Source organism: Ruminococcus flavefaciens MA2007 (assembly GCF_000621845.1).
In the GTDB taxonomy this organism is placed as follows: domain Bacteria; phylum Bacillota; class Clostridia; order Oscillospirales; family Ruminococcaceae; genus Ruminococcus; species Ruminococcus flavefaciens_E.
In genome coordinates this window covers 1-230686 of the sequence record NZ_JHXF01000008.1, presented here as the reverse complement: position 1 = coordinate 230686, position 230686 = coordinate 1, and the positions used below count along the sequence as shown (strand labels likewise).

General features: G+C 47.2%; 187 protein-coding genes, 2 tRNA genes, 1 pseudogene, 1 riboswitch and 2 other annotated features (1 of these 193 cut by a window edge). Of the genes and pseudogenes, 72 read left to right on the top strand and 118 right to left on the bottom strand.

Annotated elements, in window-relative coordinates; translation table 11 throughout:
* From T497_RS0105300 to T497_RS0105230, 15 genes are all read right to left on the bottom strand, one after another.
* A protein-coding gene (locus T497_RS0105300; protein ID WP_028514724.1) for a SpaA isopeptide-forming pilin-related protein crosses the window boundary here: on the bottom strand, positions 1-2192 show its beginning. The gene continues 4885 nt to the left of window position 1, outside the view; only the first 2192 of its 7077 coding nucleotides appear in the window; the start codon lies at positions 2190-2192; the stop codon falls past the left edge of the window.
* 19 nt (positions 2193-2211) lie between these two features.
* Complete coding sequence (locus T497_RS0105295; protein WP_028514723.1) at positions 2212-3015, bottom strand: hypothetical protein; 804 nt, start codon at positions 3013-3015, stop codon at positions 2212-2214.
* Between the two features lie 14 nt (positions 3016-3029).
* Positions 3030-3509 carry a signal peptidase I gene (locus T497_RS15910; protein WP_080693304.1) on the bottom strand — a complete coding sequence of 160 codons (480 nt, stop codon included), beginning with the start codon at positions 3507-3509 and terminating at the stop codon, positions 3030-3032.
* A gap of 158 nt (positions 3510-3667) precedes the next feature.
* A complete protein-coding gene (locus T497_RS15905) occupies positions 3668-4480 on the bottom strand; it encodes a class B sortase (protein ID WP_051530538.1) in 813 nt (270 codons plus the stop codon).
* Positions 4477-5391: a hypothetical protein gene (locus tag T497_RS0105280; RefSeq protein ID WP_028514722.1), complete on the bottom strand. Its 915-nt coding sequence runs from the start codon at positions 5389-5391 to the stop codon at positions 4477-4479. Before T497_RS0105280 ends, T497_RS15905 begins: the two co-directional genes overlap by 4 nt.
* 46 nt (positions 5392-5437) lie before the next feature.
* The gene (locus T497_RS0105275; RefSeq protein ID WP_028514721.1) at positions 5438-6775 is read right to left on the bottom strand and encodes a BsaA family SipW-dependent biofilm matrix protein; all 1338 of its coding nucleotides are present in this window, start codon (positions 6773-6775) and stop codon (positions 5438-5440) included.
* Positions 6776-6795: 20 nt separating this feature from the next.
* Positions 6796-7422, bottom strand: a complete 627-nt coding sequence (locus T497_RS15900) for a signal peptidase I (protein ID WP_242839973.1) — start codon at positions 7420-7422, stop codon at positions 6796-6798.
* A 644-nt stretch (positions 7423-8066) separates the two neighbouring features.
* Positions 8067-10058 carry an N-acetylmuramoyl-L-alanine amidase family protein gene (locus T497_RS17400; protein WP_051530537.1) on the bottom strand — a complete coding sequence of 664 codons (1992 nt, stop codon included), beginning with the start codon at positions 10056-10058 and terminating at the stop codon, positions 8067-8069.
* Between the two features lie 445 nt (positions 10059-10503).
* Positions 10504-10576 (bottom strand) — tRNA-Ala (locus T497_RS0105260).
* Positions 10577-10669: 93 nt separating this feature from the next.
* Positions 10670-11803, bottom strand: a complete 1134-nt coding sequence (locus T497_RS15890) for a glycoside hydrolase family 10 protein (protein WP_051530536.1) — start codon at positions 11801-11803, stop codon at positions 10670-10672.
* Between the two features lie 59 nt (positions 11804-11862).
* The gene (locus tag T497_RS0105250; RefSeq protein WP_028514720.1) at positions 11863-12327 is read right to left on the bottom strand and encodes a GNAT family N-acetyltransferase; all 465 of its coding nucleotides are present in this window, start codon (positions 12325-12327) and stop codon (positions 11863-11865) included.
* A 157-nt stretch (positions 12328-12484) separates the two neighbouring features.
* A complete protein-coding gene (rpoC, locus tag T497_RS0105245) occupies positions 12485-16207 on the bottom strand; it encodes a DNA-directed RNA polymerase subunit beta' (RefSeq protein WP_028514719.1) in 3723 nt (1240 codons plus the stop codon).
* 122 nt (positions 16208-16329) lie between these two features.
* Positions 16330-20244: a DNA-directed RNA polymerase subunit beta gene (gene rpoB, locus T497_RS0105240; protein ID WP_028514718.1), complete on the bottom strand. Its 3915-nt coding sequence runs from the start codon at positions 20242-20244 to the stop codon at positions 16330-16332.
* A 303-nt stretch (positions 20245-20547) separates the two neighbouring features.
* Positions 20548-21597 (bottom strand): TraB/GumN family protein, encoded by a 1050-nt coding sequence (locus T497_RS0105235; RefSeq protein ID WP_028514717.1) that lies wholly within the window; start codon positions 21595-21597, stop codon positions 20548-20550.
* A gap of 13 nt (positions 21598-21610) precedes the next feature.
* On the bottom strand, positions 21611-22282 hold the full coding sequence (locus tag T497_RS0105230) for a FadR/GntR family transcriptional regulator (RefSeq protein ID WP_028514716.1): 672 nt from the start codon (positions 22280-22282) through the stop codon (positions 21611-21613).
* Positions 22283-22791: 509 nt separating this feature from the next.
* On the opposite strand from T497_RS0105230, the gene T497_RS0105220 reads away from it, so the two are divergent.
* Complete coding sequence (locus T497_RS0105220; RefSeq protein ID WP_028514714.1) at positions 22792-23769, top strand: DUF4003 family protein; 978 nt, start codon at positions 22792-22794, stop codon at positions 23767-23769.
* A gap of 132 nt (positions 23770-23901) precedes the next feature.
* Positions 23902-24858 (top strand): PPK2 family polyphosphate kinase, encoded by a 957-nt coding sequence (locus tag T497_RS0105215; protein ID WP_028514713.1) that lies wholly within the window; start codon positions 23902-23904, stop codon positions 24856-24858.
* A 78-nt stretch (positions 24859-24936) separates the two neighbouring features.
* Here the strand turns inward: T497_RS0105215 and T497_RS0105210 are convergent, their stop codons facing one another.
* Positions 24937-27315 (bottom strand): dockerin type I repeat-containing protein, encoded by a 2379-nt coding sequence (locus T497_RS0105210; RefSeq protein WP_028514712.1) that lies wholly within the window; start codon positions 27313-27315, stop codon positions 24937-24939.
* A 344-nt stretch (positions 27316-27659) separates the two neighbouring features.
* On the opposite strand from T497_RS0105210, the gene T497_RS0105205 reads away from it, so the two are divergent.
* The 6 genes from T497_RS0105205 to T497_RS0105180 all read left to right on the top strand — a co-directional run bounded on the left by T497_RS0105205 (position 27660) and on the right by T497_RS0105180 (position 34698).
* Positions 27660-28334, top strand: a complete 675-nt coding sequence (locus T497_RS0105205; protein WP_028514711.1) for a response regulator transcription factor — start codon at positions 27660-27662, stop codon at positions 28332-28334.
* A gap of 5 nt (positions 28335-28339) precedes the next feature.
* The gene (locus T497_RS0105200) at positions 28340-30076 is read left to right on the top strand and encodes a sensor histidine kinase (RefSeq protein WP_028514710.1); all 1737 of its coding nucleotides are present in this window, start codon (positions 28340-28342) and stop codon (positions 30074-30076) included.
* Positions 30077-30145: 69 nt separating this feature from the next.
* Positions 30146-30337, top strand: a complete 192-nt coding sequence (locus T497_RS0105195; protein ID WP_037324470.1) for a hypothetical protein — start codon at positions 30146-30148, stop codon at positions 30335-30337.
* 1 nt (position 30338) lies between these two features.
* Positions 30339-30710: a C-GCAxxG-C-C family protein gene (locus tag T497_RS0105190; protein ID WP_028514708.1), complete on the top strand. Its 372-nt coding sequence runs from the start codon at positions 30339-30341 to the stop codon at positions 30708-30710.
* A gap of 572 nt (positions 30711-31282) precedes the next feature.
* Positions 31283-32179, top strand: a complete 897-nt coding sequence (locus T497_RS0105185) for a helix-turn-helix domain-containing protein (RefSeq protein WP_028514707.1) — start codon at positions 31283-31285, stop codon at positions 32177-32179.
* A 62-nt stretch (positions 32180-32241) separates the two neighbouring features.
* Positions 32242-34698 (top strand): glycoside hydrolase family 44 protein, encoded by a 2457-nt coding sequence (locus tag T497_RS0105180; RefSeq protein ID WP_037324468.1) that lies wholly within the window; start codon positions 32242-32244, stop codon positions 34696-34698.
* A gap of 236 nt (positions 34699-34934) precedes the next feature.
* Here T497_RS0105180 and T497_RS0105175 read toward each other — a convergent pair whose 3' ends face one another.
* Both T497_RS0105175 and T497_RS0105170 read right to left on the bottom strand, forming a co-directional pair.
* The gene (locus tag T497_RS0105175; protein WP_037324467.1) at positions 34935-36152 is read right to left on the bottom strand and encodes an NAD(P)/FAD-dependent oxidoreductase; all 1218 of its coding nucleotides are present in this window, start codon (positions 36150-36152) and stop codon (positions 34935-34937) included.
* A gap of 153 nt (positions 36153-36305) precedes the next feature.
* Entirely contained in the window at positions 36306-36722 is a 417-nt protein-coding gene (locus tag T497_RS0105170; protein WP_028514704.1) for a Fur family transcriptional regulator, read from the bottom strand.
* 338 nt (positions 36723-37060) lie between these two features.
* On the opposite strand from T497_RS0105170, the gene T497_RS0105165 reads away from it, so the two are divergent.
* From T497_RS0105165 to T497_RS18225, 3 genes are all read left to right on the top strand, one after another.
* Positions 37061-37954: a dockerin type I domain-containing protein gene (locus tag T497_RS0105165; protein ID WP_028514703.1), complete on the top strand. Its 894-nt coding sequence runs from the start codon at positions 37061-37063 to the stop codon at positions 37952-37954.
* Positions 37955-38619: 665 nt separating this feature from the next.
* Positions 38620-38955, top strand: coding sequence for a hypothetical protein (locus T497_RS0105160; RefSeq protein ID WP_028514702.1), 336 nt, complete (start codon positions 38620-38622; stop codon positions 38953-38955).
* A 217-nt stretch (positions 38956-39172) separates the two neighbouring features.
* Positions 39173-39319 (top strand): hypothetical protein, encoded by a 147-nt coding sequence (locus T497_RS18225; RefSeq protein ID WP_155266846.1) that lies wholly within the window; start codon positions 39173-39175, stop codon positions 39317-39319.
* Positions 39320-39558: 239 nt separating this feature from the next.
* Here the strand turns inward: T497_RS18225 and T497_RS0105150 are convergent, their stop codons facing one another.
* Together T497_RS0105150 and T497_RS0105145 are read right to left on the bottom strand one after the other, a co-directional pair.
* Positions 39559-40557 carry a GGGtGRT protein gene (locus T497_RS0105150; RefSeq protein ID WP_028514701.1) on the bottom strand — a complete coding sequence of 333 codons (999 nt, stop codon included), beginning with the start codon at positions 40555-40557 and terminating at the stop codon, positions 39559-39561.
* A 14-nt stretch (positions 40558-40571) separates the two neighbouring features.
* On the bottom strand, positions 40572-41264 hold the full coding sequence (locus tag T497_RS0105145) for an iron-sulfur cluster assembly scaffold protein (protein ID WP_028514700.1): 693 nt from the start codon (positions 41262-41264) through the stop codon (positions 40572-40574).
* Between the two features lie 698 nt (positions 41265-41962).
* Here T497_RS0105145 and T497_RS0105140 point away from each other — a divergent pair.
* Positions 41963-42430, top strand: coding sequence for a C-GCAxxG-C-C family protein (locus T497_RS0105140; protein WP_037324466.1), 468 nt, complete (start codon positions 41963-41965; stop codon positions 42428-42430).
* 257 nt (positions 42431-42687) lie between these two features.
* Positions 42688-43656: a GGDEF domain-containing protein gene (locus tag T497_RS15885; RefSeq protein WP_051530535.1), complete on the top strand. Its 969-nt coding sequence runs from the start codon at positions 42688-42690 to the stop codon at positions 43654-43656.
* A 30-nt stretch (positions 43657-43686) separates the two neighbouring features.
* On the opposite strand, the gene T497_RS0105130 is transcribed toward T497_RS15885, so the two are convergent.
* The 3 genes from T497_RS0105130 to T497_RS0105120 all read right to left on the bottom strand — a co-directional run bounded on the left by T497_RS0105130 (position 43687) and on the right by T497_RS0105120 (position 47610).
* The gene (locus tag T497_RS0105130) at positions 43687-44700 is read right to left on the bottom strand and encodes a D-alanyl-D-alanine carboxypeptidase family protein (protein ID WP_028514698.1); all 1014 of its coding nucleotides are present in this window, start codon (positions 44698-44700) and stop codon (positions 43687-43689) included.
* A 332-nt stretch (positions 44701-45032) separates the two neighbouring features.
* Positions 45033-45980, bottom strand: a complete 948-nt coding sequence (locus T497_RS0105125) for a flavodoxin family protein (RefSeq protein ID WP_028514697.1) — start codon at positions 45978-45980, stop codon at positions 45033-45035.
* A gap of 340 nt (positions 45981-46320) precedes the next feature.
* The gene (locus T497_RS0105120) at positions 46321-47610 is read right to left on the bottom strand and encodes an O-acetylhomoserine aminocarboxypropyltransferase/cysteine synthase family protein (RefSeq protein ID WP_028514696.1); all 1290 of its coding nucleotides are present in this window, start codon (positions 47608-47610) and stop codon (positions 46321-46323) included.
* Between the two features lie 394 nt (positions 47611-48004).
* Here T497_RS0105120 and nifS point away from each other — a divergent pair, with 394 nt between their 5' ends.
* The 4 genes from nifS to T497_RS0105100 all read left to right on the top strand — a co-directional run bounded on the left by nifS (position 48005) and on the right by T497_RS0105100 (position 51942).
* Positions 48005-49195 (top strand): cysteine desulfurase NifS, encoded by a 1191-nt coding sequence (gene nifS / locus T497_RS0105115; RefSeq protein WP_028514695.1) that lies wholly within the window; start codon positions 48005-48007, stop codon positions 49193-49195.
* A 15-nt stretch (positions 49196-49210) separates the two neighbouring features.
* Entirely contained in the window at positions 49211-49630 is a 420-nt protein-coding gene (gene nifU / locus T497_RS0105110) for a Fe-S cluster assembly scaffold protein NifU (protein WP_024860569.1), read from the top strand.
* A gap of 360 nt (positions 49631-49990) precedes the next feature.
* Positions 49991-50557, top strand: coding sequence for a sigma-70 family RNA polymerase sigma factor (locus tag T497_RS0105105; RefSeq protein WP_028514694.1), 567 nt, complete (start codon positions 49991-49993; stop codon positions 50555-50557).
* Between the two features lie 14 nt (positions 50558-50571).
* Positions 50572-51942 carry a hypothetical protein gene (locus T497_RS0105100; RefSeq protein WP_028514693.1) on the top strand — a complete coding sequence of 457 codons (1371 nt, stop codon included), beginning with the start codon at positions 50572-50574 and terminating at the stop codon, positions 51940-51942.
* 271 nt (positions 51943-52213) lie between these two features.
* Here T497_RS0105100 and T497_RS0105095 read toward each other — a convergent pair whose 3' ends face one another.
* The 15 genes from T497_RS0105095 to T497_RS0105025 all read right to left on the bottom strand — a co-directional run bounded on the left by T497_RS0105095 (position 52214) and on the right by T497_RS0105025 (position 68129).
* On the bottom strand, positions 52214-52702 hold the full coding sequence (locus tag T497_RS0105095; RefSeq protein WP_028514692.1) for a hypothetical protein: 489 nt from the start codon (positions 52700-52702) through the stop codon (positions 52214-52216).
* Positions 52703-53015: 313 nt separating this feature from the next.
* Complete coding sequence (locus tag T497_RS0105090) at positions 53016-55772, bottom strand: ABC transporter permease (RefSeq protein ID WP_028514691.1); 2757 nt, start codon at positions 55770-55772, stop codon at positions 53016-53018.
* Positions 55773-55784: 12 nt separating this feature from the next.
* Positions 55785-56501 (bottom strand): ABC transporter ATP-binding protein, encoded by a 717-nt coding sequence (locus tag T497_RS0105085; RefSeq protein WP_028514690.1) that lies wholly within the window; start codon positions 56499-56501, stop codon positions 55785-55787.
* A 608-nt stretch (positions 56502-57109) separates the two neighbouring features.
* A complete protein-coding gene (locus T497_RS0105080) occupies positions 57110-59182 on the bottom strand; it encodes a heavy metal translocating P-type ATPase (protein ID WP_028514689.1) in 2073 nt (690 codons plus the stop codon).
* Between the two features lie 49 nt (positions 59183-59231).
* Positions 59232-59528 carry a DUF6110 family protein gene (locus T497_RS0105075; RefSeq protein ID WP_028514688.1) on the bottom strand — a complete coding sequence of 99 codons (297 nt, stop codon included), beginning with the start codon at positions 59526-59528 and terminating at the stop codon, positions 59232-59234.
* Between the two features lie 106 nt (positions 59529-59634).
* Positions 59635-60456 (bottom strand): helix-turn-helix domain-containing protein, encoded by an 822-nt coding sequence (locus tag T497_RS0105070; RefSeq protein ID WP_028514687.1) that lies wholly within the window; start codon positions 60454-60456, stop codon positions 59635-59637.
* Position 60457: 1 nt separating this feature from the next.
* Positions 60458-61810, bottom strand: coding sequence for an FMN-binding protein (locus T497_RS0105065; protein WP_028514686.1), 1353 nt, complete (start codon positions 61808-61810; stop codon positions 60458-60460).
* A gap of 78 nt (positions 61811-61888) precedes the next feature.
* A complete protein-coding gene (locus T497_RS0105060; protein ID WP_028514685.1) occupies positions 61889-63400 on the bottom strand; it encodes a hemoblobin-interacting domain-containing protein in 1512 nt (503 codons plus the stop codon).
* A 12-nt stretch (positions 63401-63412) separates the two neighbouring features.
* Entirely contained in the window at positions 63413-63817 is a 405-nt protein-coding gene (locus T497_RS0105055; protein WP_028514684.1) for a flavodoxin, read from the bottom strand.
* Positions 63814-64386 carry a DUF3793 family protein gene (locus T497_RS0105050; protein WP_028514683.1) on the bottom strand — a complete coding sequence of 191 codons (573 nt, stop codon included), beginning with the start codon at positions 64384-64386 and terminating at the stop codon, positions 63814-63816. Before T497_RS0105050 ends, T497_RS0105055 begins: the two co-directional genes overlap by 4 nt.
* Positions 64373-64672: a DUF2325 domain-containing protein gene (locus T497_RS0105045; RefSeq protein ID WP_028514682.1), complete on the bottom strand. Its 300-nt coding sequence runs from the start codon at positions 64670-64672 to the stop codon at positions 64373-64375. Before T497_RS0105045 ends, T497_RS0105050 begins: the two co-directional genes overlap by 14 nt.
* A 344-nt stretch (positions 64673-65016) precedes the next feature.
* Positions 65017-65190, bottom strand: coding sequence for a FeoB-associated Cys-rich membrane protein (locus tag T497_RS17965; protein ID WP_072301180.1), 174 nt, complete (start codon positions 65188-65190; stop codon positions 65017-65019).
* A 12-nt stretch (positions 65191-65202) separates the two neighbouring features.
* Complete coding sequence (gene feoB, locus T497_RS0105035) at positions 65203-67611, bottom strand: ferrous iron transport protein B (protein ID WP_028514681.1); 2409 nt, start codon at positions 67609-67611, stop codon at positions 65203-65205.
* Positions 67612-67685: 74 nt separating this feature from the next.
* A complete protein-coding gene (locus T497_RS0105030; protein ID WP_028514680.1) occupies positions 67686-67907 on the bottom strand; it encodes a FeoA family protein in 222 nt (73 codons plus the stop codon).
* A gap of 12 nt (positions 67908-67919) precedes the next feature.
* Entirely contained in the window at positions 67920-68129 is a 210-nt protein-coding gene (locus T497_RS0105025; RefSeq protein WP_347491523.1) for a FeoA family protein, read from the bottom strand.
* Positions 68130-68684: 555 nt separating this feature from the next.
* On the opposite strand from T497_RS0105025, the gene eno reads away from it, so the two are divergent.
* The gene (eno, locus tag T497_RS0105020; protein ID WP_028514678.1) at positions 68685-69983 is read left to right on the top strand and encodes a phosphopyruvate hydratase; all 1299 of its coding nucleotides are present in this window, start codon (positions 68685-68687) and stop codon (positions 69981-69983) included.
* A 90-nt stretch (positions 69984-70073) separates the two neighbouring features.
* Here the strand turns inward: eno and pncB are convergent, their stop codons facing one another.
* A complete protein-coding gene (gene pncB / locus T497_RS0105015) occupies positions 70074-71273 on the bottom strand; it encodes a nicotinate phosphoribosyltransferase (RefSeq protein ID WP_028514677.1) in 1200 nt (399 codons plus the stop codon).
* A 125-nt stretch (positions 71274-71398) separates the two neighbouring features.
* The gene (locus T497_RS17395) at positions 71399-72676 is read right to left on the bottom strand and encodes an alpha/beta fold hydrolase (protein ID WP_028514676.1); all 1278 of its coding nucleotides are present in this window, start codon (positions 72674-72676) and stop codon (positions 71399-71401) included.
* Positions 72677-73092: 416 nt separating this feature from the next.
* Here T497_RS17395 and queD point away from each other — a divergent pair, with 416 nt between their 5' ends.
* The 5 genes from queD to queF are packed head-to-tail and all read left to right on the top strand — an operon-like array spanning position 73093 to position 75943.
* Positions 73093-73518, top strand: coding sequence for a 6-carboxytetrahydropterin synthase QueD (gene queD, locus T497_RS0105005; protein ID WP_028514675.1), 426 nt, complete (start codon positions 73093-73095; stop codon positions 73516-73518).
* Positions 73518-74177, top strand: coding sequence for a putative 7-carboxy-7-deazaguanine synthase QueE (gene queE / locus T497_RS0105000; RefSeq protein WP_037324464.1), 660 nt, complete (start codon positions 73518-73520; stop codon positions 74175-74177). Before queD ends, queE begins: the two co-directional genes overlap by 1 nt.
* On the top strand, positions 74177-74746 hold the full coding sequence (gene folE / locus T497_RS0104995) for a GTP cyclohydrolase I (RefSeq protein ID WP_028514673.1): 570 nt from the start codon (positions 74177-74179) through the stop codon (positions 74744-74746). The genes queE and folE overlap by 1 nt, the downstream gene beginning before the upstream one ends.
* A 10-nt stretch (positions 74747-74756) precedes the next feature.
* Positions 74757-75443: a 7-cyano-7-deazaguanine synthase QueC gene (queC, locus tag T497_RS0104990; protein WP_028514672.1), complete on the top strand. Its 687-nt coding sequence runs from the start codon at positions 74757-74759 to the stop codon at positions 75441-75443.
* A 2-nt stretch (positions 75444-75445) separates the two neighbouring features.
* The gene (gene queF / locus T497_RS0104985) at positions 75446-75943 is read left to right on the top strand and encodes a preQ(1) synthase (RefSeq protein WP_028514671.1); all 498 of its coding nucleotides are present in this window, start codon (positions 75446-75448) and stop codon (positions 75941-75943) included.
* A 359-nt stretch (positions 75944-76302) separates the two neighbouring features.
* On the opposite strand, the gene T497_RS17390 is transcribed toward queF, so the two are convergent.
* On the bottom strand, positions 76303-78549 hold the full coding sequence (locus T497_RS17390) for a cellulase family glycosylhydrolase (RefSeq protein WP_080693302.1): 2247 nt from the start codon (positions 78547-78549) through the stop codon (positions 76303-76305).
* A gap of 297 nt (positions 78550-78846) precedes the next feature.
* Here T497_RS17390 and T497_RS0104975 point away from each other — a divergent pair, with 297 nt between their 5' ends.
* Entirely contained in the window at positions 78847-81021 is a 2175-nt protein-coding gene (locus T497_RS0104975; protein WP_028514670.1) for a substrate-binding domain-containing protein, read from the top strand.
* 110 nt (positions 81022-81131) lie between these two features.
* Here T497_RS0104975 and T497_RS15870 read toward each other — a convergent pair.
* The 3 genes and pseudogenes from T497_RS15870 to aroC all read right to left on the bottom strand — a co-directional run bounded on the left by T497_RS15870 (position 81132) and on the right by aroC (position 83394).
* Positions 81132-81664, bottom strand: a pseudogene (locus T497_RS15870) (GrpB family protein).
* Positions 81665-81674: 10 nt separating this feature from the next.
* Positions 81675-82202 carry a hypothetical protein gene (locus T497_RS0104965; protein ID WP_028514669.1) on the bottom strand — a complete coding sequence of 176 codons (528 nt, stop codon included), beginning with the start codon at positions 82200-82202 and terminating at the stop codon, positions 81675-81677.
* A gap of 94 nt (positions 82203-82296) precedes the next feature.
* Positions 82297-83394, bottom strand: a complete 1098-nt coding sequence (gene aroC, locus T497_RS0104960; protein ID WP_028514668.1) for a chorismate synthase — start codon at positions 83392-83394, stop codon at positions 82297-82299.
* A 226-nt stretch (positions 83395-83620) separates the two neighbouring features.
* Here aroC and glgB point away from each other — a divergent pair, with 226 nt between their 5' ends.
* From glgB to T497_RS15865, 3 genes are all read left to right on the top strand, one after another.
* Positions 83621-85411 carry a 1,4-alpha-glucan branching protein GlgB gene (gene glgB / locus T497_RS0104955; protein ID WP_028514667.1) on the top strand — a complete coding sequence of 597 codons (1791 nt, stop codon included), beginning with the start codon at positions 83621-83623 and terminating at the stop codon, positions 85409-85411.
* 274 nt (positions 85412-85685) lie between these two features.
* Positions 85686-85774 (top strand) — tRNA-Ser (locus T497_RS0104950).
* Between the two features lie 65 nt (positions 85775-85839).
* Positions 85840-86166: a hypothetical protein gene (locus tag T497_RS15865; RefSeq protein WP_155266845.1), complete on the top strand. Its 327-nt coding sequence runs from the start codon at positions 85840-85842 to the stop codon at positions 86164-86166.
* A gap of 8 nt (positions 86167-86174) precedes the next feature.
* On the opposite strand, the gene T497_RS17385 is transcribed toward T497_RS15865, so the two are convergent.
* A complete protein-coding gene (locus T497_RS17385; RefSeq protein WP_155266844.1) occupies positions 86175-87584 on the bottom strand; it encodes a tyrosine-type recombinase/integrase in 1410 nt (469 codons plus the stop codon).
* A 121-nt stretch (positions 87585-87705) separates the two neighbouring features.
* Between T497_RS17385 and T497_RS0104930 the strand changes: the two genes are divergently transcribed.
* Complete coding sequence (locus T497_RS0104930; protein ID WP_028514666.1) at positions 87706-88320, top strand: DUF6088 family protein; 615 nt, start codon at positions 87706-87708, stop codon at positions 88318-88320.
* Complete coding sequence (locus T497_RS0104925) at positions 88310-89221, top strand: nucleotidyl transferase AbiEii/AbiGii toxin family protein (RefSeq protein ID WP_028514665.1); 912 nt, start codon at positions 88310-88312, stop codon at positions 89219-89221. Before T497_RS0104930 ends, T497_RS0104925 begins: the two co-directional genes overlap by 11 nt.
* 137 nt (positions 89222-89358) lie before the next feature.
* On the opposite strand, the gene T497_RS17380 is transcribed toward T497_RS0104925, so the two are convergent.
* Together T497_RS17380 and T497_RS0104915 are read right to left on the bottom strand one after the other, a co-directional pair.
* Positions 89359-89853 carry a hypothetical protein gene (locus T497_RS17380; protein ID WP_028514664.1) on the bottom strand — a complete coding sequence of 165 codons (495 nt, stop codon included), beginning with the start codon at positions 89851-89853 and terminating at the stop codon, positions 89359-89361.
* A complete protein-coding gene (locus tag T497_RS0104915; protein ID WP_028514663.1) occupies positions 89846-90103 on the bottom strand; it encodes a helix-turn-helix domain-containing protein in 258 nt (85 codons plus the stop codon). Before T497_RS0104915 ends, T497_RS17380 begins: the two co-directional genes overlap by 8 nt.
* Positions 90104-90649: 546 nt before the next feature.
* Here T497_RS0104915 and T497_RS0104910 point away from each other — a divergent pair.
* The 3 genes from T497_RS0104910 to sigE all read left to right on the top strand — a co-directional run bounded on the left by T497_RS0104910 (position 90650) and on the right by sigE (position 94142).
* Complete coding sequence (locus T497_RS0104910) at positions 90650-92371, top strand: DEAD/DEAH box helicase (RefSeq protein ID WP_028514662.1); 1722 nt, start codon at positions 90650-90652, stop codon at positions 92369-92371.
* Positions 92372-92609: 238 nt separating this feature from the next.
* Complete coding sequence (locus T497_RS0104900) at positions 92610-93425, top strand: sigma-E processing peptidase SpoIIGA (protein WP_028514661.1); 816 nt, start codon at positions 92610-92612, stop codon at positions 93423-93425.
* 18 nt (positions 93426-93443) lie between these two features.
* The gene (gene sigE / locus T497_RS0104895) at positions 93444-94142 is read left to right on the top strand and encodes an RNA polymerase sporulation sigma factor SigE (protein WP_028514660.1); all 699 of its coding nucleotides are present in this window, start codon (positions 93444-93446) and stop codon (positions 94140-94142) included.
* A gap of 1 nt (position 94143) precedes the next feature.
* On the opposite strand, the gene T497_RS0104890 is transcribed toward sigE, so the two are convergent.
* The 8 genes from T497_RS0104890 to trpE all read right to left on the bottom strand — a co-directional run bounded on the left by T497_RS0104890 (position 94144) and on the right by trpE (position 101690).
* On the bottom strand, positions 94144-94734 hold the full coding sequence (locus T497_RS0104890) for a phosphoribosylanthranilate isomerase (protein WP_028514659.1): 591 nt from the start codon (positions 94732-94734) through the stop codon (positions 94144-94146).
* Between the two features lies 1 nt (position 94735).
* Positions 94736-95512 carry an indole-3-glycerol phosphate synthase TrpC gene (gene trpC, locus T497_RS0104885; RefSeq protein WP_028514658.1) on the bottom strand — a complete coding sequence of 259 codons (777 nt, stop codon included), beginning with the start codon at positions 95510-95512 and terminating at the stop codon, positions 94736-94738.
* An 8-nt stretch (positions 95513-95520) separates the two neighbouring features.
* Positions 95521-96540, bottom strand: a complete 1020-nt coding sequence (gene trpD, locus T497_RS0104880; protein WP_028514657.1) for an anthranilate phosphoribosyltransferase — start codon at positions 96538-96540, stop codon at positions 95521-95523.
* Between the two features lie 288 nt (positions 96541-96828).
* The gene (gene trpA / locus T497_RS0104875; RefSeq protein WP_028514656.1) at positions 96829-97605 is read right to left on the bottom strand and encodes a tryptophan synthase subunit alpha; all 777 of its coding nucleotides are present in this window, start codon (positions 97603-97605) and stop codon (positions 96829-96831) included.
* Positions 97598-98788: a tryptophan synthase subunit beta gene (trpB, locus tag T497_RS0104870; protein ID WP_028514655.1), complete on the bottom strand. Its 1191-nt coding sequence runs from the start codon at positions 98786-98788 to the stop codon at positions 97598-97600. The genes trpA and trpB overlap by 8 nt, the downstream gene beginning before the upstream one ends.
* 18 nt (positions 98789-98806) lie before the next feature.
* Entirely contained in the window at positions 98807-99589 is a 783-nt protein-coding gene (locus tag T497_RS0104865; RefSeq protein ID WP_051530532.1) for a class I SAM-dependent methyltransferase, read from the bottom strand.
* Between the two features lie 65 nt (positions 99590-99654).
* A complete protein-coding gene (locus T497_RS0104860; RefSeq protein WP_028514653.1) occupies positions 99655-100227 on the bottom strand; it encodes an anthranilate synthase component II in 573 nt (190 codons plus the stop codon).
* Complete coding sequence (trpE, locus tag T497_RS0104855) at positions 100224-101690, bottom strand: anthranilate synthase component I (RefSeq protein ID WP_028514652.1); 1467 nt, start codon at positions 101688-101690, stop codon at positions 100224-100226. Before trpE ends, T497_RS0104860 begins: the two co-directional genes overlap by 4 nt.
* A gap of 62 nt (positions 101691-101752) precedes the next feature.
* Positions 101753-102017: a binding site (T-box leader), on the bottom strand.
* Positions 102018-102267: 250 nt separating this feature from the next.
* Here trpE and T497_RS0104845 point away from each other — a divergent pair.
* The 3 genes from T497_RS0104845 to T497_RS0104835 all read left to right on the top strand — a co-directional run bounded on the left by T497_RS0104845 (position 102268) and on the right by T497_RS0104835 (position 108355).
* Positions 102268-104103, top strand: a complete 1836-nt coding sequence (locus tag T497_RS0104845; protein ID WP_028514650.1) for a cellulase family glycosylhydrolase — start codon at positions 102268-102270, stop codon at positions 104101-104103.
* A gap of 153 nt (positions 104104-104256) precedes the next feature.
* Entirely contained in the window at positions 104257-106824 is a 2568-nt protein-coding gene (locus tag T497_RS18765; RefSeq protein WP_242839974.1) for a cellulase family glycosylhydrolase, read from the top strand.
* A 163-nt stretch (positions 106825-106987) separates the two neighbouring features.
* On the top strand, positions 106988-108355 hold the full coding sequence (locus T497_RS0104835) for an extracellular solute-binding protein (protein WP_028514649.1): 1368 nt from the start codon (positions 106988-106990) through the stop codon (positions 108353-108355).
* A 489-nt stretch (positions 108356-108844) separates the two neighbouring features.
* On the opposite strand, the gene T497_RS17375 is transcribed toward T497_RS0104835, so the two are convergent.
* From T497_RS17375 to T497_RS15830, 5 genes are all read right to left on the bottom strand, one after another.
* Entirely contained in the window at positions 108845-111274 is a 2430-nt protein-coding gene (locus T497_RS17375; protein ID WP_051530531.1) for a D-alanyl-D-alanine carboxypeptidase family protein, read from the bottom strand.
* 359 nt (positions 111275-111633) lie between these two features.
* Positions 111634-112983: a CdaR family protein gene (locus T497_RS0104820; protein ID WP_028514648.1), complete on the bottom strand. Its 1350-nt coding sequence runs from the start codon at positions 112981-112983 to the stop codon at positions 111634-111636.
* Positions 112980-113891, bottom strand: coding sequence for a diadenylate cyclase CdaA (cdaA, locus tag T497_RS0104815; RefSeq protein ID WP_051530530.1), 912 nt, complete (start codon positions 113889-113891; stop codon positions 112980-112982). The genes T497_RS0104820 and cdaA overlap by 4 nt, the downstream gene beginning before the upstream one ends.
* Before the next feature lie 148 nt (positions 113892-114039).
* Entirely contained in the window at positions 114040-115128 is a 1089-nt protein-coding gene (locus T497_RS15835) for an aminotransferase class V-fold PLP-dependent enzyme (protein ID WP_242839972.1), read from the bottom strand.
* Positions 115129-115161: 33 nt separating this feature from the next.
* Positions 115162-115398 (bottom strand): putative Se/S carrier-like protein, encoded by a 237-nt coding sequence (locus T497_RS15830; protein ID WP_037324462.1) that lies wholly within the window; start codon positions 115396-115398, stop codon positions 115162-115164.
* A gap of 529 nt (positions 115399-115927) precedes the next feature.
* Here T497_RS15830 and T497_RS0104800 point away from each other — a divergent pair.
* The 8 genes from T497_RS0104800 to T497_RS0104765 all read left to right on the top strand — a co-directional run bounded on the left by T497_RS0104800 (position 115928) and on the right by T497_RS0104765 (position 122974).
* Positions 115928-116266, top strand: coding sequence for an ArsR/SmtB family transcription factor (locus T497_RS0104800; RefSeq protein ID WP_037324479.1), 339 nt, complete (start codon positions 115928-115930; stop codon positions 116264-116266).
* 27 nt (positions 116267-116293) lie between these two features.
* Complete coding sequence (locus T497_RS0104795; protein WP_028514645.1) at positions 116294-116518, top strand: cation transporter; 225 nt, start codon at positions 116294-116296, stop codon at positions 116516-116518.
* Positions 116519-116552: 34 nt separating this feature from the next.
* Positions 116553-118412, top strand: coding sequence for a heavy metal translocating P-type ATPase (locus T497_RS0104790; protein WP_028514644.1), 1860 nt, complete (start codon positions 116553-116555; stop codon positions 118410-118412).
* Positions 118413-118722: 310 nt separating this feature from the next.
* The gene (locus T497_RS0104785; RefSeq protein WP_028514643.1) at positions 118723-119736 is read left to right on the top strand and encodes a M42 family metallopeptidase; all 1014 of its coding nucleotides are present in this window, start codon (positions 118723-118725) and stop codon (positions 119734-119736) included.
* Entirely contained in the window at positions 119736-120755 is a 1020-nt protein-coding gene (locus tag T497_RS0104780) for a M42 family metallopeptidase (RefSeq protein WP_028514642.1), read from the top strand. Before T497_RS0104785 ends, T497_RS0104780 begins: the two co-directional genes overlap by 1 nt.
* Positions 120752-121549, top strand: coding sequence for a GNAT family N-acetyltransferase (locus tag T497_RS0104775; protein WP_028514641.1), 798 nt, complete (start codon positions 120752-120754; stop codon positions 121547-121549). Before T497_RS0104780 ends, T497_RS0104775 begins: the two co-directional genes overlap by 4 nt.
* A 150-nt stretch (positions 121550-121699) precedes the next feature.
* Positions 121700-122509: an amidohydrolase family protein gene (locus T497_RS0104770; protein WP_028514640.1), complete on the top strand. Its 810-nt coding sequence runs from the start codon at positions 121700-121702 to the stop codon at positions 122507-122509.
* Positions 122510-122560: 51 nt separating this feature from the next.
* Positions 122561-122974: a peptide deformylase gene (locus T497_RS0104765; RefSeq protein WP_028514639.1), complete on the top strand. Its 414-nt coding sequence runs from the start codon at positions 122561-122563 to the stop codon at positions 122972-122974.
* A gap of 372 nt (positions 122975-123346) precedes the next feature.
* Here the strand turns inward: T497_RS0104765 and T497_RS0104760 are convergent, their stop codons facing one another.
* The gene (locus T497_RS0104760) at positions 123347-124489 is read right to left on the bottom strand and encodes a leucine-rich repeat domain-containing protein (protein WP_028514638.1); all 1143 of its coding nucleotides are present in this window, start codon (positions 124487-124489) and stop codon (positions 123347-123349) included.
* 225 nt (positions 124490-124714) lie between these two features.
* Here T497_RS0104760 and T497_RS0104755 point away from each other — a divergent pair, with 225 nt between their 5' ends.
* The 3 genes from T497_RS0104755 to T497_RS0104745 all read left to right on the top strand — a co-directional run bounded on the left by T497_RS0104755 (position 124715) and on the right by T497_RS0104745 (position 130187).
* The gene (locus T497_RS0104755; RefSeq protein WP_028514637.1) at positions 124715-127564 is read left to right on the top strand and encodes an insulinase family protein; all 2850 of its coding nucleotides are present in this window, start codon (positions 124715-124717) and stop codon (positions 127562-127564) included.
* A gap of 144 nt (positions 127565-127708) precedes the next feature.
* A complete protein-coding gene (locus T497_RS0104750) occupies positions 127709-128518 on the top strand; it encodes a hypothetical protein (protein WP_028514636.1) in 810 nt (269 codons plus the stop codon).
* Positions 128519-128618: 100 nt separating this feature from the next.
* Positions 128619-130187 (top strand): SEL1-like repeat protein, encoded by a 1569-nt coding sequence (locus T497_RS0104745; RefSeq protein ID WP_028514635.1) that lies wholly within the window; start codon positions 128619-128621, stop codon positions 130185-130187.
* Positions 130188-130224: 37 nt separating this feature from the next.
* Here T497_RS0104745 and T497_RS0104740 read toward each other — a convergent pair whose 3' ends face one another.
* The gene (locus tag T497_RS0104740) at positions 130225-132123 is read right to left on the bottom strand and encodes a hypothetical protein (protein ID WP_028514634.1); all 1899 of its coding nucleotides are present in this window, start codon (positions 132121-132123) and stop codon (positions 130225-130227) included.
* Between the two features lie 12 nt (positions 132124-132135).
* Positions 132136-132696 carry an RNA polymerase sigma factor gene (locus tag T497_RS0104735; protein ID WP_028514633.1) on the bottom strand — a complete coding sequence of 187 codons (561 nt, stop codon included), beginning with the start codon at positions 132694-132696 and terminating at the stop codon, positions 132136-132138.
* A gap of 248 nt (positions 132697-132944) precedes the next feature.
* On the opposite strand from T497_RS0104735, the gene T497_RS0104730 reads away from it, so the two are divergent.
* Positions 132945-133802 (top strand): hypothetical protein, encoded by an 858-nt coding sequence (locus T497_RS0104730; protein WP_028514632.1) that lies wholly within the window; start codon positions 132945-132947, stop codon positions 133800-133802.
* Between the two features lie 252 nt (positions 133803-134054).
* Here T497_RS0104730 and T497_RS0104725 read toward each other — a convergent pair whose 3' ends face one another.
* Complete coding sequence (locus T497_RS0104725; protein WP_037324478.1) at positions 134055-134789, bottom strand: polysaccharide deacetylase family protein; 735 nt, start codon at positions 134787-134789, stop codon at positions 134055-134057.
* A gap of 130 nt (positions 134790-134919) precedes the next feature.
* On the opposite strand from T497_RS0104725, the gene T497_RS0104720 reads away from it, so the two are divergent.
* Positions 134920-135195, top strand: a complete 276-nt coding sequence (locus T497_RS0104720; RefSeq protein ID WP_143186596.1) for a hypothetical protein — start codon at positions 134920-134922, stop codon at positions 135193-135195.
* Positions 135182-135766 (top strand): hypothetical protein, encoded by a 585-nt coding sequence (locus T497_RS0104715; protein ID WP_028514629.1) that lies wholly within the window; start codon positions 135182-135184, stop codon positions 135764-135766. The genes T497_RS0104720 and T497_RS0104715 overlap by 14 nt, the downstream gene beginning before the upstream one ends.
* 177 nt (positions 135767-135943) lie before the next feature.
* Here T497_RS0104715 and uvrB read toward each other — a convergent pair whose 3' ends face one another.
* The 6 genes from uvrB to pyrR form a co-directional block, all read right to left on the bottom strand.
* A complete protein-coding gene (uvrB, locus tag T497_RS0104710) occupies positions 135944-137905 on the bottom strand; it encodes an excinuclease ABC subunit UvrB (protein ID WP_028514628.1) in 1962 nt (653 codons plus the stop codon).
* A gap of 276 nt (positions 137906-138181) precedes the next feature.
* Positions 138182-141373 (bottom strand): carbamoyl-phosphate synthase large subunit, encoded by a 3192-nt coding sequence (gene carB, locus T497_RS0104705; protein ID WP_028514627.1) that lies wholly within the window; start codon positions 141371-141373, stop codon positions 138182-138184.
* A gap of 109 nt (positions 141374-141482) precedes the next feature.
* Positions 141483-142583, bottom strand: coding sequence for a carbamoyl phosphate synthase small subunit (locus T497_RS0104700; protein ID WP_028514626.1), 1101 nt, complete (start codon positions 142581-142583; stop codon positions 141483-141485).
* 197 nt (positions 142584-142780) lie between these two features.
* The gene (gene pyrF / locus T497_RS0104695; RefSeq protein ID WP_028514625.1) at positions 142781-143707 is read right to left on the bottom strand and encodes an orotidine-5'-phosphate decarboxylase; all 927 of its coding nucleotides are present in this window, start codon (positions 143705-143707) and stop codon (positions 142781-142783) included.
* Between the two features lie 17 nt (positions 143708-143724).
* Positions 143725-144993 (bottom strand): dihydroorotase, encoded by a 1269-nt coding sequence (locus T497_RS0104690; RefSeq protein WP_028514624.1) that lies wholly within the window; start codon positions 144991-144993, stop codon positions 143725-143727.
* A gap of 30 nt (positions 144994-145023) precedes the next feature.
* On the bottom strand, positions 145024-145545 hold the full coding sequence (pyrR, locus tag T497_RS0104685) for a bifunctional pyr operon transcriptional regulator/uracil phosphoribosyltransferase PyrR (protein WP_028514623.1): 522 nt from the start codon (positions 145543-145545) through the stop codon (positions 145024-145026).
* Between the two features lie 569 nt (positions 145546-146114).
* Here pyrR and T497_RS0104680 point away from each other — a divergent pair.
* A complete protein-coding gene (locus T497_RS0104680) occupies positions 146115-146462 on the top strand; it encodes a DUF6897 domain-containing protein (protein ID WP_028514622.1) in 348 nt (115 codons plus the stop codon).
* Between the two features lie 182 nt (positions 146463-146644).
* Here the strand turns inward: T497_RS0104680 and T497_RS0104675 are convergent, their stop codons facing one another.
* Positions 146645-146854, bottom strand: a complete 210-nt coding sequence (locus T497_RS0104675) for a hypothetical protein (protein ID WP_028514621.1) — start codon at positions 146852-146854, stop codon at positions 146645-146647.
* Positions 146854-147519: a tRNA (guanosine(46)-N7)-methyltransferase TrmB gene (trmB, locus tag T497_RS0104670; protein WP_028514620.1), complete on the bottom strand. Its 666-nt coding sequence runs from the start codon at positions 147517-147519 to the stop codon at positions 146854-146856. Before trmB ends, T497_RS0104675 begins: the two co-directional genes overlap by 1 nt.
* Before the next feature lie 513 nt (positions 147520-148032).
* On the opposite strand from trmB, the gene T497_RS0104665 reads away from it, so the two are divergent.
* A complete protein-coding gene (locus tag T497_RS0104665; RefSeq protein ID WP_028514619.1) occupies positions 148033-149022 on the top strand; it encodes a diaminopimelate dehydrogenase in 990 nt (329 codons plus the stop codon).
* 84 nt (positions 149023-149106) lie between these two features.
* Here the strand turns inward: T497_RS0104665 and T497_RS0104660 are convergent, their stop codons facing one another.
* From T497_RS0104660 to T497_RS0104600, 13 genes are all read right to left on the bottom strand, one after another.
* Positions 149107-150180 (bottom strand): radical SAM/SPASM domain-containing protein, encoded by a 1074-nt coding sequence (locus T497_RS0104660; protein WP_028514618.1) that lies wholly within the window; start codon positions 150178-150180, stop codon positions 149107-149109.
* Positions 150181-150183: 3 nt separating this feature from the next.
* Positions 150184-151020, bottom strand: a complete 837-nt coding sequence (locus tag T497_RS0104655) for a dockerin type I repeat-containing protein (RefSeq protein WP_028514617.1) — start codon at positions 151018-151020, stop codon at positions 150184-150186.
* 39 nt (positions 151021-151059) lie between these two features.
* Positions 151060-151878, bottom strand: coding sequence for a dockerin type I repeat-containing protein (locus T497_RS0104650; protein WP_028514616.1), 819 nt, complete (start codon positions 151876-151878; stop codon positions 151060-151062).
* A 120-nt stretch (positions 151879-151998) separates the two neighbouring features.
* Complete coding sequence (locus tag T497_RS0104645) at positions 151999-152373, bottom strand: hypothetical protein (protein WP_028514615.1); 375 nt, start codon at positions 152371-152373, stop codon at positions 151999-152001.
* Positions 152374-152781: 408 nt separating this feature from the next.
* On the bottom strand, positions 152782-153939 hold the full coding sequence (locus tag T497_RS0104640; RefSeq protein WP_028514614.1) for an FtsW/RodA/SpoVE family cell cycle protein: 1158 nt from the start codon (positions 153937-153939) through the stop codon (positions 152782-152784).
* 291 nt (positions 153940-154230) lie between these two features.
* Entirely contained in the window at positions 154231-155757 is a 1527-nt protein-coding gene (locus T497_RS0104635; protein WP_028514613.1) for a YifB family Mg chelatase-like AAA ATPase, read from the bottom strand.
* 12 nt (positions 155758-155769) lie between these two features.
* Positions 155770-156549, bottom strand: a complete 780-nt coding sequence (locus T497_RS0104630; RefSeq protein ID WP_028514612.1) for a hypothetical protein — start codon at positions 156547-156549, stop codon at positions 155770-155772.
* A gap of 211 nt (positions 156550-156760) precedes the next feature.
* Complete coding sequence (locus T497_RS0104625; RefSeq protein WP_028514611.1) at positions 156761-157288, bottom strand: S1 RNA-binding domain-containing protein; 528 nt, start codon at positions 157286-157288, stop codon at positions 156761-156763.
* Between the two features lie 40 nt (positions 157289-157328).
* The gene (locus T497_RS0104620; RefSeq protein WP_028514610.1) at positions 157329-157631 is read right to left on the bottom strand and encodes a hypothetical protein; all 303 of its coding nucleotides are present in this window, start codon (positions 157629-157631) and stop codon (positions 157329-157331) included.
* Positions 157579-158166: a spore cortex biosynthesis protein YabQ gene (yabQ, locus tag T497_RS0104615; RefSeq protein ID WP_028514609.1), complete on the bottom strand. Its 588-nt coding sequence runs from the start codon at positions 158164-158166 to the stop codon at positions 157579-157581. Before yabQ ends, T497_RS0104620 begins: the two co-directional genes overlap by 53 nt.
* Entirely contained in the window at positions 158163-158441 is a 279-nt protein-coding gene (yabP, locus tag T497_RS0104610) for a sporulation protein YabP (protein ID WP_028514608.1), read from the bottom strand. The genes yabQ and yabP overlap by 4 nt, the downstream gene beginning before the upstream one ends.
* Positions 158442-158506: 65 nt before the next feature.
* Positions 158507-159685 (bottom strand): hypothetical protein, encoded by a 1179-nt coding sequence (locus T497_RS0104605; RefSeq protein WP_028514607.1) that lies wholly within the window; start codon positions 159683-159685, stop codon positions 158507-158509.
* A gap of 29 nt (positions 159686-159714) precedes the next feature.
* A complete protein-coding gene (locus T497_RS0104600) occupies positions 159715-160809 on the bottom strand; it encodes a DUF3810 domain-containing protein (protein ID WP_028514606.1) in 1095 nt (364 codons plus the stop codon).
* 467 nt (positions 160810-161276) lie between these two features.
* Here T497_RS0104600 and T497_RS0104595 point away from each other — a divergent pair, with 467 nt between their 5' ends.
* Positions 161277-162392 (top strand): dockerin type I domain-containing protein, encoded by a 1116-nt coding sequence (locus tag T497_RS0104595; protein ID WP_028514605.1) that lies wholly within the window; start codon positions 161277-161279, stop codon positions 162390-162392.
* A 311-nt stretch (positions 162393-162703) separates the two neighbouring features.
* Here T497_RS0104595 and T497_RS0104585 read toward each other — a convergent pair whose 3' ends face one another.
* From T497_RS0104585 to T497_RS0104575, 3 genes are read right to left on the bottom strand one after another with little or no spacing between them, the layout of a single operon-like run.
* Complete coding sequence (locus T497_RS0104585) at positions 162704-163315, bottom strand: hypothetical protein (RefSeq protein WP_028514603.1); 612 nt, start codon at positions 163313-163315, stop codon at positions 162704-162706.
* Positions 163316-163372: 57 nt separating this feature from the next.
* Positions 163373-165079 (bottom strand): bifunctional ADP-dependent NAD(P)H-hydrate dehydratase/NAD(P)H-hydrate epimerase, encoded by a 1707-nt coding sequence (locus T497_RS0104580; protein ID WP_028514602.1) that lies wholly within the window; start codon positions 165077-165079, stop codon positions 163373-163375.
* 52 nt (positions 165080-165131) lie between these two features.
* Positions 165132-165656 (bottom strand): hypothetical protein, encoded by a 525-nt coding sequence (locus tag T497_RS0104575; RefSeq protein ID WP_028514601.1) that lies wholly within the window; start codon positions 165654-165656, stop codon positions 165132-165134.
* A 945-nt stretch (positions 165657-166601) separates the two neighbouring features.
* Between T497_RS0104575 and pheS the strand changes: the two genes are divergently transcribed.
* The 3 genes from pheS (at position 166602) to T497_RS0104560 (ending at position 171866) form a co-directional block, all read left to right on the top strand.
* Positions 166602-167630: a phenylalanine--tRNA ligase subunit alpha gene (gene pheS / locus T497_RS0104570; protein ID WP_028514600.1), complete on the top strand. Its 1029-nt coding sequence runs from the start codon at positions 166602-166604 to the stop codon at positions 167628-167630.
* A 208-nt stretch (positions 167631-167838) separates the two neighbouring features.
* The gene (gene pheT / locus T497_RS0104565) at positions 167839-170295 is read left to right on the top strand and encodes a phenylalanine--tRNA ligase subunit beta (protein WP_028514599.1); all 2457 of its coding nucleotides are present in this window, start codon (positions 167839-167841) and stop codon (positions 170293-170295) included.
* 200 nt (positions 170296-170495) lie between these two features.
* The gene (locus T497_RS0104560; RefSeq protein ID WP_028514598.1) at positions 170496-171866 is read left to right on the top strand and encodes a hypothetical protein; all 1371 of its coding nucleotides are present in this window, start codon (positions 170496-170498) and stop codon (positions 171864-171866) included.
* Positions 171867-171912: 46 nt separating this feature from the next.
* Here the strand turns inward: T497_RS0104560 and asnA are convergent, their stop codons facing one another.
* From asnA to T497_RS0104535, 5 genes are all read right to left on the bottom strand, one after another.
* Positions 171913-172923, bottom strand: coding sequence for an aspartate--ammonia ligase (asnA, locus tag T497_RS0104555; protein WP_028514597.1), 1011 nt, complete (start codon positions 172921-172923; stop codon positions 171913-171915).
* A 170-nt stretch (positions 172924-173093) separates the two neighbouring features.
* A complete protein-coding gene (gene asnS, locus T497_RS0104550; RefSeq protein WP_028514596.1) occupies positions 173094-174464 on the bottom strand; it encodes an asparagine--tRNA ligase in 1371 nt (456 codons plus the stop codon).
* A 74-nt stretch (positions 174465-174538) separates the two neighbouring features.
* Positions 174539-174858: a binding site (T-box leader), on the bottom strand.
* A gap of 543 nt (positions 174859-175401) precedes the next feature.
* Positions 175402-177198 (bottom strand): leucine-rich repeat protein, encoded by a 1797-nt coding sequence (locus T497_RS17370; protein WP_028514595.1) that lies wholly within the window; start codon positions 177196-177198, stop codon positions 175402-175404.
* 302 nt (positions 177199-177500) lie between these two features.
* Positions 177501-180794: an AAA family ATPase gene (locus T497_RS0104540; RefSeq protein WP_028514594.1), complete on the bottom strand. Its 3294-nt coding sequence runs from the start codon at positions 180792-180794 to the stop codon at positions 177501-177503.
* On the bottom strand, positions 180791-181927 hold the full coding sequence (locus tag T497_RS0104535) for an exonuclease SbcCD subunit D (RefSeq protein ID WP_028514593.1): 1137 nt from the start codon (positions 181925-181927) through the stop codon (positions 180791-180793). The genes T497_RS0104540 and T497_RS0104535 overlap by 4 nt, the downstream gene beginning before the upstream one ends.
* Before the next feature lie 426 nt (positions 181928-182353).
* Between T497_RS0104535 and T497_RS15820 the strand changes: the two genes are divergently transcribed.
* Both T497_RS15820 and T497_RS0104525 read left to right on the top strand, forming a co-directional pair.
* The gene (locus T497_RS15820; protein WP_347491491.1) at positions 182354-183976 is read left to right on the top strand and encodes a flotillin family protein; all 1623 of its coding nucleotides are present in this window, start codon (positions 182354-182356) and stop codon (positions 183974-183976) included.
* A 285-nt stretch (positions 183977-184261) separates the two neighbouring features.
* Entirely contained in the window at positions 184262-185122 is an 861-nt protein-coding gene (locus T497_RS0104525) for an AraC family transcriptional regulator (protein WP_028514592.1), read from the top strand.
* 76 nt (positions 185123-185198) lie between these two features.
* Here the strand turns inward: T497_RS0104525 and T497_RS0104520 are convergent, their stop codons facing one another.
* The 3 genes from T497_RS0104520 to T497_RS18650 all read right to left on the bottom strand — a co-directional run bounded on the left by T497_RS0104520 (position 185199) and on the right by T497_RS18650 (position 191979).
* Positions 185199-187070 carry a hypothetical protein gene (locus tag T497_RS0104520; protein WP_028514591.1) on the bottom strand — a complete coding sequence of 624 codons (1872 nt, stop codon included), beginning with the start codon at positions 187068-187070 and terminating at the stop codon, positions 185199-185201.
* 1 nt (position 187071) lies between these two features.
* Positions 187072-187551, bottom strand: a complete 480-nt coding sequence (locus tag T497_RS0104515; RefSeq protein WP_051530529.1) for an RNA polymerase sigma factor — start codon at positions 187549-187551, stop codon at positions 187072-187074.
* 192 nt (positions 187552-187743) lie between these two features.
* Positions 187744-191979, bottom strand: a complete 4236-nt coding sequence (locus tag T497_RS18650; protein ID WP_028514589.1) for a glycoside hydrolase family 11 protein — start codon at positions 191977-191979, stop codon at positions 187744-187746.
* A 542-nt stretch (positions 191980-192521) separates the two neighbouring features.
* Here T497_RS18650 and T497_RS0104505 point away from each other — a divergent pair.
* Positions 192522-194432: a GGDEF domain-containing protein gene (locus T497_RS0104505; protein WP_028514588.1), complete on the top strand. Its 1911-nt coding sequence runs from the start codon at positions 192522-192524 to the stop codon at positions 194430-194432.
* A gap of 56 nt (positions 194433-194488) precedes the next feature.
* On the opposite strand, the gene T497_RS0104500 is transcribed toward T497_RS0104505, so the two are convergent.
* The 5 genes from T497_RS0104500 to queA all read right to left on the bottom strand — a co-directional run bounded on the left by T497_RS0104500 (position 194489) and on the right by queA (position 200186).
* Complete coding sequence (locus tag T497_RS0104500) at positions 194489-194890, bottom strand: PaaI family thioesterase (protein ID WP_028514587.1); 402 nt, start codon at positions 194888-194890, stop codon at positions 194489-194491.
* Between the two features lie 129 nt (positions 194891-195019).
* Complete coding sequence (locus tag T497_RS0104495; protein WP_028514586.1) at positions 195020-197404, bottom strand: hypothetical protein; 2385 nt, start codon at positions 197402-197404, stop codon at positions 195020-195022.
* Between the two features lie 28 nt (positions 197405-197432).
* On the bottom strand, positions 197433-198563 hold the full coding sequence (tgt, locus tag T497_RS0104490) for a tRNA guanosine(34) transglycosylase Tgt (protein ID WP_028514585.1): 1131 nt from the start codon (positions 198561-198563) through the stop codon (positions 197433-197435).
* 190 nt (positions 198564-198753) lie between these two features.
* Positions 198754-199131 carry a hypothetical protein gene (locus tag T497_RS0104485; RefSeq protein WP_028514584.1) on the bottom strand — a complete coding sequence of 126 codons (378 nt, stop codon included), beginning with the start codon at positions 199129-199131 and terminating at the stop codon, positions 198754-198756.
* A gap of 23 nt (positions 199132-199154) precedes the next feature.
* Complete coding sequence (gene queA / locus T497_RS0104480; protein ID WP_028514583.1) at positions 199155-200186, bottom strand: tRNA preQ1(34) S-adenosylmethionine ribosyltransferase-isomerase QueA; 1032 nt, start codon at positions 200184-200186, stop codon at positions 199155-199157.
* A 218-nt stretch (positions 200187-200404) separates the two neighbouring features.
* A riboswitch (Lysine riboswitch) is annotated at positions 200405-200577 on the top strand.
* Between the two features lie 101 nt (positions 200578-200678).
* On the opposite strand from queA, the gene asd reads away from it, so the two are divergent.
* The 3 genes from asd to dapB all read left to right on the top strand — a co-directional run bounded on the left by asd (position 200679) and on the right by dapB (position 203752).
* The gene (gene asd / locus T497_RS0104475; protein WP_028514582.1) at positions 200679-201758 is read left to right on the top strand and encodes an aspartate-semialdehyde dehydrogenase; all 1080 of its coding nucleotides are present in this window, start codon (positions 200679-200681) and stop codon (positions 201756-201758) included.
* Positions 201759-202021: 263 nt separating this feature from the next.
* On the top strand, positions 202022-202912 hold the full coding sequence (dapA, locus tag T497_RS0104470; protein WP_028514581.1) for a 4-hydroxy-tetrahydrodipicolinate synthase: 891 nt from the start codon (positions 202022-202024) through the stop codon (positions 202910-202912).
* Positions 202913-203002: 90 nt separating this feature from the next.
* A complete protein-coding gene (gene dapB / locus T497_RS0104465) occupies positions 203003-203752 on the top strand; it encodes a 4-hydroxy-tetrahydrodipicolinate reductase (RefSeq protein ID WP_028514580.1) in 750 nt (249 codons plus the stop codon).
* Positions 203753-203787: 35 nt separating this feature from the next.
* On the opposite strand, the gene T497_RS0104460 is transcribed toward dapB, so the two are convergent.
* A complete protein-coding gene (locus T497_RS0104460; protein ID WP_028514579.1) occupies positions 203788-205491 on the bottom strand; it encodes a glycosyl hydrolase 53 family protein in 1704 nt (567 codons plus the stop codon).
* Between the two features lie 23 nt (positions 205492-205514).
* Positions 205515-206162 (bottom strand): nuclease-related domain-containing protein, encoded by a 648-nt coding sequence (locus T497_RS0104455; protein WP_028514578.1) that lies wholly within the window; start codon positions 206160-206162, stop codon positions 205515-205517.
* Between the two features lie 138 nt (positions 206163-206300).
* Here T497_RS0104455 and T497_RS0104450 point away from each other — a divergent pair, with 138 nt between their 5' ends.
* Complete coding sequence (locus T497_RS0104450; protein ID WP_028514577.1) at positions 206301-206519, top strand: DUF378 domain-containing protein; 219 nt, start codon at positions 206301-206303, stop codon at positions 206517-206519.
* Positions 206520-206630: 111 nt separating this feature from the next.
* Here the strand turns inward: T497_RS0104450 and rpsR are convergent, their stop codons facing one another.
* The 4 genes from rpsR to T497_RS0104430 all read right to left on the bottom strand — a co-directional run bounded on the left by rpsR (position 206631) and on the right by T497_RS0104430 (position 208641).
* A complete protein-coding gene (gene rpsR / locus T497_RS0104445; RefSeq protein ID WP_019680929.1) occupies positions 206631-206873 on the bottom strand; it encodes a 30S ribosomal protein S18 in 243 nt (80 codons plus the stop codon).
* Between the two features lie 39 nt (positions 206874-206912).
* Positions 206913-207428: a single-stranded DNA-binding protein gene (locus tag T497_RS0104440; RefSeq protein ID WP_028514576.1), complete on the bottom strand. Its 516-nt coding sequence runs from the start codon at positions 207426-207428 to the stop codon at positions 206913-206915.
* Between the two features lie 29 nt (positions 207429-207457).
* Entirely contained in the window at positions 207458-207754 is a 297-nt protein-coding gene (gene rpsF, locus T497_RS0104435; protein WP_028514575.1) for a 30S ribosomal protein S6, read from the bottom strand.
* A gap of 251 nt (positions 207755-208005) precedes the next feature.
* Positions 208006-208641 (bottom strand): hypothetical protein, encoded by a 636-nt coding sequence (locus tag T497_RS0104430; protein WP_028514574.1) that lies wholly within the window; start codon positions 208639-208641, stop codon positions 208006-208008.
* Between the two features lie 228 nt (positions 208642-208869).
* Here T497_RS0104430 and T497_RS0104425 point away from each other — a divergent pair, with 228 nt between their 5' ends.
* The 7 genes from T497_RS0104425 to T497_RS0104395 all read left to right on the top strand — a co-directional run bounded on the left by T497_RS0104425 (position 208870) and on the right by T497_RS0104395 (position 215717).
* Positions 208870-210078, top strand: a complete 1209-nt coding sequence (locus tag T497_RS0104425; RefSeq protein WP_028514573.1) for a cation:proton antiporter — start codon at positions 208870-208872, stop codon at positions 210076-210078.
* A gap of 183 nt (positions 210079-210261) precedes the next feature.
* Positions 210262-210738: a 2-C-methyl-D-erythritol 2,4-cyclodiphosphate synthase gene (gene ispF / locus T497_RS0104420; protein WP_028514572.1), complete on the top strand. Its 477-nt coding sequence runs from the start codon at positions 210262-210264 to the stop codon at positions 210736-210738.
* 11 nt (positions 210739-210749) lie between these two features.
* Positions 210750-211058, top strand: coding sequence for a GIY-YIG nuclease family protein (locus T497_RS0104415; protein ID WP_028514571.1), 309 nt, complete (start codon positions 210750-210752; stop codon positions 211056-211058).
* 13 nt (positions 211059-211071) lie between these two features.
* The gene (hflX, locus tag T497_RS0104410; protein WP_028514570.1) at positions 211072-212319 is read left to right on the top strand and encodes a GTPase HflX; all 1248 of its coding nucleotides are present in this window, start codon (positions 211072-211074) and stop codon (positions 212317-212319) included.
* Between the two features lie 313 nt (positions 212320-212632).
* A complete protein-coding gene (locus tag T497_RS0104405; RefSeq protein ID WP_037324461.1) occupies positions 212633-213913 on the top strand; it encodes an aminotransferase class I/II-fold pyridoxal phosphate-dependent enzyme in 1281 nt (426 codons plus the stop codon).
* A gap of 168 nt (positions 213914-214081) precedes the next feature.
* Complete coding sequence (locus tag T497_RS0104400; protein ID WP_028514568.1) at positions 214082-214423, top strand: phenylpyruvate tautomerase MIF-related protein; 342 nt, start codon at positions 214082-214084, stop codon at positions 214421-214423.
* Between the two features lie 10 nt (positions 214424-214433).
* Entirely contained in the window at positions 214434-215717 is a 1284-nt protein-coding gene (locus T497_RS0104395) for a dockerin type I repeat-containing protein (RefSeq protein ID WP_028514567.1), read from the top strand.
* Between the two features lie 122 nt (positions 215718-215839).
* Here the strand turns inward: T497_RS0104395 and T497_RS0104390 are convergent, their stop codons facing one another.
* The 7 genes from T497_RS0104390 to T497_RS0104360 all read right to left on the bottom strand — a co-directional run bounded on the left by T497_RS0104390 (position 215840) and on the right by T497_RS0104360 (position 222801).
* Entirely contained in the window at positions 215840-216484 is a 645-nt protein-coding gene (locus T497_RS0104390) for an HAD family hydrolase (RefSeq protein WP_051530528.1), read from the bottom strand.
* Between the two features lie 2 nt (positions 216485-216486).
* Positions 216487-217359, bottom strand: coding sequence for an Hsp33 family molecular chaperone HslO (gene hslO / locus T497_RS0104385; protein ID WP_028514565.1), 873 nt, complete (start codon positions 217357-217359; stop codon positions 216487-216489).
* 13 nt (positions 217360-217372) lie between these two features.
* Positions 217373-218140 carry a class I SAM-dependent DNA methyltransferase gene (locus tag T497_RS0104380; RefSeq protein WP_028514564.1) on the bottom strand — a complete coding sequence of 256 codons (768 nt, stop codon included), beginning with the start codon at positions 218138-218140 and terminating at the stop codon, positions 217373-217375.
* Positions 218141-218233: 93 nt separating this feature from the next.
* Positions 218234-219220: a hypothetical protein gene (locus T497_RS0104375; RefSeq protein WP_028514563.1), complete on the bottom strand. Its 987-nt coding sequence runs from the start codon at positions 219218-219220 to the stop codon at positions 218234-218236.
* A gap of 87 nt (positions 219221-219307) precedes the next feature.
* Entirely contained in the window at positions 219308-222070 is a 2763-nt protein-coding gene (gene secA, locus T497_RS0104370) for a preprotein translocase subunit SecA (RefSeq protein WP_028514562.1), read from the bottom strand.
* 204 nt (positions 222071-222274) lie between these two features.
* Positions 222275-222517 carry a hypothetical protein gene (locus T497_RS0104365; protein WP_028514561.1) on the bottom strand — a complete coding sequence of 81 codons (243 nt, stop codon included), beginning with the start codon at positions 222515-222517 and terminating at the stop codon, positions 222275-222277.
* A 14-nt stretch (positions 222518-222531) separates the two neighbouring features.
* Positions 222532-222801: a hypothetical protein gene (locus T497_RS0104360; RefSeq protein WP_028514560.1), complete on the bottom strand. Its 270-nt coding sequence runs from the start codon at positions 222799-222801 to the stop codon at positions 222532-222534.
* A 159-nt stretch (positions 222802-222960) separates the two neighbouring features.
* Between T497_RS0104360 and T497_RS0104355 the strand changes: the two genes are divergently transcribed.
* Positions 222961-223500, top strand: a complete 540-nt coding sequence (locus tag T497_RS0104355) for a 4'-phosphopantetheinyl transferase family protein (protein ID WP_028514559.1) — start codon at positions 222961-222963, stop codon at positions 223498-223500.
* Positions 223501-223684: 184 nt separating this feature from the next.
* Entirely contained in the window at positions 223685-223930 is a 246-nt protein-coding gene (locus T497_RS0104350) for an IreB family regulatory phosphoprotein (protein WP_024860721.1), read from the top strand.
* A 76-nt stretch (positions 223931-224006) separates the two neighbouring features.
* Here T497_RS0104350 and T497_RS0104345 read toward each other — a convergent pair whose 3' ends face one another.
* Positions 224007-224261 carry a TIGR03905 family TSCPD domain-containing protein gene (locus T497_RS0104345; RefSeq protein WP_028514558.1) on the bottom strand — a complete coding sequence of 85 codons (255 nt, stop codon included), beginning with the start codon at positions 224259-224261 and terminating at the stop codon, positions 224007-224009.
* 198 nt (positions 224262-224459) lie between these two features.
* On the opposite strand from T497_RS0104345, the gene T497_RS15815 reads away from it, so the two are divergent.
* The gene (locus tag T497_RS15815; RefSeq protein ID WP_051530527.1) at positions 224460-225458 is read left to right on the top strand and encodes a glycoside hydrolase family 25 protein; all 999 of its coding nucleotides are present in this window, start codon (positions 224460-224462) and stop codon (positions 225456-225458) included.
* A 33-nt stretch (positions 225459-225491) separates the two neighbouring features.
* On the opposite strand, the gene T497_RS0104335 is transcribed toward T497_RS15815, so the two are convergent.
* The 3 genes from T497_RS0104335 to T497_RS0104325 all read right to left on the bottom strand — a co-directional run bounded on the left by T497_RS0104335 (position 225492) and on the right by T497_RS0104325 (position 230609).
* Positions 225492-226226 carry an N-acetylmuramoyl-L-alanine amidase gene (locus T497_RS0104335; protein WP_028514557.1) on the bottom strand — a complete coding sequence of 245 codons (735 nt, stop codon included), beginning with the start codon at positions 226224-226226 and terminating at the stop codon, positions 225492-225494.
* A gap of 98 nt (positions 226227-226324) precedes the next feature.
* Positions 226325-230188, bottom strand: a complete 3864-nt coding sequence (locus T497_RS0104330; protein ID WP_028514556.1) for a leucine-rich repeat protein — start codon at positions 230186-230188, stop codon at positions 226325-226327.
* 235 nt (positions 230189-230423) lie between these two features.
* On the bottom strand, positions 230424-230609 hold the full coding sequence (locus tag T497_RS0104325; RefSeq protein ID WP_028514555.1) for a hypothetical protein: 186 nt from the start codon (positions 230607-230609) through the stop codon (positions 230424-230426).
* Positions 230610-230686 lie beyond the last annotated feature (77 nt).

Genomic DNA, 230686 nt, shown 5'->3' with positions numbered 1-230686 from the left:
TCATCCGAAGTATCATCCTGAGTTTTATTTATAACGGCAAAATAGTAGTCGTGTGCATACGCCATGTCTTTTGCTTCAATTTGAGTTGTATTTTTATTGCAAACCGCAGCATAGCCATAGTTATCAAAATCCCAGGAAAGTATGGTCGAAAAGTATTCGCCGTAATTAACAGCACCTGAACCTGTCACCTCATATGTACGCCCGGGCAGAAGCAAACCGGGTTTCGATATTGATGTAACACTGCCGTCAAACTGCGGATTCAGGTAACGTCCCGAATATTGATTCTGTAAGTCATAGTAGCCGTTTTCCTTTCCGTTCTCAGTGTATACGCTCAGTTTCCAGAGAAGAGTGTTGACGGAATCACCCATCCACATTAATTTATCTCCGTATGCATAGCAGCGCTTTAAAGAACCGTCATAGTTGATTGCGTAAAAATCATAGCGTTCGTCAGTCTCATTCCAGATACGTGTATAAATAATGACTTCCTGCCCATCGCAGGCTCTTTCTCCGTCAGATACGCTGATTCTGTCTGCTGTGTAGGTTATTCTCTGATCTGCGTTAAGTATTGTTTTCTTTACGAACCATAAGTCAGTACCTGTATTATCAAGGGTAAAGGTGTTATTCTTAAAGCTTACATATTTATTGTTCGCCGTATCCAATAGCTTGATACGCTTTCTTTTATCCGTATTGACCTTAGGGGTAACAGGGTTAACCTTAAAGGCTGTTGCCTCATTTGAGTCATCTGTCATAGAAAGTGAACTGCCGTCAGATTTGAGATATTTGTTCGTTGCAGAGTCTATCAGCTTATACTTGTCAGATTCTGTCCATTCAAACTTCCATTCGGAAATATCCACATTATCCGTAATGTAGAGAGTTTTTCTTGAACTTGAACTACCCTCATCACGGGTATCAACGCCGTACATCTTTGCAAAAATGTTTTCCTCATCTGATGCAATGCCATAGCCGATGGAGTTTCCGTCAGTGTATGACATTAAGCCATATGTGGCTATTTCATTTCTTGTAAAGTCAAGCTTGTAGGGGTCGTCAGGAACTGTGCCAGTTGTTTCATATTTAAATTTGAACAAATAAGTTTTATCCTGATCTTTTGTATGTGTCATATAGTACCCGTTGCTACCGTAATTACTATTATAATCACCGTTAACAAATGTTCTTGTTTTTTTTACATTGTTGCCTGAAATCTGCCAATAATTCTGCTTATCGTCAGTTGGAGATGCTGTTGCTGAACTAACATAAAAATTATTATCCCAATCAGATTTCTTAATTCTAAATTCATTGTAGTAATTTTCTGGAATTGAACTGTAAAAGTAAAACAATCCATTTTGTTCATTTTTTGCACAAAGATAAACTGGTTCACTTGAAGCATTCAAATAATAAATTGAAAAAATATTATCTGTTCCATCTTTTTTTCTGAAATAAAACTGTGTTGCATTGCTTATATTGGTATCGGTTTTTATATTTCCTCCGGCATTATTAGTAAGTGTATTTTTTAAGAAATATGAATTTGAACTATTGCTCTCATTATTTACAATATAATAACAGTTGCCATCAAGTTGTGATATTGATGTCACTTCCTGATAATCTGTAGAACCGTCTATTGGGGATAAATTCGCCAAATCCGAATTATTCTCAGTTATCTCATAAACCGAAAATCCCGTAGCAAAAAAGCTTATTTTGCCTTCTTCAACAGCTATTTCAGTTATCTGCTCTCTTGTGCCGTCATCATGGATATGCCATAACTCAATATTTTCAATGTTTGTGATAACAGGGTCGTTTATTTCAACAAGTATCGGGTTTTCTTCACCTGGCTGATACTCATTTTCGCCGTCAGTGATAGTGATATCATAAGCGGCAATACCGTCATGTTCTTCTGATACATCAACAGCCTCAGCCTCTGCGCCCTCAGGTAGCATGCCGTCAAGTGTTATGATCTGTTCTGCTTCTTCGCCGTTCGGATGCAGTTCAATGCTCTGATAAGTGAGTTCTGTATCAGACATACCTGTTGTCTCGCTTTCAGTAACCGACGTTATCTCAGTCGTTGCCTCGGTTGTTGATACCGTAGTCTGCGAAATCGTTGTTTCATCTGCTATAGTAAAAACAGGTGATATATTTGATGCTGCCAGAACAGCTGCAGAAATAAAGCTCACAATTCTTCTTGTGATATTTTTTAGCATCTTGCTCTCAGCCCTTTCATCAGTTTTCAGTAAAGTTGTTTTTCTGCACGGAAACGGCAGAAGATTCAGCTGGATTTACTGTAACAGCCTGTGCCTCAATGTTGATTATATAGTTCTGATCAAATACTCCGAGGTAGTCCTTTTTTAAAACAGGTATCTCCAACTGGTCAAACAATTCTGCTGTTTCTTCCTGCGGTTTAACAATTCGCATCTCGTAGTTTTCACCATTCTTAGGTTTATTTACATAGTAAAAATAAAACACCTGTTCTGTTGTACCGTCATTCAGTATACGTTTCCCTTTATTTTCCATATAATAATCAAGATTGTAACATTCATCCAAAGTCCAGTTTTCAATTTGAGCACTTTGATTATCGAAACCGAAAAGCGGCGATGTTGTATTACCGTTTAACATTTTTATCGCATTCAAAATAGAATTCAGTCTGCGGTCATTATTATCAAAATCCGCCGCATACTCCGGGGTTCTGCCGCTTGAATCAAATCTTCCCAATGATACTGTCATTTTCAGACGGATATACAGATTATTATGACCTTCATTCCTTGCATAAGGATTTTTGGGTATCAACATTCCGGGTTCAGATGCTTTGGCTTTATTCTGACCAACAGCGTCCCATTCCGGCTCTAAAAGCTTTACTGATGTATTCTTCGCTATATACTTATTTGTAACTGCGTCTTCGCTGTGATAATACGAAAAAATACCTGCTAAAAGCAGAACATACACAATAAAAACAAGTGCAGTCGCAGTAAGCATCTGCCGCTTATTGCCATGAAACAAACGATTCAGACTCTGAATGATCCGCTCCACAGATATTCACCCTTTCATTCCTTATTTTTCTTATAAAATATACCTGATATGATAAGCAGTATTGCGATTATTCCAAGCAGCAACGCTCCTTTGAAAGTATGCAAAGAATCGAATAATCTGCCGATATGAGGTATTGCAAATACAGTTTTGCCTATATAGTTTTCTTTTGTAACAGGGTCCGGATCTTCAGCATTATTTGCATCACCTTTGGTTATTATAACATTATCCATTATTTTCTCTGCCCTATGAGTTACAAGCATATCATCGCTTACACGGAATGATATTACATCGCCTGCTTTTATGTTCTCATACTTGCTGTAAGTGCTTACAAAGCACACGCTTCCAATCGGAAGCAGTTCTCCCATTGAGCCTGATTTTACGTGATACAGCCGTATACCACATAAATATACTATTGCTAAGATAATACCGACAGTGATAATCGTTGTTGATATTATCTCATAAAGCGTATTGAATATTTTTTTGATCTTCGCCATAATTATAACAAAACGCACCCAATTCCCCCATAAGAATCAAGTGCGGATATATGCAGAAAAAAGCGCATAATATGCGGTTTTGCCATTATTCTTCAAATTTAATATATCATACAGAAATATCTGTAATTATCCAGTAAAAAGCAGGCTGTCGTGGGGAATCATTCCTGCTGTTCAATTGTAGGTCCTATAATTCCAATCAGTACGCCTCTTGCGTCTTCGTACTCATAGGTACAGGTCGACAGCAGAAGCAGTCTGTCGTTTTCTTTAATGTCATACTTATTCTTTGTTGCATAATCTGCTGATGCAAACAGGTCATCAATATATTTCTCACGCTCCGGTGTATCTGATACGTGATAAATCATAGAATCATCTGGAACATTTAGATATGCAAAAAATGAAACTGTATGCATTCCGTCATGAAGTGTGAGCTGTCCGACGGGATTTGCCGCCATAAATGCGCTGTCCTTGAACAGCGCAATATCCGCAAACATTCTCTGCTGCGGCATATGGTGAGCATATACTATTGAGTTGAATCCGCTGAAATCAGATGCGCATCGATAGTCCAGAAAAGGACATCCAAGCTCATAGTTGTATTTCATGTCAAATCCATTGTGCAGATAGAAGTTATTATCCTCAGCCTGAGCTATAGGAAAATCTATATGTGTATTTGGTATGGTTATCCATCCCACAACACTGCTGTTTATCATTGCCGCATCCGTAAGCGGATCAGTCTTTGCCGTTTTTGCAACCGTTATTGCAGTTGTTTCTGTAGATGGAACTGTAATTGCAGCTGTGCTTGTTTCAGGCACGGCAACATCAGGCTTTATCTGGGCGAAAAGCTGATTCTGCTCGGTATTTGCCGAAGATATCTGCCTTTCGGGTATGATAACATCGTCATAATAACGCCATCCGCAATAAGCACCTGCACAAACAAGAACTGCAGTCAGCGTATACAAAATACGGATTTTCATTTCTTTTCACGTTTTTTTCTGTCTTTGTGTATAAGCACAAGCAGAAATGCTATCATTGCAGATATTATGCCAATTAATACCAGCCATATCTTGCCGTCCTTTGCAAGATATCCTGTGAGCGGAGTTTTGAAAATGCTTCTTGATGATGTAGTTGTTACAGTCTGCGAACTTTCTTCTGTTGAAATGGAGATACCATCAGCTGTTGTGGAAACTGCTGTTTTTGAAGTAGTAACATTTCCTGAATTAACATTTGTAGAAGTGGGAGAGGTTGTTACTTTATAACCGCTTATAGGCATAACGGATGCGAAAAAAATCCACTTGAATTCTATTTCGCCCTCTGCGTACCCCGATCCGTTCGGACCTGTAAGAACGTGTGTGCCGTCGACATCAACAAGTTTATGTCCGTTATCCACATTCTGAATAACATCAAGGTCATTCCATATAACTTCCGCACGGAGCACATGGCTGTCTCCTGGGTTATATCTGCCTGTGTCGTAGTACGTCTGACTGAGGTCGATATTTCCTTTGCCGTTTACATCGCCCTTGTAGAATTCGTTGCCGTCGAGGTAGAATGTACATTGACAGCCTTTTTCAAGGTCAATCTCACCGTTTTTGAACAGCGGCTCAACATAGAAGTATATGTTGTATGCCTCGTCATCACGGAGATTCATAAGCTGGACCTCTTTTGAATAGGTCACGCCGTACTGCATATTTTCCACATGGAAGAAATATTCTCCTGTAGCGGAGTTGACGGGTCTGCCCTCTGAATCGAGAGCTGCCAGCCTCTCCGGAAGTCCCTTTACCGCTCCTTCGGGTAAAACAACCTCCGCAAAAGCTGTCATATGATAACTTAAAGATGAAAGGAGAAGGAGACAGCTTGACAAAGCGGTCAATAATTTCTTCGCACGCATTGTGCTGTCTCCTTTCCTGTAGATTTTATGTATTATGCCATGGGCATCATGTGGTTGCTGTCCATGTAACCTTTGCAAGGTCAGCAGCAGCAGTTGCAGATCCGCTTGCTCCGATTGCAGCGCTTTCAGTTGTTGCAGCCCAACCGCTCTTAACAGAATCAGCAGTCTCATTTCCAGCATTGTCCTTTGTGACCTGAATAGATTCAAGGTTAACGTTGAGATCAAAGTCAAATGCGAGGAAATCCTCCTGAGTAGTGCCGCTGTCAAGCTGAACGTTCTTAACGAGGATTTTTGTTTTTTCACCCGATTCTACATCATCTGTGTAGTAGAATGTTGTACCGGTACCTATTTTCTGCCATTTATCAGCTGTATCATCGCCGATATTATCAAGCTCTATATTGATCTTCAGAGTATCGCTTCCGCCTGTCTGTGAAACAGCAAAATAGGGATTGGTAGTGCCGAAAGGCGATGGGGCAGTTGTTGTGGGCACATTATATGTCCATGTGAGCTCATCATTAGCTAATGTGTTTTCTTTTGCAGTGTATACCTTAACAGTTGCAAGTGCTGTATCGAAGGCAGCTCCGGACTTTCCGGCAAGCTCGGAAATATAAACATTCTTGCCCTTGTTTGCTACACCGCCGCTAACAGTGCTGTCGTTGGCTGTCTTGAGTGCATAGTAATTTGTTCCGTCGTAGTAATAGCCGCTGAACTGAGCTGTAGCAGGGTCAACATTACCTGTTCCAGCAACAAGGTCATAGTTTCTTCTGAAAATGAACAGACCGGCAGCACTGGGCGTGAAGGTATCGCTGTCAACAAGCTTTACTGCTCCCTGACCAGTTGTATACGCTGTCTTGTCGCCGTAATCCGTTCCGCTTTCGGACTGATTTGTCGTATAGTTGTATGCAGCGCCGGCATAAGCAAGCTCGCCTGACTGGAGAGCCTTTCTCTCATCGTCATCCAAAACTCTGTAGTAATTGTCAGAAGCATCTTTCTTGGTAAGCTTCAATGTGGTATAAGGTGCTTCTGTTACATTGCTCAAAGTTGTTGTAGCGAATGTTGTATAAACAACACCGGCGTCGCCTTTAACGAGCTTCATATCACCGGTGAGCCACATACGAACGAAAGCGTCAACATTACCGGTATTGATAGCGGCTGCTTCCTTCTTTATTGTCTGACCGGGTACCCAATCCTCTGGGGGAGTAAAGTCTTCGGTCACGCTAACATTGTAGCTTGCATTAGCACTCAGACGGTTAGTTACCTCATCCTTGCTGGTGAACCATGCAAAGGTACTGCCTGCCATAACAGCAGCTGCAATACAAAGTGATGCAATTAAAACACGTTTTTCTCTGGAAGTCTTTTTCTTCTTGGAAACATCATTTTTCATAACTTATATCCTCCTGTTATTTAAACATTATTTTTTGAATCTGCCTTGACGTAATCGTCGGCATGAATATTTTCATTTTTTGATTTCAGATCAAAGTAATACTTCATCATCTTGAAAAATATGAGTATCAACACGATCAATGGTACGATAAAATACCACCTTAACTGCACAAATCTTACTATTACTCCCAATTTCGGAACGTGGAACTGCACCTTTCCGATAACTCGGCTCTCATCAATAAGGAATGAGTCTTCGGTGTTGTTAGCGTCACCCTTTGTTCTGAAACAAGTAACACCAGTGCCCTGATAGTCGGTAAATTTTTCTGTAACTCGGTGTGTCAGGTATGCTTCGCCTCCGCTCGACGGGTTAAAAGTGATGACATCACCCGTATTTATGTTCTTTGCATCTGAGATTTTTACAAAGACCATATCTCCGCTTGAAAATTCGGGAACCATTGAGTCAGTAAGCACAACATAATACCTAAAACCAAACAACGACTTATTCGGACTCTTGCTTGCCGCAAAAAAAACTGCGATAATTATAATAAAAAAGGATAAACAGTATATAAAGACCTTGCGGATTGCCAAAAAAACGCGAGTTCCTTTGCTTATATCAACACTTGCTTCTTCTTTTGCAGTCGTACTCACTTATGGCATTCCTCCCATCCTTTTTTCAAATATTATATTGCAATTTAGTACATATTTTGCTATATATAGAAATTATATCACAGAATAAACTGCATGTAAATAGAATTTATTTCCTTTAATAATCTTTTTTGAAAAAATTGTCGAATCTATACAATTATACACTATAATAATTGCCGCTTAATACAAAAAAGAATATTGACGCCGAAGATTCACTCATACTAATTGTACATATAGTAATATTTGAGTGAGGTTGTACCCATCGTCATAGGACTTGTTCCCGCCAAACAGACCCCTGCTATGATTCTGTCTGACGATGATAAGATATTTCCATTCCTTCTTCACCATGCAAAAGAAAAGCCTTCCCATATAAATAGGAAGGCTTTTCACTAATGTCAAATGAGCATTATCTTAAATGTTACAACTGAATATGGCTGCGACGGCTGAAATAGAACCAACGATTTTCGTGGGATTGGATATACTATGAATCTGCTAAGCGAAAACGTGCGTAGTAGATTATATTAGAAACTGGCATCATGCCAATTTGACTTATCGCCTTGTTTTTATTATAATAAATGATTCCTTAACATTTTGGGATTAAATTCCATTTTGAAAGATTTTTTGCCTTCCGTGCTTACTCTTTCATATTATAACGAATCAACCATTAATTCAGTCTCAAATGAACCGTTATTATCGGTATCAACTGCGATTCCAATAGTGTTTTCATCTTTTTCAAACAAGAATACTTTAGAATAATCAGTTGAAAAAGTTACGTTAACTGTAACATCATCATTATATGCACTAGCTGTGACATTTTTTAAATTTGTAGCTTCAAGTATATATCCGTTTTCTTCTTTATTTAAGGTTGCATCAGTTACACCGCTACCTTTAACTGAAAAACTATACCAGTCTGTTACTTTGTATCCATCATTAAGAACAATACCAAGCTCATAATCAGTATTCTTTCCACTAACAGTAACACAATCCGATGGGAAAAAGTTAACTGCTGAACCTGAAGAAGCATTTACATTGAGCATGCTATTCTCATATGATAGTGAAAGATCTATCTGTTCAGGTTTTTTCAGATTTAAAACGTAGCTTGCAGCCGAATCATTTAAAGCAAACATAAGAGAGTTGTTTTCAAAATAATCATCTGTGAAAGACGCAACCTGCTTTATATCATCATCTTCTGTTGAAGCATATGCATACATTCTGGTATTATGATTGACCTTAGTCAGTTTATATTCGCCCATTATAGGTGAAGATTGAAGTGTAGCGATGTAATTATCATACATATACTTATCTGAGCCATTAATATATCCATGATGATTTATAATATCCAGGTCATCAGTTATTAATCCTAAATAGCTATCATTATCTGTACTTAACTGATAATATGGAATCGTCCATGAACCATCAGATGAATTAAAATACAAACAATAATCAGCATCATAATCAATTCTATTATTATCATAAACCATTATTCTGCCATTATATTTCTTTATCTCACCATCTACATTACATTTATATTCTCCATATTCAACATCATATGCAACAACAGCATGTGCAGAAATTTTGTTCCCTCCGAAAAAATGGCCACCAAAGCATAAAAGTGTCGGAGAACCATCTTTCAAGCATGAAACCAAATGTTCAAGTTTTTCTTTTTCGGATTTATAAATGAAATCCAAGTCTTTCTGCCGAACAACATCTGTAAATTGCAGAGAGAAATAGTAATTGATAAGCGATTTTACTTCATCAGAAGGAGGCCCCGGAATTTTAAATAGAGTATTTGCATTATTATACCAATTATATGGATTTAAAATTCGATTATTCGCAAGTATTGAGGTAATTGCCATACCAAAACACGAGCCACCAAAAGGTTGGTTCTTGACATTATAATTAATACGTACTTTTTCGGTGTTATTTAAGCCGTCCATTAGTTTTTTCCAATACTTATCATTGATATAATAAGTATCTCCAAAATTATAACGCGAATTATTGAATGACCAATTGTCAGCTCCATTAGAAAATTTGCTGTTTGACAAATCACCGTTTTCATAAAAATAATACTGTTTACCATCAATAGCCTTCCAACCAGTTACCATTGCACCATTTGGTTCTAAATAATACCATTTGCCTTTGTCCTGCTTCCAGCCGGTGTGCATAGCACCATTGGGATCTAAATAGTACCACTTTCCGTTGTCCAGCTTCCACCCAGTATGCATAGCACCATTTGTATTAAAAAAGTAATATGTACCATCGATCTTTTGCCAACCAGTCAGCATAGCACCAACTACTCTATTTCTATCTACTATTACACCATTAACTTTTTTATTAAGATAATACCAGTTACCTTCGTCTTTTAGCCATCCCGTCTGCATCCAACCACTTTCATCGAAGTGATACCACAAATTCCCATTTTTTTCCCAGTCATTTTGGGTATAAGAACCATCAGCATGCTGATACCACCATCTATCAGTTCCTTTGTCATATATCCATTTTCCGGGAACATTTTCACTGTAGGCATATGCTGTCAATTGGTTACTATCAGTAATTGCTGTATCACTCGGGATTAACCCTGCATTTGCTGCGATTATAGTTAATGACAATACCGCACTTATTATTTTGCTTTGTTTCATAATAATCTCCTGTCTTTAATATAAAGATATTAGCTTGTTAGAGCTGTTAGTAATATGTGTTTATTATAAATTATAATATTCAGAAAGTCAAGTAATTAAGCCTAAAACAACAATAAATGCAAAAGAGTAACGACAAAAAAGTCCACCACGAATAGCAGACTCTCGTTGCATTTTTATTAGGAGCTCAAGAGCATAATCCACCCACTCAGCAAATTCAGCCCATTTAATCTCCTCAAAAATATAGAAGGAAACATCTATACGAATAATTAGTTAATTGAGTTTTTATTTTATCTTTTTGAAAAATAGTGAAATATTGACAAATCTCACAATAATATTATGTCTGTTTTGCACACAAATAGTGTCCTCATAGTGTCCTCGTCAAATTTAGTTAAATAAATAAGCGTTTCTCAAATTGAGAAACGCTTATTTCTAGCCGATTATAAAATGGAGCATAGGGGATTCGAACCCCTGACTCCCACACTGCCAGTGTGATGCGCTCCCAACTGCGCTAATGCCCCGTATGATATTATTATATCACAGTCACGGGACAAAGTCAATATCTATCGCATTATTTTGCACATCAGCAGCGCCGCTTTCACGCAAACTCTGCTTCAGTAATACAGCGCGTATCCTTCGGCTTCGGAGCTCTTCACGGCGGCTATCTGCTTGTCGATTATGTCGGGATCGTTTATCCATTCAAGCTCTCCTGCCGCTCCTGCCCACTTATCCTCTCTGCCCAGTTTGTATGGTGCGAGTCCAACGATCAGCGAAACTCCGCCGCTGACAAGCTCCTCCCACTGTGCAAGAGTCGGCAGGAACGGACAGCACTCGTTCTCAAATCCGAAATACAGCTGCGGAGCTATATAGTCACAGAAGCCCTTATCGCCGCCCCAGCGCCGCACATCTGCGTACTGGGAGTTGTAATCGCTGTCGATGTTTCCCTGTGGACTTATGCCGAAAAGAAGCCTTTCATCATGGGACTTCACAGCGTCACGAATAGCCTTTACATAGCGGCTTACGACATCTGTTCGCCATTCGGCAAGGTCTGATTCGCCGCTTTTTTCAAACTCCGCGCTGTCAAAGTCCTCGTCGGTGGTGGGATAAAAATAGTCGTCGATATGGACTCCGTCAACGTCATAATTGTCCAGTATTTCGCCGATTGCAGCTTCAAGTAGCTCCACAGTCTCGGGATAGGAAGGCACAAGGTACCAGCGCCCGTTGACAGCTTTCACGTAGGGCTCACCTGCGTTTATCCACTTTTTTATGATAAAATCATCGGGGAGCCTGTTCATCTCTTCCTCTGTTTGCAGGCGTAGAGGATTTATCCACCCGTGAACTGATATTCCCAGCCTGTGTGCTTCATCGAGAACTATCTGTAATGAGTCGTAGCCTCCGTCGAGGTATGAGCCCTTAGGGAATATCTCCGAGCTATAATAGGCGTCCCCCATTGGGTGGGCATGGAAATACAGAGTATTAACGTTCTCGGCTGCGGCGTCCTGTAATATCTCCGCAACTGCTTTACGGAACTCTTCCTCGCTTTTTCCCTGCAATATTTCTGGAAATTTCACATACGGCAGCCACATTCCCACCTGATTCGTGTAGTTTAATGGAGTATAGCTATGCTCCTCGGCGGCAGGCGGCACGGACTCCCTCATTATATCCGAGCCGCTGTTTATCGGCATTGCAGAGCAGCCTGATGACAACAAAAAAGCAGCCGCACAGGCAGCTGCTATGATTTTTTTCATACATCTCACCTCACTGAATTATATTCAGCAAGCGGACATGATATGCCATAGACGAAAGGCTATTTTTCGTAGCCGATAATAGTCATTCTCTCGTTGATGACCTGCTCCTCGCCTGTTCTGCGATAGCCCATTTTCTCGTAGAGATGACAGTTGCCCTTTTCCTGCAAAATTGTATCGAGAGCCCAGTTCTCTGCGCCGTGAAGCTCCTCGGCAGCTCTCATAGCTGCCTGAGCATAGCCTTTTCCGCGATACTCAGCCATAATGAATATAGGTGAGATACGCTTCTGACCACCGTCTTTCATATCCACAATGCGGATAGCTCCAACAGCTTTTTCACCGTCCATGATAAAGTAATAACAGGTAAAAGGCTGGCGGAGCCGCTCCTCAATACGGCTCAATGGCTCGTTGGCAGGGCTTATATCGTAGTCCTGATATTTTTCAAGGAGCTCCGAAAAGGCTTCGACCTGCATTTTCCAGAGCCTTTCGCAGTCCTCCATGCCGATTCTTTTAAGTTCGATATTCATTCGTGTTCTCCTGTACGATTCTGTTGACTTCATTTTTTGTAGGGGCTGATGCCTACATCAGCCCGTCATAATAATTGTTAAATTAACGGGACGCCGAGGGCGGCGTCCCCTACTAATTACAAAAGAGCTCCCGAAGAATACCTCGGGAGCTTTGATGTTATATCTGGTTAGCCATAGGAGCTGTTGTATTGTGCTCGCCGTAGCCTTCGTTCTTAACGACTTCAACGTTTCTGTAGCACTCCATACCTGTACCGGCAGGAATGAGCTTACCGATGATAACGTTCTCCTTAAGACCAAGGAGTCGGTCGCTCTTGCCTCTGATAGCTGCGTCTGTGAGAGCCTTTGTGGTCTCCTGGAATGAAGCAGCGGACATGAAGCTGTCTGAATTTGATGAAGCCTTTGTGATACCCTGAAGAACAGGACTTGTCTGAACAAGCTGTACGTCGTACTCGCCTGCGTCGATACGAGCCTGAAGCTCTTCATTGATAGCGTCGATCTCCTTGCTGTCAACGAGAGTACCGGGGAGCAGATAGCTGCTGCCTGTCTCCTCAACCTTGATCTTTCGGAGCATCTGACGAACGATAACTTCGATGTGCTTATCGTTGATATCAACACCCTGTAAACGGTAAACCTTCTGAACTTCATTGATGATGTAGTTCTGAACAGCCTGTGTACCGAGGATATTGAGGATATCAGCAGGATAGATGTTACCTTCTGTAAGACGTGTGCCCTTTTCGATGACCTCGCCCTCCTGAACTCTTATCTTCAGGTTGTACGGGATCATATAGCTTTCAGACTCGCCTGTCTCATCGTTGGTAACGATGATATTTCTTGTAGTCTTGACTTCCTCGATGTGTATCTTACCGTCAATTCTGGAGAGGATAGCTGCGCCCTTAGGACGTCTGCTCTCGAAGAGTTCCTCGACACGTGGAAGACCCTGTGTGATATCTTCAGCGTCGGCAGAAGCAACACCACCGGTATGGAAGGTTCTCATTGTAAGCTGTGTACCAGGCTCACCGATGGACTGAGCAGCGATTACGCCGACAGCCTCGCCGACTGATACCATATTGTTGAATGCAAGGTTTGCACCGTAGCACTTTGAGCATACGCCTGTTCTTGACTTACAGGTAAGTACAGAACGTATCTTTATTCTTTCAACGCCGCTGTCAACTATCTTCTTAGCGTCAGCGTCTGTGATGAGCTTGTTGCGTGATACGATAAGCTCGCCTGACTCGTCGCGGAGGTCCTCAGAGAGGAAACGTCCTACAAGTCTCTCCTCGAACGGCTCAACTATCTCGTTGCCGTTCTTGATCTCGAATACCTCGATACCGTCTGTAGTTCCGCAGTCTTCCTCACGAATGATAACGTCCTGAGAAACGTCAACGAGACGACGTGTAAGGTAACCTGAGTCAGCGGTACGGAGAGCGGTATCAGCAAGTCCCTTTCTCGCACCTCTTGACGCGATGAAGTACTCCAAGATGTTAAGTCCTTCACGGTAGTTAGCTCTGATCGGGATCTCGATAACGGTACCTGATGTATTGGCGATAAGTCCACGCATACCTGCCAGCTGTCTGATCTGTGAGATAGAACCACGGGCACCAGAGTCAGCCATCATCCAGATAGGATTGTACTTGTCGAAGTTGGATTTAAGAGCCTTTGTAACATCGTCTGTGGTATTTGTCCAGAGAGCGATGATCTTCTTGGTCTTTTCCTGTGCGGAGATATATCCGTACTCGTATTCATTTGTTATCTGCTCGACCTCTGCGTCAGCCTTAGCAAGGATATCCTTCTTCTGCGGAGGGATAGTTGCGTCGCAGACAGCAACGGTAAGAGCTGCTCTTGTGGAGTATTTATATCCGAGAGCCTTGATACGGTCAAGAACTTCGGAAGTAGTTGTTGTGCCGTGGATCTTGATGCAGCGCTCGATAATGTCGGAGAGCTGCTTCTTGCCAACGAGGAATGCAATTTCAAGGTCGAACTGCTTGTCGGAGTTGGTTCTGTCAACGTAGCCCAGATTCTGTGGGATATTCTCGTTGAAGATAAGTCTGCCGACTGTAGCGTCGATTATCTTGGATACCTTCTTGTCGCCGATATCCTTTGTTATCTTTACCTTGATGTTAGCGTGGAGCGATACGTCATGCTCATTGTAAGCCATGAGTGCCTCGTTAACGTCGCGGAATACCTTGCCCTCGCCGGGTTCGCCGGGCTTATCCATTGTCAGATAGTATGAACCAAGTACCATATCCTGTGAAGGAACGGCAACAGGCTTACCGTCTGAAGGCTTCAGCAGGTTGTTAGCCGCAAGCATGAGGAATCTTGCCTCAGCCTGAGCCTCTGCGGAAAGAGGAAGGTGTACAGCCATCTGGTCACCGTCGAAGTCAGCGTTGAAGGCTGAGCATACGAGTGGGTGGAGCTTGATAGCACGGCCTTCAACAAGGATAGGCTCGAATGCCTGGATACCAAGTCTGTGGAGCGTGGGGGCACGGTTGAGCATTACAGGGTGATCCTTGATAACGTCCTCAAGTGCGTCCCAGACCTTGTTGTCAGCACGGTCGATGAGCTTTCTTGCGCTCTTTATGTTAGCGATAGCCTTCTTGTCGACAAGTCTCTTTAATACGAATGGCTTGAAGAGCTCCAGTGCCATTTCCTTAGGAAGACCGCACTGATACATCTTGAGCTCAGGTCCTACGACGATAACCGAACGTCCTGAGTAGTCAACACGCTTACCGAGAAGGTTCTGACGGAAACGTCCCTGCTTACCCTTGAGCATATCGGAAAGAGATTTGAGAGCACGGTTGCTTGGACCTGTAACAGGTCTGCCGTGTCTGCCGTTGTCTATGAGAGCGTCAACAGCTTCCTGAAGCATACGCTTCTCGTTTCTTACGATGATGTCAGGAGCGTCAAGCTCGAGCATTCTCTTTAAACGGTTGTTTCTGTTGATAACTCTTCTGTAAAGGTCGTTAAGGTCTGATGTTGCGTAGCGTCCGCCGTCCAGCATTATCATAGGACGGATATCCGGCGGGATTACAGGAACTACGCTGAGTATCATCCACTCAGGCTTGTTGCCCGAAAGGCGGAATGCCTCGATTATCTGGAGTCTCTTTAAGAGCTTTACCTTCTTCTGACCGCTTGGGAGACCTACCAGCTCAGCTTTAAGGTCGTCTGCAACGATCTCGAGGTTGTTTCTCCAGTCGATGTCTTCAAGCTCTCTGAACTTCTGGCACTCCTCGCACTCGCACTCTGTAGGCTTGTTGAAGCACTCTATCTTCTTGCCGCCGAGAGATACCTTGCCCATTTCGATGAGTCTCTGCTTGTGAGTATCGTATCTTGCAGGATCGTACTCGTTGAGAAGCTTTCTGATAGCCTCTGCGCCCATTTCAGCCTTGAAATCGTCGCCGTACTTCTCTAAATATGAGAGGTACTCCTTCTCGGAGAGGAGCTGCTTCTTGAGAAGCTCTGTGTTGCCGGGATCTGTTACGATGTACTTTGTGAAGTAGAGAACTTCCTCAAGTCTCTTCTGTGATACCTCAAGCACCTGACCGATTCTGGAAGGTGTGCCCTTGAAGTACCAGATGTGAGAAACGGGAGCAGCCAGCTCGATGTGGCCCATTCTCTCTCTTCTTACTCTTGCCCTTGTTACCTCAACGCCGCAGCGGTCACATATTTTGCCCTTGAAGCGTATCTTCTTGAACTTTCCGCAGTGACACTCCCAGTCCTTTGTTGGTCCGAAAATTCTCTCGCAGAAAAGACCGTCGCGCTCAGGCTTCTGGGTTCTGTAATTTATAGTTTCAGGTCTTTCAACTGCGCCGTGAGACCAGCTTCTGATCTGCTCGGGGGACGCAAGACCTATCTTTATCGATTCAAAAGTTGTAAATTCCAAACTGCTACCTCCTGATATGTTAATTCGGAATTTGAATTCGGAATCATGCGCCGCAGTCCGACAGTCATCAGACTGCGGGCATTCATTATTCTAATCCGCTGTTTTTATTCGTTTACCTGTGATCAGTCCTCGTCATCGAAGCTGAAGCTGTCGCCGTCATCATCGCCGAGATCAAGAACGTCGTCGTCTTCGTCGAGACCGAGGTCGTCCTCGTCTTCATCGAAGCTGAAATCGTCTTCGCCGTCGACCATATCAAGATCGCCGTCCTCGTCCTCGCCTTCGATACCGTAGCCTGCGTCGCCCAGATCGTCTTCATTGAAGTCTGAGTTGTCGACTGTGTCCTCATCGTCGTAAGAACGTGAAGGCATCGGATCGTCGTCATCGAAGTTCTGAGTGAGGTCGATCTCTTCCTGATTCTCGTCAAGCACCTTAACATCGAGACAAAGTGACTGCATTTCCTTGATAAGAACCTTGAAGGACTCAGGGATACCAGGTGTAGGAACGTTCTGTCCCTTGACGATAGCCTCGTATGTGTTGACACGTCCGATAGTATCATCTGACTTGACTGTAAGGATCTCCTGAAGGGTGTATGCTGCACCGTAAGCTTCAAGAGCCCAAACTTCCATTTCTCCGAAACGCTGTCCGCCGAACTGAGCCTTACCGCCCAGAGGCTGCTGTGTAACCAGTGCGTAAGGACCTACTGAACGAGCGTGTATCTTATCGTCAACGAGGTGGTGGAGCTTGAGGTAGTACATATAGCCCACCGTTACGCGGTTATCGAACTTTTCACCTGTACGTCCGTCGTAAAGTGTAAACTTACAATCCTCTGTGAATTCCAGAGCATTGGGGTTGATAACTTTATCCATAGCCTTGAGCTCGAACATATCGTCCTTGTGCTCCTTGGCGTGCTCGTTGGCCATATTGAAGCATTCACGGATATCGCCCTCGTGAGCGCCGTCGAATACAGGAGTCATGATGTGCCAGCCCAGAGCCTTACAAGCCATACCGAGGTGTACTTCAAGTACCTGTCCGATGTTCATTCGTGAAGGAACGCCGAGAGGATTGAGTACGATGTCGAGAGGTGTACCGTCCGGGAGGAATGGCATATCCTCCTCAGGGAGAATACGTGAAACGACACCCTTGTTACCGTGTCTGCCGGCCATCTTATCGCCGACAGTGATCTTACGCTTCTGAGCGATATAGCAGATAACGCGCATATTTACGCCTGCTGAGAGCTCGTCGCAGTTGTCTCTTGTGAATACCTTTACATCAACGATAACGCCCGACTCACCGTGAGGTACTTTAAGGGAGTTATCACGTACTTCTCTTGCCTTCTCACCGAAGATAGCACGGAGAAGTCTTTCCTCGGCGGTAAGCTCTGTCTCACCCTTAGGTGTCACCTTACCAACGAGGATATCGCCTGAATTTACCTCGGAACCGATACGGATGATACCGTTCTCGTCAAGGTTAGCCAGTGCGTCGTCACCCACATTAGGGATATCTCTTGTTATTTCCTCGGGACCGAGCTTTGTATCACGGCACTCTATCTCGTATTCTTCGATATGAACAGAAGTGAATACATCTTCTCTTACAAGTCTCTCGTTAAGGAGAACAGCGTCCTCGTAGTTGTAACCTTCCCATGTCATGAAGCCGATGAGGGCATTCTTACCGAGGGAGATCTCACCGTCAGCGGTAGCAGGACCGTCTGCAAGCACCTGTCCCTTCTTGACCTCCTCGCCTGCTGTTACGATAGGTCTCTGGTTTACGCAGGTACCCTGGTTGGAACGCTTGAACTTGATGAGCTCGTACTTGTGCTCAACGCCGTCTGTGTCCACCATAGTGATCCTGTCGGCGTCAACGTATGTTACCTTTCCGTCGTAGTCGGAAACTACGCATACGCCCGAGTCAACGGCAGCCTTGTACTCCATACCTGTACCAACGAAAGGACGCTCTGTCTTGAGAAGCGGAACAGCCTGTCTCTGCATGTTAGAGCCCATGAGAGCACGGTTCGCGTCATCGTTTTCGAGGAATGGGATCATTGAGGTAGCGACTGAAACGACCATCTTAGGAGATACGTCCATGTAGTCGACCTTTTCACGCTCGCACTCGAGTATCTGGTCACGGAAACGGGCGTTTACACGAGGTCTCTTCAGCTTGCCGTCCTCTGTGAGAGGCTCGTTAGCCTGAGCAACAACGAAGTTATCCTCCATATCGGCAGTCATGTAAACTACTTCATTTGTTACAATGCCTGTAGTCTTGTCTACCTTTCTGTAAGGAGCCTCGATGAAGCCGTACTCGTTTATTCTTGCGAATGTAGCCAGATAGGAGATAAGTCCGATGTTAGGTCCTTCAGGAGTCTCGATAGGACACATTCTTCCGTAGTGGCTGTAGTGAACGTCTCGAACCTCGAATCCTGCACGGTCTCTTGAAAGGCCGCCCGGTCCGAGGGCTGAAAGACGTCTCTTATGAGTAAGCTCGGCAAGAGGGTTGTTCTGGTCCATGAACTGTGACAGTGGTGAGGAGCAGAAGAACTCCTTCATAGCCGAAGAAATAGGTCTTATGTTGATAAGAGTCTGAGGAGTGAGTGTGTTCACGTCCTGAGTCTGGAGGTTCATTCTCTCGCGGATACCGCGCTCCATACGTGTATAACCGATACGGAACTGATTCTGGAGAAGCTCACCAACAGAGCGGATACGTCTGTTTCCGAGGTGGTCGATATCGTCAACAGTACCAACGCCCTCGCAGAGGTTGAGGAAGTAGCTGATAGAAGCTCTGATATCATCAAGTGTGATGTACTTTGGTGAGAGCTCGTCAGCCTTCTTCTTGATAGTCTCTTCAAGCTCGTCAGCATCAGCGGCGTTGTCGATGATATCCTTGAGGACATTGAAGGAGACCTTCTCGTTGATGCCGTACTTCTCAGCGTCGAAATCAACGTAACCCTTGATATCTACCATGCCGTTGCCGATTACCTTGACTGTCTTCTCGACCATGCGGATATTTGTCTCGCCGCGCTCGTCAGTGTAGTACTCCTTAGCCTCGACGTTTACGAATGCGCTGTAAACACCAGCCTGCTCTATCTCGCAAGCCTTGTCGTAGGTAAGAGTCTCGCCTGCGTCAGCAAGTATCTCGCCTGTCATCTCGTTGATGATAGGCTCGGCAAGAGTTCTGCCCGAAAGACGTGAAGCAATGCCCAGCTTCTTGTTGTACTTATAGCGTCCGAAACGGCAGAGGTCGTATCTCTTAGCCTCAAAGAAGAGGTTGTTGAGGTGGCTTACTGCGCTTTCAACCGTAGGAGGCTCGCCCGGACGGAGCTTCTTGTATACATCTATGAGGGCGTCTGAGCGGTTCTTGGTCTGATCCTTCTGGAGAATAGTCTGTCTGAGGCGCTCATCATCGCCGTATGTCTCGAAGATCTCCTCATCCGTACCCTCTTCGCCGAGAGCTCTGATGAAGGTAGTGAGCGGGATCTTTCTGTTCTTATCTATACGAACGTAAACAACGTCGTTGGAATCCTGCTCATACTCAAGCCACGCACCGCGGTTAGGGATGATCTGGGAGCTGAACAGGTCTTTACCCGTCTTATCCTTGGTGAAGGAGTAATAAACACCCGGGGAACGGACGAGCTGTGATACGATAACACGCTCTGCACCGTTGATGACGAAGGTACCGCTGTCTGTCATAAGCGGGAAGTCACCCATATATATCTCGCTTTCGCTGACTGCGCCCGTTTCCTTATTGGCAAGGGTAGCAGTCGCTCTCATTGCGACCTGATAGGTAGCTCCTCTTGATTTACATTCTGCGAGAGAATACTTGGGAGTATCGTCAAAGCGGTAGTCCTTGAAGTTGAGGACGAGATTGCCGTTGTAGTCGGTGATAGCAGTCATTTCGCGGAAAACCTCGCGAAGACCTTCTTCCTTGAACCACTTATACGAGTTCTTCTGCACCTCGATAAGGTTCGGCATCTCCAGAGGCTCGGTAATCTTACCGAAGCTCATTCTGACATTCTTTCCCAGCTGCTTAGGTGTAACATTCACCATAGGCGGAACCTCCTTGTATTTTTTTGCCGCTCTGCCGCCGCACACAGTGTAAGCAGAGCAGTTCTTGTTTGTTGCTATCGTATCATGAAAAATTTTTGCAGAAAACTATTGACAAGTCAGTGCAATGTATGCTATAATATCTTGCAAAATAGCGATACTATTCCATATTGATACATTATAACATTATAATACAGATTTTGTCCCATGTCAAGGGGCTCCGTGAAGATTTATAAAAAAGCGCCGAATTTAAAAACCATTCGGCGCTTTTTTTGTTTGATTTAGTAATATCTGGCAATGAGCAGACTATTTGTCTACTCTCTCTACCTTGTAGCCCTCGGCGGCGAGCATATCGTCTATGCCCTTATCTCCCGAGAAGCAGGTAACGTTCACGATAACGAAAGGACTCTCGCCGTTTGCGAGCATTTCCTTTATCCTTGCTGAAAAATCGCGGTTTTTCTGGTACAGCGTAGCGTCCAGATAAGCCTCGTAGTCGTCGTCAAGGTCTGACGAGCGGTCAAGCCAGTAGAGCTCCTCGGAAAGGGGATCAACGTCGCCCTTTGCCCAGTATTCGTACTGGTCCGCAAGATTCTTGGTAAAGCCGCTGACATTTTCGGCGCGTCTGATAGTATCGCTTATCATGAAATCAGACAGCTCATCAGTGCTTGCGTCCATAGCCTTGAGCTGTGAATCCGCGTCTGCAAGGCTCACTATCTTCTTGTTTTCCATTTTTGCCATGGAGACAAATCTCGAATCAAGAGTCTCCATGATAAGATTCTTTACATTTCCCACAGCCACGGAATTTACCTGTGAAGCCCAGAAGCTTGCGGAATAGCCGTCCATCATATTGTTGTAGAAGAAATTCTTGGACAGATAATCCCTGGCTTTATTGTAAGTCTCCTCGGAAATATGGTCCGTTATGGTCGTTCCGTCGGTATAGACCATGTGACTGTAGAATTCCTGCATTTTCTCCATATCCTGAGCCATATTGCTCATATCGTACTCAACAGCTATGGTATCGCTCTTTTTATAGGCGTCCATAACGTAATCGGGCAGCGGCAGGGTATTATCGGTCATAAAGTACACCATACCGAACATATAAAGCTCGGTACCAGTGTTGGTGTCCGTGACCTTCCACAATGCAGGCTTTGATTCCTTGACTGTAATATATGAGTTGATATCGTTGGCTATTGTATTTGTCTCAGCCGACTGAGTTCCCTTTTCCCCTTCTGCCGCAGTTGTTTCCTGTACGCTCGATTTAGGTCTTTCATCGACATGGAGCTCATTATCACAGGAAGCAGCGCTAAAAGCAAACAGTACCGCTGTAAGAGCGGCAAAGAAACCCTTTTTACTCATAAAATTCCTCTCTTTAGCCGAAGCTCTCGTCTATTATATTATAGTGTGCATCGATGGCGCGGAAGCAGAATTCGATATCGCCCGTGATGATACCCTGCACTATTTTCTCATGAGCGTCCTGAAGTCTCATGCGCACATCGTGGTCGGCAGTTGTCAGAAAATCGTCTATCCAGCGCATATACACCTCGGAAACGGCGTTCATGAAGGTTATCCAGAAGCTGTTTTCAGTAGCGTTTATAAGCGAATAGTGGAAGTCCCTGTCTGCCACAGTCTGCTCCTCAGTGCCCTCGGAATCCTTGAGCCTGTTAAGAGCGGCGACTATTTTCAGCTTGTTGTCCGAGCTGCAGCCCTTTGCGATAAGATAGCTGCACACGGTCTTTTCCATGCTTCTTCTGAAAGAACATATCTCTTCCTTTGAAGTCTTGTTCATCAGAAGCATGACGTCCATCGCAGAAGCGATAGAATCCGAGATATTATCCGTAAGATAATTTCCCGAGCCCTGTTTTCCATTGACAATACCAAGTATCTCAAGCCCCCTGAGCGCCTCGCGGACAGTGTTTCGGCTTATGCCGAGCTTTTCCGAAATACTGCGCTCTGTCGGAAGCTTGTCCCCTACCTGCAGCATTCCGCTTCTGATAAGGTCGAGTATGTAATCAATAGTCTTGCGGTATTCACTGTTTCCCATAGCTTCCTCCTTAACATAAAAATCAGTCGGTCTGAAATCTCAGAATGAACACATTTCCAAGTAAATATATTAAATATATGATATAAACGTTTGCTGATATCTCCGCTTTTAGAATAAAAACGGCATTCAGTGAGTTTTTTGACCGCATGAAAATATAAAATAATATAAATAATTTATATACAGAGAAATTATATCATATTTTTCGCTTTAAGTCAACAGTAATAATGTGTAAAAATTACGTTATTATGTTCAAAAATTGCTGTTTTCTACAAAATTCAAGGTTTGAAGCCGTGATACTGACGGCAGCAGGGCTTTCCTCAGAAAGGTTTGCCCCGATAAAAAGCGCAATATTTGAAGAATTTAGTAACTTTCTGCCGTTTTTATCCAAAAAAAATGAAAAAATCAGCATTTTTGCATTGAAATTTCCTGTGCAGTGTGATATAATAATTGTAAATTGTATTAAGTGTTTATGGAAAATAGTAAAATGATGAATCCAAAGGGGGTGCACCATGAAGGAGCTGCTTGAAACTCTGTGTGATAAGTATCTGCTCAATCTGGGGCTGTTTACTGATTTCTGTCCGCTGGAAAGGGACATCCTTTACCCTGTGTGCGCAAACGTTATGTGTACTGCGGATACGGAATTCGACCTTTCAAAATTCAAAAACAGCATGGCTCTTATAAAGGAAAACAACAAAATGCTGTCAAGCTTCCGCAGCACCATAAGACCGCTGATAGCGTCGTGGCTGTCCATAAGCGACAACCCCAAAGGCGAAATGGAACGCTGTCTTGAATGCTACGACCTGCTGAGAAAGTATTTCACCAATTCCGAGCACCTTGCATTAATGGCAGTGCTGCTCCAGCGTATCACGGACAAAAATACTGCCGAGGGCTACATAAAGCGCAGCAGGCAGATATATGACCGAATGAAAAAGGAGCACCGTATCCTCACCACAAAGGAGGACGTAGCTTTTGCGGTCATGCTCGCTTTTTCCGAGAAGACCGACGACGAGCTCATCGAGGATATGGAGGCGAGCTACAAGCTTCTCAAGCACAGTGCCGACAAAAACAGCATACAGACCGTGTCCCACGTTCTGGCTATGGCAAACGGAAAACCCGAGGACAAGTGCGCGAAGTTCATGGAGCTGTACGACAGTATGCTCAAAAAGGGACGAAAATACGGCAAGCACTATGAGCTGGCAATGCTGGCTGCGCTGACTATGACGAAGTTTGAAAGCGCTGAGATACTCGGCGATATAAGCGACGTTGAGGCTTTCCTCGCGGAGCATAACTCCATTGCGGACTTATCGGAGTTCGGCAAGAGCGAGCCCATAAGCCACGCATTCATGCTGCTGACTACCGCTTATGCCAGCGACGAGAATGTGGGCGACCAGCAGGAAAGACGAGCTCTCCTTGCGGCAAGACAGGCGGCGCTGTACTCCGTTATGGTATACAGCATGATGACCGTAGCGCCTGTGCTTTCCGAATAATATAGCCTTTAGCCATTAGCTTGTAGGGGGCGATGCCCACATCGCCCCGATCATTTTACTGCTATCAACGGGCGGATGTGGGCATCCGCCCCTACACAAACCACTAATAATCATAAAGAGGTGTTATTTACCGTGAAAGCAGACAAATACATCATAGAAGAAAACAAGAAAACTGATATACGCAAGCTTCCTACCAACAGCAAGGAGGATAACGTCGATAAGGACGATATCATCGCCAAATACGAAGTAAACAAGCAGGAGCTCATCGCTTTGCAGGACAAGTTCTACGCTGACGGCAGAGAGGGACTTATAGTTGTTATACAGGCTCTGGACGCTTCAGGCAAGGACTCGACCATTAAATACGTTTTCAGCGGCATGAACCCCATGGGCGTAAAGGTGCACTATTATAAGGCTCCTACCGCCGATGAGCTGGCTCACGATTATCTCTGGCGCATACATCAGAATATCCCGCGCAGAGGCGAGATAGCCGTTTTCAACCGCAGCCACTATGAGGACTTAGTTACCGTTCAGGCTGAGGATATATGGGAGCATTACCATATGTCAGAACGAGTTCTTGATGATACAAAGAAAAAGTTCTTCGAGAAGCGCTACGAGCAGGTGAACAATTTCGAGGAGTACCTCTACGAGAACAGCTACCGCATGGTGAAGATATTCCTCCACGTGTCAAAAGAGGAACAGACAGAACAGCTCCTCGAGCGCATACAGCTTCCCGAGAAAAACTGGAAATTCCGCGCAGACGACCTGAAAGTCCGCGATAAATACGATTCATACCTCAAATGCTTCAACGAGGTCATAAACAAGACCTCGACCAAGCACAGCCCGTGGTATGTGCTCCCAGGAGACCAGAGGTGGTACACAAGATACCTTGTCACAGAGATACTTCTCAATGAGCTGAAAGCCTGCAAACCAGAATATCCTGCTCTTCCGCCCGAGGAAGCCGAGAAGCTCCCCGAATGCAGAAAGCTCCTTGAGGAAGCTATGGCAGAATATGAGAGCGGAAAGGCTGAAAAATCCGAAAAGAAATCCGACGAAAACAAGAAAAAGTCTAAAAAGAAGTCCAAGAAGTGATACAACACTGAGCATATATAAAGAAAATCCCCTTTGAAAAGGGGATTTTCTTATTTATTCAAAAAAGAGGTATAGATATTATGCCTTTGATACTCCGAGAACGAAACGGGTAAGCAGGATAAGGTCGCCAACGTCGATCTTTCCGTTTCCGTTCATATCGCCTGCCTCTGTATCATAGGGGCAGTTCTCGGAATTGAGGAGAGCCTTTCGGCAGGCTATTACATCGAAGTTGTCAACAACTCTGTCGCTGTTAAGGTCTCCCTTTACGCTGACCTCATTTGAAGCCAGATTAAAATTGCATATATTAAGGCTGAAATCACCGCCGGGGCTGTTGGTCTCAAAGAATACCTCGCAGCTGTCAACAGCGGTTATAGGGAATCCTGCGCTGTCCCATGCCATGATATGCTTTGCCCAGTCTATACTGCCGTTCAGGTGGCATTTCTCGCCCATAGCCTGACCTGCATTCTGCTTTATGCTGAGGCAGCGGTAGATATCATATCCGCCGAGACCACCCTCGCCTACCTTATAACGCAGATAGAACAGGTCGTACCTTTCGCCGTTGATGATAGCGGAGTTTTTCTTGATGATCGCATGATCCTTCAGGAAAGAGTATGCATCAATATTCGTGACCTCTGTTCCGTTGCTGTTCATCTTGACGGAGCTTGTGCCATAGCCCTCAAAAACATAGTATTCAAGGTTAGACTGTGTGGACTTGCAGGTCGAGCACAGTGACCACTCAGTATCTGAGGCTGATTTCGCATTTACATCTGCGTCGTAGTCCACAGAGAACTCAGCCATGTCTATTTCGCCCTCGGTCTCCAGCTTCTTTGAGAAGGACTTATATTCGCCCTCGCTCCAGTTACACGAGAAGCCGCCTACTCCGTTAGGATCCATAGAGCTGTTTTTCTCAGTGGCATTGCCGCTGTTGTAAAATGTGACCTTGCCGCCCTCGTCCTTGTCGCTGCCGAGATGTATATCGAAATCATTCACCTTGGCACTTCCCTCTCCGCCCATAGTAAACAGATTAAGGGACACTTCATAGACGCGGCTTACTCTTTCAAGTGCAGAAGCCTGCTCCATGAACTTTTCAAGGTGCTTTCGGATATTGATCTTTCCGCTGAGCTTGGGAGCACTGACCTTATCCACAACGCAATCCTCCGCAACGCTCCAATAGGTATACCTTGCATGAGGCGGAGCCTCTGCAACGCCCGAAGCGTTGTAATTATGCAGAGGGATAGAGCGGTAGAGCCTGAATTTTCTGCCGTTATCCTCTAATGTTCCCAGCTCGATGACATTTTCATTATTCTGGAAATCCTTGTAATTGCTTGGGAAATAATAATTCTTTCTGCCGAGGATTATATTGAATTCGTCCTTCCAGTCGCTGCCCTCTTTGATATCAAGCCAGCCGTGAACGCCGATGTCTATCATACCGTCACTGCCGTATTTTGAGGTATCGAACTCCATATCATAATCCGCTATGATACAGTCCTCGTCGCTATAGTTTACGGGAGCCTCGGCAAAGCTTCTTCCCTTGCGGAAGGTCACGCTTGAATAGCTGTCCCACTTTGCCTCAAAGCCGCCCTCGCCGAGGGGCTTCATTTCGTAATCGCCGCCGTTTTTGGCAGGCTCGGTCACATAAAAGCAGCCGTCCTCGGTGAAGGCTTCCCTTTCCCTTTCAGTAATGTTGATATCGCAGCTGTTGAGCTTGGCGCTGCCGCTTGACATCCACGCACGGACGTCCAGCATGGCGCTGTAGATATTGCTCTTCTCCATGCCCAGCTTCTGCCATTCTTCCATGTGTCTGGTAAGGTCGATAGAGCTTTTCAGGTTTACCGAAGCACCGCTGCCGATATTGCTATCGCGTCTGAAGCTGAAATACTTCTCAACGCTCGCGTCGAATGAAAAGCCGTTGGCATCGGCTTTTTTGTTGTACAGGTCATAGGTCATGCCGTCAAGCTCATAGCTGCCTATGTTCTGCAATTCCAAGATATTTGCATAGTTTTCCGTGTCAAAATTGCATTGATAGTCTATTACTGCGTATTCGATATTGTATCTTGCACTTTTTGGCACCAGCCAGCCATATATTCCCACTCGGGAGCTGCCGTCGGTGACTTCCTCGTTGTCCGTCAGAGGACTGAATTCAAGGTCGTAATTGATTATAACGCTTTCAGGATCATTAGGCAGTTCACTGCCGTAAATGCCCTTGTCAAACTGGCACTCCATGATACCTGACCATTCGGCGTCGAAGCCGCCCTGATTATCAGGTTCAAAGGAGCACTCTCCGATATTGCTCATGTTATAAAACTCATAGTGATAGCCGTCGATATAGAATTGTTCATTTTGATTTGAAGTAGCATAAGAACTAAGATTTGACGTGAAGTTAAGCGATACAGCCGTAACGCACAGGGCTGCTGCGATAGTTCCCGCCATTAACTGCTTTGAGCTTTTAAAAATCATGTTAAAATTCCCCCTTTTCTGTATAATCAACTAAAAAACATGAGCCGATCGGGGATTTATGACTAAATTATATAATAAATTCATAAAAAATACAAGCTAAAAATTGTGAATGAAAGATTAATACAAGCCAAAAATTGCGATTTTATTCAAAAATTGTTATTCATTTATTCAAATATTGTTCAAAAATTGACATCTTAATATATTAGGGTTATAATGAAATCACAATATTTGATACTCGGCTTATAAATTGGTATGACCAAAGGTCACACAAAAAACTACACAAGGACACACAAAGGATACATCGCGGAGCTATAATATGCTCAGAAAGCAAAGGAGCACGTGCTATGGATAAGATTCTTCTCGTTGAGGACGACCTTGATATCTGCGAGGTCATCAGAAACTACTTTGAAAACAAGGGTACATCGGTGACTGTGGTAAACAGCGGCGGCGAAGCCTTTGATATTATAAGAAGCGGACTTGAGGACTATGCCCTTGTGCTTCTCGATATCATGCTCCCCGAGGCCGACGGCTTTACCCTGTGCAGACAGCTTCGCATGAGAAGTGATATCCCCGTTATATTCATCACAGCAAGAAGCCGCGAGGAGGATATCCTCAGCGGATATGACCTTGGCTGCGACGACTATATCGTAAAACCCTTTCTGCTCTCGGTGCTTTACAGCAAGTGCGAAGCCTTAGTGCGCCGCGCTGTGAGCTCCGACATAAAACAAACCCTCACCTGCGGTAAGATAAGCCTTGACACAAGAACGCTCCGATGCTTTGCAGACGGCGCGGAGATCGAGCTCCCCCCGAAGGAGTTCGCTATCCTGCGGTATCTTCTGGAGCATGAGAGCTGGGTAGTCACAAGAGACACCCTCCTTGACAAAGTGTGGGGCTACGACTACTTCGGCAGTGACCGCGTGGTGGATAACCATATAAAGAAACTGAGAAAAGCCCTCGGCGCCGCAGGTGCGCAGATAAAGACTATTGTGGGACGAGGGTACAAGCTGACAAAGGAGTGAGCAAAATGAAAAATGAGCAATTAAGGCGCAAACCAAAACGCACCACCTTTTTAAAAATATTCGCAAAAGCGATGATACTGCCAATTCTTATCACAGCATTCGTGGGGTTCAATATTTTCCCCCTCGGCAAAAGCTATATCCAATCCCAGACCCAAAATCAGAACGATAGTGATTTTCAAAACTTAGTCAACTGGATAGAAAAGGGCGATACTGCTGAAAAGCAATGGAACAGACCTATCGAGTTTCCAATGTGCGTAAGTGCATCAAGAGTCATCTCCACAGACGGTATATTCTTCAACACAGGCGCAGGACTGTACATCATGGGCACTACCTATGACGATCCAAAAAGCGCCAGCGTAAGATGGGTATTTGACAGCGACGGAAATATCATCATGTCAAACAGAGCAAAAATGTGGGTGGTACTCCACTACGGCAGTGAAATAACCGATAGGATATACTGCAAATTCGATCCAGAGAAATATAATATCCCTGAGCTGAACGACCTGTTTACGGAGTACTTCGACGATACCAAGAATAATAACCTCAGCTATAATTTCCATTTGAAAAGCCTCTATCTCAAAAAAGAGACCAACGAAATGATCCCACATGAGTTTGATATAAACAAGTTCAAATACAGTGTTTTCATGCCCAATACCTTTACCGAAGATGAGCCTAAACCCGTTGAAAGCAGAAATATAGTCATTAACGCCGATGAGGAGGGCTTTGAGCTTGTAGAATTAGTTGACAGAAACTCTCCCGACGATTACCCAAGCACAGGATTCTTCTCAATATGGGGCTCTGATCCTGTAGCTTTCGACGAGATGTATCAGAAATACAAATACATGACCACAGAAGAAAAAATGCAGAAAGGTATGCAGGGAAACGGCGATAACACCGCGGATTTCTACTGCAAGCACGATGTAAGCGAAAACAAATACGGAGCAAGCGGCTGTATCAGCGTTACCCGTATCAACTATCTGAACAGACACGCTGTTAGAAAATACCTGCTCATCACCATTTTAGTTTTCCTTATTTCCACAACTATAGCTCTGGTGCTCAGCATTATCAGAAACGAAAAGAATAAGACTCAGTATGCCTTTGAGGACTACCAGAGAGCTCTCACCAATAACCTCGCCCACGATCTGAAAACTCCTCTTGCGGTCATCGGCGGCTATGCCGAGAACCTCATGGAAATGCGAAAAAACAGCGGCGACGAAAAGGAGCTGAAATATCTCGATTCCATAATGCAGAATGTCTCCTACACCGACAATATCATCACAAAAACGCTGAAGCTCAGCGAGACCGAACAGATAAAGAAACTGAACAAAACGAAAGTCGATATAAAGGCTCTTGCGGAGAAGTCCGCAGAGAAATACCGCACTGCTCTTGAGGAGAGGAATATAGACCTGAAAATCGAGGGCAAATGCGAAGTCAATGCCAACGAGGATACGCTTACGACGGCTGTGGAGAACCTTATTTCCAATGCCGTGAAGTACACCCGTGACGGCGGAAGTATCAAGATTACTGCCGATAAGAAACGCCTTGCCGTAGTCAATGACGTTTCCGAAAATATCAGCACAAAAGACCTGCTCATGCCCTTTGTCAAGGGCGACAAGGCTCGCAGCGACAAGACCAGCAGCGGTCTGGGACTGGCTATAGCCTCGGCTGCCGCAGCACAGAACGGCTTCACGCTGAAAATCGACTGCAAGGACAAGAAATTCTCAGCCTTTATCGAGTTATGACCGTATTTGACAAATCCTCCGCATTAATATATAATGTAATCATCAATTCCCGAAATTGGAGGAACTGCGATGAAATACGAAATAATCGAGATATTCGAGGAGGATTACGGCTGCGAGGGTATCCCCGAGGGCGAGGAGCTCATGTGTACTGTGCTTATCCGCGCTGAAAACGGCTTCGAGAAGCACGTAAGGCTCGCCGACAGCTTTCTCACGGAAAATCAGCTGAAAAAAGGCAGCCCCCTGCTGCTTGAGGAGGTCTAATATGGCAGAAAAAGCAAACAAGGCAGTGGAAAACCACAAGAATTTTTACAGCTGCTCCGCCGCTGTGCTCAGCGCATTCGCTGATGAAGCAGGTCTTGGCGAGCAGGAGGCAAAAACCGTCGCTGCGCCCTTTGCAGGCGGCAGAATGGGCAAATGCGGAGCTGTTCTTGCTGCGGAATATGTGCTCTCCAAGCGCTTTCCCGACAGTGCAGACAGCAAATGTGCCGCATTTGAAAAGGAATTCACTGACATGAACCGTTCGCTGATGTGCCGCGAGCTCAAAGGAGCTCTCACAGGCGCTCCCCTGCGCTCTTGCAGAGGCTGCGTTACCGACGCCGCTGAGATACTCGAAAGAATGTGCTCGGAGGACTGATTCCCCGCAAACGGACAGCATGACCGTGATATTTGTATACAGGTCTGTGTTTTTATCGGGAAAAACCTTTCTGAAGAAAGGTTCTCCTCTGACGGAGGCGCGCCCCTCTGTCCTTCGGACATCTCCCCGCACTGCGGGGAGTCACCCGAACCCTTTTCCAAAGACTTTTATCTGTTTTTTTCCGCGACAGAGCCCTCTGTAATTTTTACAGAGGGGCTTTTTTCATTAGGGCTCTGTCACGAAAAAAATGAAAACAAGAGCTTTAGAGAGAGTATGAGAATGAACTTTTTTCAAACAAGTCATCTCAATAATAACACAAGCCTTTATGTACAGTATTACGTTCATTGCTCCCCGTTTTCGGGGTTTTTTATTCAACAAAAACTATAATCCCATGCAAAAATGAACTGATATTTGAATTTGGAAAGATATATAACTGTTTTGCACTCCGTTTTGAATGATTCTTCTTACAAATTCAACTATTGGTTGTTATTTGTCTATTTTTATTCGCTTGCACTCAACCGCAAGTGGTGATACAATAGATTGTAGAAAGCACAGAGAGTGGGAGGTGTGCCATGGACAAGAAAAGCATTTTCAGGATAAATCTCGTAAAACGCCGCAAAGAACTGGGACTTACTCAGGAGCAGCTTGCTTCGCGTATGAATGTTTCCCCTCAAGCTGTCTCAAAATGGGAAAATTCCAGCTACCCTGACGGCGAGCTCCTTCCACAGCTTGCCAAGGAGCTCAATACCTCTCTTGATTCACTGTTCGGCGTAAAGATAACAGACAGCCGACGGGACATCGAACAGCTCGTTGATGACGAGCTTCGTGCAACTCCACCTGATAAGCGCTCCGAGAAGTTCATGCGCATCATGTACTCTGCCCTTTGTGCCTGCAATCCCAATACCGATACAGTAGGACGGCTTCGGGAAAGCTACGAGCATGAGACCTACGCAGGTCTCAAAACCGATCGCGAGTTAGCACTGTCGCGTATCAGCGAGGACCTGCGTTACTTCTGCTTTTTAGAGATACCCGAAAACGGCGTTAATTCCTACTTCGGCGATACTACCAACATGATACGCCTTTTCAATACCCTTGCCGACGATGACGCTATCAGCATAATCAGCTACTTAGGCGCAAGCGTCAGGAACAAGATGTTCTCGGTGGCTATGATATCAGAAAAGCTCGGTATCCCCACTGAAAAGGTACAGCACATCATAGACAGGCTCGACCGCTTCGGACTGGTTTGGCGAGTATCCGCCGACATCAACGACCTGCCCGTAATACTCTACGGTTATACCCACCAGATACCCCTTACGCTGATACTGGTGCTCGCAAAGACCATTACCAACTACCTGAAATACATGGATCCCAATGTGGAGGAATGGTCTCAGGGAGCTTTCAGACGCGAGAACGGCGAACAGGACGAGGTAGTCCCTCAGGTGCCGTGGTGGGGCGAGGGCGAATTATAACAGGCTAATTATCCGCTGTCCTGCACTGCGGCGGAGATTATAAAAAAAACGGAGGAAAACATATGAAAAAAACAGCAGCGTTTCTTGCAGCCTGCGTTGTAACAGGCTGCGCACTCACAGCGCCCATGAACGGTATCCCTCAGGCAGCCGTTAATGCGGCTGACGGCTATGACATGAAGATAACCGTTGACCTCAAGGGCGAAAAAAAGGAAATATCCCCTCTCATATACGGCGTTAACCAGTATACAACTCCTCTCAAGGACGTCAAGACTAATTCCGTTCGTCAGGGCGGTAACCGTATGACAGCCTACAACTGGGAGACAAACGCTTCCAACGCAGGTTCGGACTGGAAGCACAGCTCGGATACCAACCTCTCGGAATCCGACGATCCCGCAGACTGCGTTCAGCAGCTCTCAAAGGACGCAGCCAAGAACAATGTTGGCTACAAGCTGACCACCCTCCAGCTTGCAGGCTATGTTTCTGCTGATAAGAAGGGTACTGTAACAGAAGAAGAAAAGGCTCCCTCAGACCGCTGGAACAAGGTAGTTCTTACAAAGGGCTCCGATTTCGCAGAGACTCCCGACCTGACAGACGGCGTAGTTTACATGGACGAGTACGTAAACTACATCATCAAGAAGCTGGGCGACTCAAAGTCAAAGACAGGTATACAGGGCTACAGCCTCGATAACGAGCCTGTTCTCTGGAACGACACACACAGCAGAATGCACCCCGAGCCTGTTACTATCGAGGAGCTCAAGACAAAGTCCATTGAAATGGCTAAGAACGTCAAGAAACTCGATCCAAACGCTGAAGTATTCGGTCCTGCACTGTACGGATACACAGCTTTCGACCACCTCGATGACGACGACCAGCACGACGAATGGGAAAAGGTAAAGGCTGAAAACAACTACCACTGGTATCTTGACAGCTACCTCGACGATATGCACAAGGCTTCGGAGGAGTGCGGCACAAGACTCCTCGATGTTCTCGATATCCACTACTACTCAGAGTCCGCAAGAAAGGGCGCTGAGGACAGAGTTCAGTCAGTTCGTACACTTTACGAAAAGGGCTTCGTTGAAAACAGCTGGATAGGTCAGTGGTGCATGGAGAACGTACCGATACTTCCTACGATCCAGGCGTCTATCGACAAGTACTACCCAGGCACAAAGCTGGGTATCTCCGAGTATAACTTCGGCGGCGGCGACGATACATCAGGTACTATCGCACAGGTAGAAGCTCTCGGCTGCTATGCGGATCAGGGCGTTTACTTCGCTACTCTCTGGGGCGGCGAGCCGTTCATCGTTTCGGGTATCAACCTCTATACAAACTACGACGGAAAGGGCGGCTGCTTCGGCGATACCCTTATCCCTGCAAAGTCCGAGGACGTTTCCAAGTCCAGCACTTACGCTGCTGTAAACGCTAAGGACGACTCTACAGTAACTGTTATGGTCACAAACAAGAACATGACAGAAAAGGAAAACGCAACTATCGACCTCAAGAACGCCGAAAAAGACTACAAGTCCGCAGCTGTTTACGCTATCTACGGCGACGACGAGAAAATAAAACTCATCGACGTTATCAAGGACGTCAAGGACAACAGCGTAAGCGTTGACCTCCCTGCTTTCTCGGCAGCTATGGTAGTCGTTTCCGACAAGGCTGACGCTTTCAGCGACCTCAAGACCTATGAGGAAACAAAGACCGACCTCGTTACAAAGGAATACACAGATATCGAGAAGCTGACCAACGACAAGGGCTTCGTAGTAGTTCCTGTCGAGGACGCAAAGCACCTCTCAAAAATAGTCATCAACGGCGCTGTTACTTCAAGCGCAGGTTCAAGCTGGGCTACAGCAGGCTGTGCAGTATGCATGAACGCTGTTTCCAAGGACGGCGAGAACTTCTGGACTTACAAGGATTACTCAATGCCTCTTGGCAACAAGGTATCCGCTACAGTCAAGTTCGACGGTATGCTCACAAAGACCACAGGCGAGGGCGCTGACAAGGTATCGGAAGACCTTGAAGCTACTATCGCAGACGGCAAGTTCGAGCTCCAGAAATGGTGGGACGCTTCCGAAAAGAGCGAGGCTTCCGCAGAGGACAAGATAGAGGTCAAGTATTCAAGCATTCAGGTAGTTTATGAGTACGCACAGGGCGAAACTCCTACTGTAAAGCCTGATACTTCAACTACAACCACTACTTCTGCAACAACTACAGCCAGTAGCAGCACGACCACAACTACTTCTGCGACAACTACTACAGTCGGCAGCGGAGACGTTTTATACGGCGACGCAAACGCTGACGGTGCAGTAGACCTTTCAGACGCAGTAATGATAATGCAGGAGCTGGCTAATCCGAATAAATTCGGTCTGAACGGTACAGACGAGCACCATATCACCGAAAAGGGACTCAAGAATGCAGACTGCTGCAACGTTGGCGACGGCGTTACAAACAACGACGCACTGGCAATACAGAAGTATCTGCTGAAGCTTATAGACAAGCTTCCTGCCGAGATAAAGGAATAAGCTCCCATTTGCTCCTTTATCATAAAACATGAAATCCTCTCTTTCTAAAGTTTTAGGGCTTCCAAAAATGGAAGCCCTTTCGCCTGCCCTCTCCTTGTATTTCCCTGTATCATCAAAAAAATGATTTTTTCAGCTCGGGGAGTACATTCAATGCAGGTGCAGCCGTGATTGCATAGCAAACATAAAGGGCGTGATAAATATCACGCCCTTAAAAATTATAAAGCAAAGCCTGCTTTTTACATATTCAATGCCGCCGTATACGCCGTGGAAAAGGCTATTTGCAGGTTGAATCCGCCTGTATAGGCGTCAACGTCGATGACCTCGCCTGCGAAATACAGTCCGCTGACCAGCTTCGATTCCATAGTTTTGGGATTTATCTCCTTTGTGGAGATACCGCCGCTGGTTATGATAGCCTCGTCAATAGGACGGAATCCCGATATCCTTACGGGGAAAGCCTTTATCAGCTCCCCGAATTTTCGGCGCTGCTCCTTGGTTATGCCGTTTATTTTCTGCTCGGGAGCTATCCCCGACAGCTTCACTGCTACAGGTATCAGCTTTGCAGGCAGCAGCTTACGTATGCCGTTCTGGAAATCGCGGTTGAGGTTTTCCGCGAAATCTCGCTGTATACGTGCGTCAAGCTGCTCGGGTGAGAGGGCAGGCTTCAAATCTATGAGAAGCTTGTATCTGTTGGGCTGCATATCGCGGATATGGGAGCTTGCGCTTAGCACCAGCGGTCCGGAAACTCCGAAGTGAGTGAAAAGCATCTCGCCCAGCTCGCTGTATATGCATTTTTCTCCGTCCATGAGCTTCAATGTAACGTTTCTGAGGGAAAGCCCCATCATTTCTGCACAGAATTTGTCGGGAGATGTGAGAGGTACAAGGCTCGGCTTCAGCTCTGTTACAGTATGTCCCAGTGCTTCTGCGAGGGTATAGCCGTCGCCTGTTGAGCCTGTGGCAGGATAGGATTTTCCGCCGCAGGCAATAAGTACAGAGGGTGCAGAAAACTCCTCGCCGCCTGCCTTGACTCCGCAGACAGCGCCGTTTTCCGTAAGGATTTTGGTAACGCGTTTGTTTATCACCTGAACGCCCAGCTTTTTCATCTCTTTCGCCATAGCGTCGGCAATATCGTTGGCGCAGTCGCTTACAGGGAAAACCCTGCTGCCGCGCTCTGTCTTCAAGGGCACTCCCAGCTCTTCAAAGAAGCTCATAGTGCTCTCGGCGTCGAAAACTGAGAAGGAGCTGTACATAAAACGAGGATTTACAGGAATATTTTTCATGTGTTCCTCAACAGTGCTGTTGTTGGTCACGTTGCAGCGTCCCTTACCTGTTATGCGCAGCTTCCTGCCCAGCTTTTCATTTTTCTCAAAAAGCGCTACCCTTTTGCCGAAGCGAGCCGCCTGTACCGCTGCAAAACAGCCGGCTGCTCCGCCGCCTATAATAATGATATCGGTCATCTTGATTTCCCTTTGACGCACCGCAGTTCGCGTCTGAATAAATATCCTTTCTTTCGGGCATTATATTCTCGGAGGTGATATCATGCCCCATAAAACAGACGAGGACGTAAAAATATACATTCCCAAGGACTCCTCCGCCTCACAGAGCGAGCCTCAGCCTTCGTCCTTACAATCCGAGCAGCGTCCGTAAAAGACGGTCTGCAAATAATCAATGGAAAAGCCGTGTTCCTTTTCGATATGCTGTGTAAGCTCTGCAAGGTGCTCACAGTCGAGATGAATGAGCTTGCCGCAGCTGAGACACTTGAGGTGGAAATGGCTGCGGCACTTTTCCTCGTCCTCGATATACTGATAGCAGGCGCTGGTCTTGCCATCAAAGGCGTACTTGCGCACGAGCCCCTGCTCAACGAGACGGTCAAGCTGTCTGTATATAGTGGCAACTCCCACAGGAGTTCCCTCAGCTGATAAAAAGGCGCTTATCTCCTGCACATTGGTGTGCTTTTCCTTATTTTTCATCAGATATGTCAGCAGATTTTCTTTCTGTCTGGTATTATAGCCCTGATCCTTCTTCATCACTGCCTCCGTCCAGCATATAATGTTTCATTATCTCCGATTATATCACGATTTTGCTGACTTGTCAACGCCGAAAAATGGCTTTTTTCATAAAAATATTCGCAATATATGGCAAGTGCTTCTGTCAGCGGAATATTGACATTATGCTGAATGAGTAGTATAATATAAATATTAAATAGCGACATATACAAAAATTTATATAACTTTTGCCAAAAACCAACTGCAATATGAGTGTAAGCAATTATGGTGAATCATGGTCTGCAACAGGACATGACGGCAAAGAGTTCTTTATCACAGTAAAAGAGAGAAAAAATTAATAAAGAAGAGGTGTATCAATTATGTTAAACAGGAAGATCAAGGCTTTTCTAAGTGCGGCTGTTGCTGATGTAATGCTTATGACGTCGGGATTTACGGCGTTTGCAGGCAGTCTCGGCGACATAAACAGCGATTCTGCCATAAACGCAGTGGACGCTTCGGAGATACTCTCGGAATATGCCAGAGTATCCACAAATCAGGCGCCTAAATTCACTGAAGCGCAGAAAAAAGCCGCAGATGTGGATAATAACGGCGCGATCAATGCAGTTGACGCTTCGCAGGTATTATCCTACTACGCTTACAAGTCCACCAGCGGCACTATGGAGTTTGAGGATTATCTGAAGAATCCTCCGCCCCCGCCGAAAAAGGAACCTACTATCGTGGGCAGCTGGCTCCCTGTTGACGATGAAAACAACACCGAGGGAATAGCGTTCACAGATGACGGGTATATCTCCATGTTCTTTTATTCGTCAGAAAACTTCTCTTTCCGTACTGACGGCATAAAGTATCAGGATACTGTATATCCCTATAGTTCGCTTGTGTCTGAGGGCGACTATATCACTCTGAATTCTGAGGATAAAGTTATATTCGAGATGAAGCGCATTACAAAGGGAGAAGGCTACAACGGTACATATAAGGTAACAGGCGGTGAGCTGCATAAGAGTATGCTGTGGTTAGCTTTGCTTTCTAATAAAAAGGATATAGGCGATACGACCATGACTGTCAATATCGACGGAGAGAACAGCGAGATATGGATAAATAAGTTCCTGCAATATAAGGTAAACGGCAATACTTTTGAAGTGGTAGTTCCCGAGGACGCAGAAGGAGATAATAAACCTATCGAGTTCACAGTCGATGAGGATACCCTTACGATAAAAAACGAAAAGGGTTCAACTACTATGAAAAGAGTTAAGTAAAACACAAAAAGCAGTCCATAACCGAAATACTTATATAGAAACTTATAGTTATTTATGGGGGAAACCTTTCTGAGGAAAGGTTCTCCCCCATACCCCTTTCCAAAGACTTTTATCTGGTTTTTTCTCAGATAGGGCGCACCATAAATAAAAAAACCTGTAAAATGCAGGAGCGCCCTATCTGAGAAAAAACAAAACGAAAGTTTTAGGGAGAGAGTTTGAGAGTGACTCCCCGCAGTGCGGGGAGATGTCACGCAGTGACAGAGGGGACGTCCTCCGTCAGAGGTCCCCTTTTTCAAAAGGGGTTCTCTCAATAATAAACATAAAACTTCTGTATAAATACTATGGCTATGGACTGCTTTTTTCATAAGATGACCGTACATTTCAGAAATGAAAAATCGGGCTGAACAGCTCTGAAATATCCGAATAGTATAATCGAAATAAGAATCAACCCTCTGCAAACCGCCTGTGTACGGACTTTTGTCCACAAATCTTTGTTGAACACGTCGTAATACATGGAGTAATTATACAAATGGTTAAGCGGAATTTGTAGCACAATACCGAATATGATTAACAAAATGTGACATTTCAAAAAAAGGTATTTACAAATCGCCTTTTTGAGAGTATTATAAGTACATAATTTATTTTTCATTTAGGGGGTCTTATTTATGAGATTATTTGCAATGATGGGCGAGGTTTACGACGACGTAGTAACAGGAAGAAACACCTATATGTACGACGACGATTATGATTGTCTATACCTCCCTGTAAGCAAGGAGTTTGTGAACCATGTACTGGAGAGAGAATGCAACGACTGTGGCGTTCTCATCTTTACAATGGATCATGACTTCAACTATTCGCTGGACAGCATTCTTATCGACAACGACGAGCAGCCGCGCGATCTGAGAGAGGAAATAGCTGAGTACGTTGATACTTATGAGATCAATCAGCAGTACTTTGAGCTTTCAAGTGCCCTCTCCCACGTGTTTTGCAGAATTAATTGAATCAGAAGATGATTGAAACAGAAGGACCGCTTGAATAAGCGGTTCTTTTTGTTGTAAATATATCTAAAACGGGTGCGCACTTTTTGTACGTTTATACCTTTATTATTAAGCAATTGTAACTTTTGGAATTATGTATTGCATATATAATATATGTGGTATAGAATTAACATATAATCTATATTATTATTTATTATATCTAAATAAAGAGTGTGGGTTTATGAAATTCAAGAAGATAATAGCAGGTATAATGTCAGGCATATGCTTAATATCGGGTTCGGTTTTTCCTGTTACAGTAAATGCAGCAGATTATAAACTTGGCGATTTAAATAATGATAGTATCCTACGCTTTGTGGACTTCGCGTAAAGGTATTCTTTAGCATCGTCCAAATTCAACGTAAAATAGCCAATCTGAGTATATTTCCGAATTACTTCTTTTCGCTTATTGCAGCCTGTGCAGCAGCAAGTGGAGCCGTCACCCACAATAAACTTAGGGTGACAAATGGGTGACAAATCACGTTGACGTTTCAAATAATAGTAAAATCCTGACAAACCATAAGACTTGTCAGGATTTCGCTTTTTTATCGTATTATAGCCGTTAAGCTATTACTTCATAGCCTCTTCAACAGCAACTGCACAAGCAACTGTTGCACCAACCATCGGGTTGTTGCCCATGCCGATGAGTCCCATCATCTCAACGTGAGCAGGAACAGAAGATGAACCTGCGAACTGAGCGTCAGAGTGCATACGGCCGAGAGTATCTGTCATACCGTATGAAGCAGGACCTGCTGCCATGTTGTCTGGGTGGAGTGTACGTCCTGTACCGCCGCCTGAAGCAACTGAGAAGTACTTCTTGCCAGCGTCAACTCGCTCCTTCTTGTAAGTACCTGCAACAGGGTGCTGGAAACGTGTTGGGTTAGTTGAGTTACCTGTGATAGAAACGTCAACGTTCTCCTTCCACATGATAGCAACGCCTTCTCTTACGTCGTTAGCGCCGTAGCAGTTAACCTTAGCGCGGAGACCGTCTGAGTAAGCCTTGCGGAATACTTCCTTTACTTCGCCTGTAGCGTAGTCCATCTCTGTCTCGATGTATGTGAAGCCGTTGATACGAGCGATGATCTGAGCAGCGTCCTTGCCGAGACCGTTGAGGATAACGCGGAGGGGCTTCTGACGAACCTTGTTAGCCTTCTCAGCGATACCGATAGCACCCTCAGCAGCAGCGAATGACTCGTGGCCTGCGAGGAATGCGAAGCACTCTGTATCCTCTTCAAGAAGCATCTTGCCGAGGTTACCGTGACCGAGACCAACCTTACGCTGGTCAGCAACTGAACCAGGGATACAGAAAGCCTGGAGACCTTCACCGATAGCTGCAGCAGCGTCAGCAGCTCTCTTGCAGCCCTTCTTTATAGCGATAGCGCAGCCTACAGTGTAAGCCCACTTAGCGTTTTCAAAACAGATAGGCTGGATACCCTCAACGAGCTTGTAGATGTCGAGTCCCTTTGCCTTGCAAACCTCAGCACACTCCTCGATAGAGCTGATGCCGTATTCTTTAAGAACAGCGAGGATCTGCTTCTCGCGTCTCTCATATGATTCAAATAAAGCCATTTTACAAGTCCTCCTTAGTCTTTTCTTGGATCAACGATCTTAACAGCGTCAGCAACTCTGCCGTACTGTCCCTGAGCCTTCTCAAAAGCAGTATTTGCGTCGTCGCCTGCCTTGATGAAGTCCATCATCTTACCAAAGTTGACAAACTTATAGCCGATGATCTCGTCGTCCTCGTTAAGAGCGAGACCTGTGATATAGCCGTCTGTGAGTTCGAGGTAACGTGGTCCCTTCTTGAGAGTACCGTATGTAGTACCGATCTGTGAACGGAGTCCCTTACCGAGGTCCTCAAGACCAGCACCGATAACGAGACCGCCCTCTGAGAAAGCAGACTGTGAACGTCCGTAAACGATCTGGAGGAAGAGCTCTCTCATAGCTGTGTTTATAGCGTCACAAACGAGGTCTGTATTAAGAGCTTCAAGAATTGTTCTGCCAGGGAGAATTTCAGCAGCCATAGCAGCAGAATGAGTCATACCTGAGCAGCCGATAGTCTCAACGAGAGCCTCCTGGATAACTCCTTCCTTAACGTTGAGTGTGAGCTTGCAGGTACCCTGCTGAGGAGCACACCAACCGATACCGTGTGTAAATCCGGAAATATCCTTGATCTCCTTAGCCTTTACCCACTTTGCCTCCTCAGGAATGGGAGCAGCGCCGTGAGCAACGCCCTGTGCGATTGGGCACATTGTTTCAACTTCGTGCGAATAAATCATTATAAATACTCCTTTCGGTTTTTAGGAAGCCCATTATTGCGCGAAAACGCAGCAATATCTGTCCTTACGGGCGCTCTGCACAGATATTGTGCGAAAATATCATAGCGAGTGCAGAACATACCTGTATATATAATACGACTTTTTCGGTATAAAATCAAGTCTTTTTTATAAAAAACTTTGTCCCTTTTGAGCTTTTAATGCAAAATACACTAATTTCCTCGGTTTTTCGTGTTAAAAAAATAACATTCCGTTTACACTTGATTTTTGAACTGATTTACGTTATAATATAAATCATAATTTGCAGCGTGACGCTGCACCCTTGCCACGTTGCCGCTCGTAAACTCGCTCACTATTCATGGCAACGATAATCGTACATCGCTCAAAGCGCTTTTTGAATGGGATTCCAAAGCAGGGACGTATTTTGTCCGCCCGTTGAAAAAATGTAGGGGACGGCGTCCTCGACGTCCCATTTAGGGACGCCTTCACTTGCAAGGCGTCCCTCTTTCAAAAACAGTCCACTGGACTGTTTTTGAAATTCACCCTTGCGAAGCGCCTTCGTAACTGTGGGGCTTTGCCCCACACCCTACAAGGGCTGTCAGCCCTTGACCTGACCAAAGGAACACAGTCCCTTTGGAATCCCGTTCATGGGCTCGGCAAGTTATTACATTAATTAATGATTTATATAGGAGATAATAAATATGGACCACGCTGATAAAGCCTGTGAGCTGTTCGCAGGCGGATTAAACTGCGCTCAGGCTGTTTTTGGCGCCTTTTCAGATATAACAGGTATGGACTATGACCTCGCTCTGCGGCTTTCCTCCTCATTTGGCGGCGGAATGGGCAGAATGCGAGAGGTCTGCGGCACCTGCTCGGCTATGTTCATGGTGGCAGGCATTCTCTACGGACTCGGTGAAAGCTACTCCCATGAGGAAAAGACCGAACATTACAAGCGCATACAGGAGCTTGCTGCCCGTTTCAAGGAAAAGCACAGCACTATAATCTGCGGAGAACTGCTGAAAGGGCTCTCGGTCACAAGCACTCCCGAGCCCGAAAAGCGCACCGAGCAGTACTACAAGGTGCGTCCCTGCGTGAGATTCGTCCGCACGGCGGCAGAGATCCTTGACCGCTATATCGCGGAAAATCCGCCTGAATGTTTAAATACGTAAATACTAAAAGGTTTTTTTGAGTATATTTGTATATATTGTTCACATTTTAGATATTGAAAAAAAGCAGTATTTGGTGTATAATAGATTGTAATACAACTTGAGGGGGTGTGACAATCGATATGAATTCCCAAAATGACACGTATTTTCTCAGAGAATTCGTTGCCAGTCATAAAAAGCTCTTCGACAAATCAAATGAAAAGTTTATATATTCATTTAGTAACTTAGCCTGTATATGTACACATATGGCGTATTTGCTGATGTTTCAGGTACTTCACGTAAAAGAGCTCGTGATTTTCAATATATTCAGCGTGTTTTTCTACTTCGTTCTCCTGATACTTGTCCGACTCGGAAAGAGCAGCGCTGCTCTTCTTTATCTGGGAGATATCGAAATTATAGCACACGCCGCATTCGCAACGCACCTTCTGGGGTGGCAGCCCGATTTTGCAATGTTCTTCATATTGATAATCCCTGCTACGTTCCTGACGTATACACGGAAGATATATGTACCGTTTATCATATCTGCGGTGTCTCTGGGGCTTTTCCTTTACTACAAGATAACCATGGACTACAACGCCGATGTAAAGTATGTATTCGAGGATAACGACGTAATAAAGGCGATACAGATAACAAACGCAGTCATCGGAGTTTTCGTGATGCTGATCGCAGGCGTTTCAAATATCTTTATCCGTGAGTATAAGGAGTTCCAGCTTGTAGACCAGCGTGAGACCTTTAAGGAGCAGGCTTCCAAGGATCCTCTTACACATCTTTTCAACCGCCGTGCTATGAACGAGAATATCCGCTCTATCAGAAGAGACTGCTCTCCGAGAAGCCAGTATATCATCGGTATCGGAGATATCGACAACTTTAAGAGGATAAACGATACCTACGGTCATGATGTAGGCGATAAGGTGCTTGTTTATGTATCGAATCAGTTTATAAACTTTATTCCCGACGGCGGATATGCCGCAAGGTGGGGCGGCGAGGAGTTCCTCTTCGTAATACCGAATGCAAGCATAGAAAAGGGCGTTGCCTTTACCGAGCAGATACATAAAATGCTCCGCAGTCACGTTTTTGAGATAGACGATGTTGAATTCGGAGTTACAATGACATTCGGCGTAAGCAAGGGAATCCCCGTGGACAAGATAGACAACGTTATCACAACAGCCGATAAACGCCTTTATAAGGGCAAAAACAACGGCAAGAACCACACAGAATATACAGATTAAGGGCGTGATGAAAATCACGCCCTTTTGCTGTTATTCGCAGTATGACAGAAGCTCCTTGGTGAGCATATAGCGCTCATCGTCGGTATCGCAGCCCAATACTACCACGATATATGTTCTTCTGTTTTTCTTGTATACAGTTATGAGATTGTTTCCTGCTAAATCGGTAGTTCCCGTTTTTACGCCGAATACTCCCTCTGTATAATATGGACTGTCAGGATTCAGCAGCTCGTTGGAGTTCTCCCAGCCAAGTATCCTGCCTGAGCTTATCTCCACTTCCCTGCTGTGAACTCCCACGACCTCGCTTATCTCGGGTACTGACATAGCATATTCCGTAAGGACTATCAGGTCAGCCGCCGTGATATACTGGTCGGCGTCGTCCCAGCCGTCGGGAGTGGTGAAGTGGCTGTTCTTCATGCCTATGAAGTCAGCAAAATTATTCATCATGCCGCAGAAATACTCAACAGCTTCACTGTCGGTCATATCGGGATTGCGGCTGTGGGCACGGGCTGTAGAAACTGCTATGGTATACGCCGCGTCGTTGCCCGAGGACATAAGAAGTCCCGTAACAAGGTCCTGCAAAGTCAGCTCATCACCTGCCATAAGTCCGCAAAGGCTTGAATTAGCGTGAACGAGAGCCTGCTCCGAGCCTACGTGGAATACAGCCTCCGCATTTACGTATTTCAGCGCCACAGCCGCCGTAAGCAGCTTCGTAAGGCTGGCAGGAGCATATTTTTCATTTATTTTGTCCTCATAAAGAAGCTTTTTGCCGCCCATAGAGTACAGTACTGCACTGTTGCAGTTTATATCCTCGATATGCGCTATAGTAGCAGTTACCTCAGTTGTGGTAACTGCTGTAGTAGTGACAGAGGTCACGGTAGTTTCCGCAGTTGAAGCCGCAGTAGTCGCTTCAGAAACTTCGCTGCTGTTTTCGGGCTTTTTTATCTTCAGGGCAATGGCAAGAAAAACTGCAAGCATTACCGTAAATACTGCCGTAAAAATACCTATTGCCAGAATAAGCCGTCCTTTTTTTACTTTGTAAGCCATTACGCAGACAGCTCCTGCGCTTTATTTGATGTATATATCATTATTGTTCCTCTTTCTGCTCCCGTAGGAGTGATATCCGAAGCCCTTTGTTCGTGTTTCATTATATATAATCGTTTTTTCGGGAGTTATATTTCACTTTCAGAAAAAACTGCTCATATTTATGCCGCCGAATGTGCGAAAGAAGCTTTATTTTTCTACGAACAAAACAGTTTGGAGCCTCAGCTTTCTTATTGTACCATATAACAGTCAATAAAGCAACACTAACATCAAAAAAATTTTTATATCCGCATAAAAAACAGCCATAAGGAAGCTCCTTACGGCTGTTTGGATCATTATTCAAGTCCCTTGAAGGTTATCTTCTTGTACTTTTCAAGTCTCTGTGCTACTATCTTCGGCTTCTCGGGATCCATGAAGAAGCCGCCCTGTGTATCGGCTATCTCGTCGCAGTGAACTCCGCGTCCCTCCTCAGTGGTACGGTCACGCTCCAGTCCGTTGGCTGCGATGACGAACTTCCATTTGCCGTCAGAAGTCTTTTCAAGGTCGCCGCCTGCTCCGCAGACTGCACACTCGATAGGATACTTCAAGCCGCCCCACTGCTCCTCGCCTAAGCAGAGGCAGTTGCTGTGACAGTTAGGACACCAGCCGTAATCGGGCTCGCCCAGCCACTTGCGCTCAGCAGGAGGTGTATTCAGAGCCTTCATAACATTTGCGCCTATCTCTCTTGCACGGGCAAGCTTTTCCTCGTGGAGAAGCACCTGTGCAGGTGCAGGCACCATTGTTGCCATATACATATCTACTATCTTGAAGCTGCTTGTAACGGTGGTTATCTGCATACATTCAAGAGCCATTGACTGCCATGAACGTGTTGAGCCGCCTACCGCCATGAGAGCGCCTACTCGGTCACGATGCTGGATAGCGCCTATCTTGGTGAGAAAAGCTGTCTCGTATGCTAAGTTTCTGTGCATGAATTTGAGGAACAGCGACGAGGGCATGAGCTCATATGTAGGAGCTGAGAAGATAACTGCGTCCTGATCCAGGAAAACCTGCATTATCCTGTCCTTATCGTCTGCATTTTTAAGTGAGCAGCCTGTATTCTTGCCCATAGACATACCTATAGTACAAGATGTACAGCCATTGCAGTCAAGGAGATTGAAATCTCTCAGGTTTATCATGGACACCTCTGCGCCCTGCTCCTGACAGACAAGCAGCGCCTCTTTAAGTAATATCTCACTGTTGCTGTCCTTTCTTCCTGCTGTTACGCCCATTACTTTAAAAGCCATAATAGTACAACTCCTTTTCTAAATTGTTGTTACGAATTGCCGAGAAAAACAGGTACTTCGATATTTGCATTTTTTGCAAATCACACAAAATAATGCTTCTGCACAGCATTATTTTATGCCCATATTTAAATTATACTGTATTTTTATGAAAAATTCAATGTTTTAGCCCGCAGTAAATCTCACAATTATTCGCTAAAAATATTGTATATCTTGCAGCTTGAAATAACCTTAAAAAAATGTTATAATATTAGTTACGAAAGTAAAAATAATGCGAAAGCCCGAAAGAAGAATATTCTTCTTTCGGGCTCTTTTATACTATGGAGGTCACCTTATCAGGCTTTTATTTTATTGCTGCAAATGCACCGTCAAGAGCTGCGATAAGGTCGTCGATATGCTCTGTACCAATCGAAAGACGGATAGTATTGGGCTTTATTCCCTGCTCTGCAAGCTCTGCTTCTGTGAGCTGGGAATGTGTAGTTGAAGCAGGGTGGATAACGAGGGACTTAACGTCGGCAACGTTTGCAAGAAGTGAGAATATCGCAAGATTGTCGATGAACTTCTTTGCGTCGTCCTCTGTGCCCTTTACATCAAAGGTGAAGATGCTGCCGCCGCCGTTAGGGAAGTACTTCTTGTATACCTCATGGCTCTTCTCGGAGCTCAGTGACGGGTGGTGAACAGCCTCTACCTGCGGATGATTTGCAAGGTACTCAACTATCTTCTTAGCGTTCTCTGTGTGGCGCTCTACACGGAGTGAAAGTGTTTCAAGTCCCTGTAAGAAGATGAATGCGTGGAACGGTGAAACTGTAGCTCCTGTGTCGCGGAGAAGTATCGCGCGGATATATGTTACGAATGCAGCTGCGCCAACTGCTGCCGTGAAGCTTACGCCGTGGTAGCTTGGATTAGGCTCTGATACCCATGGATAGCGCTTTGACTTTGCCCAGTCGAAATTGCCGCTGTCTACGATGACACCGCCGATAGCTGTACCGTGACCGCCGATGAACTTGGTTGCGGAATGTACAACGATATCTGCGCCGTACTCGATAGGACGGACAAGATAAGGAGTTGCGAATGTATTGTCAACTACGAGAGGGATATTGTGTGCGTGAGCTATCTTAGCTATTTTCTCGATGTCGATAGCGTTGGAGTTGGGATTGCCCAGTGTCTCGATGTAGAGAGCCTTTGTGTTCTCGTCGATAAGGGACTCAAAGCTGCCCTCAACGTCGGGATCGGCAAACTTTGTTGTTATGCCGTAAAGCGGAAGTGTATGTGCAAGGAGATTGTATGTGCCGCCGTAGATAGTCTTTGAAGCGACGATGTTCTCCCCTGCCTTTGCAAGTGCCTGAATCGTGTATGTGATAGCAGCTGCGCCCGAAGCTGTTGCAAGAGCTGCGATACCGCCTTCAAGAGCAGCTATTCTCTTCTCAAAAACGTCCTGTGTGGAGTTTGTAAGTCTGCCGTAGATGTTGCCTGCGTCCTTGAGACCGAAGCGGTCTGCGGCGTGCTGTGAATCATGGAAAACGTAAGATGTAGTCGCATAAATGGGTACTGCTCTTGCGTCTGTTGCAGGATCAGCCTGCTCCTGTCCAACGTGAAGCTGAAGTGTCTCAAAATGTAATTTATTATTAGCCATTGTAATTTCCTCCTGAAAATCTTTAATTTCAAATTTATATTAATAATGATCTATTCGCGTACAAGTTTATATCAGAAACATCGTCTGCCGCACATTCGGTCTGTTCCTCTGACTACAGAACGGAGACGGTCAAGCATATTCAGTTGTTTCATTGTACCTCTCCTTTCCTTTGGTATGCCTATATTATACATCGGTTTTATATATTTGTCCAATGCATAAATTTCATAGCTGGTTATAGGCAAAACCTATAACTGAAATATCGTGTCCTCGGTCTATTATATAATGTATATAACAGGCTTTGTTTCACAGGGGTAACACGTCTTGCATTTCAAAATGCCTTGTGCTATAATATACTAAGTCAATAGGAATACTTCATATACACTGGAGGATAAATATGGAAAAACGTTTTATATACGCCGATAATGCCGCTACTACGGCAGTCTCGGAGGAAGTTCTCGCAGCTATGCTGCCCCATTTCCGCGAGGCTTACGGCAACGCTTCAAGCATTTACAAGCTGGGACGCGACGCTCAGAAAGCCGTTGAGACTGCCCGTGAAAAGGTGGCAAAGGCTCTCGGCGCAGAGCCCCGTGAGATATACTTCACAAGCTGCGGCTCTGAAGCTGACAACTGGGCTATCAAGGGCACTGCGGAGCTCATGGCTAAAAAGGGCAAGAAGCACATCATCACTTCCGTTTTCGAGCACCACGCTGTGCTCCACACCACGGAATACCTCGAAAAGCACGGCTTTGAGGTAACTTATATCCCCGTAAGCGACAAGGGACTTATTGATCCCGAGGATATCAGAAAAGCTATCCGCGAGGACACTGCTCTTGTTACTATAATGTACGCCAACAACGAGATAGGCACTATCCAGCCCATAGAGGAAATAGCTGCCATATGCCATGAAAAGGGCGTTCTCTTCCACACCGACGCTGTTCAGGCTGTGGGACACGTTGAGATAGACGTCCACAAACAGGGCATAGATATGCTCTCCCTTTCGGGACACAAGATACACGCTCAGAAGGGTATCGGCGCTCTGTATATCCGCAAGGGACTTGTCCTCCCCAATCTTATCCACGGCGGCGGTCAGGAGCGCGGCAAGCGTGCAGGCACGGAAAACGTCCCTGCTATCGTAGGTCTGGGAGTTGCTATCGAAGCTGCAACACGCAATATCGCAGAAAAGGCAGCTGTGATAACTCCACGCAGAAACAGGCTCATCGACGGTATACTCAAGCTCCCCTATACACGTCTTAACGGCGACAGGGACAAGCGTCTCCCAGGAAATCTCAACATCTCTATCGAGGGTATCGAGGGCGAATCACTGCTGCTCATGCTGGATATGAACGGTATCTGCGCTTCATCGGGCTCAGCTTGTACATCGGGCTCACTTGATCCTTCCCACGTTCTGCTGTCTCTCGGTCTGAAACACGCCGTAGCTCACGGCTCTATGCGCCTTTCCATTGAGGAGGACGTAACCGACGAGGACGTAGACTACATTCTCGAAGTAGTTCCCAAGATTGTTGAGCGCCTGCGCTCTATGTCCCCTGTCTGGGAAAGAATGATGAAGGGCGAAGATTACGAATAATAAAGGAGAATATATATGCTTTACAGTGAAAAGGTTCTGGATCATTTTTCAAATCCGCGAAATGTTGGCGAGATCGAGGACGCTGACGGAGTCGGCGAGATAGGCAACGCAAAATGCGGAGATATCATGAAAATGTATCTCAAAATAGACGATAATACAATTACTGACGTTAAGTTCAAGACATTCGGCTGCGGCGCGGCAGTTGCCACATCTTCAATGGCTACCGAGCTCATCAAGGGCAAGTCCATAGACGACGCACTGAAGCTTACAAATCAGGCTGTCGTAGAAGCTCTTGACGGACTTCCCGCAGTAAAGATTCACTGCTCTGTGCTTGCAGAGCAGGCTGTCCGCGCAGCTCTTTCCGACTACTATACAAAACAGGGTATCGATCCTGTACCGATAGTGGGCGAAATAAAAGTACCCGAGGAAGAATAAATGATAATGTGAGGGCGTGATAAATTTCTTTATCACGCCCTCTGAAATAATAATGAAGAAATAAGAATGAATAAAGAATAATTGTGGTATCGCCTTTCGGCGATATTATTTTTAATTTATTATTTATTCTCTATTCTTTAAAGAAAAGCCGTAAATAAGTTTTAGCTTTTTTACAGGCTTTTTCACTTTTGCAGGGGTGTTTTTTAGTAGTTGCACTTTTCAAAAATATGTGTTAGAATTAGAATCGATGATTTTCAAAACATAAAATTATTGCCCGTAATGTAACACTTGAACAGGCTGCTCCGATTGTTGTATATGAAAGGTGGCGCCTTACAAAACAAATCGCAGGGAGGAATGTAAATGACAAGCAGAGAACTGACAGCTCTTATGGAAAAATCACCCGTCAGCTGTCACAAGGCTCTCGTCAAGGAATATGGCAGATACGTTTATGCTATTGCCTACAATAAGCTCAGGGGCTGCGGCACCAGCGAAGATATAGAAGAATGCGTAAGTGATGTTTTTGCAGCTCTTTTTATGCAGTGTGAATATGACCTGTCATCTGAGAACGATCTGAAATACCTCATCGGAACTATCGCAAAAAGAAAGGCTATCGACTACTTCCGAAGCCTTACCGCAAGAGAAAGCCATATATCCGAGACTGACGAGGACGATATGAGAGAGCTTGTCTCGGACTTCAGCGTTGACGAACGCGTTGACCGCTCGGAACTCCGCCGCGTGCTCCTCGACAAGATAGACGAGCTGGGTGAGCCGGATTCGACTATTCTTATCCAGAAATTTTACTATAACCGAAATTCCAAGGAAATAGCAGAGAGCGTTTCTATGACGGCTACGGCTGTCAGACAGAGATGCTCAAGAGCTATGGACAAGCTGCGCACTAAGCTTGTGGAAGTCGGATTGGGAAGATAAGGAGGGGAGCTATTATGAGAAAGAAAAACATATTCGATGTTCTCGAAAATGCGGAGAATGATTCTATGGAAAGATTAATAGACAAATGCCCCGACATCTCAGATGAACAGCTCGACAGGATATTCAGAATGAGCGAAAAGAAATTCAGAAAGCAAAGGGCAGAAAAAGAAAGAACAGAGAGAGATAATACTATAAAAATGACCGAAAACGACGTAGTTGAGGGCGTTGAGCACAGCAAAAGACCTGTATGGCTCACACCGCTTACAACAGCGGCTTCTGTACTGCTTATTGCAGGTATCGCTATCGGCAGCACAGCAATGATGAAAAGACACACCAAGCCAAACGGAGGGGGCGGCGGTGTGACTCCTGCCGTTACGGTCTCAACATCAACAGGAACAGGCACAAATATCGTATCCACGGACAAAAACGGTTCAACTATCACAGGAACTGACGTAACAACAACTACTACGACTGTAACATCAGTCGGTGACGGCAGTGACCAAAACACAGCCGATACTGAGTTCATCAAGCCGTTTGTGGGCAGGTGGAGATATGAAATGTCAAACATAAACGACCTTGATGTCCCCGAATCTGCGGGTTATATGGGTACAGTTGAAATAACAGCTGACGCAACATACATCATGACAGACAACAGCGGTAATGTCTCACACGGCACTATCAGCAATGCCACAGAGGAAATCGGCGGAACAAGTATACAATGTCTCGATTTCTCTGTAAATGAAAGCGGAGCAAACGATTTCCTGACCAGACGTGCTTATTATGATGAATCCAGACCTTATGAGCTCCATTTCGGCAACAGCAACATTGCACGACTTGTACGCGAAGAGTACGTCGAGCCCACAGATACGAGCTGGCAGTCTGCATACAGAAAAGAGATTCTAAAACATTATAACAAAGCAGGAATACCATATAATGATCCGATGTGGGATCTTCAGGATATAGACGGCGACGATATACCTGAACTTCTGATATCGACAGGCACTCAAAAAGACGACTGTGTATACATCTACTATTACGAAAACGGCGAAGCAAAAGATCTTAATAATACTGTACAGACGATCCCCTACGGAGAGTACGGCGTTACAAATATCTGCAAGGAAGAACACTATATAGGTCATAACTATACTGATAACCGCGTTACATACTACGAAATGACAAAGTTAAAGGACCACTATCCGATATGCGATATATTTACTTATTACTATGACCTTGAACAAGCAGGTGAAACGCCTTATGGTCTGAACGCCAGACCTGTCAGCGAAGAGGAATTCAACCAAAAGGTCGACGAATACAATTCCAAGAACTGGATAACAGTCGGCAGACAGTATCGTTTAGGTGACTTCTCACCGCTGCTGAACAAATGATATCACACAAAAAGCCGTAAAGAAGTTTTAGCTTCTTTACGGCTTTTTTAAGAATAAAGAATAGAGAAAAAATAATAAATAAGAATTAAGGTATCCGTTTCACGGATATAATAAAAAAATATCGCCGAAGGCGATACCAATATTATTCTTTATTCATTATTATTTTTTCTTTATTATTTTAGAGGGCGTGATAAATTTTTTTATCACGCCCTCGCTAAACGAACTGCTTTGTCCATTTTCGGGAGATTTTCTTAGAGGTTATCAAAAAGCATTATTGCTGTATCTCGGGTTTATAAGCACTTGTATTGATATCAACAATTTCAGGTCTTAAAAATGTTCCTGTCTTGAAAACAAGTGAAATGTAGATATTGTATTTTTCGCCGTTTATAGTCACTTCCTGAGCCAGTTTATCGTAAAGATCGCTTTTGTCCGTGGGGAAATAATCGCCCCAGCTGCCTTTTATTTGATAATCATAATCCATATCCTTATATTTGTTGCAGAATGCGAACTTTTCCTCATCACTTGCAAACTTGAAGTCTTTTTTATCTATCATCTTTTTCAGGTCGCCGCTCAGCATATTATAGTCGATATAATCGCCAAGCTCGCTTATTCCTGTGCATTTGCTGTCCATTTTTTCATAGAATCTGTTGCAGTAACACCTTTTAGCCGCTGTACTCAGCGGTAATGCCGCCAATAAAGCTCCTGCTGTAATTATAGATATCAAGCCGCGTTTTAGTATTTTTTCCTTTTTAAGTTCCATAAATATGTCTCCTTATATCATTTTTTCAGCATTGCCCCGAAGGAGGAAGCTTCGGGGCATATAAACGCAGCCCCGAATAAAGGGAAAAACGAGGCATTGTTTCTGCATAAGCTTTGTATAGATCTCCCTTTAATATAATAAACGGAACAAAATTATAAATTGTTACATTTTTTTAAAAAAATTTTCGCCTGATGAAAATAATTAAAAGCAAAAAGCGTCTCATTAACCATAATATTAATAAAAAAGCGTTATAACTAATTATGGGGGAAACCTTTCTGAGGAAAGGTTCTCTCAATAATAATTATATATCTCTTTATTCCATATTTTTTAGTGCAAGGACCTTCGGTATTTTGCGGATGCGGATAAAGTCAAGCACAGTAATGACAAGATATGCGGCAAATACAAGGAGAAACTCCTTTACAAAGCCCGAAACAGGCATTATAAATGCGAACCAGCCGCTCATCTTCATCATTATCAGCTTCCAGAAGAACTGCATAAGCAAATAGCCTATGTATATTGCAAGAAACTCCGAGAAGAACACCACTATCGTCGTCGGTATGAGGTAAAGTGACGCTATCTCGCCGTTTTCGTAGCCAAGTATCTTCGTCATGGAGATAGAGCGCTCGTTTTTCTCAATGATTATCTTTGTCAGCAGATAAAGTATTATCGCTGCCACTATAAAGCATACATACTGGAAATACAGCATATATGAACCCATTGATTTGTCAAGCTGGTCTGCTACCTTCATCATATCCTGAGTGGTTATTTCCTTGACGATGTATTCGCTGTCGATGTCCTTTATCATTTTATTTGACATATATCCGCTGAAATCGCCCTCGTCCTTGTCAAATACCCTGTTGAACTGTTCGTTTTCCATGAATACGGCAACTCCTGCGGAATAGTCATAGATGTCATAGACCTTCCAGTCATAGTCCTTATGCTCGTATTTCTCGGAAAGAGTTATGGTATCGCCTGCCTGAACGCCGTATTTCTCCGCGAAAGCCCTGGAAATATATACGGAATCATCATCGGTTTTGCCTATATGTACATATTTGCTGCCGTTTTCGATACCGAAAACAGATACCTCCTCGTTATAGCTCTCGGACTTTCTCTCAAGAGAGGTTATTGAGAAGCGCTCTGCACCCTCTGTGTCAGTTGTGATGAGATTTCCGTCCTCGTCCTCGGTGCTGCTTAGGATAACCTGCTCCTCGGCAAACATCATATCGCTCATATTATCCTGATAATAGGACAGCGTCTCGGGCATTCCCACAGCCATTGAGATAAGCAGCATAACAAAGGTTATACCCACGAAAAGCATGATGTAATTGGGGATATTCTGTAAAAATACGCGCATTCTGAAGCGCTTGAGGAATCTCCACCTTGGCAGTCTTATTGCCTTTTTCCTTTTATTGCGCTTCAGGTCGTGACGCAGGAAACGCAGCGGCGAGAGCTTCAGCGTTTTTGTGATAACGAATGCATTTATAATGAGCATGAGCACTATGGGGATCACAGTTGTTTTGATAAACGCCTCGGGAGTCCACAAAGTCTCAAATGCAGGCAGGCTGTAGCTGCTGTAGTACATATCTGCCACAGTATTCTTGAACACGGTATATCCCAGTACATTGCCTATGACCGAGGCAATAATGACGATGAGCAGCGGAGCGCTCATGTAGTAGCGCAGAAGCTCTCCCCTTGTATAGCCCGAAGCCCTGAGAGTACCGATTACAGAAGCTTCCTGCTCTAATGTAGTGCTGATAGTTACCGCAAAAATAAATGCCAGAACAGCGGTGAGTATGTACAGGAGAACTCCGCCCATAGCCTTATCCTTGCCTATATCGTTTCTTGCAAAGCTCATGGACTGATTTGCATAGGCAGGGACATAGTCCTTTATTTCAAGCTCCTCGGTATCGGAGACTGCTGTCTGTGTAATGAGGGATTTGAGGAAGTGCTCGGACATTTCCTTTTCCTCGTACTCGTCGGCAGGCTTTTTATTGTAAGTGAAACCGTAGTTTGCAGAGGTATTTGCACGGATACGGGCAAAGCCCTCGTTTGTGGTCATACCTATATCAAAGGTAAGAGCGTCGAACATTGTATCGGTATTGCTCTCGTAAAGTGCGCTGTAATCCACAAAAGCCGCAAGTCCGACTACCTCAAAGTCAAGGCCGCCGACTTTGATAGTATCTCCCACCTTTATCTTTGCGTTGTCGGCGTGCATACGGTCGATTATTATCTCGTTCTCATTTTCGGGAGCGCGTCCCTTGAGGATATCGTAAAGGTCGATGTCGCCGCGCTCGCCGTAAACTCGGATAGTTCCCGAGTAATCTGCCTTTGAGGGGATAGCTTCATCTGTATCCTTATAGAAAAGCTCATAAACCGTAACAGGCACGGGCTCGAATTTCTCGTTAAGCTCGTAGCGCTCCTCTATTTCGGAGTATTTCTCGTCTATTTCCTTGTCTATTTCCTTTTTAGCCTCGTCCATTGCGTCGGACAGGGCTTTTTTGTAGTCCTCCGAGTCCTTTGCGGTCTTTAAAGCTTCATCGTAAGCCTTGTCGTAATTCTCTTTTATCGCAGTATCAAGGGCGGAGCTTATCATCTCCTCACGCTGAGACGCAGGAATACCAGCTCCCATAGCCTTTGCTGCGGCGAGCTTCTCGTCGATTGCGGCTGTTACCTGAGTTTTTATAGCTTCCTTTACCTGCTCAGCAACCTTTTCTTCAACAGCTTCATTGACAGCCTTTTCCACCTCGTCGGCGGCTTCATCGCAGGCACGTTCACGGTATACCGCAGGTACGTCTGCCATTTCTCCTGTTTCGATAGCCTTTACAGTGGCTTCGTCAGCCTTTTTTGAAAGCTTGAAATGTCCGTCCTCACGCTTCATCTCCGCAACGTTTTTGTCAAGGGTATTGAGCATACTGTTGTTTGCAACATACATTCCCGAAACAAAGCCGATAGTTACGATGAGCATGAGACCTATCATCAGGTAGCGCTTCCAGTCGCGGAGCATATCCTTCCAGACGCGCTTGTTAAGGGGATTTTTCGGACGCTTGCCGAATGATATCTTCTTATCCATAAATGCTCCCCCTTACCACTCTATCTCAGCAGCGGTCAGCTTTTCCTTATTGACGGTATCGTGTCTTATCTTGCCGTCGCGGAGCTTTATCACATGGTCTGCCATTTGCTTTATGGCTTCGTTATGTGTAACCATGATGATAGTATTGCCGTACTTCTTGTTGACCTCCTCAATGAGCTGTAATATCTCCTTTGAGGTCTTGTAGTCAAGAGCTCCCGTAGGCTCGTCGCAGAGCAGTATATCGGGATTCTTGACGATAGCGCGTCCGATAGATACTCTCTGCTGCTGACCGCCCGAGAGCTGATTTGGCAGCTTATAGCGGTGCTCGTAAAGTCCAAGAATCTTCAGCAATTCGTCGATATCAAGAGGCTTATCAGAGAGGTAAGCGCCTGTTTCGATGTTTTCCTTTACGTTGAGGTTAGGGATAAGATTATACATCTGAAAAACGTAGCCCAAGTGCTTGCGGCGGTAGCGTGTAAGGCTTTTCTCGTCCATTTCCGCCAGTTTATCGCCGTTTATGGTTATCTCCCCTGCGTCGGCGCTGTCAATGCCGCCGAGAATATTCAGCAATGTTGATTTACCCGAGCCTGACGGTCCGAGAAGCACACAGAACTCCCCTTTTCCTACTGTGAAGTCCAGCTCTTTAAGTACCTCCTGCTTAGTTTCACCGCTGCCGAAGCTCTTCTTCAGTCCGCGGACTTCAAGGAATTTTCTCTCTTTTTCGCTCATAACCTTTCTCTCCTTACGTCATTATTTATATCCATGTAATCATTATGTTTATTTGAACACTTGAATACCTATTCATATGTTAGCATAAAAAATGACAATTGTCAAGGACTTTTTCTCCATTTCGGCAGTTTTGATATTATCGGGCAATATAGGTAATTTATATAAGTTAGTATATACAAATATAATAGTTTTAACAATGCTCCATCAAATCGTATGGCATAAAAACGAATATACAAAAAATGCTCCGACAGCATAACCATGATACTCATATAGAAGTTTTATAATTATTATTGAGAGAACCCCTTTTGAAAAAGGGGCTTCTCTCAAACTCTCTCCCTAAAACTTTCGTTTTGTTTTTTCACAGATAGGGCGCACCTGCATTTTTGCAGGTCTTTTTTTATTTAAGAAGCGCCCTATCTGCGAAAAAACCAGATAAAAGTCTTTGGAAAGGGGGATGGGGGTGACTCCCCGCAGTGCGGGGAGATGTCGGCAGGAGAGAGGGGCGCGCCTCCGTCAGAGGAGCCTTTCCTCAGAAAGGTTTCCCCCATAATTAACTATAAGTTTCTATATGAGTATCGCAGTTAAACTGTCAGAGCTTTTTGTATATCTTAGTTTTTCAGCTCGGTCATGCTTCTGAGACCTATTGCCAGAGTTGAAGCATTATGCAGGAGTGCTGATGTGGCAGGCGGCAATACGCCGAGAACTCCAAGTGCTATCAGTCCGCCGTTGAAGCCGATGATAGTACGGTAGTTCCAGCCGATACGTGACATAAGCGCGTTGCTCAGACGTTTCAGCTCCACAAGGGCGTACAGGTCGTCGGCAGATATGGTGATATCCGCTATCTCACGGGCAATTGCAGCACCTGTGCTTATGGCTATGCCTGCGTCTGCTTCGCTGAGTGCAGGTGAATCGTTGACGCCGTCGCCTATCATTACTACCCTGCGCCCTGCTTCATGCTCAGCGCGTATAAAGGCTGCCTTGTCCTCGGGAAGCACCTCTCCGTGATACTCGTCAACGCCTACCTTTTCCGCAACAGCCTTAGCTGTGCGCTCGTTGTCACCTGTCATCATAACTACCCTTGATATGCCGTATTCATGAAGCTTTTTCACAACGTCCGAAGCCTCCTCACGGAGCGGATCCTCGATACAGATAACAGCTGCTACCTCGCCGCCAATGGCAAGATAAAGGTGAGAATACTCCTTTGGCAGGTGTCTGAAAACACGCTCGTCAGGCGGAGTGCACTGCTCGTCCTCGATAATGAAATGATGACTTCCGATGAGTACGCGCTCCCCCTCTACCATACTGGAAATGCCGTGTGCAACGACGTACTCGACCTTGGAATGGAATTCCTCATGGATAAGTCCGCGCTTTTCAGCCTCGGCAACTACCGCATTGGCTATTGAATGGGGATAGTGCTCTTCAAGACAAGCCGCCAGACGAAGCATTTCGTCCTCGTCACGGTCTCCGAAGGTTATGACCTGAGCAACTCTCGGGCTCGAATGTGTAAGAGTTCCCGTCTTGTCGAAAACTATAGTATCAGCCTCGGCAATTGCTTCCATGAAGCGTCCGCCCTTTACGGTTATGCCTGCGCGGCTGCAATCACGCATTGCCGAAAGAACCGAGATAGGCATTGCAAGCTTCAATGCGCAGGAGAAGTCCACCATAAGTATGGACAGCGCCTTTGTGGCGTTTCTTGTCAGCAGCCATGTGAGAAGAGTACCGCCCAAGCTCCACGGTACAAGCTTATCGGCAAGGTGTGAAGCCTTGTCCTCGGCAGCGGATTTCATCTTCTCGGACTCCTCTATCATCTTCACGATACGGTCATAGCGTCCGCCCCCTGCGGTATTCTCAACAGCTATGGTACATTCGCCGTCCTCAACAACAGTTCCTGCATAGACGTAGGCTCCCTCGGACTTGTGAACAGGTACGGATTCGCCTGTCATTGAAGCCTGATTAACCATTGCGTTTCCCGATACCACCTTGCCGTCAAGAGGTATCATAGAACCTGTTCTCACAACTACCATGTCGCCTCTGCGGACCTCGTTCACGGGCATGAGGACTTCCTGTCCGTCGGAGGTCTTGATCCACACCTGCTCTACTCCCAGAGACATAGTTCTTGCAAGGTCATCTATGGACTTTCTGTGAGTCCATTCGTCGAGGATATCTCCCACATTCAGCAGGAACATGACCGAGCCTGCGGTCTTGAAATCGCCGCGGAGAAGGGATACTCCTATTGCCGTTGCGTCAAGTACGGATACCTCCAGCCTGCCCTTCAAAAGACATTTCAGTCCCCGAAATATGTACTTTGCAGCTTTGATAACTGATATTATCCTGCGTATCGGCATGGGCAGAATGAACTTGTTCACTGCTCTCCTGATAACTAAAGCCGCAAGCTTTTCCTCGTACTGCTTGTTCAGCTCCCTGCCTGTATGCTCGGGAACAAGAGCTGTATTTTTCTCGTCGTCAAAGGAAAAAGCAGACAGCTCTCCTATTATTTTCTCCCTCGGACAGGTATAAGCGATAACGATATCACAGGTTCGGTCAAAGACCTGAACCCTTGTGACGCCGACTACGGCAGACAGGGCGTATTCCGCAGTATCAGCCTGTTTAAGCGTCATGCGGTTTATGCAGAAGCGTACTCGCATCCGTCCTTTGGATTCATGCATTATCTTACATTTCATATTTATCACCTCTTACAAAAACAGACCGTCAGAGCGGTCTGTTTCGGTTTTATTCTTCACTTGTATCTGCAATTTCCTCACACTGGTCTGCGATAACAGCAGCTTCTTCCTCGGCTGCTCTCTGCTCGTTTATCTCCTTTGCGTCTGAAAGGATATCATCGCAGTTCTCGCGGACTGTAGTTACGGTCTCCATAACATTTTCCTTTGCACGGAGAACAGCGGCAGTAGCGTGAGTATAGCACTTCTTGGCGTCCTTGCTTGAAAGGACTCTGATACCTGCTGTGCCGAAAAGCACACCGCCTGCAAAAAGGCCTATTTTTTTCCATGGGATATCATTGAATTTCATAAGATCACCTCAGTAAAAATGTCGAAAGATTTGGTTTCGTTATACTTATGATACCATATATAACAGGCTCTTTCCGCTCCTAAAGGGTGAAAGTTGGTATACCGTGCTAATACGCAAGTTCCGTCGATATAGGGCGTTTTTTGAATTTTCTCGCCTTTTTGCGCTCCATTTGGAAGCTTTTGGGAGCTTTACCCATTACGCCGCGAAAAGCTCCTGAAAACTTGCTGGCGTTGCTGTAGCCCACTTCCTCGGCAATGTCTATTATCTTCATGTCCGTATCCCTGAGAAGCTCCGCCGCACGAAACATTTTCCTGTATTTCGCATAGGTGTAAACGGGACAGCCAAAGGTCTGCCTGAACTTGCTTTTCAGCGTAGTCTGGTCAGTCTCATAAAGCTGAGAAAGCTGTGCTATAGTATAATGCTCGCACAGGTTTTCGCTTATAAAGCTGCCGACTTTCCTGATACGCCTGTTCTTTTCGCTGACGGAGCACCTTTTCTCACCCATGAGCATAAGGAGCTCCAGCACCTTTATTCTGAGCATAGAAGCTGCGGAGGTATCGTATATCTCCGAAAACAGCCTCTGTACCGTTTCATCGGCAGTGAATATGTGCTGTCCGCAGCTCTGCATATTCCGCAGTATATCAGGCATATCAAGGAGCTCCGCAAAAGCCCTGCCGTTATAGCGCGAGTCTATCATCAGCGTGATGCCGCAGTAATCCGACGAGCAGGCGGTATGGCAGTCAGAGCGCTCATCATGACGGGCAATAATACAGTTTTTTTCCGTCAGGTAATAGTATTCGCCGTTTACGGAATACTCGCAGACTCCGCTGATACAAAAGCTTATTTCAAGTGTATTTCCATCGGCAATATCAGGCTTTCCGCCGCAAATGAGCTTAATGTCGGGAAAAAGTTGTATTTCTTGTTTCATATCAGTTCATCGCCTGTTCAAGAGCCTTCCGCGCCGCTTCGATAATGCCCTTTGAGCTGTAGGTAGCGCCCGAGCAGGCGTCTATGCCCTCTGCGCTTACCTTTGCGCCTATCTGCGGAATGACAGTATTCATGGCGTCGCCGAAGTACTCGGGATCGTCCTCGTCAGCCCATGCGGAAATGCTTGTTATGGCGTCATTTTCTATGGACAGCTTTACGTGTACCTTTCCTGCATAGCCCTCGGCTTCTGCCTCGTATTCGCCGTTCCTGTATTTGTATGAAGGCTGAGCTTCAGCAGCGGGAGCTTCTTCATGCTGCTCCTGTGCAGGCTCGTCATTGTGCTCCTGCTCTTCATGCTTTTCCTCCTGCTTTTCTTCCTCTGCTTTTTTATTTTCGTCCGTTTTCTTGGTCGTTTCAGCCGATGTTGTTGTAGTCTTTGTATCTTTATCTGCCTTTTCAGTAGTTTCTGTGGTCTTTTTGCCGTCCTTTGCAGTTGTTACAGCTTTTTCAGCAGCTGATGTAGTTACGGGAGCAAATGTAAATGTTGCAGCCTTTTCCTCGGTAACTACAGAGGGCTTAGATGTATTTTCGCCGCTGTTGTGAGCCAATACTCCCAGAAGAGCTACAGGCAGAGCGAATGCACAGGCACATACAGTATTGGGAACGAGCTTCTTTTCGGGCTTTTTATTGGCAATATAATACTTTCTGATACGCATTACGGCATAACCGATGAAAACGGCGCTGTATACAAGGATACTGAGGAAATAGCCCTCCCTGCCCTTCTGAGCCTTAGGCACGAAAAGCACAAGGATATGCACATAGATAAAAGCATAGAAAATATACGCAAAGCGCTGTATCTTCTTCCATGTTTTTGCATTCATCTTTTTGCGTATCTTCTTGAAGGACATCACCGTAAGCGGTGTCATAATCAGCACCATTGCAAGGCATACGATACTTGTGACAACGAAGTCCGAACCTGTCCTGCCTTTGATGAGATCGGTTATGTACTGTACTCCGTATGTGATGATATGGGAGAACGTAAGTATAGCCGCAGTTATGGATAATTCGCCGCGTATGGGCATGAGCTTTTTTATCGGTGCAGAGCCGTTGGGAAGTGCTCCTGCCCACATGACGACTGCCCAGAACGCTGTACCCAGAGCTCCCCGTGAGAATATGCCGAGAACGTTATCGCGGACAAAGCGGCTTGAAATATTTATGTCAGACTGAGTAATAACTACAGATGCTACAGTCAGGACAGCCGCCGAAATATAAAATGCCGCAGGACATTTTTTCAGTGGCTTGTCAAGACAAAAAGCGATAAGGAGCGCTATAAAAAGAGCGGTCAAAAATAACATAAGAATTACCTCTTTGCAGTATTTGACCTCCGCAGCATAAGCCGCAGAGGTCATATTTTAGAATGGAAATAATAATTATCAGTCTTTCTTCTTTCTTAATGCAAACGCTGTTGCTCCTGCAAGTGCAAGGAAAGTTACAGGCAGTGCTGCGCCGTTTACGCCTGTTTTAGGGCTGTCAGACTTTGCAGCTGTTGTAGCCTTCTTTGTTGTAGTAGTTGCAGCCTTAGTAGTTGTTGCTGAGCTTTTTGTTGTTGTAGCTGCGCCTGTTGTAGTTGTAACAGCAGCGTCAGCGCCTATCTCGAACTCATAGTTCTTCTCATATCCTGTTGCTTCAACAGTGAGCTTGTACTTGCCCGAGCCGTCGAATACATTTTCCTCCCCCGACTTGGCGTCAAGCTTTATCTCGCCTGTCTGTGAGTCGATGATAGTTGCTCCTCTTCTGCCTGCTGCGTATCTCTTTTCGCCGACTGTTACAGCTGAGATGTTCTTGAGGTAGTTTGCAGCGTCTGTAAGTGAAGCTCCGTCAGCAGCTACAAGCTTGCCGTCGGAATACTTAACAGGGATAGCGTCTGTTGTAAGAGTAAAGCTGCCTCTTACAGCTGAATACTTGCCGCCCTCATCGGAAACTGTAAGTGTGTAGTTACCCGGCTGTGCGTTGTTGTAGCTTACGATGTTGCCTGAAACTGTGAAGCCGTCAGCAACCTCACCCTTTGCCTTGAAATCGGAAGGAAGTGCAGAATTATCGAATGTTACACTGCCCTTTCCTGACTTGCCATTCTCCACCTTGATGCTGTCTGCAAACTTCAAAGGAAGATAACCGTTCTGTCCCGAAAGAGTGCTGTAGCCGTTAAGTGTAATGAATGTTACTTCGGTGATAGTCTTGCCCTGTGAGGACTTGTAGTGCTCAGAGGAAAGTGTATTGCCGTGAGGCTCCTTTTCCTTGACGCCTGCGCCCCATGCTATCTGACCGTTTCTCCAGATATTCTCAAGAGCACGCATACCGTAGTCTGTGCCCTCCTTGGTCTTTACGATGACGCCGTAGATGTCGCAGTTTGCAGGGATACCCTTGACATTTATCTGATAGTCGCCCCAGCTTGTAAGGCTCGATACTGTCATCTCGCCGCTGAGCTTTTCCTCGCCGTTGCTGTCAACCAGCTTGCCGAAGGAAGCCTTGCCGTTCTCAACTGTAACAGGCTTGTAAGCAACAGGCTTCTCGGAGAGCTCTGTGAAGTTCATCTTATCACTGAGCTTTTCAAGGTCAGCCTTTGTGATCTCAACTGGATAGGTAACGCCGAGTATCTTGCCGCTGCCATTTTCTGTTTCAACGTTATAAGTGCCTGCTGCAAGTCCGCCGCTCTGCCACTTGCCGTCATCTCCCATTTTTCCTGTAGCGTTGCCCTTCCACTTTGAAGTAGTGGCAGAAGAAACTGCGTCAACAGGAACGCTGTTATTCAGCTCTGCTGCGTAGAAATCAGCATATGGGATATTCATTGTGCCGTAAACCTTGTCGCCGTCAGCTGCGTTTGCTGTGAATGGAACTGCACCTAAAACGCAAGCTGCTGCGCATAAAACAGATGTAATCTTTCTCATTTCTATAACTCCTTACGCAAGTTTTGCTGCAAGCTCTTTAAGCTTTGCAAGATCATCATCAGAAGCAGCTTCGTTTACGATAAAGCCCTCATCACCGATAAGCTCTGCGCCTGCTGCCTTTGTACGGTCATACCAGTTGCGCATCCACTCGCCGTCGCCCCAGCCGTATGAACCGAAGAGAAGAACCTTCTTGCCGCTGAGTGAACCCTCGATGCCTGTGAAGAAAGGCTCGAATGTATCTTCTTCAAGCACCTCTGCACCCATTGCAGGGCAGCCGAAAGCGAATGCGTCGTAATCTGCAACATTGCCGCTGAACTCTGATACCTCAAAAAGCTCTGCATTTGCACCCTCGGCAGCTGCCTTAGCCATTGCCTCGGTGTTGCCTGTGCCGCTCCAATAAATAACTGCTGTTTTCATATATTTCCTCCTACTGCCTGAAACAAGTCCAGACCTGATTTTAATCTATCGAACAGGATTGCCCTGCAGCGATCATAAGTTTTGAAGGTCTGCCGTGCTTTGTCGGCGTTTTCGTAGACCTTCCAGTATCCGCACAGCAGACAGTTCTTTCCGCTGTTGCTGATAAAGCCGCGGATATCTCCCACAGGATACCCGAGAAATGCCCCTATCTCATGGGGAAAGCCGCCGCAGCTCATGCGCGAGGCAAGCAAGTCAAGCTTTTCCCTGATACTCATATCAGCCGTGTAGCCGTACTCAGAAAGCAAGTCCCGAACCTGCGGCATACTGAGCCATGCGCTGAGCATTTTTTCATTGTAGATGTACACAAGTGTACGCTCCCTGCATTTGCAAAGCTGTACCGCACAAAGTCCCGACACTGACATTTTTTCCGTAAATTCACGGAGATATTCTGCCATTGTATGCTCATTTCTGTCAAAAGAAATGAGATTTGCGCATTTTACTCCCAAAAGCGTGGGAGCGCAGTGAAATGCAAGATCGTTATCGATGCATCTGCGTTCAAGCTCGGACATATTTTCGCCCATTGATGTCTGTAAGCAGCTGTTTCAGCGCACTTACGCTGGAGCTGTGAACGTGTTCAACGGGTACGCCGTTTTTCTCGGAGCTCTTCTTGACTGCTCCAAGCATTTTGTGGGAACAGGTACCTGTGAAAACTACCATAAGATCAGGAGTACCAAGCTTGTTCTCGAAGTCCGCAGGCATTTGTGTGAAAACCTTGGACTTGTGATTGAAAGATTTGCAGATATCCTGATAACGTGTTGCCATGCGGTCATTGCCGCCTACGATTACTATGCTCATAAAATCCTCCTTTTGGTTAGTTGAAGCTAAATAAGTATTTAAAACCAAGTGCCGTGGAATAATGGCACTTAACTGAATTACTATACTAACATAAAGTTAGTATTTTATAACACAATTATAATACCATTCATTCTTACAGTTGTCAAGGTATAAAAAACTGATTTGTAACTGTTTGACATAACCAACAAAAGCGCAAAAGGATTTTTGTTAGTATATACTAATTAGGATTATTATATTATGAGCATAAGCATATTAAAGTCTCTTCAGAGTTAGACTGTGGAAACACCATTTTACCCTGATATATCCATAATTAACGCCCCCAGATGTCTGAGGGCGTTATTCTGTTACTTATGGCATTTTCCGTGCATTGCACAGTGCTCGCAGCCACAGCCGCAGCCGCCGTTGCTCTTTCCGCTTTTTTTGTCACGTATCATCTTTGCGATTATAAGCGCAACAATAGCTATAAGTATCAGAGTTACGACGATAGTTCCAAGATTGTCAGCGAACCATGCGAGCATATTACCACTCCTTTATGCCTTTACCTTTACGTTGCCCTTGAACTTTGAAGCCTCATGGTACTTCTTGACAAAGAGCATATAGCACATAAATGCAAGAATAAGAACTGCTGCGATAACACCGATAATGTTTGCGTCACCTGTGAAAAGTCCGCCGAACTGTGTTATCATAAGTGCGATAGCATAAGCAAAGCAGCACTGATAAATAATAGCGAATGCTGTCCACTTGGCGTTGTTCATCTCACGCTTGATAGCACCGATAGCTGCGAAGCAAGGTGCACAGAGGAGATTGAACACAAGGAATGAGAAGCCTGTTACACTGGTGAATACTGCGCCGATGTTCTCCCATACTGTGCCGTCTCCGCCGCCGTAGAGAACGCCCATTGTTCCGACGATATTCTCCTTTGCAACAAGACCTGTGATAGAAGCAACGGCTGCCTGCCAGTTGCCCCAGCCAAGAGGCGAGAATATCCATGCGATAAGTCCGCCGAAGCCTGCAAGGAGAGAGCTGTCAAGCTGATCCTCTTCAAGCATTCCGAAGCTGCCGTCAACTGTTCCGAAACGTGACAGGAACCAGATAACAATTGTGGAAATGAGAATGATAGAACCAGCCTTTTTGATGAACGACCAGCCGCGCTCCCACATTGAACGGAGAACGTTGCTCATAGTAGGCATATGGTATGCAGGGAGCTCCATAACGAATGGTGCAGGCTCGCCCGAGAACATTGCTGTCTTTTTCAGCATGATACCCGAAACGATGATAGCTGCCATACCGATGAAGTAAGCTGATACCGAGATGATAGGTGAACCGCCGAAGATAGCACCTGCGATCATTGCGATGAACGGAACCTTTGCTCCGCATGGAATGAATGTTGTTGTCATTATTGTCATACGTCTGTCACGCTCGTTCTCGATGGTTCTTGAAGCCATGATACCGGGAACGCCGCAGCCTACGCCAACAAGCATAGGAATGAAAGACTTGCCCGAGAGACCGAACTTGCGGAATACTCGGTCAAGTACGAATGCGATACGAGCCATATAGCCGCAGGCTTCAAGGAAAGCAAGCAGGAAGAACAGCACTAACATCTGCGGAACAAATCCGAGAACTGCACCCACACCTGCAACGATACCGTCAAGGATAAGTCCCTTGAGCCAGTCAGCTGCGCCGACCTTGTCAAGACCGCTTTCGATTATTGCAGGGATACTTGGTACGAATACGCCGTAGTCAGCAGGATCGGGCTCCTCGCCTATCTCCTCAACTGTCTTTAATGCTTCTTCATAGTCGGCAACAGAAGCTGTTTCCTCTGTTGTTTCAAGAGTTTCCTCGTCCTCGACAAAGTATGTGAACTCATCTACGGGAGCGCTGCCGTTTTCCTCAACGTATGCGTCATAGCCGTCGATTATCTGCTGTGCGTCTGCGTATCTTTCGGAAACGTCGCCATAGTCTCCCGATATGCCGAGCAAGTGGAAACCGTCACCGAAGAGATTATCGTTTGTCCAGTCGGTAGCCCAAGCACCCGGACCTTTCATGGCGATGAGGTAAACAAGAGTCATGATTATCGCAAAGATAGGAAGTCCCAGCCAGCGGTTTGTGACTATCTTGTCTATCTTATCGGAAGCTGTAAGGCTTCCTGCATTTTTCTTCTTATAGCAAGCCTTGATAACGTTAGCTATGTAAACATATCGCTCGTTGGTGATTATGCTCTCTGCGTCATCATCAAGCTCCTTTTCGGCAGCCACTATATCCTCTTCGATGTGCTTCTGCACATTTTCGGGGATACTCAGCATTTCAAGAACCTTTTCATCGCGCTCGAATACCTTGATAGCGTACCAGCGCTGCTGCTCCTCGGGCATTTCGTGAAGAACAGCCTCCTCGATATGAGCGATAGCGTGCTCAACAGGTCCGCTGAATGTGTGCTGAGGGATCGTCTTACCGTTCTTTGCAGCAGCTATAGCAGCCTCCGCAGCCTCGTCAACTCCCGTGCCTTTCAGCGCGGATATCTCAACGATCTTGCAGCCGAGCTGCTTGGAAAGCTCGTCGATCTTGATCTTGTCGCCGTTTTTATTTACGACGTCTATCATATTTATTGCACATACAACAGGAATTCCCAGCTCAACAAGCTGAGTTGTGAGATAGAGATTTCGCTCCAGATTCGTTCCGTCGATGATGTTAAGTATAGCGTCAGGTCTTGTTTCGATGAGATAGTTTCTTGCAACGACTTCTTCGAGAGTATAAGGCGATAACGAGTAGATTCCGGGAAGGTCTGTAACGATAACATCATTGTGCTTCTTCAGCTTTCCTTCCTTCTTCTCAACAGTAACTCCGGGCCAGTTTCCGACAAACTGGTTAGAGCCTGTTAACGCATTGAACAGTGTGGTCTTACCTGCATTCGGGTTTCCTGCAAGTGCTATTCGCAGTTCCATTAATATCTTCCTTTCAGGTTATTTATAACTAACTTATGTACGAAAATTCAAGGACATTCCGTCCCGTTTCGTTGTTATTCAACTTCTATCAGTTCCGCGTCTGCCTTTCTGAGCGATAGCTCATATCCGCGTACCTTTATCTCGATCGGATCGCCGAGAGGAGCTACCTTGCGGACAAAAACTTCCGTACCCTTAGTAAGTCCCATGTCCATGATACGGCGCTTTATCGCACCCTCTCCGTGAAGCTTCTTCACCTTTGCCGTTGAACCAACAGCTGTTTCCCTGAGTGTCTTCATAATATCCTCCTATCAGACCATTATTCTGCGAGCCATGTCCGCACCGATAGCGATACGGGACTCCTTGACCTTAACAATAACGTTTTCACCAAGGACGTTTATGAGCGTTACCGTTCCGCCTACGGTAAATCCGAGGTTTTCAAGGTGCTGACGTATTGCAGGAGTTCCTCCAAGCTTTTTGATAGTCAGCTCTTTTTCAGGCTCTGCCAAACTAAGCGGCATCATTTCTCATCCTTCCATTCCAAATTAATTTTTATTATTAATTGTAGTGCAATTTATTGATACATAACGTTAGTGTTTTATAACATAGCAATAATATCACCATAAATATGATTTGTCAATGATTTGAAAAGATGCAGAAATAAAGTTTGTATCAAATAACAAAATGTAAGTTTTGTCTAACAATTATTTTGTTGCAAATAAAAAACCTCTTTCTTCACTTAAACTTAAAAATTCCGACTGTAAACCCTGAGCAACAATCCTCTCCCCTTTTCGTGAGTAATCATAATGCCCGAATGGATAATTGTTAATGTTCAACACTAAAACTTTCAAATTCACTTTACAAGATGTTAGTGTATACAAATATTATAAGTAACGATTGACACAGCAAGTTTGCGATGATATAATCAAATATGTTAGAGCTTTCTAACAAGAATAAATCATTATAGCAGGCTCCTTTCGGTCATACAGAATAAGTGCGAATATTTTGTATTTTTGAGCCTGCTAATGCCAATAATGTGAGTATTCACATTAAATATATTATAACAGGAGAAAACTATGGACTATTTAGAAATTGAAAAAGTTGTAGGACGTGAGATACTTGACTCACGCGGAAATCCGACAGTTGAAGCTGAGATAACTCTGGCAGACGGTACAGTTGCAAGAGGTACAGCTCCCAGCGGCGCTTCAACAGGTGAATTTGAAGCTCTCGAACTCCGTGACGGCGGCGAGCGCTACCTCGGAAAGGGCGTAACAAAGGCTGTAAACAACATCAATACCGTTATCGCAGAAACTATCACAGGTATGGACGCCTCCGACATTTATGCTGTTGACGCAGCTATGATAAAGGCGGACGGTACAAAGGACAAGTCCAACCTCGGTGCAAACGCTATCCTCGCAGTTTCTATCGCCTGTGCAAGAGCTGCCGCAGCTTCACTTGATATCCCGCTTTATCGTTTCCTCGGCGGCATTCAGGGAACCAAGCTCCCTGTACCTATGATGAATATCCTCAACGGCGGAGCTCATGCTGACAGCGCTGTTGATACTCAGGAATTCATGATAATGCCTGTCGGAGCTCCTTCATTCAGTGAGGCTCTCCGCTGGTGCGCAGAGGTGTTCCACACACTTAAAAAGCTCATCAAAGACATGGGCGACGTTACTGCTGTAGGCGATGAGGGCGGCTTTGCTCCCAACAAGCTCACAAGCGATGAAGAGGCTATCGAGAAGATACTTGAAGCTGTCAAGGCAGCAGGCTTTGAGCCGGGCAAGGACTTCATGATAGCTATGGACGCCGCTTCCTCCGAGTGGAAGAGCGAAAAGGGCAAGGGCTTCTACAAGCAGCCAAAGAGCGGCAAGGAGTTCACTTCCGACGAGCTTATCGCTCACTGGGAGGCTCTCGTTGACAAGTATCCTATCATCTCTATCGAGGACGGTCTCGACGAAGAGGACTGGGAAGGCTGGCAGAAGATGACTGCTAAGATCGGTCACAAGGTACAGCTGGTCGGCGATGACCTTTTCGTTACTAATACAGAGCGTCTTGCAAAGGGTATCGCTCTCGGCGCAGGCAATTCTATCCTCATCAAGCTCAATCAGATAGGTTCAGTATCCGAGACTCTCGAAGCTATCAAAATGGCTCACAAAGCAGGATATACTGCAATTTCCTCTCACCGCTCAGGCGAGACTGCCGATACGACTATCGCAGACCTTGCAGTTGCTCTCAATACCTGCCAGATAAAGACAGGCGCTCCCTCACGTTCCGAGCGTGTTGCAAAGTACAATCAGCTTCTCCGTATCGAGGAACAGCTCGGTGCTTCTGCCTGCTATCCGCAAATGGGAGCATTCAACGTTAAAAAGTGAGAAAATAGTGCTGAAATCTTCATGAACCTTCCTATTCATAAAAAACTCGCCTGCTTTTCAAAAACAGGCGAGTTTTTATTTGTATTTGTCTTATTTATTGGATTCTCTCTGTATCCTGAACTCCACGGAGCGCTTGAGATACTCAAGATAATCCTCGTCACGGCACATAGCCTTGCCGATATCGTCGGAGAGCTTCGCAACGGGACGTCCGTTGACGTACTGTAGCTTTATAACGATATTGAGAGCTGTCTCCTCGGTATCGTTTGAGCAGAATGTTCCTATGCCAAAGGACACCTTGGTCTTGTCGCAGAAGTACTCATACAGCTTCTGTGCGCGGTCAAAGTCAAGACTGTCGCTGAAAAGCAGGAGCTTTGTCTTCGGATCAACGCCGTACTTCTTGTAGTGTGCTATTATCTTCTCGCCCCATGCATAGGGATCGCCGCTGTCGTGACGGACTCCCGTATAGTTATTGACCATTGAGCGGTTGAAATCAAGCAGAAACAGGTCTGTAGTCACCGTATCGGTAAGCGCAGTACCGTTATCGCCCTGATACTCGTTGTACCAGTCGTTCATTGCATAGTGGTTGGTGTAAGCAAGAGGTATGGAGTCGATTCCCTGATACATCTGCACGAACTCATGTGCATATGTGCCGATAGGAGTTACATTGTACTTCATTGCAAGGTAAACATTGGAAGTACCCACGCACTTGTCTGTCTCGGTGCACAGACGCTTCACCACAACGTCCTCCCACTCGCGGGAAAGTCGTCTGCGGCAGCCGAACTCCGCAAACTTGAATGTATATGTGCCGTCGCTGAGAGCCTTTATCTTTGCGTCAAGGCGCTCCTCAGCGGACTTTCTCAGCTTCTCGTAATCGAACTTCATGCGGAAGTAAACCTCGTTGACAATTTCAAGGAGATATATCTCGAACTGCATTGCAGAGAACAGCGGTCCGTCAACAACTATCTGAAGCTGACCGTTGCCGTCAAGCTCAGCAGTAACGTAGTCGCGGATAGGTCTCCACAGTCTCAGGAACTCAACGTAGTCGTCCTTGATAAAGCGTATGGAGCGGAGATAGTCCAGCTCTTCTTTCTTGAATGTGAGAGAGCAGAGGTGGTCGATCTGGTCGTTTATCTCCTGCACCATTTCGGCAGTGAAAACAACGTCCTTGTTGCGGCACTTGAAGTAGTACTGACCGCATAAGTCTGTGTGCTTGTGGAAGATGACCTGATCCATGTTGAACTTGTACAGGTCAGTATCCAGCAGTGATACGACAATTGGTTGGAGCTTCATAGTTTTTATTCCTTTCTGTCCGATTAAAAATCGGTTATTTGATCACTGTGTAGTGGCTGATGCCCACATCAGCCCGATTTATTAAAAAACTAACGGGGCGATGTAGGCATCGCCCCCTACAAAAGCTACCTGTTTTTTTCTTTTATCTCATGCACAAACTGTGCCAGCTCCTCGGAATGGAGCATAGTTGACATATGTCCGCCGTCAATATACCGAAATTCTTTATCTGGAGCGTTTATTCTGTCAAAATATGTCTTGATTACGCCGCAGTAATCGTCATTGCTGCCCTGCAAAACATAAACCGGAACCTTATATTCTGTCTTTTCGCTCAGATCAAATTCATCAAGCAGTACACCACACACATCACCGCTTTTTTCATTTGCAGGATCAACAGGCTGATAATAAACATCTTCTCCAAAATTATTCTTTATATGATCTGTGATCGAATAATACGGATTGAAAAAAGCTGCTGCAAGTGGATTTACACCGCCGTCAAACAGTCCTTCCTCATCGCTGTATACATACTTGTCTGTCAGAGGAAGAACGCTTTCGCCAAACATATGAGATGCTTTTTTAATATCAGTCTCAGAGGAACTGCATATCAGCTCTGTCATTTTATCCGGATCAAACTGTTCGGCAAAAACGCGGTCATCTTCGCTGTTTACCGTCCAGTCCGTCATAATCTGTTTTACAGCACTGAAATACTTTCTGTACTTCTCGCTGCTGTCAAGGCAGGAGCTCTCACCTGTAAAGTTGTAGTACATAAACGATATTTCGCCGTACTTATCTATTGCAGTCTGATAATCTATTGCTCCCGAGATATAATCCTCAACGCCCTTGTTCATCATCGCAGTAACATCTTTATCCACGGAAAGTGAAAGGTCGATTATACAATCCACCTTTTCGGGATTACGGATAACAAACTCTCCGCCGTACATAGTTCCCCACGAATGACCAAGTATAGTCAGCTTATCCTTGCCCATATATTCAAGAATGAAGTCCGCCACTGTGTCGATATCACTTTGCATGAGCTCAGAAGTTATCAGCCCCTCCTGCGGAGAGTGTATCTGAGTCTTGCCGCAGCCTCGCTGATCCCAGTTGACCACAGTGTAATCCCCTGCCAGCTTCCTCAGCACTTTCCAGTCCATTTCACTGGTAGCGCCTCCGGGACCGCCGTGAAGATACAGCATAACGGGATTATCCCTGTCCTCGCCGTAAATATTTATCCACTGCTGCTGACCATTGACGTCAATGTACATTTCCTCGTTTATGCCGCCCTCGGGAGTTTTATTGTATATCATTCTGCCTATCGCCCGTACTAACAGCAGTATAATTATCAGCGAAACAAGGATAATACCGAACCATTTCAGTGTTTTCAAAAATGCTTTTATTGCTTTTTTCATAAAAACATCTCCTTTATACTTGTTTTATCACATTATACTGCATTAACCTTACAATAAGATTACAAAGAGAAATGTTTTTTATAAGCATATCACATCATAGTAAAATTATAACTCAAAACGCCCCGTTTGTCAATAAAAACAGCTTGACAGGCGGCTTTTTTGATGATATAATATGTAGTGCATATTGGTATAACTACCCGACAGTTCGTTTGCGCCATCCTGTCGTTAAATAAAACCAGGGCATCTGTGTACACAGGGATACTGTGTAAAAGTGCAGGTCTACTGCACATAATTGGAGGACAGGTGCGTCTGCTTAATATTGGGCAGGCGCATATTTTATTTTGAGCTGAAACAGCTCGACCGCCTCCACTTTCTGCTGATCACTAATAACTAACCACTGAAAATGAGGTGTGATAATGTATATACTAAAAACGTCGGCGGAGTTCGACAGTGCGCATTTTCTTGCAGGCTACAAGGGCAAGTGCGCTAATATCCACGGACACCGCTGGAAGATAGAGGTCTGTGTGGCTGAGGAGGCTCTCATTGCCGAGGGCGAAAAGCGCGGCATGGTAATAGATTTCGGCGATTTGAAGCGCGAGGTACGCACTCTTGCGGACAGCTTCGACCACGCTCTCATCTATGAGACAGGCTCGCTGAAAGCCGCTACTCTTGCCGCTCTCAGGGACGAGGATTTCCGACTTATCGAGGTAAGCTACCGTCCCACAGCCGAAAATTTTGCCCGTGATTTCTACGAAGTCCTCACACAAAAGGGACTTCCCGTGAAGAGCGTGACCGTATACGAAACACCTGAAAACTGCGCGATATACGAGGAGGAAAAGTAATGCTGCCTGTTGTTGAAAAATTCATAAGCATAAACGGCGAAGGCGCCCACGCAGGCGAGCTTGCGGCGTTCATTCGTTTCCGCGGCTGCAATCTCAGCTGCTCATACTGCGACACCTGCTGGGCTAACACCGAAAACGCTCCTGCAGAGTATGAGTCTATCGAGGAGCTTACTGCATGGGTTGCCGAAAGCGAGGTACACAACGTAACTCTCACAGGGGGCGAACCCCTGCTTCAAAAGGAATGCGGCGCACTGGCGGAGCTTCTCATAAAGAACGGCTGCCGCGTGGAGATAGAGACCAACGGCAGTATCTCCCTTGAAAGGCTTGCTGCTGCGGAATACCGCCCCATATTCACCATGGACTACAAGCTGCCGTCCAGCGGCATGGAGGAGTTCATGTGCATTGACAATTTCCGACTTCTGGACTGCCACGACACAGTCAAGTTCGTTTCGGGCAGTATCGCAGACCTTGAAAAGGCTGCGGAGCTCATAGACACTTACAAGCTCACCGAGCGCTGCCATGTGTTCATCAGTCCAGTTTTCGGCGAGATAGAGCCTGCGGACATTGTTGACTTCATGGAGGAGCACAAGATGAACGGCGTCCGCTTGCAGTTACAGCTCCACAAATTCATCTGGGAACCCACAAGGAGGGGCGTTTAATGGACAGAGAAGCGATAGAATACCACATTCTGGGACTTATAAAGGCTATCGGCGAGGATCCCGAGCGTGAGGGACTGAAAGAGACTCCTGCACGTGTCGCACGTATGCTTGAGGAAGTCCTTGAGGGAACTGCCTATACCAATCATCAGATAGCCGAAATGTTCGGCAAGACCTTTGAAGCCGACACCAGCTCCGATATGGACAGCGCCGTGGTCATGAAGGATATCACCGTATTCAGCTACTGCGAGCACCACCTTGCACTCATGTACGATATGAGCGTGAACGTTGCCTATATCCCACGGGGAAAGGTCCTCGGGCTCAGCAAGATAGCCCGTATCTGCGATATGGCTGCGAAGCGCCTGCAATTGCAGGAGCGCCTCGGCAGGGACATCGCGGAGATAATCTCCGAAGCCGCAGGCACTCCCGATGTTGGAGTAATGATACGTGGCAGCCACAGCTGCATGACAGCCCGCGGCATAAAAAACGCCAACGCAAAGACTGTCACAGGCACATATCTCGGTGAGTTCCGCAAAAATGCCGAGCTCAAAGACCTCATCAAATTCGACTAAGGAGAAACACATGAAAGCACTGGTTCTTTTCAGCGGCGGCGTGGACAGCACCACCTGTCTCGGTATCGCCGTCAATAAATACGGAGCAGACGAAGTTCTCGCCCTCTCCCTCTACTACGGACAGAAGCACAGCCGTGAGCTTGAAGCGGCACGCAAAATAGCCGCCGGATACGGCGTTAAGCACAAGGAGCTCGACCTTGCCCTTATCTTTGCGGACAGCGACTGCTCACTGCTCAGCGGCTCAACAGAGGATATCCCCAAGGAGTCCTATGCGGAACAGCTCAAAAAGACTGACGGCAAGCCCGTCTCCACATATGTTCCGTTCAGAAACGGACTTTTCCTTGCTTCTGCGGCAAGCATAGCCCTTTCAAACGGCTGTACGGAGATATACTACGGCGCTCACAGCGATGACGCCGCAGGTAACGCTTACCCCGATTGCAGCAGCGACTTCAATGACGCTATCAACCGCGCTATATATCTCGGCAGCGGTGAGGAGCTCCGCGTTGTTGCTCCATTTATCGGCATGAACAAGGCTCAGGTAATAGCCGAGGGACTTAAACTGAGCGTTCCCTATGAGCTCACATGGAGCTGCTACGAGGGCGGCGACAAGCCCTGCGGATCATGCGGAACCTGCCGCGACAGGATAGCCGCATTCAGAGCTAACGGCATGGACGATCCTGCCATGAAAGGAGAATAAACATGAGCGGAAGAACCGACAACGAAAAGGGCGATATCACCATTCTCGGCAATCAGCACACAAAATATTCCTACGATTACGATCCCTCGGTGCTGGAGACATTCCCCAACAAGCACCCCGACAACGACTACTTCGTGAAGTTCAATTGTCCCGAGTTCACAAGTCTCTGCCCTATCACAGGTCAGCCCGACTTTGCAACAATATACATCTCCTACGTGCCTGCTGAAAAAATGGTGGAGAGCAAGTCCCTGAAACTGTACTTGTTCAGTTTCCGCAACCACGGAGACTTCCACGAGGACTGCGTGAACATCATCATGAAAGACCTCATAAAGCTCATGGAGCCAAAGTACATCGAGGTATGGGGAAAGTTCCTGCCCCGCGGCGGACTGTCCATTGATCCATACTGCAACTACGGCAAGCCGGATACAAAATGGGAGAAAATGGCATGGGAGCGCCTTTCACAGCATGATATGTATCCCGAAACAGTAAACAACCGATAAACGTAATAATTTTCAAAAGCATATGAGTGGGATTCCAAAGGGACTGTGTTCCTTTGGCGGAGTGACTCCCCATAAGATGGGGAGATGTCCGTAGGACAGAGGGGACGTACCGGTAAGGTCAGAGGCAGCGCCTCTGGTGGGTTTGGGCAAAGCCCAAGCATCGAAGGCGCTCCGCAAGGGTGAATTAAAAAAACAGTCCAGTGGACTGTTTTTTTAAGAGGGACGCCCTGCAAGTGAGGGCGTCCCTTAACAGCATACAATATGCAACTATACTCTTTAATATAAACAGACATGAAAAACTCCGCTGTATACCGTTAATACAGCGGAGTTTTCCTATTGGAGCATATTATGAAAAAACATTATGCGATATCAAGAGAAGCTACCTTCTTGAGGAGGTACTCCTGTATGCGGAGAGCATCATTTGCTGTGATACCCTCGCTTGACTTGTCAACGTCGCCGTTGAGAAGTCCCTTTTCTGTGATGTGCTTCTCGTCAGAACCGTTGAGACCGTACTTGTTCGGATTTGCAAGGTACTGCATGATGAGAACAACGTCTGACATATCAATTTCGCCGTCGCAGTTTGCGTCGCCGTACTTGTCAGCCTTATCGTCAGGCTTGACAGTAGTAGTTGTTGTAGTCTCAGTCGAAGTTACAGTTGTCGTAGTTGATGTAGATGTTGAAGTTGAAGTGGAAGTTGTAGTTGATGTTGTTGTCTCGGATGTGGTTGTAGTTGTAGCAGTTGTTGTAGTTGTTGTTGTCTGCTGAGTGCCGTTTGAAGAAATGATGAATGCCTTTATGCTTGTAGCGCCTGTGTCAGCAGGAGATATCTCCTTGCCTGACTTGTCGGAAGCGTACCAAGCTTGTAAGAGCGCGGACTTTTCTTTCTTGATGTTCTCGATGAGCTGCTTCTTTATATCAGCGTCTGTAACAGCCTCGGAAGGCTCAGTTGAAACGTCCATTACCTGCTTTGGATTGTTCATATCGAGAGTGATGATGCCTGACTTCTTAGCCTCCCATACGTATGATACCCAGTAGCTCTTGCCGTTGAGCTGCGGTGAGAAGCCCAGACAGCCGTTCATGAAGTTTGTATTGCCTGCGAACTGAACGTCAACGAAAGCAGTTTCGCCAATGCTCGTACCAAATGATACCATGCCGTTGCCTGCCTCTGTTCCGTATATCTTGTCGCTCTCGGAAACATTAGCAGAAGTAGTTGTAGTAACTATCTCATTGAGGTTAGTAACTGATGTAACGATAGTTGACTCAGCGTTTCCTCTTGCGTACTTGTTGATAGCAGCAACTATCTCGGGACGCTTCCATGTGCAGTTTGATCTGTCGAGGAGCATGAAGCTGATATCGTCCCACCAGCAGCAGGTAACGCCAACTGATGAAGCATAAGCTGTGAAGTAAGCAGCGCAGTCAACTCTGTCCTGAACGTTGTTGCCCTTTTCTCTTGCGCCGTACTCACCGACGTAAACAGGGATACCCTTTGAAGTGTACTTCTGGTATACCTTGTCGAAAGCCTGATTTATCTCGCCTGTGTCTGTGTTGATGTTGAACTTGTTTACGCTCTGTGAGTCGCTTTCCTCAGCGAGAGCGAAGCCGTAAGGCAGATATGCATGAACAGCTACGATAAGTCTGTTCTGTACCTTGTCTGTAGGTATCTGGAAGTTCTCATTTGTAGCGCCGTCAACGGAGCAGTCATAGCCGGGGACTGAAACGTATCTTGTGCCGTTATTTCCGCCTGATGAACGGATAGTGTCGAGAACGTCCTGATTGAGCTTGTTGATAGTCTTTATAGCGTCGATACAGTCAGCGTTGGAGGGATTTATCCACCACTCATTCTGATGACCGATAAGACGTGGCTCGTTCATGGTCTCGAAAATGAGCTTGTTGTCGTAGTCCTTGAAGCGCTCTGCTATCTGTGACCATACAGTAGTCATGTACTTCTTGGACTGGTTATAATGAGCAGTATCGGGGTACATATACTTAGCGTCGTTATCGTGGTGAACGTTAAGGATAACGTACATATCGTTGTCAACAGCGTAGTCAACTATCTCCTGAACTCTGTCCATCCACTGCTTCGATATCTGATAGTTGCTGTCAACGTGGTTGTGCCATGAAACAGGGATACGAACAGTTCTGAAGCCTGCTGCCTTAACGGTGTCTATCATCTTCTTGGAGGTCTTGTAGCCGCCGTTCCAGCAGGTCTCGATACCCATTTCGCTGCCTACCCAGCCTGTATCGTCGATAGCGTCCATAGTGTTGCCGAGATTCCAGCCGAGGCGCATATCCTTTACGAACTTTATGCCCTCAGTCTCGGGAACTGACTTTGCAGGGATATTGAGGTTGGGAATATTGTAATCGGCAGCAGCCACCTTATTGCTTGTAAGGAGCGGTACTGAAAAATCGCCGATATCGGTAACGTTTATGTCGGAGCTTGCTGCTGCGGCAGAAGCGCTGTAATTGTCGCTGCTGGTTTCACCTGCATACTGCTGGATACTAACGCTTACAGCGGAGGTGGTGAAAATGGGGCTTCCCATAGCAGATGAAGCGAGAGTAACAGCTGCAAGTGCCACAGACCAGCTCTTTTTGAAGAAACTATTCATGATAAAACTTCCCTTCTTTTATAGTTTAGAGTTGAAAGTGAAGAGTTTAGAGTTTATGTGTTCGCTGCGCTCATATCATTTAAATAACGTCGCCGCAAAGGCGACACCGCAACTTTCAACTCTCAACTCTCAATTCTCAACTTTGCGTTTAACCGCGTTCATATCATGTTGATTTTATTATAGAGCAACAAGATGTAAAATTCAATGAAAATTCCAACTCAATTTATGTACTTTTCAGCTTTTTGCAGTTGATTTCTCCCCTGCTTTATGTTATAATCAGGTAAAGAGGTGATGCCCGTGAGAAAACGCATAGCTTTCATAACCGTAAATGTGGAAAAGCTCTACCAGACCAGCCTTATCGAAGCCTTGTCGCGGCAGTCCGCCGCCCTCGGCTATGACCTTGTTGTGCTTACCCATTTCGTAAACTTCGACAACGAGACCGAACACCTGAAAGGCGACGAGAATATCTACACTCTCATAAAGCAGCTCAGCTTAGACGGAGCCGTTATCGACTTAGGCTCGTTCTACAGCCGCTCCCTGTCCAAAAAGCTGGAGGATATGCTCTGCGAAAAGGGCATACCCGTCATTGCTCTCGACTATGTAAGTGACCGCTTTGAGAGCTGCCTGCAAAACAACAGAGAGAACTTCCGACAGCTCACCGAGCACTTCATAAAGGTTCACGGCTTTAAAAAGATATACTGTCTCAGCGGTCCCGAAAAGATAATACACTCAGACCAGCGTATCGAGGGCTACCGCGACGCCCTCACAGAAAACGGCATACCATTCCGTCAGGACTACATCTTCTACGGCGACTTCTGGGTGAACTATGCAAAGGACTTCGCAGCACGAATCGCAAAGGGCGAGATAGAACGTCCCGAAGCCATAGTCTGCGGCAACGACTTCATGGCATTGCAGCTCTGCCTGTCCCTTGCCGAAAACGGCATAAACGTCCCCGATGACATAGCCGTAGGCGGCTACGACGGAAACCCCGATGTCAGCAGCTATCAGCCCTCCCTCACCACATTCGGCAATGCGTTCAGGGAAAACGGTATCGAAGCCATATGCCGCCTGCATGAGCTCATAAGCGGAGAAGCTCCCACACAGCGCATAGAAGTCCGCCCTGCCGTTAAGACGGGAGCAAGCTGCGGCTGCAAGGCAAATACCTCGGGAGACGCCGCTATCAGCGAGAAGATGTTCGCAAGAGACATGAGCATGGGTATCTTCATGCACAGCAACTACTCCTCTATGATGAACAACGTCAAAAACATGGAAGAATGTGCCATTGTCCTTGCGCAGAACGCCTACCTCATGGACTTCCGCAGCGACTTTTTCCTCTGTCTATGCAATGACGAGGAAAGCACAAACAGCGGCTACACAAAGAAAATGCTTTGCCGCATAGCATATTCCAACGGAAAAAGCGATATCACTCCGAGGAAATTCTCCCTCGATACGCTGATTCCTCAGCAGGAGCTCTCCGACGAGCCTGCCGCATACATATGCACTCCCCTGCACTACCTCGACAGGAACTTCGGCTACTGCGTCCGCCGCTACAGGGAAACAGTCGTTTTCGAGCAATACTACGGGGAATTCTGTCAGGTCGCCGCCAACTCCATAGAGCGAATACGTATGCTTGATTACGAGAAGTCCCTAAACGAGAAAATACAGCGGCTCTCCGAGCGTGATATCCTCACGGGACTTTTCAGCCGCAAGGGACTTATCTCCCGAACCGATACTCTCAGCCCCGAACAGCGATACTACGGCGTTATCTACTGTATCGAGAGAGCGGAACAGCTCCGCGGACAGTACGGCAGCGAGTACGTGAGACAGATAATAGTCTCCTTTGCACAGGCAGTCAACCTATCCTGCGCAAGGGGCGAACTTGCCGCAAGAACAGGCAGCGAGGAGTTCATAATAATAGGCAAATGCGACGATTCGGACTTTCCCGAACAGCTCTTCGTAAACGCTCTGAAATCCAACCTCAAAATGACAGAAGCACAGCAGAATGTGAGTATCCTTGCTAAGCTTCGGCGCTTATCCGCAGTTACCGACAGCAGTACAGCTCCCACGGATATGATAGCCCAGCTTGAGGAAAGGCTTGAAGCTACACGAAACTCCGCAGGCGACAGAAGCAGCGCCTACCTTGCAAAAATACGGGAGCTCCGCTACAACGTCTATGAGGAGCCTCAGCTTGAATGGACAGCCGAGACAGCCTCAGCAAAAATAGGCATAAGCACCTCCTACTTTCAGCATTTGTACCGACAATTTCTGGATATCAGCTTCAACGCCGATGTTATCTCAGCAAGGCTTGCCCTTGCGGAAAGACTGCTGGCAAGCACTTCTCTCAGCGTAAGCGAGATAGCTGAAAAATGCGGTTATCCCGACGCATCACATTTTATGAAGCTTTTCCGCAAGAAAAAAGGCAGAACAGCCTCGGAATACCGAAAAGCAAAGGATGATTCCAGTGATAAGTGAGTATTTGGTGCGATAATTATCAACATAACAGTAAAAGCTCCGCCGAAGCGGAGCTTTCTTAATATCAGCATTCTTATCAAATGCAGTACAGCGTTCATTGCAGATGTATATTATGATTTGCAGCGCCAATCGTGGGCTTTTTTCAGTATTTCAGCTATAAGTCCGCTTTTCAGTTCCGTGTATCTGTTCCTGTCGTCGGGATACTGCCTTGCAAGTTTTTCTTTCAGCTTTGAGTACGCCTGCGCCTCCTCGTTGTGGCAGTTAAGGTAATCGCGCATATTTATGTAGTTGTTCCACGCTTCGGAGTCATAGATGACCGTGTGGATATGGTGAGTTCTGGAATCCTCATCTCCGCAGACAAAGAGATACTGTTGTGGGACGTCCTGTCCGCGGAAGATGAAGCCATTTTTTCAAGTATTTCATTCTTCTCAAGAATATCACTGAAATAGCGAACTCCCACAGCTATGTCGATTATTGGCTTTGCGCAGATATTTCTGACAGATGTGCTGCCGATATGCTGTATATCCACAGCGGTGTCCCCGAGTATTTCACGAAGCTGCGCTATAGTCTGCTGTGCAGCAACTTCCCATTGCCGGTCATGGGGCTCAACTGCTACTGCGACGCGGCGAAGTCCGAGTTTCATATTATTCTCCTTATGCATTTTGTCTGCGTTGGGACAGCTTGGCTAAGAAAAGCTCAATATCCTCTGCAAAGATACCGTAGGGATTTTCCTCGTACACCTCGAAGTGACCGTACCCCGGATCGTTCCATTCGATCTCGCCTGTATCATTATTGAATAACAGCAGTATCTCTCCCACACTTGCGTCTATTGAGCCTATACGAGCGCGGCGCCCCATATCATAGCCCCCTGTCCATTCCGTAAAGACTGAAAGAATGGCGTTTTCGCAGTTATCCAATGTTTGCAGAGGGTACAGATAGAAATAAAGCTCACCTGCAAGGAGCTCCGTCCATGTGGAATACTCAGCGTTTGGCGGAGGAGCAAAATGCGATTCTTCGAGGAAGTATCTGCCCTCGATATTTTGCTGCTGACCGCAAAGTACTCTTGAATAGAAGCTTTTCAGTCCCTCATGCAGTGTAAATCCGAGAGCTGTTTCTGCAAGCTCCCAGTCGATTCGGAGAGTTCCGCCTGCTGTGTTTGCAAAATCCTCAAATGTTATCATAAAGCTGCTCCTTTGCTGCGAAGTGTATTTCATGTTATTCTTCTGATATTAAAATGTGTCGGCAGATGCCGACACATTAATTATTCATTACGCATTATGAATTAGCTGCAAGCCAGTCTGTGCCGAAGCGCTGTGAAAGCTGGTCGCAGAGCACAAGTGCGGTTATGCTGTCCGCAACTACTCTTGCGCGGTGAACGATAGCAGGATCGTGACGTCCCTTTATCTGCAATGTGGTGTTGTCCATAGTGCGCATATCTATGGTCTGCTGCTCCTTGTAAATTGACGGAGTAGGCTTTATGGCAGTTCTGAAAAGTATGGGCAGACCTGTGGTTATGCCGCCGAGGATGCCGCCGTTATTGTTGGTAGGAGCAGTGAGAGCTCCACCTTCTGTTCTGAAGCTGTCGTTGCACTGGCTTCCGCGCATATCAGCAGCTGCAAAGCCTGCGCCGAATTCGACTCCCTTGACCGCAGGGATACCGAAAAGTGCATGAGAGAGAACGCTCTCGATAGTGTCGAACCACGGCTCGCCAACGCCTGCCGGAACTCCCGTAACGATAGTTTCAAGGCGTCCGCCAACGCTGTCGCCCTCTTCCTTTGCGGCTGTTATGGCAGCCTGCATAGCCTGTGCCTTTTCGTCGTCAAGCACTGCGAACTCCATAGTATTGAGCCTGTCGATATCTGCGTTTATATCCTCGAATGAGCGGTCAAAAACTCCGCCGCAGGACAGGATATGAGTCGCTATCTTTATGCCCTTTTTGCGGAGAGCGCTTATTGCTACAGCTCCTGCTGCAACAACGCCTGCGGTTATCCTGCCCGAGAAGTGCCCGCCGCCGCGGAAATCCTGAAAGCCGTGGTACTTCATCTGCGCTGAGTAATCAGCGTGTCCGGGACGAGCCTTGTAGGCGAGCTCACCGTAATCCTTGCTTCGTGTGTCCTCGTTCTCTATAATAAATGTTATGGGCGTACCTGTTGTCCTGCCGTTGAAGACTCCGCTGACTATCCTTACCTTGTCGCCCTCGCGGCGTGGTGTGGAAAGAGCTCCCACAGACTGGCGGAGCTTCATCTGCTGTGCGATGAACTCCTCGTCGACCTCTATGCCTGAAGCTAAGCCGTCAAGTACAGCTCCGATAGCTGTGCCGTGGCTCTCGCCGAAAACTGTTATTGAAACGCTTGAACCAAAGGTGTTTTTCATGCTTTTCATCTCCCTGAAACGTGTAAAATTCCTCTTAAATTATACCACTAAGCCGAGAAAGTGTCAACACGGCATTTCAACGATTTGCAGGCGCAAAGCGGTAAAGTTAATAGTTATTTTGTATAGCTTCGGCAACTGCTTTTTGGTCAATTCTACAGCATTGACTTTGCCCGTATATCGTGATATAATCAACAAAAAGGGGTATCTGACTTTTGGAGTTGATAGTATGGACATAAGAAAATTTTATGAGGGTAATGAGTTTGAAGCCTATGAGTATCTCGGCGCTCACGTAAGCAACGAGGGAACGGTGTTCCGCACCTATGCGCCCAATGCGTCAAAGGTGTCGGTAATAGGCGATTTCAGCGAGTGGGAGGATATCCCCATGAAGCCTGTCGAGGACGAGCGGTTCTATGAGCTCTGCGTTCCCGAGGCGGAAGAGGGTATGCGGTACAAGTACCGTATCTACGACAAAAAAGGCAATTTCATCGACCACTGCGATCCCTACGGCTTCGGTATGGAGCTTCGTCCCGGAACTTGCTCGGTGATACGGGATATCACAGGCTTTGAGTTCAGCGATAAGGAATGGCTGACCAAGCGCTCGGTATGCCTTGACAGAGCGCTGAATATCTATGAAGTCCACCTCGGTTCGTGGAAAAGGCGCTCCGACGAGGACGAGGAGGGCTGGTTCGGCTACAACGAAATAGCAGAAGAACTTATCGACTATGTCTGCGAAATGGGATATAACTATATCGAGCTCATGCCCCTCAGCGAACACCCCTGCGACGAATCTTGGGGCTATCAGAGTACGGGATTTTTCGCTCCTACCGCACGATACGGTACTCCCAAGGAGCTTATGGAGCTGGTGGATAAATGCCATGAAAAAGGCATCGGCGTTATCGTGGATTTCGTGCCTGTTCACTTCGCCGTTGATCACTACGGGCTCACTGAATACGACGGAACTAAGCTCTATGAATACCCCAGCGACGATATCGGCTATAACGAATGGGGAAGCCGCAATTTCAACCACTCCAAGGGCGAAGTGCGTTCTTTTATCCAGTCTGCGGCGAATTACTGGCTCAGCGTTTATCACTTCGACGGTCTGCGCATGGACGCAGTACGCAATATGATATACTGGAACGGTGATGAGCGCCGCGGCGAGAACAAGAATGCTATCCAGTTCCTCAAATCCATGAACAGCGGTCTTAAAGCAAGGCACGATACGGCTATCATAGCTGCCGAGGACTCCTCGTCATATCCGAGAGTGACGGCTCCCGTGTTTGCAGGCGGTCTGGGCTTCGATTACAAGTGGGACCTTGGCTGGATGCACGATACGCTGGAGTACTTTCAGAGCGCTCCTATGTACCGTTCAAGAGATTACCACAAGCTGACTTTTTCAATGCTGTATTTCTACAACGAGCGGTTCATCATGCCACTGTCTCACGACGAGGTTGTTCACGGTAAGGCTACTGTGGCGCAGAAAATGAACGGTCAGTATCAGGAGAAGTTTCCACAGGCAAGGGCTCTTTACATGTACATGATAGCTCACCCGGGCAAGAAGCTGAACTTCATGGGCAGCGAGTTTGCGCAGCTCCGCGAGTGGGACGAAAAGCGGCAGCAGGACTGGGATATGCTGAAATATCCGCTCCACGATTCCTTCCGTGAGTACATAAAGAAGCTGAATGCGATATATCTGGAGCACAGTGCGCTCCATTATGACTATGACGTTACAAATTTCGAGTGGTCGGACTGCAATGCCATTGAGCGGTGCGTTTATGCTATACGCAGGAAGTCCGCTGACGGCGATGTACTGGCAGTTTTTAACTTTTCCGACTGGTTTCAGGCTGGTTATTCGGTCCGTATCGGCGAGGAGTACAAGGCGGAGCTTCTGATAGATTCCGACGACCAGCTCTACAGCGGCACTACGCCCCACGGCAATACTAAGTTTTTCTGCGAAAATGGCAGGCTGAGCATGGATATTCCGCCGTTCAGCGGAAGAATGTTCCTTCTTACGAAATAATGCAAAGAGCAGGGAAGTTCCTCTGCTCTTTTTGTTATAATATTATTTTTTTACAATTCCCTTGATTTTGCTCAGTCAGTGTGATATAATATTATAGTGATTTTATGCAGTGGTATCGAAGTGGTCATAACGGACATGACTCGAAACATAGTCGTTTCTGAGCGTGCCGCACTTTGATTTATCCCTTTTCTGCGTGGTTTCGGCGGTGTTCGCAGTTGCGTTTGCAATTGGCTTTCTCGCAGTTTTCTCGCAGTTTTATAGTTAAATTAAATACGCAGTGGTATCGAAGTGGTCATAACGGACATGACTCGAAATCATGATGCCCCTTGAGGGACGTGGGTTCGAATCCCACCCACTGCGCCAAGTTTTATGTATGAGCCCCTGAACAAAGCAGTTCAGGGGCTCATATGCTATCTGAGGTGAACGTAATGAAATACGAATTGAATTTCTTTTTTGAATGGGGAGCAGATTGTGCCAGTATATGGTGTAAAAATCAGAAATCATTTGATAAATTTGGTGCCGGACCTATATCATTTGATAATCTCGGACTCTCTGATTCTTTAAAATCACTTTTATTAGAGTTAGGTGAGGAGTATCAGACCGCTTTAGATTGGGACACTCCTCAAAACCCTTCTCCTTGGAATAATGAGCATAAAGATTCTTTTAAAGTCCGTTCTAAAATTGCCTATCAAAAATTGGTAGAAGAATTAGGAGAAGATTATATCGTTAATTACTGCGTAGAGGTTTATGATTGACCTTATTCTCATATTGCCAACGCTTTAGCTATCGCCTCGGCACTCAGCTTCTTGCTTTCGCTGTCCACATGGCTGTACACGTTGCTGGTCGTACCTATGTCGCTGTGACCAAGCCACTCCTGTATCAGCTTCATCTGCACTCCGTTTGCAAGGAGCAAGCTGGCACAACTGTGCCGCAGGTCATGGAATCGTATCTTCCGCAGACCGTTCTTGCGGAGCACTATGGGGAAGTGATCTGACACATAGTTGGGACGTATCAGCTCTCCCAAAGCGTCTACGCAGATATAGTCCTCGTACTTCTTGCAGTAGCCTCTGCCGAATGCCTTCTTCATCTCTGCCTGATGCTCACGCTCGGCGATGAGTGCCTGCTCGACTACGGGTATCAGCGGAAGCGTTCTGTACGACGACTTTGTTTTCATAACATCGTAGTCTGCAACTCCGTCCTCGTCCTGAAGGACCTTGTGCTTGATGCTTATGGTCTTGCCTACAAAATCCACCGCCGACCATTTAAGTCCGATTACCTCGCTTCGGCGAAGTCCGTAATATGCAGCTATAACGATTACTATGTGCAGCGGATCGTTCTTTGAGCAGTCGATGAGCTGCTTTATTTCCTCAGCGTTATAGTAGTTCCCGATGAACTGCACCGACTTTGGGCGGTCAGCCTGATCTACGGGATTTGTCGGAATGATACGACGCTTCATTGCAGATTTGAATGCAAGGTGCAGGAGCGAATGGTGCCGCTGACAGCTTGTGCCTTTCAGACCTTTGGCTCTGAGGTAAGCGTAGTACTCGTTTATCTCGTCGCCGGTTATCTCCTTCTTCTGCTGATCACGGCGCTGCTCCTGACGCAGGAATTCTTCTATCTCTCTTGATGCTTCGGATAACTCTCTCGCTTTCTGATCGGCAGCCCTGTATTCAGCATTTTTCTGTGAACGCTGGGCGGTAAGGACTTCGATTTTCTTTTCGAGATTCTCAGCGGTCGGGGTATGCCCGTTCGTATACCATTTCAATATTTCTTGTGTAAGATCATAGTATTCCTGAAGGGAACCGCTGTGATCTTTTTTATATTTTTCCTTTTTCCGACCTTCAAGTGCCTTGAATTCCTCATGGTATGGTCTGACCTCACGAAGTTTTTTGATCAGCTCTACTTTCTCCTCACACTCCCTGATTTCTTTAGCAAGGCTGTTAAGCTCCTGTACAAATTTTACCCTTTCACTGAATGCGGAAACTGCGGCACTTTTCGCCTCATCTGCGGTCACGCCGTACTTGGTCAGAATATTCAGTGCCTTGCTTGTGAGCTTCATATTCTCACGGTCGATAGCATCACGGATAAACTTGTTTTCTTCTGCCTTTCGAGTGATAACCTTGATTTTTGCTCTCGGCACATATACCATCACTATGATCGATTTGCGTTCCAAACTTTGAGCTTTTCCGCCAATACTAAGAAACACTTAGATTAAATTTCAAAAATATATTCCTATTGACTTGTAGAGTCGAATATGGTATAATGAATTCAGTACAACATGGGAGGTGCTGAATATGCTGTATGATTATCTTCTTGAAACGTTTGGTAAGAATGAACCGATATTCCTTTCGGATATTCGTTATAAGGATTACTCTGATATCTGGCTCAAAAAAGAGCTTGCCAAGCTCTGTGACAGCGGCCAGATCATTCGCTACGAAAGAGGTATCTACTATATCCCTATCAAAACACCGTTTGGAAACAGTATTCTGAATCCAAACAGGATCATTGAGCGAAAGTATTTATCCGAAAAAGGAAAGCGAATCGGGTTTTACACCGGAATTACTGCATTGCAACAGGCAGGTCTTTCTACGCAGATGCCGAATATTCCAGAAATCCAAACAAACAACGAAAATTCAAAGCTCCGCAGAGTTAAAATTGGAAATCAGGAAGTTATTTTGCGAAAGGCAAGAGTTACAATAGATAATGACAATATATTCGTTTTGCAGTTCCTTGAAATGATGAACAGCACCTCATCGGGCTATTTTGACGATGAAAGAAAAGCTGTCATCAAAAACTGGATCAGAAAATGTAATATTTCTCAGGAACTTGTTACAAAATATGCGCCGTTTTTTCCTGACAAGGCTTTGCGAAATCTCATAGAAAGCGGAGTGATCTATTATGTTGCATAACAAAAAGGATACCTTTGAGCAGCTTGTCCTGCGAACCTCTGAATATCTCGAAGTCAAGGCAGAGATAGTTGAGAAGGACTATTTTGTAACGCTTTTTCTGAAAAGAATCGCCGCTGTTATGCCGGATATTGTTTTCAAAGGCGGCACGTCATTGTCAAAGTGCTATCATATTATAAAGCGTTTTTCCGAGGATATTGACCTTAATTTACAGTCCGAAATAAAACCGCCTGAACGAAAAAGAAGGCAGCTCAAAGCAAATATAATCCAAATAATCAATGATTTAGAGTTTGAGCTTACCAACCCTGATGCAGTCAAAAGCCGACGTGACTATAACCGTTATATTATCGACTATCCCACGTCACTATCAGCTGCTTACCTGAAGGAACAGCTTATCGTCGAAACTGCTATATATCAAAGAGCTTATCCAACGAAGGTAATGTCAGCAGACAGCCTGATCTATCAATATCTTCACGAAAACGGTTATGGTGATTTTATTAAGCAATATGATTTAGAGCCTTTTACGCTTAATGTTCAGACCGCTGAACGTACAATGATCGACAAAATGTATGCTCTGGCGGATTACTATCTGCTGAATACCACTACTGAGCATTCAAGGCACATCTACGATATTTACAAGCTGTCTGAGATTGTAACGGTAGATGATACGCTGAAAGAGCTTGCATTATCTGTCGCTGAAGAGCGCAGACCACATAAGATGTGCCTTTCAGTTCAGAACGGTAAAAATGTGACCGAGATCCTCCGAGAGGTCATTGATAAGAAAACCTATAAAGAGGATTACGATACAATAACAGTCCCTTTGCTGTTTGAAGCTGTTTCATATAATACGGCGGTTTCAGCATTGGAGAACATCCTTCAAAACGGTATATTTGACAAGGTTTGAATTTGACAATGGAAATTGAAAGATATGAAGAATGTTAGTCGCTCGACCGACCAAGTTAGCGACCAAGTTACCGACTAAGATCACAACACTTGCAGACTGACAAAAAGAAACGCTCAGGGACTTCCTGAGCGTTTGAATTATATGAGTTTCCTAAGCAGTTCCTGGTGCTTATCGACCTTATTCACGATGTTGTATCCGTCACCGCAGTAGAAGTCGATGAGCCATTCGCGGCAGGTTATTAGTCCTGTCTGCACTATTACCGAGCGGAGACTGCCTTTCACTATCCAGCGGTCCACAGCATTTGGAGTGTAGCCTGTTATGGCTGACACCTCTGTGATAGTCAGCACATCAGGCACATCGAACCACACATCGTTCAGCTGTTCTCGGAAGCACTCTGGTGGTCGCTGCGGCTGAACCCTTTCTGCTGTGTTCTCAGTCCGTATTATATATTCGATAACGTCATCGAGATTCACAGCGTATCGGCGAGTTTTCTGGCAGCTGTCAATGCAGGGAATAGCACCGCTTTGAAGGAGCCACGCACACTTCCGCTTGCTGATATGGAGTATCTTTCGCAGCTGTTCTCCTGATATCACTTCGGGGAACTCATCGTACAGGTAGCTGTAATCACTCATTCTTGCCGCCTCGCTTTATCGAACGTGCAGGCTCGTCATCGCAGTGCTCGAGCAGGTAGTCGATGAGGTCGTCCTTGCTCAGTATGTATCCGCCCTGATACACAAAGGAGCGAAGCTCGCCGCTGTGTATTAGCTCGTAGACTCTGTTCTTTCCAAGCGGAGACCACCTGGCTGCTTTTATCGGTGATAATATCTCGGGACATCTTCTGAGCATCCGCTCTAATTCCTTACGTTTTTCTTCCTTGTTCATGGTCACTTTTTCCTTTCATTTTTTCACTTTAGTCGGCTGAATTTCTCGCAGTTTTCTCGCAGTTTTCTCGCAAATTTCCGAATTCTCGCAGAAAAGTGCTCAAAATCAGGGAAAAACGGCATTTTTTTAAGACGATAAGTGACCAAATGGGAAGTTTTATAATTTGCTCGAAATCATGATGCCCCTTGAGGGACGTGGGTTCGAATCCCACCCACTGCGCTCAGCGGGGAGCCCCCGCAGGCATATTCGCGTCTCAGTAAAACTGGGGCGCGATTTGTTTTTCGCGCATGAAACAATTTATAAATCGTAACATATACATTAATGCAGAGCCTGTGCGCCCAACTACGTTGGTGCTCGCAGGCTCGCTTTCTTTTTACAGACGGTTTACTCTTACGATACTGCGATTTTTTATTACATAAGAACTGCTTACGCTCAAAATGCTCTTTTTTTCGTCTCATCATTCACCTTTTACACTTGACCTTTTCACGTTTTTGTGCTATTATAAAGAGTATTGTAATTAATGAGTGAAGAAAGAAAGGTAACAAAATGCATTTTAATGAACTGAATTTATCGCAGGAGCTTCTCCGTGCCGTTGACGAGCTGGGATATACGGAGATGACAGAGATACAGCAGCAGAGTATCCCCCTGCTTCTTGAGGGACGCGACGTTGTGGGACGCTCCAACACAGGTACTGGAAAGACAGCCGCTTTCGGCATACCTGCCGTGGAGAGCATAACCGAAGCCGACCACAGGTGCGCAGTTGTGCTTATCCTCTGCCCCACCCGTGAGCTTGCTATGCAGGCAGCCGAGGAAATTCGCAAATTCGCCAAATTCAAGGAGGGCGTAAAGACCTCCGCAGTATACGGCGGCGCAAGCATGGAAAAACAGATACACGAGCTGAAGCGCGGAGCAAGTATAATCATAGGAACTCCCGGACGTGTCATGGACCATATCCGCAGGAGGACACTGAAGCTTGAAAATATCCGCACAGTCATTCTCGACGAGGCTGACGAAATGCTGAACATGGGCTTCCGCGAGGACATCGAGTCAATACTTGCAGACGTTCCCGAGGACAGACAGACCGTTCTCTTTTCAGCAACAATGCCCAAGGAGATAATGGCTCTCACCGAGAAATATCAGCATGATCCCGTACATATCAAGATAAAGTCCGCACAGAAAACAGTGGAGCTCATAGAGCAGTTCTACTTTGAGGTAGCTATGGGACGCAAGACCGACGCTTTAAAGCTCCTCCTTGCGGCATACAAACCAGCCTCCGCAATGGTTTTCTGCAACACCAAGGTCATGGTAGACCAGCTCACTGAGGAGCTCGTCAAAAGCGGCTTCCATGCAGCAGGACTTCACGGCGACATGAAGCAGATACAGCGTACACAGGTAATGAACAGCTTCAAGAACAAGGCTGCTGAGATACTTGTTGCTACTGATGTAGCCGCCCGCGGTATCGACGTCAGCGGAGTTGACGCTGTATTCAACTACGACCTGCCCCAGGACAACGAATACTACATTCACCGTATCGGCAGAACAGGACGCGCAGGCAGAACAGGTACGGCTTACACACTTATCAGCGGCAGACGTCAGCTTTTTGACCTCCGCGCTATCGAGAAGTACACCCACGCAGAGATACGGGAAATGCCCATCCCCGAGAAATCCGATATCATCGCCATGAAAAAGGAGTCCATGATAAAGGAGATAACCGAAGCTCAGGCAGGACACAACGCATACGATATCCTTGACAGGCTGGCTTCACAGGGCATAGACTACCGCGAAGCCGCCGCAAGAGTTCTCGAAAAGCAGCTCCGCGCCGAGACAGAAGCGCTGCCCGACTTTGAGAGCGCAAGACCTCTGAAAAAGGGCAGGAACAGCGGTGCAAAGACGGTCAAGATAGTGATAAACGTCGGAAGGAACCGCCGCATAGCTCCAAACTTTATCCTCGGAGCCCTTGTTGACGCAACAGGCATGACAGGCAGGGACTTCGGCAAGATAGATATCTTCGACGAGCACACCACTGTAGAAGTCCCCGAGACAGAGTGCGAGTACATCATCGACAGTACGGACTCCATGAAGATAAACGGCAACAAGGTAGAGGTAAAGCTCTACAAGGGCGGAGACTTAGGCGTCCGCAGGAACCGCCGTCCCGACGACAAGCCGAGATTTGACCGTAAAAAGACGGCATACGGAAACAAGAAAAAATCGGAGCTCTACTCCGACTACATACCCAACCGCAAAAAGCGCATGAAGAAAAGACACTGAGAGGTGATATAAATGAGCAAAAGCACAGGACCGAAAAAATCCACAGCAATGAGGATACTGATACTTGTAATGGCTGGTATCATGATACTTGGTGCAGCAGCACTTCCGTTTTTAAGATAAGTTAAAAAGTAATGGCAGAAGCTTCGATGAAGCTTCTGCCTTTTTGTTTTCAGCGCACTGACACACTTTGACATATTTCGCAGCCTGTCTGCATTATAATACTATCGGGAGGTGTTATGTGGAGACTATATATATCGACGTACTCATAGTGCTGAATATCTATGTGAATTACTTCCTGCTGCGTATAACCGCAGGTCTCACCCACTCGCCCCTGCGGACAGGGCGCTGCATATGGGGAGCTGTCTGGGGCAGCATATTCTCCCTGACCATACTCCTCCCTGATATGGGAGCAATGCTGCCCCTGCTGATAAAGCTTGCGGCGGCAGTGAGCATAGTCATTATTTCATTCGGCATAAGAGGCAAAAAGCGGCTGTTTCTGAACACTTCCGCCTTTTTCGCCGCAAATTTCGTCCTTGCAGGCACAGTTTACGGAGTCTATTCCCTGCTGAAGCCAAAATTCATGCACTTCCGCAACGGGAGCTTCTACATAGATTTTTCGCTGCTTATCCTTATAATGGCCACCGCCGCCCTGTACTTCGCACTGCGGCTGATACGGCTTATAGCGGACAAAGCTCCTGTGGGCAGCTATCGGGTATATGTCCGCGCAGGCAAGAAGATACTGAACCTCAGCGGACTTGCGGACACGGGGAATATCCTTGTGGACTATTTCACAGGCTCGCCTGTGATAATCTGCTCCGAGGAGAGCTTTTCGGAGCTCACAGGCAGGGAGCTGGACATATCACTGCTGCCCAAAGGATTCCGACTGCTCCCCTGCACTGCTGTCTCGGGCAGCGGACTAATCCCTGTGTTCCGCCCCGACGAGGTGCTGATATGCAGCGGTGACAGCGGAGAGCGCAAGGCAGTGGACGCACTTATAGGCTTCGGAGAATGCGGCGGAAAGGCGGTATTCAACCCTAAGCTGCTGAAAATATAGCAAAGAAGGAGAAAAACAATGAACATCATCGAAAGAGTAAAGGCATTCCTGAAAAAGCATTTCACAGGAGAGATATTCTACGTAAACGGCTCGGACACCCTGCCGCCTCCCCTGACGAGAGAGGAGGAAACGGAGGTTTTCGCGCGGCTCTCTGCCCGTGATCCCGAGGCGCGTAATATCCTCATAGAGCATAATCTCCGACTTGTGGTGTACATAGCCAAGAAGTTCGAGTCAACGGGCATAGGCATAGAGGACCTTGTATCTATCGGAACTATCGGGCTTATCAAGGCTGTGAACACCTTCTGTCCAACAAAAAATATCAAGCTGGCTACATATGCTTCAAGATGTATCGAGAACGAGATACTCATGTTCCTGCGTAAGTCCTCACAGTACCGCAACGACCTGTCCATAGACGAGCCGCTGAATATCGACTACGACGGCAACGAGCTGCTCCTGTCGGACATACTCGGCACTGACGATGACATAGTAAACAAGGGTATCGAGACCGAAGCCGAGCGTGAGATACTGCGCAATGCAGTTTCGGAGCTCTGTGACCGTGAGCGCGAGATAATGGAAATGCGCTTCGGACTTATCGACGGAAAAGAAAAGACGCAGAAAGAGGTAGCCGACAGCATTGGCATATCGCAGTCCTACATTTCGCGTCTTGAAAAGAAAATCATAAAAAAGCTCCGTATAAAGATAGAGAGCGTGTCCTGATTCAGCGGACAGCCTCCGCAAAGGCTCTCATTTTGGTGAAATCCTTGAAGCCGTCGGTCTCAAGGCAGGAGCTTGCGTCCACCGCAAAGGGACTCAGCATTTTCACAGCCTCGCCTACATTTTCGGCGGTAAGTCCGCCTGCAAGGAAGTAATCCCTGCCCACATTTTTAATAAGCGACCAGTCGAAGGTCTCTCCCGAGCCGCTTCCCGAATCGAGAAGCACATAATCCGCGCAGGTATTTCTTGCGGCGGCGATATCGGCTTCACAGCTGACCTTGAAAGCCCTTATCACAGGTATGCCGCGGCTTTTGAGCTCAGCAACATAGTCCTCGGATTCGTTTCCGTGGAGCTGTGCCATTCTGATAGTACCGCTCTCTACTAGAGCGATGACATTTTCAATAGGTTCGTCAACAAATACTCCCACGGGAGTTATCTCTGTGCTGAGAAGCTTGGTGAGCTTCTCAGCCGTTTCGGGCGCTGCATAGCGCCTGCTTTTTTTTGCAAATACATAGCCGATATACTCGGGCAGAAGCATATTTGCATACTCGATATCCTCAGCGCGGCGCAGTCCGCACATTTTTATCTTAGCCATATTATCCTTTCAGCTCCGCAAGCTTTGCCTTTTTATCAGCGGCACGCATGAGAGTCTCGCCGATAAGCACAGCGTTCACACCTGCCTGACGGAGAAGCCTTATATCCTCTGCGGACTGAACGCCGCTTTCGGATACGAAGCTCACATCTGCGGGAGCTTGCTCCCGCAGGCGGCGGCTGTTGCCTGTATCAACGGAAAAATCCTTTAAATTACGGTTGTTCACGCCAATAATGCGTGCTCCTGCGGCAACAGCCGCCCGAAGCTCCGCTTCGTCGTGAGCTTCGACCAGAGCAGAAAGTCCCAGCTGGTCACAAATGCCGATATATTCGCTTATCTGCTGCTGTGAAAGAATGGAGCAGATAAGGAGAACAGCCTTGGCGCCGAGGAGCTTTGCCTCGTATATCATGTACTCATCAACAGTGAAGTCCTTGCGTATGCAGGGAATACTTACATTTGAAGCTATCTCACGGAGATACTCGTCACTGCCGAGGAACCATTTCGGCTCGGTGAGTACGGATATGCAGTCAGCACCTGCCGCCTCGTAGTCCTTAGCTATCTGTAAGTAGGGAAAGTCCTCAGCAATTATGCCCTTTGACGGCGAAGCCTTTTTGCACTCGCATATAAAAGCGATGTCGTCCTTTTTCAGCGCTTTTTCAAACTCAAAACCGCACTTCGGCAGTGCCAGTGCAAGGCGCTTTACCTCGTCAAGGGAGAGTTTTTTCTTAGCCTCAGCCACACGCTCACGGGCATGGTCTGCAAGCTTATCGAGAATAGTCATACTGCACCTCAGTTCTGAGACTCAGCGATGAACTTATCCATAGCTGCAAGAGCAGCGCCGCTGTCAATGAGCTCGGCAGCCTTCTTAACGCCCTCAGCTATATTCTCAGCCTTGCCGCCGATGTAGATAGCAGCACCTGCGTTGAGCAGAACTGCATTGCGCTTGTGTCCCTTTATGCTGCCGTCGAGGATACCGCGTGTGATAGCTGCATTCTCCTCGGGAGTACCGCCCTTGAGGTCGTCCTTTGTGCAGCGCTCGAAGCCGAACTGCTCAGGAGTTATCTCGTAATTCTTCATCCAGCCGTCCTTGTACTCGCATACAGCGGTAGGAGCGCTGAGAGATATCTCGTCCAGCTTATCCTTGCCGAAAACTACCATACCGTTCTTTGAGCCAAGCTTCATGAGAACTTCTGCAACAGGCTCAAGGAGAACGCTGTCGTAAACGCCGAGAAGATGATGATTCGGGCAGGCAGGGTTTGTAAGTGGTCCGAGGATATTGAATACTGTTCTGAAGCCCAGCTCCCTGCGGATAGGACCAACATATTTCATGGAAGTATGATACTTCTGAGCAAAGAAGAAGCAGAAGCCCACGTTTTCAAGGAGCTGTCTGCACTTTTCAGGCTCAAGGTCGATGTTAGCGCCAAGTGCTTCGAGACAGTCGGCAGTTCCCGAAAGCGAAGAAGCTGCGCGGTTTCCGTGCTTTGATACCTTGATACCTGCCGCTGCGATAACGAAAGCGGAAGTAGTTGAAATATTGAAGCTGTGAGCGTTATCGCCGCCTGTGCCTACGATCTCCAGCAAGTCCATATCGTTCTCGAACTTGATAGCCGCGTCACGCATAGCAGCAGCGCAGCCTGTTATCTCGTCGATAGTCTCAGCCTTTGTGCTCTTAGTGGAAAGTGCGGAGAGAAAAGCCGCATTCTGAGTAGGAGTAGTCTCTCCTGCCATGATCTCTGAAATTACCTTATATGCCTCATCATATGTAAGATCCTGCTTGTCAACGATCTTAGCGATTGCTTCTTTTATCATTTTAAGCTCCTCCATTTTTATTTTTAAATCTACCAAATAACTTGATGAACCCATGAATGGGATTCCAAAGGGACTATGTTCCTTTGGCTGAGTCCAGAGGCAGCGCCTCTGGTGGGGTGTGGGGCAAAGCCCCACAGTTACGAAGGCGCTCCGAAAGGGGTGAATCGAAAAACAATCCAGTGAATTGTTTTTCGAGAGGGGACGCCCTGCAAGTGAGGGCGTCCCCTTATCGGGCGGATAATATCCGCCCCTACAGCGGAACACTGCCCTCAGAGTCCCCTACAAACATTATGCTTTAGAAACGGCTTCTTTCATTTCCTTAACGTACTCGCCAACGTATGGCGCTGCGTCTTTTCCGTACTTTTCAAGTATCTTGATGATTGCCGAACCAACGATAGCTCCGTCTGACAGTTCAGCCATTGCCTTAGCCTGCTCGGGCTTTGAGATACCGAAGCCTACTGCGCAGGGCACATTGGTATTCTCACGGATGACCTTTACGATATCGCCGATATTGGTGTTTATCTCGCTTCTCACACCTGTAACTCCAAGGCTTGATACGATATAGATGAAGCCCTCGGCTTCCTTTGCTATCATTGCGATACGATTCTCAGATGTGGGAGCTATCAGGGATATGAGGTCAACTCCGTACTGCTTTGCAACTGCGGAGAACTCCTCCTTTTCCTCAAAGGGAAGGTCTGGAAGTATGATACCGTCAACTCCTGTCTCGCAGCAGCGAGCCATGAATCTCTCAGCGTCGTAGGAGTAAACAACATTTGCATAGGTCATAAATACGAAAGGTATCTTGACGTCTCTGCGGAGCTCCTTTACCAGCTCGAAAACCTTGTCTGTGGTGACTCCACCTGCAAGTGCGCGGATATTAGCCCCCTGTATAACAGGACCTTCCGCAGTCGGATCTGAGAAAGGTATTCCAAGCTCGATAAGGTCTGCGCCGTTCTCGGCAGCCGCACGAACTACCTTTGCAGTAGTCTCAAGATCGGGATCACCGCAGGTTATAAATGGTATGAAAGCCTTGCCGTTTGCAAAGGCTGATCTTATATTACTCATAGATATCCTCCCCTCTGTAACGGGCAATTGCAGCGCAGTCCTTGTCGCCGCGTCCCGAAACTGTAACGATTATTATCTTGTCCTTGTCCATAGTAGGAGCAAGCTTCATAGCGTAAGCAATTGCGTGAGCCGACTCGATAGCAGGGATAATGCCCTCGGTGCGTGAAAGATACTCGAAAGCGTTTACTGCTTCGTCATCTGTAACAGGCACATACTCAGCTCTGCCGATATCGTGGAGATGTGCGTGCTCGGGACCTACACCGGGATAGTCAAGACCTGCTGAGATAGAATAAACAGGAGCTATCTGACCGTACTCGTCCTGACAGAAGTAGGACTTCATACCGTGGAAGATACCTATTCTTCCTGTATTCACTGTAGCGGCAGTCTCAAAGGTGTCGATACCTCTGCCTGCTGCTTCACAGCCTATAAGACGTACTCCCTCGTCGGGGATAAAGTGATAGAAGCTTCCGATAGCGTTTGAGCCTCCGCCTACACAGGCGATAACTGCGTCGGGAAGTCTGCCCTCTGCTTCAAGTATCTGGGCTCTTGCCTCACGGGAGATAACAGCCTGAAAATCACGGACTATAGTGGGGAACGGGTGTGGTCCCATAACAGAACCGAGACAGTAATGTGTATCTGAAATACGTGAAGTCCACTCGCGCATAGCCTCGGAAACAGCGTCCTTGAGAGTAGCCGTACCGCTCTTTACGGGGATAACGTCAGCGCCGAGGAGCTTCATACGATAAACGTTGAGAGCCTGACGCTTAGTGTCCTCCTCGCCCATGAAAACTACGCACTCCATATCGAGGAGAGCCGCCGCTGTTGCAGTAGCAACGCCGTGCTGACCTGCTCCTGTTTCAGCGATAAGACGAGTCTTGCCCATTTTCTTTGCAAGGAGAGCCTGACCGAGAACGTTGTTTATCTTATGTGAACCCGTATGGTTGAGATCCTCGCGCTTGAGGTATATCTTAGCTCCGCCAAGCTCTCTTGTGAGCTTATCTGCGCGGTACAGCAGAGAAGGTCTGCCTGCATAGTTATTGAGGAGCTCTGTGAGCTCGCGGTTGAACTCGGGATCGTTTTTATAATGGTCGTAAGCCTGTTCAAGCTCGATGACCGCATTCATAAGCGTTTCAGGGATATACTGTCCGCCGTGAACGCCGAATCTTCCTTTTGACTGTGACATGATATCTTTCCTTTCGGTTTATATTTTACGCAGGATATCCAGCGTATGATTTGAAGCACCTGTCAAGTCCTGTCTTTCACAGGTAGCGAAGTGGTACTCCATGAATTTTTCAAATGTAAAATCGTCCATGCTGTCGATACATTCGCTGATGTAATTTGCCGCTCCGTCAGCCGCTATGAGCTTTATCCTTTCCACGGGGAACTCGGAATTCAAAGAAGCTATATCCTCTGTTCTCACCAGCTGAAAGAGCTCCTTTGGCTCGCTTTTGCAGTGCCAGTCATCGGTGAGCATATGATTATCAAGGACTTTTTGCAGGTTGCCGTGAAGAAAGGCGTGCTGTATAACAGCGGCTTCGTTCATGCAGTAGGCAACGAGTATATGTCCGCCCTTTTTGGTGACTCTCACCGCCTCGGACAATGCCTTCAGCATATCCTCACGGGTGAAAAGATGATACATCGGACCAAGCGCCAGAGTCATATCGAAGCTGTTATCTGTAAACATTGACAGGTCAAGAGCATTGCCCTGTATCGCTGTAAGCTTTTCACTGCCGTCAAGCTTTGCCCTCAGCTTATTGAGATTACTTTCAACAAGCTCCACAGCGGTGACATTATGTCCCTCACGGGCAAGAGCTATGCTGTAGCGCCCCGTGCCTGCACCCACTTCAAGGATATGGATCTGCTTTGCTCCGCCGAGGAAGTCGTGAATGTACTTCATGGTAGTCAGGTACTCCACCTGACCGTGACGTGAGAGCAAACGCCCGTCCTCGTCAAAGACGCTGTAAAATTCCTCAAGGTAGTTCATAGTCTCACCACCATTCATATGTTTAACGGACGGGACACCGAGGGCGGCGTCCCCTACACTACTCACTACTTACTAAGCTTGATAAAGTTTTTCAGCATGATATGTCCGTCGGGAGTCATTATTGACTCGGGGTGGAACTGCACGCCGAATATGGGGTAATCCTTATGCTGGACTGCCATTATCTCGCCGTCGTCGGCAACAGCAGTTACCTTGAAGCAGTCGGGAATGGTATCGGCTTTTGCCGCAAGGGAGTGATATCTCGCTACGGGAGCTCCCTCGTCAATGCCCCTGAACAGCGGACTGTCGTTCATGAAGCTTATAACTGACTGTTTGCCGTGCATGAGTTCCTTTGCGTATGTTACCTCAGCACCGTAAGCCGCACATATTGCCTGATGACCGAGACAAACGCCGAGGGTAGGTATCTTCTGACACACTGTCTTAGCCGCTTCGATGATTACGCCTGCGTCCTCGGGACGTCCGGGACCAGGTGAAAGGATTATCCTGTCGGGAGCAAGCTTCTCTATCTCGGAAACTGTCATCTCGTCATTGCGTATGACCTTGATATCGGGCTCTATAGCGCCTATCATCTGATAAAGATTGTACGAAAAGCTGTCATAATTATCTATGAGAAGAATCATAAGTCTCCCTCCTCTGCCATTTTAAGCGCATTCACAACAGCCGCAGCCTTGTTTATGCACTCCTGATATTCCTTTTCTGGAACCGAGTCTGCAACGATTCCTGCGCCGCTTCTGACGAAGACCTTGCCGTTCTTCTTGTAGGCAATGCGGATAGCGATACAGGTATCGAGGTTTCCAGTGAAGTCGATGTATCCGATAGCGCCGCCGTAGATGCCGCGCTTGTTGTTTTCGAGCTCTGCAATGAGCTGACAAGCTCTTATCTTGGGAGCTCCCGAAAGCGTACCCGCAGGGAGCACAGCGCTTACTGCGTCAAGTCCGTCGAACTCCTCCCGTATCTCGCCGCGCACTGTCGAACCGATATGCATAACGTGGGAGTAGCGCTCGATACTGTGGAGCTTTTCAACTTCAACACTGCCGAACTTGCTTATCTTACCTAAGTCGTTTCTGCCAAGGTCTACCAGCATATTATGCTCTGCAAGCTCCTTTTCGTCGCGGAGAAGTCCCTCCTCAAGCTCCTTGTCCTCCTTTTCCGTCTTTCCTCTCGGACGTGTGCCAGCCAGCGGGAAAGTATGGAGAACGCCGTTTTCAAGCTTTACCAGCGTTTCTGGAGAAGCTCCTGCTATCTCCACGTCCGTGCCTGAGAAATAGAACATATAAGGCGACGGGTTGATAGTTCTGAGAACACGGTATGTATTGAGGAGACTGCCCTCAAAGCCTGCGCTGAGGCGGTTCGAGAGAACTATCTGGAAGATATCTCCCTCGTGGATATGTCCCTTTGCCTTTTCGACCATTTCGCAGTACTCTTCCTTGCTGAAAAGCGCCGTAACATCGGTAGTGAGCTTGCCTGCCTGCTCCTTTACGGGAGCGCCGTTCCTGAGAAGCTCCGCCATCTGCATAAGCTCCATCTTAGCCTTGTTGTAGCCTGCCTCGCCCTCTTCAAGTCTCATATTCGCAATGAGTATGAGCTTCTGGCGGAAGTTGTCGAATGCGATGACCTTATCGAAAAGCATCAGGTCTACGTCCTTGAAGCTCTCGGTGTCGTTCACGCCGATACGGAGCGACTTCTCGGTATAAGAGAGGAAATCATAGGAAAAGTAGCCTGCGAGACCTCCCGTAAATGTGGGGAGATAATCGAACTTGGGACTTCTGTATTTTGAAAGTATCTGTCTTATCTGTATCGAGGGATCGTCAGTGGTTATCTTGACGTCGCCGATAGTCATTTCGCTTCCCACAGCTGTTATCTGCATTTTCGGATCATAGCCGAGGAATGTGTATCTTCCCCACTTTTCCTTTTCTGCAACCGACTCAAGCATATAGCAGTGAGTGGAAACGTTTTTGAGTTTCATGATAGCTTCGATAGGAGTACAGATATCCGACAGTATCTCACAGCTAACGGGGACGATGTCGTATTTTCCGCTTTCGGCTATCCTGCCGATTGTTTCAAGATCGGGCATAAAATTCATAAAAAAGCACCTCCGTCGGTCTGCAGGACAACAAAAAAGTCCCTGACAGACCATATTAGTCTGTCAAGGACGAATATACTTATCCGCGGTACCACCTTGATTCACAGCAAAGCTGTGCACTTAACAGGATACTGTCATATCCCTGATGATTAACGCACATCCTAACGTTGCAGAATACTCTGACCGCCTCTAATAGAATGTCATCTCCGCGATCATTTGACTGCACCCTCAGCGGTCCATTTGCTAACCTGTTTTTCGCCCCATTCTCAGCACCATGGGCTCTCTGTGCAAGCATAATTAGCTTTATCTCCGCGTCATCGGTTTGATTTTTTTCATTATAGCACTGTAAAATCGACTTGTCAAGTAGGTTATAATTATTTTTATTTTTTAACTTTAATTAACAACACATTTCATTTTATGCATAAACAGCTGTAAAATGCGCTTTTCCTATTGACTTTTTTAGGCTGAAATGCTACAATATAACTGATTATAGTATACTGGATAATTGTATACTATGCTCCGCAGAAAAAACTATAAATCACATCTGCGGAGAAAATATCGAGAGGGGTAATCAAACATGAAAAAGCTAACACGTACTGCTTCAGCGCTTATCTGCGCTGCCGCACTGACCATTACGGGAGCAGCACCTTCCTTTGGTCAGACAAACGACCTGACAGCACAGGCTGTTGACACAAACAACGACGACTGGCTCCATGCAGAGGGCAGCCGCCTTTACGACATGAACGGCAACGAGGTATGGCTCACAGGTGCCAACTGGTTCGGCTTCAACTGCAACGAAGCCTGCCCACACTACCTCTGGAGCGCCGACGCTGACGACTGTCTCACAGAGATAGCAGACCGCGGCATCAACATTATCCGCTTCCCTATCTCCACAGAGCTCATCGTCTCATGGATGAAAGGCAAGCCCAATCCGGTAAACAGCTTCTCATGCAACACAGATCCTGCATTCACTATCAATCCTGATTTCTGTGCTGAAGACGGCAAGACTCCCGTTGACAGTATGCAGGTCTTCGACATCATGATGAAGAAGTGCAAGGAGCACGGCATCAAGGCATTCATAGATATCCACAGCCCGCACACCGACAACTCGGGACATAACTACAATCTCTGGTACGGCAAGGCAGGAGTTACCACAGACGTATGGATAGACTCTCTGGTATGGCTTGCCGACAAGTACAAGGACGATGATACACTTATCGGCTACGACCTCAAGAACGAGCCTCACGGCAAGGGACAGGAGGGCGAAGCAGCTGCCAAGTGGGACGGCTCAAAGGACGAGAACAACTGGGCTTATGCGGCTACACGCTGCGCAGAGGCTATCCTTGATGTAAACCCTCACGCTCTTATCCTCGTTGAAGGCGTTGAGCAGTCAATGAGTGGCGCTATGGCAGGCGACTACTGGGGTATGCCCGACAGAAGAGACAACTCCCCTTACATCGGCGCATGGTGGGGCGGAAACTTCCGCGGCGCAAGAGAATACCCAATCAAGCCAAAGCAGGGTACTTCACAGATAGTATATTCACCTCATGACTACGGCCCGTCAGTATATGCTCAGACATGGTTCGACAAGGACTTTTCGGAAAAGACTCTCCTTGACGACTACTGGTACGATACATGGGCATACATAAACGCAGAGAATATCGGTCCCGAGCTCATCGGCGAGTGGGGCGGTCATATGGACGGCAAGGAGAACCAGAAGTGGATGACTCTCCTCCGCGACTACATGATAAAGCACCACATCAACCACACCTTCTGGTGTCTCAACACCAACTCAGGCGATACAGGCGGACTCTGGGACGACCTTGGATTCCAGGCAGGAAAGGGCACCACTATCAAGTGGAACGAGCCTAAGTACGAGCTCTTTGAGAAGGCTCTCTGGCAGACCAAGAGCGGCAAGTACATCGGTCTCGACCATCAGGTAGCTCTCGGCAAGAACGGTATCTCACTGAACGACTTCTACACAAACTACGCTAAGTCAGAGGGAAGCAACCTTGACGGCGGAAAGACATCAGACGGCAAGGCAGTAAATGCTGATCCTTCAAAGACCACAACTTCTACAACAAAGCCTGTAGTTACTACAACTACTACATCAGACTCAACAACATCGACTTCAAGCACAACAACAACTGTTACAACAACTCCCGAGGTCAGTAATCGCACTTTCGGGGATTCTAACTGCGACGGTGCAGTTGATATGTCAGACGTTGTTCTCATAATGCAGTCTCTTGCCAATCCGAATAAATACGGTATCAGCGGCAGCGACGAAAAGCATATGACCGAGGAAGGTCAGAAGAACGCAGACGTTATCGGCAACAACGGCGTTACTACAGACGACGCATTAGCTATTCAGCTCTATCTGCTGGGAAAATACACAAAGCTCCCCGTTGAGTGACAAACCAAGCATTTGCCTGCGCAGCTTTCAGGGTGCTGCGCAGCAAAAATAAATACATGAGAGGGAAATAAAATGAACAAAATTCTACGCTCAGTGGCAGCTGTTGCTGCCGCAGCAGCACTGACTGTCTCAGGCGCTGCTTACTATCCGTCAATGCCCGCTCCCGACACACTTGGAAAGGCTCTGGCAGCTGACGACACAAATGACGACTGGCTCCACGCAAAGGGCAGCCGCCTTTACGACATGAACGGCAACGAGGTATGGCTCACAGGTGCAAACTGGTTCGGCATGAACTGTACCGAGAACGTTCCCCACGGTCTCTACGCAAGAGACGTAGACGATATGCTCCAGACTATCGCCGACCACGGTATCAACATTATCCGCTTCCCTATCTCCACAGAGCTCCTTCTCTCATGGATGGACGGCTCTCCGCTTCCTGTATCATCTGTACAGGCAAGCTACAATCCTCCCCAGGACGAGGTTGGCGAGGACGGCACCATAACTCCCGCAGGCAAGTACGGTAACATCAACAGAGAATTTGTAGAGGCTGACGGAAAGACTCTCAAGGACTCTATGGCTATTTTCGATATCATCATGCAGAAGTGCAAGAAGTACGGCGTAAAGGCACTTATCGACGTTCACAGCCCTGCTTCACACAACTCCGGCCATAACTACAACCTCTGGTACTACGACGAAACTGCCGAGGACTGCGACGGTATGGCTACAGGTCACTTCTCAAAGGCAAAGATAACATGGGACGACTGGAAGGATTCTATCACATGGCTGGCTAAGAAGTACGCCAACGACGATACTATCCTTGCATACGACCTCAAGAACGAGCCACACGGCAAGCGCGGCTACAACGGAACTACCTGCCCGTCAAATATGGCTAAGTGGGACGATTCAACAGACAAGAACAACTGGAAGTACTCCTCAGAGGAATGCGCAAAGTCTATTCTTGCTGTAAATCCTCACGCTCTTATCCTCATCGAGGGCATCGAGCAGTCTCCTATGCTCGACAAGGGCGTAAAATGGAGCGACGCTGACAAGTTCCAGCCACAGCCCGGCGAAGAGAAATGGTACGGCGCATGGTGGGGCGGAAACCTCAGAGGAGTCAAGGACCTCCCTGTTCTTCCCGATTCAGGTCAGATAGTATACTCACCTCACGATTACGGTCCGTCTGTATATGCTCAGTCATGGTTCGACAAGGACTTCACAACACAGACTCTCCTTGACGACTACTGGTACGATACATGGGCTTACATCAACAGGGAAAACATCGCTCCCCTGCTTATCGGCGAGTGGGGCGGTCACATGGACAAGGGCGCTAACCAGAAGTGGATGGAGCTCCTCCGTGACTACATGATAGACAACCACATCAACCACACATTCTGGTGCCTCAATCCTAACTCAGGCGATACAGGCGGACTTCTTGACTCCACCTTTATGAACTGGGACAACAACAAGTACAAGCTCTTTGAGGAGTCTCTCTGGCAGACATCTGACGGCAAGTACATCGGTCTGGACCACCAGACAGCTCTCGGTGCAAACGGTCTTTCACTGAACGGCTTCTATACATCAGGCGCCAAGAGCAACCTCGACGGCGGCAAGGCAGGCAGCGGTACTCCCGTAGTTGTTGACAAGACGACCACAACTACCACAAAGACTGTAACTACTACTAAAAAGGTTACTACAACTACTGTAACATATCCGACCACTACTACAACTACCGCACCTATAACAACTACAACCTCTAAGGACGCTGCTAAGTTCGACAGGATCCAAAAGCCTAAAAAGGATTTCTACAGACTCGGCGAACAGCTCGACCTTGCAGGCGGATATGCTTATGTTTCGGGTATAGCTGCTGACGGCACTAAGATCAGTATAGTAAACGAGCCTCTCAATTCAAGCTTATTTGTTATCGACGCTTCTGAATTTGACAGCTCAAAGACAGGCTCATACATGATAGGCGTATCTCTCAAGGATCACCCCGAGGTAAAGGACAGATTTCGGGTATCTGTAATCCCAGATGACGTAACAACTACAACAGTGCCCGAGAAGATAGTAACAACTACGGCAACAACTACTACAGAGCCTACACCCTCAACACACCCCGGCTATAACTTCAAGGGTGTTGATTCCTACCCTACAAAGACAGTTTACGAGCAGGGCGAGTCACTCGACCTGAGCGGACTTCTCTTCGGCGGTACTCCCATGCAGGGAGCAGGTTCAGGCGGCAGATATACTGATGCTGATATCAATACTTCTATCGTAACTATTTCTGACGGTACAGGAAAGAGCGTTGATTTTGATAAGTTCAATACCCTCCCCGCTGGTAAATATACTGTAAATATCAAGGGCGGTGCAGGCGATTATTACAGATATACTTACTGCTATGGCGTGGATATCTCCTACACGGTAACTATCAAGGAGAAGTCTTCAAATTCAAATCAGACTGACGAGGACTTTAAATGGGGCGACGCTAACAACGACGGCAGCGTTGATATGTCAGACGTTGTTCTCATAATGCAGAGCCTTGCTAACCCGAATAAGTACGGTCTCAACGGTTCCGACAAGAACCACATCACAGAAAAGGGACTGGAAAGAGGTGCTGTAACAACAGGAAACAAGAGTGTAACGACCAACGACGCTCTTGAGATACAGCTCTTCCTCCTCGGAAAGCGTACCAGCCTCACTCCACCTACAGCAAAATCCAAATAAAAAAACTATCGGCACGGATCTACCGTGCCGATTTTTTTACACAAAATAAAGCATACAAATTTGTGGGACTCTACAAATCTGTATGCTTTTTCGTCTTTTTTGCCTTATGAAATCACTTATTTATAAAAGCAGTTGGACTTTTATATACGAAAGGAGTATTTTTATGAAAAAAATCATCGCTTTTACACTTGCTTTCAGCCTTATGGCTGCCTTTTCCTGCGGTAAGGACAAGGACAGCAGCTCTGAGCCCGACGGGGATACTCAGCAGGACATGCTGACTACCAATGAGATAACTATCGGTATGCCTGAGATAAACAGGCTTGTAGAGCCTGCTATAATCTCGTTCAACAACAGTCAGAAAGCATACCAACTCAAAATCGTCGACTATTCAAAGCTCGTCAGCGAGGATGACAATTTTCACTCAAACGCCCTGCGGCAGCTGCAAATGGACCTTATATTGGGAACTGCTCCCGATATAATCGTTCTTAACCCGTCATATACGCAGCCGCTTGTGCATAAGGAAGTCTTTGCGGATATGTACGAGCTTATGGACAGCTTCGGCGGAGTTTCACGAGATGAGTTTATACCAAACGCCCTCAGCGGATTTGAGGCAAACGGCAAGCTGCCTGCAATAGCTGCGAATTTTGACCTGCACACAGCTGTTGCAAAGACAGAATTTGTTGGAGAAAACAAGGAAAACTGGACAATTGATGATCTGGTGAAGACTTATGAGAAACTCCCAGAGAATATGAAGCTCCTGCACTGCGAGCCCTGCAATACACAGGCAGTCTGCGATTTTGTTACAAACAAACTCTCCTCAAAATGCGTAGATTTCGATAGTTATACCTGTAATTTCAACACTCCCGAGCTTGCAAAGACTCTCGATTTTGCAGGCAGATTCGGCAGGGAAAACGCTGACATGAAATACAGCACCGATACGACTACATATACCAGCGATGAGTTTCAGAACGAATTAAAGAATAACGGCGCTCTTATATCTGAAATAGACATTGGCTCATTTAATCAGAGCGTTGCTTGGAACGTATGCTACGACTTTGGCTGCGAACCCGTCACCTTTGTTGGATATCCCTCAGAGGACGGTAACGGCTCTGTATCCGATTGCAGATGGCTGTACGGCATAAGCAAGGATTCCCCCAATAAAGAAGGCGCTTGGAGATTCATCACCTATATGCTCAAGGATAAAAATTATCAGCACAAGGCGAATGAGGAAAACAGAGGACTTCCCGTTATAAAGAGCTTCTACGACGATTATATGTCACTGTCTGCCGACAATGAAAACTCAATATTATTCGTCCCCGACTGGCAGGAGGATACTCCTATCACAAAGGAGCAGGCTGAGCAGATAAGGGATTACATTTTCAGAACAAAATTCTCCCCCTATTTCAACTTTGAGATAAACAGTATCATATCAAAGGAATGTGCCGCTGTTATCAACGGTGAGAAAACAGGCAGTGAATGTGCAGATATCCTTAACAACAGGATAGGGATATACCTCAGTGAGCGAAGCTGACTATAAAAAGAAGAGGACCGCCAACACTATTGCGCCGGCGGTCTTTCTTTCCGAAAGGTGTGTTCATGAAGCGGTGGTGTGCGGGCACCGCTTTTCGCGTCGGGAGGTATAAGGTCGACGCGGAAGTAAAATAAGAAACAATGAAGTTTTTTCTTGTTTATTTCCTTTTCCTTGATTATATTATACCCCACTGCGGCGTGATTTGCAATAACAGAGCGATTTCGGTTTGAATACAGTTCGGATATGAAATGCTTACGGACCGTATCACAGCGGTTACACAATTCTGACAATAATTACAATAGGATTGTAAGATTTTTCTTTGTACCTTTTTGCCTTTTCTGCATAATATAATGTAAGCGGCAATATGCGCTGCGTCGTCAGGAGGTGGAGTTTTTTCCCGTGAGCAGCTTCCAGACACATGACGGAGCTGCTGACGGCTGCTTTGATATAAAAAGCTGCCGAAGCAGATTCGCTTCGGCAGCTTAACTGTTAATTGTAGTAGGAAGTTACTCCAAGGTATTCCTCAAGGCAGAGACCACTGTTGTAAACAGCTGTGGCAGTATCTATTCCCAGGAATCTTATATGCCACGGCTCGTACTGGAAGCCCGTAAAAGCCTCCTTGCCCTTTGGGTAGCGGATAATGAAGCCGTACTTATGGGCGTTCTTTTCAAGCCATTTGCACTCGGGAGTATCTGCAAACTCTGAGCTTATTGAATTCACGTCGATAGCAAGTCCCGTCTGGTGCTCGGAATGTCCCGGTCTTGCGGAATAGGTATCAGCCTTTAAGATACCGTCCGCAGCAACGTAGTTGTTGTAGATGAGTTCCTGATTCGCGTATGAACGATAGCCCGATGTACAGATTATCTTCAGTCCGTGGAGAGCCGCATCTTCGGAGAGTTTATTGAACATCGCAAGGGCGTTCGCATTGAGTCCGCCCCCTGCATTGAAGTCCTTTGCGACGCTGTATGTCTTGTTTACGATAAGGATACCGTCCACATATGTAGCACCGTTGTGCGTCATGATAAGGTGCGCAGGAGCAGAGGTAGTCGAGCCTGATGTGGGCTGCGGCTTTGTTGTTGTAGCAGACGTTGTTGATGTTGAAGTTGTTGTCGTGCTTGCAGCAGTTGTTGTTGTAGTAGTGGTGGTAGTTGTTGTAGTTGTTGTTGTCAGAATAACAGGCTTATTGTGAACAGTTACCTTTATATCAGCCTTTACATTGGTATTGGACTGGCTGTATACCGTTATGGTGCAGACGCCTGCGGAAACTCCATAAACATTTCCCCATTTGTCCACCTTTGCAATGGTGTTGTCGGAGCTTATCCACAGCTCAGTCTTATCAACAGCAGTCTTCGGGAGCATAGTTACATAGGAAATATCAAGTGTACCCACAAGAATATCCATTTCGTACTTGCTCAGCTTTATCTCGGATACCTGATTCGGATCGGTAACAGATACCTTTATGGAAGCATGAACGTCGGGATTTGACCTGCTGTAGACCGTTACGATACAGTTTCCTACAGTCACGCCCCTTATCAGGCCCTCGCTGTCAACTGTAGCTATCTTCTCGTCGGAGCTTACCCATATCTCCTCCTTATTCACAGCACTGACAGGATACATAGTGACCATTGAGATGTCCTTGCCGCCAACAGGGATAGATATCTCGCTCTTGTCCAGCTTTATTTCCCTTACCTTGTTGGGATCGACTACAGTAACATTTATTTCTCCGTAAACCAGCGGATTATTTACGCTCTGTACCTTTACTGTACAGGTTCCCTCGCCTACAGGGCTTATCCAGCCCTCAAAGTTTACGGTAGCAACATTCTCATCGGAGCTTGTCCATATCTCCCTCTTGTCGGGAGCTGTTCTCGGCAGCATAGTAACCATTGATATATCGCCGTCGCCGCCCACAGTGAGCTTTATCTCGGTCTTGCTCAGCTTTATCTCCGACACCTTATTCGGATCGGGAGCCTTAGTCGTTGTAGTTGACACAGGCAGTGTTGTCGCAGAAGTTGTTGTCGATGTGGCAGTTGAAGTCGTAGTTGCAGCAGTTGTTGTCGTTGTTGTAGGAGCTGCTGTCGAGGTCGTTGTCGGAGCAGCTGTTGCAGTAGTTGTAGGAGCCACTGTGGTTGTGGTCGTAAGAACTGTTGTTGAAGTGGTAGTTACAGTAGTCTTAACAGTGGTAGTTGTCGGCTTTGGAGCTGTGGTAGTTGAAACAGTCGTTATAGGATTGGTTATCGGGATAGGCTTTGTGGTAGTTACCGCTGTAGTTGTTGATGAAACAGAGGGATTTGTCAGCGGTACGGGCTTTGTTGTGATGACAGTCGTTGTGACTGTTGTTTTAGCCGTCGATGCTGCAGCAGTAACAGAAGTTGTAGTCGTTGTTGAAGCAGCTGTTGAGGTAGTAGTTGTTGTGCTGCCTGTCTGAGCCCTGAGCTCCTCCATAGCCTTATCGGGAGCACTGAGGTATTCCTCCAGCGAGCGCTTGCCCTTTACTGCACGATAAGCGTAGTAAGACAGGATATTTGAAGCGTCAACGGCATTGACACTTCCGTTGTTGTCCACATCGGCTGCGACTACCTGAGCTGCCGTAAGTCCGATAGCTCTGCCTGACGAGGTATTTGCATAGGCAGTGAGCACAGTTGACGCGTCCGCAGCGTCGATATTTCCGTCGCCGTTTACATCTCCCAGCTTTATGGTTATAACGGATGCAGACGGAGTTTCAGCAGGAGTTGTTGCAGTATTGTTGTTGCTTGATGTAGTGGCTGCCGCGCCTGTTTCATCGGCTTTGACTGCCGAATTTGCACCGACAGCAATGCCGCCTGCTGACAAATTGCCCTCCGCATTGACGCTGACCGAGGTCATAGCACCGACGCACATGGCAAATGACAGCACAGACGCAATAATTCTCTTTGCTCTCATTTTTTTCTCCTTCAAAATTTACTTTCCGCGCCTCACATTCCTCTTTTTTTAGCCGACTCGGAAAGCATAATCGGCTGTATTTCTGCGTTTATGTAGTTTATTCGCATAAATTATTAACAATACAGCCATAAAATCATAGATATAATTATATCATATATTGTTTAAAATTGGAAGATGTTAAGCACAAAAATACAGATTTTTGTCGTATTTTCGTAGTTTTATATAAAATTCTTTCGGTAAGTAAGGGCTGCCTCTTAGACATTGTGCAAGCTTTTTCCCGATATACGTAGATTTAGTTGTTTGCTAAGGCTACCTTACATAAAAAAATATCCGCTGTACTTCCGTACAGCGGATATGCATTAATTTGTCTTTGAGGACGCATTTCCCGACGCAGACGACTGCTTTGCAGAGCCCTCCTTGGCGGTTTTCCTTATATTGACCTGCGGAGCATTGTAGCACCATACATTATTATGAGTACTGCATGATACCTGAACGTCATATGCGAACAGGTCAGGATTCTTCGAGGTATCCTCACCGAGGAAGTTCACTGTAGCGTCCAGATCAGCCGCTGTGATGTCATTTATCACATCAGCAGGTCCTATGAGCTTGACTTTAAGTTTCGCGCTTTCGATAGAATATGAATATCCGTCGCTCGGCACATGGAGCAGACTTACCTTTTCGCCTGCCAGTGAAATCTCCTTGGACGCAAGTCCCTCATCGTCAAGAGTTACCTTTACATTCTCAATACCCGAAACGTTCTTAACGTTCTTGCCCGACAGCATATTCTCTATGCTGAACTCCTTAGAGAAGCCTATATCAACAGCGCTCAGGGATATCGGTATCTCCAGAGGATCATCTGTGAGAGTAACGTCTGATGAACCCGAAGCAATGGTGAGCTCGGCAGGAGTTATATTGAATTTGATGCTGTCCTTATCGAAGTCCGAGTTGGACGGCAGCTTCAGATTTACCTTGAAAGGCACCGTCTTCTGAGTCAGTACCTGCATACTTATGTTCACAGTAGCAGGATCGGTAGTGATGAACTGGGTATCAATAAGCGGATTGCCCTCAGCGTCAATAAACTCCAGCCTGTCGCTGTTAAGACCGCTGTAGCTGGTGTCAAGGTCAGTGAGAGTTTTCTCGGATACCGCATAGCACTCGGCTATCTGAGCAAGCTTTGAGGACGGACCTGTAAGGGTTATCTCCTCCGGCTGACACTTTATATCGCCGAATACCTTGCCCTCTGCAAGGGTAACATTGGTAAGCTTAGGCTTTACGTTTATGGTCTTTATCTCGAATTTGTACAGCTCGACTTCAACAGTCTCGGGATAGACCTTGAGATTTGTGAGCTCCAAGCCGTTGTCGGAATCTACCTGAATAGTGAGAGTCTTTTTACCCTCGGTCGTGATATTGTCGAAATTCACGTATGCTCTGATGTCGTCAGCGTTTATACGGTTGTAGTTGGTACGGCTGCAGTCAAAGCTGACCGTGACCTTTTCAACGTTCCTGTTGGTAACGGAAAGACCGTTTTCTGCGGCAGAGGTGCCTGTTATATCCATTATCAGCGGGATATCGGTGATAGTCTTGGATTCCGACGGGTATATGGTCATAGCTACGATGAACCACGCCGCAACAGCACAGATTATAGCGATAAGCAGCAGTGTGGCGTTGTTTGTGTTCTCGTTTATGCCGCGTTTTCTGTTTTCATTCATTTTTTCTTTCTCCTTTCGGAGCGCGAAGAAAAAAGCTTCTTTTTGCCGATAGATATCTCTGTTTTATCCTTGAAAAGCTGCTCCTCAAGGAGAGCCTTCAGCTTATCACGGGTATAATCTCTGGTGAGGTTGCCGTTAAGGGCTACGGATATCTGTCCTGTTTCCTCCGAAACAACGATAACAATAGCGTCGGAGTTTTCACTCATGCCGATAGCGGCTCTGTGACGGGAGCCCAGCTTCTTGTTGATGAGAGCGTCTTTGGCAGGCTTCGGGAGGAAGCAGGCTGCCGCAAGGATAATACCGTCGCGCATTATGACAGCTCCGTCGTGGAGCGGTGTTTTCGGATAGAATATATTGCCGAACACCTCTTTGCTGGGTGTGGCGTTGAGGATAGTGCCTGTTTCTATCTGTTCGCCAAGCCTTACCTGACGCTCAACTACTATGAGAGCGCCTGTGCAGGTCGCCGACAGCTCAACGCAGGAATCACAGATAGCCTCGATAGCAGGATTCCAGCGCTGCTTCATCTCGTCGTTGTCCTGTCCGAGACCGAAAAGCCTTATTCCGAACTTGGTTCGTCCTGCCTTTTCGAGAGCTCTTCTCAGCTCAGGCTGGAAGAGGACTATCATTGCCAGGACGCCCATGCTGAGAGTTTTCTCCAGCAGGTAGCTGACTACCTTGAGTTCAAGGGCAATGCTTATGAAATAGCCTGCAACGAGAAGCATGATACCCTTTACGAGCTGTCCTGCGCGAGTCTCGCGGATAAGCTTGAGCAGCAGATAAATTACGTATGTAAGTATAACAACGTCGATTACGTCAGTAAACTTGAATGTACTGATAACGCTGAGAAAAGCGTCCAGTATCTCCTGCGGAGAGGACTTGAAGAACTTATGCTGAAAAAAGATGAACATCTATACACCCCCCTGGGGATTTGCGATTGATTACACATATTTATTTTAAGTTTATCTATGTAGGTATGAGGACTTGCGTCCTCATAGCTGACTGCACAATACTGCATATTAATATTGTACCACAAATTCAGATAATTTCAATAGTTTTTTAAGAATTTTGTAAATTTTTCAATATCTTAACATAATATACAAGTTTTAGCACCTCTGCTTCGGTATTGAATACCGAGGGAGCAAAGCGGACAGTTCCGCCCTTTGTGCCCAGTGCGGCGTGTGCAAGAGCCGCACAGTGGTAGCCTGCACGGAGACAAAAGCCCTTTTCCCCCAGTATCGCCGCGGCGTCCTCGGAGCTTATGCCAAAGGCATTGAATGAAACTATAGGAGCGTACTCCGCTCTCTCGTCACGATAGATCGTGATACCCTCTACAGGGCTCAGCTCCGAGATGAACCTGCGGCATAGCCGCTCCTCATGGGCGCGGATAGCCTCCGCGCCGCGCCTCTTTATAAAGCGTATCCCCTCGCCCACCGTGACCGCTCCTATGATATTGGGAGTTCCGCTTTCAAGGCTGTCGGGAAGAATAGTCGGCTGAAAAAGGCTGAGAGACTCACTGCCCGTGCCGCCCTGTATAATGGGAGCTATAGGGTATTCCCCGTCAGTGATGAGGAGTCCCGTGCCCGTTATGCCGTAGAGTCCCTTGTGCCCTGCGGTACAGAGTATATTTATGCCGTCAGAGAGCTTTATATCGTAAATGCCGCAAGCCTGCGCTCCGTCAGCAATAAAGCAGACTCCGCGCTGACGGCAGAGCTCCCCTATCTCACGGTATGGCAGGAGCAGTCCCGTGACGTTGCTTGCAAGAGTACAGACCACAGCCTTGGTATCGCTTCGGATAAGCCTGCGGAAGCTCTCGATAGTTTGCTCCTTGTCGGGATAGACCTCGGCTATGGACAGGGTTATCTGCTTTTTAAGGGCAAGAGACACAGCAGGACGAGCCGTGGAATTATGCTCCATACTGCTGATTATAAGATGTCCGCCCTGTGACATAACGCCCTGTATAGCCATATTCAGCGCATGGGTGCAATTCAGAGTAAAAACGGTGTTCTCGGGCTCTGCCCCGAAGAATTCCGCTGCCGCTTCACGGGCATTGTAGTACGCCTCGGAGGTACGCATAGCGAGCTGATGACCGCCTCTGCCTGCGTTTCCGCCGAAGCTCATTATGGCTTCGGCAGCCGCCTTTCTCACGCTCAGCGGCTTGGGTAGGTGGTGGCGGCGTTGTCAAAGTTTATCATCATCGGCAGCACCGTCCCTTCTTATGGTATAGGGTACGGAATAGCTGTCGAGTATCTCGGCTGCCCTGCCGCAGCGGTCTCCCACGTACAGCGAGTAGCCGCAGCCGTTTTCGCTGTCCTTGCTCCGCCGCTTTATGGCACAGGGATAACCGCGCTGTCTCAGCAGGCGCTGTCCCTTGACAGCGTATGTGTAGGACGGCATATCCAGTATACATTTCGTCAAAAGTATCACCCCTGACTGCTCAGACTGCGCAGCCAGCAATATTGCGGTACATTTTATTATATGCGCTGCGGAGTTTTTAGTGCTTAGTGGTCAGTGCTTGGTTATTAGTGATTAGTTATTAGTGAGTAGTGAGTAGAAAAATCGGTACCCAAACTACTTCATGACAACCTGAACGGAATTCCTAAGGGACGTGTTCCTTAGGCGGTGTCCAGAGGCAGAGCCTCTGGCAGGTTTGGGCAGCGCCCAAGAATCGAAGGCGCTCCGCAAGAAGTGAATAAAAAAACAGTCCAGTGGACTGTTTTTTTAGAGGAGACGCCCTGCAAGAGAGGGCGTCTCCTAAAGGGCTGTCGAGGACGCCAGTCCCTACATTCTTAACTCTCAGTTCTAAATTTCAAATATATCATAAAAAAATAAAATACCCCTTGACAAGCAGGAAAATATATGCTAATATATGAATAGATATTCAAGTGTTCAATCGTTTGCAATATGATATCAGAAAGGAAGTGCAAATGTGACAGAAAAAACGGATATGAACTATTATGCTATTACAGATGAAAAAGCCAAAAAGCTGAGCGAGGAAATGCCTGCCGATGAAAAGCTTTACGACCTTGCTGAGCTTTTCAAGGTCTTCGGCGACAGCACAAGGATACGGATACTGTATGCCCTGCTTGAATCCGAGGAGCTCTGTGTAAGCGACCTTGCCCAGTTTCTCACCCTCACCCCTACAGCCTGTTCGCACCAGCTGAGAGTGCTCAAAAACAACAAGCTGGTCAGAGCACGCAGGGACGGCAAGACCATATTCTATTCCCTTGCAGATGAACACGTAAGGCATATAATCGGCACGGGCATGGAGCATATAATGGAATAAAATTTATATAACGAAAGGATAATTATTATGAAAAAGGTATTTAAGCTTATTGATCTGGACTGCGCTAACTGTGCAGCAAAAATGGAAAATGCGATCAAGGAGCTCCCCGAGGTAGAGGACGCAGTTGTCAGCTTCATGACACAGAAAATGACTATCAAGGCTCCCGACGGCACTGATTTTGACGAGCTCATGAAAAAAGTAGTCAAGCTCTGCAAAAAGGTAGAGCCCGACTGCGAGATAGTTCTGAAATAAAACATATGAGAACAAATAGCAGGGAGTGCTGAGCATGAACAAGAAGCAGAAAAAAATACTGATAAGGATAATTGCGGCAGGTATTCTCCTGATAATCGCCGCATTGCTGCCCCTTGAAGAAAAAAGCCTTTTAAGGCTTGCGGCATTTCTTGTTCCCTACGGTATCATAGGCTGGGACGTTCTATGGAAAGCCATACGCAATATCAAAAACGGTCAGGTATTCGACGAGAATTTCCTTATGGCTGTGGCAACTGTCGGAGCTCTTGCGGTAAAGGAATACCCCGAGGCTACTGCGGTAATGCTTTTCTATCAGATAGGCGAGCTTTTCCAGAGCGTTGCAGTTGGAAAGTCCCGAAAAAACATCGCTTCTCTCATGGATATACGTCCCGACCACGCAAATATCGAGGTAGACGGCAAATTAGTCGAGGCTGATCCCGAGGAGATAGAGCAGGGACAGCTCATCATCGTAAAGCCAGGCGAGAGGATACCTCTTGACGGCATAGTGACCGACGGTACTTCCTCAGTGGATACCTCCGCACTTACAGGCGAGAGCGTTCCTCGCACCGTCAGAGTCGGCGACAGCGTAATAAGCGGCTGTATAAATCAGAGCGGTGTGCTCAAAGTCGAAGTCACCAAGGAATACGAGGACTCCACCGTTGCAAAAATACTTGACCTCGTTGAAAATTCGGCTTCAAAAAAGGCAAAAGCAGAGAATTTCATCACGAAATTCGCCAAGTATTACACTCCTGCTGTAGTTATATCCGCACTTCTTCTTGCACTCCTTCCGCCCCTTGTCACAGGCGGCAACTGGGCGATGTGGATACACAGGGCGCTCATATTCCTTGTTATCTCCTGCCCATGTGCGCTGGTGATATCCGTTCCCCTCAGCTTCTTCGGCGGCATAGGCGGAGCAAGCAAAAAGGGCATACTCATAAAGGGCGGCAACTTCCTTGAAGTCCTTGCAAATGCGGAAATAATAGTCTTTGACAAGACGGGAACTCTCACAAAGGGCGTTTTCGAGGTAGACGAGATACACCCACACGGTATAGACGAGGATAAGCTTTTAGAGCTTGCAGCATATGCTGAAAGCTACTCCGACCACCCTATCGCTCACTCAATATCCTCGAAATACGGCAGAGAGACCGACAAAAACAGGATAAGCTCCAACGAGGAGATATCAGGTCACGGCATAAAGGCAGTCATCGACGACCATGAGATATGCGCAGGAAACTCCAAGCTCATGGACAAAATGGGCGTAGAGATAGTCCCCTGCGATAAGGCAGGCACTATGGTGCACATCTCCGACAACGGACAGTACTCAGGTCACATCGTTATAGCCGACAAGGTAAAGAAGTCAGCGCAAAGCGCCATAAAACGCCTGAAAGCAAGAGGCGTAAAGCAGACTGTAATGCTTACGGGCGATTCCTCATCGGCAGCAGACGCGGCTATGAAGGAACTCGGTCTCGACAAGGCTTACAGCGAGCTCCTGCCTGCGGACAAGGTCGAAAAGGTCGAACAGCTCCTTGAAGAAAAATCCCCCAAGGGAAGCCTTGTATTCGTAGGCGACGGCATAAACGACGCACCTGTGCTCTCAAGGGCAGATGTAGGCATTGCAATGGGCTCTCTGGGCTCTGACGCGGCAATAGAAGCCGCAGACATCGTCCTCATGGACGACGATCCCGAAAAAATAGCCCTCGCTATGGATATCTCCAAGCGGACGCTGAAAATAGTATACCAGAATATCATTTTTGCTCTCGGAGTAAAGTTCATCGTGCTCCTGCTTGGAGCTCTCGGCATAGCAAATATGTGGCTGGCAGTTTTCGCAGACGTGGGAGTTTCGGTAATAGCCATACTCAATGCCATGCGAGCTATGAGGATAAAGGAAAAGAATTAGTTTCATCGTTAAAGAGCAGCCGCTGGTGCGGCTGCTCTTTTTGCATATATACAAAGTTGTAAATTATTTTTTTGAAATTCAACCGTTTTGTGTTTAAAAAACGGCTTTTACGGAGTATATATAGAAGCACATTTTGCAGATGCACAGAAACACACTCCTATATTTTAAATCCGTCGCCGCAGGCAACACCATAACTCTCAACTTTCAACTTTCAACTCTTGGTTCTAAGTTCTCAACTCAAAAAAGTATTGAAAAAACTCCCAAACTCTGATATAATTAATAGTAAAGCTTTTATGAAAGGAAATTCCACATGGATATCAGATCGACTGTCGTTTCTCTCTCTGAAATATCAGGAACTTCGGGCAGCGAAAGCAAGGCTGCACAGCTTGCTCTCGGAATGCTCCGCGAATACTGTCCCGACGCAGAGATAATAAACGGCAATGTTACAGGCAAATTCGGCACTCACAGGGAGGGGCTCCCCTCTCTGCTGCTTGACGCACATATAGACCAGATAGGCTTCGCTGTGACCTACATCACCGACGACGGCTTCATCAAGGTAGGCAATATCGGCGGCATTGACCGCAGACTGCTCCCTGCTCAGCCCGTAGTTGTACACGGCAGCCGCGATATCAAGGGCGTTATATGCTCTGTACCCCCTCACCTTACCAGCGGCAGCAGCGAAGTCCTTGAAATGGACGACGTTGCTATCGACACGGGACTTACAAAGGAAGAGCTTGAAAAGCTGGTCTCTCTCGGGGACTCCGTCACCTTTGACGTGACCTGCCGCGACCTCATCGGCAGCCGTATCACAGGCGGCGCTCTTGACGACCGCTGCGGAGTTGCTTCTATCCTCTATGCGCTGGAGCTTCTCAAAGGCAGCGACCTTGCGTATAATGTGACAGTCCTCTTCTCCACTCAGGAGGAAGTAGGCGAGCGCGGCGCAAAGATCGGCGCTTTTGAGATAGATCCTGATATTGCTCTTGCTGTGGACGTAAGCTTCGCATACGCAATTGGCGAGGAGGAAAGCAAATGCGGCTATCTGGGCAAAGGTCCTATGATAGGCATTTCGCCCTCACTTTCAAGAGAAATAAGCGACGAACTCATAAATACTGCAAAATCTGCCGATATCCCCTATCAGATCGAGGTTATGAGCGGACTTACAGGCACAAATGCAGACAGATTCTCCGTGAACCGCTGCGGCGCAAAAGCCTGCACAGTTTCCATACCTCTCCGCAATATGCACACTCCCGTCGAGGTCATAGACATTACAGACGCGGAGCAGACCGCAAAGCTTTTAGCTGCATACATAAGGGGGGACAAGTAATGAAAGAACTGCTTAAAGAGCTGTGTCTCACCGACAGTGTTTCGGGCGACGAAAACGCTGTCCGCGAGCTTATAATCAGCAGGATAAAGAACGTCTGCGAGTACAGGGTGGACAATCTGGGAAGTATCATCTGCTTCAAAAAGGGCAGAAAGGCTCCTGAAAAAAAGCTTATGATATGTGCCCACATGGACGAGGTGGGCTTCATGGTGACATATATCCGCAGCGACGGAACTCTCAGCTTCGGCAATGTTGGCGGCATTGATCCCTCAGTTGTCATCGGCAGACAGGTTCGCGTCGGCAAAAGCCGTATCAGCGGCGTTGTAGGCGCTACAGCCGTTCATAATCTCAGCAAGGAGCAGCGCGAAAAGGCTCCCAAGACCGACAGTCTCTACATCGACATCGGAGCGGCCGACAAGGCAGAAGCCGAGAAATACGTGTCTCTCGGAGACTGCGCTTACTTCGATTCCGAGTTCACTGAACTGGGTGAACGCCGCATAAAGGCAAAGGCTATCGACGACCGCGCAGGCTGCGCAATGATGATAGAGCTTCTCCATGAGGAGCTTGAATACGATACATACTTTGTTTTCAACGTTCAGGAGGAGATAGGTCTCCGCGGCTCGACTGCATCAGCATTTGCAGTTGCTCCCGACTATGCCATAGTCCTCGAATCCACCACTGCTGCCGATATCGACGGAGCAAGCGGCGCTAAGCGCGTCTGCGCACTGGGCGGCGGTCCTGTAGTTTCATTCATGGACAGGCACACTATCTACGACAAGGAGCTCTACAGCCTTGCCTTTGAAATCGCCAAGGAGCAGGGCTTCCCCTGCCAGACCAAGACCATGATAGCAGGCGGCAACGACGCAGGAGCTATCCACATAAGCGGCAAGGGAGTCCGCACTATAGCAGTTTCCCTGCCTTGCAGATACCTTCACTCCCCCTCGTCGGTCATTGAATACGCCGACATGGAGAACTCCTATAAGCTGGTAAAAGCACTCATCGGAAGGATACATGAGATATGATAACACTTATCGAACACGAGCACGAGCTTGACCGCGTACTGCTCAATAAAACCCTGTCGGGCAAGAAAATGCTGGCATATATGCGGGCATACGGTCCCAATTATGAATTCTGCCGCTTCTACAAGATAACCGACGAAACAGGCGTGGGCTTCATGTTCATCATCAACTCCACCCTTATCATCTGCGGAGACGGCGATTTAGAGCCAAATGAGGAGATAGACCTCTTTGTCAGCATGAACGTGCCGTTCCGTATCGAGGGCGACCAGAAGATACTGGAGGGCATAAAGATACCTGACCGCTATCAGGTGCTGAACCGTACTATATTCGAGCTTATCCCCGATGATACGCCCCTTGAAGCTATCGAGGAACACGTTGAGTTCAACCCCAACCTCCCCGACGTATACAAGATACTCAGCGAGGGATTCCCGAATATCGCGGATTTCTCACTGTGGTACACCGATACCTCGCACCGCTGCCGCCACGGCATAAGCCGAGTTTTCACTTACCGTGATTCCACAACGGCTTCGGCAGTTTTCGATATCGGCAGCACTGTTCTCATCGGACAGGTAGCTACAAATAAGGCTGCCCGTGGACGGGGCTACGCAAGGGAGTTCCTCAAATGGCTCGCCAAGTTCTTCAACGGACTTGGAAAACGCGCGTATCTCCTTGCTCTGGACGTCCGTGTCAGCTTCTATCAGGAGATAGGCTTCCGTATTGCAGGACGCGAGATAGTCCTTGAACGTATCGACGTCAAGAAGGACAGCGCCGCTAAGGGACGCCTTGAAGAAAAGTAATTGAGAATTCTCAATTATATAAATTTCTTATTACAGGTTAAAAGGCGATTTTCCGCTTCATAGCGCTGTTACACTCAGTAAACAGCGCCTTGACTTTTATCCGCAGATAGAGTATAATGTTCATTGAATTTGTAATTAGGAGATGTATCTATGAATCCCGAGGTCTATGGAAAATATGAGATAATCGACGCTCATGCCCATATCTTCCCTCACAAGATAGCCGAAACGGCTACTGAAAGTATCGGCCATTTCTACGACATACCGATGAACAACTGCGGTCTGACAGACAAGCTTCTTGAGGCAGGCAGCAAAATAGGAGTATCAAAGTATCTTGTTTGCTCCACTGCTACTTCGCCCCGACAGACAGACGCTATAAATACATTTATCGCCAAAAAGTGCGACCAGCACGAGTGCTTCTACGGCTTCGGCACTACCCATGCGGATTCCGCCAATATCGAAGCCGACATCGAGCAGATAAAGAAATTCGGGCTCCACGGAGTAAAGCTCCACCCCGATTTCCAGAAGTTCAATGCGGACTCTCCCGAAGCTTTCAAGATCTATGAGCAGATAGAGGGACAGCTCCCACTGCTTATCCACTGCGGAGACGCAAGATACGATTATTCGGCTCCTCACCGTATCAAGAGGATACACGATAACTTCCCCAAGCTCCAGCTCATGGCGGCACATCTGGGCGGCTATCAGCAGTGGAGCGAAGCCGAAGAGATACTGCCCGGACTCGAAAACGTAAGATTCGATTTCAGCAGCTCTCTTGCGTTCCTTTCTCCCGAAAGAGCCGTACATATCATCAGAAAATACGGCGTTGAGAACTGCTTCTTCGGCTCGGATTTCCCTATGTGGAGCCACGAGGACGAGTTCATGCGCTTTTTGAAGCTGGGCTTTACCGAGGAAGAGAACCAGAAAATGCTTGCAGGCAATTTCAAGGAATATCTTGGACTTTAATAAAAATAACGGGACGTAACTGTCCCGTTTTTCATTGGAAAGGAGATTCTCATGGTAAAAGACATAGTCAAAGACAAAGCAGTCCTCAGCATAAAATCAGAACCTGCCACAAAAGCCGATATACAGGTAGTCCGCGACCTGCTGGACACAGTAAAGGCAAACGAGGAGCGCTGCGTGGGCATGGCTGCAAATATGATAGGCGTTCACAAGACCATACTTGTGGCACTTATAGGCGACGAGTACATCGCTATGATAAATCCGAAGATAGTGGACAAGTCCAAAGAGACCTACGACACCGAGGAGGGCTGTCTGTCTCTCAGCGGAGTCCGTCCCGTTACCCGTCACCGCATAATCACCGTGGAGTACATGGACAAGAAGTTCAAGCGCCGCCGCGATATCTTCCGTGATTTCGAGGCGGAGATAATACAGCATGAAATAGACCATTTCAGCGGTATCATTATATAAAAATCATTAAAAAAGGCGGACATAACCGTGATACTTATATAGCAGGTCATACTTTTTATCGGGGGAAACCTTTCTGAAGAAAGGCTTTCCCCCGAACCCCTTTCCAAAGACTTTTTTAGCTGATTTTTTCTCATATAGGGCTCGCCTAAAATAAAAAAAGCCCTGTAATAATACAGAGCGAGCCCTATATGAGAAAAAATAAAACTGAAAGTTTTAGGGAGAGAGTTTGAGAGTGACTCCCCGCAGTGCGGGGAGATGTCACGCAGTGGCAGAGGGGACGTCCTCCGTCAGAGGAGCCCCTTTTTCAAAAGGGGCTCTCTCAATAATAAGCATAAACCTTCTATATGAGTACCAGATTTATGTCTGCCTTTTTCAATAATCCTTTTTCTTTCCGCAGACCTTGCAGGTCTTTGAGATGAGCTTGAAGTCTCCGCCGCAGTATACGCATTTTCCTGCTGTTTTGCGGCTTGCAACTACGGTCTCGTAATATGCCGGGAAATTCACTGCATTTTCGGCAAGATTGCTCCATGCGATGTTCAGAAGCTTAGGACATTCCGTAAAGCCGCCGCTTATCTTCTTGACAGAAGCAGGAATGCTTATCTGTTCAAGGTTGGTACAGCCGCTGAAATCGCCGATAGCTGTAGTTCCGGGAGGCACTGTAAAGGCTCTGAGACCTGTACAGCCGCGGAAACCGTCTACGCTAAGGACTCCTGCCGGTATCTCGACATTTCGCAGAGATACGCAGTTCTGGAAAGCAGAAGCACCTATGCTCTTGATGCCCCTTGACAAGCCCAGAGCCGAAAGAGCTGTGCAGTTTGCAAAGGAACATTCCTCGATAACGGATACTCCCTCGGGAATAACGACCTTTTCAAGCTTTTCGCAGCCAGAAAAAGCATATTTTCCAATAATCGAGACATATTTCGGTATCTCTATGACCTCGAGATTCTTACAGCCCGAGAACGCAAATGCGCCTATCTCGCCGATACACTCGGGGAACTCGATAGATACAAGATTTGTGCAGTCAGCAAAAACGCAGTCCGCGATACGCTGCATATGCGGCGGTATCACGACGTTTTTAAGGCTTGTACAGCCGCGGAACGCCCAACCCTCTATATCCTTGAGGTCGTCGGGGAACTTTATCTCTTCAAGGGCAGTACAGCCGCGGAACGCATATCCGCCTATGATCTCCACCTTATCGTGAAGTATCACGCGCTTGAGAGTCGTGTTGTTTTCAAAGGCGTTTTCGCCTATTTTATGTACCTCAGCAGGTGCAGCCACTTCCTCGGCGCTGCCCTTGTAGGCAACGAGAACTCCGTCCTTTATTTCAAAGTCGGCGCTGTGCTTCTTGACAGCCTTTACCTTTCTCGCTACGTCCTTGTGCTGTGCTTTATACCTGTTTATAGCCTTTATTACTACGAAAGGCGTGCTGCAGTAAGGACAAACCCAAGCGTCCTTCTGATTATCGACCTCTACGGTCTTTCCGCAGCTCGTGCAGATAGCATTTACAGTTGCCACATCCATACCCCCTGTTTCGTCATTTTATATTATTATTGTAGCATTTAAAGCTGTGAAAGTCAATAAATACAGCGCAAAACTCACAGATTATACATAACGGAGCACGTTTATTTGTTGGAAATGCCGACCAAAAAATGAACGATTTGTTGCCCTTTGTAAACTTCACTTGCATAAAGGTTGACGAAATGATATAATTATTACATAATGCATATTAGGAGGCACATAATGAAAATAAACGACAGGATACACGGCTTTGCCGTTACAAGGACAGCTCCTGCCCCATGCAGCGGCTCGGAGCTCATAGAAATGCGCCACGAAAAGACAGGCGCACAGCTTATCTGGCTGAAAAACGACGGCGAAAACAAGCTCTTTTCCATAGCTTTCAGGACTCCCCCAAGCGATGATACGGGAATATTCCATATCCTTGAGCACTCCGTCCTTGGCGGCTCAAAGAAATACCCCGTAAAGGAGCCCTTTCTGGAGCTGATGAAAGGAACCATGAATACCTTTCTCAACGCCATGACCTATCCAGACAAGACCTTATTTCCAGTTTCAAGCCGAAACGACGCGGATTTCATGAACCTGACAAGGGTATATCTGGACGCAGTCTTCGATCCTGCCATATACTACAACCCCAATATTTTCAGGCAGGAGGGCTGGCACATCGAAATGCGCAGCGAGTCCGACGAGCCTGTTTACAAGGGCGTTGTGTTCAACGAGATGAAAGGCGCTCTTTCCTCGGTATACAGCCGAATGGAGACCGAGATAATGGGAGCTCTCTTCCCCGATACCTGCTACCGATTTGAGTCGGGCGGACTTCCCGAGGCTATCCCGAATCTGACAAACGAGCAGTTCATCGAGGGACACCGCACCTACTACCACCCCTCAAACGCCTACATATACCTTGACGGACCTGTGGATATCGAAGCTGTTCTGAAGCTCATCGACAGCGAGTACCTCAGCCGCTTTGATAAACGCGAGGTCCGCAGCGAGATACCTGCGCAGAAAGCCGTTGCGCCCACTGTTAAGAAGTGCTTTTACGAGATAACTCCTGACGAGGAGGAGGCAAATCACACCTATCTTGTTATAGGCAAGGTGCTGGGCAGCTGGCAGGAACGCGAGAAGATAACTGCGGCTTCTGTGCTTGCGGAGGCTCTCACCGGCAGCAACGACGCTCCGCTGAAACGCGCTCTCCTTGATACGGGACTTTGCCTTGACGTATCTCTTGAAGTGAGCGACGGCATTTTACAGCCCTTCGGCTGCCTGTGCATAAACAATACCGACGAGGAAAGCTGCGAAAAGCTGAAAGAAACAGTCCGCAGCGCAGTTAGCGAACTCTGCGGCAAGGGCATTGACCGTGAGCTGCTGACAGCGGCTCTGAACCGCCTTGAATTCCGATTCCGTGCAGGCGGCGAGCCGAGAGGTCTTACACGCAATATTTCCGCACTCTCCGCATGGCTCTACGGCGGCGATCCGCTGCACTATCTTGAGCTTGGCGAGGTCTACGATTCGCTCCGCAGCAAGGTCGACAGCGGCTATTTTGAGGAGCTTCTGAGAGAATGGCTCCTTGATGACAACGGCAGAGCGGAGCTCTATCTGCTGCCGTCCCGAACCTACGGCGAGGAGCAGAAGGCTGCCGAAAAGAAGCGCCTTGCGGCTGTAGTCGACGGACTTTCCTGCGAGGAGCGCTCCGTTATCGTCGAGCAGAACAGACAGCTTGATGAATGGCAGCAGTCCGTGGATACTCCCGAGCAGCTTGCAACAATGCCGCACCTTGCGCTTTCCGAGGTAAGTCCCGAGCCGCTGCGCTTCGACACCGAGGAAACAAATGTGAACGGCGTAACTGTTCTGAAGCATACCGCTCAGGACAAGGGCATCGCGGCTCTTAATCTCTATTTCTCGCTGGCTGACTGCAATGAGACACAGCTCTCCGCGGCAGCTGCGGCTGCCGAGCTTTTCGGCGAGCTGCCAACAGCAAGGAGCTCCGCGGCTGACTTGCAGCGCAGGATAACAGGACTTCTCGGAAGTATCAACTACGGCGTCGATGTGTTCTCTAAAAACGGAGTTTCCGACAAATGCAGCCCTTATTTCGCAGTAAAGGCGCGTTTTCTCGAAAAGAACACCGAGGAGGCACTCGCCCTTATCGCGGAGATACTCACCGAGACTGATTTCAGCGATATATCGGCAGTTACCGAGCTTCTCAAGCAGACCGACGAGAACTACAAGCAGAGCATTATAGCCAACGGTCACACCTACTCCATGGGACGCGTCCGTGCGGCGCTGTCTGCGGAGTCCGCAGTAAACGAGCTTGTATCGGGCTATGAGGGCTACAAGAGACTTCACGAAGCAATAAAGGCTCCCGAGAAGCTGACTGCGGAAATAAAGGCTCTCAGCGGCAGAATGATATGCACAGCAAGGCTGACTGCCAGTGTTACGGGAAATGCGGATATAAAGCCGCTCCTTGAAGCTCTCCCGACAGGTATTGCGGATGAGCAGAGCGATATGAGCTTCAAGCTGAATATCCCCGAAAAACAGGGAGTTATCATACCATCGGGCGTATCATACTCCGCAATGGCTTTCCCTGATACAAACGCAGATACAGCGGTAAGAAAGGTGCTCTACCGTGCACTGTCCCTTGAATATCTCTGGAACGAGGTCCGCGTAAAGGGCGGAGCCTACGGCACGGGCGCATTCATAGCCCCCTCGGGTGAGCAGGCGTTCTTCTCATACCGCGATCCGTCCCCTGCGGCAAGTTTGGATATTTACAAAAAGTCTGCGGACTTCATCGCTGATTACTGCGGCGGAGCTCCTGATATCACTCAGTATATCATCAGCACTATCGCCAAGGAGGAGCCTCTTATGTCAGACGGCAACAGGAGCGCCAAGGCTGACGGCTTGTGGTTCAGAGGCATTACCGATGAGGAACGAGCCGACGAGAAAAAGCGTATGCTCAGCGTTACGGCAGAGCAGCTCCGCACGGCAGCCGAAACTCTCAGAAGCTTCGGAAATCTGTGCGTAATGGGCACAGAAGCGGCAATGGAAGGGCTTGACCTTAAAAAGGACAGCTTAGCATAAGGAAAAGGCGCGGCAGAGCCGCGCCTTTTTTGCAGGTGACAACGTCAGTTATCGGCGGACAATATCCGCCCTGCTTCTCTGCCCTATTGACGTTTTTGCGATTTAGAGCTATAATAGTCATATATAAATTCTAAGGAGATAAATATGAATATCAGTTCACGTATCATGGCGGCTGCAGCGGCTGTCATACTGTCTGCCGCAGCTTACGGCTGCTCAGGCAAGGCAAGCTCATCTGCACCCTCGTCCTCTGAAACAACCACAGCTTCTTCCTCTGACGAAGCTGTTACAACTACAGATATAAAGACCTCAACGGACAGCTCTTCCACTACAACTGCTGTAACTACTACATCTGGAAAGGCTGACGGAACTGCCACAACTACTACAACCTCCGCTGAAAAGCCCACTGAAAAAGCCACAGAACCCACAAAGGCTGAATCTAAAAAGGGCTTCAGCAGCAGCTTTGAAGCCGCAAAGGCTTACTATAACGCCTATCTCACCAACAACGCCGACGCGGTCTATGATATGTTCTGTCAGGAAGAAATAGAGGCTTATCACGCCTACATCGGCACTACAGACCTCCTTGACGGCAAGAATCCGCAGGTAGTTTTCAAGCGCTCGGCTGTCATTGACGCCATAAAGCAGTCCATGGGAAATATCCGCAGGATAATGGCAGAAAAGTCCGATGTCCCCCCCGAAAAGTGGACTACCTCACTTGCCGAGGACAATCTCAGACCTAACGGTGAGAATGAGCTAAAGGACTTCAACAAGACTCTGAGCACCGAATTTACGGCAGGCTCGGACTGCGGTCTGGTGTACTACAAGGACGGCAACGATGAGCATAATTTCGTAGGAAACGGCTGCGCATTCGTAGAACTGGACGGACGCTGGTATCTTTCCTACAGCTCAGTCATGAGATCCGAGCTCATAACCTATATGGATAAGCTTTTTCAGTAAGAAAGGATACCGGAGCGCTCTCTGCTCACACAGCTGAACACCCGTATCATCAAGGCTAAATTCAACACCGATACCAGATCATAATGGAGGAACATCTTTAATGGACGGCAAACTTTTCGCAGAGACCACTGACGCTGTCAGACAAGTCACAGAGCGCTTCGGCGTTAATATCCTCACTGACCACAAGCGTTTCTGCTCGGCTTTCTCAGACTTTGCGCCTAAGCTATCCAAGGAGAACAAGGCTTTCTTTGTGGCTCTCAGCGAGGACATAGGCGAGATATTCATAAGCGAGAACGCCGCTGTTATAAACGGCAGCAAAAGCGCCGAGGAAGTTATCCAGCGTGCCATGACCGATATCTGCGAATACCTCAACGAGGAAAAGGCAGAGCTCATCGCGCGGAGCATCGCTGCGGCTTTAGGCTGGCAGGCTGGCGAGGTACTCCCCGACAGCTCGGACATTCAGAGCAGCAGCTTCGTCAGCGGTTCTACTCTTATCGAGGACCTATTCCGCAGAGCTCAGAGCGGCGACAACGACGCCTGCTTCAATCTTGGCGAGTGCTTCTTCTACGGACGCGGAGTCAGTCAGGACTACGCCAAGGCTATACACTGGTATATACAGTCTTCTGACCGCGGCGATTGCAGCTCCCAGAAGAAATTAGCGGACTGCTACTATCTCGGACAGGGCACTGACAGAAACCTTGCAAAAGCCGCTTACCGCTACGAACAGGCTGCCGAGCAGGGCGATTACGACTCACAGAAAGCACTTATCCGCTGCTATACCATAGGCGGAAACGGTCTCAATGCTGACCGCAGACGTGCGGAATACTACTCCAAGCGCTACGGTATCCAGATAGAGGACGGCACCTCCAATGGACTTATGAAACGCGCTCAGAACGGCGATCCAGAGGCGCAGTTCACCCTTGGAAATATGTACCTCCGCGGCACAGGCATCGAGCAGGACTACGAAAAGGCTATATACTGGCTGAAAATGGCTGCGCAGAAAGGTCATGCCGCTGCTGCCTACAATGTTGCCTGCTGCTATCAGTCGGGTACGGGAGTTCCCGAGGACAAGATAACCGCCGCAAATATGTTCAGAGCGGCTGCGGAAAAGGGCGACCTTGACGCAATGAACAACCTGGGCGGCTGCTATATGTACGGCAGCGGCACTGAAAAGGACCAGTTCAAGGCGGCTGAATGCTACAGAAAGGCTGCGGAGGGCGGTCTGCCCAGAGCCCAGTACAACTACGGCGAGTGCTTATTCAACGGCTGGGGCGTTAGCAAGGATACCGCCGAAGCTGTAAAGTGGTACAAAGAAGCCGCTCATCAGAAAGACGCCAACGGACAGTACTCCTACGGCTGGTGTCTTTGCAACGGCGTGGGTGTTGCACAGGACATGGTCTCGGCAAAGGATATGTTCGAACTTGCCGCAGCTCAGCGAAATACCGCGGCGCAGAAGGCTTTAGGCTACTGCTTCACCAACGGCTGGGGCACGGCTAAGAACTTCGCCATAGCTGCCGAATACTTCGGAAAAGCCGCTGCAAACGGCGACAAGGAGGCGGCAGAGGTTCAGGTCGCCTGCTACAAATACGGCGGCGAGTACCTTGCGGTAAACGAGGCTAAGGCGCGTCATTACGCCGACCAGTACGGTCTGGACTATGATAATATATGAAAAAGGCTTCCCCTTAGGGAAGCCTTTCGCTTTATGCTCAGTAACTCGAGCTTTGTGTTATTTCGTATCCGTTTTCGTCAAGATACTTATATACCTCATCTGCGGCCATTGGAGCTTCTGCTTCGTCATTGAATTTGTAATTTGTCGCCTTGAAGCTCTCCAGCAGATAGCCCTCTCCAAAGTAATCATGGTCGGTACGTATCTCATAAGCAAGCCATAAACCTGTTTCAGCGTCAATATCCGCTGTGATATATCTTGGCTCATATTTTCCTTCACGTAGCTGTTCGTAACTGAAGCTTACGCTTGCTATACGTCTGCCGTTTTCATATCTTTCGCCTGTTACTGTCCACGGAGTTTCATTGATGATATACTCTATTCCATCTTTACTTACTTTACTGATCTCAAAGTCAACGAAGTTCAGACAGCCGCTCAATACAGGTCTGTCAGGCTTGGATTTGTACCACTTATAGTGTGTATCAACGCTTTCGATATTGCAATACTTTCCTTCATCATGCTGATTTTGTGCCGCAATATCATTCTGGTTTACATAAACATAGATATTGTTAAGGAATATTTTGTAAGTTCTGTCCCACGGCTCTCTTTCGTCCGAATACATCTCCTCATACATCTCTCCGTTCATAACGGTATTATCTATCTTTACAGTTCCGTTTGTTTCCCAGTCGCCAAGATTCTGACCGTACATTGCATGGAAAGTATGAATATCTGCCGAGAATTTATCATAATAATGTGTGGCGTTAAGGCTTCTCTCGCGGAGGAAATCACCTGTTAGCTCATCGGGAACAGAGTGTGCCTCGGTGGTTATAGTCCCGGTCACAGGCGTATATGCTACAGTTGTTGTGGCAGGCGATACGCCGTCAAGGACTTCAAGATCATACGCAGAATGAGCGTACTTAACATATCCTCCGTCAAGGACAAACTGCTTGAACTCAGCAGGAGCCATAGGCGCTTCAGCTTCATCATCGAATTTGTAATTAGTATACTTTACCTCATATACGACCTCTCCGCTTAAGTTTTTATATACCTCGTAAAGAACTATGCCTGATTCTGCATCAATATCAGCAGTAAACTTCATACTTGCACCGTTTGTCACAATGTCATGACCGCACTCGCCCTCAACAGTAACTATTCTTCTGCCGTTTTCCGTCTTGTCATCTTTTATGTCCCATTTGCTTGTATCATCGAGAAAAGACCAAAGCCAGCCGTAAATACGCGGAAGCTTATCAAGATTGATTTCTTCGCTGCCTGCGCCAAAGCTTACATCGTACCTTTTATTTTTTATATCGCCCTCATAGGTCTCATTTGTGTATATTCTGTATCCGTTGAATGAGTACTCATAGATGAGATTGTTTATTTTCTCCTCGTGGTCGGGCTCATCATAAATTATCTCGTTTCTGTTCCAGCCTGTTTTTGAATCATTATCCAGCTTACAGGAGCCCTTTATAGTATAAGGCTCAGATTTAGTGGAGGTGTCATACTCATTGCTTCTTATTTCATAATCGCATGAGAATTTATGGTAGCTCCAGTCACGACCTACAATATGCTGTATAGAATTTTTGTTTATTTCATAAGGGACTCCGTTTCTTGTAGTGTTCTCTGTTTCAGTAGTGCTTTCTGTATTTCTGCTATTGTTATTATTGAACCTGTCGTTCTTCATAAGCTTAAAGCCTGCAAGGACTCCGCCTGTAACAAGAACTGCCGCAGCCGCTATTGAAGCTATGCGAGTCATGCTTATCTTTCTGTCGTAATGCTCAACTCCGCTTACCTCGTCTGCAAAATCGCTGTCAGAGCTGCCCGAAACGCGCTCCATTACCTTTGCATATATCTCATTCTTCTTTGATTCCTCAGCCATGAGCTTCTCAACAGAAGCTTTGTCTGCATTCTGCAAGGTATCTATTATCTTCTTTTTGCTGTTCATATTTATCCTCCTTTACAGGGTGATGCCGTTTTCTTCAAGGAGCTTCTTCAAACGCTTCATAGCCCGTCCGCAGCGCACTCTCACGCCTGCTGCGTTCAAGCCTGTCATTTCTGCTATCTCCTTTGAGCTCCTGCTGTAGTAGTACTTCTGAATGATAATGACCGAATCGGGATAGCCCAGCTCGGATACGCATTTGAGGAGCTGCTCCGAGAGCTCGTTCTTTTCCGCCTCAGCCGCTACATCGGTATCCTCGGCTATCTCAGCCATATTCTCATCATCAATGGGATCGTTGAGCCCTGTTTTTGCGGCAAGCTTTCTCCGCATACTTATAGCAGCATTACGCGCCGCAGCTCCGATATAGGAGTTCAGAGCTCCTATATCGGAGCCTTTCAGCTTCATCATCACCGAAGCAAACACATCTATGGTACATTCGTCGCAGTCGTCGGGACTTCCGAAGCCTCTTAGTATTCTCTGTACAATAGTGTAGACATATCTGTAGTATTTATCGAAAAGTGCTTTTTGTCCCTGAGGCGGAGTATCCCGCATAAGCGTTAATATCTCGTTATCGGTCATATGCATTCTCCTTTGCTGTTTTTTCAGACTGGATCCGTCTTCACCTATAGTAACGCAGCCCTGTAGGAAAGTGTAACACTATTTTAGCATTTTTTTATTTTTTTTGCAAACATAAATTCCTTTTCACTGTAATATCTGCTCACTAACCACTAATCACTAAAAACTCCGACAGGCATATAATATCAATGAGGGAGGGAAACTTCCCTCCCTTAGTACGGCGGAGCTTCCGCCATATGGAGGATAATTATATGGCAACTTTTTTCAATCAGGCTACACTGTCCTATAACGGCACAGTTACAAGCTCTAATATAACCGCAGGCGAGATAATCGACGTTCTTTCAGCTTCAAAGAGCGCAGTTTCCGACACCTACACCGCAGACAGCGAGGTCGTTTATATCATCAGCCTTGTAAATACAGGTTCTTCCTGTTTCAGAGACCTTACCGTCACAGATAACCTCGGCGAATACAGCTTCGGAGAGAGCGGCACAGCCGTACCGCTGACCTACAATGAGGGCTCCCTGACCTATTATGTAAACGGAGTACAACAGGCAGCGCCCACTGTGACATCAGTTTCGCCCCTTACCGTTACGGGCATCAACGTGCCCGCAGGCGGCAATGCTATGCTGGTATATTCAGCTGAGACAAACAGCTTCGCACCTCTCGGCGAGAATGCTGAGATAGTGAATACAGCAACAGTCAGCGGCGACGGTATCAGCGATATCACAGCTTCCGAGACTATCACCTATGCCGAGGGCGTTGACCTTGCTATCAGCAAGTCCCTCAGTCCTGCGGCTGTAGAGGAAAACGGCGAGGTGACTTACACCTTTGTTATCCAGAATTTCGGCGCAGTCCCTGTTGAAGCTTCAGCTGATGTTGTTTTCAGCGATACCTTTGATCCTGCGCTCAGCGAGCTTACTGCTGAGTTCAACGGCGAAGCATGGGCTTCGGGTACAAATTATGCCTACGATCCCGATACGGGAATATTCACAAGCCTTGACGGTCAGATAACCGTTCCTGCGGCACAGTTTATCCAGAACGAGGATACAGGCGAATGGTCGGCACAGGCTGGCGTAAGCACTATCATCATCAAGGGCAGACTGGCATAAATGTAGGGGACGGCGTCCTCGACGTCCCACTCAAGGGAACGCCTTCTCTTGCAAGGCGACACTAATCGTGTCCGGCACCCTCTGTCCTTCGGACATCTCCCCATCTTATGGGGAGTCACTCTGCCAAAGGAACACAGTCCCTTTGGAATCCCGTTCATGTTTTCAGGAAGTAACTGCGGTATAAAAAATCTACTTGCTCATATGCGGATAATATTCGCCAGCAAAAACGGGGACACATAGTGTCCCCGTTTTTTATACCTCGAATCCCTTAGCACGGAAATCGTCAATAAGCTGTCCCAGTATCTCCGCATTTGTTGCCGAGACTGAGTGGAGCAGGAGTATCTCTCCGCCGTGTGCCGCGTCACCGAGCTTTTTAAGCCCCTCCGCAGGCGACGGCTGTGAGTTTGTATTCCAGTCCACATAGGCACTGCTCCAGAACAAGGTCTTATAGCCGCAGTTCTTTGCGGTCTCAAGAGCCCTTTCCGAGTACTCGCCGCAGGGACAGCGGAAATACTGCATCTCATAGCCGTAGTTTTCCATGACATAGTCGTGAAGCGACATTATCTCTTTCTTTGCGTCCTCATCGGAGAGCGTTGGCAGACTTGCGTGAGTCATGCCGTGATTCCCGAGGATATGCCCCTCGTCTATCATACGCTGAACAAGGTCGTGCTCCGTCTGTGCATAAGGACCTGTCAGAAAGAATATCGCCTGAACGTCCTTTTCTTTCAGTGTGTCAAGTATCTTAGCGGTATAGCCGTTTTCATAGCCCTGATCAAAGGTGATGATTATTCTTTTATCGTCCTCCGACAGGGCGAAGGCATCAAGGTCGCCGAATCGGCTGTTGAACTGCACTGCGTCTACGGGACGGTTGTTCTCGTCAACATTCGTACCCTGACCGTAGCCTATCTTAGTGTTATCGGCAGCATAAACTGCCGTACATGGCATGACAGCCGCAGTCAGCAATGCAGCGGAAGTGTTTATTTTCATAAGCATTTACCTCTGATTTTAAGTGCGGAATAACTCCGCAAAAGTATTATTAGCTCAAAGCAGCGAAAAAAACATGGATTTTTCTGCATTTTTCGATTTTTTCCGCATATTTATCTACAGAGGTGATAGTATGGAAAACGAGGATATCCTCGAAGATAACAGCGAGGACAGCACTGAAGCGCTTATTGAGTCCTACGACAGAAAGCGGAAAAACCGTGCCGACGATATCATAGCTACACAAGCAGTCATATGCATACTGCTCGGAGTCCTTTTTATTGCAGGAAATATGCTTTATCCCGATATTACCGGAGCTGTGTTTGCCAAGCTCCGCGGACTTGTGACTGAGGACAAAAACATCATAACCAACCCCATTGACCATATCCTGAGCTATATTGATAAGCTTTAGACTTGGAAAAGCCGCATTCCGCGTTCATTTTTCGTTTTTTGTATTCAATGCGCTGATATTCCTGCTCCGTGACAACGGACTTGTACTGGCTTTCTATACGGTCTGCGCAGTCCATGAAGCAGGACACATTGCGGCTCTTATGCTTGTGGGCGGACGTATCGGCTCTGTGGAGCTCAGCGGCTTCGGTATCCGCATGGAAAGGCAAAAAAGCCGCATGATATCCGCAAAAAGCAGTATTTTTGTGCTTCTTGCAGGACCTGCGGCCAATATTATGATGTATATTCTTATGAAGCTGACTGGCTGCGGCGGAACTTTTCCCCTGCTGAATCTTATGGCGGCGGCATATAATATGCTCCCCTACCGCAGTCTTGACGGCGGAGCCATAATAGCGGAGTTCACCGCAGGCACGATTCATGAAAGCAAAACAGAGACCGTACTTGCGGCGATAAAGCTAAGCTTTATCGCCCTTGCCGCCGCAGCTGCGGCGGCATACGGAAAAGGAACGATACCTCTGCTGATCGCGGCGTTAGCACTGTACATAGGAGATAAACGCACCAATAACAACTCTTAACGAAATCGAAAAAGCAGGGGGCAGCATTAGGCTGCTCCCCTTAACGGAAAAAGCGGGCTACCGAGCCGTAAAGTAACGGCTCATATTTGGTAACCTGCGATTCCGCCAAAGGGGGCTCCCCTTCCGCCGCCCCTGCAAAGCTAATGGATCAAATAATAATTTTGCAGTGCAAAATTATTATTTCTCCTGCAATTCCTTAATCTTATCGCGGAGATAAGCCGCGTGCTCAAATTCAAGCAGCTTCGCCGCGTTCTTCATTTCCACTGTGAGCTTGTCTATCAAACGCTGTTTCTCTACGGCTGAAAGCTTCTTCTTTTTCGTTTTTTCCTCAACCTTGTTCTTGGAGGTTATCTCCAGTACGTCGCGGACGTCCTTTATAATAGTTTTCGGCACGATACCGTGCTCCTCATTGAACGCCATTTGCAGGGAGCGGCGGCGCTCTGTCTCGGTGATAGCACGTTCCATAGAGCCCGTAACGCTGTCGGCGTACATGATGACCTGTCCCTTGGCATTTCTCGCCGCACGTCCGATAGTCTGTATAAGCGAGGTCTCGCTTCTCAGGAATCCCTCCTTGTCGGCGTCGAGTATGGCAATAAGGCTTACCTCAGGGATATCAAGTCCCTCACGGAGCAGATTTATTCCCACAAGCACATCGAACACTCCCTCGCGGAGGTCCTTGATTATCTCCATACGCTCGATAGTGTCGATATCATGGTGAAGATAGCGCACCTTTACGCCCAGCTTCTCATAATATGAGGTCAGGTCCTCTGCCATTTTCTTGGTGAGAGTAGTAACAAGAACTCGCTCATGACGCTCAACACGCTCGTTTATCTCAGAGAGCAGGTCGTCAACCTGTCCGTGAGTAGGCTTTACGATTATCTCAGGATCAACAAGTCCCGTAGGACGAATGACCTGCTCCACGATAGTGTCGGTCTTTTCGCGCTCTATCTGTCCCGGAGTAGCGCTGACGTAGATAGCCTGATGAATATGAGCGTTGAACTCGTCAAAATTCAGCGGACGATTGTCCATAGCGCTTGGAAGTCGGAAGCCGTAATCCACAAGAGTAGTCTTTCTTGCTCGGTCTCCTGCGTACATAGCCCTTACCTGCGGCAGAGTAACGTGACTCTCGTCCACGATAAGGAGGAAGTCCTCTGGGAAGTGATCCATAAGTGTCAGTGGAGTACTTCCTGCTGGTCTGCCTGCAAGGACACGGGAGTAATTCTCGACGCCGCTGCAATAGCCGACTTCGCGGAGCATTTCCATGTCGTAATGAGTACGCTGTTCAATACGCTGAGCCTCTATGAGCTTGTTGTTCTGCTTAAAATAGTCGATACGCTCTGCAAGCTCGCGGTCTATCTCGGTGAGAGCAGATTCAAGCTTTTCATCGCCCACAACATAGTGTGAAGCAGGAAAGATAGCCGCATGGGAAACTACCGCCTTTACCTCCCCTGTTATCACGTTTATTTCGGAGATACGGTCGATCTCGTCGCCGAAGTAATCCACGCGCACAGCCGTATCCGTTGACATTGCAGGGAATATCTCCACAACATCGCCGCGGACGCGGAAGCGGTTACGCTCAAAGGCTATGTCATTGCGCTCATAGCGTATCTTCACAAGCTCCGCAATGAGCTGGTCACGGGGCTTTTCCGCGCCCTGACGTATGGAAACGCACATGGAGCGGTACTCCTCAGGACTACCGAGGGAGTAAATGCATGAAACACTGGCAACTATGATAACGTCGCGGCGCTCCGCAAGAGCCGTTGTAGCAGAATGGCGGAGCTTGTCTATCTCGTCGTTTATGGAGGAGTCCTTTTCGATGTAGCTGTCAGTGCTTGGGACGTAGGCTTCGGGCTGATAGTAGTCGTAGTAGGACACGAAGTACTCAACGGCGTTGTCGGGGAAGAACTCGCGGAACTCCGAGCAGAGCTGTGCCGCAAGTATCTTGTTGTGAGCAAGGACAAGGGTAGGCTTGTTCACACGGGCGATAACATTTGCCATGGTGAAGGTCTTTCCCGAGCCAGTAACGCCGAGAAGTATCTGTTCCTTTTTGCCTGACTGTATACCGTTTACCAGCTTGTCGATAGCCTGCGGCTGGTCGCCTGCGGGAGCGTAGTTTGAGCATAGCTTGAAGTGATCCATAATACCGCCTTTCAGAATTGAAAATTGAGAGTTGAGAATGTAGGGGCGCACAGTGTGCGCCCGTATCTTTTGAGAAAAGAAATGTATGGGGCGATGTGGTCATCGCCCCGTAAGTGTATTATGTTATTTTGTGTATTGACGGCGTCCCGTCGCCCCTACAAAAGCGTGTATGTCACGGGCGCACACTGTGCGCCCCTACAGGCTAACGGCTAACAGCTTCGGGCGGATAATATCCGCCCCTGCTGTGGGCTGTCGAAGACGCCAGCCCCTACAGGTTTATATCTTGGTGATGTCAACTAATTCAACGTCGTTGATAGTTCTGCCCGATTCAAGCACCTTTACCAGCGATTTCGCCGTATCCACAGCAGTTAAACTACAGATAGAACGCTCTATGGACTTTCTTCTCATCTTAACGCTGTCGCGCTCGGGAAGTCGTCCCTTTGCAGATGTGGATATTACGTAGTGTATCTTGCCGCTGTCAAGGAGTGTTTCCACATTTGGCTCGCCGTCGGAGATCTTGCGGACAAGGTTTGCCGCTATCATGTTTCTGTGGAGGACGCTCTGCGTACCCGATGTTGCATAGAGCTCGAATCCCATACGCTCGAACTTGTCTGCGATAGGAAGTATCTCCCTCTTGTCGCTGTCACGGACAGAGATAAGAACTCCGCCCTCGCGCTTGAGGTCAAAGCCTGCGGCGATAAGTCCCTTGAGGAGCGCATCCTCAAGGTTTCTGCCGATACCGAGACACTCACCTGTTGACTTCATCTCAGGTCCCAGCATTGTATCAACGTTAGTCAGCTTCTCGAATGAGAATACAGGGACCTTAACAGCAACATAGTCGCCAGCAGGGTAAAGTCCGCTCTCATAGCCCATATCCTTGAGCTTTGCACCGAACATTATCTTTGTAGCGATATCCACCATAGGTATTCCCGTAACCTTGCTGATATAAGGAACAGTTCTTGAAGAACGTGGGTTTACCTCGATAACGAATACCTCGTGATTGTATACGACGTACTGGATATTTACCAGACCGATAACATTGAGCTCCTTGGAGAGCAGTCTTGTGTACTCAACGATAATGCGCTTGATACGCTCAGAAAGGTGCTGAGCAGGGTAAATGGAGATAGAGTCGCCCGAGTGAACGCCGGCACGCTCGATATGCTCCATGATACCTGGGATAAGGAAGTCCTCGCCATCGCAGATAGCGTCGACCTCGACCTCAGTACCCATCATGTACTTGTCGATAAGAACAGGGTTCTCTATATTATGGCTCATGATGATGCCCATATACTCCTTTACGTCTGCGTCGGAGTGAGCGATTATCATATTCTGTCCGCCGAGAACGTATGACGGACGGAGAAGCACAGGATAACCGAGGTCATTTGCCGCTGCAAGAGCTTCCTCTGTGTTCATAACTGTATGTCCGGCAGGTCTCGGTATACCGCACTTTTCAAGCACCTCGTCGAAACGCTCTCTGTCCTCTGCGGCGTCTATCATGTCAGCGGAAGTACCAAGGATACGAACTCCCATATCTGAGAGATAGCGTGTCAGCTTGATAGCTGTCTGTCCGCCGAACTGTACAACAACGCCGTAAGGCTGTTCGGTCTCGATTATGGACTGAACGTCCTCCTTTGTGAGAGGGTCGAAGTACAGTCTGTCGCCTGTATCGAAGTCGGTAGATACGGTCTCGGGGTTGTTGTTGCAGATAACTGCCTCATAGCCAAGCTCTTTAAGCGTCCATACGCAGTGGACCGAGCAGTAGTCGAACTCGATACCCTGTCCGATACGGATAGGACCGCTTCCGAAAACGATGACCTTCTTCTTGCCCTTATCGGTGCGCTCAATGAACTGCTTCGCCTCGTTCTCCTCGTCAAATGTGGAGTAGAAGTAGGGAGTCTCAGCCTTGAACTCGCCTGCGCAGGTATCAACCATTTTGTATACGGCACTCTTGTGCTTGGGGCACTTCTGTCCCGAAATACGCTCGATAGTGCTATCAAGGTAGCCGTACTGCTTAGCGATGTCGTACTTTTCCTCGGTGAGCTCGCCCTCAGCAAGCCATTTTTCAAGCTCTACAAGATTAAGGAGCTTATAGAGGAACCAGTTGTCTATCATGGTTATCTCATGTATCTCTTCCGGAGTAATGCCGCGCTTGAGCGCCTCAAATACGCAGAATGAACGCTCGTCGTCTATAACGTGGAGCTTCTCGCGTATCTCCTCAGTGGAGAGCTTTGCAAGCTTTTTGAGGTTCATGGTGTCCATGCCAAGCTCGATAGAGCGGACAGCCTTCATCATAGCCTGCTCGAAGCTTGTACCGATAGCCATTACCTCGCCTGTAGCCTTCATCTGAGTGCCGAGAGTACGCTTGGCGTAAACGAACTTATCAAATGCCCACTTCGGGAACTTGATAACTACATAGTCCAGAGCAGGCTCAAAGCAGGCATAGGTCTTGCCTGTTACCTGATTGATTATCTCATCAAGAGTATAGCCGATAGCTATCTTTGCTGCGGTCTTTGCGATAGGATAGCCCGTAGCCTTTGAAGCCAGCGCAGATGAACGTGAAACTCTGGGGTTTACCTCGATAACAGCATACTTGAAGCTTGTGGGGTGGAGTGCGAACTGACAGTTGCAGCCGCCCTCGACTTTAAGCTCCTTGATGATGTTGATAGCTGCTGTACGGAGCATCTGGTACTCTCTGTCGCTGAGAGTTACGGCAGGTGCGATAACGATACTGTCGCCTGTGTGAACGCCTACAGGATCGAAGTTCTCCATGGAGCATACTGTGATAACGTTGCCCTTTGCGTCACGGATAACTTCAAACTCTATTTCCTTCCAGCCGCTTATGCACTTCTCAACAAGTATCTGTGTGATAGGCGAAAGACGAAGTCCGTTTGTAGCGATGTCGCGGAGCTCCTCCTCGTTCTGGGCGATACCGCCGCCTGTTCCGCCGAGAGTAAATGCAGGACGTACGATAACGGGATAGTGTATCACCTGTGCGAAGTCAACTGCGTCCTCAACGGTCTCAACGACCTTTGAAGGGATACAGGGCTCGCCTATTTTCTCCATGGTGTCCTTGAAAGCCTGTCTGTCCTCAGCCTTGTGGATAGTCTCGGGATCAGCGCCGAGAAGCTTTACATTGTGGCTGTCGAGGAAGCCCTCCTCAGCAAGCTGCATGGACAGTGTAAGACCTGTCTGACCGCCGAGGGTGGAGAGGAGACTGTCGGGCTTTTCTATTTCAATGATACGCTTGATAACGTCAAGTGTAAGGGGCTCGATGTAGACCTTGTCTGCCATAGCCTTATCGGTCATAATTGTAGCAGGGTTAGAGTTTACGAGGACTACTTCAAGTCCCTCCTGTTTAAGTGCACGGCAGGCCTGAGTACCTGCGTAGTCAAATTCGGCAGCCTGTCCGATAACGATAGGACCCGAGCCGATAACAAGAACCTTTTTTATATCACTTCTGAGTGGCATTTCTATTACCTCCAAATAAGTAGTAAGTAGTATTGTAGGGAACGGCGTCCTCGCCGTTCCTTTAATATATCACTTTTGCGGAACGCCGAGGGCGGCGTTCCCTACTGAATTATTTCTTACTCATTGTTTCAACAAAATCGTCAAACAAGTACGCTGTATCCAGCGGACCGCCGTGTGCTTCGGGGTGGAACTGAACTGTTCTTGCGTTGACTGAGGTATAGTGTATGCCCTCGCAGGTCTTATCGTTTGCATTTATATGAGAAACATGACCTACCGAAGGATCAATGCTGTCCCCTACTACTGCGTAGCCGTGGTTCTGGCTGGTAACGTAGGTAAGACCGCTTTCAAGGTCGATAACAGGCTGGTTTGCGCCTCTGTGACCGTATTTCAGCTTCTCGGTCTTTCCGCCGTTGGCAAGCGCCATGAGCTGATGACCGAGACAGATACCGAATATCGGAATACCCAGCTTCTGTATCTCCTTGATATTCTCGATTATCTCAACATTTTCGGCAGGATCTCCGGGGCCGTTGGAGAACATTATGCCGTCGGGAGCAAGCTCCTTTATCTCTGCGGCAGTCGTGTAGGCAGGTACTACGATTACCTCACAGCCGCGCTTTAAGAGCTCCTGTCTGATATTGCGCTTGTAGCCGAAATCGAACAGCGCCACGCGGAGCTTCTTTTCTTCGGGCTCATAAGTAAGAGTCTCGGTATTGGTAACAGCCTTTACAGCGTCCTTTACCGTGAAAGCGCGGACCTTTTCGAGAAGCTCGTCCTTCTTTGCGTAAACGTCCTCGGTAGTGATAACGCCGTTCATAACGCCTACCTCACGGATAGTACGGGTAAGACGTCTTGTGTCGATGTTATTGATACCGACGATGTTGTGCTCCTTTAAGAAGTCGTTGATGTTGCCCTCACAGCGGAAGTTTGACGGTGCGTTGCACCACTCTCTAACGATATATCCCGATACATAGGACTTAGCGGACTCATTGTCCTCTGAGTTCACACCGTAGTTTCCGATAAGGGGAAAGGTCTGTGTGACTATCTGTCCGTAGTAGCTGGGATCGGTGAGAGTTTCCTGATAGCCTGTAACTCCCGTGGTGAATACGACTTCACCTATGACAGTGCCCTTGGCACCGAAGCTCCTGCCCTCGAACACCTGTCCGTCGGCAAGCATAAGGTAAGCTTTTTCTCCCATGTTGAATAATGACATTGTAAATTCCTCCTTGCGATTTTTTAGAGGTCGTATTATTGATGTTGTGCGCTCTGTTCCACGCCATTGTGGGCAGAACGTTTCAATGTTTATTTATGTTGTTTTCAGAACGGGACGTCGAGGACGCCGTCCCCTACAATATATCCCATATACCTTTTGTGTAACACACGGGCGGATAATATCCGCCCCTACACTACTTACTTCAAGTTGATGTACTGGCAGATATCCTCTCTCATGCGGATAACTTCTCTTCTTGCAGCCTTTGCGAACTCGTGCTCGTCGCAGCCTTCCTTCTTGTATGCGCACATTACTGCGCGTGAGGAGTTTACGATAGCTCCAAGACCGTTCTCGTCGAAGCCGCCCTTCAAGCCCTCAGCTCCGCCGCCCTGTGCGCCGTAGCCCGGAACAAGGAACATAGTGTGAGGAAGTCGCTGTCTGAGCTCTGTGAGCATTTCGGGGTATGTAGCGCCTACAACTGCACCTACTGCGGAGTAGCCGTACTTTCCGCGTGTATCCTCGCCCCACTTCTCGCACATATCGCCCATGCACTCATATACTGTGCGTCCGTCAGCCATTTTCATGTCCTGAAGCTCGCCTGACGAGGGGTTGGAAGTTTTTACCAGAACGTAGATGCCCTTGTCGCGCTCCTTGCAGACTTTAAGGAGAGGAGCTATGCCGTCTGTGCCGAGGTAGCCGTTCACTGTGAGAGCGTCAGCGCCGAATGGCTCGATATCGCTGCCGCCGATAGTAACTGTACCGAGGTGAGCGTTTGTGTAAGCCTCCATAGTAGCGCCGATATCGTTGCGCTTACCGTCTGTCATAACGAACATACCGTTGAGCTTTGCATATCTGATAGTCTTTTCAAGAGTTCTGATACCGTAGTGACCGTACATCTCATAGTAAGCAGCCTGAGGCTTGATAGCAGGCACGATATCGTGTATCTCGTCGATGATAGCCTGATTGAAGTCGAATATAGCCTTTGCAGCAGCCTTTAATGTCCAGCCGTCGCTGTCAAGGTAGCGGCGCTGGATAAACTCGGGAACGTACTCCAGCTTCGGATCGAGACCTACCACCGTAGGATTTTTCATTTCGATTATCTTGTCGATAAGTCTGTCAAATGACATAGTTTCTCCTCCTGTAATTACATTTCATTATATCTTATCTCGCCCTTTGATATAGTGACGAGAGGCTTTCCTGTGAGCTCCATGCCCTTGAAAACAGTATTGTGTGATTTCGAGTGGAGCTTCTCTGGCTCAACTGTCCACTTTTTATTTATGTCAGCTATTACAAGGTCGGCAGTGCTGCCCACCTTTATGCTCGGTATGTCAAGTCCCAGTATCTTACGGGGATTCACGCACATGAGCTCAACTACCTTATGCAGGTCTATCTCCCCTGTGTGGTAGAGAGCCGTAAGCGTTGCCGCCAGTGATGTTTCCAGTCCCACAACACCGTTGGGAGCCTTCTCAAAGTCAGCCTTTTCCTCTGCGGCATGGGGCGCATGGTCTGTGATTATGCAGTCTATAGTGCCGTCTTTTACGGCTTCGATTATAGCCTTGACGTCCTCGGGAGTCCTCAGCGGCGGATTCATGCGGTAGTCCGCGTCACGCTTCTCCAGAAGCTTATCCGTCAGCATGAAGTAGTGTGGAGCCGTCTCGCAGGTGACTTTTACTCCTCTTGACTTTGCAAAGCGTATCATAGCCGCGCTGCCCTCTGTGGAAACGTGGCAGATATGTATTCTCGCATTCACTGATGAAGCAAGTATCATCTCTCTTGCGGTTATGTAGTCCTCGGAAGCTCTGTCCATGCCCTTGACACCGAGCTTTGCGGAGGTCTCGCCCTTGTTGATGATACCGCCGTTTATAATGCTCAGGTCCTCGCAGTGTGAAGCCACCAGCAGACCGTTCTCGTTGGAGAGCTCAAGAGCCTTTCGCATATTCTCCGCATTCTCAACGGGACGTCCGTCGTCGGAGATACATATGCAGCCTGCGGCTTTGAGAGCTTCATAGTCGCAGAGACCGTTGCCGCTCATTCCACCTGTAATGCAGCCCACGGGATAAACATCAACTCCCGTACCATTTGCCTTGTCGATGATGTAGCGTATAGTCTCGGGGTTATCGCAGGGCGGCTTAGTGTTCGGCATTGCAAGAACGCCTGTAACTCCGCCTGCCAGAGCCGCACCGCAGCCTGTGAGCACGTCCTCCTTATGGGTGAAGCCGGGATCGCGGAGATGTACGTGCATATCGAACAGTGACGGCATGAGCACAAGTCCCGTTCCGTCAATGGTCTGCTCAGCGGAAGCTGTTATGCCCTCGCCAATTTCAGCGATAACGCCGTCCTTGATTAGTACGTCTGTTGTAATGTCCACAGCATTATCAACTGCACGGATATTCTTTATCAGGATAGATGACATAGATTCCTCGCTTTCTGTTAGTAAGTATATTCAGTATATCGCTACTCCGTCGCTGCCGTCTATCTCCATGGCAGAGACCTTGACCACCTCGCTGTGAGAGGTGGGGAGATTTTTGCCCACATAATCGGGACGTATGGGGAGCTCCCTGTGTCCGCGGTCTACCAGCACCGCAAGCTGTATGGAACGCGGTCTGCCGCGCTTTATAAGAGCGTCTATAGCCGCACGGGAGCTTCTTCCCGTAAAGATAACGTCGTCAACGATGACCACGTTCTTATCTGTGATGTCGAAAGGGATATCCGTTCTTTCATCAGCGCCGCCGTGCTTGCTGTCGTCGCGGTAGGGCGTGATATCCAGAGCACCGAAAGGGACCTCGTTCTTTTCAAGCTCCGAGAGCTTATCGGCGATACGCTTGCCAAGAGGGACTCCCCTTGAGAAGATACCCACCACGCACAGGTCCTCCGTGCCCTTGTTCCTCTCGATTATCTCGTAGGAGATACGGGCGATAGCACGGGCAATTGCCTTATCGTCCATTATAATGCGCTTCTGCTCCATAGGCGGCACTCCATTCAACAAAAAATGCTCCCCGCCGCGGCAGGGAGCATACATATAGTTATAGCTATAGTTATAGTTATAGTTACAGTATTTACGAACGCGCCTTGCCGACCTCACGGGATCGAATTAAAGGGTAGTTTATCAATTAACACATCTATTATATCACATTGTGAAAGATTTGTCCAGTGATTTCATATTATAATTATTTATTTACTAATTCAGTGATTAGTTGTTAGTGATTAGTGCATAGTAGGGGCGGATATTATCCGCCCGAGCCCTTAGCAGTTACCCATTAGCCTGTAGGGGCTGCCTTTGGCAATCCGCAAATCTCGGAAAGACTTAATGAACCATTTGTAGGGGCGAACATCGTTCGCCCGACCCTTTGCATTGTTTTTTCGGGCTGTTTCATCAGGCAGGGGCGCACAGTGTGCGCCCCTACAGCTAAGGGCTAAAGGCACGGAAACGGCGCCCCTGCATTCTCAATTCTTGACAACGCCGCATATAAGTGCTATAATTTAACTATAACAGTAATATCAGCTGCTTATATTCAATACGCAAGGAGGTATCTGATGAACAACTGGTGGTTCTGGTTTATAATATTTTTCATCTTATTTGTGATACCTGCTCAGAGAGCAAGGCGTATCATGCAGGCAAAGATCGCACGAAACAACCGCATCAAAAGAAAAAAAGGAGTTTTTACCATGAATGAGCTTATAAAAAACTATATCGGCAAGGAAGTTATCATATCTACAGCCGCCTCAACAGGCGTTACGGGTACTGTTACAAAAATCGAGGACAACTGGATAGAGCTTGAGGACAAAAACGGCAACAAGCAGATAGTAAATACCGACTATATCAGCCGTATACAGGAGTATCCGCGCAACAAAAAGGGCAAGAAAAAAATGGTAGTGGCATAAAATCAGCCCCCCGAGGATATCGTATAGAAATGTCATGGATACTATAAAAACACAGCGCAGCAAGGATAATACCTTCTGCGCTTTTTCTGTAGGGGCGCCGTTTCGGCGTCCGCATTAAGATAACGGATAAATGGCAACGGGCGGCGAAACGCCGCCCCTACATTCTCAATTCACCAGATGGCTCATTTTTTCTTCTTTTTCATCTTATGCTTGAGCAGCACAAGTCCCGTAAGAGCAGCAGCCTTTGCAGCGGTCTTGGCAACGGTCACGGGATCGATTTTTGTGCGGATATTCTGAGGAACGTCCTCGGTAACAGACAGGTCGCCCTTGCCTGCGGTCTTCATGGAGCCGCCCTCAACATGGATAATGCCGAAATCCTTCTGAAATTCCATTATTTTTCCTCCCTTATGGGCTCTGCGATTAGGAATTTTATCTTCTTTCCCTCATCGGAGAACATCTTCTCATGCTCCGTTACAAAATTCTCATAGGGACTCTCTGCGTGGAGGTCGTAGGTCTTGTACTTTATCCTGAAGCCTGCCTCCTCGAAGTACTCAAAGGACTCCTCGAAAAGCTCGTCGTCATCGGTCTTGAACCAAAGCTCGCCGCTGAGAAACTTCTTGTAGTTCACCAGCTGACGGGTATGGGTAAGACGGCGCTTCTTGTGCTTAGCCTTTGGCCACGGATTGCAGAAATTGATATAGATACGGTCTGCGCGGTCATTTTCGTCCCACGCAAGCTCCAGACGCTCGATATTCTGGATAGCTATGCGCACATTGTCGGGAGCTGTCCCCTTTTCCTCGTAAGCGGCTTCAAGCTTGCGCTTTGCAAGAACGAGCATTTCGTTCTTGATATCCATAGCTATGAAGTTAGCCTCGGGGTGCGCAGGAGCAGCCTGCGATATGAAGCCTCCCTTGCCGCAGCCAAGCTCCACATAGAGAGGCTTTTCGGGCTCTGGGAAAAGCTCAGCCCAGTGTCCTTTCTGCTGAGCAGGCTCTTTTATGTAAAAGGGACAAGCCTCAAGCTCGGGCTTTGCCCATGGTTTGTGTCGAATTCTCATTTTTTACCTCCGAAATCGTACTGATTCATATTATAACATAAAAAATCACAAATAGCAACAATCGCGGCAAAAAACTACCGTTTTTTATATCTATAACGCGAAAAAGGCTGCGGCGGCTCGCCGCTTATAGCATAAAAATTATGATAATTCAAGCACTTGTAGGGGTTGCCTTTGGCAGTCCGCGATTCTCACAAAAACTTAATGGAACCATTGTAGTGGCGGCGGAAGGGGAGCCCCCTTTGGCGGAATCGCAGGTTACCAAATATGAGCCGTTACTTTACGGCTCGGTAGCCCGCTTTTTCCGTTAAGGGGAGCAGCCTAACGCCGCCCCTACATTCTTAGTCCTTAGCTCTTAGCTCTTAGTTCTGCCAATGGCTAAGGGCTGACGGCTAAAAAAATAACAGCAAAGCTGTTATTTTTTTGATTTACCGCTTTACAACTCTGAAAAAAGGTGCTATAATGTCATTAGGCTGTGTTCAATGGCGAGCACGGTAATATAAGGAGGAATTTAATATGGCTAAAGTAAGAATAGGCATCTCAGGCTACGGCAACCTCGGCAGAGGCGTTGAGCTTGCGATCAGACAGAACGACGACATGGAGCTTGCAGGCATCTTCACACGCCGCGATCCATCAACAGTTAAGCCCCTCACAGCAGGCGCTAAGGTTTACAGCATAGCTGACGCTGAGAAAATGGCTAATGATATTGACGTTATGATAATCTGCGGCGGAAGCGCTACAGACCTTCCGAAGCAGACTCCTGCAATGGCTAAGCTCTTCAACGTTATCGACAGCTTCGATACTCACGCACGTATCCCCGAGCACTTCGCAAACGTTGACAAGGCTGCAAAGGAGAGCGGTCACCTCGCATTCATCTCCCTCGGCTGGGATCCGGGCCTTTTCTCACTGAACAGACTTTACGCTGAGAGCATTCTCCCCAACGGCAAGAGCTACACATTCTGGGGCAAGGGCGTAAGCCAGGGACATTCCGATGCTATTCGCCGCGTTGAGGGCGTTAAGAAGGGCATTCAGTACACTATCCCGATAGAGGCAGCTATGGACGCTGTTCGCAGCGGCAGCCAGCCTGAGCTCACAACACGTCAGAAGCACAAGAGAGAGTGCTGGATAGTTCCCGAGGAGGGCGCTGACCTCGCTAAGATCGAGAACGACATCAAGACAATGAAGAACTACTTCGACGAGTACGATACAACAGTAAACTTCATCAGCGAAGAGGAGTTCAACGCTAAGCACAACAAGATGCCTCACGGCGGCTTCGTAATGAGAAGCGGTCTCACAGGCGACGGCGAAAAGACTCACCAGATGATAGAGTACTCACTGAAGCTTGAGTCCAACCCTGAGTTCACAGCAAGCGTACTTATCTGCTATGCAAGAGCACTTGCAAGACTCAAGGCTGAGGGCGCTACAGGCTGCAAGACAGCATTCGATATCGCTCCTGCATATCTTTCAAAGCTCAGCGGCGAAGAGCTGAGAGCTTCAATGCTTTAATCACATCACAATAACGAAAAAGTACGGAAACCCGATGTTTCCGTACTTTTTTGTTCTATACCTAATATATCATGACAGATATCGTCAGAAAAGGATATCCTTGAAGCATACCTGCGGCTTGTTGTTGTCAAAGTCCCAGCTGTGATAAGCATCGCCGTGGCAGAATTCCTTGTGCTCGCACTTTGAACAGACTTCGTTATCGTCTGCAAGGTCGCGGCGGAATATCTGGAACTTGTTCTTCCAGACCTCGCTGAATCTGTCATTGAGGATATTTCCCTGTGTAAACTCGGGACGGCGCTCGATATCGAGACAGGCAACGATATCGCCGTTTGCGGTGATACTTGCTGTGTAAAGTCCTGCTGTACAGAGATAGTACCAGTCGCGGACCTCGCGCTCGTACTCCATGCCGAGGTAATGGCTGCAGCCGTAGCAGACAGGCTCGCCTGCGATACGCTTGTTTCTGATGAACTCGAAGAGATACTTGTAATCATCAGGAGTAAGTATGAGCTCGGGGTGCTGCTTTGCACGTCCCATGGGCTCCATGTTTACAACTCGCCATGAGTCTATATCCATTTCGTTGAATATCTTGAAGAGCTCATCAAGCTCGCTTATGCTCTTGTGAGTAACAACGGTAGTGACCTGAATGCTCTCAAAGCCGCCTACACGGATAAGGCTCTCGATACCGTTCATAGCTCTCTCATAGCCCTTGGGAGTTCTTCTGAACTCGTCGTGAGTAGCTTCAAGACCGTCGATACTTACGGAAATAGTAGCCATGCCTGTTCTTCTAAGGTCACGGGCAACGCTGTCATCGATGAGAGTAGCATTGCTGGTCATGCCCCACTCGAAGCCCAGCTCATGGGCAGCTCCCATGATATCGAAGAAATCCTTTCTGAGCAGGGGCTCTCCGCCTGTGATATCAAGCATTTTGCCCTTGGTGGTCATGTCCTCCTTGACCTGCTGGAGGAAGGTTTTATACTGCTCAACTGTCAGCTCGTCTGAGGTAACATCGCCGCAGTGGCTTCCGCAGTGGAGACATCTCTCGTTGCAGCGCACTGTCAGCTCAAGGAAAAGGTTTCTCAGCTGAGGCTCCTTCATGAGCTTCTGGCGGTAATCCCTCATCTGTCTGAGGTGTTCAAGCTTCATTTTTTCGTCGAGCATGTATTACTTCTCCTCTGGTGTGATTTCTTCAGCAGTAGTATATGTAGTTTCATCAGGATCGATATACTGAGCATTTACACTTCTTGCAGGCATGATACCGTAAAGAGTAACAGTAGTCACCCTTCCCGGTTTATATGTAGTTGTGGTAGTAGTCTCGATATCCTGCTCATTATTTCCACCTACGGGCTCAATGGTCTTTCCCCTCATGAAGTCCCACTGACCGTCGTAAAGGCTGTCTATCTTGCCGAGGAGGAACTGCTGGAGACGTACAAGGTCAGCCATATTTACCTTGCGGTCGAAATTGACATCGGCATAGTTATCCGAATAGAATGAGCGGCTCTGTCCGCTTACAAGGATCTTTCTGAGAGCTACAAGGTCGAAAATATCCACGTCGCCGTCCTCGTTTACGTCGCCAAGACGGTTGCGGGGAACAACAGGACCATAGAGTATCTCTACGGTAGTTGTGGTAGTCGTCATCAGCCACTCAGGAAGAGATGTAGTTGTCGATGTCAGAGATATGGTAGGCTGAGTGCCGTAAACAGGCTGTGTTGTAGTAGTAGTCACATCTATGAGAGCTGAAGTATTTACGGTAGTCGTCGGAGGCGGACCGTATACGGGAGCCATAGACTTTGTTGTAGCCTTCAGGATATTGTAGTTTACGCCGTCAGCGCTTACGCTGTCAGTATCCCCCTCTTTTTCCGACTGTTCGCCCAGCGACATCGGCTCTGCTGTTTCGGGCTTAACGACAGTGCCGCCGTCCTCTGCCACAACAGGCATAGCAGACATATTTGCTGTTGCAAAAAGTGCCGCAGTCAATAGTGTGTGAATTGTTTTTTTCATGTTGGAACACTCCTCTCAATAATTTGCATAGTTTATTTTTTATTCATCTTCCGATGAAATATTTATATCTATATTATCCTTGGTCTGCCAGATAGCCTGATCAATGATATCCTTTGCAGGCTTTATGCCGTAGAGACTTACAACTATATCCTCTCTCGGATCGTAAGGGAAAGCAGTTGTAGTTGTGGTCTCTGTAGTCACAAAAGGTTTTTCTTTTTCATCAGCTGCTATAGTCTCAACAGTCTTGCCTAACATCATCATTTTACTTCTGTCAATATCAAATGAATCTATCTTGCCTAGAAGGAACTTCCTAAGAAGGGTAAGATCAGCGATATTCACATTATCGTCCTGATTTATGTCAGCATTATGTATCTTACGGAAATTATCATAGGACGAAAACTCCATACCGTTTATAAGCATCTTTTTCAGAGCAACTTCGTCAAATATATCGATCCGTTCATCAAGATTAAGGTCACCGAAATCCCTTATGCTCATTACAGGCCCGTAAAGAGGCTGTTGTGCAGTTGTCGTTATCGTAAATAACAACTGTGCGTCAGTTGTAGTGGTCGTCTGCTCATTATCAGCAGCAGTCGTGGGAACAGTCCAGATGTAATTATTCCAGTCATCATAATTTCGGTTTTCGCCAAAGATGGATTGAGCACCATACATACTATATTGATTCTGACCTGCCAGATAATCAAAATCGTCCCAGAACGACCAGTTCATTTCTGCATCATCAGTGCCTATCTGTTTCCACTGATTATCAGAAGCAAGCTCCTCTGCCGAAGTGGGGAGCGCAGACAGATTAGCTGCCGCGAACATAGCCGCAGTGAAGACCGTGCGCAAGGTCTTTTTCATAGAATCACGTCCTCCAAAAATGCAGTGCCATATAATAAATGCACTGAAACATATAAGTTTCTCTCATTCGCTTCAAAACTTACAGAGGTGCAAAACAAGGTCACGCCTTATCATGCATTTCTACTCGCCGAAGCTTTCGGGCGGCCCATATACCAGCTGTATCTTGTCCTTATCGGGAGAATACGGCACGGTTTCCTCTTCTATATCTTTCTTTTCTGTTACAGGCTCAGTAATTGCGTCAGTGGTAAAGCTCTCCGTAGGCGGCGGTCCATAAAGTGCAGGTACCGTCACAGGCTTGGTCGCTGTTGTTGTGACCTCCTCAGCCACAGGAGCGCCGTATTCCGTCTGAATTGGCTCTGCAGCAGTCGTAGTTGCTTCCGTTGCAGGCGGTCCGTAGACCGTTACGACCTTATCATCGCCGTGGTCGCAGCCGCCAAGCATAGCAGCTCCCGTAAGTATAGCAGCCATAAGAGCGGTCTTTTTATTCTTCTTCATAAACAGCCCTCCCTGCCGTGAGTTGCCTGTATGCCGTGTATCAACCGCAAAAGCGGCTATTATCTGACATATATAGATACTATTATTTTACTCCATATATAACGTTTTGTCAACCTAAAGCAGCATATATTGGAGATAGGAAGGAGCTTTTATGTCAGTTCTGCACAGCTATGGTATTACCGTTTTGTGCAGTGTTACAATTTTATTTTTAAATTAATTCACATTCAATGCATTTACGTTGAAAAACCAGTCTTTGCGGCGTATATATAGAGGGACATTCATCAAAATTGAGAATGCAGGAGCTGATATTATCTGCCACTACTTACTTCTCACACAAATGCCGCTTCTACAACTCTCAACTCTCAATTCTCAACTCTCAACTAAAAAAGAGCGCTTTCGCGCTCTTTCTTAATCATCTTCGTCCTCGTCATAGAAAACGTTGTAATTGACAGCTCTGTGGCTGTAGGTGCTGAGCACCAGTCCGATAATAGCATACATACTTATCATAGCCGTACCGCCTGCACTTAGGAACGGCAGCGGAACTCCGATAACAGGAGCTACCTTGAGCACCATGCCGATATTCATTATACAGTGGGTAAGGATAAGTCCGAATGCACCCATACAGATGAATTTTCCCAGATGGTCGCGGCAAACGCGGCTGTCGCCGAATATTTTAAGGCAGATATAGGCGAGTATGATAACAAGTCCCACAGTGCCGATAAAGCCGAATACCTGACCTGCATAGGTAAAAATGAAGTCGTTGTGTATCTCAGGAACAGTGATATAATCGTCAGGCTTTCCGAAAAGTCCCTTGCCGAAGACTCCGCCGGATTTAAGAGCCGCAAGACCTAAGTCCTGCTGATACTCGATATACTCGGGATCAGTTCCGGGGTGGAAAAGTATGAGTATACGCTTCTTGTGGAACTCGCTGAGCACAAAGAACCACATAGCCGTTACTCCTGCCGCCACAACAAAAGGCGCAGCAACGAGGTATTTCCAAGATATCTTTGCGGAGCATATCATGAATGCGAATATTCCTGCGAAAACGATAGCCGTTCCGTAGTCGCCCTGCAAGCCGACGATACCAATGGGTATCATGCCGTGTATCAGTATCAGAAGCATATGCAGGGGCTTGTTCATCTCCTCCTCGTCACGGGAGAGATGATAGCCGAAGGTCAGTATGAACGCCAGCTTCAGCACCTCCGAAGGCTGGAACTGGATAAATCCGAGGTTGAGCCACGCCTGGTCGTCTGCGCCCTCACGCCTGTAACCGAGAGATGTAAAGGTCAGGGCGGTCAGCGCCAGTGCTACGGGAACAAATACCACCCACAGCTTCACAAGCTTTCGGTAGTCTATGAACGATATGACTACCGCAGCCACGATACCTGCCGCCATGGAAAACGCCTGTGTTTTCCAGTAGCTTGAACCTACGGTCTCCAAGACCTTGTTGTATGTGATAGAATATATCAGCAGGGTACTGATAGCGGCGCACAGCGTCACCGCAAAAAGCAGACCTCCGTCGATACTGTGCTTACCCGAGGGTAATTTTTTGAATGCCGATTTCATTGTTTCTCCTTGTTTATCTTTCTTTTTTAGTTGTTAGTTATTAGTGATTAGCAGTCTGTAGGGGGCGATGCCTACATCGCCCCGCATTAGATATTTAACATCACGGGCTGATGTGGGCATCAGCCCCTACACCATAATCACTTTTCAAAATGTATTTAAGTTGAGAGTTGAAAGTTATGGAGTCGCCTGCGGCGACAATATTTAAATAACTTGAGCGAAGCGAACACATCAGCTCTCAACTCTTCACCCTCAACTCTAAACTGAATCAAAAATTGATATGCAAATTTTGATTCACTCGCTCCAGTATTTACGGTCAAGGCTTCGGAACTGTGCCGCTGTGGCAACGTGCTGCTTCTGTATGACCTCAGAGCCGTCTATATCCGCGATAGTACGAGCTACTTTCAGTATCCTGTCATAGGCTCTCGCGCTGAGACCAAGTCTGTCAAAGACGTTTTTCATCAGCTTCTCAGCCGCTTCGTCCATAGGACAGAATTCCTGCAATTTATCGGGAGTTATCAGTGCATTGCAGGTTATACCCGTATCCCTGAAGCGCTCCTCCTGTATGGCTCTTGCCGCTACAACGCGCTTTCTGATATCTGCTGAGCTCTCCTCCTTTGCCTTTGAAGCAAGGTCGCCGAACTCCACGGGAGCTACCTCGATATGGAGGTCAAAGCGGTCAAGCAGCGGTCCCGATATCTTGGAGAGATATCCCGTTACCTTGTTTTTCGGACATATGCATTTGCGCTTGGGGTGTCCGTAATATCCGCAGGGACATGGGTTCATAGCTCCTATGAGCATTATCGTACACGGATAAGTCACCGTACCCGAGGCACGGGCGATAGTAACCTTTCTGTCCTCCAATGGCTGACGGAGTATCTCCAGCGTTTTGCGGTCAAACTCCGCAAGCTCGTCCAGAAAGAGAAGTCCGTTATGAGCAAGTGACACCTCTCCCGGGTGAGGAACTGTTCCGCCGCCTGCAAGACCTGCCGAGGATATGGTGTGGTGGGGCGAGCGGAAAGGTCTTTTTGTTATTATGGGCATTTCGGGAGTAAGTAATCCCGAAATTGAATGTATTTTCGTAGTTTCAAGAGCTTCCTCAAAGGTCAGGGGCGGAAGTATTGACGGCATACGCTTTGCAAGCATACTCTTGCCGCTTCCGGGCGAGCCTATGAGCAGGGCATTGTGTCCGCCTGCCGCGGCTATTTCCAGAGCCTTTTTCGCGGACTGCTGACCTCTTACGTCGGCAAAGTCCAGCGGCTCGTTGTACGCCGCTTCGGGCGGTATATAGTGTTCGCAGGGAGTGAGAAGCTCCTCATTTCGGAAATGTCGGATAAGCTCCTCTGCATTATGGACTGCATAAATGTCCACGCCGTCGATAACAGAAGCCTCCTTGGCGTTCTCAGCAGGCACAAATACCGACTTTATGCCTGTTTCACGGGCAAGCATGACCATGGGAAGAACTCCGTTTATGCGGCGGATATCGCCGTTGAGAGATATCTCTCCGATGAACGAACAGCCGTCGGTGTCCTCGGTTATCATTCTCATACCGCGGAGTACAGCCATAAATATCGCCATATCGTGAACCGAGCCGCTCTTTTTCGTGTCTGCGGGAGCAAGATTTATCATGACCGAAGCCACAGGAAAGCTGATACTGCATGAGCGCAGTGCGGCGCGGATACGCTCGCGGCTCTCTTTTACGACAGTATCGGGAAGTCCGACTATCTCAAACATGGGATTTCCGCGGCTGATATCAATCTCTACATCTACAGGAAAGGCGTTAAGCCCGAAAAGTCCAAGACTTGAAACCTTTGCAAACATAGTATGTCCCCCTTATCTGAGTTTTAACGGACTGAAAGAAATAGTCCCCTCTTTTCCTGATTTTGGCTTGAACAAGCCCTCAGAAGCGCCTGAACGCGACATACCCGACGTATTGAGCTCGGGCATATTGCCAAGTGGGTTCTGCGGCTTGACATAGCTCTGCGGCTGTTGAACAGGCGCGGCAGGAGCGGCGCTCTGCTGATTCATCGAATCGTAATAATCCTTGCCGCTCTTTGTGTGCAGGAAGTTCGGTTTCCCCTTCTGGTCGTCGTATTCAGCCAGAACGACGCTGAACATAGGAAAACCCTCTGTATTCGCGAGCTGCTGATAATCCTTGCCGTCTCTGAAAACTCCGCGGCAGTAGTACATTCCCATAATGCCGATAATGGTAGTTATAACATCCAAGCCCGTAAGCGTAAAAAATATCGAGCTTATCGTCAGGACCATATATATCACAAACAATACAATGCCAAAAGTCTTGCGTTTTCCCAGATTAAGCACTGAAAACACAACTATAGCCACACAGCACAGCACCTGTGTGAAGCCAAAGCCGAAGCTGACATTGAAAGCGCCCTTGCTTATCTCCTCGCTGTTGAAAATCATCGGCAGCCAGCCTATAACGTGCATAGGTACGCAGAGGACCGAAAAAAAAGCCATTATCACACAGACAATGAGAGTATAAAAGAATATCTGGCGGCTGTGCTTTTCGATATCCGAGAGCCTGCCGCGGCATATAGGATAGTGCGCGTGATTTGGCTTTTCGCGCAGTTCCTCGTTCATATATTCGTCCATTAGATCACCTATCGGTTTAGTTGAAAGTTGAGAGTGAAGAGTTGAGAGTTGATGTATTCGCTTCGCTCATATTATTCAAATAATGTCGCCATAGGCGACACCATAACTTTCAACTCTCATCTCTCAACTTTACGCTGTTTTATAAGTATTATATCATAAAACTAAAAAAATAGCAAGTGCAAAAAAGCCGTCCTCATCGGACGGCTCTGCATTACTTTCTTCTTGTACCGTTCTTTCTGTCGGTACTGCGCTTGAGGTCGCACATACGCTCCTCACTGGTCTGCTTGAAGCGTGACATCATATCCTCAAATGTCATCTCTGACGGAGGTATCTGCTTCTTGGGCTCCCAGATAACAGGCTTGCTGCGCTGAGGACGCTCATTATTCTTGTCGCCCTTATCAAAGCTGCGCTCGCCCTTGTCGAATCTTTCGCCGCCCTTATCGCCCTTGTCAAACTTGCCCTGACCTTTGTCAAATCTGCGCTGACGGGGCTGTGCGTCGCCGTTCTCGGAAGCCTTCTTGATGGAAAGGCTTACCTTTCCTGCCTCGTTGATGCCGATGACCTTGACCTTGACTTCCTGCTCCTCTGTAAGATGTTCGCGGATATCGTTTACATATGTATTGGCTATCTCGGAAATATGCACCATTCCCGTACCTCCGCCCTCGATATCCACGAAAGCTCCGTACTGAGTGATACCCTTGACCTTTCCATTGTAAACCTTACCTATTTCCAGCTGCATAAATATTTATAACTCCTTTTTATGGATCGCTCGGATCCTATTAATCCCTTGTCGTGTCGTAGAATCTGCGCTCGTCGGGATAGGCATAGCCTCTCTCCTCAAGTGCGACCTTTTCCATATACTCATTGAGGTCGTCACTGTCAAGGACACGCTGCAGCTCGGCATTTTCGGTCTCATATGCGTCTATTTTAGTCTGTATCCGCGCCATTTGCTCTTCCTTTGCTTCGCAGTCTTTATTGGTAGTAACATAAAGAACTAAGCAGCCGATAAACACGGCAACTGCGGCTAATTTAACGAGAGCGCCGTTGAACAGACCTTTTTTCTCCTGTTTTTCGTGTTTCATTTTTTTGCGCAACGCTTTTCACGTTCTTTCTCTTTTTATTTGCCATTTTATTATACAACAGAAGCCGCCTGTTTAGCAATACTATTTTTATTTTTTTAAGTGGTTTAACAATAATTTGGAGATTTCCTACAAATTTAACAATAGCTTTTGCACGAAGAAGTGCAAAAAATGCTCCTAACGGTCTGAAAATCAGCTTCAAAGCAGCTCCTAAAAGCGAGAAAAGCTTCCGCAAAGTGGCATTGACAGCTCTCCCCACGGTAAAAAAATACAGAGTGAAGCCGAGAACGCTGCCCACAGCGAAATAAAGCCTCATCTCTCCCCTTGCGGCGGCGTTTGAAAAAGCCGTCAGAGCCACAGCACAGAGCCCTAAAAATCCGATGTCTTCGGCTGCCACGAGAAAGCTGTTATGTGGCAGCATAAGCCTGAGCACCCGAAGCACGTCGTAAGCTACGCCAATTACAGCTCCAAGAAGGCAGGAAAGCCCGAATAACCGGAGCTCCTCGCTGACGGTGAAATAGGTCTCGGGGATAGTCATCTGAACAGCTTCCCCAGTGCTGATATAGGACCTTTCTTATCCTTGTCGCCGTAGATAAGCGCCCATATATCGCCTGTTATGGTCATGTCCCCAGTCTCGACGCTCATGGCGTCGATATGGAGCTCACGTCCCTGAATGGTCAGCTCACCGAGCTGAGTATAGAGGATTATCTCCCTATCGTCGAAGCTGTCAACGTCGGTTATTCCCGAAATACTCAGGCTTTTGCGATTCTCCAGTATCATATTGTGGTTTTGTTTAACGGTCTTGTCCTGCATAGTCTTACCTCCGATATTTGATACTTGAATTATATTCGGAGGCTGACTGTTATATGCCGAACTGTTTATTTTCCGATATCTTCAGCGCAGATATCATACAGCTCTTTCAGCGTTTTCTGCTCAGTTTTTTCGCTGTAATCTACATGACCTTTTTCATTTATGCCGTTAAAAAACTTATTCGGCGGATAAACACCTGTATATCCCGCTCCGTCTTTATTTTCAACAGCACAGTAAACAGCCGCGCCCTTATATACCACAACAAACCAGTTAAACTCGGAGATATCGCTCATATAGCTGCCTGCTCTCTCCCTGAAAAAAGCCGCGTCAAAGCTTTCGGGAGCATTAAAGCATAAGCTGTCATCAGAGCCTGCAATATACGCAGCTTCTGCGTGTGTCGCAGGCTCTGCGTGTGTCGCAGCATAAAGCTGCTTCTCGTCAATTTCAATAAGAGTGTCATTTGCAGCCCAATGGACACGGCTTGCCACAGAATCCGCAAAATCGCTCCTGCCGCGTATGACATTGCCCGAAGCGTCAAGGACGTTCACCTTCCAGCTTTCGCCCTTAATACGGAACACACACATCACGCCCTGTGAGACCTCGCCTGTATTTTCGTCCTTCAGCTCAAAGGTCACAAAATAGCCCTCTTCAATTTCACATCTTTCCGAAATGTCTTCGCTTATAATGTCAGACTCTACCTCGGTAAGCTCATAGCGGTCAATATTATCAGGACCGCCTTTCTTTCTGATATATCTTTTGAGGCCTGCAATAATGTCACGGTTACGCTCTATTGCGTACACTTCGGACGCCATAAGAGGCTCTGCGCTGACGATACCATTGAAGGTGACCTTTTCGTCCTCAATGTAGTTCTCGTACAGCGCGTATTGCATATCTGAAATAGCTTCATCTTCCGTCCAATCGTCTGCCAGACCGGTATCAAGGTCTTCCTCGCCGTTCATTTTTACCCTGATAATATCCTCACAGTCGTCGGGATACTGCATATAAAGAGTCTTTTTGCGGTCATTTGCCGCATATGCCTCCACGAAATCCTTTACCAGCTCCTCATATGAGCTGTATCCTGCCATTTCGGTAAGCGGTTCTGTAGTCTCGGCTTCTGTTGTCTCCTGTATAGTCGTTGTTTCGGAAGAAGAGTCCAAAGTCTGATTTTCCATGCCTTGCTTTCCACAACCTGCAAATGTACATAGTACAGCTGTTACTGCGATGATTCCTGCAATTATTTTTTTCATTTTTACTTCTCCTTTATTATGTTCAGTTCTTACGGGTAATAATAGTCCAGCAGCAGGTTCACTACCATTGAATATGCACGGATACCGTCGTCTCTGCCGTTCATGCGGATATTGGTATCTATCGCTGCGGTGGATACTTCACTTACTGCCTCGGTGGAGATGACCTCCTTATCGGCGTTATCCTCCCAGTAATTCTCGGGCATGAATCTGAACCAGTCGCTGAGGACCTCATCTGAGATATACTCCGAAAGAGGCATAGCCGTTTCTATCTCGTTCTCCCAGACCGCATTATGTACGTACTCAAGAGCGTCAAGGTAGCCCGAATACTGAAATTCCACGTTATCGCTGCCTGTAGCCGCAGCAAATGAGATAAAGTTGGCTTCGTCCTCCTGTATGAAGCCTTTCAGATGAGCAAGCTCATGGCAGACCGTTGACGGAAGATTCGCCCTTACCATATCGTCGTTGTAGTTGGCTTCGATAGTGTAGGGCAGGTAAATTCCCGTCAGATTGGACTGACTCATGAAGTATGAGAACTGTATGGGTTTGGGATTCGGGTAATAGCCGCGGAGCTGAGGGTATTTCTCCCCTGCCCGTTTCATGGCGGTACGGGCTTCGCTTTTGAAATCACAGGTAAGAGTAAAACAACCCTTGTCATCACGGGGCACTTCCTTTGCAAGCTCGTTGCACTTTTTTATCAGCGCACCATAGAGCTCCGTTATCTCCTCGTCGGTGTGCTCGTGGGAATCGGGGAAGTACTTCTCCGAAAAGGGCGTACACTGGTACATTATGAAGCAGTTCATGGTCTCGGTAACGGTGACGTAGCAGATTATCCACAGGGCAAATGTGCCTGCAAATGTGGCTATTTTCTTACGTCTGCCCTTTGCGAATATGAGCAGTATAAGAAACAGCGGTATGCCGAATATTACCAGAGCTACAGCGGCAACTGTCAGCATTTCTCCCAGCGAAAATGGAAAAATTCCGCTGACAAAGGATATGCAGTCCGATATGTGGGGGAATATTTTCGTAACGTAGAAGTCCGCAAAGGGACGGCTGAAACGTGCGATAATGTTTATGATTATCATTAGTCCTATTAGTATCAGCGGAACGCTGTATCTTTTTTTCACGGCTGACCTCCCGAAAGTGTAATTGTTCTTTAATTATAGCACGAAATCACATATTTGGCAACAAATCAATAAAAAACAGTTTTATGAAAATAATCCCAGTACTGTATTTACTTATTGAGAATATGAATGGGATTCCAAAGGGACTCTGTCCCTTTGGTCAGGTCAAGGGCTGACAGCCCTTGTGGGGTGACTTCCCACAGTGTGGGGAGATGTCGCAAAGCGACAGAGGGGCTGGGGCGGTTAGCCTGGGGCAAAGCCCCGCAGTTACGAAGGCGTCCCTTAATGTAACATAACATCGCCCCTACTCCGCTGTATATCTGCACAAATCTATCGAAATATTTTGTGCAGGCGTACAAATCTCGGCTTTTTTGCGAAAGAGGTGAGAGTTTCTCTGCTTTCAAACGTCTAATAAATAGAAAGAAGAAACCATATCTATCGTTAATATACATTCAAAAGGAGGTCATCTTATGAAAAAAAGGCTATTATCAGCTGTTCTTGCAGCAGCACTTTCAATGACAGCTCTGACGGCAGTCCCGACTGCTGTGACAGCAGAAAACACTCCCGAAACTGCGGCTTCGGAAGGAACCGCCCAGACAAAGAATTACTGGATATTTTATAAGAATATCGACACCTCGGAGATAGACACGATCGTTTCTAAAAAAACTCATGATTATCAGTACTCGCTGTATGATACTGTAAGCGACCAGAGAGAGATCGAGAAAATGGTCACAGATTATTATAAGAGAATTCGCCTTGATATGCTGAAAGAAGCCTTCGGGAAGAAGTCCGCAGAGATACTCAGCGAGCTGGGTGTTGAGCCCTCCGCCGCATGGTGCAGCCAGTTTACCCCGTCTATAGTATGTTCTCTCACAGACGAGCAGTATCAGAAGGCTCTGAATTCTGACATAATAACCGAGATAAACCTCTATACACCGCCTGACCTCCAGCCTGCCACTGACATTGCAGACGCTCTTGAAAAAAAGGAAGAAATCCTCAACGCCTATACCCGCAGCACCGACGGCAAATCTCTCTGCGATGATTATGTTAAGTTTGATGTTGTATTAAACGCAGGCAAGGACAACAGGACCGACTATCTTGTGGTCTACGGCTTAAAGAGCAAGGACGATATAAGCAAGGTAAAATCACAGCTGGATAGGAAGCATTTCTGGGAGAACCCCACAATGGAGCTTTACAGCGGCGTTAGTCTCTATGACATTGCAAAAAGTCAGGGGAACCGTATAACACCTGTCATTTTTGTGGAGGACGAAGCTCTTGGCTGGGCATTTCCCGTATCCGTCAAGGAATACTCAGAGCAGGTCGGCTTTGACGTTTCTCCATACATCATAAGCCTCGGCGACGGCAACGGTGACTATAAGATAGACGCTGTTGACGCGTCCGAAGCTCTGAGCCTTTACTCAAAGGTGCAGACCGAAAATGGCGGAGCTTATACCGCAGAACAGCTCAAACACCTTGACGTTGACAAGGACGGAGCTGTGAACGCCCTTGACGCATCGGCTATCCTGTCCTATTATGCATTCACAGCAACAGGCGGCGAAGCTTCATTGCAGGATTTCTGTAAATAATAACATATTGCAGAAAAGCTATATTTCATAAGGAGACGCCCTCACTTGCAGGGCGTCTCCTCTTCAAAAACAGTCCACTGGACTGTTTTTGAATTCACCTCTTGCGGAGCGCTTTGTAACTGTGGGGCTTTGCCCCAAGCTAACTGCCCCAGCCCCTCTGTCGCTTCGCGACATCTCCCCATTTTATGGGGAGTCACTCCGCCAAAGGAACACAGTCCCTTTGGAATCCCTTTCATAGGTAAAACAGCGTCTCCTTAAATAATATGTTTTTTGACAAACTAAAAACCGCAGGCATAGCCTGCGGTTTGCTTTTACTGTACGTTAGCAGTCGTGGTTGTTGTGGATACTGCTTCTGTTGCAGTCTCAGCAGAGGTCTCCGAAGCCGACTGCTCTATGGTTATCTCCGCAGTCTTCATCTCCGAAAACTTCATGGTCAGCTTGTTGTTGGGCATTTCAAAGCCGCTGAGCAGACCGTCCTTGTCAACGGTAAGAGTGTAGTCTCCGCCGTCAAGACTGCCGCTTATTTTCAGCATACCGTCGCTCTCCTCGCCGCTGAGCTCTGCAAGCTTTGCGTTGTCCTCCACAGCCTTTATGAGATTGAGCATCATTGCCTTTACTGGCACTGCTGACTGGGGCACGGAAAAGCTGAGCCCCTTGTAGGAGGCAAGCACGCTGCCCTCGCTGAATTCCAGCTTTACGCCGCTGAGAGTATTGGGCTGGGAAAACTCTATCTCCCACACGCCCTCGCCGTAGCGCTTTATCTCGCCCTCGGCTTCAAGTCGGTCAAGAGTTATGCCCACAACTGCCGAAAAAGCATTGCCGAGACCGTTCTTTCGGGAGCTCCCGCCCCCTTTCGGCACAGCGCAGGCTGCAAGGCACAGCGCCATAGCCATAGTCAGTACGAATGTGAATATCCTTTTCATGTTACCAGCTCCAATCGAGTTATAGTTATGATAACGATTTTCACATCCAACCGCCTTTTATACGGTCATATTTTTCTTCTTTTCCTTTAAAATGCCGAAAGCGTCGGAGATATTGCTGATGATATCCCTCGGCAGCATAGCCTCCATGCCCAGCTTCTGAGCTGCCTTATCGCCTGCAAGTCCGTGCATATAAACGCCTGCGCAGGCTCCGTCGAATATGCCGCAGCCCTGTGCTACAGCAGCGCCTATCATGCCTGCCAGCACATCGCCGCTGCCGCCCACGCTCATACCTGCGTTGCCTGTGTGGTTAGCGGCTGTGGAGTGGCTGTCTGCCACCACAGTGCCTGCTCCCTTGAGGACAACGGTTATGCCGAACTGCTCAGCGTACTTCTCAGCGGCAATGAGCCTGTTTTCAGCTATCATCTCCGTGTCGCAGCTGAGAAGCCTTGCCATTTCGCCCATATGGGGAGTAATGATGATGTCCGTGCGCTTCTTCATTAAAATATCTATGTCCTTAGCTATGCAGTTTATTCCATCTGCGTCGATAATTACGGGACAGGGAGCATTCTGAGTGATGAATTTGGTGAGCTCGATAGTGTCGGGAGTTACTCCCATGCCGCAGCCGATAACTATCGCGTCAGCCTTTTTCATGGCTTCTTCAAGGGGCTCGCGGCTGGAATCATAGAGCATATAGCCGTAATCATCGCTGTCAAGCTCCAGAAATGTAGCTTCGGGAGCAAGTACGGATACGGTGTCTATACACTTCTCAACAGAAGCCAGACGAACCAGTCCCACGCCGCTGCGGAGAGCTCCCAGCGTGGCAAATGCCGCAGCACCGCGCATTGAGGAGCTGCCTGCGATAACAAGGACAGTTCCGAAATCGCCCTTGTGAGCGTCTCTGCTGCGCTTGGGCGGATATGAGGCAAGGAAGTTTCTCTCGATACGGTAGTATTTTCTCTCGCCGTCAAGTATTCTCAGCGCTTCTTCGGGGATACCGATGTCCGCAACTGTTACCTTGCCGCAGTATTTCTTCATGGGGAACTGTGACATTCCCGACTTTATAAATCCGAAGGTGATAGTCTCGTCAGCCTTGAATATGCCCACGGCTGCCGTACCCGAGGAGCTGTTTCCGCCGCTGGGAACGTCCACCGCAATACGGTAAGCTCCCGAGCCTATGCCGAAAATGCCCATTGTGTCCTTGTCAAGCTGTCCGTGGAAGCCTGTTCCGAAAACGCCGTCCACAAGGACCTGTGCGCCTACGACAGCGCCTTTGATAAGTCCCATGCGGTTCTTCTCGGCAAGGAGTATGTCATCGAGGGGATTGTGCTCCTTTTTGCCGTCGGAGCTGTCCGAGCTCTTGGGCTGTATGGTCATGTAGTCAAGCTCCGCCGCTTCGATAGCCGCCTCAACATTGCCGCTGCGGAAGCCCTCGATAAAGGTTATGCGGTCACGGGGCAGTCTGCTGAGCATTTCCTGCGCCAGCGGAGTTTTGGGAAGTCCGCCTATATGGATAATAGTTATCCTGTAGCCCTTGTAGACAAGGATATCCGCCGCTGCGAAGCAGTCTCCGCCGTTATTTCCCGTACCTGCAAGAAATACTACCGAGCAGTACTCGGGCTTCAGCTTTGCCTCTGCGGTGCAGTAATTCTCGATGAGCTCTGCAAGCTTTCCGCCTGCGTTCTCCATGAGCTGTCTTTTGGACACGCCCAGCTTCTCGGAGCGCTCTTCGAGTCTGCTCATTTGCTTTGGTGTAACTATCTGCATATAAATGACCTCCCCTTTAGCGTTTTACGCCGAATTTTTTATACAATTCCTGTTACTGCTGCTTAGTTCTCAGCTTTGCAGGAAGAGCTTTCTTTATATTTTCGAGCATTCTCTCATCGGGTGCGAAGATAAGCCTCGCAGAGCCCACATTTTCGTCGGTAAAATCCGCATAATACTCATGAGAAGCAATGTTGTCAGTAGCAAGTATAACAGTCATGTCTGCGGATTCCTCCATGCCGTCGCTGTATTTGCCGAAGTCGGTGAACTGACGGATATTTGTGGAAAGCATCTCGCGGCGCTTCTTCTTGGCGATTATCTTGTCCACGTCAAGCTCGCCGTTGGTGAAAGTGTACTCGTACTCGACGTAGGTGTTCTGTACGAAATGATAGGTGCCGTAGCCTGCAACAGCCGCAAGCACCAAGCCGAGCAGGGACATGATAGGATTGCCCAACTGGAGCACAGAAAGACCTATAAGCGCCAGTGTGAACAGGATACCCACGATTATTACCATGATACGCCTTGTTTTATCAGAAGCTGTCTCGTTCTTTTTTACAAGCTGTTCTGCAAAATTATCCATTATTTTATCTCCATTCATATATTTTTTATTGAAGCTGTACTTTATATCATAACATATTTTTATGAAAAATTCAACTGCCAATGCGAAAAAATCATGATTTATGTTTGTAGGGACGAGTTACGCTCGCCCGTCGCCAGAATAATATGTAGGGGCTGATGCACACATCAGCCTGCTTATTTTAAATCGTGTGCCACGGGGCGATGTGGGCATCGTCCCCTACAAATAGGTCATTTATAACAAATTCGGCGCTTGCGGGACGTCGAGGACGCCGTCCCCTACATTTTTCAACGGGCGGATAATATCCGCCCCTGCATCGGCGTCACGCTGCTTCCGTCAGTTCGGACTTCACTCATTTTGCACTGTAAGCGATGTACAAGCATGGACTTTGATATCAGTGAGCGAGTTTACGAGCGGCACCGTGGCAAGGGTGCAGCGTCACGCTGCTTCCGTCAGATTGCAACAAATCGCTCCAAAAAATCAAAAGGCTTCATCTTTTTTTCACAAGTTTGCAGTAAACTGAGATTTTTTTTGAAAAAGACTTGATTTTTTTGGATTTCAGCTATATAATTGATGTATAACCCAGTGACCGAGAGAGTAAGTATATACCTGTTTCCTCAGAGAGGAGCGCAAAGGTGAGAGCGCTCTGTTACAGTCCATACCGAAGTTCACTTGCGAGGGGCAAGGCGGAAGCGCTGCTGTATGCGGCGTAGTAGGCTGCGACGTAGGTCTGCGTTAAAGACAAGAGAGTGTCGGCTCTCCTGACAATGGGTGGTATAAAAGCAAGGTTTTAAGTCTTGTCCTGTTGGACAGGACTTTTTTATTTAGTCACGACACAAAATAATTTGTAGGGGCTGATGCCCACATCAGCCTGTCCTTATGAGATCAACAACAACGGAGCGATGTGGGCATCGCCCCCTACACACAAAATCATTCTGAGGTGAAACAATGAAAGAACAGCTTGAAAAAATCGAAGCGCTGGCTAAGCAGGAGCTTGATTCCTGCACAGAGATAAAGGCGCTGGACGACCTGAGGATAAAATTCCTCGGCAAAAAGGGCGAGCTCACCGCTATCTTAAAGCAAATGGGCAAGCTCTCCGCAGAAGAAAGACCTGTTATCGGTCAGCTCGCTAACAAGGTAAGAGCAGACATCGAAGAAGCTCTCGGCAGCAAGCTCGCTTCACTGAAAGCAAACGCACAGGCTGCTAAGCTGGCAGAGGAGAAGATCGACATCACTCTCCCCGGCAAGCACGCTCCTTTCGGAAAGCTCCACCCGCTCACTAAGGTGGAGAACGAGATAAGAGAAATATTCATCGGCATGGGCTTCAATATCGCTGACGGTCCCGAGATCGACGACGATTACCATGTTTTCGAGGCTCTTAACCTCCCTCCCGACCACCCTGCAAGAGATACTCAGGATACTTTTTATATCGAGGGAACAAACGAGACAGTTCTCCTCCGTACACAGACCTCTTCCGTACAGGTACACGTTATGGAGAACCAGAAGCCGCCTATCCGTATCATCTCTCCCGGACGTGTTTTCCGTTCAGACGCTGTTGACGCTACACACTCACCTCTCTTCCACCAGATAGAGGGACTTGTAGTTGACAAGGGCATCACAATGAGCGACCTCAAGGGCACTCTCGAAATGCTCATGAAGAAGCTCTACGGCAACGACTGCAAGCTCCGTTTCCGTCCTCACCACTTCCCGTTCACCGAGCCAAGCTGCGAGGTTGATATCAGCTGCTTCAACTGCGGCGGCAAGGGCTGCTCAATGTGTAAGGACGAGGGCTATATCGAGCTCCTCGGCGCAGGCATGGTCCACCCAAAGGTACTGGAGAACTGCGGTATCAACAGCAATGAGTACTCGGGCTTCGCATTCGGTCTCGGACTTGAGCGTATGGTCATGGGACGCTATGATATCAACGACCTCCGTCTCCTCTACGAGAACGACGTGAGATTCTTAGAGCAGTTCTGAGCAGCGTGACGCTGCACCCTTGCCACGGTGTCGCTCGTAAACTCGCTCACTGATATCAAAGCCCATGCTTATACATCGCTTACAGCGCAATATGAGTAAGGTTCAAATAAAAAACTGCGTGACGCTGCACCCTTGCCACGTCACCAATAAATTATGACGGCTTACGAAACAATAATGTTTTTCTGAATAAATCGAAAGGAAAAAAGATATGAATTTATCTATGAAATGGCTCGGCGATTATGTTAAAGCCGATATGCCTATAAAGGATTTCTGCCATGCCCTCACAATGAGCGGCTCCAAGGTAGAATGCTACGAAAAAGAGGGAAGCAATATCTCCAACGTTGTAGTTGGCAAGATACTCTCAAAGGGACCTCACGAAAATGCTGACGCGCTCTTCGTTTGTCAGGTGGACATCGGCGCAGAGGCTCCTATACAGATAGTTACAAACGCTAAGAACGTCAAGGAGGGCGACCTCGTCCCCGTTGCTCTTGACGGAGCTGTTCTCCCCGAGGGCAAGATAAAGAAGTGCAAGATGCGCGGCGTTGAGAGCTTCGGTATGTTCTGCGGACTTGATACTCTCGGTCTCACAGCTCATGACTTCCCGTATGCAGATCCCGAGGGCGTTTTCGTCATCGAGGAGGACTGCAAGCTTGGCGAGGATATCCACACAGCTATCGGTCTGGACGATACTTCCGTTGAGTTTGAGATAACCTCAAACCGCCCCGACTGTCTCAGCGTTATCGGTCTCGCAAGAGAAACTGCCGCTACCTACGGCACAGAGCTGAAGGTAAAGGCTCCCGAGTTCAAGGGCGTTGACGGCGATATCAACTCAATGCTGAAGGTAGATATCATCAACAAGGAGAAGTGTCAGAGATACTGCGCAGGTATCGTCAAGAACGTTAAGATAGGTCCTTCACCACGCTGGATGAGAGAAAGACTCCGTGCAAGCGGCGTTCGTCCTATCAATAACTTCGTTGATATCACAAACTACGTAATGCTTGAATACGGTCAGCCTATGCACGCTTTCGACCTCCGCTATGTTGAGGGAGCTCATATCAATGTCCGCAACGCCAAGAACGGCGAGAAGATAATGACTCTCGACGGCGTTGAGAGAGAGCTCACAGAGGATATGCTCGTTATCGCTGACGAGAAGAAGCCCGTTGCCGTTGCTGGTATCATGGGCGGCGAATACAGCGGTATCATGGACGATACAACCACTGTTGTATTCGAGTCAGCTTACTTCGAGCCAACTCAGGTAAGACGCACATCAAAGGCTCTCCGTCTTAAATCCGACGCTTCATCACGTTATGAAAAGGGCGTTGACAGACTTATCTCCATGACCTGCTTAAAGAGAGCATTTGAGCTTGTTGAAGAGCTTGGCGCAGGTGAAGTCCTCAACACTGTCATCGACTGCGACTACACAGACAAGACTCCCGCTACTGTTGATTTCAGCGCAGAGTGGATAAACAATTTCCTCGGCACTGATATCTCAAAGGCTGACATGATAAAGTACCTCGAAAGACTTGACTTCAAGGTAGAAAACGGCAAGGTCATCGCTCCTTCGTTCCGTATAGACATCGGCTGCAAGGCTGACGTTGCAGAGGAAGTTGCACGTATCTACGGCTACAACAATATCCCCTCAACTGATTTCCGCGGCGTTGCAAGAGCTGAGTTCACAGAGGAGCAGAAGTTCGTCCGCACTCTCAGAAATGCGGCAGTTGCTCTGGGCGGATATGAGATAGCTACCTACTCATTCGTATCGCCTAAGTACTTCGATAAGATAAAGCTCCCTGCTGACAGCAAGCTCCGCAAGGTAGTAAAGATAGTTAATCCTCTCGGCGAGGACACCAGTGTTATGAGAACATCTACTATCCCCTCGATGCTGGACGTTCTCTCATTCAACTACAACAACCGCAACGACAAGGCTTGTCTCTTTGAGATAGCTAAGGAGTACCTCCCTGCACAGGAGGAAAAGCCATTCATCAACGGCGATACTCTCGCAAACAGCGGCAAGCAGAAGCACAAGTACAGCTATTCTCTCCCCGACGAGCCACAGAAGCTCACTATCGGTATGTACGGCGGCGACGCTGACTTCTACACCCTCAAGGGCATGGTAGAGCAGCTTCTCGCAGAGCTCAAGATAGATGACGTTGAGTATATCCGCGCTAACGACAGCGACGTATTCGACGAGAAGTACGCTCTCCACCCCGGCAGAAGCGCAGTTATCCTCAAGGACGGCGCTCCCCTCGGCATCATGGGCGAGGTTCACCCCGAGGTTCAGGAGACCTATGAGATAGGCGTAAAGACATACGTTGCAAAGCTCAATATCCCTGAGCTCATGGCAGCTGCCGCTGAGAAGATAACCTATCAGCCCCTGCCCAAGTTCCCTGCAACTACCCGTGACCTCAGTCTCCTTGTGGACGAGGATATGCCTGTTGCAGAGCTTGAAAAGGCTATCAAGGGCGCTGTCGGAAAGATACTGGAAAAGGTTACTCTCTTCGACGTATACCGCAGCGACGACATGAAGAAGAACAGCAAGAAGAGTATCGCTTACTCTATCTCAATGCGTTCACACGAGGGCACTCTCACCGACGAGCAGGCTGACGGCGCTATGAAGCGCGTTCTGAAGGCTCTCAGCGCTATCGGAGCAGAGCTCCGCGGCTGATATCGAATCATTGCAACAACTGAATAAACCGCGTAAGGGCTGCCAATGGCAGCCCTTTTTATTGTATTTATGGTCGGTTTTTGTTTCTGTAAGCAATTTATGGTTTGATTTTTGTAGGGATTTATGCTATACTGTTAAGTAACTGAATCATTGAGACAATATATAGGCAATATTGTAAACTTTATATTTAAGGAGGATATATGGCTGATAACAGTATGATAGAAAAAGAAATCGAAGAGCTACATTCTCATCTGAACAGAATGATAGAGCTTTACAACGAAGATCATATCGACGAAGCAGGCAGCAAAACAAAGAATATCTTCGCAAAAATTATAAACGCGCTTCTGGAAGAGGCAGGACTTTCCAGTAACCTGGATGCAGTGAAAAAGATCGACTCTCTGTATCAGAACAAATGGCTAACAGATGAGGAAAATAATCATCTTCACAAATTAAGAAAAATAAGGAACCTCTTTGTCCACGACGACGATACGGAAAGCGGTAACGACGCCGAAAAGCAGCAAATGCTTGAATATTATACCAATAATTTCCAGCAATGCATCAATTACTGTCAGAAAGATATCGAATGGTTCGAGAAAAAGATATACGACGTAAAGCAGGGCATAAAGGTCAATAATTCATGGAACGGTCCTCCGCAGTACGGACAGCCGAATAATCAGACCGAAGCCTATAACAGCGGCGGATATCAGAACAACAGACCTCAATATATCCCTCCGCGGACTTACAATAACAACTGGCGCGGCGATTACCGCAACACAGCTCCTTACAGCGCTCAGGCAAAAGCCAAAGCCCCCAAGAACAAGTCCTTTATCGTGCTTATCCCTGCTGTTATATCGGTGCTGATATCCCTTGCATTCATATGGTTCTTCCGCCAGACAAACCTGCTAAAGATAGCTGAAAAATACGGAGACGACGTATACTCAAAGGCTGGCATTGCCATTTTTATTGGAAGCGCCGCAGTAATACTCATAGGCGGAATTTTCCTGTATGAGCTTCTGCCGCAGATAACCGCAGGAATAGTAATGGGCGCATTAACGTATTCTCTGACAGCCTCCGACCTGTGCACCGTGCTTATGGTCGTACTGACGGTGCTTCTAACGACGCGCTATTCAAGAACACTGCGCTATGTTTTCTTCTGGATAATATATGTATTCCTGATAATAGTAATTGCATCTTTATCACATCAGTTCCTTCAGCATTTCTTCTGTCCCGAGGGCTCAAAGACCGAAGATGTCTTTCTGAAGATAGTACTCCCCATAGGAGCATATATCCTGGTATTTTTCTTAGGTCATTTCACTGTAATGAGGTATCTGCACCCATTCAGGAAGACACTCGGCAATAACAGAATGCCGCTGAATACACCTGTTTCGCTTCTGCTGACAGGAACTCTGGGATATCTGCTCTACGGAACATATAACGAGAGATTCAACGCCGCAGTAAACAACGGCGAAAAGAAGGTTTTTGTATCTTACTTTACCGCCATAATTGCGTTTACTATTATTATGTACCTGATATACCTCATATGCAGTCTTTTTGAAACAAAGGACGAATAACACAAAAACTCCCGAAAGATAACTTCTTTCGGGAGTTCTTTTATTATCAAAGCAGTGTGATTCCGTTTTCTGCGCACTTTGCTATCATGTCATCAGGCCATATTGAGGACTGTACCTCGCCGATATGTGCCTTTTCAAGCATGAACATACAAAGTCTTGACTGTCCGATACCGCCGCCGATAGTGAGCGGAAGTGTGCCGTCTGCTATCATCTGGTGATACTTGTACTGCATTCTGTCCTCTGCGCCGCACTCTGCAAGCTGCTTTTTAAGTGATACCTCGTCAACACGGATACCCATTGAGGAAATTTCGAGAGAATCGTCCAGAACCTCGTCCCAGAAAAGGATATCACCGTTGAGAGCCCAGTCGTCGTAGTCGGGAGCTCTGCCGTCGTGCTTCTCACCGCTGGCAAGCTTGCCGCCGATACCCATGAGGAATACCGTGCCGTGCTCCTTGGTGATAAGACGCTCACGCTCGTGACCTGTCTTGTCGGGGTACATATCCTCAAGCTCCTGTGTTGTTATGAAGTAAGGCTCGTCGCATACCTTAGCCGCAAGCTGTGGATAGCGGAGACTTACCTTGCGCTTTGTATAAGCAATTGCCTTTACCAGTGACTTTACAGTATCTTTAAGGAACTGGATATTTCTCTGGTCACGTGTGATGACCTTTTCCCAGTCCCACTGGTCAACGAAAATGGAGTGGGTATTGTCTGTATCATCGTCGCGGCGGATAGCGTTCATATCTGTGTAGATGCCCTCGCCCGGATTATAGCCGTAGCGATAGAGTGCCATACGCTTCCACTTAGCCAGTGACTGAACTACCTCTGCTTCTGCGTTGATCTCCTTGATATCGAAGTCGACCTTGCGCTCAACGCCGTTGAGGTCGTCGTTTATACCGCTGCCCTTTTTAACGATAAGGGGAGCAGATACTCTGTCAAGAGTAAGAGCAAATGAAAGAGCCTGCTGGAATACGTCCTTGATATATTTGATAGCGTGCTGAGTTTCTCTCAGTGTGAGGACTGATTTATAGTCCTTTGGAATATACAGCTTTTTTGACATAGAGATCACTTTCCTTTACATTAAGATATATTTGAACAGAAAACAGCGCCATTGATGCTTTCTGTGCTGCACTTTTTTGAGTAGGGAACGCCGCCCTCGGCGTTCCGATATAAATTTATTTTTTTGCGGGACGCCGAGGGCGGCGTCCCCTACAAGTGCTTATGGCTGAATTATCTGATAGAGCCGACTGTTCTCGGGAACAGTATTACGTCGCGGATATTTGCCATGCCTGTTGTATACATGATAAGTCTCTCGAAGCCCAGACCAAAGCCGCCGTGAGGCACTGAGCCGAACTTTCTGAGGTCGAGGTAGTCGCTGTAGAGGTCGAGGTTCATCTTTCTATCGTTCATTGCAGCGATAAGCTTCTCATAGTCTGCTTCTCTCTCGCTGCCGCCGATTATCTCACCAACGCCCGGTACAAGGAGGTCAACAGCCGCAACGGTCTTGCCGTCGGGATTCTGCTTCATGTAGAAGGACTTTATCTCCTTCGGATAGTCTGTTACGAATACAGCCTTCTTGAATACCTTCTCGGAGAGATATCTCTCGTGCTCGGTCTGGAGGTCGCAGCCCCACTCTACAGGATATACGAAGTTCTCGCCTGACTTCTTGAGAAGCTCGATAGCCTCTGTATATGTTACTCTTGCAAAGTCGTGGGAGATAAGCTCCTCAAGACGCTCAATAAGTCCCTTTTCAAAGTGAGCGTCAAAGAACTTCATATCATCGGGACAGGTATCAAGGAGCTTGCGGATAACGTATTTAAGCATATTCTCAGCTATCTCGATAACGTCGTCAAGCTCTGCGAATGCTACCTCGGGCTCGATGTGCCAGAACTCGGCAAGGTGCTTTGGAGTATTGGAGTTCTCGGCTCTGAATGAAGGTCCGAAGGTGTATATCTTACCCATAGCCATTGCAGCCATTTCGCCCTCAAGCTGACCTGATACGGAAAGACCTGCTTTCTTGCCGAAGAAGTCGTTAGCGTAGTACTCCTCCTCGTTCTTGTAGTCCTTGCTGTAGCCGATAGTAGTTACCTGGAACATCTCGCCTGCTCCCTCACAGTCGCTGCCTGTGATAAGTGGAGTATTTACATAAACGTAGTTGTTCTTCTGGAAGTACTCGTGTATAGCAGCAGCAAGCACTGAACGTACACGCCATACTGCATTGAATGTATTCGTTCTGCCTCTGAGGTGAGGGATAGTACGGAGGAATTCAAGGGTGTGTCCCTTTTTCTGGAGAGGATAATCTGTAGGAGCGTCGCCCAGTACGGTGATACCCTCGGGAACAGCGTTTATCTCAACAGTCTCGTTTCTGCCCTCAACAGCAGTACCTGTTACCTTTACGGACATACCAACTCTTGGCTCCTTGTAGTCGCTGTCGCCCTTGTCAACTACGACCTGCACGTTTTTCAGTGATGTACCGTCGTTGACCTCAACGAAAGCAACGCTCTTGGAGTTACGTGATGTACGTACCCAGCCGCAGACTGTTACTTCCTTGCCTACATAATCCTTTGTGGAGATTATCTCCTTTACGTCGATGTGTTTCATAAGTGTTCTTCCTTTCAATATATAAAAATATATTATGCAGGACGAGCATAAATACAAAAAGCCCCGTCCTGAAACTACAGGACGGGGCATAATACCCGTGGTGCCACCTGAATTACCGCAAAAGCGATCACTTTTGAGCCGCTGTAACGTGCGGAATACGTCTCCCCTACTCGAATACCGTTTGATCTCTGAGCCATTCACACGCAATGTCACTAAAACACACGCTGCCCCTTTCAGTCACGCAGCCCTCTTCGGAACTTGCCACTTGATCCGGCACCCTTTGGGTTTGATGCTCGGGAGTGTTATTCACACAGACTCTGATATGCGGCTCTCACCATGCCCGCACTCTCTGGGAACGAATTTCTGCGCTACTTCTCTCCGTCATCGCATTTGGTTGTTGTTTGTATTATATCACTTATAAAAATGATTGTCAAGTGCTTGGTGAAAAAATATTTCTTTCTTTTCACATTACTGTCAGATAAGCTCCCTGAATTTCATATTTCCGAGCATTTTCACTTTGCAATACGATAATTTACAAAAAAAGGGTGTATATTATAAACATGGAAACAAAAAAGTTCAATTAAGACAGTTTCATTTTTCTTCACTCCCTCCTCATATCTAAAAACCGAGAGATAACCATGATACTTATAAAGAAGTTTTATGCTTATTATTGAGAGAACCCCTTTTGAAAAAGGGGCTTCTCTCAAACTCTCTCCCTAAAACTTTCAGTTTTATTTTTTCTCATATAGGGCTCGCTCTGTTTTATTACAGGGCTTTTTTATTTTTTAGCGAGCCCTATATGAGAAAAAATCAGCTAAAAAAGTCTTTGGAAAGGGGTATGGGGGAAAGCCTTTCTTCAGAAAGGTTTCCCCCATAATTAACTATAATCTTCTATATAAGTGTTTATGTTATGCTCTCGGTTTTTGCTTTTATGTGATCATATAAACAGTGTGCTGAATCCGTGCTCCTTGGCATAGCGTTCAGCCTTTTTGCGGTTCACCTGTTTAAGTATCCTTATGGTCTGCTTATGACCTTTCTTTATGTTTTCAAGCGGGATATTCTCGTCCTCAAACTCCATTATCTGGATATTGCAGAGACTCTCGCAGCCGCAGAAAGCGTCCTCCTTGATATCCTTGGTGTTCATGCTTATTTTCAAGTCCATGAGATTCTGACAGCCGTAGAAAGCCCAGTTTCCGATACTTTTGATAGTAGGCGGAATAGTTATGGACTCCAGTGACCTGCACCATGAGAACGAGCTCTCACCTATGGATGTAACAGAATTGGAGATGATTATTTTTTTGAGGCTGTAGCACTCTGAGAAAGCCGCACTGCCGATGTCCTCAACCGAGCCTGAGATAACAATTCTTCTCAGTCTCTTGCAGGAGAAGAACATGAGGTCGCTTATTCTCTGGAGATAAGCAGGAAGAACCACGTTTTCAAGGCTGTTGCAGCGTCCGAAAGCGCCCTTGCCTATCTTCTTGACAGATTCGGGCAGATTCAGCTCCTTGAGCCTCAGACACTTGAGGAACGCATTTTCGCCGATAGATTCGAGATTTTTTGAGAATACCACCTCTTCAAGGTTGAAGCAGTGGCAGAATGCGAACTTATCCACAATGCGGATACTGTCGGACATCACTATCTTTTTCACAGTCTCGTTGCCGCGGAAAGCGTACTTTCCAACAACTTTTACCTTGTCAGGGATAACGATAGACTCGGTAGTACCTACGTACTTAACGAGAGTGCCGTTCTTGTCGATAGCCATGTTGTTTACATCGTCTATCTCGATATTCTCGTCATTTATAAGGTCGCCGTACTTCTCGTAATCGTCGTCATCACTTTTGTGATGCTCATATATCTTCGGTATCTCGAGCTTCTTTTCCTCAGCCTTTACGTCCTTTTTAGGAGCTTCGGACTTCTTTTCCTCAGCTTTTTCTTCCTTTTTGGGAGCTTCGAGCTTCTTTTCCTCGGCCTTTTCTTCCTTTTTAGGAGTTTCGGGCTTCTTTTCCTCAGCCTTTTCTTCCTTTTTAGGAGCTTCGGGCTTCTTTTCCTCAGCCTTTTCTTCCTTTTTGGGAGCTTCGGGCTTCTTTTCCTCAGCCTTTTCTTCCTTTTTGAAAGCTTCGGGCTTCTTTTCCTCGGCTTTTTCTTCCTTTTTAGGAGTTTCGGACTTCTTTTCCTCAGCCTTTACGTCCTTTTTGGGAGCTTCGGGCTTCTTATCAGCAAACTTCTCCTTATCCAGCTTTACAGGCGTGGGAGAAGTGTCTATTTTCTTCTTATCATGGAGAATACCGGGCTTTTTTTCAGCCTTGAACTTCTCCTTTTCCGACTCGGGAATAGAGTCCATTATCTTCTGCGCAAGCTCGTCGCCGTCGTCTGTGCGGACTGCCTTGCTCTGCTTTTTCTCGCTTACAGCTTCTTTTTTAGGCTCAGCCTTTGGCTCTGCTTTGGGCGCTGGCTTGGTCTCGGCAGGCTTCTGCTCTGCCTTTGGCGCTGGCTTGGTCTCGGCAGGCTTCTGCTCTGCTTTGGGCTCAGTTTTAGCCTCAACAGGCTTCTGCTCGACCTTTGGGGAAGGCTTGGCTTCGGCTTCTGCTGAATGGCGAGCCTTGACCGCTCTTACCCTTACGACCTTTGCCTTTTTCGGAGTCTTTCCGCGCTCATTTTTTTCAGCGCAGACAGGGCAGCTGTCATATTTATCAGCATCGTAGAGATGCTTCTCGGGACATTTTGTCATTTTCATTTTGCTATCACTCCATAGGGTAGTTCCATGCGTTGTTTTTTAAGAAAAAATGAATTCAACAATATAATTATAGCATTTCATTAAGCAAAAATCAACAAAGCGGATAGTCCGCCTATAAAATTTGTAAATAATTACAAGTTTCTTCTCCAATATCCCCCTGTAAACGCGGATTTTCCGCTTACATATTTGGAATAATTTGGATAAAATGCACAAAGTAAAAATATTGTTATAGCAGCGCTCTATATAAGAAAAGCTGAGAGCCGATGCCGCCGCAGGCGGCTCATAACTCTCAGCTCTCAACTCTAAACTATTATCTCCGCTTTGCTGCCGCCGTTTTTGTCCTTGCGGACCACTATCTGCTTGTCGATACGCTGTTTCAGCACCTGTACGTGGGAGATTATTCCCACAAGGCGGCTGCCCTCAGACAGCCCTGCAAGAGCGCGTACCGCCTGCTCTATGGAGTTGTCGTCCAGCGAGCCGAAGCCCTCGTCCACGAACATTGTATCAAGCTGTATGCCACCTGCGGAGCACTGTATCTCGTCGGAAAGTCCCAGTGCCAGCGAAAGCGAAGCCTTGAAGGACTCGCCGCCTGACAAGGTTTTCACGCTGCGCACCGAGCCGTTATAGTGGTCGATAACATCAAGGTCAAGTCCCACCTGTGTGCGTTTGTCCTCGAATTCCTCACGCCTTTTGAGGGTGTACTGCCCGTCGGACATGACCTTCAAGCGCAGGTTAGCTCGGCGGATTATCCTGTCAAAATAGGCGGTCTGGATATAGGTCTCCAGCATGAGCTTGCTCTGGTCGGAGAGCTTGCCGTTAGCTGTATCCGAGAGATTTTTCACCCATGCATAGCGCTTTTCAAGCTCCGAGAGCTCCGCAGAGCCGTCGGTAATGTTAGAAAGGGCTGTGGTATTTATCGTAAGCCTTGTGTGAAGCTGACGAAGCTTCGCAGTAAGGGCTGTTTTTTCGGCTGTGAGCCGCGATTTTTCGGCAGTTTCCTTTTCTCCGTCAAGGTCTCCGAAATCCGCAAGCTGCTCAGTGAGCTGTTTCAGTCTGCCTGCGATACCCGAGCAGAGCTTTTCGCCCTCGTTTACGGCAGTTTCCGCAGCTTCGTAAGCCGCCTTTATGTCAGCGCATTTCTTTCGCAGCGACGCCGCGTATATCTCGGCATTCTCACCGTTCTCAAAGCGCAGTCTGCCGCGGAGCTCCGCAAGCTGGCGCCCAAGCTCCTCAAGCCTTGTATCGGAAGCCGCTTTTTTCGCGGTAAGCTCAGTGATATCGGCGCTTAGTCGGCTGATGAGCTGCTCCGACTGAGGTATGAGCTTTTCAAGCTCCGCCTTATGGAGAGCCTTTTGGTTTTCCTCGGCTATTTTCGCGGAAATATCCGTAATTTTCGCATTCAGCAGGGTTCGCTCCGAAGCTATCTTCTCACGCACATCGGCAAATGATACTCCTGCCAATACCTCTGCGGCTTTCTTCTCGGCGTCCGCAAGAAGCCGCTTCACACCGCCGTCAAGGGTATCCCTGCGGCTGCGGAGCTCCGTTATTTTGCGGTCAGTGTCCGCAACAGCCGCCATAACGCCTGTCTGCTGCTTTTCTGCGGACTCCGTTTCGTGTCCCAGCCTTTCGCGCTCGGCTATGAGCTTGTCCGCCTCTGTCAGCTTCTTTTCCAGCTCGTTGAGCTGCTCGATACTGCTTTGCAGCTCTATTGCGCAGCGCTCTGCGGCTTCTGCCATATCGCAGCCAAGAAGCTCCCTAACCTGTGCTGTCAATGTCTTTTCCAACTCCTCCGCCTTTGCTTTTGCGGCAGAAGCTTCAGTGCTGCGCTTTTCTGCGAAGCTCCGCGCCTGTTCAAGCTGCTTTTTCAGCTTTTCCAGCTCCGCCTCTGTGGGGGCATTGGTGCATTTTTTCGCAGGGACAGGGTGCTCACGGGAGCCGCAAACAGGGCAGGGCTCGCCGTCACGGAGCTGCTCTGCAAGAACACCTGCACGGTCATCAAGAAAGGCTCTGTAGCCCTGCTCGTATCCGGCTGCAAGTCGGCTCGCCTTTTCTGCGGCTTCGCTGTACAGCTCCGCCGCCTCCTCGTATTCGCTGCCGCGCTTCTCGCTCTCGGTTATATCCGCAGACAGCTTTCTCAGCTGAGCACTTCTGTTTTTCAGGCTCTCCTCGCTGCGCAGGAGCTTCTCTTTCTCCGCACCGCAGCTCTCAAGCTCGCTTCGGCGCTTTTTCAGCTCCGATATCTCTTTCGTCAGCAGCTCGCACTGCTTTACCAGTCGGTCATGCTCGAAGCTCTGCTCCTTCAGCTCGGCGGCTGCCCTTTTCAGCTCGTTGCTGCTGTTTTCGTATTCTGTTATCTGCTCCGCCAGCTTGTACAGCTCGTCGCTGCGTCGGCTCAGCTTCTCGCGCTCCGCGTCCAGCTTCGCCTTGTTCTCGCCTGTGCCGCCGAGAGCTGAAAGCTCCGCTTTCAGCGTTTCCAGCCGCTTCTCCGAAGCGGCTTTCTCGGCGGCGGCGCTGTCAAGCTCGGATACTGCATTGCTGAGGGACTTCTTCTCCTCGGCAAGAAGCCGCTCCTGCTCCGCCGCGCGTTCATATTCTTCCCTTTCAGCCTCTACAGCCGCCAGCTCCGCCATAAGCTCAGTTACCTTTGACTGACGGGCTTTTTCCGTTTCGTATTTGTCCGCAAGTAGCTTCTGGCGCTGCTGTGCTTCATGAAGCTCCTTTGAGGTGCGGTCGCGGTCAGCTTCTATACGCGATTTTTCCTCTGCCTTTGCAAGCCTTGCGCTGACAGCTTCAAGGCTCTTGTCAAGCTCCTCGCTCTCAAGCTCATAGACCTCGGTCTGAGCTTTATCGCGGCTGATAAGCTTTTCCATTACGTCGGTGATGTACTCCAAAGGCAGCATTTCCTCGCGGAGCTTTTCCACCTCGGGAGCAAGCTCGTCGTCCTCGGCGCAGACTATGCCCTCGATGTACTGCTTCAAGCCCTCGCGCAGCCTGTCGCAGCCGCTTTTCAGTGTACTGCTCTCGACTCTCAGTGCCTCCTGCAAGGTCTGATAGTTCTTGGTCTTGAAGATATGACGCAGTATCTCGCGGCGCTGTGTGGTGTCCTCGGTTATGAGCTTCATGAAATCGCCCTGTGCTATCATGGCTATCTGCTTGAACTGCTTTTCACTGAGCCCTATGACCTCGGCAACTGCTGCGTCAACGTCCCTTTTGCCCGAAACTGCCCTGCCGTCGGGATATGTAAAAACGGCGTTTGCAGGCTGCTGCGCAACACCGCCGCCGCGCTTCGCCTGTCGGGTATAGGACGGGTTGCGGTTTATGGTATAGCGCTTGCCTGCGTAGTCGAAAACCAGCTCCACATAGGTAGGAGTATCCAGCGAAGCGTACTTCGAGCGTAGCATACTGTCATCGTCGCGGTTCACGCCGCTGGCACTGCCGTACAGCGCATAGGTTATGGCGTCGAATATGGTGGTCTTGCCTGCTCCCGTATCGCCTGTGATAAGGTAAAGTCCGCTGTTACCGAGAGCTTCAAGGTCAAGTAAAGTCTTTTCGGCATATGGTCCGAAGCCTGACATTTCAAGTTTTATCGGTCTCATGCTTCTTCCTCCCATATCTTCTCTATCAGCGACTGCACAAGCTCACGCTGCTGCTCCGACATCTCGCCGCCGTTGCTTAGCTTGTAGAACTCCTCGAAAAGCTCGATAGGCAGCCTGTTGTCGGCGTCTGCTGTCTCGATACTGCCGTGTGAGCTCCTCGTGTGGCGGTTATCATATTCAAGGCTCATTATATTTGGATATACGCCGCGAAGCCGTCCCATAGCCTCGGGGATATCATCCTCGTCGGTTAGCACTGCGTGGATATAGTCCTTGCTGTCCCCCTGAGAGCTGCACTCTTTTGAGCAGATGTAGTCGAAACCGCCCCTTACAACGCGCATATCATGCATAGGCTCAAGAGGGACTGTTCTTACGGTGATATTGCCCTTTTTGCCGAAGTCCACAACCGTTACGGACTTCTCCTGAGCTGCCTCGGAAAATGAATATTTCAGCGGAGTTCCGCAGTAGCGTATCCTCTCGCTGCCTACATTCTGAGGACTGTGGATATGTCCCAGCGCAACATAGTCGAAGCCGTCAAAAGCAGAGCTGTCCACGTTGTCTGTGCCGCCTACAGATATCTCCTCGGAGTCGCTTTTCTTAGCTCCCGTAACGAACTGGTGGGTTATGAGGATATTGCGCCGCGAAAAGTCCGCATTCATAGCGTCAACTGCGGTATTCACGGCGTCGGTGTAGGTCTCTATTTCAGTATCAGGGAAGAATCTTCTTACGCTGACGGGCTTGATGAAGGGAAGCATATACACGCCGAAGTCTCCGTACTCGTCGCTTAATATAGTAGGTACGATATTTCCGTCGTAGACAGGCGACATATGTATTCCGCTTTTCTCCATGATATGTGAGCCGAAGGCTATGCGCTCCGCAGAATCATGGTTGCCGCTTATGACAAAGATATGCTTTGTCTGCTCTGCCGCCTTTGTGAGGAAGTCGTCAAAAAGCCGCACAGCCTCCGCAGAGGGCACGGGCTTGTCATAGATATCTCCTGCAATAACGATGATATCGGGGCGCTCCTCTGATATTATGCTGTATATCTCACGGAGAATGAACTCCTGATCCTCAATAAGCGAAAATTCATTCAGTCTCTTGCCAAGATGAAGATCTGATAAATGGATAAGCCTCATACGTACCTCCCTTTTTCACATTTGCAGGGCTGACGTCCCCTGCATATCTTACAATTATTATATACTGATTGCATTATATTGTCAATTGAATAAAACTAAAATCCACGTCCCCAGAGCGTACACATTCAGCCTCAAAAACTGTAACCAAACTGTAATAATTAGCCGAAGAGGATAAAAACAAGCTATACGTTGAATTTAGAGTTCTCTAAGCTATTTAAAAGGTTCATATGAACTTATTTTTACCATATTATCTTCTGTGCATTATGCATAAATGCAAGTTTATATCTATACAGGCTGTAATAATTTGTGGCATATTGACAAATCCATAAAAATAATATATAATACTATCATGCGGTCGAGATAAGTCGAACGCTGTAAAACAAGTGCTCCGCATAAGCACATTTTCAGTATGATATGGAGGTTTATATGTTCAACAAGCTCAATCTAATGGCTATGTCATTTGATGACATGAACTGGGGCGTGATCATCCCCGCAGGTATTGGCATAATCGTTTTGCTGATAATTATTTTCACAGGTTACATAAAAGCTCCCCCGGACACTGCGTACATCATCTCAGGTCTGAGGAAGAAGATCATAATCGGTAAGGCAAGCATCCGCATTCCTTTCTTCGAGCGTGTGGATAAGCTGAAATTACAGCTTATCGCCGTTGACGTAAAGACTTCAAGCGCTGTTCCTACTGCGGACTACATCAACATCAACGTTGACGCTAACGTAAACGTTAAGGTCAGCAGCGATCCTCAGCTCATCAAGCTGGGCGCTGAGAACTTCCTTAACAAGGACACAGCTTATGTTGCAAAGGTTGCAAGAGAAGTTCTTGAAGGTAATATGCGTGAGATCGTTGGTCAGATGTCTCTCGAGGCTATGGTCAACGACCGTAAGGCTTTCGCTGAGAAGGTTCAGGAAAACGCAGCTCCAGACCTGAACAGAATGGGACTTGAAATAGTTTCATTCAACGTTCAGAACTTTACCGACGACCAGAACCTTATCGAGAATCTCGGTATCGACAACACCACAAAGATCCAGAAGAAGGCTGCTATCGCAAGAGCTGAGTCCGAAAAGGAGATCGAGATCGCCAAGGCTCAGGCTAAGAAAGAAGCCAACGACGCTAAGATACTCGCTGAGACCGAGATCGCTCAGAAGAACAACGAACTGGCTATCCGTCAGGCTGAACTCAAAAAAGAAGCTGATACACAGCTCGCTATCGCTGACGCTGCTTACGAGATCCAGAAGGAAGAGCAGCGTAAGTCAATCGAGGTTTCAAAGGCTAACGCTAATATCGCTGCTTCCGAAAAGGACGTTGAGCTCAAGGCTCGCGAGGCAGAGGTAACAGAGAAGGCTCTCGAAGCTCAGATCAAGAAGAAGGCTGAGGCTGACCGCTACAAGGCTCAGCAGGAAGCCGACGCTAAGCTCTATCAGCTGAAGAAAGAGGCTGAAGCCGATCGTTTCCAGCGTGAGCAGGAGGCTGAGGCTCAGAAGGCTGAGGCTGAAGCTCAGAAGTACGCTAAAATGCAGGAGGCTGAAGGTATCGCTGCTGTAGGTAAGGCTGAGGCGGACGCAATCCGCGCGAAAGGTCTTGCTGAGGCTGAGGGTATCAACGCTAAGGCTGAGGCTATGAAGAAGTACGGCGAGGCTGCTGTGCTTGAAATGTACTTTAAGGCTCTCCCAGAAGTTGTTAAGAACGCCGCTACTCCTCTGTCGCAGGTCGACAAGATCACAATGTACGGCGAAGGCAATTCCAGCAAGCTGGTTGGCGACATCATCGACTCCACCACAAGGATCACCGATGGTCTTACAGCGTCTACAGGCGTTGACATCAGAGCTCTGCTGGCTGGATTCCTCGGCGGCAAGATGGCTGCTCCAAAGGGTGCTGCTCCCGCAGCTCCAGCACAAGACAGCTCAGATAACGGCGACTACGTATACAGTTACGACGAAAACAGAGACGCTCAGGATTACACCGGCGACGAGGATACTCAGTACTATACTGATACAAACTCTGAGTTTGACGGTGAAGATACACCGGAGCAGTAAAATAACATTATTTCCCCCGATGATATGCGGTCATCGGGGGTTTTTGTCGTACTGACGTATTATGCCCTAAATCCAGCCGTTTTTATACTAACAATCGCTCTTTCCATATTGCGCAAAATTTGGTTGGTCACTTTGTATAGTTTTCACAAAGTTATACAAAAAGCATTTACAAAATACGGCATATAGATTATAATGGTATTAGCACAATAGATAAACGCATGAAAAAGACAGCAATATTTGGTCAACACCATTGCTAAAACGAGCCTCAGAGGGGGGGCGACACAAATGATAAAACATCTTTCGGGTGACTTTGAGACCGTTGAGTATGACACTCAAAAATATGCCATGCTCTATGATAATGTCCAGAATGAAGAGTACCCCGTACACTGGCATAACGCAGTAGAACTCATTATGCCTATCAAAAATGAATATACCGTAACTGTAAACGCTATGGACTATCTCGTACCCGAGAATGATGTTCTCATCATTCCGCCCGGCGAGCTCCACAGTATGCCTGCTATCCCCGGAAGACGTATAATCTTCCAGTGCGATAACAGTATACTCGGCGAGATATCCGCTCTCGAGCCTGTTATGCGTTCGCTGAATGTACCTGTCCTTATCAACGGTGATATGGATAAGGAGCTTCACGTACTGGCTAAAAAGACCATGCTGGATATCCTGTCGCTGTATAACTCAAAGTCCGAGCTGGCTGACGTTAAGATATACGTCAAGGTCATCGAGCTGTTTATGGCACTCCGCGAATATCAGCTGGAGCAGCAGAAGATAGTTATGGACTGCGACGACGAGAAGATAGACGAGTACAGTGAAAAGTTCGGTACAGTTCTCAAGTATATCGACAATAACTTCATGTACGATATCACTCTGGAGCAGCTTGCCGATGTTGCAGGCTACAGCAAATATCATTTCTCGCGTATATTCAAGCAGTATAACTCAATGTCATACTTGCAGTACATAAATGCAAGACGTACCAAGGCAGCAGAGCTTCTCCTGCTCGACCCGAGCATACCTATTACAGAGGTGGCTATGCGTTCGGGCTTCAAGAGCCTGACCACCTTCAACCGTATCTTCAAGGAGATAAAGCACTGTACGCCTACGGATTTCAAAAAGCTTTATGCACTAAGGTAAAAACAGACCGCACATCTTACGATGTGCGGTTTTTATTTATCCTTCTGTTGTTCTTATCTGTCCATGGTTCGATATATCAATCGACTTTATTGATGTTGATCTCTCTGTATTCGGGTAGCTCAACGCCAATTTCATCTTTAAGAACGGATTCAAGCTTATCTACGTCTATCTTATATTTTTCAGTGTTTGTCAGCAGCATTTCACCTTTTTCATCAGTCTTGTATTCATTGCACTCCACAAAGCCGTCCCTGAAGATAAAGTAGTTCGCTTGACGTCTTTTATTATCGTCAAGCCTGTATGAAGTTAAAATACTATACGTTACTCCGCGGACTATATCATCAGACGAAGTTGGTTCAAGCATTTTTATAAAGTCATTACGAACAAAATCTTCAAACTTTGCCATGCCTTCTTCATCTGTAGGAGTAAGCCTCTCGTGTTGACCGAAAAGCAACTCAGCGTACTCAAAAGCTTCTGTGGGGGCTTCGGCTTTATACTTTGCAAGTATCTCCGTTATCCCCTTGTCAAAGGCTTCATAATCAACACGGTAAAGCTGTACGGATTCGGGTTCAATAACTTCTCCGTAACCCTTCACATAAGTAACCTTTTGTACGTTATAAACTGCATATCCTATCTCCATAACGGCAAGACCGTATAATTTATCCTCGCTTCTCCATTCAAGACTATGAAGATTCATTTGTGATCGATTTTTCTCTTCTTCTGAAAGCTGATCATCAGATATCTCTTCGCCCCAGTTGAAGTTATTAAGGAAATCGGAAAGATTTGCACGGACATCATCTGAAAGCTCACTGTATTTGGCGTCATTTGCATTAAGAATATAATCGAGCTTGCTGAAATCACCGAATGGTGATACGTAATTTGCATCCTCGGCAATTATCGCTTGTATACCGCTGTCAAATGCGTTAAAATCTATCCTGTAACTACGGCTTTCAATAAAATGATCCTCATCTGTTTCCAAATACTCAATATCTTCGTTGTAAAGGACATAGCCGGTTTTCGACACATAAATATTACAATTAACCGGCGGAGTATCTCCCTTTGTCCATGTTATAGTATATTTTTCGTAAACCAGATCCTGTAAGCCAGTTTCGTCGTCATTTTCCGCCTCTGACATACCAAGCTCCTCGCCCCAGTTGAACTTATTGAGGAAATCAGAGAGCTTCGCATATGTCTCTGCTGAGTATTCGCCGAATTTACCGTCTTGTGCATCCAAGCTGTATTCGAACTCACTGAAATCCCCGAATGGTGTTGGAGCGTCTGCCTGAGCCAGAATTTCCTGTACTCCCCTGTCAAAGGCATCTAAGTCTATCTTGTAGCACTTGCTGCCTATAGTCTCCATAGCGCCTGACTCAAAGCCCATCATGCTCTCCTGATAGGTCACAAAGCCGTCAACAGAAATATAGATATCGCAATCAACCGGCGGTGTATCGCCTCTTGTCCACTTGATATGGTATACCTTTGCGTCCTGCTCTTCCGTTCTTGTCTCGTATTCTGTCAGCTCCTCGCCCCAGTTGAACTTATTGAGGAAGTCCGACAGCTTTGTGTAGGTCTCGGCTGAGTATCTGCCATTTTTTCCGTCGCCTGCGTCGAAACTGTAATCAAATTCGCTGAAATCTCCGAAGGGACAGCTTCTGCACTCTGTTCCTGAGACTTCGTTGCCTGACATCTGAGTGCTATTCTGTCTGTGAAGCAGGAAGCCTGTAGTTCCGATTCCGCCCACAAGCACTGCACAGGCTGCAATAGCGCTGATAGTGCGGATTATGTTTCTTCTCGGATCAACGCGCTCAGCGGAGCTTACTACGTCGATGTATCCGTCATTATCCGTATTTACATGATTCTTTTCCGCAAGCTCGGCGGCGCTTATGATGCGCTGCTTCATATCCTCGGGCATTCTTATCTTGTCTGCCGCATTTTTAAGCTTTTTATCCATATTACATATACTCCTTTCTGTATTTTTCCTTCAGCAGCTTGCGCCCTCTTGACAGGCGCATTTTAGCTGCGGAAAGACTTATTCCCATGATATCTGATATCTCGTCGAGTTTGTACTGGTCTATATAAAAGAGCATGAGCGGCGTTTTGTACTTTTCGGGGAGCTCCATGAGAGCTTCAAGTATTCCGCTTTCCTCTTTTTCTATAGCATAACCGTAGAGGAGTTCCTCACTTTCGGTCTTGTGTCTTGTTCGATATCTCAGCATATCATGGCATTTATTTGTGGCTACAGTGATGAGCCATGCTTTTTCATGCTCGCCGTCGCTGAAATCAGGAGACTTCTGTACATATTTTATAAATGTCTCCTGCACAGCGTCCTCTGCGTCGGCAGTGTTTCTCAGAGAAAGCAGGCATATCCTGTACAGCATATCGCCGTATCTCTCGACCGCCTCGCGAGCGCAGCCGCATTTTTGCATCTTCATCAGCTCCTTTCACTATACACACGCATGGGAGTATAATATGGTCACAAAATATTATATCACTTTTAAATAAAAATGAAAAGACAGTCGATTTGCACCGACTGCCTTTCAGGGGATATTAAAATTTGGAGAAATCTTAATTAAGTGTGCCGACCGCCGATTCTGCGATCGGCACGTTGTTATTCAGCTTAGCGATTAAGCACGTGTGTGAACCTGACCGCCTGCAAGTGTCTTGCCGTGTGCCTTAGCCATATCAGAGATGTTTACATTCTGGTAACCATTCTGTGCGAGCCAAGGAAGAACCTGCTCCATAGCTGCTGCTGTTGTAGCGTAGTTCTCGTGGCAGAGTACGATAGCGCCTTCAAGTGAGCCGTTCTGCGCAGCCTGCTTGATTGTATTTACGATATCGTTTGTGGAAGCGTTGTTCCAGTCCTTAGTATCGATTGCACAGCTGATAAGCGGTACATCGTAGAGTGCAGACTGAACTGTTCCGTTGCTCTCGAGGTAAGGAAGTCTCATGAGGTGTGAAGGCTCTGTGCCGATGATGCTCTTGAGCTTGCTGTTGCACTGCTCCCACTCACTTCTGATCTGCTGTGAACCCATCTGACCGAGGTGTGGGTGAGTCTGAGTGTGGTTAGCAACTTCCATGCCCTTTGAATACTCATACTTGATCTGCTCATTTGTCTTGATCCAGCTTCCTACGTTGAAGAAAGTAGCTGTCATGTTATTCTCAGCAAGAGCGTTGATGATTCTGTATCCGGGATCGCTTGTTGACTGAGCGCTTGCACCGTCGTCGAATGAGATAGCGCAGAGCTTCTTGCTAGTGTCAACCTTTGTACCCTGCTGGTTGTTATTGTTGTTGTTATTGTTATTGTTGTTGTTATTATTGTTATTGTTTGAAGTATTGTCTGACTTTCCGCTTGCGTCGATTGTAAGCTTAGTTACCTTAGCACTACCGCTGCTCTCCCAACCTTCTACGTTGAGTGCAACTTCTGTGAGGTTACCAATATTCCAGCCAGCGTCTGCCCAAGCCTTGAAGTGATCTGATACTGTGATAGTACCTGATGTTCTCTTAGACTTACGAACGCTGAAGTACTGCTTGAAGTTACGTGACTGATTGTCAAGGATTGTAGGACCATAGTGATCGAGCTGGAAGATCTCATACTGAGCACCGTCGATAGTAACTGTCTTGCTTGAGCCCTGTGGCTGTGGGCACCAGTTTACCCAGTCCTCAATGATGTAGTACTCTACGAGTGGATCTGTCATCCAACCGTAAACGCAGAGTCTTGAGTTACCCTGTGAGCTTGCTGTATAATCAGCAGCGTAATCCATTACGATCTTACCGCAGTCTGTAGCCTTCTTTGTACGGTCGAAGTCCATACCGCGGCGAGCGAGGAAGTTACCCTTGGAAACTGAAGCGCTCCACTCTGTGCTGAATGTACCGCCGTCGCCAAGTGTCATTGAACCGCTTCCGCCTGTGTTGTCGAGCCAGATCTCATAGCTGTAGCCATCGCTGTCGCCCTTGTGCTGATTCTGACCGTTGCCAACGCTGTACTTCTTGCCGCTGATGTTTGGAGTTTTTGTAGTTGTAGCCTTTGTAGTTGTAGGCTTAGCTGTTGTAGTAACAAGCTTAGTAGTTGTTGTAGCAGGTGCTGTTACTGTCTTGATATTGTCTGAGTAGCTCTCAGGAAGCTTAGAGATAAGACCTAAAAGGTACTTCTGGATAGCAAGTGCATCGTTAGCTGTAACACCGTTGCCAGCCTCGTTAACGTCTGCGTTATAGGAAGCTGTATCCTTGAGTGAGTACTTATTCGGGTTTGCAAGTGACTGCATGATAAGTACAACGTCACCCATATCTACAGTGCCGTCTGCGTTTGCGTCGCCCCACTTGGAAACCTTGGAATTAAGAACTTCCTTGAGGTCAGCGGGCTTAGCTGGCTCAGCTGTTGTAGTTGTTACGTTAACAGGAGCCTGTGTTGTAGTTGCAACAGTTGTTGTAACTACCGCCTCCTCATATACAGGAGGATCAATTGTCTTTGTAAGACCAATGATGTCGTTATAGAAATCCTTAGGCTGATAGTTGCTGAATGGAAGCGGTGAACCGCCGTTCTCGCTCTTTCTCCAGCTTCTCTCATCAGTTGTACCCCAGAGAGTTACGCAGGAGATGTTCTTAGCGTGCTTCATAGCAACTTCAAATATCTGCTTGTAAAGCTGGCCCTGATTGCTCTGATTTCTTGTGATATCGAGCTCAGTGATCTGAACGTCAAGACCGAGTGACTCGAACTGCTTGATAGCTGTCTCGAACTCGCTTGCTGAAGGATAGCTTGCTGCAAGGTGAGCCTGCATACCGATACCGTCGATATAGTCGCCTTCCTTCATTACGTTCTTAGCCATATTAACGAGGTCGTTTGTCTTCTTGGACATATACTCGTTATAATCGTTGAGGTAAAGCTTTGTCTCAGAAGGAGCATACTGTCTTGCATACTTGAACGCGTTAACTACGAAGTCATAGTTGCCTGCGCCGTAAACGTCCTTCCACTTTGAGTAGTTTCTCATTCCGCCGCCGTCGTTCTCGAAGAGCTCGTTGCAGACGTCGTATGAGTGAACCTGAAGCTTAGGATAATTGGACTTGAGCTGTGAGAATGTGTTCTTGATCATGCTCTCAAGTCTCTTGTTCATTCTGTCCTTGGAAACGTAGCTGCCGTTCTCCTTGAAGAGCATTTCAGGAGTCTGGCTGTACCATACGAACGTATGACCACGAACACCGATTCCGTTCTGCTCAGCGAACTTGAGGATAGCGTCAGCAGACTGGAGGCTGATATTTACGTTATCGCCGTTTACGCCCTTAACGATTGAATCAGGCTTCATTTCGTTCTCACAGGTGATAGAGTTGTAGTTCTTCTTGATGAACTGCTGAGCCTGTGAGTTGCCGATCTCGTAACCGCTTACAGAAGTACCGAGACGGAAGTATGGTCCCATGTAATCCTTGAAGCCGTTGCCGCCCTTTTCATACTTATAATCAAGGTTCTGGTGCTTGCGAACACCTGTGTAGTTGCTTGAAGAACCTGTTGAGCCGGTTGAACCTGTGCTGCCAGTGCTGCCTGTTGAGCCTGTGCTGCCTGTTGAGCCGTCAACCTTACCCTGACCGGTCACTACTGAAGACTTCTTGCCGCTCTCGGAAACCTGAACTGCATCTACATAGATGTCGAAGAGGTCGCCTGAGCCCTCAGGAGTCTCGATATAAAGGAGAAGATCTCCGCTGTTGTCAGGAATTGTGAATGATGTATTCTCGAGCTTTGTCCACTTGCCGTTCTCAGCTGTGCACTCAGCGATCTGTGTGTAAGAAGCGCTGTTGCCGTCGCCCTGCTGGAGTGACATCTGGATCGTTGAGCTTCCGCCTGATTTCTGCATAACAGCAGCGCTGAAGCTGTACTTGTTGCCCGGTACGAAAGCGCTTGAATCAAGTGGGATAGCACAGCCGTTCCACTCGTTTGTTCTGCCTGATACTAAGAGTGACTTGCTGCCGTCATAGTAGTTGGATGAATCTGTAGTAACAGTTGCATCTCCTCTGCCGGTCCAGTCGCCTGCGCCGCTCTCGAATGTGCTTGTGAAGTAGTTGCCGTTGCTGTCAGCCTTTACAGTCTGAGTAGGAGTTGTTGATCCTGTTGAACCTGTAGAGCCTGTTGAGCCTGTGCCGTTCTCATAAACAGCAAGCTTCTTTACGTTAGCTGAACCGTTTGAACGGTAGCCTTCGATATTAAGAGAAACCTCATACAGTGTACCGCTCATATCGAGACCAGCCTTTGACCAAGCGTCAAAGTGCTTGCCTACGTGGATAGTACCCTGCATATAGTTTGTTGTATTATTTCTTGAACCGCTTGTCTGACGGATGCTCCAGTACTGAGGGAATGTAGCAGTACCGTCAAGTGATGGCTGATTGTAACGCATTGTCTTAGCAATGTCGTATGTGTTTCCGTCAAGGGTTACAGTACCCTTTCTCTCAGCCTGATCTCCGGGTGGACGCCAGTCGCCCCAGCCTTCTACGATGTAGTACTCCATAAGAGGATTTCTTGTCCAGCCGTATACGCACATATACGAATTTCCTCTTGGTGTGTACTCAACATCATAAGTAAGAGTGATATCAGAACCTATCTGATTGTATCTCTGCTTTTTGCTGTCGTAGTTCTTGCCCATACGTGCCAGGAAGTTTTCGATGTTGCTCCATGAGCAGGTGAAAGAACCTGCGCCGGGGTTCATGGAAACCTGTCCCTGACCGTTCTGATTCCACATTTCGTAATCGAATCCGCCGATATTGCCTCTGGTCTGCTGATCAGCAGCATTTACAGCAGCGGGGATCGAAGGTACACTTGAAGCAACCATCATAGCTGTTAAGCTTGCACTGACGATCTTCTTGAATGTGCCTTTTCTCATGTTGATCATTCCTCACTTTCTAAAATTGATAAACCTAAAAATGATTTTTCCCTTTTCTCGCTAAGTCAAAGCGCTGAGACACTATTTTGTCTCACGTCCCTCCTTTTCCTCAGCTTCTGTTATCATTTTATTACATTTCTGTGAACTATTCAAGTCAATTCTTGCTAAGAATTTTTTGCCTTGCTCATTTTTTGCTTTTTTTGTACATTTTCAGTCACGTAATGACGTGTTTTTTAGACATTATTGTTTTTTAGCTATTTATTGGCATTATCTAATATTCGAAATGTGCTTTCCAGTATCACTTTTATGTCACATTATTATTATAATATAACCATTATAATTGGTTGGAATTATCGCACCCTGTTTAAACTCGCTGTAAATCAGCTTTATGCACAAACAATGTGGTAATTTCATGTCACTTCCTACAAAAATTTTTCCGTACACTGAATTTTTACATATTCAACTTTATTTTTACGACAAATGTGCTATAATATTAATTAATGGCTCCGTTTATTTCATTTCTAAACAAAAGAGGGGATTTCATGGATAAAAACAGAACTAAAAAAATAGTTGTTGTAGTCTCGGGACTTGATGAAGAATACCAGCATAACGTTTTCAAGGGTATCAGCACCTATGCCTACAGCAATAATGTGAATGTCTCCTATGTTGCAGGCTTCGGAGGAATGGTCGGCAGTGCCACCTTTGACATCGGCGAGAGCAGTATCTACAATCTCATTGATTATACCCGATTCGACGGCGCTATCCTGATGACCAACACCTTCGGCGATACCGAACTTAGAAACAGCATTTTCAGAAAAGTCCTCGACGCAGGTATCCCTGCCGTTGTTTTCGAGAACCATGAAAATTCGGATTTCTATGATATAAGCATCGACAACTTCGGTGTTATGAAGAAGCTCGTGAACCATATCATTAAGGACCACGGCGCAAAAACAATAAACTATGTTTCGGGACCTCTCGGCAACCCTGACGGAAAATCCCGATATGACGCCTTTGTCAGCGCTATGGAGGAAAACGGTCTCACCGTTGACCAGAAGCGCGTATTCTACGGCGATTTCAAGAGCTACGACGGCAAAATGGCTGTAGACGCCTTTGTGGAATCGGGACTCCCCCTCCCCGACGCATTCATTTGTGCAAACGACAGTATGGCTCTCACAGTGGCTTCGTCGCTGGAAAAGCTCGGACACAAGATACCGGGCGATATAATGGTAACGGGCTTTGACAATACATTCAGCGCCCGTAACTCCAGCCCTGCTATCACATCGGTAAAATGTCCTCTTTATGATATGGGATATAAGTCCACGGAGATACTTTCCAACGTCATCGACGGTATCCCCCAGCCAAAGAGCACTATCCTCGACGCCGAGCCTGCTCTCAGCGAAAGCTGCGGCTGCAAATGCTCCGGCACAGACGAGCTGGTGGAGTACAAGAAGGTAACTTACCGCAAATCCGAGGATACCAATAACAATATCCACATGATAAACCGCCTGACGGCAGGTCTTGCAGAGGCTTTCACAGCCGACCAGTACTTCGACGTCATCAGCAACCTTATCGGCGAGCTGGAATGTGAAAAATTCACCCTCTGTCTCAGCGAGGACTGGCAGGACGATTACAGCTCCGAAAGCATTCCCGAGACCAATGAATATTACTCGGAATGCATGAGTGCACCGCTTATCTGGGACAAGGGCGAGCGCAGAAAGGTAGAACGCTTCCACAGCAACGAAATGTTCCCCGAGGGCTTCGAGGAGCGCGGCTGCGTGAACTACTTCCTGCCCCTGCATTACAGTGACCGCTGTCTCGGCTATTACATATTCACGAACAGCGAATTCCCGACATACAGTCTCCTCTGCCATACGCTGACCATGATACTCAGCAACTCGCTGGAAAATATCCGCAAGCTCTTCCACCTCAACAAGGTCAACGCCGAGCTGAAGCGCCTTTACGTCATTGATCCACTTTGCAACATCTACAACAGAAACGGCTTCTATAACCATGCAGACGATATCTTCAACAAGTGTGTTGCCGAGGGCAGGCAGATAATGATAAGCTTCATCGACATGGACGGTCTCAAGTTCATCAACGACAACTACGGTCACAACGAGGGCGACTTCGCTATACAGCGCCTTGCAAATACTATCAGCAGCTGCTGCGGTCAGGGCTGTATCTGCGCACGATTCGGCGGCGACGAGTTCGTTTACTTTGATCCAAATGCAGGCAGCAGCGCCGCAGATTCGCTCAGCAGGAAGATAACCAAGTCCCTTGAAAGTCTCAATAAGCTTATCCAGAAGCCCTATGCTATTTCCGCAAGTATCGGCAGCGTTATCACCGTTGCGCAGAAAGATGACACGCTTTTCAGCGTAATAAAAATGGCTGACGATAAGATGTATGAGGTCAAAAAAGAGAAAAAAGCCGCAAGAAAATCCGAAAAGGTATAAAAAAGCCATGAAGCTTTCGCTTCATGGCTTTTTTGTTAAAGGCTAAGGTCTGTAAATCACACCTTGCGGAAGCCCACACACTGAACAGCTGCTATGGGATTTCCGAGCTCGTCCTTTATCTCAACATTGTAGCAGCAGATAGTCCTGCCGTCCTTGATAAGCTTAGCCTCGGCAACTATGCGCTCGGTCTTCGGGACTCCGATGAAAGAAGCGTCCACGTTCAGTCCCACAACGCCGGGCTGCTGCCAGTTTGAAGCGACCGCAAAGGCAAAGTCCGCAAGAGTGAAGTAAACTCCGCCCATAACGCCGCCCATAGCGTTTTTGTGGTGGTCGTTGATAACAAGGCTGCACTTTGCGTAATGGTCGTCTATCTCGTCGATGACAGCGCCCATTTCCGTGGCAAAGTGGTCTCCGCCGAATACTTTCTGTACCTTTTCCAGTTCTTCCTGTGAAACCATAGTTTTTTTCCTTTCGCAGATAATAATTACACGTAAAAAGCTGAGAGTTATAAAGCCGCCTGCGGCGATATGATTTAATGTGAACGAAGCAAACACAGCAACTTACAGCTCTCAACTAAAGCTTGTTTATCAGTTCCAGAATGCGAATATACGCTGTACGTCGTATGCCATTTCAGGATAGCTCAGGTCGTACACATCAAATCGGAACGCCTGATTGAACGCCTGTACTCCTCCCACTATCAGAGCCCACATCGCTGCAAACCACATAAAGCCGAACACAAGATTCTTCTTGGTCTTGTCTGTAAGCCTGTCATAGAGGAAGAATATTATCGCAAGCGCTCCCAAGAGGGACTGCCATGAGAAATCCACCATATAGCGCACTGCATAGCCGCTCTCCCATACAGAAGCGATTATTCCGAAGGGTATCAGCAGGCAGGGCACTCCCACATAAAACGCCGTAAGGAGCTTCTTTTTCCTGCCGCGGAGCTGTCTCAGAGCCTTGAATGACAGCAGATACGCAAACATAGGAAGTGCAAGGAAGAACAGTCCCGAGGTATTCCTCGTTGAAGGCAGGTCAGCATAGAAGAAGCCGCCTGCGTTGAGGAACTGAAAATCCGTGCTGATATTCGGGTATTCCATGGAGAATACGGGCGGATTGAACATATAGTTATATATAGGCACAAGTGAAAGCCTGCTGTGGAACTGCGTCCTTGTGAAGTCGTTGATAGTCAGTGAGTACTGTATGCCGAACTCGAATACCGAGCCGAAACGGTCATAGTTGTACCACATCTGCACTGCTCCGATACATATCATAGGCAGCAGCGCACAGAGGATATAGCGGAACTTCCGCGAGCTGTCCTCGGGCTTTTTGCCTTTTTTGACCGCGCCTGCCGCTCTCGGTACTGCAAGGAGCATGAACGCTCCTGCGGTGATACAGTAAAGCACAAGAGTAGGTCTGCAAAGTACCGCTACGGCAAAAAGCAGTGACGAAACGGCTGTGCGCGAAAGAATCGGCTTCTCCGTACCTATTATGTTGGCGGACAGCATGAAATATACCGCCCATGTCAGCGTCGCAAAGCCTGCCGACATAGCTATCTCGTAGAAATCAGGTCTGCCGATGCTGAACCATATGCCGCTCACCACCTGCAAAATTATAAGTCCTGCTATGGCTATGCCTGTAGGAGTTTTCGGGAAGAGCTTTTTCAGGAACTCCCTGTACAGCTTGGTAAGTCCGATAATGCCGATTATGGCAAACAAAAGCACCGCCATTGAATCAGGGAAGAAATAGCCCGTCAGCTTATGATACGGCAGGAAAAGCAGCACTACAGGCGCAATGCCGTAGTAGCTGTAGTACTCGCCGTCAAAATAAACGTGGTCCCATTGATATTCGAGCCCCGATTTGTCACGGGCGTCGCCTGTATATGGCGTAGGGAACTCATTCAGCTCAGCGCTTGGCTTTTTCAGCAGGCTCGTACTGCCGTTTTCAAAGGCTTCAACAAGCTCCTGAGTCATCTGATTGCCCTTAGGCTGCTTCATTATGTCGATTATGGAGTAGTTGTCAAGCTTTACGAATGTCACTACAACTGCCGCAAGACAGGCGATATCCGTTATGAAAACTGCCGCCAGACGGAAAATGCGCTTGTTTTTGGTAATGCTCTGCTGCATGGTCTTGCTGTTCATCATCAGCTGCCAGAAGACAATACCGAAGATTATGAGAGCCAGTCTCGCCCATGATACGCTCATTGGTATCTGCTGGTTCAAGCCTATGCCCTTTACGGACACAGCTCCGCTGTTAAAGGGCGATACCGATATTTTAAGCTTGCTGACGTCTCCCGAAAGGTGGAGCTGTATGTACTGGGAATGAGGTCTTTTTATAACAGGTCTGCCCTCCGCAATGGCAGGTCTGCACTGCACAGCGCAGGTCTCGTCCATAGCGTCTATAGAGACCTCTGCCGCCTTGGTACGGGTATCGAAATCAAGGTCAACGTAAACATCTGCCACCTCGAAGTTTATATCCTCAAGGGTAAATACCGACGTTCTGTCGCCGCGGACATCAAGCTCGCCTGTTTCGGCACGGAAGTTGGTATCCTTAACGTCGGTGCATTCCTCTGCGGAGAAATACACGCTTTTATAGCTGCCGAACCACATACGGAATGTAGGGGCATTGAATACAGTAGCCTCCAGCACAGCCGCAATGAGAACTGCCTTTATTGCCCATACTGCCGAATGATAGCGGCGCTTTTTGTTCATGGTACAGACCAGAGCCGAAATGCCTGCCATAGCTCCGAGAACTGTAAACGCCCCCGAATATGCTCCCATATTGATTATGTGGAGGAGCTCCGCAGCCGCTATGAAAGCAAGTACAAGAGCCGCACAGAGAGATACCCTGCGAACCGCGGCAAGCCTTTTGCTTACAAGCTCTTTTCCTGTGATGTCGCTCTTTGTTTCATGCAAAAAGACTGCGGTCACAGCGACAGAGACCGCAAACATTAAAATAAAAAGAAAAGTTTCCATAATATCTCCATTTTTCAGAGCATAGCTCTTATATTCTTGTTGCGAGAAGCTGTGAGTATTTGCCGCGGAACTGTTCAAATCTGTCCTCGTCAATGGCTTCTCTTATCTTCTCGGTAAGAGTATTGTAGAAATAGAGGTTGTGCTGTACGGCAAGTCTGCCTGCAAGCTGCTCGTTTGCCTTGAAAAGATGTCTTATATAGGCACGGCTGAAATTGCGGCAGGTAGGACAGTCGCACTGCTCGTCCACAGGTCGGGGATCTGTCTCATAGCACTTGTTGCCCAGATGCATTATGCCGCTCCATGTGAACACAGTCGCATGACGGGCGTTACGGCTGGGCATTACGCAGTCGAACATATCCACTCCCCTTGCAACGGCTTCGATGATATTCGAGGGAGTTCCCACGCCCATGAGGTAACGGGGCTTGTGTACGGGCATATAAGGCTCTACCACGCCGATTATGCGGTACATCTCCTCGGTAGCCTCGCCCACGGCAAGTCCGCCGATAGCGTAGCCGTCAAGATCAAGCTTTGCTATGTCCTCCATATGCTTTATGCGCAGGTCGTCAAATGTGGAGCCCTGATTTATGCCGAAGAGCATCTGGTGCTTGTTTATGGTATCGGGCAGGCTGTTCAGGCGAGCCATTTCCTCCTGACAGCGTATGAGCCAGCGCGTCGTGCGCTCTATGGAAGCCGCTACGTACTTGTACGGGGAAGGGTTCTCGATACATTCATCGAACGCCATAGCTATAGTCGAACCCAGATTCGACTGTATCTGCATACTCTCCTCAGGTCCCATGAAAATGCGGCGTCCGTCGATATGTGAGGCGAAGTAAACGCCCTCCTCCTTTATCTTGCGGAGCTGTGCCAGCGAGAACACCTGAAATCCGCCGCTGTCGGTCAGTATAGGCTTGTCCCAGTTCATGAACTTGTGGAGTCCGCCCATTTGCTTCACCACATGGTCGCCGGGGCGAAGGTGCAGGTGATAGGTATTGCAGAGCTCAACCTGTGTTTTCAGCCCTTTAAGGTCAACGGAGGATATACCGCCCTTGATAGCGGCGGCAGTACCCACGTTCATGAAGCAGGGCGTCTGAAAGGTACCGTGAACTGTCTCGAAAGTACCTCGTCTTGCTTTATTGTCGGTCTTTAAAAGTGTGAACATAGTCGCTCCTCTTAATTTTTTATATCACTATATTACATAAAACGCAAAGTTCAGAGTTGAGAGTGGAGAGCTGAGAGTTAATCTATTTACAGCACTCACACTATTTAGATCCTGTCGCCGCAGGCGAAACCATAACTTTCAACTCTTAACTCTAAACTCTCAACCGATCAAAAATCAGCTTTGCTGATTTTTAATCGAGATCAAATTCCTTGCCTGAATCGGGAGTCCTGTCCTCACGGCGTCCGTAGAAGCCGAGAAGCTCTCCCTTTGTATTTCTGATAGCAAGTATATACATATCCATATTATGCTTCTCGTCGTGCAGTGCAAATACCTTGTTGTTCTTTTTGTCCTCCTTGAACCACTCCACGCTCATGACTACCTTGCTCATCTGCTCATCGTTCATTACCGTTGAAAGAAGCCTGCCTGTAAGCGGCGCTACAGGGGCATAGTAGTTTTCTGCCGCAGGATTATCGTATATCACCCTGTAATCGAGATTGCAAAGGACTATAGGTCCTTCCTCGGAATCGATTATTCCCTTGAAAAAATCATAAAGTTCCATTTCTGCCATTTCTTACTCCTCAAATCAAATATTTATAGTATGCACATACTGTCGCCGAAGCTGAAAAAGCGGTAGCGCTCGGCAACAGCCGTTTTGTATGCGTTCATAGTGTTGTCGTAGCCCATGAATGCCGAAACAAGCATGATGAGCGTACTTTCGGGAAGATGGAAGTTTGTGATAAGTCCATCAATGCACTTGAACTCATAGGACGGGTAAATGAATATGTCTGTGTAGCCCTCGTGCTCAGAGATATCTCCGTAAAAAGTGGCTACGCTCTCTAAAGTTCGGCAGGTCGTCGTACCAACGGCGATAACTCGTCCGCCGTTTTTCTTTGTCTCATTTATCAGGTCAGCAGTCTCCTTTGGGAGATAATAATGCTCGCTGTGCATTTTGTGGTCAAGGACGTTGTCCTCCTTGACGGGACGGAATGTGCCAAGTCCTACGTGAAGCGTCACAAATGCGGTCTTTATGCCCCTTGCGCGGAGGTCGTCCAGCATTTCGGGAGTGAAATGCAGACCTGCCGTAGGTGCCGCCGCAGAGCCCAGCTCCTTGGAATAGACCGTCTGATAGCGCTCGCGGTTCTCCAGCTTTTCCTTTATGTACGGAGGGAGCGGCATCTGTCCCACGTCCTCAAGAGCCGTGAAGAAGTTGCCCTCGCACTCAAACTGAACTATACGGTTGCCGTCGTCCTTTACCTCGACTACCTCGGCTACAAGCCTGCCGCCGCCGAATGAGAAGCGTGTTCCCACCTTGGCTTTTTTGCCCGGACGGCAGATTATCTCCCAGAGCTTGTCCCCTTTCTGCTCCAGCAGCAGGAACTCGATAAAGGTCTGGTTGCCTATTTTCTCGCCGTAGAGCCTTGCAGGGATAACTCGGGAGTCGTTCATGACCAGCAAATCACCCTCTTTGAGGTGTTCGCATAGATTATAGAAGTGGTCGTGGGTTATAGCTCCCGTTTTGCGGTCAACGCACATCATTCGGGAGGCGTTTCGAGGCTCTATGGGAGTCTGAGCGATGAGCTCCTCGGGAAGCTCATAGTAAAAATCGGATTTAAGAAGTTCCATTCGGGTTGATATCTCCTTCGATTCAGCTATTAGACGTCAGATTGTAGGGGGCGATGCCTACATCGCCCCGCAAATTATTTGCGTATTTTACGGGCTGATGTTGGCATCAGCCCCTACAAAGGAACGCCGAGGCGGCGTTCCCTACTAATTTCTAATTGCTAATTACTCAAAAATTTTCAAGAATGTATTGACAATAGCTGATTTAAGTGCTATTATAGTTACAAGGTAGAGGCGCGGCTGCGAATAGTACCTGTGCACGGGACCACCTGTCCTATGGTGTTCAGCGAAAGGCAATGCCGCCGAAGAGCTGTCTTTGGTAAATTCAGCTCTGGCTGCACACTCAACAGGTTTGCAGCTGTCATCATGCTTTTGATGGAGAGCTATCGGCATATTTCGTTTTGATATGTCAACATTTCTATTATAACGCATGATGAGCCGGTTTGCAACCGGTTTTTGTTATTTTATGGAAAAAATTTTCAAGGAGAGGTAAGTATGAAACAGTACAACGTAGGTATTATAGGCGCAACGGGCATGGTAGGACAGAGATTTGCAACTCTGCTGGAGAACCACCCGTGGTTCAATGTCAAGGTACTTGCAGCTTCACCAAGAAGCGCAGGTCAGACATATGAGCAGGCAGCAGGCAGCCGCTGGAAGATGGCTGTTCCTATGCCCGCAGCTATGAAGGACATGGTCCTCATGGACGCAACAAACGACATCGAGAAGATAGCAGGCATGGTTGATTTCTGCTTCTGTGCCGTTGATATGAAGAAGGACGAGATAAAGGCTCTCGAAGAAGCTTACGCTAAGGCTGAGTGCCCTATCGTTTCCAATAACTCCGCACACAGATTCACACCTGATGTTCCTATGGTAGTGCCTGAGATAAACCCCGAGCACATCGAGATAATCAAGGCTCAGCGCCAGCGTCTCGGCACAAAGAGAGGTTTTATCGCTGTCAAGTCTAACTGCTCTATCCAGAGCTACGTTCCCGCACTTCACCCACTGAGAAAGTTCGGTCTCAAGAACGTTCTGGCTTGTACTTATCAGGCAATCTCAGGCGCAGGCAAGAACTTCGAGACATGGCCTGAAATGGTGGATAACCTTATCCCATACATCGGCGGCGAGGAAGAGAAGTCCGAGCAGGAGCCTCTCAAGGTCTGGGGCGAGATAAAGGGCAATGAGATAGTAAAGGCTACAGCTCCCAATATCACAACACAGTGTCTCCGTGTTCCTGTTTCAGACGGACACACAGCTGCTGTATTCGTAACATTCGAGAATAAGCCTTCAAAGGAAGAGATCCTCAAGCTCTGGGCTGATTTCAAGGGCGTTCCTCAGGAGCTCCAGCTCCCAAGCGCTCCAAAGCAGTTCATTCACTACTTCGAGGAGAATGACCGTCCGCAGGCTAAGCTGGACAGAAACCTCGAGGGCGGTATGGCTGTTTCTACAGGACGTCTCCGCGAGGATACACAGTACGATTACAAGTTCGTATGCCTCTCACACAATACTCTCAGAGGTGCAGCAGGCGGCGGCGTGCTTCTTGCTGAACTCCTTGCAGCAAAGGGATACTTCGACTAAGCAGGGAGCCCCCGCGGGCTTCCGCGTTGACGCTTACGGCAACGAATATATTTGTAGGGGCGGATATTATCCGCCCGAGAAAAAAGTCAATTGTAGGGGAGGGCGCCCTCGCCCTCCCGCAATATAACAACAGCAACCTTTCGGGAGCCCGAGGGCGGGCTCCCCTACAGTTCAATACTAAAAATTTGTAACATAATGGGCGAATGCATATAATTACGCATTATGCATTATGAATTATGAATTAGACGAAAGGATTTGAGTCTATGAAGAATACCATTTTCACCGGCGCTGCTGTGGCTATTATAACTCCCATGAACGCCGACGGTTCTATAAACTACGACGAGCTGGGACGCGTTATCGACGACCAGATCGCTAAGGGCACCGACGCTATCGTTATCTGCGGTACTACAGGCGAGTCCGCTACTATGACCGACGACGAGCACCGCGACTGCATCAAGTTCGCTGTTAAGCACACCGCTGGCAGAGTTCCTGTTATCGCAGGCGCAGGCAGCAACGATACTCACTATGCAGTTGAGCTCTCAAAGGAGGCTGAGGCAGCAGGCGCAGACGCTCTGCTCCACGTTACTCCTTACTACAACAAGGCTACTCAGAAGGGACTTATCGCTCACTTCACAGCTATTGCTGACGCGGTAAATATCCCGATAATCCTCTACAATGTTCCAAGCAGAACAGGCTGCGGCTTCGATGTTGCTACCGTTAAGGAGCTTGCTAAGCACAGGAACATCGCTGCTATCAAGGAGGCAAGCGGCAATATCAGCTATGTTGCCAAGCTTGCAGCTGCCTGCGGCGACGATATAGACATCTACAGCGGCAACGACGATATGGTAGTTCCTGTAATGTCACTGGGCGGCAAGGGCGTTATCTCCGTTGCTTCCCACGTTATCCCCAAGGAAATGCACGATATGGTACAGCTTTGCCTCGATAACAACTTCACAGAGGCTATGAAGCTTCAGCTCAAGTACCTTGATATCATCAACGACCTCTTCATCGAGGTAAATCCTATCCCTGTAAAGGAAGCTATGAACATGATAGGCTGGAACGCAGGTCCATGTCGTCTGCCTCTCTGCGAGATGACCGACGAGCACAGAGCTAAGCTTCAGGCTACGCTTGCAAAGCACGGACTTGTCAAATAATTGAACATTATCTTGTAGTGGAGGGAGCCCGAGGGCGGGCTCCCCTACATTATATACGGAATTATATTTTAAAGTAAAGGAGAAAGAAAAATGACCAATATCGCTATTTGCGGCGCTAACGGAAAAATGGGCAAGAACATCTACTACTGCGTCAAGGAGCGCGAGGACTGCGAAGTAGTTGCAGGCGTTGATATCTACACCGAGCAGTACGCAGACTTCCCTATCGTTGAGACTCCTGCACAGCTCCCCGTTAAGCCCGACGTTATAATAGACTTCTCAAATCCTGCTCTGCTGGACGGACTTCTTGAGTACTGCCTGTCAACGGGCACTCCACTCGTTATCGGCTCTACAGGCTACAGCGACGCTCAGATTGCAAAAATAAAGTCCGCTGCACATCAGATACCTGTGTTCTTCACATTCAATATGTCGCTGGGTATCAATCTCCTTGTTGAGCTTGCAAAGAAGGCTGCTTCAATTCTGGGCGACCAGTTTGACATTGAGATAGTCGAGAAGCACCACAACCAGAAGATAGACGCTCCAAGCGGTACTGCAATAATGCTTGCAAACGCTATCAACGAAACGCTTGATAACTCAAAGCACTATGTCTATGACCGCCACTCACGCCGTCAGAAGCGTGAAAAGTCCGAGATAGGTATGCACTCTATCCGCGGCGGCACTATCGTGGGCGAACATGACATTATCTTCGCAGGCAACGACGAGGTCATCACTCTTTCCCACTCGGCTGCTTCAAAAATGGTATTCGCCGAGGGCGCTGTAAATGCGGCTATGTTCATCAAGGGCAAGCCCGCAGGACTTTACGATATGTCACAAATGGTATGATAAAAAGTTATCCCCCTCAGCCGAGGGGGATTTTTTTAACAATATACAATTGTTATTATATCTTCACAAAAATCATCATCAGGATAACCGAGCACATAGCGCTGAAGCTTTACAAGATCAGCCATATTACACTGATTATCATCGTTAAAGTCGTATTTGTAATTTTCACTTAAACTTCCTTCAAATATACCACCATTACTAACAAGTAACTTGCGGTAAGCTACCACATCAAATATATCAATAACGCTATCACCATTCATATCGCCAACTAAATACTCTATCTGCACTATGACTTCGGTAAGATGTTCTGTCGTTGTAGTTACAGGCACGGTAGTAGTCGTTGTGCTTGTTGTAGTGGTGGTTGTCGTTGATGTAGTTGTTGATGTCGTAGTAGTGGTAGTAGTTGTTGTGGTCGTACTTGTCGTAGTCGTAGTAGTGGTAGTCGTGGTAGTTGTTGTCGTTACAACAGGCTTTTTCTGAGGATAGATGTTGAGGAATACGTCCAGTGATTCAAGCGGCTTGCCGTGGAAGTCGAAAAGCGCCTGATTATCGAATGAAGAGCCGCCCGACTCCGTAACGTCCTTGTCATAGCCCTTTGCATGATATGTAGCCCAGCCTGTGCCGTACTTGTCCCACAGCTTCTGCTGCTCGCCCTTGGAGATATCGGGAACTCCCAGCCATGCAGGCTCCCAGTAGAATACGCCGATACCATGTCCGTTGCAGTTTGACACTGTCTTGAAAACATCGGTGACAGCCTTAGCCTGTCCGTCTACCGAGATATCATATCTCAGGTCAACGTCCTTAGTGCTTGATGTTACGGTATTTCCGAAGTTATCGCCATCATTGTTTGTGTACGGGTAGGCAGTCTCAACCACCATAACGTACTTGTTGTACTTGTTGCCGATGCCTGTCAGTACCTTCTGCATATTTTCAAGCGAACCATGCCAGTAGGAATAATACGAGCAGGCAAAAACATCATAATCCAGCTTGCACTCGTTCATTACCTGCGCATACCAGTCGAAATGTCCGCTGCCCGGATTTGCGAAGTGATGAGCGATAAGGATATTCTTGTTATAGTCACGGACAGCCTTTTCGCCGCTGGAGAAAAGGTCGCATATCTCGTACATATCCTTCTCGCCGCAGAAGAAGCAGTTGGTCTCGTTGCCTATCTGCACCATACCGATATCGCTGCCGTTTTCCGTGAGGTACTTCACTACCCACGACGTCCAGTTGTATATCTCGCCCTTGAGCTTGTTGTGGTCATGGGGCTGCCAGTACTTGGGGCGTGTCTGCTTTCCGGGGTCTGCCCAGAAGTCGGAATACTGGATATCCGCAAGGAGCTTCATTCCGTGGTAAGCGGCACGCTTGCCTATCTTTACGGCAGTTTCAAGGTCATTATGACCGCCGCCGTATGTGTTGCCGTTGTCGTCGTGAGGCTCGTTCCATATCCTTACGCGGATATAATTGACGCCGTGCTCCGCAAGAGTCTGGAAGATATCCTGCTCCTGACCGTTGTCGTTGTAGAACTTCACGCCTGCTTCTTCGAGGGAGATGATACTGGAGATATCAACGCCGCGGATAGGCTCTCCGCCGTTTATGCGGCTGTCGAAGTTGTTGAACGTTACCGAGCTTATGTCGGCAGCAATTGCTGTCTGTGAGGGCAATGTTTCCGTGCGCAGCGCCGAGGGAAAGGCTAAGAGAGCCGCCGCTGCCAACGCGATGAATCGTTTTATCTTCATGGTAAACTCCTTTCTTTGACGTATCAGTCGTTTTTCTTGCGTGTTTTTATCCACGCCTTTTTGAGCGGGTTGCGTACCTGCATATCGTTGAAATAGTTATACAGCACGTCCTGATTGCAGCCTGCGTCCCTGAGAGAGCCGTAGAGCTTTTCAAGTCCCTTGAGGTCGGTGCCTATCTCCGAGGGAAACTCGATGTCATTTGCCGAAAAGACAACTGCTCCCGTAACGGGCACCTTGTCGAAGCCGCCTTTTTTCAGGTGATGTACAACATTGTCGATATGAGTTTTGTTCTGCATCTGAGGGTTGTAGAGCTTGTGCGTCTTGCTGCCTATGGTATGGGTGAGGTTCTTGCCGCTGCCTGTTACCTTGCCCGAGATACCCTTAGTCTCCACAACAAGGACTCCGAAGCGTCCGAAAACGAGGTGGTCCACCTCGCAGGCTTTGTTGTAGAGAGGCAGATAGGCGTTGTTTATTATCCTGATATGGTCTTTTTTGCCCAGTTTTTTGATAAATTTTCCCACCTTGCGCTCGGCAGCTCTGCCCTTTCGCTTGCCCTTGCTGAAATGAACGCAGATATAGAGAATGAGCAGCAGTGCTGCAATTGCTGCGGCTGCAATAAGAATCCATGTTTTTTTGTCAAAGTCAAATAATGCGATATTTTCCAAAACCATAATTTTCTCCTTCAAAAATGAATAATCACGGGATAAGCGGCGATAATAGCTTTGTACCGCTGAAACGCGGCATGAGCCGAAATCAGTGGTCGTCGGCGCATGAGCGCCGTAAATCCCGAACAAAGAGGTGTTCTCAATATGTGGGACAAATTAGCTCTTATTCTTCTGATAATCGGAGGAATAAACTGGGGATTAGTCGGTATTTTCGAGTTTGATATGGTAGCATGGCTTTTCGGCGGCGCAGGAAGCGTCATCAGCCGTGCAGTCTACATTCTCGTAGCGATCTCGGCAGTATGGTGTATATCTCTTCTCTTCCGCAAGGACGAGGAGCTCGCCGTACAGAATATCGACCGATAGACCTGAACACGCTCCTTTAACGATGCCGTAAGGAGCGGATACATATGATAAAACGTCAGAATATATGAATATGCAAAAAGGGAGGCTTAATGCCTCCCTTGAATTTATGAATTAGTCGCTGATATAAGGAAGCAGAGCGATGTGTCTTGCTCTCTTGATAGCAACTGTGAGCTCACGCTGGTGGTAAGCGCAAGTGCCTGTTACACGTCTTGGAAGAATCTTAGCTCTCTCTGTCATGCACTTTCTGAGCTTAGCGAGATCCTTATAATCGATCTTCTCGATTCTGTCAGCGCAGAACATACAAACCTTCTTGCGTGGCTTCTTCGCAGGACGGGAATTTCTTTCCTTTTCCATGACTTTTCCTCCTATCGTAATAAAGTAAAGTTAGTTCACTCAGAACGGTACGTCGCCGTCACTGAGTATTTCCTCGAAATCGCTGAGGTTGCCGTAAGACATACTGTCATTAGCTGCGGGCTGCTGTGGAGCTGCCTGCTGCGGAGGAGCAGAATAATTGTTATTGTAATTGTTCTGGGGAGCGCTGTAGCCGCCGTTGTTATAACCGCCGCCGTTGCCGCCGCTTTCGCCCTTGCCGCCTACGAACTCAACATTATCCACCTGCACATCTGTAGTGTAGTGTGTAACGTCCGGGTGGTTCTTATCCTGATAGTTGTTATTTCTGAGAGTACCCTCAACACAAATGAGTTTACCCTTATTGAAATATCTTGATACGAACTCAGCAGTCTGTCTCCATGCGGTGCAGCTGATGAAATCAGCCTGTCTCTCACCTGTGTTCTTGTCGGCAAATCTTCTGTCGCAAGCCACTGTGAATCTGCAAGAAGCGATACCGCTCTGAGTCTGTCTCAGCTCAGGATCGGCAGTAAGCCTTCCAATTAAAATTACCTTATTCATCTGAGCGCCTCCTAAATAATGAAGTAGAATTATTCAACAACTGTTACGAGTGAACGAAGAACGCCGTCTGCGATGTTGAGACGTCTTGAAAGCTCAGCAGGATAATCAGGCTGTGACTGGAATGTATAGATCACATAGTAGCCCTCTGTCTCGTCCTCGATAGGATATGCAAGCTTGCGCTTACCCCAATCCTCGTTGACTTCAACAGCTTCGGCGTGACGCTCGATTCTCTCCTTGAACTTCTCTACGAGAGCCTTCATAGGCTCCTCGCCGTTCTTGAGGCTGAAAACAACCATTACTTCATACTTAGCGGATACCTTTGCCATTTAGCACACCTCCTTCTGGGATCATGCCCGACAACTCACTGCGGGCAAGGATAATAGTACCTGTTTACACACGATACTCAAATATTATATCATTTCATTCAGAGCTTGTCAAGCGATTTTTAAAAAAAGTTGAGAGCTGAAAGTGCAGAGTTAAGAGTTTATGTGTTCGCTTCGCTCACATTATCTGAAATGCGACGTCAAAGGCGACTTTTTAACTCTCAACTCTCAGCTTTCAGCTCTCAACTATGATATCATTCGGAAAATATCTTTCCTTTATAGGCATAAGCCCCTGCTTCAAGCCAGCCGTGATCCGACAGCACATAATCGCTCTTATACTGCGTTGCGTCAAAGGTATCAGGCTCAAGGTCGGGACGCTTCACCAGAGAGAACATGAATCTGCCGTAGGAATCAAACACAATATTCCCCTCATCACTGAGACGGAAATCATGGTCTGTTCCGACAGCATAGGTAAATTCAAACTTGGCGCTCATAGGATCGGCGCTATTCTCCCATACATTCGTCTCGTGAAAGGTCATGCTGTCCTTTGCCTGCTCGCAGGTAAAGCTTGATATCCTGCCGTCGTATGCGCTCCAGTATTCCCCATGGCTTTCATCGAAGAATACGCAGAACTCCCCCTTGAACCTGTTGTCATATGTCAGGTCGGGGTTCATCTCCTCTGCCTCCTGTATCTCGTAAACGCCTCTTTCAAGCCTGATACTGCCGTCGGCAGAAGTGTTTGCGATAGTTTCGGGAGCTGTAGTTGTTGTGTCTGTAGCTGAGATAGTTTCTGTCATTTCCTGCATAACGGGCTCGGAATAGTCGCTGTCCAGCGAAGCACAGCCGCAAAGCAGTGTCAGCGTCAATGCCGATAAAATTATTTTTTTCATAGTATTGACCGTCCTTACATAAATTTGATTACTGTGTGAATTAGTTAATTTAAGCTATTATATCACATCATCTTCATATTTGCAACCCAATTCTTGCGGTTTTTCGCTAAAAAGTGCTGTTTTTCGGTCAGAACCGCAAAAAAGTTGACAACTGCAAGGTTTCATAGTATAATAAATGTATATGGGAGCATTTGTGCTCCCTTTATTTGCGAAAGGATATGAATATGAATGGCAACTTATGAGATTCTGAAGGACCTTGCGATAATTTTCATCTGCGCAAAGGGTGCGGGACTTCTTGCAAGACGGCTGAAAGCTCCTATGGTCGTGGGCGAGATAGTCGCAGGACTGCTTATCGGTCCCTGTCTGCTGGGCTGGGTGCAGCCTACTTCCTTTATCAAGCAAATGGCTGAGATAGGCGTTATACTCATTATGTTCTCGGCAGGACTTGAAACGAACCTTCAGGAAATGAAAAAATCGGGATTTGCGGCGTTCTTTATCGCCTGCGTGGGAGTTTTAGTACCGCTGATTGGCGGAAGTCTGCTTTATATGTGCGTTTACGGCTTCTCGGAGTTTGGCTCCGACGAGTTCTTTAAGGCAGTGTTCATTGGCTGTATAATGACAGCGACCTCCGTCGGCATAACCGTCGAGGTACTGAAGGAAATGGGCAAGCTGAAAAGCCGCGTGGGACAAACCATACTCAGCGCCGCTATCATCGACGACGTTATCGGTATCATCGTCCTCACCTTTGTACTCGGCTTCAAGGATCCCGACAGCAATACTCTCCTCGTTACGGGAAAGATACTGCTTTTCCTTGTGCTTTCACTGGTGATAGGCTTCGTTATCTACAAGGTGTTCAAGTTTTACGATGACAGACACGCTCACACAAGACGTATACCTATCATCGCTATAACCCTTTGCTTCATAATGGCGTATATTGCCGAGAAATACTTCGGTATCGCCGATATCACAGGCGCTTATATCGCAGGAATAATCCTCTGCAACGTCCGCGACGCCGAGTACATAGACCGCCGCGTAAATATCAACGGATATATGTTCTTTGCACCTATGTTTTTTGTAGGTATCGGTCTTGAAACCGACCTTAAAACCGTTGATTCAAGCATGATAGTGTTCTCAATAGGCTTTGTCTTGGTGGCAATGCTCAGCAAGATAATCGGCTGCGGACTTGCATCGAAATGCTTCAGGTACAGCTGGCTCGACTGCCTGAAAATAGGCGCAGGCATGATGACACGCGGCGAGGTAGCCCTCATTATCACAAACAAGGGACTTGGGCTTGGCATAATCGACTCGTCCTACTTTACGGCGGTAATACTGCTCATAATCGTATCAAGCATCGTTACGCCTATAATTTTAAAGCTGCTTTTCGGAAAATCCCATGATGAAGCAGAAACAGCTGTTGAAACAAAAGCTAAATCATAATCAGTTCAGAGTTGAGAGTGTAGAGTTGAGAGTTATTGTGTTCGCTTCGCTCACATTATTTAAATTTTGTCGCCGCAGGCGACTCCATAACTTTCAACTCTCAATTCTCAACTCTCAACTTCATATTACACAATGCAATGAAAAATAAGTTTTAAACATAAAAGCCACGAAAAGGAGAAAAATATGTTCAGAATAGGTCACGGTTACGACGTTCACAAGCTGGTGGAGGGCAGAAAGCTCATTCTCGGCGGTATCGAGATACCTCACGTTACGGGGCTTCTCGGTCACTCAGACGCAGACGTTCTCGTTCACGCCATAATGGACGCCATGCTGGGCGCTCTCGCTATGGGCGACATCGGTCACCTCTTCCCCGACAACGACGACAGCTTCAAGGACGCCGACAGCATGAAGCTCATGGCTGAGGTTTGCCGCAGGATAAGAGCCGAGGGCTGGGAAATAGGCAACATCGACGCCACTATCATCGCTCAGGCTCCCAAGCTTGCTCCCCATATCATGGCTATGCGCGAGAATATCGCCAAGGTTTGCAGCTGCGACGTATCACAGATCAGCGTTAAGGCTACCACCGAGGAGCACCTTGGATTCACAGGCGAAAAGCTGGGTATGTCCGCTCATGCTGTAGCTCTCATGTGCAAAGCCTGAAATAGCTCCCGATGTACTACGTTTACATCATCAAATGTGAGGGAGACCTGCTCTACACGGGCATAACCACCGACGTTGACCGCCGAATGGACGAGCATGAACGCAGAACTCCCAAAGGCGCAAAGTTCACGCGCTCCCACAAATTCCTGTCCCTTGAAGCTCTCTGGAGCTGCGGCGACAGAAGTCTCGCTTCAAAGCTGGAATACCGCATAAAACAGCTCACAAAAGCGCAAAAGCTCAGGCTTATTGCGGATAATTCATGCTTTTCGGAGCTGATACGCTCCGAAAACGCCGAGCTTTACTGCCGAGAAATAATCTGACAAGGAGTACCATATGTACGAAAACAAGACCGACGACATTCCCGTAAAAGCAGTCCTCGCCTGTGTTGATACAGGCGAATTTGACGCCGAGGTCTCCATAGCCGAGCTTGAAGAGCTTGCGACCACAGCAAATGCAGATGTGGTGGGCTCTATAATACAGAAGCGCCCTGCCTACGACTCCGCCACCTGTATGGGCGCAGGCAGACTGGAAGAGCTGAAAGAACAGCTCGAAGCTCTCGGCGCTGAGCTTGTCATCTTCGACCACGAGCTTACGGGAGTTCAGGTGCGCAATATCGAGGAGATACTGGACGTCTGGGTTATCGACAGAACTACGCTGATACTGGATATTTTCGCTCAGAGAGCCCGTACAAAAGAGGGCAAGCTGCAAGTTGAGCTCGCTCAGCAGAAGTACAGACTCCCCCGTCTAACGGGCATGGGTACTGCCCTTTCGAGACTTGGCGGCGGTATCGGCACAAGAGGTCCCGGTGAAACAAAGCTGGAGACCGACAAGCGCCATATCCGCAAGCGTATAAGCTACCTTGAAGCAGAGCTTGAGGAGCTGAAAAAGCACCGTAACTTCTCACGGTCACGCCGCAAAAAGGACGGCGTTCTCTGCGCGGCTATAGTGGGCTATACAAACGTTGGCAAGTCCACACTGCTGAACGCTCTCACCGACGCAGGAGTTCTCGCGGAGAACAAGCTCTTTGCAACACTGGATATCACCTCCCGTTCGATAGAGCTCCCCGACGGCAGAAGCGTCATGCTCATAGATACGGTAGGACTTATCAGGAGACTTCCCCATAATCTGGTGGAAGCCTTCAAGTCAACTCTTGAAGAAGCGGCGGCGGCGGATATTATCCTCAATGTGCAGGACCTCTCCTCTCCTGAGATAAAGGAACAGGCAGAGGTAACGGCAAGCCTGCTGAATGAGCTGGGCTGTGAGGGCATACCGCAGATATACGTCATGAACAAGGCTGACGCCGCCCCCTTTACGGATACTGTTTTCGAGGACGACCACACTGTTATGATAAGTGCCAAGGAGCGCACGGGCTTCGATAAGCTCCTGCAATGCATAATGAAGAATCTCCCCGAGACCGCAAAGCGCATGAAGCTCCTTATCCCCTACGACAAGGGAGCATTTCTCGGCAGGATAAGACAGGACGGCAAGATATTCTCCGAGGAATACGCCGAAAACGGCACTCTCATCGACGCACTTGTGGACGTAAAGCTCATAAAAGAGGCGGAAAGCTACAAGGTCTGAGTACTTTTCCGCGAAAATGCGTTGACACACTGGCGCAAACAAGCTATAATGTGTGTAGGGGCGGCGTTTCGCCGCCCGTTAAGGGACGCCCTCTCTTGCAGGGCGTCCCTCTCCCGAAAACAATTCACTGGATTGTTTTCGGGATTCACCCTTGCGGAGCGCTTCGTAACTTCAGGGCTCTGCCCTGAAACCCGCAAGGGCTGTCTGCCCTTGACCTGACCAGAGGCGCCGCCTCTGGACTCCGCCAAAGGAACACAGTCCCTTTGGAATCCCGTTCATGGGTTCATCAAGTTATTAATCGAAAGGATAAAACATGAATAATAAGATAAACGACTTATACGGCTTCGACAGCAAACTCGCAGATCTTGCCGCTCAGGCAGAAAAAAACTGCGCAGAAGCCTTCGCAAGAATAGATTCAAACGCCGAATACTGCGGCGCAAAGGTCCTCAAGGCTTTCTCCGACAACAAGGTCAGCGAGCCCTGCTTCTACGGCTCAACAGGCTACGGCTACGGAGATATGGGACGTGAGGTCATAGACAAGGTCTTCGCACAGGCTCTCGGCGCTGAGGACGCTCTGGTGCGCTTCAACTTCGTTTCGGGCACTCACGCTCTTTCCGTTGCGCTTTTCGGAGTTCTCCGCACAGGCGACAAGATAGTTTCCATAACAGGCAAGCCCTACGATACCCTTGAAGAAGTCATCGGCATCAGCGGCGACAAGGGAAACGGCTCTCTCATGGACTACGGCGTGGAGTACGGACAAGTCGACCTGAACGCTGACGGCACTCCCAAGCTGGACGAGATAACCGAAGCCGTAAAGGGCGCAAAGGTCGCTTACATACAGCGTTCACGTGGCTATTCTCTCCGCGGAGCTTTCACCATTGCCGACATTGAGAAGATGATAAATGCCGCTAAGAAAGGCAATCCCGATATCATCGTAATGGTAGACAACTGCTACGGTGAGTTCGTTGAGGACAGAGAGCCTACTGCTGTAGGCGCTGACGTCATCATCGGCTCCCTTATCAAGAACGCAGGCGGCGGTATCGCCCGTACAGGCGGATATATCGCTGGTCGTGCCGACCTTGTGGAGCTCTGCTCCTATCGTCTCACCTGCGTTGGCATGGGCAAGGAGGTCGGCTGTACTCTCGGCATGAACCGCGAAATGCTCATGGGAATATTCTTCGCTCCCGACGTTGTAGCAAATGCTATCAAGACCTGCACCTTTGCAAGCGAGCTGTTCACACTTCTGGGCTTTGAATGCTCACCGCGTAAGGACGAGCCGAGAGGAGATATCATCACCGCTGTAAAGCTTGGCGACGAGGAACACCTCTGCGCATTCTGCCGCGGAATACAGAAAGGCGCTCCTGTTGATTCATTCGTAACTCCCGAGCCATGGGATATGCCAGGCTATTCAAGTCAGGTAATCATGGCGGCAGGCGCATTCACAAACGGAGCTTCTATCGAGCTCTCCGCAGACGCTCCCCTCCGCGAGCCATACGCAGTATGGATGCAGGGCGGCATAACCTACACAAGCGGCAAGCTGGGCGTAATGCTTGCGGCTCAGGAAATGCTTTCAGAGGGACTTATAGAAATATGAACCGTAATTCAGCGCAGGAAAAATTATCCTGTAGGGGCTGATGCCCACATCAGCCCGTCAACTAACATCATCATAATATCGGGGCGATGTGGACATCGTCCCCTATACAACAGGCTAACGGCTAATAGCTAATGGCTAAAGGCTAAAAAACAATGAGGAGGATCTATTATGCCATTCATCAACGTCAAAACCAACGTATCTGTTTCCGAGGAGCAGAAAACATCTATCAAATCCGCTATGGGACGCGCTATCACAGCTATCCCCGGCAAGTCCGAGGGCTGGCTCATGGTGGGTATCGAGCCTGAGTACGACTTGTGGTTCAAGGGCGAGAGCGCTCCTGCCGCTATGGTGGAGGTATCTATCTACGGAAGCGCTTCTTCCAATGCGCTGACCACTCTCACAAGCCACATCACAGGCATTCTCACAGACAATATCGGCATACCGTCAGACCGCGTGTACGTGAAGTACACCAGCACCAACGACTGGGGCTGGAACGGCTCTAATTTCTGAGGTGACGGGTATGAAGCTTAGTAAACTTTGCGGACTTCTCACAGCGGCTGTTATAAGCGCTTCTTCGCTTACTGTAGCCAATATCGGCGATAAAAGCTTCTACGCCTCCGCTGAGGAATGGTGCTTTGCAGGAGAGACCTGCGAGCCCCTCCACGATACTTCCCGTGACGTCCAGAAAGAGGGCGTTGGCAATCCGCTGAATTTCGGCGAGAGAAATACTCCTGCGGACGCTTCTACAGCTGAGATACGCGCTATCAACCACAAAATGACCGTTCAGGAGGTCAAGTACGCTCTCTACAAGGAAATTGACGAGCACTGGGACCTCATTTCCACACGTCTGGGACAGACTGACCGTGAAAAGATGTATGCTCTGTTCCTGGGACTGGGCTCCCGTGAGTCCACTCTCGGCGAGGGCAAGATAGGCTCCGACCACGAGACCGCCTACGAGGACGGCTGGGGAGTAAACTCCGCCCACGCATACGGCACCTTGCAGACCGCTGTTACGGCTTTCAAGGACTGCGATCCAAAGTTCATGCCCGAGGACAACGTCCCCGAGATGTTCCAGTATTCCTTTACGGAGTCAAACTTCTATGACTGTATCATCTCCAATCACATGGGTATCAGAAAGATACTCCACTTTGCGGAGATATGCATAGACGAGCAGGATATGCACGACTATCAGGTAGTAAGAAACAGTCTCAAGGGCTTCAATACGGGCTGGTGCACAAAGGCTGAGGACGACGGTGCTTACGCTACCTACGCTGACGAGATTTGTGCAATGGCGCAGTTCTACTACTATGAGGGGCACCTCTACGACAACGTATTCACATGGACATCTGCCAACGGCGATAAAATAAACAAGTACCGTACCGCTGACCGCTGGGACTGGTGGGGCGACGGTGTTCCAAGCATGGCTCCGATAGCTGAAAAGCAGGAACCTGCTACAACTACAACGACTACAACCACTACTTCCACAACAACTACTACAACTTCAGAAACAACAACTTCATCTGTCACCACTACATCAACTACATCAGGCGGCAGCGAAAAAAGAGTTTACGGCGACGCAAACTGCGACGGTGCTGTAGATATGTCGGATGTCGTACTTATCATGCAGTATCTTGCCAACCCCAACAAATTCGGCTTCGAGGGTACTGACAGCAAGCACCTGACAGAAAAAGGAGCGGATAATGCAGACGTTGATACTTCAAGCAAGGGTATCACCGCAAATGACGCCCTGCGCATACAGGAGTATCTGCTCCATAAGGTGACAACTCTTGAACCTGAGAAATAAACAGCAAAGCCGCTGCAATTGCAGCGGCTTTTTTTAATATCACATTAAGGGACGCCTTCACTTGCAAGGCGTTCAATAAAACGGTAAACTTCGGGACGTCGGGGACGCCGTCCCCTACACTATTATTTCAATATGATATCTGCAATATCAGAAGCTCTTTCCGCAATGTAGTCCGCGCCCTCGGCTTCCAGCTCGGCGCGTCCGCGGAATCCCCACGCACAGCCGATACTCATGATTCCTACGTTCTTCGCAGTCTGAACATCCACATTGCTGTCGCCTATCATGTACACGCGGTTCTCCTCGTCGGGCAGAGCCGCAAATATCTCGATAAGTATTGCGCTGTCGGGCTTATGCGGTCTGTAATCCACGCCGCCCAGCACCTTTATGAAATCAATATCGGGAAGAAGCTCCCATACTATCTCCCTCGCAACATCTTCGGGCTTATTGGTGGCGACTGCAAGGACAACTCCCCTGCTCTGGAGCTTTTCGAGAGTCTCCTTTATGCCGTCATACAGCCTTGTCTTGTCAAGATAATGGGCGCTGTAATACTCCTTGAACAAGCCGTGGAGCTCCGCCGCCTTGTCCTTTTTGCCCTCGGGAAGTGCTCTCTCGCAGAGCTTTTTTGCGCCGTTTCCCACCATTTTCTTGTAGGCTGCGTAATCGTGTGTGGGACAGCCAAGCTTTTCAAGTCCGTAATTTACCGCGTCGCCAAGGTCGTAAATGGTATCGGCAAGAGTTCCGTCAAGGTCGAATATGGCTGTTATCATGCTCATTCACCTATAAGCTTTCTTATCTCGTCGGGAGTGAAAACGTACTCCCTGCCGCAGAAATGACAGCTTACCGCAGTATCCTTGCCCTCGTCGGCTATGGACTTCAGCTCGTCCTTTCCTATGCTTATGAGGACACGCTCTGTGCGCTCGCGGCTGCAATCGCACTTGTATACAGGGTGAGCAGTATCAAGTTCGTTTGGCTCAAGTCCCTCAAGGAGCATATTTGCTATCTCCTCGGGAGTTATTCCCTCGTCAAGCATAGCCGATACGGGACGTATCTTCGCAACGTTTTTCTCGATAGTGTCTATACACTTTTCGTCTGCAAAGGGCAGGAGCTGCACAAGGAAGCCGCCTGCTGCCTTTACTGTAAGGTCGGGATTCACAAGGACTCCGAGGCTGCAAACTGTGGGTATCTGCTCGCTGGTAGCGTAGTAGCTTGCGATATCCTCGGCAATCTCGCCTGATACGAGAGGGATAACGCCTACATATGGCTCTTTAAGTCCCATGTCCTTGACAACGGACAGAGTACCGTCCCTGCCGACTGCTCCGCCAACGTCAAGCTTGCCCTGCGCATTCAGCGGGAGCTCCACAACAGGATTGTTCACGCAGCTCTTTACGTTTCCCCTGCTGTCGGCAACTGCCACAAGCTGTCCCGAGGGACCGCCGCCGTCAACGCGGAGAGTTACGCTGTCCTCCTCGCCTTTCAGCATATAACCGATAAGTGAAGCGCCTATGGTAAGCCTTCCAAGACCTGCTGTGATGACTGCTGAGGTCTTGTGTATGCGCTCTATTTCCGAAACTATATCCTTAGCGTCAAGAACAGCCGCAAAAGCTGAACCGTCCGCTGAAATTGCCCTGTATAAATTACCCATTTTCCTTATCCTTTCACTTTTTCTGCCCGTTTCTGATACATCTTGCAGCGTAGACTATACGCTGGGAATCAGACCTCGGCAGCTCAAATGTATCGTCGCCGTACTTGCCCAGCACCTCAAAGCCGCATTCGTCAAGAAGCCTTTCGATATCGCCCTCGCTGAATGCTCTCTCGGAAAGGCTGTCGGAGCTTCGTGAGTAAAGTCCGTTTTCCTCTCTCTCGAAGAACTCCAGATTCATCTTGACTTCAAGAGTGTCGATATCAAGGGTGTTCTCCCAGACGCAGTAGACGTTTTCCGTCTCATAGGTAAAGGTATTGTTTGCCAACACAACGCGGTGCTTGTAGGGAGTATTCACGTCAAAAATGAAAATCCCGTCCTGCTCCGAGAACAGAGCCACGCTTTTGAACACCTTTTTCACGTCATCAAGACCTGCAAGGTGGTTGATACTGTCAAGAGCACATACAGTCACATCTACCGTACCATAGAGGTCCAGCTCACGCATATCCTGACAGATATATTGTATGTCAAGTCCGCTGTCGAACTTCTTGTCCATAGCTATGCCCAGCATTTCCTCTGAGTAATCCACGCCTATGACGTCATAGCCAAGCCCTGCCATTACCTCCGAGATACTTCCCGTACCGCAGGCAAGGTCAAGGAGGATATTGTCCTTTGTGGTCTTGAATCGCTTGATGATACTGTGGAAGTATTCTCCGCGCTTTTTATAGTCGATATTCGCTGTAAGCTCGTCATAGTACCGCGCAAACGCACTGTATCTGCTCATAATAATATCTCCATTTTATCAATGTCAAACAAAGGGCTGCACCATGTCGGCGCAGCCCGCTTCTGTTATTCAGCAAAGCCGAAGTGCAGATAGTTATTCTTCATTTGGTTCTTCTGATGTTGGCTGAGTGTTTTCACCTACAAGATTGCCCTCGCTGTCACGAGTCTCTCTTGATATCTCAGTGCCGTTCTCATCGTAGTTGATATAGTCGATGAGGATATCACCGTTGCTTGTATACTGGTGGATATATTCTCTGAGCACAAGCTTGTTCTGAGCGTTCCACTCAAAGGACTTCTTCTCATACTCTATCTTGTCCTCTTTCTTGTCGAGAACGATGAGTCTGTTTGAAGCTGTATCCTTCTTTATCTCATATTTAAGAGCATTGAGCTCTTCCCAGCTTTCATACTTGCCCTTTTCGGGATCATACTTGAAGTACTTGCCCGATGTATTGAGCTCGTCTTCCTTTTCCTTTACAAAGAGGTCAGGATATCCGTCGCCGTCGTAGTCTGCCTTTTCAAGGAAATCGTTGATAGTCTTGTTGGAGTTCTTTTCAAGCTTTTCCTTTATCTCGGCAGTATCAACGCTGAGAGTCTGACAAGAGCGGCTCTTTCCGTCGCTGTAAGGACGTATCACCTCGATCTTATCGGGCTTGTCGCTCTTGAAATCGAATGTGACAGAGCTGTAGTCCTTATGATCGTATGTTGCAGGCTCTGTAGTAGGCTGCTGTGTTGAAGAAGCAGAAGTTGTAGTTCTTGAAGTAGATCTCGGAGCTGTAGGTACAACTCTTGTAGTTCCGTGAACTGTGCTGTTTCCGCCCGAAGCTCTTGTAACTACTCGTCCTGTTGCCTTTGCAGCAGTAGTAGTAGTTCCCGATATCTTTTCACCGGTTTTTTTAGTAGTGGTGGTCTTTTTATCGTCATCATCTGTGGTTGTGCCTGTCTCAGATGTCATTACCTCCTTAGTTGTAGAAGAAGCCGTACCTGAAACTATCTCGATATGGCTGTCGACCTCAGAGACCTTGACTTTACCGCAGCCCGCTAAAAGTGCGAGAAGAACAACGGGAAGAATATACTTTTTCATAATGTCACCTCATAAAACCTTTCTTTCTCTTTAAAAAAAGCCTTTCATGCCGAAAGGGGCGATAGCCGCCCCCTCTCGGTAATGGTATCACTTGCTTTCCATATCCTTAGCCTTGCAGCACTTTTTATACTTTTTGCCGCTTCCGCATGGGCATGGATCATTATCGCCGATCTTCTTTGCACGTACAGGCTCGTCAGAGAAGCTTCCGTCACCTGCTCCAGCGTTTGGAGCGTCAGGCTTGGCAACCTGCTCACGCTCGGGAGCTTCGTTTCTCTGGAGCTTAACAGTAAGGAGCATACGGATAGTATCCTCACGGATAGCCTCGACCATAGCGTCGAACATCTCAAAGCCCTCGTAACGGTACTCGATAACAGGGTTCTTCTGACCGTATGAACGGAGTCCGATACCCTTCTTGAGCTCTTCCATGTCGTCGATGTGAGCCATCCACTTTGTATCAACGACCTTGAGGAGGATAACTCTTTCGAGCTCACGCATGATCTCTGAGCCGTATTCCTCTTCCTTAGCCTGATATATCTCGCCAGCCTTGGTGCTGAGAGCGTTTACGATATCCTCCTTGGATACCTCCTGAAGCTCCTCATCAGTGAATGTGAGGTCCTCAGGACCGATGAGCCAGCCGAGGAAGTGCTCTTTGAGTCCGACAATGTTCCAGTCGTCCTTGACCTCGTCATCAACGAGGTAGGTATCAACAGTAGATGTGATGAGGTCTTCCATCATCTTGAGGATGCTCTCGTGGAGATCCTCGCCGTCGAGGACCTGAGCTCTCTGCTTGTAGATTATCTCACGCTGTGTATTCATAACGTCGTCGTAGTTGAGGACGTTCTTTCTTATGCTGAAGTTCTGTCCCTCGACCTTCTTCTGTGAGGACTCGATTATCTTTGTGAGCATCTTGCTCTCGATAGGAGTATTCTCATCAACGTTGAGAGTCTTCATAAGATTTTCAAGACGGTCGCCTGCGAAGATACGCATGAGGTTATCCTCAATTGAGAGGAAGAAGCAGCTTTCGCCCTCGTCGCCCTGACGTCCTGAACGTCCGCGGAGCTGATTATCGATACGGCGTGACTCGTGACGCTCTGTACCGAGGATATAGAGTCCGCCTGCTTCCTTGACTGCAACAGCCTTTTCCTTTACCTCTGCGTTGAATTTATCATAAAGCTCACGGTAGAGCTTTCTTGCTTCGATAACTTCCTGTACATCTGTATCAGCGAAGCCGATAGCCTCGGTGATTATCTCCTCTGGTATCTCGCGCTTTCTCAGCTCTGCTCTTGCAAGGAACTCAGCGTTACCGCCCAGCATGATATCGGTACCACGTCCAGCCATGTTGGTTGCGATGGTAACAGCGCCGTACTTACCTGCCTGAGCAACGATCTCAGCTTCCTTAGCGTGCTGCTTAGCATTGAGTACCTCGTGCTTGATGCCCTTTCTCTTGAGCATAGCGGAGAGGAGCTCGGACTTTTCGATAGAAACAGTACCAACGAGGATAGGCTGTCCCTTGTCGTGGCACTCCTTTATCTTCTCGATGATAGCGGCATACTTGCCCTTTTCTGTTGTATATACCTGATCGTTATGGTCGATACGGATAACAGGCTTGTTAGTCGGTATAGCGATAACGTCGAGCTTGTATATCTCCTTGAACTCGTCCTCTTCGGTCATGGCAGTACCTGTCATACCTGAGAGCTTTGTGTAAAGACGGAAGAAGTTCTGGAAGGTGATAGTAGCCAGAGTCTTTGACTCGCTCTTTATCTTAACGCCTTCCTTAGCCTCGATAGCCTGGTGGAGGCCGTCGTTGAAACGACGTCCCATCATAAGACGTCCTGTGAACTCGTCAACGATAATGATCTCGCCGTCCTTGACAACGTAATCGATATCGTTCTTCATAACGCCGTTAGCCTTGATAGCCTGATTGATGTGGTGGAGGAGAGTCATATTCTCGGAATCCATAAGGTTCTCGACTCTGAATGCCTGCTCAGCCTTCTTAACGCCGCGCTGTGTGATAGTAGCGGTCTTAGCCTTTTCGTCGATGATATAGTCAGCAGTATCGTTGATAGCGTCCTGGTCTACCTTGTCGTCCATTTCAACGACTGTAGTAGCAGTAAGTGTCTTTGCAAAGCGGTCAACGATAGCATAAAGGTCCGTGGACTTGTCTCCGCGTCCCGAAATGATAAGCGGAGTACGAGCCTCGTCGATGAGGATAGAGTCTACCTCGTCCACGATAGCGAAGTTGGGAGCACGCTGAACGCGCTCTTCCTTGTGGGTTACCATGTTGTCACGGAGGTAATCGAAGCCCAGCTCGTTGTTTGTAGCGTAGGTTACGTCGCAGTTATAAGCTGCACGGCGCTGGTCGTTGTTAAGTCCGTGGAGGATACAGCCGACTGTAAGTCCCAGCCAGCGGAGAACCTTGCCCATTTCCTCAGCCTGTGTCTTAGCGAGGTAGTCGTTTACGGTAACGACATGAACGCCCAGACCTGAGAGAGCATTAAGATAAGAAGCAACGCAGGCAACGAGAGTTTTACCTTCACCTGTCTTCATCTCGGCGATACGTCCCTGATGAAGAACGATAGCACCGATGATCTGTACAGGGTAAGGCTTCTTCTCGAGTACACGCCAAGCGGCTTCTCTTACGGTAGCAAGAGCCTCGGGGAGGATATCGTCGAGAGTCTCGCCGTCCTCCAGTCTCTCCTTGAATTCAGCGGTCTTGCCCTTGAGCTCTGCGTCGGAGAGTTTCTGATACTCCTCGTCCAGATCGAGGACTTTATTTTTAATAGGTTCGATACGCTTGAGCTCGCGGTTGGAGTAAGCGTTCGCACCGAAAATGTTCTTGAATAAACCCATTTTTGCTTTCCGCCTTTACTTTATTATAGTGTAAGTATGATAAATCATATAAGTAGACATAATATATTTTACAACAAACGACATTGTTTGTCAATACCCATAATATAAATAGCGGACAATGTCCGCTATTTCAACAAAAATGCGTGTTTCGGTCAAAGAGCTTGTGCTATTTTTACGCATTTAAGGCATACATGATAGCTTTGGTCAGCCGATCTTTCCCACTCCCTGCGCTGTTTCGCAGCAGGAAGAAAACATATCTGCCGCTGCATTGGCTAAGGAATTCAGGATAAGCAATATCCCTGCTATCAGCACTGCAAGTATGATGAGCACTATTTTGACCGCCTTTTTGATCGTCTCCTTGTCCTCTTCTGCTGTTTTAGAGGGATCAATAAATGCCAAAGCCACCCATATCCCGATTATCACAAGGGTTATTACGATAAACAGCATATTATCCTCTCCTTTCAGCCTATTCTACCGCAGGTCTGTATCTCATTAAAGCATGATTCTAAAACACCCTCTATAATTAATTCTGAAATGAATTGAAGAATAACCGCAGCAAAGAATAAAACAACATAACCAATACATATAACAGCCAAAGCCAAAAGAACTATACCTGTGATCCTTACGCTTAACTTTTTAGAAACACAAAGCATACAAAGACCAACTATCATCATAATTAAAAGCAATAAACAAAATAATAGCAGCGGTAAACCCATTTCTGTATTTATCATATTTTCCCTCCTTGAAATGCATGAGCTTTCTTTATGCTATTATAATACCATCAGAAGCTCCCGTGCACAAGGTGTCATTTGTCACTTTTTCAGTGACATTTGTCACTGTTTCACTTGTAATCGGGCTGCCGAAATGATATAATATTAGCGGTGATAATTATGCTTATGATATCAATGATAGACTTGGATAAACGCGAATTTCACAGCCACGCGCATAAAATGCTTCGGGAGTGTCTCCGCAAAATGGGCATAGAATACGGCGATGCTACGCCAATCGTCAAAGGCAGGCTGGGCAAGCCCTCTCTTGCGGAATATCCCGATGTACACTACAATCTCTCCCATGCAAGCGGTATTGCCGCCTGTATGGTCTCGGACCGTGAATGCGGCATAGACTGCGAGAGCGTCCGCGATTTCCGTCCCAATGTTATGAAACGGGCTTTTTCGGAAAAGGAACGTGAAATGGTTGAAAAAGCTCCCGAAAATGAGAAAAATCTGCTGTTTTTCCGCCTGTGGACTCTCAAAGAAGCCTATGTAAAAGCGCTCGGCGTGGGTATCTCCTACCCTATGGATACGGCGGAGTTCAGCTTTGACGGTGAAAACATCATTACCGATATCGAAAACTGCCGTTTCCGCCAGTTTATACTCAAAAACGGCAGCTTTGTAGTCTCGGTATGCGAGATCAATAACGGAGACAATTGACATTTTTGTGGAACATCGGGGCAATATGACTTTTTTCGCGGTGCTCAGGCTGTGCAAAATCCCTAAATTCAACGGGGAATTTCGTTCAAATCGGGAAAAATTCCGTTCTGCCCTTGCATTGCCGCTGATTTTAGGGTATAATATTCTTATATAAATGTATTCCAAGCAGCGGGAGGCTGATATTATGTTTGATAAAACCATGACTTTTTCCGTAAATGAGGACAAAGAAGCTGAACTCAAAAAGAATCTCACTATCATATACGACGCTCTCACAGAAAAGGGCTATAACCCCGTAAATCAGATAGTAGGCTATATTCTTTCGGAAGATCCTACATACATCACGACTTACAACAACGCAAGAAGTCTTATCCGTCACATCGACCGCGATGAGCTTTTGCAGGTTCTGGTAAGGTCTTATCTCAACGCATAAAATTAAGGACGGTCAATGACCGTCCTTTTTTAATGCATTATTAAGGACGCCCGAGGGCGTCCTTTCTGAGTTCTGCTCACTTCTGTGCTTCATAAGCCTCACGAACAGCCACACACAGCTGGTCTGCGCATGAAGTGGGGCGCTGACCGCAGGTGTTGCCCTTGAGCTTTGCCTCTATCTGCTCAACGGTCCAGCCGTCAAGAACCTTCGACAGTGCCTTGAGATTTCCGTTGCAGCCGCCGCGAAAAGCGATATTTGTGATGACGTTCCCGTCGATATTGAAGCTTATCTCCTGAGAACAGACCATTTTTGTCTTGTATTTGTACTCCATATTTATCTCTCCTGTAATAAAATTGTTTCTGTAATAATAATTTTATACTATAAGGCAGGGCTTGTCAATGGAAATAAGATGATTTTTCAGTGAAAACGCCCTATAGTGACGAAATTGTAAGAATTTTGAGGTTTACAAACTGCGAAAAATGTGGTATTATATACTTACAGACAAATAAAATCTATAAAGGAGAATAAAATGGCAGACAACAAAAGACGTATACGCTTCAAGAGCATAGCTCTGGTAGAAGCTGTTATAATCCTGATACTTACACTCCTGCTGATATGGGCGGCATTTATCCGCGGCAGAGATAAGGCAGTCCCTGCAAATGCCAGCGTTAAAAAAGACATACGCAGGAGAGCTGTAATAGAAAAAGAGGAAACATTCTACCAGCTTGACGGCAAGAAAATACTCATGAACGACGGTACATACGGCGAGGTCTTCGTCCCTGTTTATGCGGACGTTCCTGCCAGCACTATAAACCTTGACGAGCTCACCATGCGAAACGGCTACGCCTATTACAAGGAAAACGGCGAGGTGGTATCCACTACGGGAGTCGATGTTTCCGAGTTTCAGGGCGAGATAGACTGGGAACAGGTAAAGCAGGCTGATATAGACTTTGCATTCATACGCGTGGGCTACCGTACATACGGCGACGGAATAGTTACCTATGATTCGGCTTTCCAGCGCAATATCGAGGGAGCTCTCGACGCAGGCATAAAGGTGGGAGTTTACTTCTACTCGCAGGCTACCGACGCCGACGAGGCTATAGCAGAAGCCGACGCAGTCATCGACGCACTTGCCGATTATAAGATAACATACCCCGTGGTCTACGACTGGGAGATAGTTCACGACGCAGCAAGAACCGATAATGTCAGTGTAGAAGCTCTTGCGGACTGCTGTGTGGCATTCTGCGAAAGAGTAAAGAACTCGGGATATACTCCTATGGTATATCAGAATACGGGAACAGCCATGCACAAGCTTGACCTGCCGAGGATAAAGGACTACGACTTCTGGCTCGCCGAGTACGCTGAAAAGCCCTCTTACTACTATGACTTCAAGATATGGCAGTACTCCAATACGGGTAGAGTCCCCGGTATTGAGGGCGATGTCGACCTTAACATATGCTTCCGCCCATACGACGGCAAGATAAAAAAGACCGAGAAAAATACAGATAAAAAAGCAGAAGAGAACTAAATATTAAAAAAGGGAGCAAATATGCTCCCTTTTTTATTTCTTTCGGTTCACGAAGTCGCTTATGCCTGTATACAGCGTAAATGCCACCTTTTCCCGATAATCCTCAGTGGACAGCATAGCCGCCTCTTCGGGATTCGACAGGAATCCGCACTCCGCCATTACCGTGGGGTTCTCGCTGTAATAGCACAGGAAGAGCTCCTTGCCGCAGAGCTTTATCTCTCGGTTATTGTCAGACTGCAGAAGCTCCCTGAATCGGCTCTGGAGCGCACGTGCAAGGGCTTCGCTGTTTTTGTTGCTGTTGGAGTAGAACATCTGAGCGCCGCTGTATTTGGCGTCCGTGAACTGGTTCTGATGTATGGACAGGCACAGAGCGTTGTCCGTTTCATTGAAGATCGCCAGTCTGTTGTCCATATCGGAACTCTTTTGCTCTGCAATGCCCACTATCCCCTCATCGTGGATAGACCTATCTGTGTCGCGGGTGACCTTGACCTCGTAGCCGTTTATCTCCAGCAAATCACGAAGCCGAAGCAGTATATCAAGATTTATGCCCTTCTCGGGTACTCCCTCCGCCGACGTGCAGCCGCCGTCTATGCCGCCATGCCCTGCGTCAAGGACGATTATCGGCTTCTCGTTGTCAAGGTCTGTCAGCGCTGTCGGCAGGGCGCCGTTCTCTGCTCTCTCTGCAATACGTGAAGCTCCGTACAGTGTGAACAGCGCACAGCCGCATAAAAGTGCTCCGCTGACTATCTTTCTGTGTGTTTTTCTCATATCTTGGTCTCCTTTTTTCGATATTTGGTCAGTGAATTATATGAGAAAATCACACTATATATGCCAAAACTCCGACCAATCGGTCGGAGTTTTAAATATTAAGTCAATGATGGAATAAGTCCTAAAAGATACTGCTGTATACGAAGCGCATCATTTACAGTAAGACCGTCTCCGTCAGAATCAGCATATCCAAATCCGCTTACAGTAATATGCTTGGGATCCGTACCTTCTATGCCATACTTATTTGGATTTGCAAGTGCCTGCATTATCAATACAACGTCTGACATATCTATCTCTCCGTCGCCGTTAGCGTCGCCCTTAACTCCGGGTGCAACGTTATATGTTGTAATTTTAAGAGCATCAGGAGTTCCAAATGTCTTTGTTATGGTATCGTTTATTGCTTCACTTACAAAGATAAACGCCCATTTTTCATTTTCATCAGGTAAATACGAGAATGAAACCACTCCGTCGCCATTAGCAGTCTGCTGGTCAAAGAACCTTACATTCTCTCTGTCAAGAAGCTCATCAGCAGAACCGTTGACTGTTTTGTCGTCATTTACTGCAATAAATACACACTCTGAATCAGGAGCAACCTTTGTAGTTACAACTGCTGTTGTTGTAGTTGTTGTCTTTGCTGTTGTCGTTTTAACCGCTGTGGTTGTTACAACAGGGGCATCAAGAGCCTTGAAAGGATTACCGTATTTCTTTGCATAAGCTTCTGCTGAAGAGCCTTTATAGCCCCATATAATAGTGCTTTTTGGTACTACTTTTTCTTTTAGATCACAATTATAGTTAAAGATCACTATTTCTTTAAGTGTATCACAATCGAATGCACTTGCACCTATCTCTGTAACACTTTTGGGTATAGTTACAGAAGTAAGCCTTGTGCTATAGAAAGCATCTTTTCCTATTATTTCCAAACTGTCAGGGAGATTGATATTAGTTAATGCAGTGACTTGAAATGCAGATGCTCCAATCGATTTCAAATTTTTTGAGAAACGAACATTTTTAATTTCTTCTTGACCACAAAAAAATAAATCATTAATATTAGTAACTCCATCATTCATTATTAACGTCTCAACAGGTGAATCCCAAAATGGCTGACAACCGCTCTCATTCGTAATGTCACCGTTTATTATAACTGTTTTCAGTTTTGGACAAGATCTGAAAGACCAGTACATCGAGTTTACAGAAGCAGGAATATTAATACTTTTTATTCCGATTCCACCAAACGCATCATCTCCTATTTTTTCAAGTCCCTCGTTCAAAGTAACACTTGTTAGATCACTACAGCCGTAAAAAGCTCGTTCCTCTATCGTTTTTAATTTGGGAGACATAATAATTTTCTGCAATCCGGTATACCTAAAAGCGCAGTATTTAATTTCTTTAAAATTATAAGAAAAATCAAATTTTGTAAGCTTGGAACAACCGCTAAACGCATAAGGACCTATTTTTTTCAAATAATAAGTTCCTTCTATTTCCTTGAGGTTTTCACAACCCACAAACGCATTATAATCTAATTCTTCAAAATCTGATAATGTGACTTTTTTCAAATTGTTACTTTCATTAAAAGTTGTAGGTAAAACTTTACCATTATTTCCAATAAACTCGACTTCTTCTATATTGAAACCCAGCTTTGCAGAAGGGTTCACCTCTACACCATTACCTATTTGAAGCTTTTTTATTGTTTTGATTCCCTTTTTTCCAAGCTCAGTTCTTAACTTATATTCATATAAGGTTCCAGAGCCTGTAACATCACATTCCCCGTTTGACCAATATGTAAAAGTGACATCATCATATACGGTATCACCCAGAAGATTTGTTCTTGGGTAACCACATTTTCCGATTATAGGATAGGATATGCCTTCATCTGGATCAACGCTGTCAGCATCGATATCTATTACCACCTCATATTCATTCGCTTTGTTAAGAGTGGGATCCCAATCCTTGCCTACACGAACAAGTGCAGCTTTATTATCAGGAGATTTTACAGTTATGCAATACTCCTCATCTGTAAGCAGCTTGTCCTTAACCCAGAGTGCTGCGTTTCCATTTTCATCTGTAAGTATATCATTTTTATTATCATCAACGAATTTTTCACTATCGGAAATATACTTTCCGCTATAAATTGAAGCTCCGCTTACAGGTTTTGTGATTTCTTTTCCTTTATCATCAGTAATTACCTCTTTAACGTGGAGAATAATTTTATGGCTTAAATTATCGCATGGACCATCGTAAACAATTCCATTGCTGATATGTGCTTCATCAACTTTAAGCTCCGTTTCTAATCCAGCTTCTATTTTTGACTTATCATCATCTTCATCAAAACAATCAACTCCCAAAAGCTCTAAATGTCCGGTCACTCTAACAAAAAAAGATGTTGTCCGCGATATGCAATCATTGCAATCATGTCGAACATAATCATTATTAACACTCTCAGAGTTTTCCAATTTGATCTTTATACCTATTTCGGGTTCTATGCTTAATCGACATATTTTTGACCATACAACATTAATACCACTATCAAGGCCAAAGCTTATTTCTAATGTAACCGCCCAATTAGCTGACGTATATTCAGGTTCTTCTTCCTCTCGTTTTGTAATTTTAGTTTCAACATACGGAATACAATAGAAATCATATGTACTTGATGATGTTAATGTAATTTCACCTATAGCTTTGATATTAAGCACAGGTTCAGATGAAAATGAAATAGGACAACCTTTGATACCTATTTTACCTAAATGAATTGTTTTTTGGAAATCAGCTTCTATTTCAAATGTAGTTTTAAATGTAATATCACCATTCAATATATTTACAAATGATGTAAAATATACTTCAACATTAATCTCTACAGCTATATCTAAATAAGCCTTACCGCTTATAGACGAATCTTTTGTTTCTGCATCCAGTAAATTAAATCTAAAATATCCTGTCAGTGTAGTTTTAGGAACTATCAAATCGTCTATTTCACTTGGAAAAGGTTTCCTTTTAATTCCATTCTGACTATCTGCTGACTTTACCGGCGGCTCTGAAAGTACTTCGCAGCTTACACTATCCTCGCTGTCATTTGCTGTATATACTCCCTCTACATCGCCAGTATATTCAGAAGAATCAAACTTTATAAAATCAACAAGTTCATGTATATCCACATTCTGCTTTTTTATAGTAGCTTTTGTTCCGTCTATACTTATACTGTCGACTCTAAAAATATCCATATCATCAGGAGTATAAATCAAAACGTCCTGACCTTCCTTAACATCCTTTATCTTGTCGATATTATCAAACAAATACGTATCAGAATCATCGTTTTCTATGATCGTATCCTTTGTATCATCAGAATATACTTTAATACACTCATTTTTTGTTACCATGAAATTATAGTCATCATTTTCAGCAAATCTAATGACTCTATTTTCATCAAAATTATCAGGCTTTTTTTCAATTACATCCTGAACGGCTTTTGTACACTTCTCGTAAGTACATGGATTTGTAAGCGGTTCATTGAACTGTCCAACCATAAACGCCTTTATCATATAATAATTTGGAAGTCCGTCAGGTTTCTTTATTACTGTCTGAGTATTAACACCTGCCGCTGCATCTGTTGTGACAGAAGTGTACAATTGCGTTCCTTCATCATTATAAAATCCAACAAAAATTGTACTGTCATTTTTTGCTGTATAATCAATGAAAAGATATTCTTTATTTCTGTCATATTCCAACTTATAAACAGCGTATTCACTATTTTGTTTTTCTTCATTTTCCTTTGCAAGATTTTGCACCTCATTTGGCATGAGAGTACCTAAGATTCCTCCGCTTATGACCTCAAAATCAGTATCCGTCGACGAAGTCGGGGAATCCTGTGGTGTTTCTGCAAAAGCTTCTGAATAGCTTACAGATAATGTTGTTATAGCTGTTACTGCAGAAGCAAGTAATGCTACGATTTTTCTTGTGATGTGTTTCATTTATACCTCCTATGATTATATTGATAAAATAATTATATTGTATCATCAAATACTTGTCAACTTTTTTATTGCTAATTCGCGCTTTTTTCATTCTTTTACACTACAGGCGGAATATTCCTATCATTGTATTTATTACTTTTTTGAACTATTTTCAAGCTCATTTGACATATATAACACAACTAAAGATAAAAAAGCTCCCACTCAGGGAGCTTTCAGCGCTAATTATGAACTATGTTTAAGTTGATTCGCCATGCCCTGCGTCAAGGACGATAATCGGCTTTTCGTTGTCAAGGTCTGTCAGTGCTGTCGGCAGGGCACCGTTTTCTGCTATTTCTGCAATACGTGAAGCTCCGTACAGCGTGAACAGCGCACAGCCGCACAGCAGTGCTCCGCTGACTATCTTTCTGTGTGTTTTTCTCATATCTTTTCTCCTTTTTTCGATATTTGGTCAGTGAATTATATGAGAAATTCTGAGAATATATGCAAAAACTCCGACCA

Bases quoted from the DNA above. Each gene is read 5' to 3' on its own strand.
- T497_RS0104655 (WP_028514617.1), bottom strand. From the start codon at position 151,020: ATGAAAAAAACAATTCACACACTATTGACTGCGGCACTTTTTGCAACA.
- T497_RS0104635 (WP_028514613.1), bottom strand. From the start codon at position 155,757: ATGTTTGCAAAGGTTTCAAGTCTTGGACTTTTCGGGCTTAACGCCTTT.
- T497_RS0105170 (WP_028514704.1), bottom strand. From the start codon at position 36,722: ATGAAGAAGGATCAGGGCTATAATACCAGACAGAAAGAAAATCTGCTG.
- hflX (WP_028514570.1), top strand. From the start codon at position 211,072: ATGTACGAAAACAAGACCGACGACATTCCCGTAAAAGCAGTCCTCGCC.
- T497_RS0105050 (WP_028514683.1), bottom strand. From the start codon at position 64,386: ATGTCCGAGCTTGAACGCAGATGCATCGATAACGATCTTGCATTTCAC.
- T497_RS17395 (WP_028514676.1), bottom strand. From the start codon at position 72,676: ATGAAAAAAGCAATAAAAGCATTTTTGAAAACACTGAAATGGTTCGGT.
- queE (WP_037324464.1), top strand. From the start codon at position 73,518: ATGCTGCCTGTTGTTGAAAAATTCATAAGCATAAACGGCGAAGGCGCC.
- cdaA (WP_051530530.1), bottom strand. From the start codon at position 113,891: ATGTTCATCTTTTTTCAGCATAAGTTCTTCAAGTCCTCTCCGCAGGAG.
- T497_RS0104740 (WP_028514634.1), bottom strand. From the start codon at position 132,123: ATGAACAGCAAAAAGAAGATAATAGATACCTTGCAGAATGCAGACAAA.
- asnA (WP_028514597.1), bottom strand. From the start codon at position 172,923: ATGTCAAAAAAGCTGTATATTCCAAAGGACTATAAATCAGTCCTCACA.
- T497_RS0105045 (WP_028514682.1), bottom strand. From the start codon at position 64,672: ATGAGCATAGTAATCGTAGGCGGCAATGACCGCATGGCAACACGTTAT.
- T497_RS0104750 (WP_028514636.1), top strand. From the start codon at position 127,709: ATGAATATCAGTTCACGTATCATGGCGGCTGCAGCGGCTGTCATACTG.
- folE (WP_028514673.1), top strand. From the start codon at position 74,177: ATGGACAGAGAAGCGATAGAATACCACATTCTGGGACTTATAAAGGCT.
- T497_RS0104630 (WP_028514612.1), bottom strand. From the start codon at position 156,549: ATGGACGAATATATGAACGAGGAACTGCGCGAAAAGCCAAATCACGCG.
- T497_RS0104930 (WP_028514666.1), top strand. From the start codon at position 87,706: ATGCTGTATGATTATCTTCTTGAAACGTTTGGTAAGAATGAACCGATA.
- T497_RS0104925 (WP_028514665.1), top strand. From the start codon at position 88,310: ATGTTGCATAACAAAAAGGATACCTTTGAGCAGCTTGTCCTGCGAACC.
- T497_RS0105030 (WP_028514680.1), bottom strand. From the start codon at position 67,907: ATGAAGACACTCAGGGAAACAGCTGTTGGTTCAACGGCAAAGGTGAAG.
- T497_RS0105185 (WP_028514707.1), top strand. From the start codon at position 31,283: ATGGACAAGAAAAGCATTTTCAGGATAAATCTCGTAAAACGCCGCAAA.
- T497_RS0104325 (WP_028514555.1), bottom strand. From the start codon at position 230,609: ATGAGAAAAACACACAGAAAGATAGTCAGCGGAGCACTGCTGTGCGGC.
- T497_RS0104650 (WP_028514616.1), bottom strand. From the start codon at position 151,878: ATGAAAAAGACCTTGCGCACGGTCTTCACTGCGGCTATGTTCGCGGCA.
- T497_RS0105180 (WP_037324468.1), top strand. From the start codon at position 32,242: ATGAAAAAAACAGCAGCGTTTCTTGCAGCCTGCGTTGTAACAGGCTGC.
- T497_RS0104525 (WP_028514592.1), top strand. From the start codon at position 184,262: ATGATAAAACATCTTTCGGGTGACTTTGAGACCGTTGAGTATGACACT.
- T497_RS0104640 (WP_028514614.1), bottom strand. From the start codon at position 153,939: ATGAAATCGGCATTCAAAAAATTACCCTCGGGTAAGCACAGTATCGAC.
- T497_RS0104965 (WP_028514669.1), bottom strand. From the start codon at position 82,202: ATGATAACATTTGAGGATTTTGCAAACACAGCAGGCGGAACTCTCCGA.
- rpsF (WP_028514575.1), bottom strand. From the start codon at position 207,754: ATGGCAAAGGTATCCGCTAAGTATGAAGTAATGGTTGTTTTCAGCCTC.
- T497_RS0104440 (WP_028514576.1), bottom strand. From the start codon at position 207,428: ATGAATAAGGTAATTTTAATTGGAAGGCTTACTGCCGATCCTGAGCTG.
- eno (WP_028514678.1), top strand. From the start codon at position 68,685: ATGGACTATTTAGAAATTGAAAAAGTTGTAGGACGTGAGATACTTGAC.
- trmB (WP_028514620.1), bottom strand. From the start codon at position 147,519: ATGAGAATTCGACACAAACCATGGGCAAAGCCCGAGCTTGAGGCTTGT.
- T497_RS0104375 (WP_028514563.1), bottom strand. From the start codon at position 219,220: ATGAAAAAGTATATTCTTCCCGTTGTTCTTCTCGCACTTTTAGCGGGC.
- T497_RS0104395 (WP_028514567.1), top strand. From the start codon at position 214,434: ATGAAGCTTAGTAAACTTTGCGGACTTCTCACAGCGGCTGTTATAAGC.
- T497_RS0104915 (WP_028514663.1), bottom strand. From the start codon at position 90,103: ATGAACAAGGAAGAAAAACGTAAGGAATTAGAGCGGATGCTCAGAAGA.
- T497_RS0104755 (WP_028514637.1), top strand. From the start codon at position 124,715: ATGAAAATAAACGACAGGATACACGGCTTTGCCGTTACAAGGACAGCT.
- T497_RS0105060 (WP_028514685.1), bottom strand. From the start codon at position 63,400: ATGAGAAAGATTACATCTGTTTTATGCGCAGCAGCTTGCGTTTTAGGT.
- T497_RS0105075 (WP_028514688.1), bottom strand. From the start codon at position 59,528: ATGAAATTCAATGATATCCCATGGAAAAAAATAGGCCTTTTTGCAGGC.
- yabP (WP_028514608.1), bottom strand. From the start codon at position 158,441: ATGCAGGACAAGACCGTTAAACAAAACCACAATATGATACTGGAGAAT.
- T497_RS0104865 (WP_051530532.1), bottom strand. From the start codon at position 99,589: ATGAACTACCTTGAGGAATTTTACAGCGTCTTTGACGAGGACGGGCGT.
- T497_RS15905 (WP_051530538.1), bottom strand. From the start codon at position 4,480: ATGAAAATCCGTATTTTGTATACGCTGACTGCAGTTCTTGTTTGTGCA.
- T497_RS0104360 (WP_028514560.1), bottom strand. From the start codon at position 222,801: ATGATAAATACAGAAATGGGTTTACCGCTGCTATTATTTTGTTTATTG.
- T497_RS0104690 (WP_028514624.1), bottom strand. From the start codon at position 144,993: ATGTCATCTATCCTGATAAAGAATATCCGTGCAGTTGATAATGCTGTG.
- queA (WP_028514583.1), bottom strand. From the start codon at position 200,186: ATGGAACTTCTTAAATCCGATTTTTACTATGAGCTTCCCGAGGAGCTC.
- T497_RS0104720 (WP_143186596.1), top strand. From the start codon at position 134,920: ATGGAAAACGAGGATATCCTCGAAGATAACAGCGAGGACAGCACTGAA.
- ispF (WP_028514572.1), top strand. From the start codon at position 210,262: ATGTTCAGAATAGGTCACGGTTACGACGTTCACAAGCTGGTGGAGGGC.
- T497_RS0104780 (WP_028514642.1), top strand. From the start codon at position 119,736: ATGAAAGAACTGCTTAAAGAGCTGTGTCTCACCGACAGTGTTTCGGGC.
- T497_RS15815 (WP_051530527.1), top strand. From the start codon at position 224,460: ATGGCAGACAACAAAAGACGTATACGCTTCAAGAGCATAGCTCTGGTA.
- T497_RS0104785 (WP_028514643.1), top strand. From the start codon at position 118,723: ATGGATATCAGATCGACTGTCGTTTCTCTCTCTGAAATATCAGGAACT.
- carB (WP_028514627.1), bottom strand. From the start codon at position 141,373: ATGCCACTCAGAAGTGATATAAAAAAGGTTCTTGTTATCGGCTCGGGT.
- yabQ (WP_028514609.1), bottom strand. From the start codon at position 158,166: ATGACTATCCCCGAGACCTATTTCACCGTCAGCGAGGAGCTCCGGTTA.
- T497_RS0105275 (WP_028514721.1), bottom strand. From the start codon at position 6,775: ATGAAAAATGATGTTTCCAAGAAGAAAAAGACTTCCAGAGAAAAACGT.
- T497_RS0105130 (WP_028514698.1), bottom strand. From the start codon at position 44,700: ATGGCTTACAAAGTAAAAAAAGGACGGCTTATTCTGGCAATAGGTATT.
- T497_RS0105085 (WP_028514690.1), bottom strand. From the start codon at position 56,501: ATGAGCGAAAAAGAGAGAAAATTCCTTGAAGTCCGCGGACTGAAGAAG.
- T497_RS17400 (WP_051530537.1), bottom strand. From the start codon at position 10,058: ATGAAACAAAGCAAAATAATAAGTGCGGTATTGTCATTAACTATAATC.
- T497_RS0104625 (WP_028514611.1), bottom strand. From the start codon at position 157,288: ATGCAGCTGGAAATAGGTAAGGTTTACAATGGAAAGGTCAAGGGTATC.
- T497_RS0104890 (WP_028514659.1), bottom strand. From the start codon at position 94,734: ATGGCTAAGATAAAAATGTGCGGACTGCGCCGCGCTGAGGATATCGAG.
- T497_RS0104405 (WP_037324461.1), top strand. From the start codon at position 212,633: ATGAATAATAAGATAAACGACTTATACGGCTTCGACAGCAAACTCGCA.
- T497_RS0104675 (WP_028514621.1), bottom strand. From the start codon at position 146,854: ATGGAATTTCAGAAGGATTTCGGCATTATCCATGTTGAGGGCGGCTCC.
- T497_RS0104380 (WP_028514564.1), bottom strand. From the start codon at position 218,140: ATGAGCAGATACAGTGCGTTTGCGCGGTACTATGACGAGCTTACAGCG.
- T497_RS0104835 (WP_028514649.1), top strand. From the start codon at position 106,988: ATGAAAAAAATCATCGCTTTTACACTTGCTTTCAGCCTTATGGCTGCC.
- T497_RS0104765 (WP_028514639.1), top strand. From the start codon at position 122,561: ATGGTAAAAGACATAGTCAAAGACAAAGCAGTCCTCAGCATAAAATCA.
- trpE (WP_028514652.1), bottom strand. From the start codon at position 101,690: ATGAATTTTATGCCCGATCTTGAAACAATCGGCAGGATAGCCGAAAGC.
- T497_RS0105280 (WP_028514722.1), bottom strand. From the start codon at position 5,391: ATGCGTGCGAAGAAATTATTGACCGCTTTGTCAAGCTGTCTCCTTCTC.
- glgB (WP_028514667.1), top strand. From the start codon at position 83,621: ATGGACATAAGAAAATTTTATGAGGGTAATGAGTTTGAAGCCTATGAG.
- T497_RS0105150 (WP_028514701.1), bottom strand. From the start codon at position 40,557: ATGGCTTTATTTGAATCATATGAGAGACGCGAGAAGCAGATCCTCGCT.
- T497_RS0105140 (WP_037324466.1), top strand. From the start codon at position 41,963: ATGGACCACGCTGATAAAGCCTGTGAGCTGTTCGCAGGCGGATTAAAC.
- T497_RS0105205 (WP_028514711.1), top strand. From the start codon at position 27,660: ATGGATAAGATTCTTCTCGTTGAGGACGACCTTGATATCTGCGAGGTC.
- feoB (WP_028514681.1), bottom strand. From the start codon at position 67,611: ATGGAACTGCGAATAGCACTTGCAGGAAACCCGAATGCAGGTAAGACC.
- T497_RS17390 (WP_080693302.1), bottom strand. From the start codon at position 78,549: ATGAATAGTTTCTTCAAAAAGAGCTGGTCTGTGGCACTTGCAGCTGTT.
- T497_RS0105105 (WP_028514694.1), top strand. From the start codon at position 49,991: ATGACAAGCAGAGAACTGACAGCTCTTATGGAAAAATCACCCGTCAGC.
- T497_RS0104535 (WP_028514593.1), bottom strand. From the start codon at position 181,927: ATGAGGCTTATCCATTTATCAGATCTTCATCTTGGCAAGAGACTGAAT.
- T497_RS0104700 (WP_028514626.1), bottom strand. From the start codon at position 142,583: ATGTCATTATTCAACATGGGAGAAAAAGCTTACCTTATGCTTGCCGAC.
- T497_RS0104795 (WP_028514645.1), top strand. From the start codon at position 116,294: ATGAAAAAGGTATTTAAGCTTATTGATCTGGACTGCGCTAACTGTGCA.
- T497_RS0104450 (WP_028514577.1), top strand. From the start codon at position 206,301: ATGTGGGACAAATTAGCTCTTATTCTTCTGATAATCGGAGGAATAAAC.
- asd (WP_028514582.1), top strand. From the start codon at position 200,679: ATGAAACAGTACAACGTAGGTATTATAGGCGCAACGGGCATGGTAGGA.
- T497_RS0104330 (WP_028514556.1), bottom strand. From the start codon at position 230,188: ATGAAACACATCACAAGAAAAATCGTAGCATTACTTGCTTCTGCAGTA.
- rpsR (WP_019680929.1), bottom strand. From the start codon at position 206,873: ATGGAAAAGGAAAGAAATTCCCGTCCTGCGAAGAAGCCACGCAAGAAG.
- T497_RS0104560 (WP_028514598.1), top strand. From the start codon at position 170,496: ATGGCTGATAACAGTATGATAGAAAAAGAAATCGAAGAGCTACATTCT.
- T497_RS15865 (WP_155266845.1), top strand. From the start codon at position 85,840: ATGAAATACGAATTGAATTTCTTTTTTGAATGGGGAGCAGATTGTGCC.
- tgt (WP_028514585.1), bottom strand. From the start codon at position 198,563: ATGTTCACACTTTTAAAGACCGACAATAAAGCAAGACGAGGTACTTTC.
- T497_RS17380 (WP_028514664.1), bottom strand. From the start codon at position 89,853: ATGAGTGATTACAGCTACCTGTACGATGAGTTCCCCGAAGTGATATCA.
- T497_RS0104845 (WP_028514650.1), top strand. From the start codon at position 102,268: ATGAAAAAGCTAACACGTACTGCTTCAGCGCTTATCTGCGCTGCCGCA.
- T497_RS0104505 (WP_028514588.1), top strand. From the start codon at position 192,522: ATGGATAAAAACAGAACTAAAAAAATAGTTGTTGTAGTCTCGGGACTT.
- T497_RS0104575 (WP_028514601.1), bottom strand. From the start codon at position 165,656: ATGGATAATTTTGCAGAACAGCTTGTAAAAAAGAACGAGACAGCTTCT.
- T497_RS18225 (WP_155266846.1), top strand. From the start codon at position 39,173: ATGAAATTCAAGAAGATAATAGCAGGTATAATGTCAGGCATATGCTTA.
- T497_RS0104665 (WP_028514619.1), top strand. From the start codon at position 148,033: ATGGCTAAAGTAAGAATAGGCATCTCAGGCTACGGCAACCTCGGCAGA.
- queF (WP_028514671.1), top strand. From the start codon at position 75,446: ATGAGCGGAAGAACCGACAACGAAAAGGGCGATATCACCATTCTCGGC.
- T497_RS0104775 (WP_028514641.1), top strand. From the start codon at position 120,752: ATGATAACACTTATCGAACACGAGCACGAGCTTGACCGCGTACTGCTC.
- T497_RS0105220 (WP_028514714.1), top strand. From the start codon at position 22,792: ATGAAGGAGCTGCTTGAAACTCTGTGTGATAAGTATCTGCTCAATCTG.
- T497_RS0105095 (WP_028514692.1), bottom strand. From the start codon at position 52,702: ATGGAACTTAAAAAGGAAAAAATACTAAAACGCGGCTTGATATCTATA.
- T497_RS17965 (WP_072301180.1), bottom strand. From the start codon at position 65,190: ATGCTCGCATGGTTCGCTGACAATCTTGGAACTATCGTCGTAACTCTG.
- T497_RS0105120 (WP_028514696.1), bottom strand. From the start codon at position 47,610: ATGGCTAATAATAAATTACATTTTGAGACACTTCAGCTTCACGTTGGA.
- T497_RS0104425 (WP_028514573.1), top strand. From the start codon at position 208,870: ATGGCAACTTATGAGATTCTGAAGGACCTTGCGATAATTTTCATCTGC.
- T497_RS0104400 (WP_028514568.1), top strand. From the start codon at position 214,082: ATGCCATTCATCAACGTCAAAACCAACGTATCTGTTTCCGAGGAGCAG.
- T497_RS0104355 (WP_028514559.1), top strand. From the start codon at position 222,961: ATGCTTATGATATCAATGATAGACTTGGATAAACGCGAATTTCACAGC.
- T497_RS0104495 (WP_028514586.1), bottom strand. From the start codon at position 197,404: ATGGAAACTTTTCTTTTTATTTTAATGTTTGCGGTCTCTGTCGCTGTG.
- T497_RS0104540 (WP_028514594.1), bottom strand. From the start codon at position 180,794: ATGAGACCGATAAAACTTGAAATGTCAGGCTTCGGACCATATGCCGAA.
- T497_RS0104485 (WP_028514584.1), bottom strand. From the start codon at position 199,131: ATGGCAGAAATGGAACTTTATGATTTTTTCAAGGGAATAATCGATTCC.
- T497_RS0105195 (WP_037324470.1), top strand. From the start codon at position 30,146: ATGAAATACGAAATAATCGAGATATTCGAGGAGGATTACGGCTGCGAG.
- T497_RS0104680 (WP_028514622.1), top strand. From the start codon at position 146,115: ATGAACAACTGGTGGTTCTGGTTTATAATATTTTTCATCTTATTTGTG.
- T497_RS0105210 (WP_028514712.1), bottom strand. From the start codon at position 27,315: ATGATTTTTAAAAGCTCAAAGCAGTTAATGGCGGGAACTATCGCAGCA.
- T497_RS0104595 (WP_028514605.1), top strand. From the start codon at position 161,277: ATGAAAAAAAGGCTATTATCAGCTGTTCTTGCAGCAGCACTTTCAATG.
- T497_RS0105090 (WP_028514691.1), bottom strand. From the start codon at position 55,772: ATGGATAAGAAGATATCATTCGGCAAGCGTCCGAAAAATCCCCTTAAC.
- queD (WP_028514675.1), top strand. From the start codon at position 73,093: ATGTATATACTAAAAACGTCGGCGGAGTTCGACAGTGCGCATTTTCTT.
- pheS (WP_028514600.1), top strand. From the start codon at position 166,602: ATGAAAGAACAGCTTGAAAAAATCGAAGCGCTGGCTAAGCAGGAGCTT.
- T497_RS17370 (WP_028514595.1), bottom strand. From the start codon at position 177,198: ATGAAAATGACAAAATGTCCCGAGAAGCATCTCTACGATGCTGATAAA.
- T497_RS0104770 (WP_028514640.1), top strand. From the start codon at position 121,700: ATGAATCCCGAGGTCTATGGAAAATATGAGATAATCGACGCTCATGCC.
- T497_RS18765 (WP_242839974.1), top strand. From the start codon at position 104,257: ATGCCCGCTCCCGACACACTTGGAAAGGCTCTGGCAGCTGACGACACA.
- T497_RS0104745 (WP_028514635.1), top strand. From the start codon at position 128,619: ATGGACGGCAAACTTTTCGCAGAGACCACTGACGCTGTCAGACAAGTC.
- T497_RS0104730 (WP_028514632.1), top strand. From the start codon at position 132,945: ATGGCAACTTTTTTCAATCAGGCTACACTGTCCTATAACGGCACAGTT.
- T497_RS0105160 (WP_028514702.1), top strand. From the start codon at position 38,620: ATGAGATTATTTGCAATGATGGGCGAGGTTTACGACGACGTAGTAACA.
- T497_RS0104365 (WP_028514561.1), bottom strand. From the start codon at position 222,517: ATGCTGTTTATCGTAATAACCCTTGTGATAATCGGGATATGGGTGGCT.
- nifU (WP_024860569.1), top strand. From the start codon at position 49,211: ATGCTTTACAGTGAAAAGGTTCTGGATCATTTTTCAAATCCGCGAAAT.
- T497_RS0104820 (WP_028514648.1), bottom strand. From the start codon at position 112,983: ATGAATGAAAACAGAAAACGCGGCATAAACGAGAACACAAACAACGCC.
- T497_RS0104585 (WP_028514603.1), bottom strand. From the start codon at position 163,315: ATGAAAAGGATATTCACATTCGTACTGACTATGGCTATGGCGCTGTGC.
- uvrB (WP_028514628.1), bottom strand. From the start codon at position 137,905: ATGGATCACTTCAAGCTATGCTCAAACTACGCTCCCGCAGGCGACCAG.
- T497_RS0104620 (WP_028514610.1), bottom strand. From the start codon at position 157,631: ATGAAACACGAAAAACAGGAGAAAAAAGGTCTGTTCAACGGCGCTCTC.
- T497_RS0105175 (WP_037324467.1), bottom strand. From the start codon at position 36,152: ATGACCGATATCATTATTATAGGCGGCGGAGCAGCCGGCTGTTTTGCA.
- T497_RS0104605 (WP_028514607.1), bottom strand. From the start codon at position 159,685: ATGAAAAAAATAATTGCAGGAATCATCGCAGTAACAGCTGTACTATGT.
- pyrF (WP_028514625.1), bottom strand. From the start codon at position 143,707: ATGTCATTTGACAGACTTATCGACAAGATAATCGAAATGAAAAATCCT.
- pheT (WP_028514599.1), top strand. From the start codon at position 167,839: ATGAATTTATCTATGAAATGGCTCGGCGATTATGTTAAAGCCGATATG.
- T497_RS0104455 (WP_028514578.1), bottom strand. From the start codon at position 206,162: ATGGTTTTGGAAAATATCGCATTATTTGACTTTGACAAAAAAACATGG.
- T497_RS0104910 (WP_028514662.1), top strand. From the start codon at position 90,650: ATGCATTTTAATGAACTGAATTTATCGCAGGAGCTTCTCCGTGCCGTT.
- T497_RS0105190 (WP_028514708.1), top strand. From the start codon at position 30,339: ATGGCAGAAAAAGCAAACAAGGCAGTGGAAAACCACAAGAATTTTTAC.
- pyrR (WP_028514623.1), bottom strand. From the start codon at position 145,545: ATGGAGCAGAAGCGCATTATAATGGACGATAAGGCAATTGCCCGTGCT.
- T497_RS0104415 (WP_028514571.1), top strand. From the start codon at position 210,750: ATGTACTACGTTTACATCATCAAATGTGAGGGAGACCTGCTCTACACG.
- trpC (WP_028514658.1), bottom strand. From the start codon at position 95,512: ATGACTATTCTCGATAAGCTTGCAGACCATGCCCGTGAGCGTGTGGCT.
- T497_RS15885 (WP_051530535.1), top strand. From the start codon at position 42,688: ATGTTTCAGGTACTTCACGTAAAAGAGCTCGTGATTTTCAATATATTC.
- T497_RS0104345 (WP_028514558.1), bottom strand. From the start codon at position 224,261: ATGGAGTACAAATACAAGACAAAAATGGTCTGTTCTCAGGAGATAAGC.
- trpD (WP_028514657.1), bottom strand. From the start codon at position 96,540: ATGATAAAAGAAGCAATCGCTAAGATCGTTGACAAGCAGGATCTTACA.
- trpB (WP_028514655.1), bottom strand. From the start codon at position 98,788: ATGTCACAGTCAAAAGGAAGATTCGGCGTTCACGGCGGACAGTATATC.
- T497_RS0104460 (WP_028514579.1), bottom strand. From the start codon at position 205,491: ATGAAGATAAAACGATTCATCGCGTTGGCAGCGGCGGCTCTCTTAGCC.
- T497_RS0104500 (WP_028514587.1), bottom strand. From the start codon at position 194,890: ATGGTTTCACAGGAAGAACTGGAAAAGGTACAGAAAGTATTCGGCGGA.
- secA (WP_028514562.1), bottom strand. From the start codon at position 222,070: ATGGGTTTATTCAAGAACATTTTCGGTGCGAACGCTTACTCCAACCGC.
- T497_RS0105125 (WP_028514697.1), bottom strand. From the start codon at position 45,980: ATGGCTTTTAAAGTAATGGGCGTAACAGCAGGAAGAAAGGACAGCAAC.
- T497_RS15890 (WP_051530536.1), bottom strand. From the start codon at position 11,803: ATGAAAAAAATCATAGCAGCTGCCTGTGCGGCTGCTTTTTTGTTGTCA.
- T497_RS0104520 (WP_028514591.1), bottom strand. From the start codon at position 187,070: ATGGATAAAAAGCTTAAAAATGCGGCAGACAAGATAAGAATGCCCGAG.
- T497_RS0104580 (WP_028514602.1), bottom strand. From the start codon at position 165,079: ATGCAGATAGTTACACCAAAGCAAATGAGCAGACTCGAAGAGCGCTCC.
- queC (WP_028514672.1), top strand. From the start codon at position 74,757: ATGAAAGCACTGGTTCTTTTCAGCGGCGGCGTGGACAGCACCACCTGT.
- hslO (WP_028514565.1), bottom strand. From the start codon at position 217,359: ATGGGTAATTTATACAGGGCAATTTCAGCGGACGGTTCAGCTTTTGCG.
- T497_RS15910 (WP_080693304.1), bottom strand. From the start codon at position 3,509: ATGGCGAAGATCAAAAAAATATTCAATACGCTTTATGAGATAATATCA.
- T497_RS17375 (WP_051530531.1), bottom strand. From the start codon at position 111,274: ATGAGAGCAAAGAGAATTATTGCGTCTGTGCTGTCATTTGCCATGTGC.
- T497_RS0105165 (WP_028514703.1), top strand. From the start codon at position 37,061: ATGTTAAACAGGAAGATCAAGGCTTTTCTAAGTGCGGCTGTTGCTGAT.
- pncB (WP_028514677.1), bottom strand. From the start codon at position 71,273: ATGAAGCTCCAACCAATTGTCGTATCACTGCTGGATACTGACCTGTAC.
- T497_RS0104390 (WP_051530528.1), bottom strand. From the start codon at position 216,484: ATGATAACAGCCATATTCGACCTTGACGGAACTCTTGCCGATACCATT.
- dapA (WP_028514581.1), top strand. From the start codon at position 202,022: ATGAAGAATACCATTTTCACCGGCGCTGCTGTGGCTATTATAACTCCC.
- T497_RS15820 (WP_347491491.1), top strand. From the start codon at position 182,354: ATGTTCAACAAGCTCAATCTAATGGCTATGTCATTTGATGACATGAAC.
- rpoB (WP_028514718.1), bottom strand. From the start codon at position 20,244: ATGGTGAATGTTACACCTAAGCAGCTGGGAAAGAATGTCAGAATGAGC.
- trpA (WP_028514656.1), bottom strand. From the start codon at position 97,605: ATGAGTAATATAAGATCAGCCTTTGCAAACGGCAAGGCTTTCATACCA.
- asnS (WP_028514596.1), bottom strand. From the start codon at position 174,464: ATGAAACACATCGACGTAAAGGAGATAATCTCCACAAAGGATTATGTA.
- aroC (WP_028514668.1), bottom strand. From the start codon at position 83,394: ATGAAAAACACCTTTGGTTCAAGCGTTTCAATAACAGTTTTCGGCGAG.
- T497_RS0104860 (WP_028514653.1), bottom strand. From the start codon at position 100,227: ATGATTCTTCTCATAGATAATTATGACAGCTTTTCGTACAATCTTTAT.
- T497_RS0105065 (WP_028514686.1), bottom strand. From the start codon at position 61,810: ATGTTATTTTTGACCGCTCTTTTTATAGCGCTCCTTATCGCTTTTTGT.
- T497_RS0105055 (WP_028514684.1), bottom strand. From the start codon at position 63,817: ATGAAAACAGCAGTTATTTATTGGAGCGGCACAGGCAACACCGAGGCA.
- dapB (WP_028514580.1), top strand. From the start codon at position 203,003: ATGACCAATATCGCTATTTGCGGCGCTAACGGAAAAATGGGCAAGAAC.
- T497_RS0104335 (WP_028514557.1), bottom strand. From the start codon at position 226,226: ATGAGAAAAACACACAGAAAGATAGTCAGCGGAGCACTTTTATGCGGC.
- T497_RS0105025 (WP_347491523.1), bottom strand. From the start codon at position 68,129: ATGCCGCTTAGTTTGGCAGAGCCTGAAAAAGAGCTGACTATCAAAAAG.
- T497_RS0104790 (WP_028514644.1), top strand. From the start codon at position 116,553: ATGAACAAGAAGCAGAAAAAAATACTGATAAGGATAATTGCGGCAGGT.
- T497_RS0104735 (WP_028514633.1), bottom strand. From the start codon at position 132,696: ATGACCGATAACGAGATATTAACGCTTATGCGGGATACTCCGCCTCAG.
- T497_RS0105100 (WP_028514693.1), top strand. From the start codon at position 50,572: ATGAGAAAGAAAAACATATTCGATGTTCTCGAAAATGCGGAGAATGAT.
- T497_RS0105070 (WP_028514687.1), bottom strand. From the start codon at position 60,456: ATGAAACAAGAAATACAACTTTTTCCCGACATTAAGCTCATTTGCGGC.
- T497_RS0105235 (WP_028514717.1), bottom strand. From the start codon at position 21,597: ATGAGTAAAAAGGGTTTCTTTGCCGCTCTTACAGCGGTACTGTTTGCT.
- T497_RS0105080 (WP_028514689.1), bottom strand. From the start codon at position 59,182: ATGAAATGTAAGATAATGCATGAATCCAAAGGACGGATGCGAGTACGC.
- T497_RS0105145 (WP_028514700.1), bottom strand. From the start codon at position 41,264: ATGATTTATTCGCACGAAGTTGAAACAATGTGCCCAATCGCACAGGGC.
- T497_RS0104800 (WP_037324479.1), top strand. From the start codon at position 115,928: ATGAACTATTATGCTATTACAGATGAAAAAGCCAAAAAGCTGAGCGAG.
- T497_RS0104430 (WP_028514574.1), bottom strand. From the start codon at position 208,641: ATGAAAAAAATAATTTTATCGGCATTGACGCTGACACTGCTTTGCGGC.
- T497_RS0104725 (WP_037324478.1), bottom strand. From the start codon at position 134,789: ATGAAAATAAACACTTCCGCTGCATTGCTGACTGCGGCTGTCATGCCA.
- sigE (WP_028514660.1), top strand. From the start codon at position 93,444: ATGAACATCATCGAAAGAGTAAAGGCATTCCTGAAAAAGCATTTCACA.
- T497_RS0105230 (WP_028514716.1), bottom strand. From the start codon at position 22,282: ATGGGAAACAGTGAATACCGCAAGACTATTGATTACATACTCGACCTT.
- T497_RS0104515 (WP_051530529.1), bottom strand. From the start codon at position 187,551: ATGAAGATGCAAAAATGCGGCTGCGCTCGCGAGGCGGTCGAGAGATAC.
- T497_RS18650 (WP_028514589.1), bottom strand. From the start codon at position 191,979: ATGAGAAAAGGCACATTCAAGAAGATCGTCAGTGCAAGCTTAACAGCT.
- T497_RS0105200 (WP_028514710.1), top strand. From the start codon at position 28,340: ATGAAAAATGAGCAATTAAGGCGCAAACCAAAACGCACCACCTTTTTA.
- T497_RS0105250 (WP_028514720.1), bottom strand. From the start codon at position 12,327: ATGAATATCGAACTTAAAAGAATCGGCATGGAGGACTGCGAAAGGCTC.
- nifS (WP_028514695.1), top strand. From the start codon at position 48,005: ATGGAAAAACGTTTTATATACGCCGATAATGCCGCTACTACGGCAGTC.
- T497_RS0104660 (WP_028514618.1), bottom strand. From the start codon at position 150,180: ATGCTCGACGAAAAAATGAAGCTTGAACACCTCAGACAGATGAGGGAT.
- T497_RS0104645 (WP_028514615.1), bottom strand. From the start codon at position 152,373: ATGAAGAAGAATAAAAAGACCGCTCTTATGGCTGCTATACTTACGGGA.
- T497_RS0104350 (WP_024860721.1), top strand. From the start codon at position 223,685: ATGTTTGATAAAACCATGACTTTTTCCGTAAATGAGGACAAAGAAGCT.